170 protein-coding genes, 1 tRNA gene, 2 rRNA genes and 1 pseudogene (2 of these 174 only partly in view) are annotated in these 194,656 nt (G+C 71.3%); 95 read left to right on the top strand and 79 right to left on the bottom strand.

The annotated features are described in order from the left end of the window. The 10 genes from OCT49_RS14335 to OCT49_RS14290 form a co-directional block, all read left to right on the top strand. Positions 1-1,959 (top strand): 23S ribosomal RNA (locus tag OCT49_RS14335) (it extends 1,164 nt beyond the left edge of the window). A 78-nt stretch (positions 1,960-2,037) separates the two neighbouring features. Next, positions 2,038-2,154, top strand: a 5S ribosomal RNA gene (gene rrf, locus OCT49_RS14330). Positions 2,155-2,224: 70 nt separating this feature from the next. After that, complete coding sequence (locus tag OCT49_RS14325) at positions 2,225-2,869, top strand: HAD family hydrolase (protein WP_283852263.1); 645 nt, start codon at positions 2,225-2,227, stop codon at positions 2,867-2,869. Between the two features lie 42 nt (positions 2,870-2,911). After that, on the top strand, positions 2,912-4,126 hold the full coding sequence (locus OCT49_RS14320; protein ID WP_283852262.1) for an MFS transporter: 1,215 nt from the start codon (positions 2,912-2,914) through the stop codon (positions 4,124-4,126). Beyond that, complete coding sequence (locus OCT49_RS14315) at positions 4,095-5,267, top strand: acetoin utilization protein AcuC (protein WP_283852261.1); 1,173 nt, start codon at positions 4,095-4,097, stop codon at positions 5,265-5,267. The genes OCT49_RS14320 and OCT49_RS14315 overlap by 32 nt, the downstream gene beginning before the upstream one ends. A gap of 152 nt (positions 5,268-5,419) precedes the next feature. Next, on the top strand, positions 5,420-6,235 hold the full coding sequence (locus OCT49_RS14310; protein WP_283852260.1) for a phosphatase: 816 nt from the start codon (positions 5,420-5,422) through the stop codon (positions 6,233-6,235). 128 nt (positions 6,236-6,363) lie between these two features. After that, positions 6,364-6,576, top strand: a complete 213-nt coding sequence (locus tag OCT49_RS14305; RefSeq protein ID WP_014046653.1) for a helix-turn-helix domain-containing protein — start codon at positions 6,364-6,366, stop codon at positions 6,574-6,576. Positions 6,577-6,686: 110 nt separating this feature from the next. Then, on the top strand, positions 6,687-6,785 hold the full coding sequence (locus OCT49_RS14300) for a 30S ribosomal protein bS22 (RefSeq protein WP_003948845.1): 99 nt from the start codon (positions 6,687-6,689) through the stop codon (positions 6,783-6,785). 189 nt (positions 6,786-6,974) lie between these two features. Beyond that, the gene (locus tag OCT49_RS14295) at positions 6,975-8,069 is read left to right on the top strand and encodes an NAD-dependent epimerase/dehydratase family protein (protein WP_283852259.1); all 1,095 of its coding nucleotides are present in this window, start codon (positions 6,975-6,977) and stop codon (positions 8,067-8,069) included. A 15-nt stretch (positions 8,070-8,084) separates the two neighbouring features. Continuing rightward, positions 8,085-9,188 carry a lysophospholipid acyltransferase family protein gene (locus tag OCT49_RS14290; RefSeq protein ID WP_283852258.1) on the top strand — a complete coding sequence of 368 codons (1,104 nt, stop codon included), beginning with the start codon at positions 8,085-8,087 and terminating at the stop codon, positions 9,186-9,188. 129 nt (positions 9,189-9,317) lie between these two features. On the opposite strand, the gene OCT49_RS14285 is transcribed toward OCT49_RS14290, so the two are convergent. The 3 genes from OCT49_RS14285 to OCT49_RS14275 all read right to left on the bottom strand — a co-directional run bounded on the left by OCT49_RS14285 (position 9,318) and on the right by OCT49_RS14275 (position 12,988). After that, positions 9,318-10,511, bottom strand: a complete 1,194-nt coding sequence (locus OCT49_RS14285) for a DUF5667 domain-containing protein (RefSeq protein WP_283852257.1) — start codon at positions 10,509-10,511, stop codon at positions 9,318-9,320. Positions 10,512-10,835: 324 nt separating this feature from the next. Beyond that, complete coding sequence (locus OCT49_RS14280) at positions 10,836-11,615, bottom strand: ECF subfamily RNA polymerase sigma factor, BldN family (protein WP_283852256.1); 780 nt, start codon at positions 11,613-11,615, stop codon at positions 10,836-10,838. A 401-nt stretch (positions 11,616-12,016) separates the two neighbouring features. Next, positions 12,017-12,988 carry an HAD family hydrolase gene (locus OCT49_RS14275; protein ID WP_283852255.1) on the bottom strand — a complete coding sequence of 324 codons (972 nt, stop codon included), beginning with the start codon at positions 12,986-12,988 and terminating at the stop codon, positions 12,017-12,019. Between the two features lie 135 nt (positions 12,989-13,123). On the opposite strand from OCT49_RS14275, the gene OCT49_RS14270 reads away from it, so the two are divergent. From OCT49_RS14270 to OCT49_RS14215, 12 genes are all read left to right on the top strand, one after another. After that, positions 13,124-13,399, top strand: a complete 276-nt coding sequence (locus OCT49_RS14270) for a glutaredoxin family protein (protein ID WP_283852254.1) — start codon at positions 13,124-13,126, stop codon at positions 13,397-13,399. A gap of 271 nt (positions 13,400-13,670) precedes the next feature. Further along, positions 13,671-14,438 carry a redox-sensing transcriptional repressor Rex gene (locus OCT49_RS14265; protein WP_283852253.1) on the top strand — a complete coding sequence of 256 codons (768 nt, stop codon included), beginning with the start codon at positions 13,671-13,673 and terminating at the stop codon, positions 14,436-14,438. Continuing rightward, positions 14,435-15,949, top strand: coding sequence for a glutamyl-tRNA reductase (locus tag OCT49_RS14260; RefSeq protein ID WP_283852252.1), 1,515 nt, complete (start codon positions 14,435-14,437; stop codon positions 15,947-15,949). The genes OCT49_RS14265 and OCT49_RS14260 overlap by 4 nt, the downstream gene beginning before the upstream one ends. Further along, positions 15,946-16,932: a hydroxymethylbilane synthase gene (gene hemC, locus OCT49_RS14255; RefSeq protein WP_283852251.1), complete on the top strand. Its 987-nt coding sequence runs from the start codon at positions 15,946-15,948 to the stop codon at positions 16,930-16,932. The genes OCT49_RS14260 and hemC overlap by 4 nt, the downstream gene beginning before the upstream one ends. Continuing rightward, on the top strand, positions 16,929-18,599 hold the full coding sequence (locus OCT49_RS14250) for a bifunctional uroporphyrinogen-III C-methyltransferase/uroporphyrinogen-III synthase (RefSeq protein WP_283852250.1): 1,671 nt from the start codon (positions 16,929-16,931) through the stop codon (positions 18,597-18,599). The genes hemC and OCT49_RS14250 overlap by 4 nt, the downstream gene beginning before the upstream one ends. A 203-nt stretch (positions 18,600-18,802) precedes the next feature. Continuing rightward, positions 18,803-19,801: a porphobilinogen synthase gene (hemB, locus tag OCT49_RS14245; RefSeq protein WP_283852249.1), complete on the top strand. Its 999-nt coding sequence runs from the start codon at positions 18,803-18,805 to the stop codon at positions 19,799-19,801. A gap of 369 nt (positions 19,802-20,170) precedes the next feature. Beyond that, positions 20,171-21,364: an aminotransferase class V-fold PLP-dependent enzyme gene (locus OCT49_RS14240; RefSeq protein WP_283852248.1), complete on the top strand. Its 1,194-nt coding sequence runs from the start codon at positions 20,171-20,173 to the stop codon at positions 21,362-21,364. Further along, positions 21,349-22,680 (top strand): extracellular solute-binding protein, encoded by a 1,332-nt coding sequence (locus OCT49_RS14235; RefSeq protein ID WP_283852247.1) that lies wholly within the window; start codon positions 21,349-21,351, stop codon positions 22,678-22,680. The genes OCT49_RS14240 and OCT49_RS14235 overlap by 16 nt, the downstream gene beginning before the upstream one ends. A gap of 5 nt (positions 22,681-22,685) precedes the next feature. Continuing rightward, entirely contained in the window at positions 22,686-23,642 is a 957-nt protein-coding gene (locus OCT49_RS14230; protein ID WP_283852246.1) for a carbohydrate ABC transporter permease, read from the top strand. Next, entirely contained in the window at positions 23,639-24,457 is an 819-nt protein-coding gene (locus OCT49_RS14225) for a carbohydrate ABC transporter permease (RefSeq protein ID WP_283852245.1), read from the top strand. Before OCT49_RS14230 ends, OCT49_RS14225 begins: the two co-directional genes overlap by 4 nt. 7 nt (positions 24,458-24,464) lie before the next feature. Next, a complete protein-coding gene (locus OCT49_RS14220) occupies positions 24,465-26,363 on the top strand; it encodes a glycoside hydrolase family 36 protein (RefSeq protein ID WP_283852244.1) in 1,899 nt (632 codons plus the stop codon). 62 nt (positions 26,364-26,425) lie between these two features. Beyond that, a complete protein-coding gene (locus OCT49_RS14215; RefSeq protein WP_283852243.1) occupies positions 26,426-27,454 on the top strand; it encodes a LacI family DNA-binding transcriptional regulator in 1,029 nt (342 codons plus the stop codon). Positions 27,455-27,513: 59 nt separating this feature from the next. Here OCT49_RS14215 and OCT49_RS14210 read toward each other — a convergent pair whose 3' ends face one another. The 15 genes from OCT49_RS14210 to OCT49_RS14140 form a co-directional block, all read right to left on the bottom strand. Next, positions 27,514-27,963, bottom strand: a complete 450-nt coding sequence (locus tag OCT49_RS14210) for a hypothetical protein (protein ID WP_283852242.1) — start codon at positions 27,961-27,963, stop codon at positions 27,514-27,516. A gap of 77 nt (positions 27,964-28,040) precedes the next feature. Beyond that, on the bottom strand, positions 28,041-28,385 hold the full coding sequence (locus OCT49_RS14205; protein ID WP_283852241.1) for a DUF983 domain-containing protein: 345 nt from the start codon (positions 28,383-28,385) through the stop codon (positions 28,041-28,043). 48 nt (positions 28,386-28,433) lie between these two features. Continuing rightward, complete coding sequence (locus OCT49_RS14200) at positions 28,434-29,225, bottom strand: DUF4253 domain-containing protein (RefSeq protein ID WP_283852240.1); 792 nt, start codon at positions 29,223-29,225, stop codon at positions 28,434-28,436. Positions 29,226-29,420: 195 nt separating this feature from the next. Continuing rightward, the gene (locus tag OCT49_RS14195) at positions 29,421-31,388 is read right to left on the bottom strand and encodes a transglycosylase domain-containing protein (protein WP_283852239.1); all 1,968 of its coding nucleotides are present in this window, start codon (positions 31,386-31,388) and stop codon (positions 29,421-29,423) included. A gap of 182 nt (positions 31,389-31,570) precedes the next feature. After that, positions 31,571-32,848: a choice-of-anchor A family protein gene (locus OCT49_RS14190; protein WP_283852238.1), complete on the bottom strand. Its 1,278-nt coding sequence runs from the start codon at positions 32,846-32,848 to the stop codon at positions 31,571-31,573. A gap of 330 nt (positions 32,849-33,178) precedes the next feature. Next, on the bottom strand, positions 33,179-33,844 hold the full coding sequence (locus OCT49_RS14185; protein ID WP_283852237.1) for a maltokinase N-terminal cap-like domain-containing protein: 666 nt from the start codon (positions 33,842-33,844) through the stop codon (positions 33,179-33,181). Between the two features lie 25 nt (positions 33,845-33,869). Further along, positions 33,870-34,181, bottom strand: coding sequence for a DUF397 domain-containing protein (locus OCT49_RS14180; RefSeq protein WP_283852236.1), 312 nt, complete (start codon positions 34,179-34,181; stop codon positions 33,870-33,872). After that, positions 34,178-34,963, bottom strand: a complete 786-nt coding sequence (locus OCT49_RS14175) for a helix-turn-helix domain-containing protein (protein ID WP_283852235.1) — start codon at positions 34,961-34,963, stop codon at positions 34,178-34,180. The genes OCT49_RS14180 and OCT49_RS14175 overlap by 4 nt, the downstream gene beginning before the upstream one ends. A 150-nt stretch (positions 34,964-35,113) precedes the next feature. Continuing rightward, the gene (locus tag OCT49_RS14170) at positions 35,114-35,917 is read right to left on the bottom strand and encodes a HEAT repeat domain-containing protein (protein ID WP_283852234.1); all 804 of its coding nucleotides are present in this window, start codon (positions 35,915-35,917) and stop codon (positions 35,114-35,116) included. A 132-nt stretch (positions 35,918-36,049) separates the two neighbouring features. Then, positions 36,050-36,259, bottom strand: a complete 210-nt coding sequence (locus OCT49_RS14165; protein ID WP_502963375.1) for a hypothetical protein — start codon at positions 36,257-36,259, stop codon at positions 36,050-36,052. 73 nt (positions 36,260-36,332) lie between these two features. Next, entirely contained in the window at positions 36,333-36,959 is a 627-nt protein-coding gene (locus tag OCT49_RS14160; protein ID WP_283852233.1) for a VOC family protein, read from the bottom strand. Positions 36,960-36,961: 2 nt separating this feature from the next. Further along, on the bottom strand, positions 36,962-37,429 hold the full coding sequence (locus OCT49_RS14155) for a helix-turn-helix transcriptional regulator (protein ID WP_283852232.1): 468 nt from the start codon (positions 37,427-37,429) through the stop codon (positions 36,962-36,964). 38 nt (positions 37,430-37,467) lie between these two features. Next, on the bottom strand, positions 37,468-37,878 hold the full coding sequence (locus OCT49_RS14150; protein ID WP_283852231.1) for a VOC family protein: 411 nt from the start codon (positions 37,876-37,878) through the stop codon (positions 37,468-37,470). A gap of 152 nt (positions 37,879-38,030) precedes the next feature. Then, complete coding sequence (locus OCT49_RS14145; RefSeq protein ID WP_283852230.1) at positions 38,031-38,765, bottom strand: hypothetical protein; 735 nt, start codon at positions 38,763-38,765, stop codon at positions 38,031-38,033. Positions 38,766-38,907: 142 nt separating this feature from the next. Then, positions 38,908-39,642: a DUF4232 domain-containing protein gene (locus tag OCT49_RS14140; protein WP_283852229.1), complete on the bottom strand. Its 735-nt coding sequence runs from the start codon at positions 39,640-39,642 to the stop codon at positions 38,908-38,910. A gap of 354 nt (positions 39,643-39,996) precedes the next feature. Here OCT49_RS14140 and OCT49_RS14135 point away from each other — a divergent pair, with 354 nt between their 5' ends. Next, the gene (locus OCT49_RS14135) at positions 39,997-41,457 is read left to right on the top strand and encodes a helix-turn-helix domain-containing protein (RefSeq protein ID WP_283852228.1); all 1,461 of its coding nucleotides are present in this window, start codon (positions 39,997-39,999) and stop codon (positions 41,455-41,457) included. 103 nt (positions 41,458-41,560) lie between these two features. Here OCT49_RS14135 and argS read toward each other — a convergent pair whose 3' ends face one another. After that, a complete protein-coding gene (gene argS, locus OCT49_RS14130) occupies positions 41,561-43,324 on the bottom strand; it encodes an arginine--tRNA ligase (RefSeq protein ID WP_283855800.1) in 1,764 nt (587 codons plus the stop codon). A gap of 136 nt (positions 43,325-43,460) precedes the next feature. On the opposite strand from argS, the gene lysS reads away from it, so the two are divergent. Then, positions 43,461-45,245: a lysine--tRNA ligase gene (gene lysS, locus OCT49_RS14125; protein ID WP_283852227.1), complete on the top strand. Its 1,785-nt coding sequence runs from the start codon at positions 43,461-43,463 to the stop codon at positions 45,243-45,245. Positions 45,246-45,399: 154 nt separating this feature from the next. Here the strand turns inward: lysS and OCT49_RS14120 are convergent, their stop codons facing one another. The 3 genes from OCT49_RS14120 to OCT49_RS14110 all read right to left on the bottom strand — a co-directional run bounded on the left by OCT49_RS14120 (position 45,400) and on the right by OCT49_RS14110 (position 49,209). Further along, positions 45,400-46,926 (bottom strand): DUF2637 domain-containing protein, encoded by a 1,527-nt coding sequence (locus OCT49_RS14120; protein WP_283855799.1) that lies wholly within the window; start codon positions 46,924-46,926, stop codon positions 45,400-45,402. A 287-nt stretch (positions 46,927-47,213) separates the two neighbouring features. Next, positions 47,214-48,065, bottom strand: coding sequence for a DUF3558 family protein (locus tag OCT49_RS14115; protein ID WP_283852226.1), 852 nt, complete (start codon positions 48,063-48,065; stop codon positions 47,214-47,216). 178 nt (positions 48,066-48,243) lie between these two features. Next, positions 48,244-49,209, bottom strand: a complete 966-nt coding sequence (locus OCT49_RS14110) for a DUF3558 domain-containing protein (RefSeq protein WP_283855798.1) — start codon at positions 49,207-49,209, stop codon at positions 48,244-48,246. Positions 49,210-49,379: 170 nt separating this feature from the next. Here OCT49_RS14110 and OCT49_RS14105 point away from each other — a divergent pair, with 170 nt between their 5' ends. Next, a complete protein-coding gene (locus OCT49_RS14105) occupies positions 49,380-50,573 on the top strand; it encodes an RtcB family protein (RefSeq protein WP_283852225.1) in 1,194 nt (397 codons plus the stop codon). Between the two features lie 143 nt (positions 50,574-50,716). Here OCT49_RS14105 and OCT49_RS14100 read toward each other — a convergent pair whose 3' ends face one another. After that, positions 50,717-51,475, bottom strand: coding sequence for an SDR family NAD(P)-dependent oxidoreductase (locus OCT49_RS14100; protein ID WP_283852224.1), 759 nt, complete (start codon positions 51,473-51,475; stop codon positions 50,717-50,719). Positions 51,476-51,718: 243 nt separating this feature from the next. Here OCT49_RS14100 and OCT49_RS14095 point away from each other — a divergent pair, with 243 nt between their 5' ends. Continuing rightward, positions 51,719-52,324, top strand: a complete 606-nt coding sequence (locus OCT49_RS14095) for a hypothetical protein (RefSeq protein WP_283852223.1) — start codon at positions 51,719-51,721, stop codon at positions 52,322-52,324. Positions 52,325-52,493: 169 nt separating this feature from the next. Here the strand turns inward: OCT49_RS14095 and OCT49_RS14090 are convergent, their stop codons facing one another. After that, on the bottom strand, positions 52,494-53,981 hold the full coding sequence (locus OCT49_RS14090; RefSeq protein ID WP_283852222.1) for an FAD-dependent monooxygenase: 1,488 nt from the start codon (positions 53,979-53,981) through the stop codon (positions 52,494-52,496). 145 nt (positions 53,982-54,126) lie between these two features. Here OCT49_RS14090 and OCT49_RS14085 point away from each other — a divergent pair, with 145 nt between their 5' ends. Both OCT49_RS14085 and OCT49_RS14080 read left to right on the top strand, forming a co-directional pair. After that, positions 54,127-54,699: a TetR/AcrR family transcriptional regulator gene (locus tag OCT49_RS14085; protein WP_283852221.1), complete on the top strand. Its 573-nt coding sequence runs from the start codon at positions 54,127-54,129 to the stop codon at positions 54,697-54,699. A 47-nt stretch (positions 54,700-54,746) separates the two neighbouring features. Next, positions 54,747-55,262 carry a MarR family winged helix-turn-helix transcriptional regulator gene (locus OCT49_RS14080; protein ID WP_283852220.1) on the top strand — a complete coding sequence of 172 codons (516 nt, stop codon included), beginning with the start codon at positions 54,747-54,749 and terminating at the stop codon, positions 55,260-55,262. A gap of 145 nt (positions 55,263-55,407) precedes the next feature. Here OCT49_RS14080 and OCT49_RS14075 read toward each other — a convergent pair whose 3' ends face one another. Beyond that, complete coding sequence (locus tag OCT49_RS14075) at positions 55,408-56,160, bottom strand: Mut7-C RNAse domain-containing protein (protein WP_283852219.1); 753 nt, start codon at positions 56,158-56,160, stop codon at positions 55,408-55,410. Between the two features lie 87 nt (positions 56,161-56,247). After that, positions 56,248-57,102 carry an NAD(P)H-binding protein gene (locus OCT49_RS14070; RefSeq protein ID WP_283852218.1) on the bottom strand — a complete coding sequence of 285 codons (855 nt, stop codon included), beginning with the start codon at positions 57,100-57,102 and terminating at the stop codon, positions 56,248-56,250. A gap of 189 nt (positions 57,103-57,291) precedes the next feature. On the opposite strand from OCT49_RS14070, the gene OCT49_RS14065 reads away from it, so the two are divergent. After that, positions 57,292-57,729 carry a GNAT family N-acetyltransferase gene (locus OCT49_RS14065; protein ID WP_349632826.1) on the top strand — a complete coding sequence of 146 codons (438 nt, stop codon included), beginning with the start codon at positions 57,292-57,294 and terminating at the stop codon, positions 57,727-57,729. A gap of 55 nt (positions 57,730-57,784) precedes the next feature. Here OCT49_RS14065 and OCT49_RS14060 read toward each other — a convergent pair whose 3' ends face one another. After that, positions 57,785-58,585: a helix-turn-helix domain-containing protein gene (locus OCT49_RS14060; RefSeq protein ID WP_283852216.1), complete on the bottom strand. Its 801-nt coding sequence runs from the start codon at positions 58,583-58,585 to the stop codon at positions 57,785-57,787. 100 nt (positions 58,586-58,685) lie between these two features. On the opposite strand from OCT49_RS14060, the gene OCT49_RS14055 reads away from it, so the two are divergent. Further along, a complete protein-coding gene (locus OCT49_RS14055; RefSeq protein ID WP_283852215.1) occupies positions 58,686-59,258 on the top strand; it encodes a TIGR03086 family metal-binding protein in 573 nt (190 codons plus the stop codon). A 147-nt stretch (positions 59,259-59,405) separates the two neighbouring features. Here the strand turns inward: OCT49_RS14055 and OCT49_RS14050 are convergent, their stop codons facing one another. The 4 genes from OCT49_RS14050 to OCT49_RS14035 form a co-directional block, all read right to left on the bottom strand. Next, positions 59,406-60,518, bottom strand: a complete 1,113-nt coding sequence (locus tag OCT49_RS14050; RefSeq protein ID WP_283852214.1) for a hypothetical protein — start codon at positions 60,516-60,518, stop codon at positions 59,406-59,408. Between the two features lie 260 nt (positions 60,519-60,778). Next, positions 60,779-61,663, bottom strand: a complete 885-nt coding sequence (locus OCT49_RS14045; protein WP_283852213.1) for a universal stress protein — start codon at positions 61,661-61,663, stop codon at positions 60,779-60,781. A gap of 80 nt (positions 61,664-61,743) precedes the next feature. Next, positions 61,744-62,796, bottom strand: coding sequence for an Acg family FMN-binding oxidoreductase (locus tag OCT49_RS14040; protein WP_283852212.1), 1,053 nt, complete (start codon positions 62,794-62,796; stop codon positions 61,744-61,746). Positions 62,797-62,931: 135 nt separating this feature from the next. Next, positions 62,932-63,534 (bottom strand): hypothetical protein, encoded by a 603-nt coding sequence (locus OCT49_RS14035; protein ID WP_283852211.1) that lies wholly within the window; start codon positions 63,532-63,534, stop codon positions 62,932-62,934. 148 nt (positions 63,535-63,682) lie between these two features. Between OCT49_RS14035 and hemL the strand changes: the two genes are divergently transcribed. The 8 genes from hemL to OCT49_RS13995 all read left to right on the top strand — a co-directional run bounded on the left by hemL (position 63,683) and on the right by OCT49_RS13995 (position 72,412). Beyond that, positions 63,683-64,999 (top strand): glutamate-1-semialdehyde 2,1-aminomutase, encoded by a 1,317-nt coding sequence (hemL, locus tag OCT49_RS14030; RefSeq protein ID WP_502963374.1) that lies wholly within the window; start codon positions 63,683-63,685, stop codon positions 64,997-64,999. Beyond that, a complete protein-coding gene (locus tag OCT49_RS14025) occupies positions 64,996-65,706 on the top strand; it encodes a histidine phosphatase family protein (RefSeq protein ID WP_283852209.1) in 711 nt (236 codons plus the stop codon). Before hemL ends, OCT49_RS14025 begins: the two co-directional genes overlap by 4 nt. A 413-nt stretch (positions 65,707-66,119) precedes the next feature. Next, positions 66,120-67,370, top strand: coding sequence for a polysaccharide deacetylase family protein (locus OCT49_RS14020; RefSeq protein ID WP_283852208.1), 1,251 nt, complete (start codon positions 66,120-66,122; stop codon positions 67,368-67,370). 67 nt (positions 67,371-67,437) lie between these two features. Next, positions 67,438-68,049 (top strand): TlpA family protein disulfide reductase, encoded by a 612-nt coding sequence (locus OCT49_RS14015; protein ID WP_283852207.1) that lies wholly within the window; start codon positions 67,438-67,440, stop codon positions 68,047-68,049. 46 nt (positions 68,050-68,095) lie between these two features. Continuing rightward, positions 68,096-68,818, top strand: a complete 723-nt coding sequence (locus tag OCT49_RS14010; RefSeq protein WP_283855797.1) for a cytochrome c biogenesis CcdA family protein — start codon at positions 68,096-68,098, stop codon at positions 68,816-68,818. 5 nt (positions 68,819-68,823) lie between these two features. Beyond that, positions 68,824-70,698: a cytochrome c biogenesis protein ResB gene (resB, locus tag OCT49_RS14005; RefSeq protein WP_283852206.1), complete on the top strand. Its 1,875-nt coding sequence runs from the start codon at positions 68,824-68,826 to the stop codon at positions 70,696-70,698. Next, on the top strand, positions 70,695-71,780 hold the full coding sequence (gene ccsB, locus OCT49_RS14000) for a c-type cytochrome biogenesis protein CcsB (RefSeq protein WP_283852205.1): 1,086 nt from the start codon (positions 70,695-70,697) through the stop codon (positions 71,778-71,780). The genes resB and ccsB overlap by 4 nt, the downstream gene beginning before the upstream one ends. Before the next feature lie 104 nt (positions 71,781-71,884). After that, complete coding sequence (locus OCT49_RS13995; protein ID WP_283852204.1) at positions 71,885-72,412, top strand: SRPBCC domain-containing protein; 528 nt, start codon at positions 71,885-71,887, stop codon at positions 72,410-72,412. Between the two features lie 10 nt (positions 72,413-72,422). On the opposite strand, the gene OCT49_RS13990 is transcribed toward OCT49_RS13995, so the two are convergent. The 3 genes from OCT49_RS13990 to OCT49_RS13980 form a co-directional block, all read right to left on the bottom strand. Further along, positions 72,423-73,991 (bottom strand): type 1 periplasmic-binding domain-containing protein, encoded by a 1,569-nt coding sequence (locus tag OCT49_RS13990; protein ID WP_283852203.1) that lies wholly within the window; start codon positions 73,989-73,991, stop codon positions 72,423-72,425. Beyond that, positions 73,984-76,050, bottom strand: coding sequence for a hypothetical protein (locus OCT49_RS13985; RefSeq protein ID WP_283852202.1), 2,067 nt, complete (start codon positions 76,048-76,050; stop codon positions 73,984-73,986). Before OCT49_RS13985 ends, OCT49_RS13990 begins: the two co-directional genes overlap by 8 nt. A 277-nt stretch (positions 76,051-76,327) precedes the next feature. Continuing rightward, a complete protein-coding gene (locus tag OCT49_RS13980) occupies positions 76,328-76,732 on the bottom strand; it encodes a PLD nuclease N-terminal domain-containing protein (protein WP_283852201.1) in 405 nt (134 codons plus the stop codon). A 394-nt stretch (positions 76,733-77,126) separates the two neighbouring features. On the opposite strand from OCT49_RS13980, the gene OCT49_RS13975 reads away from it, so the two are divergent. From OCT49_RS13975 to OCT49_RS13965, 3 genes are all read left to right on the top strand, one after another. After that, positions 77,127-78,584 (top strand): menaquinone biosynthesis decarboxylase, encoded by a 1,458-nt coding sequence (locus OCT49_RS13975; protein ID WP_283852200.1) that lies wholly within the window; start codon positions 77,127-77,129, stop codon positions 78,582-78,584. Further along, positions 78,581-79,498 carry a menaquinone biosynthesis prenyltransferase MqnP gene (gene mqnP / locus OCT49_RS13970; protein ID WP_283852199.1) on the top strand — a complete coding sequence of 306 codons (918 nt, stop codon included), beginning with the start codon at positions 78,581-78,583 and terminating at the stop codon, positions 79,496-79,498. The genes OCT49_RS13975 and mqnP overlap by 4 nt, the downstream gene beginning before the upstream one ends. A 193-nt stretch (positions 79,499-79,691) precedes the next feature. Next, positions 79,692-80,354: a DUF4232 domain-containing protein gene (locus OCT49_RS13965; protein ID WP_283852198.1), complete on the top strand. Its 663-nt coding sequence runs from the start codon at positions 79,692-79,694 to the stop codon at positions 80,352-80,354. Between the two features lie 42 nt (positions 80,355-80,396). Here the strand turns inward: OCT49_RS13965 and OCT49_RS13960 are convergent, their stop codons facing one another. Beyond that, positions 80,397-81,032: a rhomboid family intramembrane serine protease gene (locus tag OCT49_RS13960; protein WP_283852197.1), complete on the bottom strand. Its 636-nt coding sequence runs from the start codon at positions 81,030-81,032 to the stop codon at positions 80,397-80,399. A 178-nt stretch (positions 81,033-81,210) separates the two neighbouring features. Here OCT49_RS13960 and OCT49_RS13955 point away from each other — a divergent pair, with 178 nt between their 5' ends. After that, entirely contained in the window at positions 81,211-81,885 is a 675-nt protein-coding gene (locus tag OCT49_RS13955; protein ID WP_283852196.1) for a UbiX family flavin prenyltransferase, read from the top strand. A gap of 8 nt (positions 81,886-81,893) precedes the next feature. Here the strand turns inward: OCT49_RS13955 and OCT49_RS13950 are convergent, their stop codons facing one another. Continuing rightward, positions 81,894-82,028: a hypothetical protein gene (locus tag OCT49_RS13950; RefSeq protein ID WP_256088659.1), complete on the bottom strand. Its 135-nt coding sequence runs from the start codon at positions 82,026-82,028 to the stop codon at positions 81,894-81,896. Positions 82,029-82,160: 132 nt separating this feature from the next. On the opposite strand from OCT49_RS13950, the gene OCT49_RS13945 reads away from it, so the two are divergent. The 10 genes from OCT49_RS13945 to OCT49_RS13900 all read left to right on the top strand — a co-directional run bounded on the left by OCT49_RS13945 (position 82,161) and on the right by OCT49_RS13900 (position 92,141). Continuing rightward, on the top strand, positions 82,161-82,616 hold the full coding sequence (locus tag OCT49_RS13945) for an Lrp/AsnC family transcriptional regulator (RefSeq protein ID WP_148840816.1): 456 nt from the start codon (positions 82,161-82,163) through the stop codon (positions 82,614-82,616). 105 nt (positions 82,617-82,721) lie between these two features. Next, complete coding sequence (gene mqnE / locus OCT49_RS13940; protein ID WP_283852195.1) at positions 82,722-83,885, top strand: aminofutalosine synthase MqnE; 1,164 nt, start codon at positions 82,722-82,724, stop codon at positions 83,883-83,885. A gap of 149 nt (positions 83,886-84,034) precedes the next feature. Continuing rightward, the gene (locus tag OCT49_RS13935) at positions 84,035-84,562 is read left to right on the top strand and encodes a GNAT family N-acetyltransferase (RefSeq protein WP_283852194.1); all 528 of its coding nucleotides are present in this window, start codon (positions 84,035-84,037) and stop codon (positions 84,560-84,562) included. Between the two features lie 217 nt (positions 84,563-84,779). After that, positions 84,780-85,034: a DUF4229 domain-containing protein gene (locus OCT49_RS13930; RefSeq protein WP_283855796.1), complete on the top strand. Its 255-nt coding sequence runs from the start codon at positions 84,780-84,782 to the stop codon at positions 85,032-85,034. Positions 85,035-85,488: 454 nt separating this feature from the next. Next, entirely contained in the window at positions 85,489-86,832 is a 1,344-nt protein-coding gene (locus OCT49_RS13925) for a dicarboxylate/amino acid:cation symporter (protein WP_283852193.1), read from the top strand. A 188-nt stretch (positions 86,833-87,020) separates the two neighbouring features. Beyond that, the gene (locus OCT49_RS13920; protein WP_283855795.1) at positions 87,021-87,644 is read left to right on the top strand and encodes a TetR/AcrR family transcriptional regulator; all 624 of its coding nucleotides are present in this window, start codon (positions 87,021-87,023) and stop codon (positions 87,642-87,644) included. Positions 87,645-87,951: 307 nt separating this feature from the next. Further along, positions 87,952-88,773 carry a M23 family metallopeptidase gene (locus tag OCT49_RS13915; RefSeq protein ID WP_283852192.1) on the top strand — a complete coding sequence of 274 codons (822 nt, stop codon included), beginning with the start codon at positions 87,952-87,954 and terminating at the stop codon, positions 88,771-88,773. 86 nt (positions 88,774-88,859) lie between these two features. Then, the gene (locus OCT49_RS13910; protein ID WP_283852191.1) at positions 88,860-89,870 is read left to right on the top strand and encodes a phosphotransferase family protein; all 1,011 of its coding nucleotides are present in this window, start codon (positions 88,860-88,862) and stop codon (positions 89,868-89,870) included. 575 nt (positions 89,871-90,445) lie between these two features. Next, complete coding sequence (locus OCT49_RS13905; protein ID WP_283852190.1) at positions 90,446-91,309, top strand: isocitrate lyase/PEP mutase family protein; 864 nt, start codon at positions 90,446-90,448, stop codon at positions 91,307-91,309. 328 nt (positions 91,310-91,637) lie between these two features. After that, a complete protein-coding gene (locus OCT49_RS13900; RefSeq protein ID WP_283852189.1) occupies positions 91,638-92,141 on the top strand; it encodes a hypothetical protein in 504 nt (167 codons plus the stop codon). A 91-nt stretch (positions 92,142-92,232) separates the two neighbouring features. Here the strand turns inward: OCT49_RS13900 and OCT49_RS13895 are convergent, their stop codons facing one another. Beyond that, positions 92,233-92,937: a hypothetical protein gene (locus OCT49_RS13895; RefSeq protein WP_283852188.1), complete on the bottom strand. Its 705-nt coding sequence runs from the start codon at positions 92,935-92,937 to the stop codon at positions 92,233-92,235. Positions 92,938-93,358: 421 nt separating this feature from the next. Here OCT49_RS13895 and OCT49_RS13890 point away from each other — a divergent pair, with 421 nt between their 5' ends. The 6 genes from OCT49_RS13890 (at position 93,359) to OCT49_RS13865 (ending at position 101,837) form a co-directional block, all read left to right on the top strand. Continuing rightward, the gene (locus tag OCT49_RS13890; RefSeq protein WP_502963466.1) at positions 93,359-94,267 is read left to right on the top strand and encodes an LLM class F420-dependent oxidoreductase; all 909 of its coding nucleotides are present in this window, start codon (positions 93,359-93,361) and stop codon (positions 94,265-94,267) included. A gap of 10 nt (positions 94,268-94,277) precedes the next feature. Further along, complete coding sequence (locus OCT49_RS13885) at positions 94,278-95,075, top strand: SDR family NAD(P)-dependent oxidoreductase (protein WP_283852186.1); 798 nt, start codon at positions 94,278-94,280, stop codon at positions 95,073-95,075. A gap of 220 nt (positions 95,076-95,295) precedes the next feature. Further along, positions 95,296-96,417 (top strand): LLM class flavin-dependent oxidoreductase, encoded by a 1,122-nt coding sequence (locus tag OCT49_RS13880; protein WP_283852185.1) that lies wholly within the window; start codon positions 95,296-95,298, stop codon positions 96,415-96,417. Between the two features lie 282 nt (positions 96,418-96,699). Beyond that, positions 96,700-98,439 carry an N-acyl-D-amino-acid deacylase family protein gene (locus OCT49_RS13875; RefSeq protein WP_283852184.1) on the top strand — a complete coding sequence of 580 codons (1,740 nt, stop codon included), beginning with the start codon at positions 96,700-96,702 and terminating at the stop codon, positions 98,437-98,439. Next, positions 98,436-99,929, top strand: a complete 1,494-nt coding sequence (locus OCT49_RS13870) for an aldehyde dehydrogenase family protein (protein ID WP_283852183.1) — start codon at positions 98,436-98,438, stop codon at positions 99,927-99,929. Before OCT49_RS13875 ends, OCT49_RS13870 begins: the two co-directional genes overlap by 4 nt. A gap of 342 nt (positions 99,930-100,271) precedes the next feature. Next, positions 100,272-101,837, top strand: a complete 1,566-nt coding sequence (locus OCT49_RS13865) for an APC family permease (RefSeq protein WP_283852182.1) — start codon at positions 100,272-100,274, stop codon at positions 101,835-101,837. A gap of 32 nt (positions 101,838-101,869) precedes the next feature. Here OCT49_RS13865 and OCT49_RS13860 read toward each other — a convergent pair whose 3' ends face one another. Together OCT49_RS13860 and OCT49_RS13855 are read right to left on the bottom strand one after the other, a co-directional pair. Further along, entirely contained in the window at positions 101,870-102,604 is a 735-nt protein-coding gene (locus tag OCT49_RS13860; RefSeq protein ID WP_283852181.1) for a siderophore-interacting protein, read from the bottom strand. Positions 102,605-102,760: 156 nt separating this feature from the next. Further along, on the bottom strand, positions 102,761-103,258 hold the full coding sequence (locus tag OCT49_RS13855) for a DNA polymerase ligase N-terminal domain-containing protein (protein ID WP_502963465.1): 498 nt from the start codon (positions 103,256-103,258) through the stop codon (positions 102,761-102,763). Between the two features lie 390 nt (positions 103,259-103,648). Between OCT49_RS13855 and OCT49_RS13850 the strand changes: the two genes are divergently transcribed. Continuing rightward, a complete protein-coding gene (locus tag OCT49_RS13850) occupies positions 103,649-105,004 on the top strand; it encodes an MFS transporter (RefSeq protein ID WP_283852179.1) in 1,356 nt (451 codons plus the stop codon). A gap of 311 nt (positions 105,005-105,315) precedes the next feature. Here OCT49_RS13850 and OCT49_RS13845 read toward each other — a convergent pair whose 3' ends face one another. After that, positions 105,316-106,866 carry a CehA/McbA family metallohydrolase gene (locus tag OCT49_RS13845; RefSeq protein WP_283852178.1) on the bottom strand — a complete coding sequence of 517 codons (1,551 nt, stop codon included), beginning with the start codon at positions 106,864-106,866 and terminating at the stop codon, positions 105,316-105,318. Between the two features lie 208 nt (positions 106,867-107,074). Between OCT49_RS13845 and OCT49_RS13840 the strand changes: the two genes are divergently transcribed. Continuing rightward, positions 107,075-107,920, top strand: a complete 846-nt coding sequence (locus tag OCT49_RS13840) for an LLM class F420-dependent oxidoreductase (protein ID WP_283852177.1) — start codon at positions 107,075-107,077, stop codon at positions 107,918-107,920. Between the two features lie 127 nt (positions 107,921-108,047). Here OCT49_RS13840 and OCT49_RS13835 read toward each other — a convergent pair whose 3' ends face one another. Further along, on the bottom strand, positions 108,048-108,410 hold the full coding sequence (locus tag OCT49_RS13835) for a winged helix-turn-helix transcriptional regulator (RefSeq protein ID WP_283852176.1): 363 nt from the start codon (positions 108,408-108,410) through the stop codon (positions 108,048-108,050). Between the two features lie 100 nt (positions 108,411-108,510). On the opposite strand from OCT49_RS13835, the gene OCT49_RS13830 reads away from it, so the two are divergent. Continuing rightward, positions 108,511-109,428, top strand: a complete 918-nt coding sequence (locus OCT49_RS13830; protein WP_283855794.1) for an NAD(P)-dependent oxidoreductase — start codon at positions 108,511-108,513, stop codon at positions 109,426-109,428. Positions 109,429-109,487: 59 nt separating this feature from the next. Here OCT49_RS13830 and OCT49_RS13825 read toward each other — a convergent pair whose 3' ends face one another. Both OCT49_RS13825 and OCT49_RS13820 read right to left on the bottom strand, forming a co-directional pair. Next, positions 109,488-110,378, bottom strand: coding sequence for a GNAT family N-acetyltransferase (locus tag OCT49_RS13825; protein ID WP_283852175.1), 891 nt, complete (start codon positions 110,376-110,378; stop codon positions 109,488-109,490). Between the two features lie 228 nt (positions 110,379-110,606). Continuing rightward, positions 110,607-111,254, bottom strand: a complete 648-nt coding sequence (locus OCT49_RS13820) for an HAD family hydrolase (RefSeq protein WP_283852174.1) — start codon at positions 111,252-111,254, stop codon at positions 110,607-110,609. Positions 111,255-111,516: 262 nt separating this feature from the next. Between OCT49_RS13820 and OCT49_RS13815 the strand changes: the two genes are divergently transcribed. Then, positions 111,517-112,185 carry a hypothetical protein gene (locus OCT49_RS13815; RefSeq protein ID WP_283852173.1) on the top strand — a complete coding sequence of 223 codons (669 nt, stop codon included), beginning with the start codon at positions 111,517-111,519 and terminating at the stop codon, positions 112,183-112,185. A gap of 234 nt (positions 112,186-112,419) precedes the next feature. Here the strand turns inward: OCT49_RS13815 and OCT49_RS13810 are convergent, their stop codons facing one another. Further along, positions 112,420-112,854: a DUF6892 domain-containing protein gene (locus tag OCT49_RS13810; protein WP_283852172.1), complete on the bottom strand. Its 435-nt coding sequence runs from the start codon at positions 112,852-112,854 to the stop codon at positions 112,420-112,422. A gap of 213 nt (positions 112,855-113,067) precedes the next feature. On the opposite strand from OCT49_RS13810, the gene aac(3) reads away from it, so the two are divergent. After that, the gene (gene aac(3), locus OCT49_RS13805) at positions 113,068-113,916 is read left to right on the top strand and encodes an aminoglycoside 3-N-acetyltransferase (protein WP_283852171.1); all 849 of its coding nucleotides are present in this window, start codon (positions 113,068-113,070) and stop codon (positions 113,914-113,916) included. Positions 113,917-114,032: 116 nt separating this feature from the next. Here the strand turns inward: aac(3) and OCT49_RS13800 are convergent, their stop codons facing one another. Both OCT49_RS13800 and OCT49_RS13795 read right to left on the bottom strand, forming a co-directional pair. Next, positions 114,033-114,518, bottom strand: coding sequence for a DUF1877 family protein (locus tag OCT49_RS13800; RefSeq protein WP_283852170.1), 486 nt, complete (start codon positions 114,516-114,518; stop codon positions 114,033-114,035). Between the two features lie 127 nt (positions 114,519-114,645). Continuing rightward, complete coding sequence (locus tag OCT49_RS13795) at positions 114,646-115,167, bottom strand: GNAT family N-acetyltransferase (protein WP_283852169.1); 522 nt, start codon at positions 115,165-115,167, stop codon at positions 114,646-114,648. A 238-nt stretch (positions 115,168-115,405) separates the two neighbouring features. On the opposite strand from OCT49_RS13795, the gene OCT49_RS13790 reads away from it, so the two are divergent. Continuing rightward, positions 115,406-115,783 carry an ASCH domain-containing protein gene (locus OCT49_RS13790; protein ID WP_283852168.1) on the top strand — a complete coding sequence of 126 codons (378 nt, stop codon included), beginning with the start codon at positions 115,406-115,408 and terminating at the stop codon, positions 115,781-115,783. A gap of 57 nt (positions 115,784-115,840) precedes the next feature. On the opposite strand, the gene OCT49_RS13785 is transcribed toward OCT49_RS13790, so the two are convergent. The 3 genes from OCT49_RS13785 to OCT49_RS13775 all read right to left on the bottom strand — a co-directional run bounded on the left by OCT49_RS13785 (position 115,841) and on the right by OCT49_RS13775 (position 118,468). Then, entirely contained in the window at positions 115,841-116,914 is a 1,074-nt protein-coding gene (locus OCT49_RS13785; protein WP_283852167.1) for a hypothetical protein, read from the bottom strand. Between the two features lie 385 nt (positions 116,915-117,299). Then, positions 117,300-117,605 (bottom strand): DUF397 domain-containing protein, encoded by a 306-nt coding sequence (locus tag OCT49_RS13780; RefSeq protein WP_283852166.1) that lies wholly within the window; start codon positions 117,603-117,605, stop codon positions 117,300-117,302. Then, positions 117,602-118,468, bottom strand: a complete 867-nt coding sequence (locus tag OCT49_RS13775; RefSeq protein WP_283852165.1) for a helix-turn-helix domain-containing protein — start codon at positions 118,466-118,468, stop codon at positions 117,602-117,604. Before OCT49_RS13775 ends, OCT49_RS13780 begins: the two co-directional genes overlap by 4 nt. 134 nt (positions 118,469-118,602) lie before the next feature. On the opposite strand from OCT49_RS13775, the gene OCT49_RS13770 reads away from it, so the two are divergent. Together OCT49_RS13770 and OCT49_RS13765 are read left to right on the top strand one after the other, a co-directional pair. Further along, a complete protein-coding gene (locus OCT49_RS13770) occupies positions 118,603-119,031 on the top strand; it encodes an ATP-binding protein (protein ID WP_283852164.1) in 429 nt (142 codons plus the stop codon). A 78-nt stretch (positions 119,032-119,109) separates the two neighbouring features. Then, positions 119,110-119,643, top strand: a complete 534-nt coding sequence (locus tag OCT49_RS13765; protein WP_283852163.1) for a GNAT family N-acetyltransferase — start codon at positions 119,110-119,112, stop codon at positions 119,641-119,643. On the opposite strand, the gene OCT49_RS13760 is transcribed toward OCT49_RS13765, so the two are convergent. Further along, a complete protein-coding gene (locus tag OCT49_RS13760; protein WP_283852162.1) occupies positions 119,644-121,017 on the bottom strand; it encodes a Fic family protein in 1,374 nt (457 codons plus the stop codon). Positions 121,018-121,300: 283 nt separating this feature from the next. On the opposite strand from OCT49_RS13760, the gene OCT49_RS13755 reads away from it, so the two are divergent. Together OCT49_RS13755 and OCT49_RS13750 are read left to right on the top strand one after the other, a co-directional pair. After that, positions 121,301-121,741, top strand: a complete 441-nt coding sequence (locus OCT49_RS13755) for a hypothetical protein (protein WP_283852161.1) — start codon at positions 121,301-121,303, stop codon at positions 121,739-121,741. A gap of 8 nt (positions 121,742-121,749) precedes the next feature. Beyond that, positions 121,750-124,212: a tetratricopeptide repeat protein gene (locus OCT49_RS13750; RefSeq protein ID WP_283852160.1), complete on the top strand. Its 2,463-nt coding sequence runs from the start codon at positions 121,750-121,752 to the stop codon at positions 124,210-124,212. Between the two features lie 151 nt (positions 124,213-124,363). On the opposite strand, the gene OCT49_RS13745 is transcribed toward OCT49_RS13750, so the two are convergent. Continuing rightward, the gene (locus OCT49_RS13745; protein ID WP_283852159.1) at positions 124,364-124,927 is read right to left on the bottom strand and encodes a DUF1062 domain-containing protein; all 564 of its coding nucleotides are present in this window, start codon (positions 124,925-124,927) and stop codon (positions 124,364-124,366) included. A gap of 288 nt (positions 124,928-125,215) precedes the next feature. On the opposite strand from OCT49_RS13745, the gene OCT49_RS13740 reads away from it, so the two are divergent. After that, positions 125,216-126,334, top strand: coding sequence for an ABC transporter substrate-binding protein (locus OCT49_RS13740; RefSeq protein WP_283855793.1), 1,119 nt, complete (start codon positions 125,216-125,218; stop codon positions 126,332-126,334). Between the two features lie 44 nt (positions 126,335-126,378). On the opposite strand, the gene OCT49_RS13735 is transcribed toward OCT49_RS13740, so the two are convergent. Beyond that, the gene (locus OCT49_RS13735; RefSeq protein WP_283852158.1) at positions 126,379-127,545 is read right to left on the bottom strand and encodes an endonuclease/exonuclease/phosphatase family protein; all 1,167 of its coding nucleotides are present in this window, start codon (positions 127,543-127,545) and stop codon (positions 126,379-126,381) included. A gap of 114 nt (positions 127,546-127,659) precedes the next feature. Then, positions 127,660-128,355, bottom strand: coding sequence for a M15 family metallopeptidase (locus OCT49_RS13730; protein WP_283852157.1), 696 nt, complete (start codon positions 128,353-128,355; stop codon positions 127,660-127,662). A gap of 205 nt (positions 128,356-128,560) precedes the next feature. Between OCT49_RS13730 and OCT49_RS13725 the strand changes: the two genes are divergently transcribed. From OCT49_RS13725 to OCT49_RS13705, 5 genes are all read left to right on the top strand, one after another. Beyond that, a complete protein-coding gene (locus OCT49_RS13725; RefSeq protein WP_283852156.1) occupies positions 128,561-129,295 on the top strand; it encodes a response regulator transcription factor in 735 nt (244 codons plus the stop codon). 11 nt (positions 129,296-129,306) lie between these two features. Continuing rightward, entirely contained in the window at positions 129,307-130,527 is a 1,221-nt protein-coding gene (locus OCT49_RS13720; RefSeq protein ID WP_283852155.1) for a sensor histidine kinase, read from the top strand. 53 nt (positions 130,528-130,580) lie between these two features. Next, positions 130,581-131,072, top strand: coding sequence for a nuclear transport factor 2 family protein (locus OCT49_RS13715; RefSeq protein WP_283852154.1), 492 nt, complete (start codon positions 130,581-130,583; stop codon positions 131,070-131,072). 142 nt (positions 131,073-131,214) lie between these two features. Next, positions 131,215-133,797, top strand: a complete 2,583-nt coding sequence (locus OCT49_RS13710) for a bifunctional FO biosynthesis protein CofGH (protein ID WP_283852153.1) — start codon at positions 131,215-131,217, stop codon at positions 133,795-133,797. Positions 133,798-134,329: 532 nt separating this feature from the next. Continuing rightward, the gene (locus tag OCT49_RS13705) at positions 134,330-135,061 is read left to right on the top strand and encodes an MgtC/SapB family protein (RefSeq protein ID WP_283852152.1); all 732 of its coding nucleotides are present in this window, start codon (positions 134,330-134,332) and stop codon (positions 135,059-135,061) included. A 195-nt stretch (positions 135,062-135,256) separates the two neighbouring features. Here the strand turns inward: OCT49_RS13705 and OCT49_RS13700 are convergent, their stop codons facing one another. Then, on the bottom strand, positions 135,257-135,712 hold the full coding sequence (locus OCT49_RS13700; RefSeq protein WP_283852151.1) for a helix-turn-helix domain-containing protein: 456 nt from the start codon (positions 135,710-135,712) through the stop codon (positions 135,257-135,259). Between the two features lie 48 nt (positions 135,713-135,760). Between OCT49_RS13700 and OCT49_RS13695 the strand changes: the two genes are divergently transcribed. The 3 genes from OCT49_RS13695 to OCT49_RS13685 all read left to right on the top strand — a co-directional run bounded on the left by OCT49_RS13695 (position 135,761) and on the right by OCT49_RS13685 (position 140,898). Further along, positions 135,761-137,080 (top strand): MFS transporter, encoded by a 1,320-nt coding sequence (locus OCT49_RS13695; protein WP_283852150.1) that lies wholly within the window; start codon positions 135,761-135,763, stop codon positions 137,078-137,080. 76 nt (positions 137,081-137,156) lie between these two features. Next, positions 137,157-139,517: a tetratricopeptide repeat protein gene (locus OCT49_RS13690; protein ID WP_283852149.1), complete on the top strand. Its 2,361-nt coding sequence runs from the start codon at positions 137,157-137,159 to the stop codon at positions 139,515-139,517. A gap of 265 nt (positions 139,518-139,782) precedes the next feature. Next, complete coding sequence (locus OCT49_RS13685) at positions 139,783-140,898, top strand: ADP-ribosylglycohydrolase family protein (RefSeq protein ID WP_283852148.1); 1,116 nt, start codon at positions 139,783-139,785, stop codon at positions 140,896-140,898. Positions 140,899-140,963: 65 nt separating this feature from the next. Here OCT49_RS13685 and OCT49_RS13680 read toward each other — a convergent pair whose 3' ends face one another. Then, positions 140,964-141,746 carry an SDR family oxidoreductase gene (locus OCT49_RS13680; protein WP_283852147.1) on the bottom strand — a complete coding sequence of 261 codons (783 nt, stop codon included), beginning with the start codon at positions 141,744-141,746 and terminating at the stop codon, positions 140,964-140,966. A gap of 122 nt (positions 141,747-141,868) precedes the next feature. Between OCT49_RS13680 and OCT49_RS13675 the strand changes: the two genes are divergently transcribed. Further along, complete coding sequence (locus tag OCT49_RS13675; RefSeq protein ID WP_283852146.1) at positions 141,869-142,708, top strand: hypothetical protein; 840 nt, start codon at positions 141,869-141,871, stop codon at positions 142,706-142,708. A gap of 184 nt (positions 142,709-142,892) precedes the next feature. Here the strand turns inward: OCT49_RS13675 and OCT49_RS13670 are convergent, their stop codons facing one another. From OCT49_RS13670 to OCT49_RS13660, 3 genes and pseudogenes are all read right to left on the bottom strand, one after another. Beyond that, positions 142,893-143,099 carry a DUF397 domain-containing protein gene (locus tag OCT49_RS13670; protein ID WP_283852145.1) on the bottom strand — a complete coding sequence of 69 codons (207 nt, stop codon included), beginning with the start codon at positions 143,097-143,099 and terminating at the stop codon, positions 142,893-142,895. 381 nt (positions 143,100-143,480) lie between these two features. After that, positions 143,481-144,350, bottom strand: a pseudogene (locus OCT49_RS13665) (helix-turn-helix domain-containing protein). 290 nt (positions 144,351-144,640) lie between these two features. After that, positions 144,641-145,363, bottom strand: coding sequence for a GOLPH3/VPS74 family protein (locus OCT49_RS13660; protein ID WP_283852144.1), 723 nt, complete (start codon positions 145,361-145,363; stop codon positions 144,641-144,643). 182 nt (positions 145,364-145,545) lie between these two features. Here OCT49_RS13660 and OCT49_RS13655 point away from each other — a divergent pair, with 182 nt between their 5' ends. Continuing rightward, the gene (locus OCT49_RS13655) at positions 145,546-148,080 is read left to right on the top strand and encodes a D-alanyl-D-alanine carboxypeptidase family protein (protein ID WP_502963373.1); all 2,535 of its coding nucleotides are present in this window, start codon (positions 145,546-145,548) and stop codon (positions 148,078-148,080) included. A gap of 72 nt (positions 148,081-148,152) precedes the next feature. Here the strand turns inward: OCT49_RS13655 and OCT49_RS13650 are convergent, their stop codons facing one another. Further along, positions 148,153-148,551 (bottom strand): acetyltransferase, encoded by a 399-nt coding sequence (locus tag OCT49_RS13650; RefSeq protein ID WP_283852143.1) that lies wholly within the window; start codon positions 148,549-148,551, stop codon positions 148,153-148,155. Between the two features lie 360 nt (positions 148,552-148,911). Next, complete coding sequence (locus tag OCT49_RS13645; RefSeq protein ID WP_283852142.1) at positions 148,912-150,528, bottom strand: DUF8823 domain-containing protein; 1,617 nt, start codon at positions 150,526-150,528, stop codon at positions 148,912-148,914. Between the two features lie 458 nt (positions 150,529-150,986). Here OCT49_RS13645 and OCT49_RS13640 point away from each other — a divergent pair, with 458 nt between their 5' ends. Next, complete coding sequence (locus OCT49_RS13640) at positions 150,987-151,454, top strand: hypothetical protein (protein WP_283855791.1); 468 nt, start codon at positions 150,987-150,989, stop codon at positions 151,452-151,454. Between the two features lie 88 nt (positions 151,455-151,542). On the opposite strand, the gene OCT49_RS13635 is transcribed toward OCT49_RS13640, so the two are convergent. The 6 genes from OCT49_RS13635 to OCT49_RS13610 all read right to left on the bottom strand — a co-directional run bounded on the left by OCT49_RS13635 (position 151,543) and on the right by OCT49_RS13610 (position 159,890). Continuing rightward, positions 151,543-153,054, bottom strand: coding sequence for an immunity 49 family protein (locus tag OCT49_RS13635; RefSeq protein WP_283852141.1), 1,512 nt, complete (start codon positions 153,052-153,054; stop codon positions 151,543-151,545). Between the two features lie 67 nt (positions 153,055-153,121). Beyond that, a complete protein-coding gene (locus tag OCT49_RS13630) occupies positions 153,122-154,378 on the bottom strand; it encodes a lanthionine synthetase C family protein (RefSeq protein ID WP_283852140.1) in 1,257 nt (418 codons plus the stop codon). A gap of 76 nt (positions 154,379-154,454) precedes the next feature. Continuing rightward, the gene (locus OCT49_RS13625; RefSeq protein WP_283852139.1) at positions 154,455-155,795 is read right to left on the bottom strand and encodes a JmjC domain-containing protein; all 1,341 of its coding nucleotides are present in this window, start codon (positions 155,793-155,795) and stop codon (positions 154,455-154,457) included. Further along, positions 155,792-157,084, bottom strand: coding sequence for a hypothetical protein (locus tag OCT49_RS13620; RefSeq protein ID WP_283852138.1), 1,293 nt, complete (start codon positions 157,082-157,084; stop codon positions 155,792-155,794). Before OCT49_RS13620 ends, OCT49_RS13625 begins: the two co-directional genes overlap by 4 nt. Then, positions 157,081-159,603: a DUF6624 domain-containing protein gene (locus tag OCT49_RS13615; RefSeq protein WP_502963464.1), complete on the bottom strand. Its 2,523-nt coding sequence runs from the start codon at positions 159,601-159,603 to the stop codon at positions 157,081-157,083. Before OCT49_RS13615 ends, OCT49_RS13620 begins: the two co-directional genes overlap by 4 nt. 119 nt (positions 159,604-159,722) lie before the next feature. Continuing rightward, positions 159,723-159,890, bottom strand: a complete 168-nt coding sequence (locus OCT49_RS13610) for a hypothetical protein (protein ID WP_283852136.1) — start codon at positions 159,888-159,890, stop codon at positions 159,723-159,725. Positions 159,891-160,299: 409 nt separating this feature from the next. On the opposite strand from OCT49_RS13610, the gene OCT49_RS13605 reads away from it, so the two are divergent. Beyond that, complete coding sequence (locus OCT49_RS13605) at positions 160,300-161,847, top strand: cytochrome P450 (RefSeq protein ID WP_283852135.1); 1,548 nt, start codon at positions 160,300-160,302, stop codon at positions 161,845-161,847. Between the two features lie 141 nt (positions 161,848-161,988). Here OCT49_RS13605 and OCT49_RS13600 read toward each other — a convergent pair whose 3' ends face one another. The 3 genes from OCT49_RS13600 to OCT49_RS13590 all read right to left on the bottom strand — a co-directional run bounded on the left by OCT49_RS13600 (position 161,989) and on the right by OCT49_RS13590 (position 167,460). Then, positions 161,989-164,067, bottom strand: coding sequence for a restriction endonuclease (locus tag OCT49_RS13600; RefSeq protein ID WP_283852134.1), 2,079 nt, complete (start codon positions 164,065-164,067; stop codon positions 161,989-161,991). Between the two features lie 688 nt (positions 164,068-164,755). Continuing rightward, positions 164,756-165,016, bottom strand: coding sequence for a hypothetical protein (locus OCT49_RS13595; RefSeq protein WP_283852133.1), 261 nt, complete (start codon positions 165,014-165,016; stop codon positions 164,756-164,758). Further along, positions 165,013-167,460 carry an N-6 DNA methylase gene (locus OCT49_RS13590; protein ID WP_283852132.1) on the bottom strand — a complete coding sequence of 816 codons (2,448 nt, stop codon included), beginning with the start codon at positions 167,458-167,460 and terminating at the stop codon, positions 165,013-165,015. Before OCT49_RS13590 ends, OCT49_RS13595 begins: the two co-directional genes overlap by 4 nt. A gap of 369 nt (positions 167,461-167,829) precedes the next feature. Between OCT49_RS13590 and OCT49_RS13585 the strand changes: the two genes are divergently transcribed. From OCT49_RS13585 to OCT49_RS13575, 3 genes are read left to right on the top strand one after another with little or no spacing between them, the layout of a single operon-like run. Beyond that, the gene (locus OCT49_RS13585; protein WP_283852131.1) at positions 167,830-169,230 is read left to right on the top strand and encodes a UvrD-helicase domain-containing protein; all 1,401 of its coding nucleotides are present in this window, start codon (positions 167,830-167,832) and stop codon (positions 169,228-169,230) included. Beyond that, positions 169,227-169,925, top strand: a complete 699-nt coding sequence (locus OCT49_RS13580; protein WP_283852130.1) for a DarT ssDNA thymidine ADP-ribosyltransferase family protein — start codon at positions 169,227-169,229, stop codon at positions 169,923-169,925. Before OCT49_RS13585 ends, OCT49_RS13580 begins: the two co-directional genes overlap by 4 nt. Positions 169,926-169,929: 4 nt before the next feature. Continuing rightward, positions 169,930-171,672, top strand: coding sequence for an ADP-ribosylglycohydrolase family protein (locus tag OCT49_RS13575; RefSeq protein ID WP_502963372.1), 1,743 nt, complete (start codon positions 169,930-169,932; stop codon positions 171,670-171,672). Positions 171,673-171,885: 213 nt separating this feature from the next. On the opposite strand, the gene OCT49_RS13570 is transcribed toward OCT49_RS13575, so the two are convergent. The 3 genes from OCT49_RS13570 to OCT49_RS13560 all read right to left on the bottom strand — a co-directional run bounded on the left by OCT49_RS13570 (position 171,886) and on the right by OCT49_RS13560 (position 172,847). After that, positions 171,886-172,332 carry a hypothetical protein gene (locus OCT49_RS13570; RefSeq protein ID WP_283852129.1) on the bottom strand — a complete coding sequence of 149 codons (447 nt, stop codon included), beginning with the start codon at positions 172,330-172,332 and terminating at the stop codon, positions 171,886-171,888. Beyond that, positions 172,329-172,595 (bottom strand): hypothetical protein, encoded by a 267-nt coding sequence (locus OCT49_RS13565; RefSeq protein ID WP_283852128.1) that lies wholly within the window; start codon positions 172,593-172,595, stop codon positions 172,329-172,331. Before OCT49_RS13565 ends, OCT49_RS13570 begins: the two co-directional genes overlap by 4 nt. 179 nt (positions 172,596-172,774) lie before the next feature. Beyond that, positions 172,775-172,847 (bottom strand) — tRNA-Arg (locus OCT49_RS13560). A gap of 578 nt (positions 172,848-173,425) precedes the next feature. On the opposite strand from OCT49_RS13560, the gene OCT49_RS13555 reads away from it, so the two are divergent. Then, complete coding sequence (locus tag OCT49_RS13555; RefSeq protein ID WP_283852127.1) at positions 173,426-174,040, top strand: TlpA family protein disulfide reductase; 615 nt, start codon at positions 173,426-173,428, stop codon at positions 174,038-174,040. Positions 174,041-174,071: 31 nt separating this feature from the next. Here the strand turns inward: OCT49_RS13555 and OCT49_RS13550 are convergent, their stop codons facing one another. Next, on the bottom strand, positions 174,072-175,349 hold the full coding sequence (locus OCT49_RS13550; RefSeq protein ID WP_283852126.1) for a M6 family metalloprotease domain-containing protein: 1,278 nt from the start codon (positions 175,347-175,349) through the stop codon (positions 174,072-174,074). Between the two features lie 286 nt (positions 175,350-175,635). Here OCT49_RS13550 and OCT49_RS13545 point away from each other — a divergent pair, with 286 nt between their 5' ends. Then, positions 175,636-176,298, top strand: a complete 663-nt coding sequence (locus tag OCT49_RS13545) for a TetR/AcrR family transcriptional regulator (RefSeq protein ID WP_502963371.1) — start codon at positions 175,636-175,638, stop codon at positions 176,296-176,298. Positions 176,299-176,542: 244 nt separating this feature from the next. Next, positions 176,543-178,075, top strand: a complete 1,533-nt coding sequence (locus OCT49_RS13540; protein ID WP_283852124.1) for an MFS transporter — start codon at positions 176,543-176,545, stop codon at positions 178,073-178,075. Between the two features lie 224 nt (positions 178,076-178,299). On the opposite strand, the gene OCT49_RS13535 is transcribed toward OCT49_RS13540, so the two are convergent. Further along, a complete protein-coding gene (locus OCT49_RS13535) occupies positions 178,300-178,812 on the bottom strand; it encodes a MarR family winged helix-turn-helix transcriptional regulator (RefSeq protein ID WP_283852123.1) in 513 nt (170 codons plus the stop codon). Positions 178,813-178,947: 135 nt separating this feature from the next. Here OCT49_RS13535 and OCT49_RS13530 point away from each other — a divergent pair, with 135 nt between their 5' ends. Next, entirely contained in the window at positions 178,948-179,727 is a 780-nt protein-coding gene (locus tag OCT49_RS13530) for a dioxygenase family protein (protein WP_283852122.1), read from the top strand. A 114-nt stretch (positions 179,728-179,841) separates the two neighbouring features. On the opposite strand, the gene OCT49_RS13525 is transcribed toward OCT49_RS13530, so the two are convergent. After that, positions 179,842-180,924, bottom strand: coding sequence for a questin oxidase family protein (locus tag OCT49_RS13525; protein WP_283855789.1), 1,083 nt, complete (start codon positions 180,922-180,924; stop codon positions 179,842-179,844). 583 nt (positions 180,925-181,507) lie between these two features. Here OCT49_RS13525 and OCT49_RS13520 point away from each other — a divergent pair. Next, positions 181,508-182,506, top strand: coding sequence for a sigma-70 family RNA polymerase sigma factor (locus tag OCT49_RS13520; RefSeq protein WP_283852121.1), 999 nt, complete (start codon positions 181,508-181,510; stop codon positions 182,504-182,506). A gap of 241 nt (positions 182,507-182,747) precedes the next feature. Here the strand turns inward: OCT49_RS13520 and OCT49_RS13515 are convergent, their stop codons facing one another. Further along, entirely contained in the window at positions 182,748-183,710 is a 963-nt protein-coding gene (locus tag OCT49_RS13515) for a helix-turn-helix transcriptional regulator (RefSeq protein WP_283852120.1), read from the bottom strand. 186 nt (positions 183,711-183,896) lie between these two features. Between OCT49_RS13515 and OCT49_RS13510 the strand changes: the two genes are divergently transcribed. Further along, positions 183,897-185,495, top strand: a complete 1,599-nt coding sequence (locus OCT49_RS13510) for an MFS transporter (RefSeq protein ID WP_283852119.1) — start codon at positions 183,897-183,899, stop codon at positions 185,493-185,495. 279 nt (positions 185,496-185,774) lie between these two features. Here the strand turns inward: OCT49_RS13510 and OCT49_RS13505 are convergent, their stop codons facing one another. From OCT49_RS13505 to OCT49_RS13495, 3 genes are all read right to left on the bottom strand, one after another. Continuing rightward, entirely contained in the window at positions 185,775-186,548 is a 774-nt protein-coding gene (locus OCT49_RS13505; protein ID WP_283852118.1) for a DUF6227 family protein, read from the bottom strand. 133 nt (positions 186,549-186,681) lie between these two features. Then, positions 186,682-187,890, bottom strand: coding sequence for a P1 family peptidase (locus tag OCT49_RS13500; RefSeq protein ID WP_283855788.1), 1,209 nt, complete (start codon positions 187,888-187,890; stop codon positions 186,682-186,684). A 241-nt stretch (positions 187,891-188,131) separates the two neighbouring features. Next, positions 188,132-189,283, bottom strand: coding sequence for a low temperature requirement protein A (locus OCT49_RS13495; protein ID WP_502963370.1), 1,152 nt, complete (start codon positions 189,281-189,283; stop codon positions 188,132-188,134). Between the two features lie 134 nt (positions 189,284-189,417). Between OCT49_RS13495 and OCT49_RS13490 the strand changes: the two genes are divergently transcribed. The 5 genes in view from OCT49_RS13490 to OCT49_RS13470 are tightly spaced (at most 7 nt apart) and all read left to right on the top strand, a layout consistent with a single transcriptional unit that may run on beyond the window. Beyond that, positions 189,418-190,545 (top strand): MFS transporter, encoded by a 1,128-nt coding sequence (locus OCT49_RS13490; RefSeq protein ID WP_283852116.1) that lies wholly within the window; start codon positions 189,418-189,420, stop codon positions 190,543-190,545. Beyond that, positions 190,542-192,932, top strand: a complete 2,391-nt coding sequence (locus tag OCT49_RS13485) for a molybdopterin oxidoreductase family protein (protein ID WP_502963369.1) — start codon at positions 190,542-190,544, stop codon at positions 192,930-192,932. Before OCT49_RS13490 ends, OCT49_RS13485 begins: the two co-directional genes overlap by 4 nt. Positions 192,933-192,939: 7 nt before the next feature. After that, positions 192,940-193,542 carry a 4Fe-4S dicluster domain-containing protein gene (locus OCT49_RS13480; RefSeq protein ID WP_148836600.1) on the top strand — a complete coding sequence of 201 codons (603 nt, stop codon included), beginning with the start codon at positions 192,940-192,942 and terminating at the stop codon, positions 193,540-193,542. Next, the gene (locus OCT49_RS13475; protein WP_283852115.1) at positions 193,539-194,366 is read left to right on the top strand and encodes a QcrA and Rieske domain-containing protein; all 828 of its coding nucleotides are present in this window, start codon (positions 193,539-193,541) and stop codon (positions 194,364-194,366) included. Before OCT49_RS13480 ends, OCT49_RS13475 begins: the two co-directional genes overlap by 4 nt. After that, positions 194,363-194,656, top strand: the 5' portion of a protein-coding gene (locus OCT49_RS13470; protein ID WP_283852114.1) for a hypothetical protein. It continues 207 nt past the right edge of the window; 294 of the gene's 501 nt are visible here — the first part of the coding sequence; its start codon is at positions 194,363-194,365; its stop codon lies off the right edge, out of view. Before OCT49_RS13475 ends, OCT49_RS13470 begins: the two co-directional genes overlap by 4 nt.

Genomic DNA, 194,656 nt, shown 5'->3' with positions numbered 1-194,656 from the left:
GGCTTAGAAGCAGCCATCCTTGAAAGAGTGCGTAATAGCTCACTGGTCAAGTGATTCCGCGCCGACAATGTAGCGGGGCTCAAGCGTACCGCCGAAGTCGTGTCATTCCGGCATGAAGCCCCAACGGGCGCCGGGATGGGTAGGGGAGCGTCGTGTGCCGGGTGAAGCAGCACCGGAAGGTAGTTGTGGACGGTTCACGAGTGAGAATGCAGGCATGAGTAGCGATACACACGTGAGAAACGTGTGCGCCGATTGACTAAGGGTTCCTGGGTCAAGCTGATCTGCCCAGGGTAAGTCGGGACCTAAGGCGAGGCCGACAGGCGTAGTCGATGGACAACCGGTTGATATTCCGGTACCCGCTTTGAAACGCCCAGTACTGAATCAGGCGATGCTAAGTCCGTGAAGCCGGCCCGATCTCTTCGGAGTTGAGGGTAGTGGTGGAGCCGACGAACCAGACTTGTAGTAGGTAAGCGATGGGGTGACGCAGGAAGGTAGTCCAGCCCGGGCGGTGGTTGTCCCGGGGTAAGGGTGTAGGACGCACGGTAGGCAAATCCGTCGTGCACACAGTCTGAGACCTGATGCCGAGCCGATTGTGGTGAAGTGGATGATCCTATGCTGTCGAGAAAAGCCTCTAGCGAGTTTCATGGCGGCCCGTACCCTAAACCGACTCAGGTGGTCAGGTAGAGAATACCGAGGCGTTCGGGTGAACTATGGTTAAGGAACTCGGCAAAATGCCCCCGTAACTTCGGGAGAAGGGGGGCCACGCCCGGTGACCGGACTTGCTCCGTGAGCTGGGGGTGGCCGCAGAGACCAGCGAGAAGCGACTGTTTACTAAAAACACAGGTCCGTGCGAAGCCGTAAGGCGATGTATACGGACTGACGCCTGCCCGGTGCTGGAACGTTAAGGGGACCGGTTAGCCGACTTTCGGGTCGGCGAAGCTGAGAACTAAGCGCCAGTAAACGGCGGTGGTAACTATAACCATCCTAAGGTAGCGAAATTCCTTGTCGGGTAAGTTCCGACCTGCACGAATGGCGTAACGACTTCTCGACTGTCTCAACCATAGGCCCGGTGAAATTGCACTACGAGTAAAGATGCTCGTTTCGCGCAGCAGGACGGAAAGACCCCGGGACCTTTACTACAGTTTGATATTGGTGTTCGGTTCGGCTTGTGTAGGATAGGTGGGAGACTGTGAAGCGGCCACGCCAGTGGTTGTGGAGTCGTCGTTGAAATACCACTCTGGTCGTGCTGGATGTCTAACCTGGGTCCGTGATCCGGATCAGGGACAGTGTCTGATGGGTAGTTTAACTGGGGCGGTTGCCTCCTAAAGGGTAACGGAGGCGCCCAAAGGTTCCCTCAGCCTGGTTGGCAATCAGGTGTTGAGTGTAAGTGCACAAGGGAGCTTGACTGTGAGACCGACGGGTCGAGCAGGGACGAAAGTCGGGACTAGTGATCCGGCAGTGGCTTGTGGAAGCGCTGTCGCTCAACGGATAAAAGGTACCCCGGGGATAACAGGCTGATCTTCCCCAAGAGTCCATATCGACGGGATGGTTTGGCACCTCGATGTCGGCTCGTCGCATCCTGGGGCTGGAGTCGGTCCCAAGGGTTGGGCTGTTCGCCCATTAAAGCGGTACGCGAGCTGGGTTTAGAACGTCGTGAGACAGTTCGGTCCCTATCCGCTGTGCGCGTAGGAATATTGAGAAGGGCTGTCCCTAGTACGAGAGGACCGGGACGGACGAACCTCTGGTGTGCCAGTTGTCCTGCCAAGGGCATGGCTGGTTGGCTACGTTCGGGAGGGATAACCGCTGAAAGCATCTAAGCGGGAAGCCTGCTTCGAGATGAGTATTCCCACCAACTTGATTGGTTAAGGCTCCCAGCAGACGACTGGGTTGATAGGCCAGATGTGGAAGCCCGGTGACGGGTGGAGCTGACTGGTACTAATAGGCCGAGGGCTTGTCCTCAGTTGCTCGCGTCCACTGTGTTGTTCTGGAATAACGAACGGCTGTGTTGTTGCCGGTGGTTCAGTAATTCCATAGTGTTTCGGTGGTCATTGCGTTAGGGAAACGCCCGGTTACATTCCGAACCCGGAAGCTAAGCCTTTCAGCGCCGATGGTACTGCAGGGGGGACCCTGTGGGAGAGTAGGACGCCGCCGAACAGTTTTTCCGGGAAAGCCCCGTGCCGCCAGGCACGGGGCTTTTCTGCGTTTCGGCGTCTAGTCTCGGACCATGCGCTACGAACTGGTCATCTTCGACAACGACGGTGTGCTCGTGGACAGCGAGCCGATCTCCAACACCATCCTGGCCGAGTACCTCACGGAACTCGGCCACTCCACTTCGTACCAGGAGAGCCTTCGCGACTACATGGGGGCGGCCGTGCGCCGGGTGCACGACCTCGTCGAGGAACGGACCGGGGAGAAACTGCCCGCGGACTTCGACACGACGCTCCACTCGCGGCTCTTCGCCGCGTTCCAGGAGGAGTTGGAACCGGTGCCGGGCGTCGAGGACGTGCTGGCAAAGTTCGTCGCCGACGGGATCTCGTACTGTGTCGCATCCTCCAGCAGCCACGAGCGGATCAGGGTCGGACACCGGAAGACCGGGCTCGACCAGTGGTTCGAGGAGGAGTGGATCTTCAGCGCGGAGGACGTACGGCAGGGCAAGCCGGCCCCCGACCTGTTCCTGTACGCCGCCGAGCGGATGGGGGTCCGCCCCGACCGGTGCGTCGTCATCGAGGACAGCCCGCTCGGAGTGGAGGCCGCCAGGGCCGCGGGCATGGACGTGTACGGGTTCACGTCGATGATGCCGGCGGACCGGCTCACCGGGGTAACCGGCCACTTCTCCGACATGGGCCAACTCCGGGAATTGCTCGCCTGATTCGTCTACCCACGGGTAAAGACTGGCCTTACGCTCGCGGCCATGACAGATGCTCGCTTGCGGCGCGGCCGGGCTTCCCTCACGTTGAGCTTCTTCGTGCAAGGGGTCGCCTTCGCCCTGCTGGTGACGCGGATTCCCGCCATCCAGGACCGGTACGGGATATCCGACGGGCTGCTGCCCGTGTTCCTCGCCGCGGTACCCATCCTGGCCGGGGTGGGCAGTGTGGTCACCGAGAAGCTGGTCGTGCGGGTACGGCCCGGGGTCGTGCTGAGGTGGGCGCAGCCCGTCGTGATGCTCGCGCTCCTCGGCACCGGTGCCGGTGACGCGCTGTGGCAAGTCGCCCTGGCACTGGGGGTGTTCGGGATCGCCGTCGGGGCGCTGGACGCCTCGATGAACATGATGGGGGTCGGTCTTCAGCGGGCGTACGGGCGCTCGATCATGCTGGGGTTCCACGCCGCGTACAGCCTCGGCGGGATCGCCGGGGCGTCCATGGCGTGGGCGGGGGCGCACTGGGACCTGTCGCTGCTGGTCTCGTACCTGCCGGCGGTGGTCGTGCTGTTGCCCGCCGCGCTCGTCGGGAGCCGGTGGTACACCGAGGGCGGGTCGGAGCAGGGCAAGGAGCCGGGCGCGGAACAGGAGCAGGGCAAGGGGGCGGGTGCGGTCTCCTTCAAGCTGCTGCTGCCGCTCTGCCTGGTGATGAGCTTCGCGTACATCGGGGACTCGACGGTCTCCAACTGGAGCGCCAAGTACCTGCAGGACGTGCTGGGCAGCTCGGAGCAGATGTCGACCGTTCCGTACAACGTCTACATGGTGACGACGCTGCTGGGGCGGTCCGTCGGGGACCTCGGGGTGCGGCGGTTCGGGGCGGTGGCCGTGGTGCGGGGCGGGAGCGTGCTGGCCGCGGCGGGCTTCGGCGTGGTGGCCGCGGCCGGCGGGACGTGGACCGGGATGCTCGGCTTCACCCTGCTGGGGCTCGGGCTGTGCGTGATCGTGCCGCAGACGTTCGCCGCCGCCGGGCGGCTGTTCCCCGGGGCGAGCGACACGGCGATCGCGCGGCTGAACGTCTTCAACTACGTGGGGTTCCTGGTGGGGTCGCCCCTGGTGGGGGCGCTCGGGGACGCGTGGAGCTACCGGGGCGCCATGCTCGTACCGATGGTGCTGGTGCTCGCGATGCTCGTGCACGCCAAGTCGTTCGGGGCGGAACCCGCCCGATACGGTGGCGGGCATGAGCGGCCGCGCACAGCTGATGTGGGATGACGCAGTAACGGGATACGACTTCGGGGAGAGCCACCCGATGGACCCCGTCAGGCTCGCCCTGACCATGGGGCTGGTCCGGGCCCTCGGGCTCGACGGCGCGGTGGACGTGGTGGCGGCCAAGGCCGCCGGGGACTCCACGCTGCGGCTGGTGCACCGCGAGGACTACGTGGCCGCGGTGCGGGCCGCGTCCGCGGACCCGGAGCGGGCCGACCAGCGCTACGGGCTGGGCACGGTGGACGATCCGGCGTTCGCCGGGATGCACGAGGTGTCGGCGCTGATCGCCGGGCAGTCGGTGGCGGCGGCCGAGGCGGTGTGGCGCGGGGAGACCGCGCACGCGGTGAACTTCACGGGCGGGCTGCACCACGCCATGCCGGGCGGTGCGGCAGGGTTCTGCATCTACAACGACGCGGCGCTCGCCATCGCGCGGATGCTGGAACTGGGCGCCGAGCGGATCGCGTACGTCGATGTGGACGTGCACCACGGCGACGGGGTGCAGGCGGCCTTCTGGGAGGACCCGCGGGTCCTGACCGTTTCGCTGCACGAACACCCGCGGACGCTGTTCCCGCAGACCGGCTGGCCGGAGGAGACCGGCTCCGGGGCGGGCGAGGGCAGTGCGGTCAACGTGGCGCTGCCGGCCGGTACCGGGGACGCGGGGTGGCTGCGGGCGTTCCACGCGGTGGTGCCGGAACTGCTGGCGGATTTCCGGCCGCAGGTGGTGGTGAGTCAGCACGGGGCCGATACGCACTTCGAGGACCCGCTCGCCCACCTCGCGGTGTCGCTGGACGCGCAGCGGGCGGTGATGGCGGCCTGTCACGACCTGGCCCACGAGTACGCGCAGGACGGGCGCTGGCTGGCGCTCGGCGGGGGCGGTTACGCGGTGGTCGACGTGGTGCCGCGGTCCTGGACGCATCTGGTGGGTATCGCCGCGCACACGCCGGTGGACCCGGAGACGGTGATCCCGTCGTCGTGGCGGGACGAGGTCTACGCCCGGACCCGGCAGTTGGGGCCGGGCCGGATGACGGACGGGCTCGTCCCCTCCTGGAAGTCGTGGGAGGAGGGGTACGACCCCGCGGACCGGCTGGACCAGGCGGTGCTGGCGACGCGGCGGGCGGCGTTCCCGTTGCGGGGGCTGCTGACCTGAGAAGGGGCGGGACCGCTTGGGGCGGGCCGGTCGTGGCGGGACCGGCCGTGGCGGGGCCGGTTCTGTCGCGTGGCGAGGAATGGTTACGCCAACTGTGGGGCGTGAGCGGACTTCCGGCCCTCCGTCCGGGTGATTGGGGGAGCATCGGTGGAGTGTTGAGCACCGGAGCGCTGCGTGCGCATCTGCTGGCGGCCCGGCTGGCCGGGCCCGTGGCCACCTCGCGGGAGAAGAGCCTGCGGAGCTATCGGCTCTTCGCGGCCCGGGATCCGCGGGTGACGCTCGGTCTCCATCCCCGTCGGGGATGGGAGGAGCACGAACTTCTTCGTCTGATGGCCGACAGGTGCGGGGTTTCGTCCGATCCCGGGCATGTGTCGGGTCCTGATGTGATCGATCCGGAGCGGACCCTGGCAGGTCTGGACGCCTTCGCGGAGCGGCTCGCGCATGCGGCGGTCCGGCGGGCGCCGGTGCTGTTCGGGACCGGTCATCCGCACCGGCTGCTCGGTTTCTACGCAGCGCTGGCAGACGCCATGTCGGCGGCCGGATGTCCCGTACTCACTCCCGCGCAGGGGCGATGTATCGACATAACGACCCGGTTCGGCGTACGCACGTTCCGCCTCGACTACGTACGGGGAGTCGCGATGGTGCGTGAACCCGGCGCGCGGCTCCCCGGTGGTGACACCGGCGCACACACGCATTCGCCGCTGCCGGTCAGGGTGGTCCTGGACGTGGCGGCGGAGGGGCGCGGGCCGTTGCCGGAGCTGGTGGTCGGGGACCACGGCTGGGTCTGCGGGGCAGGTCAGCTGGGCATCGAGGCGATCGGGCTGGCGGACACGGACGATCCCGCGCTGTTCGTCGGGGAGGCCGAGGGGCGGGTCGCGGTGGCGGTGCCGGTCGACGACGCCGTCCGCTCGGCCTACTACCGGCCGCTCACGCGCTATGTACTCAATCGGGCGTGTCTGTCACAGTAGGCGGCCGATCGGCTCTCCTCTTCCCCACTCGCATCACCCGCCCCTAATCTGGGGAGTGAGCGCACAACGACGAAGAGTCACCGGAGGGGAAGCCGGTGCGCGTCTCGTGCGGAAGGTACAGGTGGGTCATGGCTGCTGGCAGCGAGAGGCCTCTCAACGAGGTCAAGTTTCTGACCGTGGCGGAAGTCGCCTCGGTCATGAGAGTGTCGAAGATGACCGTGTACCGCTTGGTGCACAGCGGTCATCTGCCGGCAATTCGGGTGGGCAGGTCCTTCCGGGTGCCGGAGCAAGCGGTTCACGAGTATCTCCGCGAGTCCTTCGTGGGGGTGGAGTCCGCCTGAGGTTCACCTCGGATTACGCCCCTCACGCGCTGGCGGGTAGGCTAGGCCGACGTAGGTCGTGTGGGCCCAGACGCCCCGCACCAGTGAAGAAGAAGTGAGCGAGGGTAGTCGTGGGCTCTGTTATCAAGAAGCGGCGCAAGCGGATGGCCAAGAAGAAGCACCGCAAGCTGCTCAAGCGCACGCGCGTTCAGCGTCGCAACAAGAAGTAAGCGAACGCGGTTCGTGATTCCGCAGCCCTCCCGCCAACCCGGCGGGAGGGCTGCGGTGCGTCGTGGACGGCTGCATTCGGACCAAGAAGCGGGGCAGGAGCCGAAGAAGGCAGCCGTGCGGTCATCATGGGGCGACCACCACCCGCTACGGTGACGGCCAGGGAAACCTTCGGACGGAAGGCGCTGATCTTGGGGAAGGTCGTGCTGGTCACAGGAGCCGCCCGGCAGCTGGGGGGCCGCTTCGTGCGGCGCATCCAGCGTGATCCGGAAGTGGACCGGGTGATCGCCGTCGACGCGGTCGAGCCGGGACATCCGCTGGGCGACGCCGTTTTCGTGCCGGCGGACATCCGCCAGCCCGCGATCGCCAGGGTCCTCGCCGAGCACGCCGTCGACACGGTGGTGCATCTGGACGTCTCGGCGAAGGCGGTCGGCACGGGCGGCCGGACGGCGGTCAAGGAGACCAACGTCATCGGCACCATGCAGCTGCTCGGGGCCTGCCAGAAGTCGCCGAGCGTGCGGCGGCTGGTGGTCAAGTCGAGTACGAACGTGTACGGCTCGGCGCCCCGCGACCCGGCGGTCTTCACCGAGACGACCCCGCCCAAGTCCCTGCCCAGCGGGGGCTTCGCCAAGGACGTGGTGGAGGTCGAGGGGTACGTGCGCGGGTTCGCGCGCCGCCGGCCGGACGTCGCCGTGTGCGTGCTCAGGTTCGCGAACATCCTGGGGCCGCAGGCGGACTCGCCGCTCGCGGACTACCTCGCGCTGCCCGTGCTGCCGACGGTGTTCGGGTACGACCCGAGGCTCCAGTTCGTGCACGAGGACGACGTCGTGGACGTCCTGGGCACCGCCTCGCGCGAGCCGGGGCGCGGGACGCTGAACAGCGGCACGTTCAACATCGCCGGGGACGGGGTGCTGTTGCTCTCGCAGTGTTCGCGGCGGCTGGGGCGGCCGACGATGCCGTTGCTGCTGCCCGCGGTCACCTGGGTGGGCCAGGCGCTGCGCAGGGTCGGCATGACGGACTTCTCGCCGGAGCAGATCCGGCTGCTCACCCACGGCCGGGTGGTCTCCACCGTCCAGATGCGCGAGACCCTCGGTTTCCATCCCCGCTTCAGCACCGCGGAGACGTTCGCGGAGTTCGCGCGCAGCCAGGGTCCGGGCCTGCTGCCGCCGGGGACGGTGGGCAGGGCGGTCGACGCGCTGGCCGCCGTGCCGTTCGCCGGGACGAACGGCGATGTCCCGGGGACCACCGGGGCCGGCGACACCGTGCCGGCCCCCAGCGCCAGGTAGAGGAGCGCACCGACGATGGCGGATGCCAAGGTCATTCCGTTCGACGACGACCGTTCGCGGGTGGGTGGTTCGTCGCGCGCCGCGCGGCGCCGGTCCTCGGCGGGCGTCGGCCGGGCCCAGGGGCCCGTGACGGCCCCCGCGGTGGGGACTGCGGCTGTGAGCGCCCTGCCGGGCCGGCAGGACGTCCCGCGGCCGCAGGAGGGGCCCGGGGCCGAGGGGTCCGGGGCCGAGGAGCCCGGGGCCGAGAGGCCCGGGCGGCCCGCGCCGGACGACGGGCGCGCCGGCTGGGAGCGGCGGCTCGCCGGCGGGCTCGCGTTCCTGCGGCGCCGGGTCACCGGCGAGTACGACGTCGACGAGTTCGGGTACGACGAGGAGCTGACCGACCAGGTCCTGATGTCGCTGCTGCGGCCGGTGTACGAGAAGTACTTCCGGGTCGAGGTGAAGGGCATCGAGAACATCCCGTCCGAGGGCGGGGCGCTCATCGTGTCCAACCACTCGGGGACGTTGCCGCTCGACGGGCTGATGCTCCAGGTCGCGGTGCACGACAACCATCCGGCGGACCGGCACCTGCGGCTGCTCGCCGCCGATCTCGTCTTCATGCTGCCGGTGGTGAACGAGCTGGCCCGCAAGGCCGGCCACACGCTGGCCTGTTCGGAGGACGCGGAGCGGCTGCTGCGGCGGGGCGAGGTCGTCGGGGTGATGCCGGAGGGGTTCAAGGGCATCGGGAAGCCCTTTGGGGAGCGGTACAAGCTCCAGCGGTTCGGGCGGGGCGGGTTCGTCTCGACGGCGCTGCGGGCGGGGGTGCCGATCGTGCCGTGCTCGATCGTGGGGGCGGAGGAGATCTACCCGATGATCGGCAACTCGAAGACGCTGGCGCGGCTGCTGGGCTTCCCGTACTTCCCGATCACGCCGACGTTCCCCTGGCTCGGGCCGCTCGGGGCGGTGCCGCTGCCGACGAAGTGGACGATCCAGTTCGGGGAGCCGATCTCCACGAGCGGGTATCCGCTGGAGGCGGCGGAGGACCCGATGCTGATGTTCAACCTGACGGACCAGGTGCGGGAGCAGATCCAGCACACGCTGTACAAGCTGCTGGTGCAGCGGCGCTCGGTGTTCTTCTGAGGGGAGCTTCCCCGGGTACGCGGGGTGCTTCCGCAGGAACCCGGGGGTGCTTCCCCAGGTACGCGGACGGCGTCGGCCGCCGGGCGGGTTCGGGCCGTCCGGCGGCCGACGGCACTTCTGGAACGGGACCTAGTCGTTCGCGTCCTCGCCGTTGATCCCCAGGCCGGGGAGCAGGCCGGGGAGGAGCGGGGGCAGGGTCACGTCCGAGGCGGGCGGGACGTCGGTCCGGCCGTCGGAGGACGGGTCGGCGCCCGGGGGCGGGGTGCCGAAGAGGCCGTCCGTGCCGCCGGAGATCAGGCCGTCGGAGGAGGCGCTGCCCGATCCGGACGGGTGGGGCGCGGTGCTGTCGTCCGTACGCTCCCGGGAGGCTTCCGGTGAGGAGGGGGCGGTGGAGGCGGCCGTGCGCGAGGGGCGCGTGCCGCGTTCGGTGGTGTCCGACCGCCGGGTGTCCTCGTCGCTGCCCGGGGTGCGGGGCAGCAGCGACTGCAGCGGTTCGATCTCTTCGTCCATGGCGTCGAAGACCGAGTTGACCTGGTCGCCGATGTCCGTGAGCTGTACGGGCAGCCGGTCGCGCAGGCTGCTCCAGCTCTCGCGGTGCGAGCGGGAGAAGGAGTCGAGGGCCTGGATCGGGCCGATGGCGCCGTCGCGCCGGTAGACCGAGCTGAGCAGGCGGTGGCCCTCGGTGGCGTCGTGCGTCATGCCGTTGAGCGTGCGCCTGATCTCGCCGAGCTGTTCGTGGTCCAGGTCGCCGGAGCGGGCGCGCTCCATCAGCCGGCGGGCCTCGTTGAGCCGGGTCGACGCCTGGTCGAGGTAGACCTTGCCGCGGTCGGTGTCGCCGCTGGTCATGCCGAGGTGGAGGTCTTCCATGCCGCGCTTGAGCCCGTACAGCGAGTCACCCGGGAGGGCGTCGGAACTGGCAGCGGCCACTCCGCCGAAGGCTCCCGCCGCCACACCGACGGTGAGTCCGCCTGCCGCGAGACCCTTCGTCCAGCGGGAACGGGGACGCAATTTCCGGAGCGGGGAGGCCCGGTGGGACCCCTTCGTGCGCTGTTCGGGCACCGTAGGGCCCGCGGACGCGCCGCCCTCGGTGAGCATGGCTTCCATGGCGGCGACGAGCTGGGCTCGCTGCACCACTTTGACCTCGGGGTCCAACTCCGGCCGCGGTAGCTCACCGAGGCCGTTCGCCAGGGCCAACAGCGGTCCGTGGTCGGCCTGTTCGGCCGGTTCATCGGGCTGTTCGGCCGTTGCCCCGGGGACCGACTGCTCCTCCAGGGCCTGGGCGAAGGCGTTCGCCCGCCGGTGTGCCGAAACGTTTGCGATCACTGGCGGCACCTCCTCTCGTCATGACGGTCGACTCCCCTGGGGATCCGGAAGGTTGCACACCTTGAGCGCTTCCACATGAATGAGTGAGTGTCGGCGGACAGGGGGTGACGACAGGGGGCCTGCAACAGGCACAACGAGGGGCGCGGCACTTGGGTTACGCACGAAGGATGATCGGACCAGTGCGTGACGGAGGGGTCGCCGAGCGTGTCCGTGGAGGGGGGGTGACGGGCGTGTTCGAGGGGTGGATCGTGGGTGTGTCGGGGCGGGACGGCGGGGGCCGGGGTGCGGGACGGGGGTGTTGGGGCGGGGGTCGGAGGGGCGGGGTCAGCGGGCGTCGTCCGGGAGGAGCCGGGCCAGGGTGCGGACGGCGCGGTACTGCAGGGTCTTGATCGCCCCCTCGTTCTTGCCCATGACCCGTGCGGTCTCGGCGACCGAGAGGCCCTGCAGGAAGCGCAGGGTCACGCACTCCTGCTGCTGGGGGTTGAGCCGCCGCACGGCCTGCAGCAGTGCGGCGTTGGAGAGGGACTCCAGGACGGAGTCCTCGGGGCTGCGCTCGACCTCGTTGGCGTCGAGCATCTCGCCGGTGGTCACCTCCAGCCGGAAGCGGCTGGACTTGAAGTGGTCGGCGACCAGGTTGCGGGCGATGGTGACGAGCCAGGCGCCGAAGTCGCGGCCCTGCCAGGTGAACGTGGAGATGCGGCGCAGGGCGCGCAGAAAGGTCTCGCTGGTGAGGTCCTCGGCCGTCGCCCTGCCCCCCACGCGGTAGTAGATGTAGCGGTAGACGGTGTCGCTGTACTGGTCGTAGAGGCGGCCGAAGGCCTCGGCCTCGCCGGCCTGCGCGCGTTCGACGAGGTCCATCATGCGCGCGCTGTCGCTGTCGGCGGTCGGTCGGCGGACGGTGGTGGACGCGGTCGTCGCGCCGCGGTTGCCGCGTCTTCCGACCGCCGCACCGCGTTCGGCCAGGGCGTAGCAGGGGCCGACAGGTGCAGGGGTGGCGAATGCGGGGACGGCGTACGCGGTGGGGACGAAGCCGCGCAGGCGGTTGGCGACCGTTGCGCGCAGCGTAGCCAGGCCCGAGGCGTCAACCCCGACGTGTGGGTACACGGGACTCCCAGAGGCAGAGCTTCCATCACGTGCAGTGCGAAACCCTCACTCGTCGTAGTGAGTGGGGGGTCCGGAATGCGTCTGAGGAGAATAACGCTTCGTACAGGCAGTGCTACACCCAGTTGCTCAAATCATCGATTACGTCGCTTCCGTAGCAACTAAACGACGCATTAAGTAGCACATCGTGACCGGTTATTGATCGGATTACTTCGGTATCTGCTTACGGGCGCGACTGGTTGTGGCCGTGTGCGAGCAATCCGACTGGCGGGGGCGGTCGGTGGGTAAGAGGTTCCGATCGGCCGCGGGGGCCGGGCGTGGCCCGGCGCCGGGCCACGGTGCGGCGTCGGGGAGTGGTCCGGGGCCGGGGAGCGGTGCGGCGTCGGGGAGCGGCGCCGGGTGGGTCAGCGGCGGCGGCGGTGCAGGGCGACCGCGGCGGCGGTGCCGCCCGCGAGGGCGCCGACGCCGGCCGCGGCGGGGATGCCGACCTTGACCGCCTTGCGGCCCGTCCGGTAGTCCCGCAGGCGCCAGTCGAGGGCGCGGGCGTGCTTGCGGAGCTTGGCGTCGGGGTTGATCGCGTACGGGTGTCCGACCAGGGACAGCATCGGGATGTCGTTGTGCGAGTCGCTGTACGCCGCGCACCGCCCCAGGTCCAGGTCCTCGGCGGCGGCCAGGGCGCGTACGGCCTCGGCCTTCGCGGGGCCGTGCAGCGGTTCGCCGACCAGGCGGCCGGTGTAGACGCCGTCGACGGATTCGGCGACCGTGCCGAGCGCGCCGGTCAGGCCGAGCCGGCGGGCGATGATCGTGGCGGTCTCCACCGGGGCGGCGGTGACCAGCCAGACCCGCTGGCCGGCGTCGAGGTGGGCCTGGGCGAGGGCCCGGGTGCCGGGCCAGATGCGGTCGGCCATGTACTCGTCGTAGATCTCCTCGCCGATGGACATCAGCTCGGAGACGCGGTGGCCCTTGACGATGGACAGGGCGCTGTCGCGGGCGTCCTGCATGTGGTCCGGGTCCTCGACGCCGGCCAGCCGGAACCATGCCTGCTGCCAGGCGAACCGGGTCAGCTCGCGGCGCTGGAAGAACTTCCGCTTGTACAGGCCGCGGCCGAAGTGGAAGAGCGCCGCGCCCTGCATCACCGTGTTGTCCAGGTCGAAGAAGGCGGCGGCCCGGTCGTCGCCGGCCACGGGGAAGGGCTCCTCCGCGGGCTTCGCCTTCCCGGCGGTGTCCTGCGCGGCGGCGTCCTGCTCGGTGGTGGGGGACCGGTCGTCGTCGGAGAGGGTGGTTTTCCGTGCTGCCTCGGCTGCCGCCTCGCCGGCCAGCACGCTCCGTGCTGTCGCGGGGCGCCTACGGGGGGTGAGCCATCCAAGAGCGGCCATGCGGTGAGCATAACCAGTTGGTTCGGCCCTTCCCGACCTGCCGGGATGCCGCGGCGGGAACTCTTGGCCGCGAGTCCGGCGACCGGGTGACACCGGGGGCGCCGGGGCGGGTCCGGGGCGGCGCAGAATGAAGGCATGAGTCCCTTGTTGCGACGTACGAAGAAGAAGCCCGGGCAGCGGACGGTGACCCTGGTGGGGAAGCCCGGATGCCATCTCTGCGACGACGCGAGGCGGGTGGTGCGCGAGGTGTGCGAGGAGACGGGCGCGTCCTGGGAGGAGAAGGACATCACCCAGGACGAGGAACTGCACCGGGCGTACTGGGAGCAGATCCCGGTGGTCCTGGTCGACGGCGAGCAGCACACGTTCTGGCGGGTGGACCCCGCGAGGCTGCGCGGGGCCCTGCTTTCCTGAGCGGAGCCGGTTACCATCGTGGGCGTTTTGAGTGCTCTCGGGGGAGTGGTTGTGAGGAGTGTGTGCCGCTTTGCCCCCTTCGGGCCTGCAACGGGCTGATGCGATCGTTGGTTCCGGGATCACGCGACGGATGCGCGTGACCCCGGTCACTTTGACCGGACAAAACGGACACTATCTTTGTGCACGTGTTCACAAAGACATAGCCTGCATTCGACGGGGCGGTCTGGGGAACTACGGCCGCCTGCAGCCCCGCTCATCCCGCAGGAGCACCGTGGCAACTGGCCGAACACACCGACCGGCGACCCGTAGCCGAGGAATTCCCGAGGCCACCGTCGCCCGGCTTCCGCTGTATCTGCGCGCGTTGACCGCGCTCTCCGAGCGCTCGGTCCCCACGGTCTCGTCCGAGGAGCTCGCCGCCGCGGCGGGGGTCAACTCCGCCAAGCTGCGCAAGGACTTCAGCTACCTCGGTTCGTACGGGACGCGCGGTGTCGGCTACGACGTCGAGTATCTCGTGTACCAGATCTCCCGCGAACTCGGGCTCACCCAGGACTGGCCGGTCGTCATCGTCGGCATCGGGAACCTCGGGGCCGCGCTCGCCAACTACGGCGGTTTCGCCTCCCGCGGTTTCCGGGTCGCCGCGCTGATCGACGCCGACCCCGCGATGGCCGGGACGCCGGTCGCCGGCATCCCCGTCCAGCACGCCGACGAGCTGGAGCAGATCGTCCGCGACAACGGCGTCTCGATCGGTGTCATCTCGACCCCGGCCGGTGCCGCGCAGCAGGTCTGCGACCGGCTCGTCGCCGCGGGCGTCACCTCCATCCTCAACTTCGCGCCGACGGTGCTCTCCGTGCCCGACGGCGTCGACGTGCGCAAGGTCGACCTGTCGATCGAACTCCAGATCCTCGCCTTCCACGAGCAGCGCAAGGCCGGCGAGGAGATCGAGGGCGGTGTCCAGGACCCGGTCGAGCCGTCGGCGCGTCCGGTCGCCGGAAGCCGCAAGGGACCTGACGGGGACATGCCCGCCGTGATGCCGGCATGAGCCTTCTCGTCGTGGGACTGAGCCACCGCAGCGCCCCGGTGTCCGTGCTGGAGCGGGCCTCGCTGGCCGCCGACACCCGGGCCAAGCTGCTCCAGGACACCCTCGCCGCGGAGCCCGCGGTCGAGGCCACCGTCCTGGCCACCTGCAACCGCATCGAGCTGTACGCCGACGTGGACAAGTTCCACGCGGGCGTCGCCGAGCTGTCCACGCTGCTCGCCCAGCACAGCGGGGTCGGCCTGGACGAGCTCACTCCCTATCTCTATGTGCACTACGAGGACCGGGCCGTCCACCACCTCTTCTCGGTGGCGTGCGGGCTGGACTCGATGGTCGTCGGCGAGGGCCAGATCCTCGGCCAGATCAAGGACGCGCTGGCGCTGGGGCAGGAGCTGCACACCGCGGGCCGGCTGCTGAACGACCTGTTCCAGCAGGCCCTGCGGGTCGGCAAGCGCGCCCACAGCGAGACCGGGATCGACCGGGCCGGGCAGTCGCTGGTCACCTTCGGCCTCGAACAGCTCGCGGCCGGTGCGGACGTCACCGACTGGGCCCGGGGCAAGCGCGCCCTGGTGATCGGCGCGGGCTCGATGTCCTCGCTCGCCGCCGCCACCCTGGCCCGTACCGGCGTCGCCGAGATCGCCGTCGCCAACCGCACCCGGGCCCGCGCCGACCGGCTCGTCGAGATCCTGGGCCAGCCCGGTGGCACGGGCGTGACCGCCCGCGCCGTGGAGATGGCCGAGATCTCCGGGGAACTGACACGTGCCGACATCGTCGTCTCGTGCACCGGCGCGACCGGGCTCGTGCTGACCGCCGAGGCCGTCGCCGGGGCGCTCGGCCTGGCCGTCGAGGACGCCGACGAGAAGCCCGCCGTCGTACCGGCACCGGCCGCGGCGCCCGAGCCCGCCCCCGACGACGACGTCGACCGGCACGCCGCCTGGGTGGAGAACGGCAGCTCCGGCTCGGTGCGCCGGGCGGTCCGCCGGGCCACCGTGCCAGCCCAGGGCACCGGCCCCACGCGCCTGGCGCTGCTCGACCTCGCCATGCCGCGGGACATCGACGGCGCGGCCGGCCGGCTCGACGGGGTGCGCCTCGTCGACATCGAATCGCTCGCGGAGGCCTCGGCGGACGCCCCGATGGCCGCCGACGTGGACCAGGTGCGCACCATCGTCTCCGACGAGGTCGCCGCCTTCGGCGCCGCCCAGCGCGCCGCCCGCATCACCCCGACCGTCGTGGCGCTGCGCACGATGGCCGCCGGCGTGGTCGCGGGCGAGATCGCGCGGCTCGACGGACGCCTCCCCGATCTCGACGAGAAGCAACGCGCGGAGATCACGCAGACCGTGCGCCGCGTCGTCGACAAGCTCCTGCACGCGCCCACCGTGCGCGTCAAGCAGCTCGCCAGCGAGCCCGGCGGCGCCGGGTACGCCGACGCGCTGCGGGAACTCTTCGACCTCGACCCGCAGACGGTCGCAGCCGTCTCCCGGGCAGACCTGAACGACCCGAATCGAGGGCGGTCATGACCGACAACTCATCCCCGGTCACGGGGGCCGACAAGCCGCTGCGCCTGGGCACCCGGCGCAGCAAGCTCGCCATGGCGCAGTCCGGCATGGTCGCCGAGGCGGTCAGCGAGGTGACCGGGCGCGCCGTCGAGCTCGTCGAGGTCACCACGTACGGCGACATCTCCCGGGAGCACCTCGCGCAGATCGGCGGCACCGGTGTGTTCGTCGCGGCGCTGCGCGACGCGCTGCTGCGCGGCGAGGTGGACTTCGCCGTCCACTCGCTCAAGGACCTGCCGACCACCCAGCCCGAGGGCCTCGTGCTGGCCGCGGTGCCGGTGCGCGAGGACCCGCGCGACGTGCTGGTGGCGCGGGACGGGCTGACCTTCGAGCAGCTGCCGGCCGGGGCCCGCATCGGCACCGGCTCGCCGCGCCGCATGGCGCAGCTGAACGCGTACGCGCGCAGCCACGGCCTCGAGATCGAGACCGTGCCGATCCGGGGGAACGTGGACACGCGCATCGGATTCGTCCGGAGCGGTGAGCTGGACGCGGTGGTACTCGCCGCGGCCGGGCTCAGCCGCCTCGGCCGGAGCGGTGAGGCGACCGACTTCCTGTCGGTCGACACCGTCCTGCCCGCTCCCGGCCAGGGAGCACTGGCGATCGAGTGCGCTGCGAGCAGCGCCGACCTCGCCGCAGCGCTCGCCGAGCTCGACGACCCGTACACCCGGGCCGCCGTGACCGCCGAGCGTGCCCTGCTCGCCGCCCTGGAGGCCGGTTGTTCCGCACCCGTGGGTGCGCTGGCCGACCTCCTGGTCGACGGACAGGCTGTCAACGAACTGCGCCTGCGCGGTGTCGTCGGGACTCCCGACGGTTCCTCGCTGGTGCAGCTGTCCACCACCGGTCCCGTTCCCACGTCGCAGGACGACGCGGCGGCCCTCGGTCGCGAGCTCGCGACCGAGATGCTCGCCAAGGGGGCGGCCGGTCTTATGGGGGAGCGAGCACTTTGAGCCCCACCGGCCCCGCCGCAACCGACTTTCCGGCCCTGTCCGCCCAAGGGCACGTCACCTTCCTCGGTGCCGGTCCCGGCGACCCGGGACTGCTGACCCTGCGCGCCGTCGAGGCGCTTGCGAGCGCGGACGTCCTTGTCGCCGAGCCGGACGTTCTCGGCGTTGTTCGCTGCCATGCGCGGGCAGGCGTGAGCACCCCTGAGCTGACGGTTGTTGACGCGCAGTCAGCAGCCGCCGGAGTTCCCGTTCTCAGGGATGCGGCCAATCTTGTCATGGAGGCAGCGAAGGGCGGCAGGCGGGTGGTCCGTGCGGTCCTGGGCGACCCCGGGCTGGACGGGAACGCCGGTGCCGAGATGCTCGCCTGCGCCGCGGCCGGGATCCCCTTCGAGGTGGTGCCGGGGGTCGCGAGCGCCGTCGGCGTGCCCGCGTACGCCGGTGTGCCGCTGCGGGACGAGCAGGGTACGGACGTCCGGTTCGTGGACGCCCGTACCGCCTCCGACCGCTGCTGGAGCGAGGTCGGCGCGAGCGACGCGACGGCCGTGGTCTCGACGACGCTCGACTCGGTGGCCGCGGCCGCCGGGGAGCTGGTCGCGGCGGGCCGCAAGCCCGACACCTCGCTGACGGTGACGGTGGCCGGCACGACGACCCGGCAGCGCACCTGGACGGCGACCCTCGGGACGATCGCCCAGGTCCTGAAGCAGGCGAAGGTCCTCCCGTCGCCGGAGGGGCACCAGCCCGTCATAGCCGTGGTCGGTGAGCGCAGCTCCGCCGCCCAGCGCGACCAGCTCGCGTGGTTCGAGTCCAAGCCGCTGTTCGGCTGGAAGGTGCTCGTCCCGCGCACGAAGGAGCAGGCGGCGTCCCTCTCCGACCAGCTCCGTTCCTACGGCGCCGTGCCGCACGAGGTCCCGACGATCGCAGTCGAGCCGCCCCGTACGCCCCAGCAGATGGAGCGCGCCGTCAAGGGCCTGGTCACGGGGCGCTACGAGTGGATCGCCTTCACCAGCGTCAATGCCGTGAAGGCGGTCCGGGAGAAGTTCGAGGAGTACGGGCTCGACGCCCGTGCCTTCGCCGGGATCAAGGTCGCGGCGGTGGGCGAGCAGACCGCGGCCGCGCTGGTCGACTTCGGTGTGAAGCCGGACCTGGTGCCCTCCGGGGAGCAGTCGGCCGCCGGTCTGCTGGAGGACTGGCCGCCGTACGACCCGGTCTTCGACCCGATCGACCGGGTGTTCCTGCCGCGGGCCGACATCGCCACCGAGACGCTGGTGGCGGGGCTGATCGAGCTGGGCTGGGAGGTCGACGACGTCACCGCGTACCGCACGGTCCGCGCCTCGCCGCCGCCGGCCGAGACGCGCGAGGCGATCAAGGGCGGCGGTTTCGACGCGGTGCTGTTCACCTCGTCGTCCACCGTGCGGAACCTGGTCGGCATCGCGGGCAAGCCGCACAACGTGACGGTCATCGCGTGCATCGGCCCGGCGACGGCGAAGACCGCCGAGGAGCACGGGCTGCGCGTGGACGTGCTGTCGCCGGAGCCGTCGGTGCACAAGCTGGCCGAGGCGCTGGCCGAGTTCGGCGCGCGGCGCCGGGACGCGGCGAGGGAGGCCGGTGACCCGGTGACCCGGCCGAGCGAGCGGCGGCCGGGGGCGCGGCGTCGTCGTACGACGACCTGATCCGCCCGGTCGAGGTGTGTGAGGGGCCCGGTCGCTTCGGCGGCCGGGCCCCTCGGCCGTGTCTGGTGGGTTCCGGACGGTGGTCGGCGCGGGGGCGTGGCGTGGGCGGTTCCGGGTGCCGGCCGGGCCCCTGCCCGTTCTGCGGGGTTTTTCCGGCACCTGTGTCGGCAAGACGGTGATGTGTACGGGTCTAGTCTCGAAGCATGACTGTGTACGGAAACTTCCCCGGCTCCCGCCCCCGGCGGCTGCGGACGACCCCGACGATGCGTCGGATGGTCGCCGAGACACGGCTCGACGCGGCGAACCTGATCCTGCCCGCGTTCGTGCGCGAGGGCGTCGACGCCCCGGTCGCGATCTCGGCCATGCCCGGCGTGCAGCAGCACACCCTGGACACCCTGCGGAAGGCCGCGGTGGACGCGGTGTCGGCGGGGGTTTCCGGGATCATGCTGTTCGGTGTTCCGGAGGACGAGAAGAAGGACGGCCGGGGCACGGCGGGCACGGACCCGGACGGCATCCTCCAGGTGGCGCTGCGGGCGGTGCGCGAGGAGGTCGGCGACGACCTCGTCATCATGTCGGACCTGTGCCTGGACGAGTACACCGACCACGGCCACTGCGGCGTGCTGACCGAGGACGGCCGGGTCGACAACGACGCGACGCTGGAGCGGTACGCCGAGATGGCCCAGGTCCAGGCCGACGCGGGCGCCCACGTGGTGGGCCCGAGCGGGATGATGGACGGTCAGGTCGGGGTCATCCGGGACGCGCTGGACCAGACGGGCCACGAGGACGTGTCGATCCTCGCGTACACCGTGAAGTACTCCTCGGCGTTCTACGGGCCGTTCCGCGAGGCCGTGGGCTCCTCGCTCCGGGGCGACCGCAAGACGTACCAGCAGGACCCGGCGAACGCCCGTGAATCGATGCGGGAGCTGGCGCTCGACCTGGCGGAGGGCGCCGACATGGTCATGGTCAAGCCGGCCGGTCCGTACCTCGACGTCCTGGCGAAGGTCGCCGAGTCGGTGGACGTGCCGGTCGCGGCGTACCAGATCAGTGGTGAGTACGCGATGATCGAGGCCGCAGCCGAGAAGGGCTGGATCGACCGGGACGCGGCGATCATGGAGAGCCTGACGGGCATCCGGCGCGCGGGTGCGCAGATGATCCTGACGTACTGGGCGACGGAGGTCGCGCAGCGGCTGACGCGGCGCTGAGCCGGGCCGGGGCGGACTCGGCCTGGCGCGGGCCGGGTCGGGCCGAAGCGGCAGGGGAACGGATCCTCCGGGGGCCGTCGTGGCACAAAAGTGCCATGGCGGCCCCCGGCCGCGTTCGTGGTGGTTTCCGTGGTGAGCTCTGGGGTGATTCCGGGGTGCGGGTGCGGGTGCGGGTGTGCTGTGGGGTCGGTGAGGCCAGTGGGTCGGTGAGCGGCGGGGCTGCGGGCTGACGGGCCGGGGCCTGCGGGCTGCTGGCCGGCGGGCCGGAAAACAGTTGGGGCGAACCTCTTGTCGAGGTGATCCGGTCTCCCTAATGTGAACCTTCAAATCCACCGAACGTCATGAAACAAGGGCCGTGAGGGCATAGTTTTGAACGATCAAATTGGCCGCGCATCCGATCCCGGCGCCCCGGACCGGGGCTCCTTCCACGGCCCGGCGGTGGGTTATCTCGACTACGCGAGGGTCGGCCCGGTCTCCCGTCCGGCCACCGCGGCGCTGGCCGCGACGGCCGAGCTCGCCGCCCGTGTGGACCCCGCCGACCTCGACCGGTTGTTCGCCCTCGGCGACGCCGCCCGGACCTCGGCGGCCCGGCTGCTCCGCGCCCGGCGGCACGAGATCGCCCTCGCCCCGTCCACCAGCAACGGCCTGTTCACCGTGGCCGCCGCGCTGCACGGCCCCGGCACGATCCTGGTGCCCCGCGACGAGTTCCCCGCCAACCTCTATCCCTGGCTGCGCTTCGCCACCCGCGGCGGTCCCGCGGTCCGCCTCGTCGAACCGGACGGGCAGCGGCACATCACTCCCGACCTGCTGCGCCGCCACCTCACCCCCGACGTCACCGCCCTCGCCGTCAGCGCCGTGGACTCGCTCACCGGCCATCTGGCACCGCTCGCCGCGCTCAAGGAGGTCCTCGGGCCCGACCGGCTGCTGATCGTCGACGCCATCCAGGGCCTGGGTGCCGTCCCGCTCGAGGCGGACGCCGCCGACGTCCTCGTCAGCGGCGGGCAGAAGTGGCTGCGGGCCGGCTGGGGAGCCGCGCTGCTGCTGATCCGCGACCGGTGCGCCGAGCGGCTGGTACCCGGGCTCGGCGGCTGGGCCGGCGTCGCGGACCCCTTCGCGCCCCGGCACCCGGCGGAGCCGCTGCCCGGGGCCGCCGCCCACCTCGCCACCAACCCGGACTTCCCGGCCGCCGCCGCCCTCGGCGCGGCCATCGACGCCCTGCTCGACCGGGGCGGCCCGGTCGTCGGCGGGGCCCGTATCCGCGCCACCCTCGCCCACCTGCTCGACCGGGCACGACAGGCCGGGGCCGAGGTCCTGCTGGACGGGCTCGCCCCCCACGAACGCGCTGGCATCGGCACCTTCCGCCTGCCCGGCCACGACCCCGTCACCGTCCACCGGACCCTCGAAGCGGCCGGCCTGATCACCACCCGGCGCGACGAGTGGATACGGCTGTCCCCCCACACCTCCACCCCGGACGCCGCGGCCGACCTGCTCGCCGAGGCGTTGCGCACCCTCACCCACCCCACCACCCACTACGCCCAGGAGCCGACATGTCCCACCGACTGAGCCGCCGCAGACTGCTCCAGCTCGCCACCGCCTCCGCCGCCGGACTCGGCCTGACCGCCTGCGGCACCGACGGATCTGGCGGCGGCAGCGGCGCCGACGGCGACAAGGGCCGGATCACCGTCTGGAGCTGGACCACCGCGGCCGAGGCCCTGCGCGGTGTCGTGCCCTCCTTCGAGCGGGACAACCCCGGCATCACGGTGGACGTCCAGGACGTCGGCAACCCGGCCATCTGGGACAAGATCACGGTCGGCCTCGCGTCGGACGGCAAGGGGCTCGCCGACGTCCTGCACATCGGCGTCGACTACCTGCCCGGCTACCTGGAGAAGTTCCCCGACGGGCTCACCAACCTGTCCCGGTTCGGGGCCGACCGGTACCGGAGCGAGTTCGCCCAGGGGCTGTGGCCGACCGTCATAGGCAAGGACAAGGCCGCCCACGCCCTCCCGTGGGAGGTCAACCCGCTCGGCCTGTTCTACCGGAAGGACTACTTCGAGAAGGCCGGCGTCGACCCCGCGGACATCAGTAGCTGGGACGACCTGATCGCCGCCGGACCGAAGATCCGCGCCGCCACCGGCGCCCAGCTGCTCGGGCTCGACAAGCCCGGCACCACGCCGGACATGGACTTCTTCCAGAACCTGATGCAGCTCCAGGACGCCTTCTACTTCGACCAGAAGGGCAGGATCACGCTCGGTTCCAAGGAGGCCGTCCAGGCCCTCACCATCATCAAGCGGCTCAACGACGACGGCCTGCTCGCCGACACCGCGGGCCAGGGCACCCGGAAACGCCTGATGAGCCAGGGCAAGCTGGCCACCTCCCCCGACCCCGCCTGGGCCGTCGAGTACCTGGCCACCAAGTTCCCCGACCAGAAGGGGAAGTGGCGCGTCATGCAGCCGCCCGCCGCCGTTCCCGGGGGAGGGCGCAGCGTCATCGTCAACTCCACCTACCTGGCCGTCTCCGAGTCGAGCAAGCGCCGCAAGGCCGCCTGGCGGTTCATCGAGCACGCGCTCACCAAGCCCGCCGAGATCAACCGGATGTTCAAGTCCGGCGGTGTCTTTCCCGCCCTCGGCTCGGCGTACGACGACCCGATGTTCAGCGCGCCCCACCCCTACTACGGCGGCCAGAAGGTGCTGAAGCCCTTCGTCGACACGCTCTCCTCCGGCTCCGGGACCACCAACTTCACCGGCGACTACACCCGCGCCCTCAAGCTCGCCAGTGACGCCCAGAGCCAGGTGCTGGTCAAGGGCGCCGACCCGGCCGGTGCCCTCAGGGACGCCGCCGAACGGCTCGCCCAGCAGACCGGTCGGCAGCTGGCGGCCTGACCACCATGTCCTCCGTCCTGCCCGAACGGGCTTCCGTCACCGAGAAGTCGGCCGGACGCGGCGCCTCCGCGCACGCCGGCCGCGCCCGCCCGCGCCGACGCGCGCTGCTGACCCGCGGCTCCGTTCCGTACCTGCTGATCATGCCCGCCGTCCTGGGCTTCGCGATCTTCAAGGCGTATCCCATCGTCTCCTCGCTGTGGATCAGCCTCACCACCGGCAGCGGCACCGACCGGAGCTTCGCCGGACTCGCCAACTACCGGCGCCTGCTGAACGATCCGCTGTTCTGGACCGCGCTGAAGAACACCGCACTGATCCTGGTCGTCCAGGTGCCGCTGATGCTGTGCCTGGCCCTGCTCGTCGCCCTCGCGCTCAACTCCGCCAAGGTATGGCTGCGCCCGCTGTGGCGGCTGGGTGTCTTCGTCCCCTCGCTGACCGGCCTGGTCGCCGCGGGCGTGATGTTCTCCGTGATCCTCAACCGTGACGCCGGGCTGCTGAACTGGGTCCTCTCCCTGTTCGGCGTCGACCGGGTGAACTGGCTCGGCAGCCCCGGCTGGGCCCGCGTGGGCGTCGTCCTCGTCATCACCTGGCACTACACCGGCTACAACGCGGTGATGTACCTCGCAGGCCTGCAGGGCATCCCCAAGGAGCTGTACGAGGCCGCGATGGTCGACGGGGCGGGGCCGATCCGCCGCTTCTTCTCCATCACCCTGCCCCAGCTGCGGCCGATCCTGCTGCTCACCGTGGTGCTCTCCACCATCGGCACCCTGCAGCTCTTCGACGAGCCGTACGTCCTCACCGGCGGCGGCCCCGACAACGCCACCCTGACGGTCACCATGTACCTGTACAACAACGGCTTCAAGTACTTCGACTTCGGCTACGCGTCGGCCATCGCCTACGCCCTCGCGCTGATCGTGTCCGTGCTCGGCATCCTGCAGGTCCGCCTGATGGGAGAGCGCCGATGAAGTCCCGTCGAGGTCCCCTGCTCACCCTGCTGCTCGCGGGCGCCTTCGCGCTCTGCGTCGGCCCGTTCTACTGGCTCGCCATCGCCGCGACCCAGGAGGACAAGGACGTGTTCTCCTGGCCGCCGAAACTGCTGCCCGGCGGCCACTTCCTGGAGAACCTCCGCGGACTGGAGGAGTCCATCGGGCTCACCCGGGTCCTGCTCAACACCCTGGTGGTGTCGGGCGTCCAGACGCTCGGTGCCGTCGTCGTCTCGGTACTGGCCGGATACGCCTTCGCCAAGTTCGAGTTCCGCGGGCGCAACCTGTTCTTCGTCCTGCTGCTCAGCACCCTGGTCATCCCCGACACGGTGATGCTGATCCCGGTCTTCCAGATGATGATGGACCTGGGCCTGATCGACTCCTACCAGTCCATCATCCTGCCCGGCCTGGTCACCCCGTTCGGCATCTTCCTGATGCGGCAGGCGCTGCGCTCCATGCCCGATGAACTCCTCGACGCGGCGCGCGTCGACGGCGCCGGCGAACTGCGGGTGCTGTGGCGGATCGTCATCCCGGTCAACCGGCCGATCATCGCGGCCCTCGCGCTGTTCGTCTTCCTCGGCAGCTGGAACCAGTTCGTCTGGCCACTGATCGCGCTGCGCAGTCCCGAGATGTACACGCTGCCCGTGGCCACTGCCACCCTCCAGGGGCTGTCGACCACCAACTACGCGCAGGTCCTGCTCGCCGCCGGCATCGCCGCCGTCCCCGTGATGGCCCTCTTCCTCGTCCTGCAACGCCAGTTCATCTCCGGTCTGCTGGCCGGGGCCACCAAGGAGTGACCACAACATGACCACCGAGAACGCGTCCGCGCCCGCGTCGGCTCCCGCGACCGTGCCCGCCGAGCCGGACGTCGGCCCGCAGCAGTTCGTCCCGGTGTGGCGCCCGAACACACCGGTCCGGGAAACCTTCGGCACCGTCGTCCACCGGCAGCTCGTCACCGGCCTGTCCCTCTCCACCGGCGTCCCGCTCGACGTCCACCTCACCGGGTTCGGCTGCGACCGGCTGGACATCGTCGTCACCCCGGGCGGCGACGGTGCGGCCCTGATCGAGGTCCGGGCGGCGGCCGCGGCCACCGTCCGCGCCGAATGGCGGGTCCCCTGCCTCGGGGCCACCGCCTACTGGACCCCGGACACCAGCGCCTCCCGCTGGCTGCCGCCGTCCTGGATCGCCCCCCGTACCGTCTCGCTCGCCAAGGGCGCTCCCGTCGTCAGCCTGGTCGGCAACGACGACCGCGCCCTGTGCACCGCCGCCGCGGCCGAGGTCTTCGCCCCCCTGCGCATCGACGGCGGGGTGGTGGAGGAGACCAACGAGTTCGCCTTCACCGTCGAGCAGGCCCTCACCCCGGACGGTCCGCCGCTGCGGCTGCGGATCGACATCGGCGGCCGGCACTTCGCCGCCACCCTGCGGGAGGTCACCGACTGGTGGGCCGAGGGCCTGGACCACCCCGGCGTCGCCCCCGCCGCCCGGATGCCCGCCTACTCCACCTGGTACAGCCTCCACCAGAACGTCGACACCGCCGTCGTCGAACGCCAGGCCGCCCTCGCCGCGGGCATCGGCTGCGACAGCATCATCGTCGACGACGGCTGGCAGACCGCCGACCGCACCCGCGGCTACGGCCACTGCGGCGACTGGGAACCCAACCCGGTGGCCTTCCCCGACTTCGCGGGCCACGTCGCCGAGGTCCACCGCACCGGCCTCGCCTACCTCCTGTGGTACGCGCTGCCGTTCATCGGCCGGCACAACGACGCCTGGGACCGCTTCAAGGGCATGATCCTGCGCGAGGAACCCAGCATGGACGCGGCCGTGCTCGACCCCCGCCATCCCGAGGTCCGCGCCCACCTGATCGAGAAGATCTCCCGCGCCGTCGAGCAGTGGGACATGGACGGCCTGAAGCTCGACTTCATCGACCGTTTCGCCGTCGCCGACCCGCCGCCCGCCCCGGACGGCGCCGACCACGCCACCGTCCACGAGGGCCTGCGCCGGCTGCTCGCCGACCTCGACGCCCGGCTGCGCCGCACCCGGCCCGACGTGATCGTCGAGCACCGCCAGCCGTACGTCGGCCCCGGGCTGTGGCCGTACGCCACCATGGTCCGCGCCACCGACTGCCCGCTCAGCCCCGCCGAGAACCGGCAGCGCACCGTCGACTGCCGCCTCACCGCGGGCCCGCTCGCCGTGCACGCCGACATGATCACGTGGAACGCCGACGAGCGGCCCGAGGACGTCGCCGTCCACCTCGTCAACGCCCTGTTCGCGGTGCCACAGGTCTCCGTCGACCTCGACACCCAGACCCCCGACCAGCTCGCCACCCTGCGCTTCTGGCTCGGCGTCTCCCGCCGGTACGTCGACGTCCTCCAGCTCGGCACCCTGGAACCCGCGCGTCCGGACCTGGGCTACCCCCAGGTCCGCGCCCACGACCGCACCACCACCGTGGTCGCCCGCTACGCGCCGCTGCCCGTCGCCCTTCCGGACCGGAACGCCGCGGACGGCCCGCAGACCCTGCTCGTCGCCAACGCGGACGGCGACCCCACGGTGATCCTGTCCGCCCCCCGGCCGGAAAAAGTGCTCGTCCGCATTCAGGACTGCCGGGGTGAGATCCTGTCCGATACCGTGCTCGACCTCGTCGCCGGGGTGAACCCGGTGACCGTACCGACAGGTGGCCTGCTCACCCTGACCCGCGAGCACTGAGGACCCGGGGTCGGGGGCGGGTGCCCGCCCCCGACCCGCCGCCGACCGCCCGCAGAGGAACGATGACCGCTCGACAGGTGACCATCGAGGAGGTCGCGCGTGCGGCCGGAGTGTCCCGACAAACCGTCTCGAACGCCCTCAACGCCCCCCACCGGCTGCGCGAGGCGACCCTCGCCCGGGTCACCGCCGCCATCGACGAACTCGGCTACCGGCCCGACCAGTCCGCCCGCAGCCTGCGCACCGGCACCCGCAAGGTCATCGGCTACCCCGCCCCCGCCGACAACCCCGCCGACCCCAACCCCCTGATGGGCGGCTTCCTGCAGGCGCTGGTGACCGCCGCCGACGAGGTCGGACACCGCATCCTGCTGTTCCGTTCCGACCCCCAGCAGGGCGTCGGAGCGGTCGCCAGGTCCTTCAACGACTTGATCGCGGCCCGTCAGGTCGACGGGTTCATCCTCTCCGACGTCATACACGACGACCCCCGCGTGGACGTGCTCGCCGAGGCCGGTTTCCCGTTCGCGGCCTTCGGCCGGACCGCCCCCGGCCGCCCGCAGAACTGGGTGGACATCGACTCCGCCGCCGCCACCGCCGCCCTGGTGGAGCTGCTGCTCGACCAGGGCCACCGGCGGATCTGCTACCTCAACTCCGCCGCGTCCCTGCCCTGGCTCGCCGACCGCCGGGCCGGCTTCCTGCGGGCCGCGGCCGCCGCCCCGGACGGGGCCTTCGAGGTCGGCGTCCCCGAGGACGACCCGGCCGCGCTCTCCCACGCGGTGCAGCGCCTGCTCAGCGGTTCCGACCGGCCCACCGCCCTGGTCTGCGCGAGCGACTGGCTCGCCCTGACCGCCTACCAGGCCGTCCGTGCCGCAAACCTCGCCGTCGGCGCGGACATCGCCGTCACCGGCTTCAACGACATTCCGCTGTGCACGATGCTCCAGCCCGCCCTCACCAGCGCGCGGCTGCCCCTGGCCGTCATCGCCCGGGCCCTCGTCGACCGGCTGGTCACCGCCGTCGAGGACCCCACCGCCGCTCCGTCGAGCGGGCTGCTGCTGCCGGCGGAGCCGGTCGTGCGCGACAGTACGCCGGGCCGGTAGCGGAGCCGTACGAGTTCTCCGTGCGGGCTTTCCGTGCGGGCCCTCTCGCGTACGGTCCTTCAGGTCCTCCGGTCCCGTTCCGCGAGGGCGGCGCGGGCGGCGGCGCCCATGAGGGGGTCGTCGTCGGTGTCCGCGACGGTGGTCAGGGCCTCGTGGACCGCCGGGTCGTCGGCGTAGGGGCCGAGGGCCATGGCGGCGTACTGGCGGACGAGGTCCTCCTCCGGGTCGTGCAGTGCGGTCAGCAGGGCCCGGCCGGCCGTGCGGCGGGTGGCCGGGTCGGGCGGGGGCCACAGGCGCAGGAGCGTGGTGGCCTCGATGCGGGCGAGGTCGTACTCGCCGGGGTCGGCGACGACGGTGGTGAGGAAGGCCGTCACCTCGGGGTTGCCGCAGTCGTCGTCCAGCTCCGCGACGATCTCGCGCCTGCGGTCGCTGGTGGCGGGGAGAGCGCGGAACTCCTCGATGAGGAGGGTGGCGCGGGTGGTCCCGTCCGGGGGTGGCTCCAAGGGCATGGGCGGTGTTCCTTCGCTGTTCCTTCGCTCGAAGGCTCGGGGTCGGTTGATCGGGCCGGTCGATCGGGGTCGGTTGATCAGGGCCAGTTGATCAGGGTCATGAAGGCGACCCAGGTGAAGAACACGGTGGCGGGTGCGGCCACGGCGAGGGCGATCGCGGTCGGCGGCCTGCGCCTGGTGAACGCCCAGCTCGCCACCAGGATGACCAGGGACAGCAGCAGGCCGCAGCAGGAGACCGTCCAGGCCGGGCCGAAGGAGGCGTCGAAGCGGTCGGCATCCGCCTCCGAGCAGGAGTCGCAGGCCATCGGCGAAAACATGCTGTACACCAGGGCGAGGAACGCGAGGGGGAGCGTGACGACCGTGGAGATCAGCGAGGCGATCCAGGTGTGGCGGGGGCCGCTGTCCGTGATGTTGTCGGGCATGTGTACGAGTCAATTCGGTGACGGGGGAAGGCGCATGAGTCGTCGTACTCAGTCCCACCAGAACGACCAGATCTCCTGGCCGAGGACCTGCTTCTCCGCGTAGACGTCCAGGTCGTGCGGCGGGCTCTGGTCGATGTTGTCCGGGCAGAACGCGTAGTGCTCGGCGGCGACTGCGCGGGCCTCCGCGAGGGTGGTGGGCGGGCGGGAGACCGAGAGGGTCAGGGTGTCGAAGCCCAGCATCACGACCCGGATGCCGAAGCGGTCCTCCCAGGAGCGGAGCACGGCGCAGAGCCTGGCGGTGTCCTCCTCGAAGTTGAGCGGGCCCGACCAGCCGATGGCCGCCGGTATGTCCGCGCTGCGCCGGGCCGGGACGAGCGCCATCCGTGAGCCGGGGAACCAGCCCTGCGGGCCGACGCACTCCTCGGCGATCGCGGCCGCCAGGTCGTCGGGGGCGTCCTGCCCCTCGGCGGCCGGGACGGGGGCCAGGCCGGGCCAGTCTCTCCCGGCGGGGTCGATCTCCTCGGGCGCGTTGCCGTTCCAGTACCCGGCAAGCACCTCCTCGGCGTCGTGGTCGCCGGGGTACGACGTGCTGTCCGGGGTCAGGTCCCACTCGGCGGGCCACTGGTCGCGTCTGCCGCCGTCGATCAGTACGGGAAGCAGCCCGACCGTCCGTCCGGCGGTGCGCAGCGCGCGCCACGCCCCGTGGGTCGCGGGCTCGTCGGCGCACCAGAGCAGCGGTTCGTGCCAGGTGCCGTCGAGCGTGGTGTCCACCAGTGAGCCGGGCGGGAGTTGGAGTCCCGATGCGGCCAGGGACGGGAGCGGGTTGGGAAGCGTCGCCATGCCGGTGAGCGTACGGGGGCCCACTGACAGCCGGCCGCCGGGCCGGGGGCGGTGCGGTCCGGTACGCGTCTGCGCGGCGTGGTCCGGTGGTCCGGCACGCGCCTGCGTGGTGTGGTCCGGACGGGGGAGGCGCTGACCCGTGGGTCTGTTTCCTCGGGGGCCGCCCAGCTCTCCGTGGGCCTGTTCCCCCGCGGCCTACTTTCCCGTGACGTAGGCGTTCCAGATCCGGAGCGGGAAGACATTGCCGCGCTCCGAATCGGGTCCGCCCACGCCCTGCATTCCCAGCAGTTGCGGGGTGCCCGGCTTGTTGCGGAACATCGTGACGGCGGTGGTCAGTCCTTTGTTGTGGCCGATGAACCAGGCCGACTTCATCCGGTCGTCCTTGCCGGTCCCGGCCGCCGCGAGGTCGTCGCCGAACCCGGGGTCGGCGAGCGCGGTGAGCTTTCCGTCCTTGCTCAGCCGCGTCCAGGCCATCAGCCTCATGGTGCGGTTCATGTCGTTGGCCACCGAGGCGTCCATCGCGCGCTGCGGTTCGGGCTTCCCGAAGCCCTCGACCGTCTCGCCGTCCCGGGTCATCCTGGTCACCGAGTAGGGCTCGGCCCGCATGCCGTCGTTGCTGAAAGCGGTGTACGCGTCCGCCATCCTGACCGCGCTCGGTGTGGACGTGCCGAGGGGGAAGGACTTGTCCAGGCGGGCCAGGCTCTGCTCGTGCAGTCCGGCCGACATCGCCAGTTCTTTCACCTTCTTCAGTCCGATTTCCTTGCCGAGCATCACGAAGGTCGCGTTGGCCGAGTTGATCAGCGCATCGCGCAGGGGCGTCGGCGCCGTGACCATCAGCGGGTCGGGGCCGGCACCCGGCGAGGCGGGGGACACCGCATACGGGCCGTCCTTGATCAGTCGTCCCGTGCTGTCGTAGCCGCTGTCCAGGGTGATCCCGTCGCCGTGCTGAAGGGCCGCCGCCAGGACGAAGGGCTTGAAGGCCGAGCCGACGGGGACGCCGGAGGTGTCGGCGTTGTTGGCGAAGTGGGTGACCGCGTCGGCTCCGCCGTACACCGCGACCACGGCCCCGTCGGACCGCACGGAGGCGGCGCCGACCTCGACGTACTTGTCCTCGGGGCGCTTCTCGGGGTCGAGGTCGCGCTCGCGCACGCTCCGCACGGCCCGTTCCAGCTGCTCCACCCTGGCCTTGTCGAAGGTGGTGTGCACCCGGTAGCCGCCCCGGAAGAGGTCCTTGTCGGTGAGGCCCGTGCGCTTCTTGATGTACTTGTTGGCGATGTCGACGAGATAGCCGGTCTGGCCGCCGAGGCTGGTCGACTTGGTGGCCGGCTTCGGCTCGGGGAACTTCCGGTACGTGGCCCGCTCGGCCTTCGTCATCGTGCCGGTCTCCACCTGCCGGTCGAGGATCCACGCCCAGCGGTCGACGGCGCGTTCGTGGTTGCCCCCGCTGCCTGCGGGGTCGTACTGCTCCGCCCCCTTGAGCAGGGCCGCGAGCAGTGCCGCCTGGCTGGGGTCGAGGTCCTTCGCGGGGATTCCGTAGTACGCGTGCGCCGCCGCCTGGATGCCGTAGGCGCCGCGGCCGAACCAGCTGGTGTTCAGATACCCCTGGAGGATCTCCCCCTTCTTCTTCTTGTTGTTCAGCTTCAGCGAGATGAAGAATTCCTTGAACTTCCGGGTGGCCGACTGCTCCTGGCTGAGATAGGTGTTCTTCACGTACTGCTGGGTGATGGTGGAGCCGCCCTGGGTCTCACCGCCCGAGACCATGCTCACGACCGCGCGGGCGATTCCCGTCGCCGATACCCCCGGGTCGGAGTAGAAGGTCTCGTTCTCGGCGGCGATGACCGCGTTCTCCACCGAGTCGGGTATGTCGGCGAGGGTGACGTTCTGCCGGTTGACCGAGCCCACGCTCACCAACTGGCTGCCGTCCGCCCAGTAGTAGACGGTGCCCTGTCTGCGCGCCTCGGTCTTCTCGTCGGGGATGTCGACGGACTCGTACACCGCGGCGAACAGGCCGGTCAGCGCGGCGAATCCGAGCACGACCAGGCTCAGCACCTGCCGCCACGAAGGAATCCAGCGGCGCCAGGTGCGTTTTCCCCGGCGGGGGTAGTCGATGCCGAATCCGCGACGACGGCTCGCGCGTATCGGGCGGTTGGGGCGTCGGGCCATGATCCAGCTCCTCGTTCACCTTCCCGTACCAGTGGCGCGGGCTTGTGAGAGAGGATGTTCCGGATCGCGATCAGGTTGTCTCAAAGGGCCGTCCGGCACGAGTGGTGCCACTCGTACCGGACGGCCCTTTCCGAGGGTCGGGCCCGCCTGGAGCGGCGACCCGACGGCCCTTTCCGGAGGTGTCAGGCCCGCTTGGAGCGGCGACGGGCCGCGAGGACGAGGCCGGCGCCCGCGGCGAGCACCACGACGGTGCCGATGATCAGCGGGATGGTGCCGCTGCTGCCGGTGGAGGCGAGGTCGCCGTCCTTCTTGCCGGGGGCGGCGCTGTCGGAGGGGGCCGGGGCGGTGGGCGTGGCGGACCCGGACGTGTCCGTGGACGGGGTGACGCTCGCCGACGGGGTGGCGGTGCCGGTGGGCGTGGCGGTGCCGGTGGGGGGCGTGGTCGACGGAGTGTCGGTGGGGGTGGGCGGGGTGGTGGAGGGCTTGGGTCCGCCGGTCTCGGGGAGGCAGCCGCTGAAGGGGAAGTGGTGGGTCTCGGCGCCGCCGGTGCCGTGCAGCGAGGCGACCCAGACCGAGCCGTTGACCGGTGCGCCGCTGCCGAGTTCCAGGTGGGCGTTGGGGGCCAGGATGCTGCCGGGCCAGGCGGCGGAGCTGTGCTTGGTGACGGTGCGGGCGTCGGGGAAGTTCCACAGGAGGCGGGCGCGGACCTTGCCGCCGGAGGCGCTCTGGAGCTTGTCGTCCAGTACGTAGTCCTGGCCGCCGGAGAGGAAGAAGCCGGTGGTGCCGGCTCCGGCCATGTCGTAGTCCCGGCCGCTGACGTTGACGACCGCGGTGGCGCCCGCGGGGACCTTGAGGAAGACCTCCTTGGCCTTCTCCAGCTGGTCGGTCGTCACCTTGAAGATGTTGCGGGAGGTGTTGGAGCCCTCCAGGGTGAGGCGGTTGCCGCTCGGCGTCACCCGGGTGCCGTCCGTGGCCGGTTCCTCGCCCAGGGCGGTGGAGTAGGCGCGGAGCTTGCCGAACTCGGCGTCGAAGTCGATGAGTCCGGCGTTCTTGCTGACGCTGCCCGCGTGCATTTCGAGGGCGCGGTCGCGGATCTCGCCGCCGACGACCGCGTTGCCCTTCATCACCGCGGTGACGGAGTTGTCGTTGCGGAGGTCGCCGCGGACGACGAGGGAGGCGCGGCCGGGCAGGGCGTCGACCTCCGCGGCGGAGAGCTCGTTGGCGACGCTGAAGCCGCCGCGGAAGTCGGCGTTGCCGCCGACGGCCACCGCGCCCTCCGCGTCGGGGGTGTGGACGTCGTCACCGAGGACGAACTCGCCGTACTTCCCGGCGATTCCGAAGGCGTCGGTGGCACATCCGGCCGAGTCGGCCGGGGCGGCCTGCGCGGCCGGGGCGACGGTCAGACCGAGGACGAGGGCTCCACCGAGCGCGGCGGCTGCGGCGGTTGCGGTTATGCGCATGGGGCTGGTTCTCCCGCGAGGTGGTCGTAGAGCTTTCCGTGGCGGCTTGTCCATGCTTTTCACAGATTGAAATATTGGTCAAGACCAATGCCTGCGGGGTGGGTGAACTGCCGGGAGAGTGGGGATTTGTCCGGTGGTGGGGGGTGGCCGTCGGTGGTTCAGCCGTTGAGCGTGGCGCCCGTTCGCGAACGGTTGTGGACGGCCGCGAACGGGCGGTGAATCGCCGCGAGTGGGCGGTGAATGGCCGGGAACGGTTGTGCCCGGTCATGAGCGCTTGTGAACGGCATGAACGGCATGAGCGGTTGTGAACGGGCGGGCGCCGCGCTCCGGTTACGGCTGTGCGTGGACGACGACGAACGCGGTACGAGCCGGGGTGCCGTCCGGCAGCGGCGCGTCCGCGGTGACGTCGCCGAGCGCCTCCGCGTCGGCCTCCTGGCCGGGCCGGAGGACCCGGTTGACACGAAGGGTCAGCCGACGTCCGCCGGATGCCGGCGTGACCAGGATGTCGGTGCCGGTCGGGTCGTCGGTGGCGGTCGTGGACGAGAGCTCCGCCCTGACGTCCGGCTCGGCGAACCGGGCGGTGACGGAGGGGTCGGGGGTGTCGCTCGTGCTCTGCATCTGCGGCTCGGCCTCGCCGACGAGCAGCGCGAACAGCTGGGCGACGAGGACCGGGTCGCGCGTTCCGTCGTACACCCACCGGTGGCCCAGCACCCCGTGCTCGGACGTGCCGATGAGCGCCTCGTCGGCGCCCGCGAGCGGGGCGCCCCGGTAGGTGAACGGCACCTGGTACGTGACCGGCTCGGCCCCCGACGTGTCGGTGACCGCCATGAACTCGATCCCGACCTCGCCCTCCGGGTCGTCCAGCCGGAACCCGCCGGTCCTGGCCAGTTCGGGCCGCTGCCCCGGCGTGCCCCGGTACCAGGGCTGGGCGGGCAGCCAGGTGGCGAGGAGTTCCAGCTTGGTGGGCGTCAGGGTGGTGCGGTGGATGACAGCCATGGCCGGTGGGGTTCCTCCGGTGGATTCAGGCGGTGCGCCGGTCGGCGGCGAAACCGGCGAAGGCCGTCCAGGTGGCGGGGGCGACGGTGAGGGTGGGGCCGTCGGGGTTCTTGGAGTCACGGATGTGAACGGCGGCGGTGTGCGCGGCGACCTCGACGCAGGCGCCGCCCTCGTCGCCGCTGTGGCTCGACTTCTGCCAGTTGTAGCCGACCTCCAGGCACTGCCCGCCCTCGTCGGCGCTGTAGCTCGACTTGCGCCATTCGTAGGCGACTTCGAGGCAGGCGCCGCCTTCGCTGCCGCTGTAGCTGGACTTGAACCACTCAAGTGCGGTGCTCATTGCTCTCCCAGCAGACGGTCCAGTAGGCCCAGCGTGTCTTCGGGGGTGAGGGCCTGGGCTCGCAGCATCGCATATTTCTGGGCGAGGATGCTGATTCCGTCGGGGTCGGAGACGAGCATGCTGCCGCGTTGTGTCTCGGAATAGGCCACGCGCTGGAAGTCCGGGGTCTCCAGCAGGATGAAGGGGCCGTCCAGTCCTGCGTGGGTCCGGTGGTTGAGGGGCAGGACCTGGAGACAGACGCCGGGGAGTTCGGCGCAGGCCCGCAGGTGCCTCAGCTGCTCCACATGCCCTTCGTCGTCGGTGAGCTGGAGTTTCAGGACCGGCTCCCAGACGACGAAGCTGATGGTCGGGGGCGAGGGGCGGTGCAGGATCTCCTGGCGCTTCAGCCGGATCTTCGTCTGGAGCGCGACCTCCTCCTCGCTGAAAGCCGGGACCCGGTTGCGGAACACCGCCTGTGCGTAGCGTTCCGTCTGGAGGAGGCCCGGCATGACCTGGTTGTCGTACCAGGACAGCGCCAGCGCCTCCAACTCCAGTTCCAGGTACTCCTCCGCCCACACCGGGATCAGGTCGACCTCCGGCAGGTTGTCCACCGCCTCCGCCAACGCGCCCTTGGTGTCCAGCAGTTCGTCCAGGGTGGCGGCCAGGCCGGGCAGCAGCGCCCGTCTGCCCTGCTCGATGGAGGCGATCGTCTCCACCTGGTGTCCTGCCATGGAGGCGAGTTGAGCCTGTGTCAGACCGGCCGCCCTGCGGAAGATGGCGACCAGTTTCCCCACGAGCTTCATTGCCGACGCGTTCTTGCGCTTCCGCTTTCCGGGTTGCATACCGGGCGAACTTCCACACGCGCGCCCGCGTCACGCGCATGCGACCCGTACAAAAGGTTTGTACGGGTGTTTGTGCGGGTGGGCATGGGGGCGCGGCTGTCGGGAGGGCGGTCAGGACCGGTACTCGGTCAGCACCCATTCGACGACCTCCCGGACCTCCCCGTCGGGGTCCCGGGAGAGGCGGTCGAGGAGTTCCGTGACGCCTCGGGACGGCCATTTCCCGACGGCCCATACGAGGGCCCTGCGCACCTTCGGGTCCGGATGGTCCGCGAGGTGGGCCAGCTGGTCGGCCGGTCCGCGGCGGCGCATGCCGAACCAGTGGAGGGTCTGGACGAGCTGTTCGGGGTCGCCGGGGGTGCCCGCCGCGGCGATCTGCCGGAGGAGGACCGCGCTCGCGGGGGCGGGGCCGTCGAGGGGGTGGGGCCGGCGCTGTCGCAGGCGTTGCGATCCGTACTCGCCGCGCACCCGGCAGCCGAAGCAGGTGCAGGGCGCCTTGCCGTTCGCGTCGGGGAAGTACCGCCAGCCGGTGACCTGGCTGACGGCGCGGATGCGGTGCACCTCGCGCCTGGAGACCGCGCGGGGGACGAACACCTCCCAGCCGCGGGGGTCGGGCACGGCCGCGACCCGGCGTACGGCGTCGGCGGCCGTGGTGGTCAGGGGGTCGCGGTGGTAGCGGCCCACGGTGACGGGTTCGTCGTCCGGCAGCCGGACGTGTACGGCGACGAGCCCGCGCGGGCCGCCGCGCCGGGCCAGTTCGCGCAGCCACTGGTGGGTGAGGGTGTACGAGGGGAGCACGGGGAAGCAGTAGACGCCCCGGGGCAGCGACGGCGCGCGGCCGTGACTCTCGGCCCGTATGCCGGAACGGCGGACGCGCGCCGCGTTCGCCGAGGGTGTCAGGTGCACGAACATCGCCATGAGGGCGATGCTAGAGCCCCTTCCTCCGGTCGTGCAGGCAGGTTTCTCCGGGGCGGAACCGTGCTCGGGCCCCGTGTTCGCTCGCCGTGCTCGGTTCCCGCGCGTCGTGCTCCGGCCCGGCGCCGGGCGGGGTCAGCCGAGCCAGTGGCCGTCGCGCATGAGGGTGCGTCCCCGGAGTTCGTTCGCCTCGCGCCAGGCCTGGACGCGTTGCGGCCGGATCAGGAAGTACTGGTAGGGCTCGTCGATCCCGCGCGGGTCGAAACCGGTTTTGGCCTCGAACGCGTCGCCCGTGCCCGGGGCGAGGTCGGCGAGGTCCACCGGCTCGGCGGTGCCGTCGACCATGACGACGTCGCGGGTCGGGTGGGATCGTGTCGTGCCGTGCGTGGGGCGGTGGTGGCTGGTGCCGGGGATGCGGTCACGCCGTGGGGGCCGGTACCGCGGCCTCCCAGGCGAACCCGTCGGGATCGGTGAAGGACTCGGTGCCGCCGACGAGCGCGACGCGGTGCGAGCCGGTGCCCTCGGGGGAGACGCCGACGTCCTTGGCGAGGGCGCGGCGCCGGTACAGCGCCAGCTTGACCGGGCTCTCCCCGGAGGCGAACTCCGCGTACACGCGGCCGAAGCTCTTCGCCACGGCGAGGCCCCGCCCCACGTAGAACCGCTTGCTCGCGGCCACGTCCGCCACCCCCAGCAGGAGCACGATCTCGTTGATCTCGCGGGTGGTGGGGCCGGGGTCCTTCTTCGCGGAGGTCGCGACCTTCCAGATCGTCCCGTCCGGGGCTCGCACGACACCGCCGTGGCCCCAGAACGACTTCGTGACGGGCTTCAGTTGCGTGGCGCCGGCTTCGAGGGCGGTGGCGACGAGGCTCTCGACGGCGGACGGCCCGGAGACCGTGAGCGCCATCGTGAAACCGCGGAAGCCGGTACTGGGCTCCTGCGAGGCCCGCAGACGTATCTGCGTGTCCAGACCGAAGGCGGTGGAGCAGAAGCGGGCGGCGGCCTCGGGGTCGGCCACGTCGAGGGTCACGGATTCGATGAAGTTCATGTTCATGACGTTATGTGCCCCTCCACGACCGGTGCTTCTTGATTCCTGACCGGTCTCGTCACCTGTTTGGACACGCACGGCGGCATCCCCGCCGCACCGTCCAGCGCACGGCGCCGGTAGGTGCTGGGGGACATGCCGACGAGCTCGGTGAAGCGGGTGCTGAAGGTGCCCAGCGACGAGCAGCCGACCTCGAAGCAGACCTCGGTGACGCTGAGGTCGCCGCGCCGCAGCAGCGCCGCCGCGCGCTCGATGCGCCGCGTCATCAGGTACGAGTACGGCGACTCGCCGTAGGCGAGCCGGAATTGGCGGCTGAGGTGCCCGGCGGACATGTTCGCGCCGCGGGCGAGCGCCTCGACGTTCAGCGGTTGCGCGTACTCCCGGTCGATCCGGTCGCGGACCCGGCGCAGCAGCACGAGGTCGTTCAGGCGCTGCGCCTCGGCACGGGCGTTTCCCCACGCGGGCCGGCACATGGCGGAACTCCTCTCGTCGTATCCGTCCGCCGGGCGGGTCAGCGGACTTCCTGGATGCGGACCAGGTTGCCCGCCGGGTCGCGGAAGGCGCAGTCGCGGATGCCGTACGGCTGCTCGGTCGGTTCCTGGACGACCTCGGTGTCACCGGCCTGCACCTTTTCGAAGGTGCCGTCGAGGTCCCGGGTGGCGAGCAGGATCCAGCCATAGGTGCCCTTGGCCATCATCTCGGCGATGGTGCGGCGCTCGTCCTCGGTGATCCCCGGGTCGGCGGCCGGCGGGGCCAGGAGGATGGACGTGCTGGGCTGGTCGACGGGGCCGACCGTGATCCAGCGCATCTTGCCCTGGCCGACGTCGTTGCGGACCTCGAAGCCGAGGACGTCGCGGTAGAAGGCCAGGGAGGCGTCCGGGTCGAGGTGCGGGAGGAAGCTGGTGTGAATGGTGATGTCCATGGCGATGATGCTGGCACGGCCCCGCGGCCCGTGCTTCTCGAATCCTGATCGATCGGAGCGCCTGTTTCGTCCCCGCCCTGCTCCTGCCGTGTTTCCGTTCCGTCCCCCTGTCGTGTCTCCCGCTGCGGGCGAGCACCCCGTCGAGATTCCGGCTAGAGCTTGTCGGCGCAGAGGACGCGGTCGTTTCTCACCGGGTCGGAGTCGAACAGCGGGTTCTCGGTGAAGGCGGCGTCGGCCACGCCGTCGCACGGGCTGCTGAAGCCGCCTGTGAGACCGTCTTCGATGACCTTCGTGATCTTGTGGGTCGCGCCGTTCTTTTCGCCCTTGGTCCGGCACGCCACTTCTGCGGTGAAGTCCCCGGACCTGGACGTGCTGTGCACGCAGTCGCCGACCTCGATCTTCGGGCCGCCGCCCCCGCCCGTGTCGCCGGGGTGCGGGGGCTTCAGGTTTCGCATGCAGGCGTAGCCCTCGCCCGTCGGCGGCAGGTTCTCCAGGATCGCGAGACTGAGCGGCGCGTCGATCACGAAGTCGGAGTTGTCCGGGCACGAGGTGGCCGAGAAAGGCGTGGCGTTGCCGATGAGGGCCCGGACGCCGACCTTCGCAACGGCCTCGGGGTCCTTGCAGGGGACCTCGCGGTAGATGTCCTTCTTGTTCGGCTCGGGGGCCGCGCACTCGCCCTCGGCGAGGAACTGCTCGCCGTACGACGGGTTCACGCTCGGGGTGGGCGGGGCGGTGGGGCTCGCCGACGCCCCGTCCGCGTCCGACGTTCGGTACCCCGTCGCCTTTCCGCAGCCGGTGATCAGGACCAGTGCCGCGGTCGCGGCGACAGCGACCGCCACCGTGCGTATGCGTGAGGCCGCCACCCTGTCACCGGTTCTCGTGTGCATGCCGTGCCCTCCTTCAGGTTTCGGTTTCCGGATCCTACGGTTCGGTGGTCCCGGAAGAAGGCGGGATGGTGGAACGCCCCGGACGCGGAGCGGTCGGGGGACCGCCCCGCGTCCGGGACGAGGGTCGATTTCGGTCAGCGCATCAGTAGGTGAGGGCGTCGGCCATGTCGCTCTGCCAGTAGGTGACGAAACCGTTGTTGCCCCAGTGGGTGCCGGCGGGGAGCTTCAGCTCGGTGGGGGAGCCCGTGGAGCCCGAGTTGTTCCGGGGGGTGAAGTACACCGTGAGGTCCGTGCCCTCGTACAGGTCCTTCCCGTCGGACTCGCCGAACAGGCCGATGCCGGCGTAGGCGGACTGGCCCGGTTCCAGGGTGACCACGGACTGCGGGACGCTGCTCCGGAGGACCGGGAAGACGGACTGGGCGTCGTCGAAGCGGAGCGCCGGGGCGTTGTACGCGTAGCAGGGGCGGGAGCCCGTGTTGGTCGCGGTGAGCAGCAGGTGGTTGATGGGGCGGCTCACCTTGCTGACGGTGACCTTGGTGTTGTCACCGGTGCAGGTGACGGGGGAGTTGGTGTTCCCCGTGCTGCCGGTGTTGCTGGTGTTGCTCTTCCGGCCGGCTTCGGAGCCGGTGGAGTTCTTGGCGCCGGCGGTGTCCTCGCCCTTGCCCCCGGAGGTGGAGGACGCGTTCCGGGCCTGGTCCTCGGTGCCGGTCCCTTCGGTGTCCTTGCCGGCCTCGGGGGAGGCGGTGTTGCCCGCCGGGGCCGCCGCGCCCGGCTTGTCGGCGTTCCCGTCGGTGTCACCGCAGGCGGTGAGCGAGAGGGCGGCCAGGAGGGCGGTGGCGGCGAGGGCGGCGGTGCGGAAGCGGCTGTTGCTGCGCATGGTGGTGGTACTCCCCGTGGTGTCTGTGGTGCGGATGTCTGCGATGCGGATGTGTGGATGTGCGTGGTGCGGAGCTGCGTGGTCAGCGGTGGATCAGAGCCAGGACGATCGCGGTGGAAACGATCACCACGCCGATGGCCACGACATCGATCGGTTCGATGCGGAACTGGGTTTTCACTGCGCCGTCCCGGTGTGGTCGCTGCGGTGTGGTCACAGGTTGCGGGGCGGCGGATTCCGGCCGCAACGCCGAACGACCCATTGGGGATGCTGGAATGCCTGCGCGTACTGTGACCTGGGCAGATTCCACGTCCCTGGAACGGTGTTCTGGGACGGACCAGAGGGGGGAACGCCGCAGTGGCGACGCCGGAGGCCAGGGAGTTCGCAGCTCTGTTGAAGGAGCTGAAGGACCGTTCGGGGCGCAGCTATGGGGTCCTGGCAGGCAGACTCCACGTCAGCACGTCCACGTTGCACCGCTACTGCAACGGCGATGCCGTGCCCAACGAGTACGCCCCGGTGGAACGGCTGGCGCGGCTGTGCGGGGCGGGGCCGGACGAGCTGGTGGAGCTGCACCGGCGGTGGATCCTGGCGGACGCGGCCCGCAGACGTCCCGCGGTCAGTCCGGAGGCCGTTCCTCCGCCCGCGGCCGTCTCCGTTCCCGAGCCGGTTCCTGTTGTTCCTGTTGCCGAGTCCGCTGCTGCGCCTGCGCCTGCGCCTGCGCCTGCTCCGGAACCCGGCCCGGAAACCGAACCGGTCACGACCCCCGCCCCCGAATCCGGATCCGAATCCAACGCCGATGCCAGCTCCGGTTCCGACGCCGTGACCGGCGGGGCGGGCCGGCCCCGGCCCCGGAGGTTCTGGTCCTCGCCCCGGACGCGCGTCCTGCTCGCGACCGCGGCCGTCGTCGCGCTCACCGTGCCCACCACGGTCCTCGTCAACAAGTTCTCCGGTTCGGACCCCGGTGACAAGGGCGCCGGGGTGGAGACGACCGACGTGTACGAGGGCGCGTCCGCGCTCTCGGACGAGAAGCCCGGCGCCTCACGGACGCCGGGCGCGACCAAGTCCTCGGGCAGCCCTTCCGCGTCCGGCAGCCCCACGGCGTCCGCGTCGTCCGGGAAGGGCCGCGCCGAGTCCGCCGAGGCCGGGGGCGCGGGCATGGGCGGGGGCGGGGGCGGGAAGGCCGACGGCGGCGTGCCGCTGACCGCCACCATCAGCTCGTACAACTGGGACGACCCCTGCGACCAGTTCTACGTGCTGGACCAGGAACCCGACGACGTTCCCCCGCCGCCCCCGTCACAGGAACGCCGCAGCTGGGCGCGGGCGCTGGGCGGGGTGGACGGCGGGCGCATGAAGCTGGAGATCACCGTGCAGGGGAAGTCCGGCCAGGCCGTCGTGCTGAACGGCATGCATGTGCGGACGCTGTCCCGGAAGGCGCCGCTGCCGTGGTCGGCGTACTCGATGGGGGAGGGCTGCGGGAGCGGGGTCACGCCGCAGACCTTCGACATCGACCTCGACGACAACCGGCCGACGCTCACCCCGGTGGCGGGACACCGGGGGGACGAGCAGGTGCCGCCGAAGGACTTCCCGTTCCGGGTGTCCTCCTCCGACGTGGAGGTGTTCGACCTGGACGCGCACGTCGAGGGGCACGACGTCAGCTGGTACCTGGAGCTGGAGTGGAGCAGCGGGGGCCGCCAGGGGACGCTGCGCATCGACGACCACGGGAAGCCGTTCCGCACCAGCAGCATCAAGACCCGGCCGATGTACATCTACTGGCACGACACGGCCCAGTGGAAGCCCCCCGAGATCCCCATCGAGTAGGGACGGGAAGCCGGGCCGTACCGGAAACGGAACGGACCGGGGCGGCGACCGCAGTCACGCGGTCGCCGCACCGGTCCGTTCGCGTACGGGCGGCGGGTGGGGGTCAGAGGCGCTCGGGGGTCCGGATGCCGAGCAGCGCCATGCCCCGGCTCAGGGTGCGGGCGGTGAGGTCCGAGAGGAAGAGGCGGTTCTCGGCCACATCGCCGGGGACCTCGGCCTTCAGCACCGGGCACTGGTCGTAGAAGGTCGTGAACAGCGACGACAGCTGGTAGAGGTACGCGGCCAGCTTGTGCGGCTCGTACGCGGTGGCCACCTCGGACACGACCTCGCCGAACTCGTCCAGGTGCAGGCCCAGCGCGCGCTCGGCCGGGGCCAGCTCCAGCTCCGGGTGGGGCCGGGGGCTCAGCTCGCCCGCCTTGCGCTTGATCGAGCGGGACCGGGCGTGCGCGTACTGGATGTACACGCTGGTGTCGCCGGTCAGCGAGACCATCTGGTCCAGGTCGAACTTGTAGTCGCGGGCGGCCGACGTGGACAGGTCCGCGTACTTCACCGCGCCGATGCCGACCTGCGCGGCGCGCTCGGCGATCTCGTCCTCGGTGAGGTCCTTGGCCTTCTCGCGCACGACGGCGGACGCCCGGTCGATCGCCTCGTCGAGCAGGTCCTGGAGCCGGACGGTCTCGCCCTCACGGGTCTTGAACGGCTTGCCGTCCTTGCCGAGCACGGTGCCGAAGGCGAGCTGCACGGCCTTGACGTCCTCGTTCAGCCAGCCGGCCCGGCGGGCGGTCTCGAAGACCATCTTGAAGTGCAGGGCCTGCCGGGCGTCGACCACGTACAGCAGGGTGCTCGCCTTGAGGTTCTGCACCCGGTCGCGGATCGCGGAGAGGTCCGTGGCCGCGTAGCCGTATCCGCCGTTCGACTTCTTGACGATCAGCGGCACCGGGTTGCCGTCCGGGCCCTTCACGTCGTCGAAGAAGACGCAGAGCGCCCCCTCGGAGCGGACGGCGACGCCCGACTCCTCCAGGATGCGGCAGGTCTCCTCCAGCATGTCGTTGTACCCGGACTCGCCGACGATGTCGGCGTCGCGGATGTTCATGTCGAGCTTGTCGAAGACCGAGTAGAAGTAGATCTTCGATTCGTCGACGAACCGCTGCCACAGGGCGAGGGTCTCCTCGTCCCCGGCCTGGAGCGCGACGACGCGGTCCCGGGAGCGGGCCTTGAACTCCTCGTCGGAGTCGAAGAGCGCCCGGGCGGCCTTGTAGAGCCGGTTCAGCGAGGACATGGCGGCCTCGCCGTCCTCCGCACCGCCCTCGTGGGACAGCTCGCCCGGGTGCTCGATCAGGTACTGGATGAGCATGCCGAACTGGGTGCCCCAGTCGCCGATGTGGTGCCGCCGGACCACGGTCTCGCCCGTGAACTCCAGGATCTGCACCATCGCGTCACCGATCACGGCGGAGCGGAGGTGGCCGACGTGCATCTCCTTGGCCACGTTGGGCTGCGCATAGTCGATGACCGTCGTGCCGGCGGCGGTGTCGTACGGCACGCCGAGCCGGTCCTCGTCGGCGGCGCGCGCGGCGAGGGTCTCGACGATCGCCCGGTCGCTGAGCGTGATGTTCAGGAAGCCGGGGCCGGAGACCTCGATCTCCTTGATCGGCCCGCCCTCGGGGATCGCGGCCGTGACCTGCGACGCCAGCTCGCGGGGGTTGCCCTTGAGCTTCTTGGCGAGGGCCAGGATGCCGTTGGCCTGGAAGTCGGCCCGGTCGCTTCGTCGCAGCAGCGGGTCCGCGGTGCCGGCGTCCGGCAGGGCTGCCGTCAGGGCGTCCGCGAGCTGCTGCTGGAGCGTGGAAGCGAGGGAATTGACCGAGGCCATGAGCTGGCTGCCGTTTCCGTAGGAGTACAAGGGATCACAACCAGTATTCCATGGGCGGTAAAGCCATTTTCGCGCTCCGGGCGGTACCTGGGAGAATGGGCGGAGCCCCTACCAGGTCCCCACCAGAGAGAAGGACGTGCAGACCGTGGCTCAGAGTCAGAGCAGCACCGAGGCCGACTGGGTCTCCCGCTTCGCGGACGAGGTCATCGCCGAATCGGAGCGTCGTGCGCCTGGCAAACCGGTCGTCGTCGCGTCCGGCCTCTCCCCGTCGGGCCCGATCCACCTGGGCAACCTCCGCGAGGTCATGACCCCGCACCTGGTTGCCGACGAGATCCGCCGCCGGGGGTACACCGTGCGGCACCTGATCTCCTGGGACGACTACGACCGCTACCGCAAGGTGCCGAACGGCGTCCCCGGGGTCGACGAGTCCTGGGCCGAGCACATCGGCAAGCCGCTGACCTCGGTGCCCGCCCCCGCCGGCTCCTCGTACCCGAACTGGGCCGAGCACTTCAAGGCCGCCATGACGGCCTCGCTGGCCGAGCTGGGCGTCGAGTACGACGGCATCAGCCAGACCGAGCAGTACACGGCCGGCGCCTACCGCGAGCAGATCCTGCACGCGATGAAGCACCGCGCCGACATCGACGCCGTCCTCGACCGGTACCGCACGAAGAAGGACCCGGCCGAGGCCGGTGCCAAGGGTGCTGCCGGTGCCAAGGGCGGCAAGAAGCCGCAGCAGCAGAAGAAGGTCGACGAGGCCGAGCTGGAGGCCGAGGCGGGCTCCGGCGCGGCGAGCGAGGACGACGGCAGCGGCGGCTCGGCCGGCTACTTCCCGTACAAGCCCTACTGCGGCAACTGCGAGAAGGACCTCACGACCGTCACGTCGTACGACGACGACAGCACCGAGCTGAACTACACCTGCACCGCCTGCGGCTTCGCCGAGACCGTCCGGCTGAGCGAGTTCAACCGCGGCAAGCTGGTCTGGAAGGTCGACTGGCCGATGCGCTGGGCCTACGAGGGCGTGGTCTTCGAGCCGAGCGGGGTGGACCACTCCTCGCCGGGCTCCTCCTTCGTGGTCGGCGGCCAGATCGTCCGCGAGGTCTTCGGCGGCGTGCAGCCGATCGGCCCGATGTATGCCTTCGTCGGCATCTCCGGCATGGCGAAGATGTCCTCCAGCAAGGGCGGCGTGCCGACCCCGGCCGACGCGCTGAAGATCATGGAGGCGCCGCTGCTGCGCTGGCTGTACGCCCGCCGCAAGCCCAACCAGTCCTTCAAGATCGCCTTCGACCAGGAGATCCAGCGGCTCTACGACGAGTGGGACTCGCTGGGGCGCAAGGTCGCCGACGGTTCGGTGCTGCCGGCCGACGCCGCCGCGTACGCGCGCGCCATCGGCACGGCGGCCGGTGAGCTGCCGCGCACGCCGCGCCCGCTGCCGTACCGGACGCTCGCGTCGGTCGTGGACATCACGGGCGGGCACGACCAGCAGACGCTGCGCATCCTGAGCGAGCTGGACCCGGAGAACCCGCTGACCTCGCTGGACGAGGTCCGGCCGCGCCTGGACCGCGCGGAGAACTGGATCACCAGCCAGGTCCCGGCCGAGGCCCGCACGATCGTGCGCGACGAGCCGGACAAGGAACTGCTCGGCTCGCTGGACGAGCAGGGGCGCCGGTCGCTGCAGCTGCTCCTGGACGGGCTGGACTCGCACTGGTCGCTGGACGGGCTCACCACGCTCGTCTACGGCGTGCCGAAGGTGCTGGAGGGCCTGGAGCCGGACGCCAGGCCGACGCCCGAGCTGAAGGTCGCGCAGCGGTCGTTCTTCGCGCTGCTGTACCGGCTGCTGGTCGGCCGGGACACGGGGCCGCGGCTGCCCACGCTGCTGCTGGCCGTCGGCGCGGACCGGGTGCGGAGGCTGCTGGGCGCGTGACGCCCGCGCCGGTCCCGCCGTGCGCGGGGCCGGGGCCGTACGGACGACGTACGGACGCCGTACGTACGAGGGGCCGCCATCCGGATCGTCCGGGTGGCGGCCCCTCGCCGTGCCGGTGCGGTGCCTGGGTTTCCAGGCGATGTGGTCGGCGTTCTCAGGCGATGTGGTCGGCTTCGAGCTCGGCGTGGTAGCGGTTCTTGAACTCCGGCATCATGCGGCGGAGCAGCGCCGCACTGCGCGGGTGGCGGAGGTTGTGGACGTCCGAGACGTGTATGTCCAGGGCGTCGACGCTCGGGAAGTCGTTGTTCTGGTTCACGAACGCGGCGAACTCCTTGTACGCGATCTCGGCGAACTCGGCGTCCTCCTGGGCCCACTCGGCCGCGTCCGTCCCGGCCTCCCGCAGCTGCTCGGCGGGCCGCTCGGTGGACCGCTCCGTGGGTTCCTCCTCGAACTGGCCCTCGAAGTGCTCCTCGAAGTGTTCTTCGAGCTGTTCCTGGACCGGCTCCTGGGCCGGGTGGTCCTGTGCCGACCGGTCCTGCATCGGCCCGTCCTGCTCGTCGGGCCGGTGCTCCGCGGTGCGGGGGCCGGGGACGGCGCCGATGGTGCCCACGTTGCCCAGGGGGCGGGTGCGGCCGCCGGGGCCGGACGGGACCATGACCGGGCCGGGCTCCGGGCCCTCGACGTACTCGGGGTCGTACGCGCCCTCGTACGCCTCGTTCGGCCCACGGGACGCCGTGAACCAGGGGTTCCCCTGCGGGGCGGGGTCCTCCTGCTGGTGCTGCGGGTGCTGCTGCTGTTGCTGGTACTGCTCGTGTTGCTCGTGCTGCGGGTCGTACTGCTGCTGCTCGTGCTGTTGTTGCGCGTACTGCTGGGGTTGCTGTTGCAGTTCGTGCTGCCGGTCGGGGGCGGAGGGAAGCTCGGGCTGGGGCTCGCCCGACGTGACCTGGGCCGGGGCGGGTTCGGGGGCCGGAGCCGGGGTCGGGGCCGGGGGCAGCAGGGCCGGTTCGATGCCCGCGGCGGCGAGGCCGGCCGGGGCGGTCTCGGCCAGCGGAACCCCGTACTTCGCCAGGCGCAGCGGCATCAGGGCCTCGACGGGCGACTTGCGGCGCCAGTTGCGGCCGAAGCGGGCCTGGAGGCGGGCCTGGTAGATCAGCCGGTCCTGTTCGAGCTTGATGACCTGGTCGTACGAGCGGAGTTCCCACAGTTTCATCCGGCGCCACAGCCGGAACGTGGGGACGGGGGAGAGCAGCCAGCGGGTGAGGCGCACGCCCTCCATGTGCTTGTCGGCCGTGATGTCGGCGATCCGGCCCACGGCGTGCCGGGCGGCCTCGACGGCGACCACGAACAGGACCGGGATGACCGCGTGCATGCCGACGCCGAGCGGGTCGGGCCAGGCCGCGGCGCCGTTGAAGGCGATCGTCGCGGCGGTCAGCAGCCAGGCGGTCTGGCGCAGCAGCGGGAACGGGATGCGCAGCCAGGTCAGCAGCAGGTCCAGGGCGAGCAGGACGCAGATGCCCGCGTCGATGCCGATCGGGAAGACCAGCGAGAACTCCCCGAAGCCCTTCTTCTCGGCGAGTTCGCGCACCGCGGCGTACGAACCCGCGAATCCGATCCCGGCGATGAGCACCGCACCGGCGACCACGAGACCGATGAGTATCCGGTGGGTGCGTGTCAGCTGCATCGCGGCCACCCGCGTTCCCTCCTCGTTCCCCGTATTCGATGTGTCCGACGTGCCGGACGCATCCGGTGTACCGGACGTATCCGGTGTGCCGGGCGTGTCCGACGTTCTGTGCGGACGTCCTGTTCATCGGTGCCCGCGGTGCCCTCCGGCGGGCACAGCCTGGCACATCGGGGTGCGGCGTGTTGCGCGGGGAGGGGCGGGAGCCCGGCCCCCGGGGAAGGGCCGGGCTCGGTGGAACCGCTCGTGGCCGGGGGATTCGGGTGCCCGGCCGGCCCGTCGGGGGCAGCTCAGGCGGTCTTCTTGGCGGACGTCTTGTGGGCCGAGGTCTTCCGGCTCTTCTGCTTGCCGTCCGAGTCGTCGTCCTTGTCCGAGGAGCCGCCGGAGGTCGTGGAGCCGTTCGGGTCGGCCGACTTGGACGGTTCGGTGTCGGTGGCGGAGACCGCGGCCACCGCTTCCTTGGCGGCCTTCTCGGCGCCCTTCACGATGTCCTCGGAGGACGGGGTCTTCGCGCCCGCGTAACCGGCACCGTTGTAGGTGAGGGTGACGACGACGTTCCCCGTACGGGCCACGATCGTCGCGTACTTGAAGTCCTCGCCCGTCTTGGTGAGGTCGTAGGTGATCCTGGTGGCCTGCTCGCCGATGCCGTCGGCGGGCGCCTCGGCGACCTTCTTGGCGTCCGCGGTGCCCTTGGCCTTCGCCACCTGCTTCGTGAAGTCCTGCTGGGCGCGCTCGGCGCCGCTGCCCAGGGTCTGGTCGGAGTCGAAGCGGGTGAAGCCGACGTCGAGCCAGCGGTACTGGGAGCCCTTCACGCCCTTGTCGTCCAGGCCGTTCCACGAGCAGCCCGTGCGGTACGAGATGTCGCTGGACGTGGCGGCCGTGCCGTTCTTGGACTTCGCGTCGGGCACCAGGGAGGTGATCGTCTTCTTGGTGATCGACTTGCACGGCTCGGGCAGCGAGGCGAACTTCGCGGGCTCGACGGTCGGTTCCTTCTTCTCCGGGGCCGTCGAAGCGGATGCCGAGGAGCCCGACTCCTTCTTGTCCTTGTCGTCAGAGTCCGACGAGCAGCCGGCGACGACGAGCATCACCGGGACGGCGGCGCAGGCGAGTATGCGGGTGAGTCGCGGGGCTGAACGGTGCATGGTTCCTTCACTCGGGTGGCGCGGCGGGTGGCTGCCGGGCGATCGGGCTGGCGGACGGTCGGGCGGCCGGACCGGAGGTTCCGGAGGGCCACGGTACGACGGACCGGGGCCGGACGCCGCCTCGGCCGGGGGCGCGGAGGGCGTGGGCGGGACCGGTCGGCGGGCTCCCGGGACGGGGCTACTCGTCGAACTCCTCGACCAGGTTCCGGGCCAGTGCCTGCGCCTTCTCCTGCAGTTCCTTGCTGTCGGGGACCACGGTGGAGACGGTCGGCTGATCGGTGTACTCGACGGTCACGATGACGTTCGATGTGCGAAATACCACGCTGACCGTGCGGTGCCGCGCGGCGGAACCCGCCCGGGTGAGCAGATCGTTCAGGAACGCGCTGTCCCCGAGGTCGTCGAGCATGCGCGGCCGGAGGTCCTCCCCGTCCTCGCCGTCCTCCCCGCCGTCGTCCTCGGCTCCCGCGCCGCCGTCGTCGGTCTTCGGGTCGTCGGTCTTCGTGTCGGGGCCGTGGGCGTCGCCCTTCCCGGAGGGGGACTCGTCCCCGGAGGGCGGGCCGGACAGGGAGTGCGAGGCCGCGCCGGAATCCGAACCGGAGTCGTCGGGTCCGGCGGCGTCGTCATCGGCGCCGGAGGAGTCCGGGTGGTCGGAGGCGTTCGAGGGCGTCTGCTTCTTCGCGCCGTCGGGGTCGTCGGGGCTCGCGGAGGCGGAGGGCGAGGAGAGACCGGCGGCGGTCACCTTCTTCGTGTACACCTCGTTCGCGCGGTCGTCGTCGCTCACCGAGGGGTCGTAGGACACGACGCGCTCGAAGTCGATGAACAGGGTGCGCGAGGAGGAGTGGTCCTCCGACTTCCAGCGGCAGCCGACCCGGCGGTCGGTGTCGTAGGTGACGGTGGCGGTGCCCTCGTACACCTTCTTCTGCTGCTCCTCGGAGAGTTCGGCGGAGCCCGGGAGCAGGTCCCTGAGCGTGGACGACGCGACCGCGCGGCACGGCTCGGGGAGGGTGCGGTACTTGCCGGGGGCCGCCACGGCCTCGGTCGCCTCGCCCGGCTTGCTGTCAGCTGCGGAACCACCAGTTCCGGTGTCGGCGCTGCAACCGACGACGAGCGCTGCCAGCAGCGCGGCGCCGGGTACGTAGGCCATTCGTCGCACGGCCCTGGGCTCCCTTCGTGCGAAAAACGGTTGCCGCTCGATGGCGACCGGTGGACACAATGTGTATCGCACGCGCCGCTGTGAATGCCGGTCGACCGACTCGTTTGCCGACCTTGGCACCGGTTTTGCGCTTTCAGAATTTTCGGGGGAATCGAGGGGCTATGTCGTATGTAGAAGTACCGGGTGCGAAGGTCCCGATCCGCATGTGGGCCGATCCGGCCTCGGTCGAGGACGCGGCCATGCAGCAGCTGCGCAACGTGGCCACCCTGCCCTGGATCAAGGGGCTGGCGGTCATGCCGGACGTCCACTTCGGCAAGGGTGCGACGGTCGGCTCGGTGATCGCGATGCACGGTGCGGTCTGTCCGGCGGCGGTGGGCGTGGACATCGGCTGCGGGATGTCCGCGGTGAAGACCTCGCTGACGGCCAACGACCTGCCGGGCGACCTGTCCCGGCTCCGGTCGCAGATCGAGCAGGCCATTCCAGTGGGTCGCGGGATGCACGACGAGGCCGTGGACCCCGACCGGCTGTACGGCTTCCGCGCACCGGGCTGGGACGACTTCTGGACGCGGTTCGGCGGGGTGGCCGAGGCGGTCCGGTTCCGTCAGGAACGGGCCACGAAGCAGATGGGGACGCTCGGCTCGGGCAACCACTTCATCGAGTTCTGCCTCGACGAGTCGGGTTCGGTCTGGCTGATGCTGCACTCCGGATCGCGGAACATCGGCAAGGAACTGGCCGACTTCCACATCGGCCAGGCGCAGAAGCTGCCGCACAACCAGGACCTGATCGACCGCGACCTGGCGGTGTTCATCGCCGACACCCCGCAGATGGCGGCCTACCGCAACGACCTGTTCTGGGCGCAGGAGTACGCGAAGCACAACCGGGCCATCATGATGGCCCTCTTCCAGAACGTGGTCCGCAAGGAGTTCAAGAAGGCCAAGGTCACCTTCGAACCGGTCATCTCCTGTCACCACAACTACGTGGCGGAGGAGCGGTACGAGGGCATGGACCTGCTGGTCACGCGGAAGGGAGCGATCCGTGCGGGCTCCGGGGACTTCGGGATCATCCCGGGGTCGATGGGCACCGGTTCGTACATCGTGAAGGGCCTCGGCAACGAGAAGTCCTTCAACTCGGCCTCGCACGGCGCGGGCCGGAGGATGAGCCGGAACGCCGCGAAGCGGCGCTTCTCGACGCGTGACCTGGAGGACCAGACGCGGGGCGTGGAGTGCCGCAAGGACTCCGGCGTCGTGGACGAGATCCCGGCCGCGTACAAGCCGATCGAGCAGGTCATCGAGCAGCAGCGGGACCTGGTGGAGGTCGTCGCCAAGCTCAAGCAGGTGGTGTGCGTGAAGGGCTGAGCACCGGTACGGGCGCCGCGCCGGGTTCTTCTTCCGAACCCCGGCTCGCGGGCCCTGTCCCGGGCTCATGGTGGGCCCTGTCGCGCATGTCGGCCCCGGACGCGGGTGGTGTGTCCGGGGCCTTCCCGCGTTTTTGGCCGGGATCAGGCGGTGCGGTGGACCTTGGAGTTGGACGCCTGGGCGCGGGGGCGGACGACCAGGAGGTCGATGTTGACGTGGCTGGGCCGGGTGACGGCCCAGGTGATGGTGTCGGCCACGTCGTCGGCGGTGAGGGGCTCGTCGACGCCCGCGTACACCTTGGCGGCCTTCTCGGTGTCGCCGCGGAAGCGGGTGGTGGCGAACTCCTCCGTCCTGACCATGCCGGGGGCGACCTCGATGACGCGGACCGGGGTGCCGACGATCTCCAGGCGGAGCGTCTCGGCCAGTACGTGCTCGCCGTGCTTGGCGGCCACGTAACCGCCGCCGCCCTCGTACGTGCCGAGGCCCGCGGTGGAGGAGAGGACCACGATCGTGCCGTCGCCGCTCGCGGTGAGGGCGGGGAGCAGGGCCTGGGTGACGTTGAGCGTGCCGATGACGTTCGTCTCGTACATCTGGCGCCAGTCGGCGGGGTCACCGGTGGCGACGGGGTCGGCGCCGAGCGCTCCGCCCGCGTTGTTGACGAGGACGGCGAGGGTGCGGAACGCCGTGGCGAACTCGTCCACCGCGGCGCGGTCGGTGACGTCCAAGGCATAGGCCGTGGCCTGGTGGCCCGCCCCGTTGATCTCCTCGGCGAGCGCCTCGATGCGGTCCTTGCGGCGGGCGGTCAGCACGACGCGGTAGCCGGCGGCGGCCAGGTGGCGGGCGGTCGCGGCGCCGATGCCGCTGCTCGCTCCGGTGATGACGGCGATCGGGGTGGCGGCCATGGCGGACTCCTCGGGCGGACGATCTCTGACGCGGCCAGGATAGGCAGGCGCGGACCGGTGGTCCGAAACGTGTCAGTGGGCGGACGCGGATCCGGGGCAGGCGTGGATCCGGGGCGGATGGTGGTCCGGGGTGGACGACGGTGGGCGGTGGGCAGTGGGCGGGGATGGGCCGGACGAGGGGAAGGCGCGTGCCGAACCGATCGGTAAATAAGAACAATTCGGGTCTATCTGTATCTTCGGGGCATGGTAGTGACCCGTAGAAAAGCCGCGGCGCTGGTACTGGTCGCGATGGCGACGCTGGGCGCGGGTGCCGCCCCGGCCGCCGTGGGTGCCTCGGGCGTCCCGGACGCGACGGCCGCCCCGGATGCGACGGCCGCCGCCCCCGGAGCCATGCCCGGAGTCGTGCTCGGAGTCGGCACCGGTGCCGACTCCGAGCACGGGGCCGCTGTCGCTCCGGAGGCCGATGTGTCGCACCACGGGCATGTCCTGCTGTGGGGCTCGGCGCTCGGCGTCTGGGTGCGGTCCGAGAACCGCGGCCCGTCGAACCTGGCGGACGTGACCGTGCGCGTGCGGACCTCGGTGCCGCTCGTCGGCCGGCAGGAGATTCCGGAGAACTGCATGCAGACCGGCCGGCAGACCGTGCTGTGCCGCACGGGCGAGCTGCGCGCCGACGGGACGGAGGAGGCGGAGGGGCGGCAATTCGCGTGCGAACTGCAACTCGCGGGGAAGCCGGACGAGGTCGTCGTACGGGTCGACACGCTGTGGAACGGCGGGGCGACCGACCGGAACCCCCGTAACAACGACCACGAGGTGCTGGCTCCGGCCACCGGCGACGAGTACGTCTTCTGAGCCATCGGGCACTGCCCCGCCCCGCCCCGGGCCGGCCGTCCACCGGACACCCGCCAGCCTCGGGCACCCGCCAGCCTCGGGCACTCGTCGCCCTCGGCCACTCACCGACTTCGGGCGCCCACCGACTTCGGCCACCTCACCGGCCCCGGGCGCCCACCGCCCCCGGTGCTCACCGGGCCGGGGTGTTCGCGGTGGCCGGCGGAGCTGACCGGGTGAGCGCGGACCGCAGGGCCTCGGGGTCGGCGTGGTCGCTCGCCCAGGCGATGTAGCCGTCGGGGCGGACGAGCAGGGCGGTGTCGCGCTCGCCCTGCCAGTGGGCGTGCACCAACGGCGCCGGGGAAACCGGGGCGGTGGCACCGGCCGGGGTGACGAGGACGAACGCGCCGTCGCGCAGCAGCTGGTGCAGACGGCCCTCCCGCAGGCTCAGGTCGGGGGCGCGCTTCGAGGTGAGGGGGTGCGCGCCGCGTGGGGCCGGGTAGGCGATGGAGATGCCGGAGACCATGCCGATGAGCTTGTCGGAGGCGGGCCGGAGGCCGGCCAGCATCTTGGAGGCGGCGGTTCTGACCGCCCGCTGGAGCGGGGTGTGGGCCATGGCGAGGCGGACGATCGCACCGCTGGAGCGGAGCACTCTCGTGCCGACCGGGTGCCGCTCGGCGTGGTAGCTGTCGAGGAGCGCCTCCGGGGCGGCCGTGTGCCCCCGCAGTACGGCGGCGAGCTTCCAGGAGAGGTTGGCGGCGTCCTGGAGGCCGGTGTTCATGCCCTGGCCGCCCGCCGGTGAGTGGACGTGGGCGGCGTCGCCCGCGAGGAAGACCCGGCCGGTGCGGTAGGCGGGCACCTGGCGTTCGTCGCTGTGGAAGCGGGAGATCCAGCGGGCGTCGTGCATGCCGTAGTCGGTGCCGAGGGAGCGGCGGGCGATGTCGCGTATCTCGTCGAGCTCGACGGGGTCGCTGTCGGCGGGCTGGTGCGTGCGGTCCCACCCCATCACGCGGTACCAGCCGTCCCCGAACGGGACGATGAAGGCGAAGGTGTCTCCCCCGCCGCTGACCGTCAGGACGGAGGTGGGCTCCTCGGCGAACCGGACGTCGGCGAGGACGATCGACCGGATCACGGACTTGCCGGGGAAGGGGAGTCCGAGCGCGTGGCGCACGGGGCTGCGCATTCCGTCGGTGCCGACGAGGTAGCGGGCGGTGAGGGTGGACCGGCCGCCGTCCGGTTCGCGCAGTTCGGCGGTGACGGCCTCGGCGTCCTGGTGGAGTCCGGTCAGCTCCGTCTCGTACCGGAAGCGGACGCCGGCGGCGCGGGCCCGGCGCTCCAGCAGGTGCTCCACCTCGTACTGCGGGGTGATCAGCACGAAGGGGAAGCGGGTGCGCAGCCGGGAGAGGTCGATCGAGAGCGCGCCGAAGAAGCGCAGGGAGGTGATGGGGGTGCCCGTCTTGATCAGCTCGTCGGCCAGGCCGCGGTTGTCGAGCAGTTCGAGCGTGCGGGCGTGCACGGCGAAGGCGCGCGTCATGTTGTTCGTCCGCTGCGGGCGGCGCTCCACGAGCGTGACGGAGACGCCCTGGGCGGCGAGATCCCCCGCGAGCAGCAGGCCGGTGGGGCCGGCGCCCACGACGAGTACGTCGACGGTCTCGGGTGTGGTGCTCGGGTTGGTGGTCATGTCTGCCTCCTGGGCCCGTTCATCAGCGGTAGCCGGCTGTCACCGGCCGTCACCTTCGTGCCAACGACCGTTGGTCAACGCTTGTTGGCAACGGTAACTCCGGCGGGATTGGCGTGTCAACGCTTGTTGGCCTACATTTGTTGGCATGACGAAGCCCGCCGCCGCTCCCCGCCGTTCGGACGCCACCAAGGCCGCGATCCTCGCCGCCGCTCGCGAGCGGTTCGCCGCGGACGGGTACGAGCGCGCCACCATCCGGGCCATCGCCCGGGACGCGAGCATCGACCCGTCGATGGTCATGCGCTACTACGGCAACAAGGAGGGGCTGTTCGTCGCCGCCTCCTCGATAGATCTGCGGCTGCCCGAGTTGGGGGCGCTGCCGGCCAAGCACGTCGGTGCGGCCCTCGTGGCGCATTTCCTGGACCGCTGGGAGGGCGACGACGTGCTCACGGCGATGCTGAGGGTCGGCGTCACCAACGAGGCCGGCGCGGAGCGGATGAGAGAGGTCTTCGCCCAGCAGATAGGGCCGGTCACGCTCGGCGTCTGCCCCGATCCGGCCGAGGCCTCCCACCGGGCGGCGCTCGTCGCCTCGCAGATACTGGGAATGGCGCTCACGCGCTACGTGCTGCGGTTCGCGCCCGCCGCGGAGATGTCGCGCGAGGAAGTGATCGCCTGGCTCGCGCCCACCGTCCAGCGCTACCTGACCGCCGAGAAGCCGTAGGGCCCGGGCGGCGGGGAAGCGGAGTGCCCGATTCGTACACTCCTTGCATGTCGCAGAAGTCCCAGCCCCGCCGTCGTGCGCTGATGGCCGAGCTGACCGTCGAGTCGCGGCGGCACATGGCCGCGTACGCGCTCTTCAACCAGGCCGTCGCGGACCATTTGCGGCTCCACCCGACCGATCTGCAGTGCATCAACCTGCTCGGACTGGAGGCGGCCCCGGTCACCACGGGCCGCATCGCGGAGCTGACCGGGCTCACCACGGGGTCGGCGACCCGGCTGGTGGACCGGCTGGAACGGGGCGGCTACGTGACGCGCGAACGCGACACGGTCGACCGGCGACGCGTGCTCGTCGCGCCCGTGCCGGAGCGGATGGCGGAGATCGACGCCGTGTGGAAGCGGCTGAGCGGCGCCTGGACGGAGATGTTCGAGGCGTACGACGACGACGAAGTGGCCCTGCTCGTCGCCCACATGCGACGGACGGTCGAGCTGAGCGCGCGCCAGGTCGAGGTGCTGCGGCGGAGCACCGCCGCACCGGACCCCGGGAACGGCACGGCGGACCCGTGAGGCACAGCGGACCCGGGCGGCAGTGCGGACCCGAACGGTGGCGCGGACCCGCGAGGCACAGCGGACCTGGGCACCGGCGCGGACCCGAGAAGCGCAGTGGACCCGGGCGGCAGTGCGGACCCGGACAGCGGTGCGGACCCGGGCGTCAGGAGTTGTCCGCAGGAGTGACGGAGGCCGGGGCGAACTCCTGGAGCGCCTTCGTGACGATCGCCTCCAGCCGGGTGTGGTGGGCGCCCCGCCAGTAGACGCGGTCGCACTCCGTGCACTGCGCGAAGACGTCGTAGGACCGCCGGGTGCCGTGCTCCAGCCGGCCGCTGACGGTGTCCTTGTCGGCGTTCCTCAGCGGGCCGTTGCAGGCGGTGCACCGGGTCCACGGGGCCAGGCGCGGGGCGAACCGTTCCAGCACGTCGCGGAGTTGCTCCTCCGGATGGTTGCTGTAGACGTACGCCCCGGCCCAGAGCTCCCGCCGGTGCAGCAGTCCGCGGTCCCGGGAGAGCAGCACGCGGCGCTCCCGCGCCGAGCGGGTGGCCAGCGCGGGGTCGCCGATGTCCTCGCTCTCGTACGCCGCGTCCACGCCGAGCAGCCGCAGCCGCCGGGCGAGCGTGCCGAGGTGGACGTCGAGCAGGAACCGCAGCGGCGCGCCCGGGACGTGCTGGGGGCGCTCCACGGCGCGTACCTCGACCAGCTCGCCCGCCCGCGGGATGTGCGAGACCGGGACGGGGCGGCCGTCCACCAGGATCTGCCCGGCCTCGGTGAGCGGGATGCCGAGCGACTCCACCACGTGGCCGAGGGTGGAGGAGCCGTCGGTGATCACGGCCGTGCGTCCCCGGCGGCGTTCATGAGCGACGAAAAGGCGCAGTTCGGGGGCGACTTCGAGGTGGATCTCCGGTCCGTTCACCTCGTCAGCATGTCATCGGTCCGGGTGGGTCGGCCAGGGGGTTTCGGGCTGCCCGGGGTGCGCTGGGAGCCCCGGCGTGCCAGGCGCTCAGGGGCGGAAGGCGTCGGCGTGTTCCTCGGCCCAGGCGGCGAAGGTGCGGGCCGGGTGGCCGGTCAGCTTCTCGACCTCGTCGGTCACCTCGGCCGGTGCGCCCTCCGACGCCGCCATGTACGCGAGCAGCGCGTCGGCGATCGGCTCGGGCACGAACGCGGCCACGGACTCCTTCCAGGCCTCCCCGGACACGGCGTTGACCGTGATGGGGCGTCCGGTCGCCGCCGCCAGGAGGCCGACCTGCTCGGCGGCGGTGAGCGATTCGGGGCCGGTCAGGTGGTATGCCCCGCCCCGCAGGCGGGGTTCGGTGAGAACGGCGAGGGCGGCCTCGGCGAGGTCCGTCTCGTCGATGGGGCTGCTGTGGCTGTGGGGGTGGGGGAGGTCGACGGAACCGCGCTCCCGTACCGAGTGCGACCACTGGTGGGCGTTGGTCGCGAAGGCGCCGGGGCGGAGCAGCGTCGTGGTGAGGGGCGAGGCGGTCAGGGCCTGTTCCACCGCGTGGTGGGAGGCGGCGATCGGGTTGTCCGGGGCGTCGGGGGCGAGGACCGAGCTGGAGGAGAGCAGCACGATGTGCTCGACCCCGGCGGCCTCGGCCGCGGCGAGGAAGGCGTCGATGCCGGAGGGTTCGGCGTAGAGGAAGACGGAGTCGACCCCGGCGAGGGCGGCCGCGAAGGTGGCCGGGTCGCCGAGGTCGCAGGCCACGACCGGCACGCCGACGGGCAGCGCGGCGGCCGGACCGGAGAGCCGTTCGGGGGCGCGCGAGGCGGCGCGGACGGAGTGTCCGGCGCGGAGCAGCAGCGGGACGAGCGCGGAGCCGACCCGGCCGCGGCAGCCGGTGACGAGAGTGGGCATGGCGTAGGAACCTCTCCTCTGAGAATATGACTGCGATGCGCATAAGTTGCGCGACGCAGATAAATGTCCTGGGGGAGCCCCCGGCCGTCAAACGTTTTCGGGGCGCGGCGGCCCCATGGGACAGGAGCAAGGGGCAGGGACGGAAGTCGGGCCGGAGGCGGGCGCGCCTACAGTTCCCCCATGTCCCTCATGAAGATCATCGATCTCGAACCCGGCGACGCCAGACTGGCCGACGACCTGCTCCCCGTCCTGCGCGAACTCCGTCCCCACCTCACCGAGGACCTCTTCCGGGAGGTGTACGAGCGGGGGTACGGGCAGGGCCTGCGGTTCAGCGCCGCCTACGACGACCGGGGCGTCTGCGTGGGCGCGGCCGGGTGGCGCGTCGTCGACAACACCAGCCAGATCCGGATGCTGTACGTCGACGACCTGGTCACCGCCGAGGCCGCTCGGTCCACCGGGGTCGGCCGGAAGCTCCTCGGGTACCTGGAGGAGCGGGCCAAGGAGGCCGGTTGCCGGCACCTCAACCTGGACTCGGGCACGCACCGCACCGACGCCCACCGCTTCTATCTGCGGGAGCGGCTGGACATCGTCGCGTTCAACTTCGACAAGACCCTCGACTCGGACTGAGCACGGGACGGAAGGGCCGGACGGGGGCGGACGGGCCGGGCTCGGCCGAGGGGGTTCAGCGCGGTGCGAACGCCGTCGGGGACACCCCGACCGTGGCCGTGAAGTCCCTGATCAGATGGGCCTGGTCGCTGTAGCCGAGTTCGGCGGCGAGCGCCGCCCAGTCCACCCCGGGGTCCGACTCGGCCCGTTCCAGCGCCTCGTGGATCCGGTAGCGGAGGATGACCCACTTGGGTCCGACGCCGACGTACGCCGAGAAGAGCCGCTGGAGGGAGCGGGGGGACAGCCCCCCGGCGCGGGCGAGTTCGTCGACGCGGCGCACCGTGCGGTCCGTGCGCACCAGCTCGACCAGGGCCATCGCGCGTTCGGCCTGTGGGTCCGGCCGGGGCGCGAGCGCCAGCAGATACGCGTCGAGCGCCGCCACCCGCTCGTCCTCGTCCGCCGGGTCGAGCACGGCCGACGGCGGGGCGGGCGGGGCGAACACCTCGGCCGCGGGCAGCCGTCGGCCCGTCCACTGCGCGACCGGCCGGTCCGGTGCGAACGGCCGGAACCCGCCGGGCCGGAACTGCACGCCGCAGACCCGGCCCCGGCCCTCCAGCTTCTGCGTGAAGAGCTTCAGCCCGATGCCCGAGACCTCCACGAAGTCGGCCTCGTGCTCGTACCGCTGGAAGACCAGGTTCACGGACGGGTGCGGCACCAGGTGGGAGGCGTACGGCTGGGACAGGTCCCAGTCGATGAGCCAGTAGTGCTCCAGGTACGGCCGGAGTCCGGCGGCGGGTTCACGGCGGCGGAAACGTACCTGTGCGAAGAGTTCGGGGGCGTGGACGATGCCCCGGGTGTCGCGTCGAGGACCGGCCATGGCGGCGATTTTATGGCGTGCTTCGCGGGGCGCGGATTTTTCGTGGGGCGATGACGCGTTTCTTCAAGCGCCTGGCCGTCGCGGCGTGCAGGGTCGGCGGATGAAGAAAATGAGCGAACTGCTGGAGACGGCCGCCGCCCGGGCCGTGCCGGTGCTGAACGGGATCGACGACAGCAGCCTCGAAGCCCCCACGCCCTGCGCGGAGTACGACGTGCGGGCGTTGATCAACCACCTCTTCCAAGTGGTCGTCAACTTCCAGGCGCTGGCGGCCCGGGAGCCGGTCGAGTTCGGCGAGGCCCCGGACGTCGTCACGGGGAACTGGCGGGCCCGCTTCGGCGAGGAGACCGGCAAACTGGTGGCGGCCTGGGCGGTGCCCGGCGCGGAGGAGGGCACCGCGGGGGCCATGCAGCTGCCGGCCAGGACCGTCGGGCACATGGTGCTGGGCGATCTGACCGTCCACGCCTGGGACCTCGCGCGGGCCACCGGCCAGGACTTCGCGCCGGACGCCTCCGTGCTGGACGAGATCGGCCCCGCGCTGGCCGCGATGGCGCCGATGGCCAGGGAGTCGAAGGTGTTCGGCGAGCCGCACCCCGTGCCGGAGGGGGCCGGTCCCTTCGAGCGGGTGCTGGCGCTGACCGGCCGCGATCCGCACTGGCGGGCGCCCGGCGCGTGACCCGGTGACGCGGTCCCGGTGGATGTGTCCCGGTGACGTGTCCCGGGCGTACGGGCGGCCCCGTACGCCCGGGAACGGGCCGGGGGGCCGCTCGCGCCCGTACGCCGGAGAGAACGGGGCGTGGCGTGGTGTGGCGTGTCCGGCCGGTCAGCGGCTCCACACGTGCAGTGCGTCGCCCGACTCCGACACCGTGTACCAGGTGCCGTCGCCCAGGGCGGTGGGTGCGCCGGAGACCGGGAAGGGGTACGCGAGTTGCGCGGTCACCCGCATCTCCTCCCCGGCCGTGCTCACCAGCCAGTGGCGCGCCTCGCCGTACTCCTCGTCCCGTGCCGACGTACCGGCGACGACGGTCTCCTCGTCGAGGAAGCCGCACTTGTAGTCCCAGAGCGTCTCGTCGGCGTCCTGGTCGTCGGGGTCGGCCCCGGGGTGGCGGGGGACGGCGTGCTCGGTGTCGAGTTCGGCCAGGACGGAGCCGTCGTCGACACGGTGCACGCCGAGCGTCTCCTCGTAGTGCGTCACCGTCAGGAAGCGGTCGCCCGAGGGGCTCACCGCCGTCAGGATGCGCTCGTCGTTGCAGAACCGCTCGACGGAGAGCTCCTCGCCGTCCCACCTGCCCCACAGCAGCGGCACCCCGTCCTGCCCCTCGCCGACGCCCAGGCCCATTCGGGCGGGGTCGGGGTGCGGGACGTGGTCCGAGCCGGCCGCCGCCGTCTCCGCGTCCGCCCGGCCGAGGACCCGGCCGTCGGCGGCGTCGATGACCAGCCATTCGTCCAGCGCCTCCGGATCGGGCCCCGAGGCGGCGACGGGACCGCGGATGTGGGCCCACACGAGCGTGCCGTCCGCCGAGAACACGGCCGAGCCGCTGTCCGGGTACCGGTGCCGGACATCGGTCGCGTACTCCTCGAACCCGGCGTGGAGCGTGCGGCAACTGCCCTCCCAGCAACCGTGCGCGACCTCCCAGCGCACCGCGCCCGTCGGGTCCACCGCGCGCACCGCGTGCACTCCGGCGAAGACCGCGAGACCGGCGTCCGGCGCCACCGCGAAGGTGCCGAAGTGGCGGGGCCAGGGCGCGGGGAAGCGGACCGTCGGAGCGTTCGCCGTGCCTGCCGTGCCTGGTGTGTCTGATGCGCCCGCCGTGCCTGCCGAGTCCGCCGTGTCCGGGGCGTTCGCCGCGTCCGGGGCGAGCACGACCAGTTCGGTGTCGCCGCGCTGGACGAGCAGTCGCCGGCCGGGCCCCCGTCGGGGTGCGGTGCGGGCCACCGGACCAGGGACGGGACGTCCGCCGCGGCCCGCTCCCGGTCCAGCGGTGCGGCGAACGTGGTGACAAGGCGTGCGGTGACGGCGTCGACCATGGGCCGGGCCTCCCTCTCGTGCTCCGGTGCCGCGCCGGTACGGGGAAGGGCGTGCGGCCGTGCCGCGACCGGGTCGCACCCGAACGCCCCGCCACCGTTCACCGTTCACCGTTCCTCGGACAGCCGAGTGGTCAAGTGTTCGACGTAGTATCCCCGCCGGTGTCCGGGTCAGCCGGGGCGGGCGTCGGGGACGACGGCGACCGGGACGGGCGCGTAGTGCAGCATCGCGTGGCCCACCGGCCCGAGGCGGAAGCCGTGCCACCCGGTGTTCCGGCGGGCCCCGACGACCAGGAGTTCCGCGCCCTCGGCGGCCTCGATGAGGCTCTGGTGCGTCGGCCCCCGCACCACCGACCGGTGGATGACGACGCCGGAGGTACCGGCCGGATCCAGCCGTTCCAGCACCTCCTCCAGATGCTCTTCGGCCTCCCGGTGGTAGGAGACGGCAGGGGAGCCCGCGATGAGCGGATGGCCCATGGGCCCGTGGGCGGGGCCGCGCCAGACGCGTACGGCGACCAGTTCGCCCCGGCGGGCCGCCGCCCGTTCCAGCGCGAAGAACGCGGCCGGTGCGGGCGTGGCGGAGTCGCTGATCCCGACGACGATGCGGCCGGGGTGCGCCGGGGGCCCGGACGGGTGCGCCGGGACGACCACCACCGGGCAGTGGGACCGGCCGGCGAGCGACAGGCTGACGGAACCCAGCAGCATTCCGGCCACCCGGCCCCGGCCGCGCGAACCGAGAACGAGCAGGGAGGCCTCCCGGCTCTCCTCGACGAGCGCCGTCACGGTGTCCTCGGCCCGCACGACGGCCTCCGCGGCGACCCCGGGGCCGAGCCGCCGGGCCCGGTCGGTGGCTTCCGCGACGAGGCGCCCGGCGATGACCTCCTCCGTGGGGCGTTCGGTGTCGAAGACGTCGTGCACGCCCTCGTAGCGTTCCCACAGGGACGCGTGGACGACCCGCAGGGGCAGTCGGGAGCGCGCCGCCTCCGCCACCGCCCAGTCCAGGGCGCGCAGACTCCCCTCCGACCCGTCCACCCCGACGACCACGGGGAGCGACATCGCTCCCACCGCCTTTCGTGCCTCGGTGCTTCCGTGCTCCGGTGCTTCGGCGCTCTCGCGTCCGGCTCCCCGGTCTCCCGTTACGGCTCGATCGTCAGCACCTGATCCATGGGCCGGCGCGGGGTGCGCGGCCCCGTGGGCCCGTATCCCAGCCGGACGATCATCTGGGCGTGGCCCGAGCCGTGCACCGGGTCGCGCAGCAGCCAGCGCAGGTCCGGCCATTCGAGGGGCTGGGTCGCGAACGCCGTGGACACGCCGTGCAGCGTGGCCGTGAGCAGCATCCGTTCCAGGGCCTGACCGGCGCGGAGCCAGTCGACGGCGTGGTCGCCCGCGGTGGACAGCAGGGCCAGCTGCGGCCGCTTCTCGAACGGCACGCGGGGCCGGCCGGGCTGCGGAGCCGTCCCCAGGAAGTCGCGGGCGGTCGCCCGTGCCGAGGCGTCGCGGGGGCCCATGGCGTAGTCCGTGATGCCGTCGACGGGGGCCTCGGTCCTCGTGTCCCGGGTCCAGCTCCGCTGCTCCGCCTCCCGCGCCGGGTCCTCGCGGGCGTAGCCCTCGGCGTCCCGGATCAGGTCCAGCACCGCCTCCAGGTGCGGGGAGGCCAGGAACGCGAACTCCGCGCCCTCCGCCCGGGCCGCCCCGACGAGCAGCTCCCGGATCTCCGGCGGGATCCGCTGCTCGTCGAACGGGTAGCGGCTCGTGTGCCGCTCCCGGATCGCGGGGTACAGCGCGGCGAGCGCCGCATCCCCGCCACCGTCCGCGTCCCCGCCTCCGCCACCGTCCGCGTCCCCGTGCCCGGTTTCGCCGGTGTTCCCGTCGGTGCGGTGGTCGAGCCGTACGGTGGCCAGCATCGCGGGGGCCGACGGGTCGGGCAGCAGCGTCGTGACGGCGTGCAGCCCGCGGTGCGCGGCGGACACCCGCAGGTTCAGCAGCGCCGCGCCGCAGCCCACGTGCAGCGCCCGGGTGGCCGGGTCCTCCTCGGGCAGCGCGCGGTCGAGGTCGGCGAGGAGCGTGACGGTCCGGCCCGCCCGGGTGGCGCGGAACCGCCAGGGCTGGGCGTTGTGCATGGACGGGGCGGCAGCGGCGTCGGCGACGAGTTCGGTCAGCGTCGCGTCGTCGAGTGACTGGCTGGACATCAAGGACTCCCCGGATCGGGAACGGTCGATGCCCCTCCAGCATGGAACAGATGGGGGACCGACGCGGTCCGAGAACACCGCGAAGGGCGGGGACCGGGCCCCGCCCTCATCCGTTGTGCGCCGTGAACTCCCAGGTCAGGGCCATACCAGGCAGTACGCCTGGTGTCCGGCGTCGTGCAGCCGGTGGGAGAAGTCCTGCCATTCGTGGAGCAGCCGGTAGACGTTGAACGCGTCCTGCGGGCCGCCGCGGTCGGGGACCGTGGACCAGATGAACGCCGCGGCGCCCACCGACTCCTCGCCGACGCCGCGCAGCGGGTCGACGACCGTCATCGGGAGCTTGACCACCGCGTAGTCGGGGTGGAGCACCACCAACTCCAGCGGGGGAACCCGGTGCAGGGGTATGCCCTGTATCCCGGTGAGGACCATCGCCGCCACCGTCTCCGGCTTGATCTTGGTGAACATGCCGCCCATGCCCAGTTCGTCGCCGCCGAGCTCCTCGGGGCGCATCGAAATGGGCACGCGTGCCGCGGTGGCCCCGTCGGGGGCACCGAAGTACTTGTAGGTCACCCCCACCCGGCCACCACTCCTGCTTCCGACCTCGCCGTCCTGCGCACCACCGGACCGTATGGCCTGTTCGCGCCTTGCCTCGCGCCTCGCCTCACGCCGGTGCCGACCCCGCCGGGCAGGCTCGGGCCCCGGGCCGCCGGTCCCTTCGCCCACTCCGCCACCGCGATGCATATCTCATCCACCCGACTGCTACTCAGGAGACACAGCCCCTACCCAGGAGACACAGCTCTGCCGCGCAACCCGATCATCGTGTCAGTGACCTCCCCCGAGGACGTGCGGTGAAACACCTGTCCGCAAGTCCGTCCCAGGCTCTGACACCATGGCGTATGTGAGCTTTCCCTATGACGCCCCAGTTTCGCAGACGCTTTTCGACCGCGCGTCCCTCGTGACGCCCGGCGGCGTGAACTCTCCCGTCCGTGCTTTCCGGGCCGTGGGCGGTACGCCCCGGTTCATGGTGTCCGGCACCGGTCCGTACCTCACGGACGCCGACGGCCGGGAGTACGTCGACCTCGTGTGTTCGTGGGGGCCGATGATCCTCGGCCACTCCCACCCGGAGGTCATCGCCGCAGTCCAGGAGGCCGTCGCCCGCGGCACCTCGTTCGGCACGCCGGGCGAGGGCGAGGTCGCGCTCGCCGAGGAGATCGTGGCCCGGGTCGAGCCCGTGGAGCAGGTGCGGCTGGTGTCGTCCGGCACCGAGGCGACCATGTCCGCGATCCGGCTGGCCCGCGGCTTCACCGGCCGGGCCAAGGTGGTGAAGTTCGCCGGCTGCTACCACGGCCACGTGGACGCGCTGCTGGCCGCCGCCGGGTCCGGGGTCGCGACCTTCGGCCTCCCGGACACCCCGGGGGTCACCGGTGCGCAGGCCGGCGACACGATCGTGCTGCCGTACAACGACCTGGACGCCGTCCGGGAGGCGTTCGCCGCGCACCCCGGCGAGATCGCCTGCGTGATCACCGAGGCGTCGCCGGGCAACATGGGCGTCGTGCCGCCGCTGGACGGTTTCAACGCCGGGCTCAAGGAGCTCTGCGCCGCGAACGGGGCGCTCTACATCTCCGACGAGGTCATGACCGGTTTCCGTACCTCGAAGGCCGGCTGGTTCGGCGTCGACGGGGTGCGGCCCGACCTGATGACCTTCGGCAAGGTCATGGGCGGCGGCTTCCCGGCCGCGGCCTTCGGCGGGCGCGCGGACGTGATGGCGCACCTCGCCCCGGCCGGTCCCGTCTACCAGGCGGGCACCCTCTCCGGGAACCCGGTCGCCACCGCCGCCGGCCTCGCCCAGCTGCGACTGCTCGACGACGCGGCGTACGCCGCGGTGGACGCGGTCTCCGCGGAGATCCGCGGGCTGGTCGGCGAGGCGCTCGCCAAGGAGGGCGTGGCGCACACGGTGCAGGCGGCGAGCAACATGTTCTCCGTCTTCTTCACCGACCGGCCGGTGCGGAACTACGAGGACGCGAAGCAGCAGGAGGCCTTCCGCTTCACCGCGTTCTTCCACTCGATGCTGTCGCAGGGCGTCTACCTGCCGCCGTCGGCCTTCGAGTCCTGGTTCGTCTCCACCGCCCACGACGCGCGGGCCGTCGAGCGCGTCGCCGCCGCCCTGCCCGCCGCCGCCCGCGCCGCCGCGGAGGCCACGGCATGAGCGGGAACACGGGCTCCGGCGGTGCCCGCAAGGACAAGGACATCACCGTCGTCCACCTGATGCGGCACGGCGAGGTGCACAACCCGGAGGGCGTGTTGTACGGGCGCCGCCCCGGCTACCACCTCTCCGAGCTGGGCCGGCGGATGGCCGACCGGGTGGCCGAGCACCTGGCGGGCCGCGACATCACGTACGTCGTCGCCTCCCCCCTGGAGCGGGCCCAGGAGACGGCCACGCCGATCGCCCGGGCGCACGAGCTGGACCTGGCCACCGACGAACGGCTCATCGAGGCCGCCAACGTCTTCGAGGGCAAGACGTTCGGCGTCGGGGACGGCGCGCTGCGCAAGCCGGACAACTGGAAGCACCTCACGAACCCGTTCCGGCCGTCGTGGGGCGAGCCGTACATCGAGCAGGTCGTGCGGATGATGGGCGCGCTGGACGCGGCGCGCGACGCGGCGCGCGGTCACGAGGCGGTGTGCGTCAGCCACCAGCTGCCGATCTGGATCGTGCGCAGCTTCGTCGAGCGGCGGCGGCTGTGGCACGACCCGCGCAAGCGGCAGTGCACCCTCGCCTCGCTGACCAGCTTCACGTACCAGGGCGACAAGATCGTGTCCGTCGGGTACACGGAACCGGCGCGGGACCTGGTGCCGACGCATCTGCTGGCGGGGGCGAAGCCGGTGAAGGGCAAGTCGAAGGCGTTCGGCGCGTAGCCGGCCGGTGCGTAGTCGGCCCACCGGTCCGCCGGTCCACCGGTCGTGGGGCCGGGCGGGGCCGGGCAGGTCCGGACGGGGCGGGGCGGGGTGGCGGAGGACCCCGCCCCGCCCCGTTCTGCTGTTCCCGTCCCGTCCCGTCCCGTCCCGCCCCGGCCCGTCAGTCGTTCCGCCGCCCCGGCCCGTCTGTCCGCCCGTGCTGCTGCCGTTGCCCCGGCCTGTCCGTCCGCCCGCGCTGTTGCCCCGGTGCGGCCCACCCCCGACACTCTGTTAGGTCATGCGTTTGAGCGCGGTCCGGGTCTGGTCACATAAAGAATCATGTGCTAATTCACGGAACCCCCGTGTTGTTTCCGCCATCTAAGCCTTCGCCAGTTTGTATGGACTTGAGGCAAACGACCGCAGATGGGGTAATCATGCGCGACATCAGCCGAAGGGGTCTGCTCGGGGCCGGTCTCGGGGCCGCCGCCGCTGTCGGGGTGGCGGGCTGTGGCACCTTCGGCTCCTCCAGTGGGAGCGAGTCGGGAACCACGGGGGAGAAGGGGAGCGACGGGAGCACCCGGGGGACCGGGCCCGCGGAGAAGGACGTCCGGAAGATCGGGGACGGTTCCACCGCGGACACCGGGAAGCAGCCGCACCAGCCCGCCAAGCCGGTCCCGCTCGAACCCGGTCAGACGCCGCCGCAGTTCGTGATCTTTTCCTGGGACGGTGCGGGCGAGGTCGGCAACGGACTCTTCCCGCGCTTTCTGGAACTCGCCAAGGAGCACGACGCGGCGATGACCTTCTTCCTGTCCGGGATCTATCTGCTGCCCGAGTCCAAGAAGACCATGTACCGGCCGCCCAACAATCCGATCGGCGCCTCCGACATCGGTTATCTCACCGACGGCCACATCAAGGACACGCTGAAGAACGTCCGTCAGGCATGGCTCGACGGGCACGAGATCGGCACCCATTTCAACGGGCATTTCTGCGCGGGCTCCGGATCGGTCGCGAACTGGTCGCCCCAGCAGTGGCGGAACGAAATCGACCAGGCGATCTCCTTCGTCACCGAATGGCGCACCAACACCGGCTGGACCGACCTCGACCCGCTGCCTTTCGACTACCGCAAGGAACTGATCGGCGGACGCGCCCCCTGCCTGCTCGGCCAGGACAACCTGCTGCCCACCGCGAGCAGGCTCGGCTGGCGCTACGACGCCAGCTCGCCCGGCGGAACCCAGGTCTGGCCCAAGAAGCGCCAGGGCGTCTGGGACCTGCCGCTCCAGGCCATGCCCTTCCCCGGCCACACCTTCGAAGTCCTCTCGATGGACTACAACATCCTGGCCAACCAGTCGCTCAATTCGACCAAGGGCATGCCCTCGCGCTATCCCGGATGGCGCGAACAGGCCACCCAGTCGTATCTCGCCGGATTCAACCGCGCCTACACGACGAATCGCGCGCCCTTCTACATCGGAAACCACTTCGAGGAGTGGAACGGCGGCATCTACATGGACGCGGTCGAAGCGGTGATCAAGAAAATCGCCGGTAAGCCGGACGTTCGCCTGGTCTCCTTCCGGCAGTTCGTCGACTGGCTCGACGTACAGACCCCGGACGTCCTCGACAAGCTCCGTTCACTGGGAGTCGGTCAGGCACCCGCGGGAGGCTGGAACGCCTTCTTTAAAAAAGCCTGACAACGGGCTTTACGGGCACCGAGGGGGGTGCCCGAGATCGCCTGAACCGCCATGCGAAACTTTTCACATGAGCCATGGCCGCGCACCCCGACGCCGCTTCACCCTGCTCGCCGCCCCCGCAGCAGCCGTCGCGCTCGCCCTCACGCTGACCGCGTGCGGCGGGAACGACAACAAGACCGGCGGCGGTGGCAACACGAACTTCGTCACGGGCAGTGGCGGAATCTCCACCGTGGCCAAGGGCGACCGCGTCGCCGCCCCGAAGCTCGACGGGGAGACCCTCGACGGCAAGCAGCTCGACGTCGCCGACTACAAGGGCAAGGTCGTCGTGCTGAACATGTGGGGTTCCTGGTGCGGGCCCTGCCGCCTGGAGGCCCAGTACTTCTCGCGGGTGGCGAAGGAGACGAAGGACAAGGGCGTCCAGTTCGTCGGGATCAACACGCGGGACGCCCAAAAGGGCCCCGCGATCAGCTTCGAGGAGAACTACGGGGTCCCCTACCCCAGCCTCTTCGACCCGGCCGGCAAGCTCATGCTCCGCTTCCCCAAGGGCACGCTCCGGCCGCAGGCCATTCCGTCGACCGTCGTCCTGGACCGGGAGGGGAAGATCGCCGCCCGCTCCCTGACCGCCATCGACGCCGACAAACTGCACGAGATGATCGACCCGCTGATCGCGGAGAAGTGATCCCGTGCACACCCTTGCCGCGCTCACGGGCGAGAACGAGACCGTGATGAACGGGGCGCTGCTCGTCGCCCTGCCCATCTCCGTGCTCGCCGGGCTCGTCTCCTTCTTCTCGCCGTGCGTCCTGCCGCTGGTGCCCGGCTACCTCAGTTACGTCACGGGTGTGAGCGGCACCGACCTGGCGCAGGCCCGGCGGGGCCGGATGATCGCGGGCGCCTCGCTCTTCGTGCTCGGCTTCACCGCCGTGTTCGTCTCCGGCGGCGCGCTCTTCGGTTTCTTCGGCCAGACCCTCCTGGAGAACAGCGGGATCCTCACCAAGATCCTCGGCGTGCTGATGATCCTGATGGGCGCCTTCTTCATGGGCCTGATGCCCTGGATGACGCAGCGCGAGTTCCGCATCCACAAGCGGCCGGTGACCGGACTGGCGGGCGCCCCGCTGCTGGGCGCCCTCTTCGGGATCGGCTGGACCCCGTGCCTGGGCCCGACGCTCAGCTCGGTGAGCATCCTCGCGATGGACCAGGGCACCGCCGGGCGCGGGGCGATACTGACCGTCGCGTACTGCCTCGGCCTCGGTATCCCCTTCGTCCTCACCGCCGTCGCCTTCCGCAAGGCGCTCGGCGCGTTCGGCTGGGTCAAGAAGCACTACGCCTGGGTGATGCGGATCGGCGGCGGAATGATGATCGTGACCGGTCTGCTCCTGCTCACAGGTGTGTGGGACACGATGATGCAGCAGGTACAGGGCTGGTCCAACGGCTTCACGGTGGGGATCTGAGTTCCATGAGCAACACCAAGTCCAACCCCGCCCCGGAGCAGCAGCGCCGGGACGAGGAGAGTTCCTCCGGACCGGGCGCCGACGGCACCCGGCTCTCCACCGCGCCGCGCGAGGAGAACGAGACCGGCCTGCCCGCCATGGGCTTCGTCGGCTGGGCCCGCTGGTTCTGGCGGCAGCTCACCTCGATGCGGGTCGCGCTGATCCTGCTCTTCCTGCTGTCGCTCGGCGCCATCCCCGGCTCGCTGATCCCGCAGAACAGCGTGGACGAGCTGAAGGTGGAGGCGTTCAAGAAGGCGCACACCACCCTCACGCCGGTCTACGAGAAGCTCCAGTTCTTCGACGTCTACAGCTCGGTGTGGTTCTCCGCGATCTACATCCTGCTGTTCGTCTCGCTCATCGGCTGCATCGTGCCGCGCACCGGCCAGTTCGTGGGCCAGCTGCGCAGCCGCCCGCCCGGCGCCCCCAAGCGCCTGACCAGGCTGCCCGCGTACACCACCTGGCGCACCGAGGCCGATCCCGAGCAGGTCCACGAGGCCGCGCTCGCGATCATCCGGAAGCGCCGCTACCGGGTGCACGCGGTGAACGGCTCGGTGGCGGCCGAGAAGGGCTATCTGCGCGAGGCCGGGAACCTGATCTTCCACGTCTCCCTGATCGTGATGCTGGTCGCGTTCGCCTGCGGGCAGCTCTTCAAGTCCGAGGGCGGCAAGCTGATCGTCGAGGGCGACGGCTTCGCCAACACGCTCACGCAGTACGACGACTTCAAGTCCGGCTCGCTGTTCGACCACGACTCGCTCACCCCGTTCAGCTTCACGCTCGACGAGTTCACCGGCACGTACGAGCGCAGCGGCCCCCAGCGGGGCACGGCCCGGACCTACGAGGCGCACGTGACGTACGCGGAGGGCGCGTACGGCAAGCCGAAGAAGACCGTCATCAGGGTCAACGAACCCCTCGTCGTCGGCAGCACCAAGGTCTACCTCAACGCCCACGGCTACGCGCCGGTCGTCTCCGTCAAGGACGGCAAGGGCAAGGAGGTCTACCGGAACGCGGTGCCGCTGCTGCCGATCGACAACAACGTCACGTCGAGCGGGGCGATCAAGGTCCTGGACGGCTACCGCGACAAGAACGGCAAGAAGACCCAGCTCGGCTTCCAGGCGTTCTTCGTGCCGACCTTCGCGGGCAGCGGCAAGGGCACGATGTTCTCGCAGTTCCCGGCCGCCGACTTCCCCGTGCTGGCCCTCAACGGCTACCACGGCTCCCTCGGCGTGGACTCCGGGCTGGCGCAGAACGTCTACCAGCTGGACAAGTCCAAGATGACGGAGTTCAAGGACGCCGACGGCAATCAGCTCAAGCAGCGGCTGCTGGTCGGCGAGACCATGAAGCTGCCCGACGGCGCCGGCTCCATCACGTTCGAGGGCCTCCAGGAGTGGGCCAGCTTCCAGATCACCGAGCAGCCGGCCAGCGGCTGGGCGCTCGGCGGTGCGGTCGCCGCGATCGCCGGACTCGCGGGCTCGCTGTTCATCCAGCGGCGCCGGGTCTGGGTGCGGGCGGTGCGCGGCGCGGACGGCGTCACCGTCGTCGAGATGGCGGGCCTGGGCCGCAGCGAGTCCGCGAAGCTGCCCGAGGAACTGGCCGACCTCGCGGTCGAACTCGTCGCCTCGGCGCCCCCGGTACCCGACCCCGATCCCGAGTCCGATTCCGGGTCCGAGCCCGGCTCGGAGTCCGGTTCCGGCTCCACGTCCGAGCCCGCATCCGGGTCCGGCGCCGCATCCGAGTCCGAGCCCGGTTCCGGGTCCGGGACCGACCCCGACGCCGGACCCGAATCGGATTCCGACGCCGTCGAAGAATCCTCCGAAGATCCTGCCGAAGGGGCTGAGAAGTGAATCTCGCCGCCGCTACCAACGAGAACCTGGCGCACACCAGCAATGTGCTGATCTATTCGGCGATGGCCGTCTACACCCTGGCCTTCCTCGCGCACATCGCGGAATGGGTGTTCGGCAGCCGCAGCAAGGTCGGCCGCACCGCCGCCGCCCTGACCGGGGCCGGGACCGGGGCCGCCGCCCAGGTGAAGGTGCAGGTCGCGCAGAAGGGCGGCGGGACCGCCGTCCTGGACCGCCCGAAGATCGTCACGCGCGCCGCAGCCGGTTCCCGCGACGTCCCGGACGGGCCCGGCGCGGCCGGCGGCACGCTCAAGGGCGACCTGTACGGGCGGGTCGCGGTCTCCATGACCGTGCTCGCCTTCCTCGTGCAGGCCGCCGGCGTCATCGCCCGCGCGATGTCCGTGCAGCGCGCCCCCTGGGGCAACATGTACGAGTTCTCCATCACCTTCTCCACGGTGGCGGTCGGCTCGTACCTGGTCCTCCTGGCGCTGGGCAAGAACGTCCGCTGGATGGGGCTGCTCCTGGTCACCACCGTCCTGCTGGACCTCGGCATCGCGACCACGTGGCTCTACACCGACAGCGACCAGCTGGTGCCCGCGCTGCACTCGTACTGGCTGTGGATCCACGTCTCCACCGCCATCTTCTGCGGCGCCGTCTTCTACCTCGGCGCGGTCGGCACCCTGCTCTACCTCTTCCGCGACAGCTACGAGAGCAAGCTCGCCAGTGGTGGTCAGCCCGGCGCGTTCGCCCGCTCCGTGCTCTCCCGGCTGCCCGCCGCCGCCTCGCTCGACAAGTTCTCGTACCGCATCAACGCCGCGGTCTTCCCGCTGTGGACGTTCACGATCATCGCGGGCGCCATCTGGGCGGGCGACGCGTGGGGCCGCTACTGGGGCTGGGACCCCAAGGAGGTCTGGTCCTTCATCACCTGGGTCGCGTACGCCGCCTACCTGCACGCCCGCGCCACCGCGGGCTGGAAGGGCCGCAAGGCCGCCTACCTGGCGCTGCTCGCCTTCGGCTGCTGGCTCTTCAACTACTACGGCGTGAACATCTTCGTCACCGGCAAGCACTCCTACGCGGGCGTCTGACCGGCCCGGACCCGCAAGGCCCCGTACCGGCAAGCTCTCCGGACGCGCAAGGGCTCCGCACCCGTACGGGTGCGGGGCGCCCGGCACGGGGCCACGCTGGAACCATGACCGATGCGAGCCCCGTCATCGAGTACGGCACCAGCGAGACCCGCGGTGACCTGCACGTCCTGCGGTTCACCGTACGGCTGCCCCACCCCGTTCCACGGGTGTGGGCAGCCGTTGCCGATTCCGGGGGACTGAGCGGCTGGCTCGCCGGGGCCGACCCGTTCCAGCGGCGCATGGGCGGCGCGATCACGCTCCGCCCGCTGACCACCGAACGGGACGGGGACGCCGCCCCCGTCCCGGGCACCGTCACCGCCTGGGACGTCGAGCGGGTCGCCGAGTACACCTTCGAGGAGCCCTGCGGCCGGGTCCGCTTCCACCTGGAGCCACCGCGCGGCGACCATGTGCTGCTGCGCTTCACCAACGAGTTCCGGGGCGACGACGCCCTGCGCCTGGACCGCCTCGCGAGCTGGCACGACCACTTCCTGTACCTCGTGGACGCCCTCGACGGCTACCCGGCCGACTGGTCGAGGTGGACCCCGGTGCGCTGGGCCGAACTGCGCGAACAGTACGCCGCGGCCGAACGGTGAACCCCGGGTACTACGGAGTCGTGGCCGGGGGCAGGCACTTGGCGTCCGGCGCTTCCCTCTCCGGCCAGGCGAGCGTCACGAACCGCTGGAGGGCGTCGTCGGCCGACAGTTCCACCACCGGGACCGCCTTGTTGTGCGGGTTGCCGTGGTTGTCCAGGCAGATCCAGCCGCTGGCGCCCGACACCTTCAGCGATCCGTTCACCCGGGACCACTGCTCGCCCACGTCCGCGAGCTCCGGCAGCCGCCCGCCCGGGCTCGCCCGCCGGATGGCCTGCACGGCCAGCGTCATCGCGTCGTGGGCGATGATGAGCTGGCCGTCGGTGAGGTCCTCGTGCCGCGTCGGCCCGATCGGCCCGGCCGGTGCCTCCGACAGCGTGGCCAGCAGGTCCAGGAAGTCCTGGTAGTCCTTCGGGGAGCCGCCCGTCGTCGCCTTCCCCTTCGCGGGCGTCGCCGCCCAGGCGTCGGGGTGGGCCAGCGAGGCGTAGCGGACGGTGACCTTCCGGCGCAGCGCGGTCCGGTCGAGCTTCTTGTCGCTGCCCAGGTAGGAGCCCTCGTCGCCGGTCAGGACCGTGAAGGGGCGGTCCTGGCAGCCGCGCCCGCCGAGCGCGTTGATGAACTGCCGCAGCTGGACGTGGCGTCCGGCGAAGAACACCGTGTCCGCGTCCTCGGTGTCGCAGATCAGATGGGTGATGTCGCGGAAGGTGTTGGCCGTGTTGCCCTCGTCGTTGGGGTCGCTGCGCGAGGTGAACAGCTGCGGCTGGTAGCGGGTGCCCCGGACCAGCCGGGTGAAGGCGGTGCGCAGGGTGTCGGTGTAGTGGTCGCCGGTCCGGGTGTCCTGGACCAGCAGCGCCCTCTCCGCCTTGACCTGCCCGTAGTGGGCCAGGGCCGCGGCCTCGTCCCGGTTGGTGGGGGAGACCCGGGCCAGCCCGGGGAACGGGTCGGTCCGCGGGCCGTTGGCGATGTCGTCGGCGGTGATGGTGGTGCCGACGACCGCGATGTGCGCGGCGGTCAGCTCCCGTACCGCCGACTTGATCTCGGTACTGCTGGTGGCGACGCCCGACACGGCCCGCAGGTGGTCCGGGGCGCCGGTCATCCTCTTCAGCCGCTCCACGGCCGGGCGCCACAGCAGGTTGTTCTTCCCGCTGTTGGCGAGCACCAGCCGGATCTTCGGCACCTGGCCGTTGGAGAGCCGGTTGGCCCGGTACTGCGCGGCGAACGCGCCCTGCAGCTCGTGCTGCACCTTCGTCCGCATCGCCCGGTCCGTCGAGGTCAGCGGCAACAGCAGCGCGACCGTGGCGTACCGGCCGGGCTTCAGGGTGGCGTTCTCCCGGGCGATGGCCGCCACGACCTCGGTCAGCTGGGGCCGGCCGAAGTCGTAGGTGCCGCCGTCGGCGACGCCGACGCACTCCTCGCTGCCGACGGGCCGCTCGACGCCCTTCGCGCAGGAGCGGTCCTCGGGGGCGGTGATCCGGCCGAACGCGTACCAGCCGCCGGTGACGGCCAGGGCGCCGGCGACCACCGAGGAGACGACCTTCTGCCGGGTGGTGTACCAGAGCCGGTAGCGCAGCGGGTTACGCATCGTCGCCTCCGGGCGGCATGGACAGCGGGCGCCAGGCCCGGATGTCGCGCGGCCAGTACTTCGCCGCGTCCCACAGATCGCTGTTGCCGGTCGGATGGCGGCCGGAGAGCTGCCGCAGTTCGTGTGCCATCTTGTCGATCACCTCTTCGTCCGGCAGGGCCAGCGGATCGGACAGCAGCCAGAGGCCGTGCAGCAGCCGGCGCAGCCGCGTGTGCAGCTCCGCGGCCGGTGGCTCCAGCCCCTGGGGCGGTGCGTGGTCGGCCCGGCCGAGCGCGACGGCGCGCCGGGGGTCGGGGCCGGTGGCCCCCGGGGCGCGGGGGTACGGCGCCGAGGCGATGAAGCGCAGCGAGCCCAGCCACCCCAGGACGTCCGGCTCGTCGAACCGCAGCCGCAGATGGGCCACGCACGCCTCCGCGTCGCCCAGCACCAGCTTTTGGTGCAGCAGGTACGGGATGCCCGGGAGGCGCCCGCCGGGGGCGTACGCCCCGCGCAGCGTGACGTGCACCGCCTGCCACACCCCGTGCGAGGGGTGGTCGTCGTCCTGGAAGCGCAGCCGGTGCAGGAGCAGGGTGCGCAGCAGCGGGTCGGCGACGAAGTGACCGGGCCCGGCCGGCCAGCCGTCGGCCCGCAGCGCGTCGCGCATCCGCAGCGCCACGTCGCCGTCCGGCGCGCCCCGGCCCAGCCGGTTCTCCGCGAGCAGCCGGGCGGAGTCCTCGCCGTGCGCGGCGGCCAGTACGCCGAGGTGGTCGAGGCGTTGCGCGGGCCCCGGCAGCAGCCGGGCCAGCAGTTCGTCGGCGACCCGGGCGGGCGCCCGGTCCTCGCGCACCTCCACCACGGCGTCCAGCAGCGACCCCGGCACCAGCGCGGCGGGATCGGGCGACTGGCCCGCCGCCAGCGCCAGCAGCTCCACGGCCAGCGGGCGCCCGCCGGTCAGCCGGTGCACCCCGCGGGCCAGCCCGGCCCGGGTACGGCCCCGGGGGTCGTGCCGGTCGAAGGCGGAACGCACCTGCTCCGGGTCGAGCGGGGTCAGCTCGACGGCCAGGATGCCGGACGTCACGCCGGTGCCCCGGGACCAGTGCGAGACGTGTGCCACCTCCGGCAGCCGCCGCCGCACGGCGTGGGCCAGCCCCTCGTGATCCCGCACCCGCGAGGTGGCGAACACCGCGATTCGGTCGTGCGTCCCGGCGGCCCGCTGCCGCAGCAGCGGCCCCACCAGCTGCCGGCCCAGCGGTACGTGCGCGTTGTCGACGAGCAGCACCGGGCGGCCCCGGCGGGCACCCCGCGCCAGCCCCCCGTACGCCCGGACCAGGTCCTCCGCCATCGCGAGCACCAGATGGTCCTCGGCCCGGCGGCGCAGGTCGCCGCCGCGCTCGAAGTCGACCGCCAGCTGACGCAGCCCGACCCGGCCGTTGCCGCCCGCGTGCGGATAACGCCCGTACCAGTCCGCCGAGCGCCGCTGGAACCGGCTGAACGATTCCTCCATGACCGTCTCGACCGTGGCCTCGGCGACCATCCCGGCCATCGGGGCCACCGAGTCGAAGGCGTTGGCGGCCAGCTTCGTCAGCACCTTGGCGACCCAGCCGGCCGCCGCGTCGGCGCGGCCGTCCACGGTCGCCAGCAGCGGGCCGAGCGACTGGAGGTCCCGCTGCGCCCGGGTCTCGTCCTCCCGGGTCCAGGAGATGGAGGCGACGGCCACCAGCCCGAGGCTCAGCCGGGGGAACTGCACCGGACGCGCGGCCCGTACCCGCGCCGTCAGCTGGGCGGCCAGCTGCGGCAGCGCCCCGGTCACCGGGGTCCAGCCGGGGCCCGGGTCCTCGGGCGGCAGGACGGCCTCGCAGTCGATCAGGGCGACCGGGGTGATCTCCCGGTACAGGTGGCGCAGTTGTTTGAGCACGGCCGTCTTGCCCATGCCGCGCCCGCCGGTCAGCACGACGACCGGCGGATCGGCGGGGTGCTCGTAGGCGACCCGGGCGGAGCCGTACGGGGTGAGACCGGTCAGTCGCGCCGCGAGTCCGTCGTTGCCGAAGATCGCCTCGCGCCCGTACAGATCCCTCTCCACAGCACCCCCAGCGCCGACGCTCCATCCGATCTGTCACACCGTCAACACAAGGGTATCGGGAGGGTGTTGGGGAAAGGAGAGGATTTTCGAACGATCAGGGACGGGCCGTGCGGCCACCCGGCCCCGGCATTGCGCACAGGGAGGCGTGCGGGGCGCACGGGAACGCCGGGGCCGGTGCTTCGCACGCAGGTGGTCCGGGGACACATGACGACGCCGCCCCCGCCCGGACGAGGGGCGGGGGCGGCGGCAAGCGACGGCGTGTGTGGGGGGCGGGGACTCACGAGGCGGGCGGGTTCGGCTCCTCCGGTCCCGTTCCGCTCTCGCGACGCTTCAGCTCCTCCTCGCGGCGGCGCAGGTCCGCCTCCCAGTCCTTGAGGAGCGACTCGTCCTTCTTGTTCTCGTCCTTCAGCGCCTTCAGGAACTCCGGATTGTCGTCCGGCGCCACCCACTGCGTGCGGTGGTTGCGGTGCCACTCGGACGGGGTGCGGCCCCCGGCGGGCGCGTGGCGCGTCCTGCCCGCGGCCAGCCAGACGATCGGGCCCACGATCCAGAAGAGCAGGATGATGAAGACCCAGGCGATCTTCGGCAGGTGCTTCGCCTCGTCCTCGGGGGTGTTCAGGCAGTCGATGAACGCGTAGATCGTCAGCGCCAGCGGCAGAAGATAGATCAGAGCCCGAAGCATGATGGAGAGGTCCCCCCGCGGAGAGATGGCGGGGCTTTGTCCTGCCCCGGTGTGGGGCCAGGGTAACCGGTACGCATGACATCCCACGGCAGTCGGTTCCCGTAGCGGCGGAAGCCTTCCGGCGCGGCCCCGTCGCGGGGCCGCGCACGCCCCGGAGCCGACCGCACGACCGACCCGCGACCGGCCCCGGAGCCGACCCTTCCGACCGGCCCGGGACCGGCCCCGGAGTCGACCCTTCCGACCGGCCCGGGACCGGCCCTCGGAGCCGACCCTCCCGACCGACCTGCGCGCGCGGCCCGGGACCGGCCCGGGAAGGCGCGCGGCCCCGGCCCGGTGGGGTGTCGGGGGTGGGGCAGTCCGGGTGATCCACGGGCGTGGTGACAAACTGGACGGCATGGCTTACGACGATCTTCGTTCCCTTCTCCGGGCCCTGGAGCGCGAGGGCGAGCTCAAGCGCATCAAGGCCGAGGTCGATCCTCATCTGGAGGTCGGCGAGATCGTCGACCGGGTGAACAAGGCGGGCGGGCCCGCGCTGCTCTTCGAGAACGTCAAGGGCTCCTCGATGCCCCTGGCCATGAACGTCTTCGGGACCGACCGGCGGCTGCTCAAGGCGCTCGGGCTCAAGTCGTACTCCGACATCTCCGACAAGATCGGCGGGCTCCTCAGGCCGGAGCTGCCGCACGGCTTCGTCGGGGTGCGGGAGGCGTTCGGCAAGCTCGGCTCGATGGTGCACGTGCCGCCGAAGAAGGTGAAGGCGGACAGCGCCCCGGTCCAGGAGGTCGTGCTCACCGGCGACGACGTGGACCTCGACCGGCTGCCCGCGCTCTTCACCTGGCCCGGCGACGGCGGCTCCTTCTTCAACCTGGGCCTCACCCACACCAAGGACCCCGAGACCGGCATCCGGAACCTGGGGCTCTACCGCCTCCAGCGCCACGACCGCCGCACCATCGGCATGCACTGGCAGATCCACAAGGACAGCCGCAACCACTACCAGGTCGCCGCCCGGCGCGGGGAGCGGCTGCCGGTCGCCATCGCCTTCGGGGCGCCGCCCGCCGTCACGTACGCCTCCACCGCGCCGCTGCCCGGGGACATCGACGAGTACCTCTTCGCCGGCTTCCTCCAGGGCAAGCGGATCGAGATGGTCGACTGCAGGACCGTGCCGCTCCAGGTCCCGGCGCACGCCGAGGTCGTCCTGGAGGGGTGGCTGGAGCCCGGGGAGATGCTGCCCGAGGGGCCGTTCGGCGACCACACCGGCTTCTACACGCCGCAGGAACCGTTCCCCGCACTGACCATCGACTGCGTGACCATGCGCAGGCGCCCGCTGCTCCAGTCGATCGTGGTGGGCCGGCCGCCGACCGAGGACGGGCCGCTGGGGCGGGCCACCGAGCGGTTCTTCCTGCCGCTCCTCAAGATCATCGTGCCGGACATCGTGGACTACCACCTGCCGGAGGCGGGCGGCTTCCACAACTGCGCGATCGTCTCGATCGACAAGAAGTACCCGAAGCACGCCCAGAAGGTGATGAGCGCCATCTGGGGCGCGCACATGATGTCGCTGACCAAGCTGATCGTGGTGGTGGACTCCGACTGCGACGTCCACGACCTGCACGAGGTGGCCTGGCGGGCGCTCGGCAACACGGACTACGCCCGCGACCTGACCGTCACCGAGGGCCCCGTCGACCACCTCGACCACGCCTCCTACCAGCAGTTCTGGGGCGGCAAGGCGGGCATCGACGCGACCCGGAAGTGGCCCGAGGAGGGGTACACCCGGGACGGCGGCTGGCCGGAGATGGTCGAGTCCGACCCGGACACGGCGGCGCTGGTCGACCGCCGGTGGAAGGAATACGGACTGTGAGCGCGGCCGAAGCCGCGGTGGGTCCCGGCCCCGCGCGGCCGAACAGCAGGGTCAAGGCGTTCCTGCGGCTGGTGATGATCGAGCACTCGGTCTTCGCGCTGCCCTTCGCGTACATCGCCGCCCTGACCGCGATGTTCCTGGACGACGGGTCGGTCCACTGGCTCACGCTGCTGCTGGTGACCGTCGCCATGGTGGGGCTGCGGACCTTCGCGATGGCCTGCAACCGGATCATCGACCGGGAGATCGACGCCCGCAACCCGCGCACCGCGAACCGGGAGCTGGTCACCGGGGCGGTCTCGGTGAGGTCGGCGTGGACCGGGGCGCTCGTCGCCGTCGTCCTCTTCCTGGGCGCGGCGGCGCTGCTGAACCCGCTCTGCCTGGCGCTCGCCCCGGTCGCCGTCGTGCCGATGGTGGTCTATCCGTACGGGAAGCGGTTCACCCACTACCCGCACGCCATCCTCGGGATCGCGCAGGCCATGGGGCCGGTCGGGGCCTGGCTGGCGGTGACCGGCAGCTGGTCGTGGGACGCGGTGATCCTCGGGCTCGCGGTCGGGATCTGGATCGGCGGCTTCGACCTGATCTTCGCCTGCCAGGACGTCCAGGCGGACCGGGCGCACGGGGTGCTGTCGGTGCCGGCCCGGTTCGGGGTCCCGGCCGCGCTGTGGGGCGCGCGGGTCTGCCACGTGATCACGACCGGGCTGCTGGTCTGGTTCGGGCTGGCCACGGAGGCCGGGCTGTTCTACTGGGCCGGCATGGTGATCGTCGCCGTCGCCTTCGTGTACGAGCACCGGGTGGTGCGCCCGCACGACCTGTCCCGGCTGAACCGGGCGTTCTTCTCGGTCAACGGATTCATCGGCATCGCCCTGTTCGCGTGCGCGCTGCTGGACCTGCTGGTGCGGGGCCTGACGGTCTGAGCAGGCCGTTTCGGGCCGTGCCCGGCGGGGCGGCAGGTCGGTGCCCGGCGGTGTGTAACAGGGGTGTATTAGCGGGAGGCCGGGCGGAACGTGCCGCTCGGCCTCCCGCTCTTGGTGGTCAGGAACGCCCGCCGGTACGGCGACCCGTACCGAGCGGCCGGCACTCCCCACCACCGACACCGAGGAAGCAATGATGCGTTTACGCAGGATCACCTTCGCCGCCCTGGCCCTCGCCGCGGGCCTCTCGCTCACGGCCTGTCAGAACGGCGAGGACGACCAGGGACGGAACGCCCCGCCGTCCGCGTCCGGCGGGTCCTCCGCGTCCGGCGGCTCGGGCTCGGGCGGTTCGGACGAGAGCGGCAAGGACTCCGCCGGGAAGGGCTCCGGCGGGCAGGGCAGGGCCGCCGGCACCGGTTCGGGCGGGAGCGGCGGGGCCGGCAAGTGCCGTACCGACGAGCTGGAGATCACGGCGACGGACAGCACCGTCGGCGGCGACACCGAGGGGACCGTCGCGGTGGAGCTGAAGAACGGCGGCGGCCGGGACTGCACGCTCTCCGGGTACGCGGGCGTGGACCTGAAGACCGCCGCGGGGACGGTGTCCGCGGAACGCACCGGCGAGAAGGCCGACCCGATGGTCCTCAAGGACGGGAAGTCGGTGTTCTTCGGCATCACCTACCCGGTCAACGACTCGGGCGGCTCCGGCGTCCGCGTCACGGGGCTGGTGGTGACCCCGCCGAACGAGACGAAGTCGGTCACCCTCGACTGGCCGGGCGGCGCCACGCTGCCCGTCACGGACGGCTCCGGCTCCCGGGTGAAGGTCGGCCCGATGGGGAGCGCGGGCCAGGGCGAGGCCTGAGAACCGCAGGAGCGTCCCGGCCTCCGGGCCCCGTCCCGGGGCCTACGGTATGAGCGGGCGGGCGGGTGGCACGGCGCTCCGGCCGGGCGCGCGGCGGCGCAGGACGAACGCCGCCGCGACGCCCGCCGCCAGTCCGAACAGATGGCCCTGCCAGCTGACCGAGGTGTTGGCCGGGGAGATCCCCAGCAGGATCGACGAGCCCCAGGTCGCGCCGACGACCAGGCCGACGGCCATGTCGAGGAACCGGCGGTCCACGAAACCGCGCACGAGCAGATAGCCGAAGAGGCCGAAGACCAGCCCGGACGCGCCCGCCGTGTTGGAGTGCTCCGGCGAGACCAGCCAGACGCCGAGCCCGTCGATCACGATGATCAGCGCGGCCACGGCAGCGAACCGGCGGAGGTCGCCGAGCGCGGCGAGGAAGCCGAGGACCAGCAGCGGCACGCTGTTGGACGCGACGTGGTCGAAGCCGAAGTGGACGAAGGACGCGGGCACGACGTCCAGCAGCTCGGCGGCCCGGCGCGGCTCGATCCCGAAGCCGTCCAGCGCGTGACCGGTCGCCGCGTCGACGACCTCCAGCAGCCAGAGGAACGCCACCCAGCCCAGCATCAGCTTCGCCGCGGCCCGCGCCCGGTCGCCGACGCCCCGCACCGGTGCCGCGTGTTCCGAGGATGCGGTCATGGTGGCCCCCTGCCGTCCGGTATCGCTCCGTTGCCGTCCTGGTACCCGGGCTGGAAAGCACCCGGGCCGGAAAGTACGTGGGCTGGAAAGTACCCGAGCTGGAAACGCCTGGAGCACCTTCCCCGGTTCCGGTTCGGGCCAGGCGGATAGGCTCAGGAGTGTGGATTCCGGGACATCAGTGAGCCAACACCAGCGACAGCCTTGGATTGTCGGGGTTTCCGGAGCTTCGGGCACCCCTTTCGCCGCCGCCGTGCTGCGCGGGCTGCTGGCGGCGGGGGAAAGCGTCGACCTGGTGGTGAGCCGGGCCTCGCGGCTGACCCTGCTGGACGAGACCGGGATCGCGTTCCGCGACGCGCACTGGCGGGAGGACCTGCGCGCGTGGCTGGCGCGCGGTGCGGACGGGAAGCCGCACACCTTCGACACCGACATCGAGGGCGTACGGCACTGGGCGGCCGGCGACCTCGCGGCCGGGCCGTCCTCGGGGTCGTACCCGGCGAAGGGGATGCTGATCGTCCCGGCCTCGACGGCGTGCGTGGCCGGGGTGGCGCTCGGGCTCTCGAAGGACCTGCTCCAGCGGGCGGCGAGCGTGACGCTGAAGGAGCGGCGGAAGCTGGTCGTCGCCGTGCGGGAGACGCCGCTGAACGGGCAGACGCTGAAGCATCTGGTGAGCCTGGACGAGGCGGGCGCCGTGGTGCTGCCCGCCTCACCGGCGTTCTACGCGGGGGCGACGCACATCCAGGACCTGGTGGACTTCGTCGCCGGGCGGGTGCTGGACGCGGCCGGGGTGCCGCACGACCTGTACCGCCGGTGGGAGGGGGAGCTCGGCGGGGGATTCCGTGGCTCCGGGGACTGACCTCGTGGTCAGCGCTTCTTCATCGTGCGCGGCTTGCGGGTCCGGTCGACCCGGTGGGCGGCGGCGGGCTGGTGGGCACGCGAGCGGTTGGCCAGGTCCTGCAGCTCGCGCATACGGGCGTAGGCCATCTCGATCGAGTACACGGTGTTCTCACTCCTGAAGATTCGAAAGCATATTTTGGATGTTCGAGAAGATTTACAGGCGATGAAGCCTGCGTGCCTTAGATTCTACACATAGACTCGCGATACTGCTGAACAATGAAAGGTTTCAGTCACATGGACGCGGTGGACAGGCAGCTCATCCAGGCACTCAGGGAGAACGGCAGGGCCTCGTACGCCGAGCTGGGACGGCTCGTCGGACTCTCCGGGCCCAGCGTCACCGACCGCATCAACCGGCTGGAATCCGCCGGGGTCATCACCGGCTACCGCGCCACCGTCGACGCCGCGTCCCTGGGGCTCGGGGTCACGGCGCTGATCGGCATCTCGCTCTCCGACGCGGCCGACCACGAGGACGTGGCGCGCCGGCTGAAGGACCTCGCGGAGATCGAGGACGCCTGGTTCATCGCGGGCGACGACTCGTACATGCTCAAGGTGCGCGTCGGCGACGTGGACGGTCTGGAGAAGACCATCCGCCGGCTCAGCGGCACGAAGGGCGTCTCGCGCACCCGTACCACGATCGTGCTCTCCACGAAGTGGGAGAACCGGGTCGGGGAACTCCCCGAGGAGGTGTAGGCGTACCGTGGTGGAGCCCCTGGTGATACCGGGGGTTTCTCCCGGTATCACCGGCACCGGTCGCCGGGAGGGCACACAGCACGTCGACACACTGGAGGCAGCCGCATGGACGTCGGGCTCAAGCGCGAACTGGAGGAGAAGGTCCGCGCGGGAGAGCGGCTGACCCGGGAGGACGGCATCGCCCTCTACGAGTCGGACGACCTGGCCTGGCTCGGCGGTCTGGCGCACGAGGTGCGGAGGCGCAAGAACGGCGACGTCGTGCACTTCAACGTCAACCGGCACCTCAACATGACCAACGTGTGCACCGCGTCGTGCGCGTACTGCTCGTTCCAGCGCAAGCCGGGCGAGAAGGACGCGTACACCATGCGCATCGAGGAGGCCGTCCGCCTCGCGAAGGCGATGGAGGGCGAGAACCTCACCGAGCTGCACATCGTCAACGGGCTGCACCCCACCCTGCCGTGGCGCTACTACCCGCGCTCGCTCGGCGCGCTGAAGGAGGCCCTGCCGCAGGTCTCCCTCAAGGCCTTCACCGCCACCGAGATCCACCACTTCGAGACCATCTCCGGCCTGTCCGCCTCCGAGATCCTCGACGAGCTGATCGAGGCCGGTCTGGAGTCGCTGACCGGCGGCGGCGCGGAGATCTTCGACTGGGAGGTCCGGCAGCACATCGTGGACCACGACACCCACTGGGAGGACTGGTCGCGCATCCACCGCCTGGCGCACGAGAAGGGGCTCAAGACCCCGGCGACTATGCTGTACGGGCACATCGAGGAGCCCCGGCACCGGGTCGACCACGTGCTGCGGCTGCGCGAGCTCCAGGACGAGACCGGCGGCTTCCAGGTCTTCATCCCGCTGCGCTACCAGCACGACTTCGTGGACATGAAGGACGGCAAGGTCCGCAACCGGCTCCAGGCGCGGACGACGATGGCCACCGGCGCCGAGGCGCTGAAGACCTTCGCGGTCTCCCGGCTGCTGTTCGACAACGTCCCGCACGTCAAGGTCTTCTGGGTGATGCACGGGGTGCAGACCGCCCAGCTCGCGCTCCAGCACGGCGCGGACGACATGGACGGCTCGGTCGTCGAGTACAAGATCACGCACGACGCGGACAACTACGGCACGCCGAACAAGCTCGGCCGCGAGGACCTGCTGGAGCTGATCCGCGACGCGGGCTTCCGGCCCGTCGAGCGCAACACCCGGTACGAGATCATCCGCGAGTACCCGGGCCCGGACGCCGAGCGGCGCGAGTCGCCGCAGCCGATGCGCGTCTGACGCCGCCGCGCGCGACGGGATGTCCCGTGCGCGACGTGCGCGACGTGAGAACCCATGAGGAGAGAGCCCCGGCCGCCCTTCCGGCCGGGGCTCTCTCACGTTCCGGACACCGTTTTGAGGCGCTGGCAGGTAATAGTTAATCTGCATCTATGGCACTTACATTCGAGCTGGACCCCAAGTTCGACCGCACCCTGCGGGACGGCATCACCGAGCTGTGGACCGATGTCTCCAACGCGGGCGGTGCGGTCGGCTTCGTACCACCCGTCACGCCCGACGACATCCGGCCCGAACTGGTCAAGCACCTGGTCTCCATGGCCGAGGGCCGCACCCGGCTGCTGGTCGGCCTCGACGAGGAGGGCGCCGTGGCCGCCACCGCCTTCCTCGCCCTGAACACGCACCGGCTGATGGCCCACTGGCTCTGGCTCTACACGGTGATGGTCCACCCCCGGCACCAGGGCAAGGGCTACGGGCGCGACCTGATGGACGCCGTGGCCGGGGCCGCCCGCGGGATCGACGGGATCGAGGCCGTCCGGCTCACCTGCCGCGGCGGCACCGGCGTCGACCGGTTCTACGCCTCGTGCGGATACAAGGAGGTCGGCCGGGTGCCCGACGCGATCCGGGTCGCCGAGGGGGACGACCGCGACGACATCATCATGCTGCTGCCGCTCGGGCGGTGACGGGGAGGGCCCCGGGGTCGCCCGGCCCCGGTCCGGCCGGTTACGGGCGGTGGTGCGGTGGCGTGGCGGTGCGGCGGCACCTTTGGCGGAGCCCTCCGAAGTGATCGATTCCGGGTCATGCTTCACTGGTCGGGCAGGATCGAAGGACTGTCACACGTCGAGAGAGGGGCCACCTGTGTCCGCTGCCAAGCCGAGCGCGACGATCCGGTACACCGTGATGCGGCTCGGCATCTTCGTCGGATGCTTCGCCATCGCGGCCGTGGCCGTCCACTTCGGCCTGCTGCCCTCCGGGACGAACGGCTCCAATCTCGTCTGGGTGATTCTGCTCGCCCTGGTCCTCTCCGCGCCGCTCAGCTACGTACTGCTGCGCAGGCAGCGCGACGAGATGTCCGCGCAGATCGTGTCCACGGTCGACCGCGCCAAGGGGCGCCTGGAGGCGAACCGGACCCGCGAGGACCACGTCACCTCGTGACCGCCGCCCGGTGAGCGCCGTTCCGTGACCCCCGGCCGGCCCAGGGGCCTGTAAGAGCTCTGTAAGCTTCCTCACAGCCGCACACTTTTCACCCGAAACCCCAGCGCCGGAGCGCCCGCTCCTGTACTGGGGTTTTGTCGTGCCCGCAGGGTTCCGGGCGGTCGGTGCCGGGGGTGGTGACGGGCTGATGTCAAAGAATTACTTTGAGAACCTCAAAGTTCAAGTGTTAACGTACTTGCCATGAAGACCGCAGTGCGCCATCGATCCGCCGCGAGCGTCCCGCTCGTGGTGCGCCTGCACGTCGATCTCTGCCGCTGTATGTCCGCGGTCTGTTGCCGCAACGTCTGAACCGGCACCATGCAGCGGCGCCGCCCCCGACGCGGGCGCCGCATCCCGTCCCCCTCCCGCACCATCGTCCCCGTGCGCCCCGATGCGTCACATCTGGAGTGTGTCCGTGTCCGCGAATCCCGCGTCCACCGCAGCCGGCAGCAAGCCCGGCTCCGGCTTCCGCCTGCCCAAGGTCCCGTTCTGGGCCCAGATCGTCGCCGGTCTCGTGCTCGGCGTCGTACTCGGCTGGCTCACCCGCACGTACGACATCGGCTGGCTCCACACCACGCTCGACAAGGTCGGCCACATCTTCGTCCAGCTGCTGAAGCTGGCCGTCGCGCCCCTCGTCTTCTTCGCGATCCTGGTGTCGATCACCAACCTGCGCAAGGTCAACAACGCCGCCCGGCTGGCCACCCGCACCCTGCTCTGGTTCATGATCACCTCGCTGATCGCGGTCGCCATCGGCCTCACGATCGGCCTGCTCACCAACCCGGGCTCCGGAACCGGCCTCACGCCGAAGGACGGCAAGCTGCCGGAGCACGCGGGCTCCTGGCTCGACTTCCTCACCGGCATCATCCCGGACAACGTGATCACGCCGTTCGCCGAGCTGAACGTGCTCCAGATCGTCTTCATGGCCGCCGTCGCCGGCATCGCCGCGCTCCAGCTCGGCGAGAAGGCGCAGCCCATCCTCAGCCTCAGCGAGTCCGTCCTGGAGCTCCTCCAGAAGGCCCTGTGGTGGGTCATCCGGCTCGCCCCCATCGGCACCGTCGGCCTCATCGGCTACGCGATCGCCGACTACGGCTGGGACCTGATCGGCAAGTACGCCACGTTCACCGCCGACGTCTACATCGGCTGCGCCCTGGTGCTGTTCGGCGTGTACCCGCTGCTGCTCGCCACCGTCGCCAAGCTCAGCCCGCTGCAGTTCTTCAAGGGCGCCTGGCCGGCGATCCAGCTGGCCTTCGTCTCCCGCTCCTCGGTCGGCACCATGCCGGTCACCCAGAAGGTCACCGAGCGCCTCGGCGTCCCGAAGGAGTACGCCTCCTTCTCCGTCCCGTTCGGCGCCACCACCAAGATGGACGGCTGCGCCGCGATCTACCCGGCGCTGGCGGCGATCTTCATCGCGCAGATCTTCGACGTGCAGCTGGGCGTCGGCGACTACCTCCTGATCGCGTTCGTCTCGGTCATCGGCTCGGCGGCCACCGCCGGTCTCACCGGCGCGACGGTCATGCTGACCCTCACCCTCTCGACGCTGGGCCTCCCGCTGGAGGGCGTCGGCCTGCTCATGGCCATCGACCCGATCCTGGACATGATGAGGACGGCGACGAACGTCGCGGGCCAGGCGCTGGTCCCGGTGATCGTCTCGGCCCGCGAGAACATCCTCGACCGCGCGGCGTACGACTCGGCCTCGTCCTCCCCGGTCGACGAGGAGGCGCTCGACGCCGAGCCGCAGCGGGTGCCGGTCGCGGCGTAGCACCCGCACTGACCGCAGTCCTTTCGTGGGCTCCTTCCCCGGACCGGGGGAGGAGCCCACGACGCGTTGTGGGGGAGTGCGGCTGGTCGGTCGCCGGGCGGTGGGAGGGAGGGCGCGCCGTACTCTTGGGCGGGAGTGGTACGCGGGGGTGGGAGGAAGTCGACGTGGGTGCCGTGAAGAGCAGGCGGATGCCTCGGGCCGTGCGCGAGCAGCAGATGATGGACGCCGCGGTGCGGACCTTCGGGCAGCGCGGGTACCGGGCGGCGTCGATGGACGAGATCGCCGAGCTGGCCGGGGTGTCCAAGCCGCTCGTCTACCTGTACCTCAACTCCAAGGAAGAACTCTTCACGGCCTGCATCAGGCGTGAGGCGAAAGCGCTGACCGAAGCGGTGCGGGCCGGGGTGGAGCCGGGTCTTCCGGCCGATCGGCAGCTGTGGTCCGGGCTGCGGGCGTTCTTCACGCACACGGCGGAGCACCCGGACGGCTGGGCGGTGCTGCACCGGCAGGCGCGCACGCACGGGGAGCCCTTCGCCAACGAGGTGACGGTGATGCGGGACGAGATCGTCGCCTTCGTGACGGAGCTGATCGGGGCCGCGGCCCGCGAGGCGCACCACGATCCGGCGCTTCCCGGCCGGGACGTCTCGGGGCTCGCGCAGGCGCTCGTGGGGGCCGCGGAGTCGCTCGCCGACTGGGCGAACGAGACCCCGGGCGTCTCGGCGAAGGAGGCCGCGGCCACCCTGATGAACTTCTCCTGGGCGGGGCTGGAGAACCTGATGAACGGCCGCCCCTGGCAGCCCCCGGCTTCTTCCTAGCCTTCCCGGCCTTCCTGGCCGGGCTTCGGTCCCGGCGGGGGTTCCGGCGTGGGGTTCCGGCGTGGGGTTCCGGCGTGGGGTTCCGGGGCGGGGGCGGGGCGCGCAGGATCCGGCCGCCACCGGTGGGCCCGGCAGAGGCCGTTGAACAGGCGAATCCCGTGCTGCGGGCCCGCTTTTGGGCCCACCGATTGGGCCCGTTGGGTCTACTGCCGGGGCGGTGGGTCCGGCACGCTTGCGTCCGTTCGACCTGCAGTGCTGCCCACCCCCCACGACCCGACCCCGACTCGGAGGATGACCGCGCATGCGCATGCGCTCGATACGTATCGCCCTGCTGGGCCTGGTGGCCCTGGTGGCGGGCCTGCTGACCGCGACTCCCGCGGCCGCGGCCCCCAACTTCAAGGCACCGTTCCCCTGCGGCCAGACCTGGACCTACGGCCACCACTCGGCGGAGGTCCGGTCGGCCCTGGACTTCATCCGCACCGACGGCGGCTCCACCGCCGGATCCCCCGTCCTCGCCTCGTCCGGCGGGACCGCGCACCGCTACTCCCAGCCCAGCGGCGCGGGCAACTACATCGTCATCGACCACGGCGGCGGCTGGCAGACCTACTACTTCCACCTCTCCTCGTACTCGGTCGGCGACGGCGCCTCCGTGGCGCAGGGGCAGCAGATCGGCGTCACCGGCTCCACCGGCAACAGCAGCGGCGCCCACATCCACTACGAGCAGCTGTACAACGGCGTGGGCCAGCCCATCGCGATCAACGGCAAGTCGCTCGCCCCGTACCCCGGCTCGTACTACAGCAAGTACCTGACCAGCGACAACGGCTGCGGAGGCGGTGGCACCGGCAAGTACTGGGTCGACACCTTCGCCAACGCCACCGGCTACGCGGGACCGAACACGGGCGACGCGCAGGGCGTGCTGAACGCCGGTACGAACTACGTCTACTGCAAGGTGTGGGGCGCCCAGGTCGGCTCCGGCTCCAGCTACAACCACTGGTGGCTGAAGACCGACCTGGACGTCGTGTACGCGGGCAAGAACGGGCGCGGCGCGTACGTATCGGCGTACTACCTGTCCCGCTGGGGCAACGACGAGGCCCGTGACAACAACGGGGCGGTCATTCCCAACTGCTGATGTCCCGAAGACCCGAGGGGCGGTGGGCGCTTTCCGGGGAACGGGCGTACGCCCCGCCCCGCACCGCCCCTCGGTACGCTCCCCGTATGGGTGAAACGGCGGACGACTGGCCCGACCGGGCGACATGCGCGTGGGTCGGGAAGCAGCTCGCGCCCGGGGAGCGGATCGAGAGCGTGCGGCGGCTGCGCGGCGGCTGGACCTCCTGGATGCGCCGGCTGGACATCTCCGGCCCGGGGGGCGGGCGTTCGCTGGTGCTGCGCTCCTTCGTCAAGCCCTTCTACGTGCGCCACGCGCCGGGGCTGCTCACCCGGGAGGCGGACGTCCTGCGGCTGCTGGCGGGCACCGGCGTACCGGCGGCACGGCCGGTGGCCGTCGACGCGGTGGGCGAACACTGCGACCACCCCTCGCTGTTGATGACCCTGCTGCCCGGCGAGGTGCGGGTCGACGACGCCGGGGCGGCGGAGCGCGCCGGACTGCTGGCGGGACAACTGGCCGCCGTGCACCGGGTCGAGGTCACGGACCGGACCCGTCCGCGCGACTACGAGGCGTGGACCGCGCCGGACCGGGTGCGGGTCCCCGAGGACACCGGCCGGCCGCTGCTGTGGCGGCGTGCGATCGAGGTGATCCGGCGCGAACCTCCCGCGTACGAACCGTGTTTCCTGCACCGGGACTTCCACCCGGGCAACGTGCTCTTCACCGGGCGGGGAGAGGGACTCGCCGGGCGAGAAGAAGGACTTGCCGGGCGGGGAGAGGAACCGGGGGCCGGGACGCGGATCGGCGGGGTGGTCGACTGGGTCGAGACCTCCTGGGGTCCGGCAGATCTGGACGTTGCCCACTGTTCGACCGCGCTGGCGCTGCTGCACGGCGTCCCGGCCGGGATGGACTTCGCCGAACGGTACGCCGGAGCGGGCGGCCGGCCGGTCGCGAGCGGCGCGGACCACCTGTACTGGCGGCTGCTGGACGCGCTCTCCCATGCGCCCGACGCAGAGAAGGTGGCGACCCCGTGGCGGGAGCTGGGACGGGCCGATCTGACGCCCGGACTGCTCACGGAACGCCTGGAGAACTATGTGGAGTGCCTTCTCGACCGGTTGGGATGATCCACGACCGAACCGGACCGGATGATGTCCAACTCCGGTACTGCGTAAGGGATTGATCGAATTCGGTGCGGGGGATTCCCCGGTGCTGCGGAAGCGAAACGTTCCCGCTTCCGTGCTGCCGTCAACCCCGTTCCGACCGGGCCCCGCGATGTGTCGTACACAAGGTCAGGCGCGGCGTGTCCCGGAGTAAAGAGACGGTCATGTCTGTATAGGTATACGCGTCTTCGTAAAGAGGGCAGACCTTTTGCGTCCCGTGCGGGGCGGGCACTGCCCGCCCCTCCGCTTGGAAGGGGCGGGCACGGTGCTCCCGTGCCCGCCGCATCAGTCCATTGCTGAACCGCCGACCCGCCAACCCGCCGGCACCCGTGGGCCTCCGACGCACTCTCCCGTGTTCCGGTGGCTCCATGACCCGATGGGCCGTCGGGGTCCGCATCGCGCGGGACGCAGTCGCGCAACACCCGTTCCACCCAACGAAATCACCGGAGATCCGAGCCGCCGACCCGGCACGGCACCGATGCGCCGGTGCCGGTGCCGGTTCGCGAATCGACGATCCGACCCGATGAACAGGAGACGCTGTGCGTTATGGAAGTGTGCTGAGGGAAGAAATCCGCTCGCCGGGAACGACCCCCCTCATCGGTATCTACGACATGTACTCGGCCTCCGTCGTGGCCCGGCACTACGACGGATTCTTCGTGTCCGGCTTCGGCTTCGCCGCCTCCCACTACGGGCTCCCCGACATCGGCTTCATCGCCTGGCCGGACATGGTGGCCTTCGTGGAGCGGCTGCGGCTGGCCTTCCCCTCCCACCACCTGCTGGTGGACATCGACGACGGTTACGTCGACCCCGAGGTTGCCTGCCACGTGGTGCAGCGGCTGGAGCGGATCGGGGCCTCCGGCGTCATCCTGGAGGACCAGAAGCGCCCCCGCCGGTGCGGACACGCGGACGGCAAGCAGGTGCTCCCCCTGGAGGAGTACCTGGAGAAGCTCAACCTCGTCCTGGAGAGCAGGCGCGACCTGGTGGTCGTCGCCCGCACGGACGCCACGGAGGAGGACGAGATCCTGCGCCGGGCCGAGGCGCTGGCCGGGACGGACGCCGACGTCGTCCTGGTCGACGGGGTGCGCAGCGTCGAGTGGATCAAGCGCATCCGGAAGGTGGTCGGCGACAAGCCGCTGCTCTTCAACCAGATCGCGGGCGGCAAGTCCCCCCGGCTCTCGCTCTCCGAGCTGACGGACCTGGAGTGCCAGGTGGCCATCTACAGCACCCCGTGCCTCTTCGCCGCGCACGCCGCGATCGACTCCGCGCTGACGGACCTCAAGAAGGCCGACGGACGGCTTCCCGAGTTCGTGTCCTCCGAGGGGATCGGGGTGCAGCGTTCGACGGAGCTGCTGGAGAAGAACATCAGCAGGCACCACCCGGTCCGCGAGTCCGTGTCCGTATGACGCGGATGATCCGGATGATGCAGGCGACGGGCCGGGAGCGGTCGGCCGCGCGCCCTCGAGGCGTTTCGGCTGTGGCCTCCTGAGCGCCTGAGCTCCCGAGCTCCTGACCGTTCCGCCCGCACATCGGGGCCTCGGTGGTGGACCCCCACGCTCCACCGCGATCCCGGCCCGCGCGGCCCGTGCACCCCGCACGGGCCGCGCGGGCTGTGCGGGGTGCACGGCCGGTGCGGGACCGCCCGAACCATCACGACCGTACGAATCACGCGAAGCGGGCCGCACCCGGGCCGGGACCGGCCCGGGACCGCGCGGCCGGGAAGAGGAACACCACATGGGATTCACCTCGTCCGGGGCGCGTGCCGCCCTGGTGATCGCGCTCGGAGCGCTCTGCCAGGGCCAGTTGGCCGCGGGCGCCGCCTGGGCCGACGCCCCCGACGGCGGCATGGAGACGCATCACGGACCGTCGCTGATCACCATCGACAACTCCAACGCCGACTCCTGGCTGGAGGTGGACCGGACGCTGAACGTGCTGGGCCCCCTCAGCAAGGGGACGGCGGGCAGCGACCACGACGGCGGCGGGGGCGCGATCGACCAGAACGTGTCGTCCTCGCAGGGCGTGGGCGTCCAGGCCGCCCCCGACGAACAGTCCGACGAGGACGAGGAGGAGGACGAGGAGCCCTGGGGCGGCGACGGGGCCGGGGCCGGCAGCGGAGCCGCCCCGGCCCCGGCCCCCGCACCGGCTCCCAGGAGCACCGCCCCCGAGAGCGCGGCGACCGGCGGGGACGACGACGAGGGCGACGCCGACCACGACGCCGGCCGGAGCGACGCCGGGTGAGACGGCCCCGCCGGGCCCCCGCCCGGCGCCGGGGCGTCAGGAGCGGGAGGGGTGGGCGGGGCGGTCAGGGAGGATCAGGGCGTCAGGGTGGTCAGGGCAGGAGGTAGCCGAGCGTGCCGCCGTGGATCTGGCCCTCGCAGTCGGGCTGGTGGGACTCGAAGATCTGCCGGTTCTCCTTGCGCAGGCAGCGCAGCAGCGGCAGGCTCGACACCCCGGCGGGCGGTGCGCCGTACAGCCAGCCGAGCCGGGTCACGTACGTCTGGCCCTCGCAGCCGACGTCGGTGGTGGCGAAGTGGTCGCCGCGCACCTGGCAGAGGTAGAGGGGGTGGGTGCCCGGGTTCGGTGCGGTGTACAGGGTGCCCAGGGGGCCCTGCAGGTCGTAGCCGACGGGGGCGTCCCACGGGGTGCTCAGGGTGTCGGAGCTCTTGTGGTAGCGCTTGAGCACGAAGGTCGGGGAGCCCACGACCGGCTCGCCGGTGCACAGGTACTCGATGTGGACCTGCACCCAGCCGTTCGGGAGGGAGTTGACGACGGTGGGACCGGCGCTCACCCGGCAGTCGGAGCGGGCGAAGCCCCGGGCGACCGCGGCGTCGAGGCCGGTCTGCCGGGCGGACTGCTCGGCGACGTTCAGCGGACCGCTGCCGAACCCCTTGACGTAGAGCTTGACGGGGCCGACGGACGCCGCGGCGGAGGTCTCCGCGGGGGCCGCTGCGGCCGTGCCGCCGAGCGAGGTGAGGGCGAGCACGGTGGCCAGGGCGGTGGCGGACCAACCGATGGCGCGGCGGAGCGATCTCACGGGCATACCTCGTTCCGGTGGGCCGGTGCGTGCGCTCCCGAGGGGCCGCGCGCACCGGCGGGATCAGTACGGCTGGGCATATGCCTATCAGTCGGTATCGAGCGCGTTGGCATGCATCATGCGGTATGTCCTGTTCCGCGAGGGTGGATGGCCAAAGGGGCGCCCTTGACCGTGCGGGCCCGGGGCCGGGTGGGGGTGGTGCCTCGGCCCAGGGGTTCGCCCCGCTCTGGTCCGGGGCCGGCCCGGGGGTCCGCCCCGCCCTGGTCCGGGATTCGGCCGGGCCCGGGCGGCCCCCGCCCCTTGTTTGATGCAGCGTCAGGCACGACGATGGCCCCGCGCCTTTAAGTGACGATGCGTCAGATTCGATCGGGGAGGAGGCCGTCCGGTGCCGATACCGCTCACCGGGCCGCTGTCGTACGGGATGCAGCTGCCGGTCCAGTCGCAGAGCACCATCTACGCCGAGGGGTGGGAGGCCGGGGCCGGGCCCGAGGACCTCGCCGCCGTCGCCCGCACCGCCGACCGCACCGGCTTCGCCTATCTGGCGAGCTGCGACCACGTCGCGATCCCGCGGCGGCTCGCCGGGGTCATGGGCACCGTCTGGTACGACCCGGTCGCCACGCTCGCCTTTCTCGCCGGGATCACGGAGCGGGTCCTGCTGATGAGCCATGTCGCGGTCGTCGGGCTGCGGCACCCGCTGGCCACCGCGAAGCAGTACGCCACCCTCGACCACCTCAGCGGCGGCCGGCTGATCCTCGGGGTCGGGGCCGGGCACGTACCGGAGGAGTTCGAGGCGCTCGGGGCCGACTTCGAGGGGCGCGGCGGGGTGCTCGACGAGACCATCGACGCGCTGCGGGCGGCGCTCGGCCCCGAGGAGTACCCGGAGTTCGCGGGGGAGCGGTTCGCCTTCTCCGGGCTCGGGCAGCTGCCGCGGCCGGCCCGGGGGCGGGTGCCGGTCTGGGTGGGCGGTTCCTCGCCCGCCGCGGTGCGCCGGGCGGCGGTGCGGGGGGACGGCTGGCTGCCCCAGGGCGACCCGCGGGAGAAGCTGCCCGCGCAGATCGCCCGGCTGCGGCGGCTGCGCGAGGCGGCCGGGATCGAGGAGCCGATCGTCGTCGGCGCGATCACCGAGCCGCTGTACATCGGCGAGCCGGACTGGCCCGTCGGGCGGCGCACCCTCACCGGGAAGCCGGAGGCCGTCGCCGAGTCGCTGCGCGCGTACGCGGACATGGGCGTCCACCAGATCCAGGTGCGGTTCCGCAGCCGGAGCCGCACCGAACTGACCGACCAGATGGCGGCGTTCGCCGCCGGGGTCGCCCCCCATCTCGACAGGTAGGAGTCAGGCCATGGGCAAGCTGGACGGGCGGGTCGTACTGATCAGCGGCGCGGCGCGCGGGCAGGGCGAGCAGGAGGCGCGGCTGTTCGCCGCGGAGGGCGCGCGGGTGGTGGTCGCCGACGTGCTCGACGAGCAGGGCGAGGCGCTGGCCGAGGAGCTGCGGGGCGACCTGGGGAAGGACGCCGCCCGGTTCGTCCACCTGGACGTGGGCCGGGAGGAGGACTGGCGGGCCGCGGTGGCCGCAGCGAAGGGCGCGTACGGGAGGATCGACGGGCTGGTCAACAACGCGGGCATCCTCCGGTTCAACGAGCTGGTGTCCACACCGTTGGAGGAGTTCCAGCAGGTGGTGCGGGTCAACCAGGTGGGGGCGTTCCTCGGGATCAGGAACGTGGCGCCGGAGATCGAGGCCGCGGGGGGCGGGACGATCGTGAACACCGCCTCGTACACGGGGCTCACGGGCATGGCGTACGTGGGCGCGTACGCCGCCACCAAGCACGCGGTGATCGGGCTGACCCGGGTGGCGGCGGTGGAGCTGGCCGCGAAGGGCATACGGGTCAACGCGCTCTGCCCCGGGGCGGTGGACACCGCGATGACCAACCCGGCGGCGCTGGACCCGGACGCGGACCCGGAGGAGTCCCGGGAGGCGGTGGCGGAGCTGTACCGCAAGCTCGTGCCGCTGGGGCGGATCGGGCGGCCCCAGGAGGTGGCGGCGCTGGCGCTGTTCCTGACCTCGGAGGACTCCTCGTACATCACCGGGCAGCCGTTCGTCATCGACGGCGGCTGGCTGGCGGGCGTCAGCCTGTTCTGAGGCGGCGGCCCGTTCCGGGGCGGTGGCCTGTCCTGGGACGGCGGCCTGCTTCGGGGCGGTGGCCTGTTCCGGGGCGGCGGCCTGCTTCGGGCGGGTCGCGCCGGACCCTCCAATTCTTCTGACGATGTGTCAGCTATTGACGGGTCCGGGTGCCGGTGGAACAGTCGGACGCATCACGATCTGACGGAGCGTCAGAAACGATTGAGGACGGTGAACTCCCTTGGAATTCGGACTCTTTGTACAGGGGTACGTGCCTGCCGCACGGGCCAGGGTCGACCCGGAGGCGGAGCACAGGGCGCTGATCGAGGAGACCGAGTACGTCATCCAGGCGGACAAGTCCGGCTTCAAGTACGCCTGGGCCTCCGAGCACCACTTCCTGGAGGAGTACTCGCACCTCTCGGCCAACGACGTGTACCTGGGCTACCTCGCCCACGCCACCGAACGCATCCACCTCGGCTCCGGCATCTTCAATCCGCTGGCCCCCGTCAACCACCCGGTGAAGGTGGCCGAGAAGGTCGCCATGCTCGACCACCTCTCCGAGGGACGCTTCGAGTTCGGCTCCGGGCGCGGGGCCGGCAGCCACGAGATCCTGGGCTTCATGCCGGGCATCACCGACATGAACCACACCAAGGAGCTCTGGGAGGAGACCATCGCGGAGTTCCCCAAGATGTGGCTCCAGGACGAGTACGTCGGCTTCCAGGGCAAGCACTGGTCGCTGCCGCCGCGCAAGGTCCTGCCCAAGCCGTACGGGAAGTCGCACCCGGCGATGTGGTACGCCGCCGGGTCCCCGTCCTCGTACGCCATGGCGGGGAAGAAGGGGCTCGGCGTGCTGGGCTTCAGCGTGCAGAAGGTCTCCGACATGGAGTGGGTCGTCGACTCGTACAAGACGGCGGTCAAGGAGGCCGAGCCCGTCGGCGACTTCGTCAACGACAACGTCATGGTCACCTCCACGGCCATCTGCGCCGAGACCCACGCCAAGGCCGTCGAGATCGCGGTGGGCGGCGGGCTGAACTACCTCCAGTCGCTGCTGTTCCGCTACCACGACACGTTCCCCCGGCCCGAGGGCATCCCGGAGTGGCCCGAGCTGCTGCCGGAGTACACCGAGGAGATCATCGAGCTGCTGATCGCGGAGGAGCTGATGATCTGCGGGGACCCGGACGAGGTCCTGCGGCAGTGCAGGCGGTGGGAGCAGGCGGGGGCGGACCAGCTGAGCTTCGGGCTGCCGATCGGGATCGGCCGCGAGGACACGCTGAACTCGATCCGGCTGATCGGCGAGCACGTGATTCCGGCGATCGACACGGACCCGGTGCACCGGACCTCGCGGTTCCGGAACGCGGCGTAGGAGGAGCGGGGCGCAACGCGGCGCAGGAGAGCGGGGCGCAACGCGGCGCAGGGAAGGACCGGGCCCCTCCGGTGACCGAGGGGGCAGGGGCACGGGGGCGGAGCCCCCGTCGAGAACCGCGGCGTCTTCCCGGGCCGCCGCTCCGTGCGGGCGGGGGCGCGCACCGCGGCCGTGCGCGCCCCCGGCCGCACACCCCACACCCCGGCTCACACCCCAGACCCCGGCCGCACACCCCACGGACCCCGGCCGCGCACCCACCCCAGAACAGAAGGGAATCCCGTCATGCTCGACCACCTCATCCGCGGAGCCACCGTCGTGGACGGCACCGGCGGACCCTCGTACACCGCCGACGTCGGCATCCGCGACGGCCGCATCGCCGTCGTCGCCGAACCGGGCACGCTCACCGAGCCGGCCGTCACCACCGAGGACGCCACCGGGCTCGTCCTCGCGCCCGGCTTCGTCGACCCGCACACCCACTACGACGCCCAGCTCTTCTGGGACCCGTACGCCACGCCCTCCATGAACCACGGCGTCACCACCGTCGCCGGGGGGAACTGCGGATTCACCCTCGCCCCGCTCCACCCGGACCGCCCCGAGGACGCCGACTACACCCGCCGCATGATGGCGCGGGTGGAGGGGATGGCGCTCAGGGCCCTGGAGGAAGGGGTGGACTGGACCTGGTCGGGCTTCCGCGAGTACCTGGACGCCCTCGAAGGGCGCATCGCCGTCAACGCCGGGTTCATGGTCGGGCACTGCGCCCTGCGTCGGTACGTCATGGGCGCCGACGCGACCGAGGGCCGGCCCACCCCGGCGCAGCTCGACGCGATGCTCGGGCTGCTGCACGACGCGATGGACGCCGGGGCGTGGGGGCTGTCCACCACCCAGTCCGCCACCCACTCCGACGGGGACGGCCGGCCCGTCGCCTCCCGGGCCGCGCAGCCCGAGGAACTCCTCGCCCTCTCCCGGGCCGTCGGCGAACACGAGGGCACCCAGCTCGAAGCGATCGTCGCCGGCTGCCTGGACCAGTTCTCCGACGAGGAGATCGACCTCCTCGTCGACATGACCGCCACCGCCGGGCGCCCGCTGAACTGGAACGTCCTCACCATCGACGCCGCCGTCCCCGAACGCGTACCGCGCCAGCTGGTCCCCAGCGAACGGGCCCGCCGCGCCGGGGGCCGGATCGTCGCGCTGACCATGCCGATCCTCACCCCCATGAACATGTCGCTCGGCACCTTCTGCGCCCTCAACCTCATCCCCGGCTGGGGCGACATCCTCGCGCTGCCCGTCCTCGAGCGCATCGAACGGCTCCGCGACGCCGGCACCCGCGCCGAGATGCTCCGCCGCGCCGACAGCAAGGAGGCCGGGGTCTTCCGCCGCCTCGCCGACTTCGCACGCTACGTCATCGGCGACACCTACAGCGCGGCCAACGAGGGGCTGACCGGCCGGGTGGTGCGCGACATCGCCGCCGAACGCGGCCAGGACCCCTTCCACTGCCTCGTCGAGATCTGCGCCGCCGACGAACTGCGCACGGTGCTGTGGCCGATGCCCACCGACAACGACCCCGCCTCCTGGGCGCTGCGCCGCGAGACCTGGGAGCACGAGGACGTCATGCTCGGCGGCTCCGACGCGGGCGCGCACCTGGACCGGATGTGCGGCGCCCCGTACACCACCCGGTTCCTGGGCGACTGCCTGCGCGGGCGCAGGCTCGTCCCCCTGGAGCAGGCGGTGAAGATGCTCACCGACGACCCCGCCCGGCTCTTCGGGCTCCGCGAACGGGGCCGGATCGAGGAGGGCTTCCACGCCGACCTCGTCCTCTTCGACCCCGAGCGGGTGGACGCCGGGCCCGCCACCCTGGTGCACGACCTGCCCGGCGACAGCCCGCGCCTGGACTCCCGGGCCATCGGCATCGTCTCGGTCCGGGTCAACGGGGTGGAGACCCTGCGCGACGACAAGGTGACCGGGGCGGTCCCCGGCACGGTGCTCCGCTCCGGCCGCGACACCCGGACGGTGAGCACCGTATGAACGGGCACCGCATGAACGGGGAGAAGCGGAACGGGGAGAAGCGCCGCCTGTTCATCGGCGGCCGGTGGACCGAGCCCGACCACGGCCACTACGAGGTGATCGACCCCGCGACCGAGGAGGTCGTCGGCCTCGCCCCGGAGGCGAGCCGGGAGCAGGTGCACGCGGCGGCGGCCGCCGCCCGCGAGGCGTTCACCACCTGGTCCCGCACCCGCCCCGAGGAGCGGGCCGCGATCCTCGACCGGGCCGCCGACCTGATACGGCGCGACCTCGTCGCCTGCGCCGACCTCGCCCGCGCGGAGAGCGGCGCCACCACGGCGACGGCCAGGGGCATGCAGGTGGCCGTGGGCGCCGCCCGCTTCCGCCGGTACGCCAGGGGCGCCCTGGAACCCGTCGAGGAACCGATCGCGCCGCAGATCAACGAGGCCGGGCCGATGGGCCGGGCGGGCGTCTTCGGGGCCCTCGCGGTGCGCCGCCCGGTCGGCGTCGTCACCTGCATCACCTCGTACAACAACCCGTGGGCCAACCCGGCGGGCAAGATCGCGCCCGCGCTCGCCATGGGCAACACCGTCGTCGTGAAGCCCGCGCCGCAGGACCCGCTCTCCGTCCACCGGATGGCCGAGGCGCTCCAGGAGGCGGGCGTCCCGGCCGGGGTCGTCAACGTCGTCACCGGCTCGGGCCCCGAGGTGGGGGAGGCGGCCGTCGACTGCGAGGACGTCGACATGGTCAGCTTCACCGGGTCCACCGCCGTCGGGCAGCGCATCGGCGAGGTGTGCGGGCGCGGGATGAAACGGCAGCTGATGGAGCTGGGCGGCAAGGGCGCCGCGATCGTCCTCGACGACGCCGACCTCGACTCGGCGGTGGCGGGCATCGGCACCACGTTCTCCTTCTACAGCGGCCAGATCTGCACCGCCCCGACCCGGGTCCTCGTCCAGCGCGGCGTCCACGACGCGCTGGTCGGGAAGCTCGCCGGGTACGCGAACCACCTGAAGGTGGGCGACCCCGCGGCCCGGGGCACGGTCGTCGGGCCGGTCATCTCCGCCGCCCACCGCGACCGCGTCGAGGCGTACGTGGAACTCGGCCGGAAGGAGGGCGCGCGGGTCGTCACGGGCGGCGCCCGCCCGGCCGGGCTCGACCGGGGTTTCTACGTCGCCCCCACCCTCCTCGCCGACTGCACCAACGACATGCGCGTCGCCCGCGAGGAGATCTTCGGCCCGGTCGTCGTGGTCGTCCCCTTCGACGACGAGGAGGAGGGCATCGCGCTCGCCAACGACAGCGACTACGGACTGATCGACTACGTCTGGTCCGGGGACGTGGCGCGCGCCTTCCGGATCGCCCGGCGGCTGTGCGCCGGCGGGGTCGGGGTGAACACCGTCGGCCGGAACATGGAGGCGCCGTTCGGCGGGTTCAAGAAGAGCGGAGTGGGCCGCGACGTCGGCTCGTACGCCCTGCACGCGTACGGCGAACTCCAGTCGATCGTCTGGCCCGGCTGAGCCGGAACGGCCGTGGGCGTCCAGCGTCCGCCGAGCCGAACGGTCCGTGAGTGTCCAGCGCTTGCTGAGCCGGAACGGTCGGTGGGTGTCCGCCGAGCCGGAACGGTTGGTGGGTGTCCGCTGAGCGGACACCCGCGGGAAATTTTGAAACCGAACAAAACGGGCACCGCTGCGATTCCCGTACGGTGCTGCGAACGAGCCCCGGCCTCGCATCGAAAGGCAGCCTTCGCGAACGACCTTCAATTAACCAAGGTTCTTCCGTATTGTTGCCTGGAATTCAAGGATGAGACGGCGGAGTCTCACCCTCCGAATATGGAAATCGCAGCGTTTATCGTCCTCTTCATGACTCAGCTGGACGTGCGGCCGCGGGCCGGAGGCACAGCACCGGGCGCCGTTCCGGCCGACGGCGGCGTGCGCGGCAAGGGACTCGGCGGGAACTCCGTCGGCCTGATGGGCAGCGCCGTCATCGGCGTCTCCACCGTCGCCCCCGTCTACTGCCTCACCTCCACTCTCGGCTCCACGGCGGGGGAGGTCGGCGTGCAGATGCCCGCCGTCTTCCTGGCCGGATTCCTGCCGATGCTGCTCGTCGCCTTCGCGTACCGCGAGCTGAACAAGGCCGTGCCGGACTGCGGCACCTCCTTCACCTGGACGGTGAAGGCGTTCGGCCCGCGCGTCGGCTGGATGTGCGGCTGGGGCCTGGTCATCGCGACGATCATCGTCCTGTCGAACCTGGCGGGCGTGGCCACCTCGTACTTCTGGCTCCTGGCGGGCGAGATCACCGGCAGCGAGTCGATCGCCGCCCTGGACGACAGCAAACCCGTCCACATCCTGACCTGTCTGGCCCTGATCGCGATCGCCACGGCGATCAGCTACCGGGGGATGACGGCCACCAAGGGCGTCCAGTACGCCCTGGTCGGCCTCCAGCTCGTGGTCCTCGCGGTCTTCGTGGCGATGGCCGTGCAGAAGGCGGGCAGCGGGGAGTTCGCCTCGTCCCTGGACTTCTCCTGGTCCTGGCTGAACCCGTTCGCGGTGCAGTCGTTCGCGGCGTTCACCGCCGGTCTGTCGCTGTCGATCTTCATGTTCTGGGGCTGGGACGCCTGCCTGACCGCCAACGAGGAGACCGTCGGCAGCGAGAAGACCCCCGGCCGGGCCGCCCTCATCGCGATGGTCGTGCTCGTCGGCTCCTACCTGGCGACCGGGGTGGCCGCCCAGATGGCCGTCGGCTCCGGCGACTCGGGGCTCGGCCTGGCCAACCCCGAGACCTCCGACAACGTCTTCGCCGCGCTCGCCGGCCCGGTCATGGGCCCCGGCCTCGGCATCCTGCTCTTCGTCGCGGTGCTCGCCTCGGCCGCCGCCAGCCTCCAGACCACCTTCATCCCGGTGGCCCGCACGGTGCTCGCGATGTCCTCGTACGAGGCCCTGCCCGCCTCGTACGCCCGCGTCCACCCGCGTTTCAGGACCCCGGGCCGGGCCACCGTCATGGCGGGCGTCGCGACCGGCGTCTTCTACACGGTGATGACCCTGGTCAGCGAGCACGTCCTGGTCGACACAATCTACGCGCTCGGCCTCATGATCTGCTTCTACTACGCGCTGACGGCCTTCGCCTGCGCCTGGTACTTCCGCGCCGACCTGACCCGCTCCTTCCGCGACCTGGCCTTCAAGGGACTCTTCCCGGTCGTCGGCGGCCTCCTGCTCACCGCGGTCTTCGGCAAGACCCTCCACGACATGTGGGACCCGGCCTACGGCTCCGGCTCGGAGGTCCTCGGGGTCGGCTCGGTGTTCGTGATCGGCGTCGGGCTGCTGCTGCTCGGCGTGGTGCTGATGCTGGTGATGCAGCGCCGCAGCCCGGCGTTCTTCCGCGGCGAGATCCTGACCAGGGAGACCCCGGCGCTGGTCGTCGAGGACTGAGGGCGGCCCGGGGGACGGGGCGGACCGGGCGGTCAGCCGGTGGCGCGCCAGTAGCCCAGGGCGTTCACCCGCTCCTTGGGCACGGACAGCTCCTTGCGCGCGTACGAGGACAGGGCCCGGGTGGTCGCCGTGTCGCAGGCGATCCAGACGTACGCGTCGGAGGCGTCGGACCCCAGCAGCCGCGGCAGGGCCGACTTCACCTCGGCTACCAGCCCGGCGCCCCGGTCGCGGCGCGGTACCCGGTGCAGGATGTGGTGGTCCGGGTCCAGCCGGAGCGGCAGCCGCTCGTCCGAGGGGTGCGAGGTCTCGAACCACAGGGTGGCCGGGGTTCCCGGGAACGCGTCCAGCAGGGAGTTGATCGCGGGCAGCGAGGCCGGGTCGCCGACCACGAAGAGCCGGGCCGGCCGGGGCTCGGGCGGCGCGAAGCCGGTGCCCTGGAGCGTGGCGTCGATCGTGTCGCCCGGCTTCGCCGCACGGGCCCAGTCGCTCGCGGCCCCCTCGTGCAGGGCGAACTCCAGGCTGAACGTACCGGCGGCCGGGTCCGGGTCGACCAGGGTGTAGGCGCGCTGGTGCGGCTTGCCGCCCCGCTCGAACCAGATCCTGACCCACATCGTCGGATGGGCGCCCCCGGTCGCGGCGAGCAGCCCGCCGTCGGTGAGGTGGATCCGGCGGAAGTCCTCGGTGACCTGTTCCGCACCGGTCACGGTGAACGTGAAGTCCCGTCCCCGCATGAGCTTGAGGACGACGCCCTCCCAGCCGTGACCCACCGCTGTCCCTCCCCGCACCGAGAATAAATTCAGGTTAGGCTAACCTAAATTCTCGGGATCGGGGAGTCCTGGTCGGCCTTCGGGGTCCTGGCCGGTCCACGGGGTGCGGGGCGGCGCGGGGGTGCAGGGTCGCGCCGGGGTCCGTCCGGCCGGGGTTCAGCCTCCGGGGCCCTCCTCGGCCGCGACCTGCGCCAGCGTGCGTCCGGTGCGGGCCGAGCGCGCCCGGTACGGGTCCGGCGTCTCCGGCCCGTCGTGGGTGGCCCGGTTGTCCCTGGCCTTGATCAGCAGCCACACCTCCCCGCCGGGGACGTTCTCCGCAGCGCCCCCCTTGAAGCGGGTGAGGGCGAACTCGCCCTGCAGCCTGGTCCCGTCGAGCCAGAACGTCGCGTGCCCCTCCTCCAGGGACTGCGCGAACGGCACCGGCGTGCCCCGGCGGTCGTGGCTGAGCGGCCGGTAGGTGCCCTGGTCCCAGACGATCACCGTGCCGCCGCCGCGCTCGCCCTTCGCGATGACGCCCTCGAATGTGCGGTACTCCAGCGGGTGGTCCTCCGTCGGGACGGCCAGTCGCCGCTCGCGCGGATTCTCCGAGGGGCCGCGCGGCACCGCCCACGACTTCAGCACGCCGTCGACCTCCAGCCGGAAGTCGAAGTGCATGCGCCGGGCCTGATGGATCTGCACGACGAAGCAGGGCGCCGGGGCCGCCCGCCCCGCCCCGCCGGACCACTCGCCGGGCCGGTCCCGGAGGCCGCCGTCGTTGTCACGGGTCATGTTCATCCGGACACCTCCTCGTCGGCGATCCCGCCCGAGGTCTTCTTCCACTGTGCCGCCGCCGGTCGCGAAGCGCACAGGGAGGGGGCGGATCGGAGCGGGGCGAGGCGCGGCGGATCGGGACGGATCGGGACGGGTGGCGGGGGCAGTATCTCGTCATCAAGTATCTTGACATCGAGACTGTTTGGCGGGCAGGCTTCCTCCGTGTTCCCCGGTGTCCGAGGTTTCCGGCACCGGGCGTGTCGAGCAGGTCGAGCAGGTCGAGGGGGGCGCGCGATGCGGCGCGGTGGGGACGGCGGCGAGGGGCAGGGGCTGCTGGCCCAGTTGCGCAATCCGCCGGGCGGTCGCAACGCACGGATCATGCTGCTCGCCCTGGCCGTGGACCGCACCGGCTCGGGGCTGTGGGCCGCTTCCTCGGTCCTCTACCTCACCTTCGTGACCCAGTTGAGCGCCCAGCAGATCGGCGTGCTGCTGGGCACGGCCGGGGTGGCGGGCATTGCGGGCTCGCCCCTGGCCGGGCGCCTGGCCGGGCGGTTCCCGGTGCGCCCGCTGCTGATCGGCTGCCACCTGCTCAGGCTGGTGACCCTCGCCCTGGTGCTGGTGTGCTCGGACTTCGGCGCGCTGCTCCCCGTCATCGCCGTGACCTACGTGGGCGACCGGGCCGCGAAGACCCTGGAGATGCTGTTCGCGACCCGGACCGCGGGCGAGCGGCGCGCGGCCTACCAGGCGCTGTCGCGCAGCGCGGCCAACGCGGGCTACGGCGTCGGCGCCGGGATCGCGGCGATCGGCCTGGCGGTGGGCACCACGGGCGCCTACCGGGCCCTGATCCTGGGCAACGCGCTGTCGTTCGTCGTGGCCGCGGTGCTGGTGTGGCGCACGGACGAGGCGCGGGAGCGGACCCTCGAGGTGGCACGGTCCGGCGCCCCGGCGGGCGACGGGCGTGAAGCCCCCGTCGGTGACGGCCGCGAAGTCCTGGCAGGTGACGGCCGTGAAGCCCCCGTCCGCAGGACCGGCCCGTGGCGGGACCGCGGCTACCTCCGGTTCGCCCTCCTGGACATCCCGATGAACCTCGACGACTCGATCCTCGCCGTCGGCCTGCCGCTGTGGCTGGTGGAGCGCACCTCCGCGCCGCACGCCCTCGTCCCGGCCTTCCTCGTCATCAACACCGTGCTGGTCGTGGTGCTCCAGCTGAGCGTGTCGAAGCGCGCCGAGGGTCCGCGCCGGGCGACGCGGGCGGTGCTGCTGTACGGGGTCCTGACGTTCGTGTGCTGCGGCTGCCTGGCCGCGGCGGCCCTGGTCGGCACCTGGGCGGCCGCGGCCCTGCTGCTCGCCGCGGCCCTGCTGGTCACCCTGGCGGAGCTGATGCGGTCGGTGAGTTCGTGGGAGCTGGCGGTCCTGCTCGCGCCCGAGGACTCCCGCGCCGCGTACCTGGGGGTGGCCGGGATGTCGCAGTCCATCCAGAAGTCGGCGGGCCCGCCGCTGCTGACCGGCGCGGTGATGGCCGCCGGGCCGGTGGGATGGCTGGTGCTGGGGACGGCGGTCGCGGGCCTGTCGGCCGTACAACAGCGCTCCTGCGCCCGCCGGTTGGGCATCGACGAGCCCCGTACCGAACCGGCTCTCCAGGCCGGCTGACGACGGCCCGTACGGTGGCGACGGCCTGTACGGCGGGAGCGGCCCGTACGGCGGCGAGGGCTTTCATGGCGAGGTGCGGCTCCAGGTGCCTTCCGTCAACTCCCTCCCGTACCAAGGGACTTCATGGCAAAATGTTCGTCCTTGCCGGTGCCGGGCTCCCTCCGGTGCGGGGCACGGGGGAGAGGGTCCCCGCAGGCCGGAGGGGACGGCTGCGGGCCCGCCACGGCATACGCCTGCACACCCTGCCGCCCGGCCCCTGAAACCCGGTCCCGTACGAGACCCGCCCCCCGGGGCCCACCGGGCGGCACCGCCTACCCCTCCAGGAACACCGGATTGGTGAGTGCCGCCATTGCCCCGGGCAGCCCCGGCACCGTCGCCGGGTGCCGGACCTCGGCCCGTACGTAGGCGGCGTGGGACGGGGTCGTGCGCCACTCCACCGCCCCGGCGCCCGACTCCGGCAGCCCGGTGGTGAACAGGGTGCCCTGGTCGGTGACGAAGTGCACGGTGCAGCCGGGCGCCCCGGCCACCTCCAGGCGCACGGTGACCGGGGTGTCGTCCCCGTCCACCCGCAGCCGCTCGCCGATCCCGGCATGCCGGCCGCGCCCGCCCGAGGCGCCGAAGGAGAGCGAGAGGGCGGACGACTCGGCGATGTACGAGTGCCCGGCCCTGATTCCGGCCACGATCGCCTCGCGCGACAGTTCGTCGGCGAGCACGACGGTCTGCGGCAGCCCCACCAGGTCCGGCTCCCGGTGCGCGTCGCTGTTGCCCATCGCCGGGATCCACGGCTTCGACCAACGGGCGGCGGCGACCAGGGAGTTGTCCCACTCGGCGAGCGCCACCTCGTCCTCGGGGCTGTACGCGCCGTTCCACACCTCCACCGCGCCCGCGTCGCCGAAGCCGAACTTCCAGTGGCAGCCGACGCAGGTGGCGTGCGGATGGGCGGGCACCACCAGGCCGCCGGCGCGGCGCACGGCCTTCGCGTAGTGCCCGAACCGGTTGTCGCGGGCCCGGTAGCGCCAGTCGACGAACGTCCCCGGGTCGACGGCCAGCGCGAGCAGGTGCCCGTTGCGGGTGGTGACCTCCTCGCCGGTCAGCACGAGGAGGTCGTCGCCCCACAGTCCGGCCCATGCCCCGTGCGCGGAGTGCGTGTTGTGTTCGCTGCTGTTGATGAAGTCGAGCCCGGCCGCGCGTGCGGCGGCGGCGATCTCGGCGGGGGTGCGCCTGCCGTCCGAGTGCACGGAGTGCAGGTGGCAGTCCCCCCGGTACCAGGCCCGACCGCGCCCCTTCGCGCGCTCCGGCGGGTACACGGGCTCCGGCGTGCTCCCGGCGGGCCCGAAGCGCAGGGTGATCGTCACCTCGTACGGCAGCCCCTCGGGGGCGACGGTGTACGGGCCGAGCGCGATGTGCCAGGTACCCTCCCGCACCGGGCCCGCGATGTAGCCGGGGGTCGCCGCGTCCGCCCGGATGAAGAAGCTGCTGCGCGCCCCGCCGGACCACCCCCGGAAGCCGCGCCCGCCCGGTTCGGTGCCGCGCTCGTCGAAGATGCCGATGTCGAGGGCGTTGCCCTGGGTCCCGGCCGGTACGGGCGTCTTCTCGTACGTGTACGAGACAGCCATCTCCCGTACCCCGTGCGGTACTTCGACGGGAAGATAAACGAAGTCGGGCGCCCCGGTGGGCAGGGTGCCGCGCACGGTCCTGGTCCGGTCGGGCCCGTGGCCCCTGCCCCCGGGGGGTGCGGCGTCGGCGAAGCTCACGGTGCCCAGGGTAAGAGCGGTGGCGGCGGTCGTGACGAGAAGACCGCGTCTGCCCATCGGGTGACCGTGGAGCGGACGACCGTGGGCGGAGTGCGATGCGGTGGACATGCGATGGGCTCCTCGGGTGTCGTGACGAACGGCAGGACAAGGACGCGCACCCGAAACCCTGATGGTTGACGATGAACTCCGGAAGAACGCCGCCCCACCTGGACGGGCCGAGCCCTCCGCCCCGGTTCCCGGCGGGGCCCGCGTACTCGGATTTCCGCACCGCACGGCATACGTTGGGGCCACCGGATCACGACGGAGGTGCCCTCACATGCGGATCGCCACGACGATCTTCCTCACCGACCAGACGATCACGCCGCTGCGGCTCGCCCGCGAGCTCGAACAGCGCGGTTTCGGCGGCCTCTACCTGCCCGAACACACCCACATCCCGGTGAGCCGGGACACCCCCTACCCGGCCGGCGGCGACCTCCCGCCGGAGTACGGCCGCACCCTCGACCCCTTCGTGGCCCTCGCCCAGGCCGCCGCCGTCACCGAACGCCTCGCGCTGGGCACCGGCATCACGCTCGTCGCCCAGCACGACCCGATCGACCTGGCCAAGCAGGTCGCCACCCTCGACCACCTCTCCGGCGGCCGGTTCACCCTGGGCGTCGGCTACGGCTGGAACGTCGAGGAGGCCGCCGACCACGGGGTGGACTGGTCGACCCGCCGCGACCTGGTCCGCGACCGGCTCGCCCTGATGCGGGCCCTGTGGGCGGACGAACCCACGGCGTACGAGGGCGAGTTCGGCTCGGTCCGGGCCAGCCACGCGTACCCGAAGCCGGTCCAGGAGCCGCGCGGCCCGGTGAACGGCCCCCGTACCCTGCTGGGCGGCGCGGCCGGGCCGAAGCTGTTCACCGACATCGCCCGGTACACCGACGGCTGGCTGCCCATCGGCGGCCGGGGCCTGACCGAGTCCGTCCCCCGCCTCCGCGAGGTCTGGGAGGCCGAGGGCCGCGACCCGAAGGACCTCCGGATCGTCCCGTACGCGGTGCTGCCGAGTGCGGGCAAGCTGGCGCACTACGCGGACCTGGGCATCGAGGAGGTCGTCCTGCAGCTTCCCCCGGCGGGGGAGCGGGAGGTGCTGCGCGCACTGGACGCGTACGCGGAGTTCCTCTGACGGACGCAGGGGCGAACGGGCGAACGGGCCAAGGGGCGGACAGGCGAAGGGACGAACGGGCGACGGTACGGCCTCGGCAACAGCGCCCCGCGCGACGCGGCCCCGTCCGGGGCCGCGGACAACGTTCTCACGCAGCGTCCGCGGGGACCTTCTCCGCGCCGATTCGCCGGATCCGTTCCTGTCCCCACTCGGCCAGGGACTCCAGGGCGGTGTTGAGGGTGACGCCGTGCTCCGTGAGGGAGTACTCGACCCTCGGCGGCACCACGGCGTACACCTCCCGGTGCACGAGGCCGTCCTCCTCCATCTCCCGGAGGTGCTGGACGAGCATCTTCTCGCTGACGCCCGGCAGCCCGCGCCGCAGTTCCGCGAAACGGCGCGTGCCGTGCTCGTGCAGCTCCCAGAGAATCAGGGACTTCCACTTCCCGGTGACGACGTCCATGGCCGCGTCGATTCCGCAGAAGTAGGGGCCCCGCCGTGCTGCTGTCGCCATGAGTGCCTCCATGCCACCCGGAGGGCACTTACCTTCCGGTGAGTACTGCACTAATTAGTCCGTACTGTTCAACTCTACTGGCCCTGGCGAGGATTGAGGCATCGACGGAACCTTCCGCACGACATGGGAGAGCAGCGACATGCACGAGATCCACGAAACCGACGTGAGCATCCTCGGACTCGGCGCGATGGGCAGCGCGCTTGCCGAGGTTCTGGTGAAGGCCGGGGTGCGGACCACGGTCTGGAACCGCTCGACGGGCAGGGCGGAGGCGCTCGTCGCACAGGGAACGACCGAGGCCGCCTCTGCCGCCGCGGCGGTCCGGGCGAGTCCGCTGGTGGTCGTCTGCCTCTTCGACCACGACTCGGTGCACGAGGTGCTCGACCCGCTCGTGGGCGACCTGGCGGGACGGAAGCTGGTCAACCTGACCACGACCAAGCCCGAGCAGGCGAGGCGGTCGGCCCTCTGGGCGGCCCGGGCGCGGATCGCCTATCTGGACGGCGGCATCATGGCGGTGCCTTCCATGATCGGGCAGCCGGGGGCCTCCATCCTGTACAGCGGTTCGCAGGAGGTGTTCCGTGAGCACACGGAACTGTTCGACCGGTGGGCGGCCGGCACCTACTACGGCGAGGACGCGGGGCTGGCCTCGCTCTACGACTTCGCGTTGCTCTCGGCGATGTACGTGATGTTCGCAGGGTTCATGCAGGGTGCGGCCATGCTGGCACCGGCAGGCGTGCCGGCGAGCCGGTTCGCGGCGATGGCCGCCCCGTGGCTGACCGCGATGACCGGCGAACTCGCCGGGTACGCCGAGGTCATCGACGGCGGTGACTACACGGTCCCGGGGCAGCAGAGCCTGACGTTCTCCAACCTCGGCCTGTTCATCGAGGCGATCACCGACGAGGGGGTGAGCGCCGAACCGATCGCCATGGTCCAGCGCCTCATACAGCAGCAGGTGGACGCCGGCCACGGGACAGAGGGATTCGCCCGCATCATCGAGAGCCTCAAGCCCTCCGGCGCATGAGTGGCGAGGGGCCGTCGCCGAGCGTTTCCGCCCCTCTCCGCCGGAGGGCCGGGCGGCGGTCAGTCCACCGGGTGGAAGTTGACGCGTTCCCGTACGACGGGGAAGCCGGCCTTGGCGAAGTTCGCGGCCATGGGGAAGTTGCCCCGGTCGGTCGCCCCGCTGATGAACTCCGCGCCCTTCTCGACGAGGAAGTGGGTGCACTCGGCGAGGAGGTCGTGGGCGTAGCCGCGACCGCGGTGTTCCGGTACGACCCCGATGAAGCCGATGGTCGGGCCGGAGGGGTTGTGGGCCGGGATGTGGAGGCCGGCCAGGTCGCCCTCCGGGGTGTGCGCGAGCTGCCACCACTCCCGCGGGGAGGGGCACCAGTGGAAGAAGTCGATCTCTTCCCGGGCGGCCTGGTCGAGTCCGCCCTCCTCGATGGCCTTGAGCGCGTGGGCGTCCAGGGTGGCGGAGTGGATGCGGCGCAGCGCGTCGAAGAACACCGCGTCGTCGGGTTCGGCGCCGAAGCGCAGGCGTCCGGGCCGCTCGGGCAGGCCCCGGTCCGGGGTCCAGCGGTACAGGAAGCGTTCCACCAGGAGTTCGTACCCGGCGGCCCGGGCGGCGGCGAAGCGCGCGTCGGCGGCGGCGCGCAGGCCGGGCTCGTCCCGCCAGCCGCCGGGCAGGTTGATCTCGAGGCCGACCCGCCAGGGAGCGGAGCGCAGGAGTTCGGCCCCCGCCTCCTCCTCGCCCTCGGCCACGTCGAACCAGTTGATGTTGACGGGCTCAGGGTCGTCGGGGCCGCCCCACCACGCCCCGCGTGCGACGACCTCGCCGTCGCGCAGGGCGACGCGCATCCAGTCGGTGCGGAACCGGGTGAGCCGGTGGGCCTCACGGGCGCCCAGCGGGTCGGGCAGTGCGTCAAAAAGGTGGGCGTCGCTCGCGGAGAGCGCGCGGATGACCAGCTCGGTCATGGGGTGTTCCTCCGGGATGAGGGCTGCTCGGAGCGCTCCCGGTCAGAACTGACGAACCACGCCGGGACAGTGGAAGGGGGAGCGCTGGAAAGGTGTGAACCGCACGGCACTCGCCTCCTTCCGTCCGTCTCAGGGCGTGGAGCCACACAGTAGGTGACCTTCCGCAGGGCTGTCCATGGACTTCCGCGCCCCCCGGAGGGGAGGTCGTTGTCGTTCGTCGCGCTCGGTTCAGAGTTCGGACAGCAGTGTCGGCAGCTTGCGCATGTCGTCGAAGACGACGGTGTCCGGGCCTTCCAGCCAGTGCGCCGGGGTCAGCCCGCCCGCGTAGCCGAGTGCCCGCATCCCGGCCGAACGGGCCGCCTGCACCCCGTACTTGCTGTCCTCGACGACGACGCACGCGGCGGGGGAGACGCCCATCCGCCGGGCCGCGTGGAGGAAGAGGTCGGGGGCCGGTTTGCCGTGGGTGACCTCGGTCGCGCTGAAGATGCGGCCCTCGAAGTGTGCGTGGAGCCCGGTGTGGCCGAGGGTGTGGCGCATCTTCTCGTGGCTGCCGCTCGACGCCACGCAGGTGGGCAGCGTGATGGCGGCCAGCGCCTCGTGAATGCCGTCGACCGCGACGAGTTCGGCGTCGACGGCGGCCCGGTGGAGTTCCTCGTAGCGCTGCTGCCAGGCGGCGGACCGGCCGGGCAGCCGGGCCTCGATCAGCTCGCCGATGGACTTTTCCGACCGGCCCACGAACTTCTCGACGACCTCGTCCACCGTCAGCGGCCAGCCCAGCTCGGCGCCCACCGCCACCTCGATGTGGACGGCGAGCCGTTCGCTGTCGACGAGCACGCCGTCGCAGTCGAAGATGACGAGTTCAGGAGGAGTGGCCATGGGGTCAGGATAGGACCGGCCCTTCCTCTTCGCGGCGTGGCCGGGCAGACCGGCCGGGTGCGGGCCGGGCGGTCACGTACGGGCGGGCGGTCACGTACGGGCGGGCGTGCGGCTCTCTCTGCCGAACGGCATAGGGGGGCCGGTCCGGTGTGGTGATTCTTATGCCGATCGGCGGATGGGATCACCGGGAGTCCGGGGACGAGGCTTGAGCCGTTCAAGCGAACACGGCAACACAAGCCCCTACAGAACACGGGAGTTCATCATGCGCACCACCGCAATCGGTGTCACGGCGGTCATCGCGGTCCTCGCCGGTCCGGGCGCCGCCGGACCCGCTCCCGAGGCCCCGGCCGCATCCCCCGCGAAGGCGGAGGCCGTGATGGAGCACGGCAAGCCCGCGAAGGCCGCGAGCGTCCACGGGAAGGGGCGGATCGCCTACATCGAGTCGCTCGACCACGACATCCGCTTCAGCGTCGATGCCGAACAGAAGCCGTTCACCCGGCCGTTGCCCGGTGCGGCCCCCGACGGCCTGGCCACGGACGCCGAAGGCGTCCTGAAGTTCAGCCACACCACCCCGGACGGATTCCGGGGCTGGGCGGAGGCGAAGGTGGACTGCCTGGTCACCAGCGGGCGGACGGCGACCCTGACCGCGGTCGTGAACAAGTCGAACGTCGAGGACCCCGGTACCCGGCTGGGCATCAGCGTCCAGCAGGGCACCGACGGTGAACCGGACCGGCTCGGGTTCTCCTGGGGCGTGGTGAACATCGACCCCGCGAACCTCGACGAGGAAGGCCGGCCCAACCGGCTGCAGGCCGGTTCGTGCATGGCCCCCGCCCCGTTCACGACCGTGACCAGGGGCGGCTTCGAGGTGGTCCACGCCGAGATCCGGAAGACCCCCGAACCCACCCCGGGTGAGGTGAACCGCCGTGACTGACGCACTGACCGCCGGGGGCGCCGTACCGGCCACCGCAGCGCCCCGGGTCTCTCCCCCGATCCGCCCGATCGCGCGCGTTGCCGCGCTGCCCCGGAATGCCCGGCCTGCGTGTCAGGCGAAGGAGAAGCGGGCGGCGGCTTCGGCGGGCGTGGCGGTTCAGCCGTCGGCGCAGGTGGTGTCGCACGGATTCCGGGGGGTTCTTCGACACGGGTCCCTCCTGCCGGGTGCGGGGGCTCAGTCGGTTTCGATGCCGCGTGCGGCGAAGACCTCCGCCGCGTCCGGCACCGCCAGGACGCCGTCCTCCACGAAGGTGACCTCCCGCAGGTTGGGCAGCAGGGCGAGGTCGTCGAGCGAGCGGACGTCGAACAGGTCGTCCTCGCCGTCCCAGGCGGGGGCGCAGTGCCGGAAGACCTCCGCCCCGGCGTCGAAGCACAGCTCCTCGACGCGGGCGAGCAGCTCGGCCGGTATCTCCAGGGACTCGAAATGGGCCCGGGACTCCGGCAGCACCTCCGCGTGGAGGCCGTTCTCCAGGACGTAGGACGCGGGGTCACCGATCCCCCGCCCGGCCAGCCGCTCGGACAGGTCATAGACCGGGAGGAGCGGTTCGGGGCCGTACATGAGCTCCTCGATGACGAGCAGCTTGAGGTTGAAGTCGCGGAACTGGCTCATGAATCATGAGTACCACGGGGGTACGACACGGCCCCTCCGCCCGTCCCTGCCCCCCGGCCTCGGTCCCGGCCCCTCCTGGCCCCGGCCCCGCCCGACCCCGGGACCGCACACCCCGGACTCCGAGACCGCACGCCCGTCTCGGGCAGCACCGCCGCACAGAGGGCGTCAAAGCAGTTGCCCGGGGTCCGTGGCTCGGGGATAGGTTTCGTGACCATGGACGAAATGGACTTGCTCAAGCGTTCCAGTGGTCCCGTGACCCGGAACCGGATCAGCCGTGACCTGGCCGCGCTCGGGCTCGGAGACGGCGATGTCGTCATGTTCCACACCCGCATGTCCGCCATCGGCTACGTGGCCGGCGGACCGCAGACCGTCATCGGCGCCCTCCAGGACGTCGTCGGAACGCAGGGAACCCTCATGGTGACCTGCGGCTGGAACGACGCACCCCCTTATGACTTCGTCACCTGGCCGCAGGACTGGCAGGACGTCCTGCGCGCGGAGCACCCCGCTTACGATCCGGCCCTCAGCGAGGCCGACCACAACAACGGCCGTCTCCCGGAAGCACTGCGCCGCCGGCCCGGAGCTGTTCGCAGCCGCCATCCCGATGCCAGTTTCGCGGCCTTGGGAGCGGCGGCAACCGAGCTGATGGCCGACCACCCCTGGGACGATCCCCACGGCCCCGACAGCCCGCTTGCACGGTTGGCCGCCCACGGCGGCCGGGTCCTGCTGCTCGGCGCCCCCTTGGACACCATGACCCTGTTGCACCACGCCGAGGCGCTCGCCGAGGCCCCCGGCAAACGGTTCGTGGACTACGAACAGCCCATCCTCGTGCAGGGCCAACGGGTCTGGCGCCGCTTCCACGACATCGACTCGGAGGACGGGGCCTTCGACTACTCGGCCGTGGTCCCCGAAGGGAAAGAGCCGTTCGGGGTCATCGTCCAGGACATGCTCGCGGCGGGAATCGGCCGGCAGGGCAGCGTCGGCGCTGCCGAGAGCCATCTGTTCGAGGCCGCGGAAGTCATCGACTTCGGCATCACCTGGATGGAAAACAAACTGGGCGGGTAGGCGCCCGGCGCAGTTCGAACCGGTCCTGCGGAAGGCCCGCGTGCCCCGCAGGGGGCCGGGCCGGTGGGCTGGTCGAAGCCATCAACGAATGGCTGTGATCAGCACGGGGCCACGACTCATGCCCACACCGCTTTGACCACCGCGTGGCCTGCCGAAGCCGCCTGCCCGTAGAACTTTTGAAGCTCCCTGTGGTGGTCGAGGAACTCCTCCCTGGTCCCGCCGACGGCACTGAGCCTGGCACCGGCGACGTTCCACAGCGCGTCGAAAGAGACAGCCGCAAGAAAACGCGCGGCCTGTGACACCCCCGGCACCTCCAGAAGCATCAGCGGTGGATCGGAGGGGTCGACGCCGGCGCTGTGGGGCACGGGGCGGCCGCCGTAGATCGGCAGGTTCCAGGGCTCGTCGGCGTCCGTACAGAGCGCATCGGCCGCGGCATGGAGATCGTTGACAGCGTGCCAGCCCTTGTTGATCGAGTACGAGATGCCCGCTTCGTACTCGGCGACGTCGTTGTCCCAAGCCTCGGACATGAACGCAGCCAGCCAGGTGTGGTCGTCCCGGATCCCGGACTCGGCCACGGCACGAAAGTGCAGGTGGATGCTCACTGCGACGAATCCCTCAGCTCGACGACCCCTCTGTCGGGACGAACGGGCAGACCCTGTTCGAGGGCACCGACAGTTACCTGCTGCCGATGTCGGCTCGCGCCATCCGGCAGGTCTTTCGATGCACCGCTCAGGGGCGCGGGCCGGTGTCCGCCGTCGTGCCGGTCCAGGTGATCTCGAAGTACCTGACGCGTTCGTCCTCCCCGGCCGGGCGCATACCGGCTGCCGTCATGACGTGCTGGGAAGCGGTGTTGTCGTGGTCGGCGTCGCCCTTCACGCAGGTGACGCCGTGCGCCCGCGCGAACAGCAGCAGCTCGCGGAGGGCCTCGGAGGCGTATCCCCTGCCCCGTGCCGACGGGACGAGGCCGTAGCCGATCGTGACGCTGCCGTTCTCGTCCATGGGCCCGTGGAAGCCCACGCCGCCGACTGCCCGGTCGTCCTCGCGGCGACGGATCTCGTAGTTGCCGAACGGCCGGGGATCGCCGGTGTTCGCGCAGGTGTCCAGAAAGCGCCGGGCGGCGAACACGTCCCCGTCGGTGGGGTATCCGGGCGCCCATCGGGCCCCGTCGTCCGACTCGCCCGCCACCACTCGCTCGGCCTCGTCGACGGTCATCGGATGAAGCACGAGCCGCGCTGTCACAAGATCGCTCATGGCCGGGAGAAGTATCACGCGAGGCGACCGGACCGCACTCGGATTGTCCGACGGGGCTGTTCGAGCACTACCGGCACGGCAGAAGCCACGTCGTCCTGCCCGTTCTGTCGAGTGTTCAAGGTCAAGAGGCAAGCCTCACGGTGTCGGTGGGCTGTGCCTATGATCACGCTTGTACCACCTGGAGGCCGAAGGGCCGCGCAGAGGAGACGACGGGACGATGTGGCCGCGAGTCAACGGTATGCGTGCGCTGGAACTGGGCTTCCCCGGTGACATGCGGGACATGCTCAATTCCCTGGTGCTGACAGGGGCCAAGACCGCCACGACCTGTCTGCTCGACGAGTACGCCGAAGAGGCCGAGGGCCTGGAGTACGTCGGTGAGCGGCAGGCCCTCCTGGACAACGAGGGCCGGTGCGTGGCCACCCTGGAGTTCGTCGGCGTGGAGGTGAAGCCGTTCGGCGAGGTCACCTGGGAACACGCCAGGGCCGAGGGGGAGGGGGACGCGTCTCTTGAGGCGTGGTGCGATGTGCACCGGCGCTTCTGGGAACGTGCGGGCACCCCGGTCGATGATCACACCCTCGTTGTCTGTCTGGCTTTCCGGGTGGCGCAGGACAGCTGATTGTCCAGTTCCTCGGTGACCTGGGGCCTGGCCTTCGGCCGCGTTCTTCGCCTCTGCTCACTCCGGAAGGAGAGGCGATTCGGCGGTCGTGCAGTCGCGGCAGTTGCCCGGGGTGGGGGAGCGGAAGGCGCGGTCGCACCCGTCGCAGTTCTGGAGCGGCACGACGCGGGGACCGGGGGCGGGCGGCAGGGGCGGCAGGAGCGCCGTGAGGCGGTACCGGAGGAGCTTGGCCGGGTGCCGCAGGGGGTCGGGGAGGTCGTCGGTGAGGGCGCGGCGGAGATCCGCCGGGGTGGCGCCGCGTTCGAACCAGGCGGCCACGGCGGGGGCGAGCCGGTCGACGTCCTGCGCGGTGAGGGTGATGCGGGCCGTGTGGTGGTGCAGACCGGCCAGCAGCTCCGTCGCCGCGTGGAGCAGCGGGGGCAGTGAGGGCAGCGGGGTACGGGGCTGAGGCAGCGGTGGGGGCGGGGGCAGCGGGGCCGTCGGGGCGGGGAGGGACGACCGGGAGAGCTGGGGCGGCCGGGACGGCGAAGGCTGCGGGGACGGCGAAGCCGACGGGGACGGTTGTGGTGCCGCCGGGGCCTTCGTCACGGGCGGTGCGGGTGGTACGGCCGGTGCGGGCTGCACGGTGGGTGCTACCGGCGGTGCAGGCGGTGCAGGTGATACCGGCGGTGCAGGCGGTACGGGGGTGAGCGCCGGAGTTCGTACGGGGGCCGGGGGCGCGACCGGGCGCGGACGCGGGCGTGGGGCCGGGCGCGGAGGGGCGTCGATGTGGGTGCTGGTGCCGGTGCCGGCGTACGGCTCGTTGTACGAGTAGGTGCGGGTGACGACCCGGCCGTCGGTGAGGCGCTCGCGGACGCGGCGCAGAAAGCCGTGGACCTCCAACTCGCGCAGTGCGGCGGCGATACGGGCCTCGCTGTCGGGGAAGCGCTGGGCGAGGAACTTGATGCCGATCCGCGCGCCCGGGGGAAGCGACTGGATGTGGGCCGAGAGCCCGATGGCGAGCAGGGAGAGCTCGCGGTGCTGGGTGAGCTGGTTGCCCAGCACGGTGAAGTGGCTTGTGAGCCTGGCCTTGACGTGCATGACGCCGAACTTCGGCGAGGCGTCCGCGAGAACGGGACGCGGAGCGCGCATAGGCGCGCTAACCTGCTGTGTATCCATCGGGAAGCCCTTTACTTCCTCGGTGGTCAGGCCCTCGGCAATGGGATTCGTGGTCCCGGCCGGGGGCCGACGCATGTCTGGGGTTGTCGCGGCGAGCATATGCCTGCGAACCACCATGAAATCCAGCTCAGTTGGCAAACCTCACCCGCGCGAGTGACGGGCTCCTACGGGTTGCCGCGGGCTCCTGTGGGTGACCGGCGAGAGAGGGTTGGGTTGGGGGAATTTCTTTCTTCCCGAAGTTCTTAAAGCTTTCTGTGTCCGGGCTCCCCGCGTCCCGCTCGGCCGGAACGCGGTGCACCGGGTCGCGGCTGTCGCGACCCGGTGCGTGACCAGGCGTGTCGGGCGGAACGGGGCGTGCTCAGCCCTGCTGCGCGTACGCGATGAAGGCCGACCACGCGGCGGGGGCGACGTCGAGGTGGGGCCCCTGGACGTTCTTGGAGTCGCGGACGTGGACGGTGGCGGGGCAGGTCGCGACCTCGACGCACTCACCGCCCCCGCCGCTGCTGTGGCTCGACTTGCGCCAGTCGGCGGCCACCTCGATGCACTCGCCGCCCTCGCCACTGCTGTAACTGCTCTTGCGCCAGTTGTAGGCGACCTCGATGCAGTTGCTGCCGCCGCCGCCGCTGTAGCTGCTCTTGAACCAGTTCAGTTGCTCGGTGCTCATCGCTCTCCCAGCATCTTCTCGATCACGGCCAAGGACTCCCCCGGAGTGAGAGCCACCGACTGCATAATTCCATAGCGGACCGCCAGCGCTCGGACTTCTTCCGGCTCGGTGATCAGCTTCGGATACGTATGAATCTCCAGGTACGCGAGCTGCTGCTTCCCCTTGGGGGTGATCAGGGTGAACGGGCCGTCGATGCTGGGCTGTTCGGTGCGGTCGAGCGGCATCAGCTGGAGCTGCACCGTCCTGAGACGGCCGATGCGCAGGAGCGCCTGCAACTGCTCCCGATGCACGTCCCGGCCCCCGATGGGACGCATCAGCACGCTCTCGTCGAGGATGTAGTGGAATGTGGGTGAGGGCCACGGCTCGAAGATCTTCTGCCGGTCGAGCCGGTCGGCGATCCGCTTCTCAATGGTTGCTTCGCTGAGCAGCGGCCGCCATTGCGTGAAGAGTGCTCGGGCGTACGCCTCGGTCTGGAGCAGCCCGGGCACGGACTGGTTGCTGTAGTCGTAGATCTGCGACGCGGCGGCCTCCAGGTTCGCGTAACCGCGATACCACTCCGGATGCCGGGTCCGCGCCTTCGCCAGCGCCTCCCGTGTCTCGCCGGTTGCCGCCCGGAGCACCCCGCCCGCTTCGAGTACGTCGTCCGCCCGTTCGAGGAAGTCCGGTTGAGGCGTCCGTACGGCCCGTTCCATCGCCGAGATCAGGTCCTCCCCGCAGTGCGTCGCGAGACCCAGCTCTCTCTGGCTCATGCCCGCACGTTCGCGCAGGACCTTGATCTGTTTGCCCAGCGCCCTGAAGAGGTGCGCAGTTCCGTCCGATTCGGCCGGTCGCTCCGGCCTTTCTTCGCGTTCCGCGTTCGCCATGTGCCCCGCACCGTTCTCCGGTCACCCGGTCACAGCCGACGTTCCGTACGTACGACGGATCGTGCCCGTACGACTACTCGGCGTCGTGATGTCAGTCCTGGTCAGCGTACGAGAGACCGGACACGCTGAGTCACATGAACGCCGAAATCACCCTTGCGGGCACCGAGTTCGTCCAACGCTTCAGCGCCACCCGTCGCGGCGCGCGGCTCGCCCGCCGACTTGCCGTGCACCAGCTCGACGCGTGGGGGGTGCCGTACGGGAGCGGGCTCTCCGACGCCCTTGCGGTGGTCGTGTCGGAACTGGCGGCCAACGCGGTGGTCCACGGGCTCGTGCCGGGGCGGGACTTCGAACTGCGGCTCGTCGTGCTGGCGGGCACGCTCCGTGTCGAGGTGTCGGACGCGCGGGGTGAACGGGAGCCCGAGCCACGGCCCTTCCGGCCCGGTGCGGAATCGGGGTTCGGCCTGCACCTGGTCGGGGCGCTGGCGACGTCGTGGGGCGTGAAGGACCGGGTGGTCGGCAAGACGGTGTGGGCGGAGCTGGCCATGAAATCCGAAACCCCGTGACTCCGGGACCCCGTGAACGCGTACGTACGCGCGAATATGCGCTTGAGGGACGGAGGTTGTGAGGCCGATGGTGGCCGCATGCATGACGTGCACGAGGTGAACCTCTCGGACGGGGTCGTGACCCTGTCCCCTCCGCGCCCGGACGACGTCGACGCGCACCTGGCGGGCGAGGACGAACTCCAGATCCGCTGGCTCAGCGAGAAACCGGCGACCCGGGACGGCATCGAGGCGTACTTCCGCCACTGCGCCGAACAGTGGTCCACGCGCGGGCCGTTGCGCGCGTTCGGGATCCGGTCGGCGGACCGGTCGACCCTGATGGGCTACATCGACCTGCGGTTCGACGTGGCGGGCCTGGCACCGGGCCAGGCCAACATCTCCTACACGCTCTACCCGGACTGGCGGGGCCAGGGCCTGGCGACCCGCGCCGTCCGCCTGATCTGCCGGTACGCCGCGTCCGAGGGAGTGGCCCAGGCGGTGATCCGGGTGGACCCGGAGAACCCCGCCTCGGCGGCGGTCGCGCGGCGCTCGGGCTTCGTCCACGACAAGCGGATCGTGGAGGAGGACGGCCACCTGACCGACTGGTACCTCCTCGACCTGCCGGACGTTCGCTGATCAGGAGTCGGGAGTCGCCGCCCTGCGTCGGGTCTCCGCGAGATGGCTGTCGATGTACCGGGCGAGGATCAGTGCGTCCGCAGGCTCGTCGGCCTGGAACCTGATACGGCGCAGCAGGCTGACTTCATCGAGGGTGATGCCTTCGCGGGCGAGGACGAAGACGAGGGCGAGGAAGGCGGACCTGGCGTTGCCGTCGTCGAAGGGGTGGAAGAAACAGACGTCGAGGTAGGCGCGGGCGGCGCGGGCCGTGAGGGGAACGGGCCCCTGCGCGGCGTCCTTCGCGCTCTCGGCCAGGCAGGCATCGAGGCGGGCCCGGGTGTCCGGGCCGATGCCGTAGCGTTCCCGGCCCGCCTTGGCGAAGGCGGGCAGATCGCGGAACGGGGGCAGTTGCGGTGTGCCCAGGACGTGTTGCTGCCAGCGCTGGAGCAGTTCGAAGTCGAGGGAGGCTCCACGTGCCGCTTCGGCCCGCAGCAGTTCCAGGGCAGTGAGCAGGCCCTCGGCCCGGTCGGGGGAGAGGGCGCCGTCGAAGGCGCGGATGTCCTCCGCGGCGCCGTCGCGCGCCGGGACCACCGGTCCTTCCTCGCTGGAGTCCGGCGCCTCCTGCCACGGCACGGTGCCGCGCACCGCGAGCCAGCGTTCGAGGTGGTCCGGCGGGGGCCCGGCGGGCCGTACGCCGTCGGCGGGCCGGAGCGACAGCGCGAGCCGTTCCGCGACATCGTCGACCAGCACCGTGTCGGGGCCGGTCCAGCTCTCGAACCGCCCGCCGATCGCCTGGCCGACCAGCTCTTCCGCGAGGTCGGGCGCGACGTCCCAGCAGCTGAGGAACCAGGTGAGCACCTGTTGGCAGTGGCCGTACCAGCCGCTGCCGCAACCCGTGCGGTCGGTCACCTGGAGGATCAGGTTCCGGGCTGCGCGTTCCCACAGGATCCGCTGGTCGTCCACGTCGGCAAGGGCCAGCGGGTACGCCTCGAACCAGCCGGCGAGGCTCTCCAGCCAGGCGCGCCACTCGCACAGGGCCGCCGTGACACGGGTGAGCGTTTCCTCCGGGGTGGTGATCGAGTGGTTCGGGCAGCACCAGCTTCCGACGGGGCCACCGTCGAAGTCGCCTTCGTCGTGCGCCCAGCGCCAGCCCGCGATCCAGCTGCCGTAGTGCTCGACGAGGGCATGCGTCATGGCATCCGCCCAGGACTTGCCCTTGTTCCAGCCCCAGTCGCGCATCGCCGGAGTTCCGGCGGGAACGTCCGGGCGCTCGGGCGTCCGGCGGGCGGGCCCGAGGGACCGCACCACCTGTGGCGCTGCCGCACTGTCGAAGGGATGGCGGGCGGGGTCCACCTCGTCCCAGGTCAGGGAGAAGGGAGCCAGATCGACAATCACCGTGCGAGCCTGCGCTCCGCCCGGCCACGGCGCAAACGGATTATTGGGGCGGCGGAGGGATGGGGGGCGTGGAGGGGCACTTCCCGGGGCGAGCGGCTCGAAGGGTTCTGGATCACACCGGGTCTTCTGGCGCTGATCGAGACACAACGAGTGGGTCGGACGCCCCCGGACACTGACCCAATTGCCGACCTGCCCGGCACGGGTGAAGACGCATCAGCCCCTCCTCACGAGACGGTGAACGGTTCTAGGCTGATGGCTCTGTCGAGTGATGTGGGGGAACGCCATGCTGCTTGAGGGATTCATCGCTGCGGCTGCCGCAGGTGCCGGCGCCATCATCCAGGCTGCGGGAACGGACGCGTGGAACGGGATCCGCGGCACGGTGGCCCGGCTGATCGGCCGGGGGGAGACGGGGCGCGAGCAGGCGGAGCTGGAACGTCTGGACCGGACTCGGGCCGTCCTGGAGGCCGCGCAGGACGGGGAGGAGGGCGAGCGGGTACGGATCGCGCAGGTCGCGGCCTGGCAGACCCGTCTCGAAACCCTTCTGGAAGGACTGCCCGAGGTCGAGCAGGCGCAGGTCGTCGCCGAGCTGGAAGCGCTGGTCGCGCAGGCCGCTGCCGCTCGGACAACCGACACGGTGCACAACGACTTCCGGGGTGCGACCTTCACCCACAGTCAGGTGCAGGGCAGCGGGACCATGACGGTGACGAACAACTTCGACAAGTAGGACAGCGCGTGGGGGCCAAGAACAACGCGAAAGGCAAGGGCAAGAAGGGCGGAAAGGGAGGCGGTAAGGCCCGGGCCGGCAAGGGCCGGGTCGGGGGCGGGGTCGGCAACGACTACCGGGGCGCCGACTTCCAGCACAGTCAGGTCCAAGGCAGCGGCACCATGCAGATGTTCGTGCAGCAGTACGCACCGGTGCCGACCGCCACGGACTCGCTGCCTCGGCTCCGGGCGGATTTCACCGGCCGCGATGACGACGTCGATTTCCTGCTCGGCGTGCTCGATCCCGGGCGCACGGACGGCCTGCCGGCCCACGCGGTGCTGTCCGGATGGGGCGGGGTGGGCAAGACCACCCTCGTTCACGCCGCCGGGCATGCCGCGTTCGAGCGGGGGTGGTTCACGGGGGTGCTGATGGTCAACCTCCGTGGCTACGACCCCCACCCCTCCCAGGCCGAGGACGCGCTCGAAGCACTGCTGCGCTCGCTCGGAGTACGGCCCGAGCACGTTCCGCCCCCCGGCGCGGAACGCGAAGCCCTGTACCGTTCGCAGCTCGCAGCGCGCGAGCGGGCCGGGGAGCGGCTGCTCGTGATCGCCGACAACGCCTCCAGGGCCGATCAGGTCCGCCCTCTCCTGCCCCCGGGGCACCACGGGCTGCTGACCACCTCCCGCCGGTCGCTCCCGGGCCTCGGCCGTATGCGTACCGTCCATCTGCTGCAGCCCGAGGACGCCGTCGCTCTGCTGCGGGCGGCGCTCCGGCACCACAACCCCGACGATCGCCGGGTCGACGAGGAGCCGGAGGCGGCGCAGCAGGTGGCGGTGGCCTGCGGGTGTTTGCCGTTGGCGCTGCAGATCACTGCCGGGCTGCTCGCCGGTGACCCGGACCAGCCACTGGTCGAGCGCGCTGAACGGCTCACGCGCGCCGGGCGGCTGGAGGGGATCGACGACGGGGAACAGAGCCTGCGCGCCACCTTCGACCAGTCCTTCGAGAGCCTGCCCCTCCAACAGGCCGAACTGTTCCGGCTCCTGTCCCTCAACCCGGGCCCCGACATCTCCACCGCTGCGGTCGCTCTCCTGGCCGAACAGCCCGAAGCGGCTGTTGAGAAGCTGTTGGGGCACCTGGCAGCCGCCCACCTGATCGACCGTGGCCCCGTCCGGGGCCGGTGGCAGATGCACGACCTGCTCCGTGAGTACGCCCATGGAAAGGCCACTGCTCAATGCGAACGCTCGCGTCCTTCCCGGCGCCGCTACGACCAGGCCCGCACCCGTCTCACCAGCTATTACGCGCGTACCGCTGAAGCTGCCGACACACACCTCGAGGCCGGTCGCGCAGCCGTTGCCCCGCTGTTCCCGGGCCGGGAGCAGGCACTGGCATGGCTGGATGCCGAGCGGGAGAATCTGATTGCCACCGTCCACTCCGAAGGCACCACGCAGACTGCCATCAAGCTTGGTTTCAGCCTCGGCCGGTACCTGGAGAGCCGTCGCCGCCTGCAGGACCTGGTCACGATCTACTCCCTCGTACTGGATGTCTGCAGGGCGCGGGGCGACACCCTCAACGAAGCCGCTGCCTGGCGCAACCTCGGCTTCGCCCTGTACGAAGTGCGGCGTTTCGACGAGGCCATCGACGCCCACCGAAAAGCCCTTGCCCTGTTTCAGCAGCATGCCGACACCCACCACGAGGCCAGTGCCTGGGACACCCTCGGAGCCGCCCTGTACGAAGTGCGGCGTTTCGACGAGGCCATCGAGGCCCACCGAAGAGCTCTTGCCCTGTACCGGAAACACGCCGACACCCTCAACGAGGCCGGTGCCTGGAGCAACCTCGGAAATTCCCTGCGCGAAGTGCGGCGTTTCGATGAGGCCATTGACGCCCACCAAAAAGCTCTCGTTCTGTTTCAGCAGCATGCCGATACCCACCACGAGGCCAGTGCCTGGAGCAACCTCGGAGCCGTCCTGTATGAAGTGCGGCGTTTTGACGAGGCCATCGAGGCTCACCGAAAAGCTCTCGTTCTGTTTCAGCAGCATGCCGATACCCACCACGAGGCCAGCGCCTGGAGCAACCTCGGACTTGCCCTGTGCGGAGTGCGGCGTTTCGATGAGGCCATTGACGCTCACCGAAAAGCTCTCGTTCTGTTTCAGCAGCATGCCGATACCCACCGCGAAGCCAGGGCCTGGAACAACCTCGGAACCGCCCTGCGTGAAGTGCGGCGTTTCGACGAGGCCATCGACGCCGGGGAGCGGGCTGCGGCGATGCTGGCCGAGGAGGACGACTGGTTCCGTACGGGCGAAGCGTGGGGAGAGCTGGCCACCACGCTGGAAGCCGCAGGTGCGGACCCCGTGCGCGTCGAGGAGGCGTGGGAACGTTCTGTCGCCGCCTACACCCGGGCCGGTGCCACTGAAGAAGCGGAATCCTCGCGCGGCCACGTGAACGGCCCGCCGCCGCAGCAGTCCGCCGGGGAGGGCCCGGCCGAGAGCACCTGACGAAGCAAGGGACCGACGGCCCGCCCTGCCGGTGGATCTCGGCGGACGGGCCTCGGGCTCCGGCTCCTGATGGTCCGGGGCCCGAGGCCCGTCCGGCAGGTATCAGCACTCAGCGCTCAGCGCTCAGCGCTCAGCGCTCAGTGCTCAGTGCTCAGCGCTTGAGCGTGAAGGCGAAGTCCCCGGAGAGTTTGCCGCTCAGCCGGGCCGCCGAGACGAGCTTCCCCTCCGCGATCAGCCTCTCGACCTCGGCCCGGGGGAGGCCGCACCCCTCGGCGATCAGCCGTACCGGCCGGACGGGAATCCGCGCCGCGAAGCGCACCGAGACGTCGGTCGCCCCATCGTCGGTCGCTCCGTCGTCCGGGCGAACCGGTCCGTCGGTCTCCAGGCGCCAGGCTCCCGCCCAGTCGAGCGCGATGCGATTGCGGCGCAGAACGGCCGGGTCCTGGAGCAACTCCGCTGTCAGGCCGAGGTCGTTGGCGTGCAGCCGGTCCAGCAGGTCGGGTCGTACGGAGCGGACGTTGACCCGTTCCCGGACCGTGAGCTTCGCGGTCTCCCCGCAGGAGGTGCAGAGCACGAGGAGCCAGACGTCGATGAGCTTGTGGTTGGCGTTGACGCGGAACTTGCCGCTCGCCCGGAAGAGTTCGGCCGCGCAGGTGTGGCAACGGCGGAGGACGAGGGGCAGGCGTGTGGGTATGACAACCCAGTTGTTGAGCACAGAAATACACCGGTTCCAGTGAGAAATCCGCAGCAAGAAGCAGCGCGACACAGGGACATGCACCTGCATGCGTGACGCGCGACCCATCAGCACTCGGGAGGTCTCACAGGGTGTACAACGGTGTGCCCTTCGACGGACGACTCGGACCGGCAGCACGGTAACGGTCCCCAACGACGTTGCTCCACAGCTTTTTTGAGGTGCGGGCGGGCGGGAGGCATCGGCGGGAAGAGTCGGCAAGTAGCCTGGCCGTCTTCGGAGCGGTGAGGGGGCAGCGTGAACCATCAACGGATGTGGGACGAGCCGACGGGCCGCCGGGCGGGGGTTCCGTCCCCGGCCGGGGCACCTGTTCGGCTGGGCGTTCTCGCCCCCTTGTCCCGGCCCGGCTGGGTCGAGGCGGGCCGGCAGCTGCTCGCGGGGATCGAGCTGGCCGTCCGCGAGGTCAACGACGCGGGCGGGATCGGCGGCCGGCCGCTGGAGCCGGTGGTCCGGGACACCGCGGCCGACCCCGGGCGGGCCGCGGCGGCCGTGGACGAACTGGCCGCGCTGGGCGTGGTCGCCGTGGCGGGCGAGTACCACAGCGTCGTCGCCCGCGCCGCCGCCGCACGGGCCGACGCCCTCGGCGTACCGTTCCTCTGCTCGTCCGCGGTGCTCGACGCGCTCACCGAGGGGCCGACGGACCGGGTCGCGCGCCTGGCCCCGGCCCAGTCCCACGGCTGGCGGATCTACGGGGACTTCCTCCTCGGCGCGGGCCGGAGCCGGATCGCCGTGGCGGCCCAGCCGAGCGTCTACTGGGCGTCCGGGGCCCGCATCCTGCGGGACCACCTCGCCCCGCACGGCGGAAGTGTCGTCGAGCTCGACGCCGATGCGCTCACCCCGGGGGCCCTGTGCGAGGCGCTCGTCGACTCCGGTGCGACGGCGCTCCTCCTGCTGGTCGGCCATCCGGAACCGGCGGCGCCGATCGTCCGGGCCGTCCGGGCCGACCGGCGGCTCGCGGAGATCCTGATCGGCGCCCCGGCCGGGCAGCCGGAGTTCGCCGGATGGGTCGCGGAACTGGGCGGGGACGGTGCGGGGGTGCCGTTCTTGCGCTACCTGCCCGAGCGGCTCGGGCCGCTCGGCGAACGCGTCGGGAAGGAGCTGCGCGAGCGGCTGGGTGCCCCGCCCTCCTTCGTCGCCTTCGAGGGCTGGGACACGGTCGCCGTCCTCGCCGAGGTGCTGCGCTCGCACGGTACGGACCGGGCGGCCGTCGCCGGGGCGTGGCCGCGCGTGGTGGTCGAGGGCACCCGCGGGCCGATCCGGTTCTCCCGCACGCCGGGCATCGGCGTTCTGCAGTGGGCCTGGGCACCGGTCCAGGTCGTCGACCGGGACCCGGCGGACCCCGACCGCTTCCGGGTCCTCCACACCGGCTGAGACCGGGTTCCCGCGTCGGCCGGGTCGTCGGTCAGGCCCTGACCTCAGGCCCTGATCCCGGCGGCGACCGGGCGGTGGTCGCTGCCGGTGGAGGGGAGGGTCCAGGCGTCGGTGGGGGTGACGCCCCGGGTGAGGATGTGGTCGATGCGGGTGAGGGGGAAGACCGCGGGCCAGCTGAACCCGAAGCCGCTGCCGCCGCTGCCCTCGACCGACGCCAGCCGGGAGGTCAGCGGTTCGAGCCTGCGGTCGGTGGTGGCGCCGTTGAGGTCGCCCAGCAGCAGCACCTTCTTCTGCCGCTCGTCGTCGATGGCCCGGACGAGGGCGCCGAGGGTCTCGTCGCGCCGGCCGGTGGCGAAGCCGGACGTGCCGACGCGGACCGAGGGCAGGTGGACCACGTAGACGGCGAGGGGGCCCTTCGGCCCCTGGACCAGGGCGCGCAGGGAGCGGCTCCAGCCGGGATCGATGGTGATGCGCCGGGACTCGGTGATGGGGTAGCGGCTCCACAGGGCGACGGTGCCGATGTGCACGGAGTGGGGGAGCCGTCGGTCCAGCGACTTGCGGTAGGCGGGCAGGGCCTGGTCGGTGATCTCCTCCAGGGCCACCAGGTCGGGGTCGGCGGCCAGCAGCGTACGGACGGTCGCGGCGGGGTCGGGGTTGTCGGCTTTGACGTTGTGGGTGATCACGGTCAGGTTCGGCCCGCCCGTACCGTTCCCGCCGCTTCCACCGAGGAACAGGGGCGCGAACAGGGCGACCCACACGGCGCCGAGCACGAGCGCGGCGATGACGGCCGGGACGGACCTGCGGATCAGGGCGGCCAGGAGCAGCGCCGGTACGGTCAGGCCGATCCAGGGCAGCACGGTTTCGAGCAGGCTGCCCAGGTTGCCCGGCTCGTTGGGCACCAGCGAGTGGCCGACCAGCATGAGACCCGTGACCACCGCGACGACGCCCAGGATGTGGTCCCCGAGCCGTTTCGGGAGGTACCGGGCGGGACCGGCGGGCGAGGACATGGCGGTACCCGGTCCGGGGAGTTCCGGCGGCGTTCCGGGGAGTTCCGGCAGCGGTCCGGTGGGGCTCGACGGCTCGGTGGGGCCGGGGGTGCTGGGGGTGACGGGCTCGGGGGCGATGAGCTCGGAGATGACGGGCTCGGAGGGGTCGGAGAAACCGCCTCCGATGTACACGTCCGGGTAGGGGTCCTCGCGCAGATCGGCCATGGCATGTCCTTCGGAAGGGAGCGGCACCGGCTCGTGGACCGGCTCACGGGGTGGCTCGCACGCCGACTCGCACGCCGGCTCACACGTCGACTCACGGGCTGAACGCATCGCCGGTCAGCCGGCCGCGTCGGTCAGGGGCTGGGGGCAGGTGCCGCCCGGGGTGGTGAGCAGCTCGAAGTGCCACATCTCGTTGCTGTAGACCTGGCACAGGCCGTAGTCGGAGCCGTTGCGGATGAGCCAGTCGTCGGCGTCGGTGGGGCCGATGTCGACCGCCTTCCCGGACACGTGGGTCGACTTCTCCGGGGGCTTCACGAACTGCCTCGCCTTTTCGACGCTCCCGTACTTCTCGATGCCCTCGTCCAGCAGACGCTGCTGGTGCTCCATGGAACGCCAGCCGGAGGTGACCTGGAATTCGATGTTGTCGTCGCGTGCGTCCCGGGCCGCTTCCTGCACGGCCTTCAGCAGGCGCTTGTCCAGGCGGCTGATGGCCGGGTGGTGGGTGTCGAAGGGGGTGAGCGCGCGGCCGTCCGAACGGCCGCTGCTGCTGTCGGTGCCGGTGCCGGTGCCATCGGTGCTCTCCGGGGCGGTGTCCGAGGACGCTCCGCCGTCGTCCGGCCCGTGGTCCGCCGTCGTGGCCGCCCGCGCGGCCGGTTCGCTCCGGGTGGGCGTGCCCCAGATCGCCGTCAGCACCAGCACCAGCACGGCGGCCGCGCCGGCCCCGGCCGCGGTCCGGCCGGGGGAGCGGCGCGCGGCAGTGGTGAAGCGGTTCGCGGCCGGGGCGCGGCGGTTCGCGGCGGGGTCGTCGTGCATGGTCTCCTCCGGACATCTGGGCGGGGCGGCGGGTGCCGCCGACCGATGCCCCGAGTGAACGCCGGGCCGTGTTGTCGGGCCGTTTCGATTTCCCGATACGTTTTCGATAACCCCGTACCGCTTGGATGTCCCCGTACCGTTTCCGCAAGGAACGTACGAACGGTCCGGTGACCTGCCGGGCGAGGCACGGAGCAGGAGAGACCGGATGCGGGTGCTGATTGTCGAGGACGAGCTGTACCTCGCCGAGGCGGTGCAGGCGGGGCTGCGGCTCGAAGCCATCGCCTCCGACATCGCCGGGGACGGGGACACCGCCCTGGAACGCCTCGACGTGAACGAGTACGACGTCGTCGTGCTCGACCGCGACATCCCCGGCACGCACGGCGACGACGTGTGCCGGATCATCGTGGAGCGGCGCCTCGGCTGCCGGGTGCTCATGCTGACCGCGGCGGGGATGCTCAACGAGAAGGTCGCCGGGTTCGAGCTGGGCGCCGACGACTACCTGACGAAGCCCTTCGACCTGAAGGAACTCGTCGTACGGCTCCGCTCGCTGGCCCGTCGGCCCAAGGACAGCACGCCTCCCGTCCTCGAGTACGCCGGAATCCGGCTGGACCCGTTCCGGCGCGAGGTCTTCCGCGACGGGAAGTACGTGGCGCTCACCAGGAAGCAGTTCGCCGTCCTGGAGGTCCTCATGACCGCGCGGGGCGGGGTCGTCAGCGCGGAGACGCTGCTGGAGCGGGCCTGGGACGAGAACGCCGACCCGTTCACCAACGCGGTCCGCATCACCATGTCCACGCTCCGCAAACGGCTCGGCGAACCGTCGCCCATCCACACCGTGCCCGGCGTCGGATACCGCCTCGGCGAGCAGGCCGGACAGCAGGGGACCGTTGGGCAGCGCGGGACGGCAGCCGGGCAGCACGGGACGACGGGACGCGAGCGATGAGGAGCGGGACCGTGGCCCACCAGGACAGCGGCACAGGTACGGCCGGCGGCGGCACCGGGACAGGTGGCGGCGCCGGAGCGGCCGCCGGGGGCCCGGCGCCGTCCAAGCGGCCACGGCGGCTGACCGCCCGGATGAAGCTCACCCTCACCTACGCCCTGTTCGTCTTCGTCGCCGGGGCGTTCAGCCTGGTCGTGGTCTACCTGGCGTTGCGCTTCGTGCCCAACTACCCGCTGGGCGACGTGAATCCGCAGGCCGCCGCCGTCGCCACCCGCCCGGACATCCTCCAGGCCCTGGTCAAGGCGTCCGGTGTTGTTCTGCTGTTCCTCGCGCTGCTCGGGCTCGGCGCGGGCTGGCTCATCGCGGGCCGCGTCCTGCGCCCGCTCCAGGACATCACCCGGGCGGCCCGCCGGGCCGCCGACGGCTCCCTGGACCACCGCATCGGACTCACCGGCCCGCGCGACGAGTTCACCGAACTCTCCGACACCTTCGACGACATGCTCGCCCGCCTCCAGCGGTCCTTCGAGGCCCAGCAGCGGTTCGCCGCCAACGCCTCGCACGAACTGCGCACGCCCCTCGCCGTCAGCCGCACCATGCTCGACGTGGCCGTCGCCGACCCCGACGGCCAGGACTACCGGCGCCTCGTCTCCCGGCTCCGCGAGACCAACCAGCGCGGCATCGACATCACCGACGCCCTGCTCCAGCTCTCCGCCCTCGACCACACCCCGCCCGCCACGGAGGAAGGGCTCGACCTCGCCGACACCGCACGGGGCGCCGTCGAGACCGTCCGCGAGGAGGCCGAAACGCGGGGCGTCACCCTCTCCGCCGGCATCCACCCGGCCCCGGTCACCGGCAACGGCGTACTGCTGCGCCAGCTCGTCCTGAACCTGCTCCACAACGCCGTACGGCACAACCTGCCCACGGGCGGATCGCTCGCCCTGACCGTCGGCCCCGACCCGGTGCGCCCCGGCCGCGCCCTCCTGACCGTCACCAACACCGGACCGCTGCTGCCCGACACCGTCGACCACCTCACCGAGCCGTTCCTGCGCGGCGGCGGGCGCCTGGCCGAGAAGGACCCCACCCGCCGCGGCCACGGCCTCGGCCTGACGATCGTCTCCAGCATCGTCCGCGCGCACCACGGGGAACTGACCCTGACCCCCAATTCCGGCGGAGGGCTCACCGTCCGGGTGTCGCTGCCCGGCCCCGGACAGGACGGCGCACGCCCGTCGCGATGAACGCGGGACGGACGACTTGACCTCAAGCGCGCTTGGGGAAGGAGCCTTCCGTCATGGACATCGAAGAGATGCGGCGACAGCTGCGAGCCCTGACCGACCGTGCCGAGATCACCGACCTGCTGGACCGTTACCTGCGTTCCCTGGACGCGGGGGTCTTCGACGAGGAGTGGGCGCGTGCGTTCCACACCGAGTACGTCACCGCGGAGATGCCCCTCGGCACCGTGCACGGCCGCGACGCCCTGCTGTCCCGCGTCCGGCGGGGAATGGCGCTGTTCGACCGGACCGTGCACCTGGGCACCAACGCCGTCATCGAGATCGACGGCGACCGGGCCACCGCCCGCGGCGCCCAGCTGAGCACCCACGTCCTGGCGGACGGCCCGGGCGAACTCTTCGTCTCCGCCGGCCACACCGACAACGAACTGGTCCGCACGGCCGACGGCTGGCGGATCTCCGCCTCGGCCCTGCGGGTGGTGTGGACCCGCGGCACCCCTCCCCGCCTGCCGGAAGATTTCGCCCTCGCCGCCCCGGCGGCTCCCGCGGCCTGACCGGGGCGGTGACGTCCGCTCCCGGGCGGACGCCGGGGCCGGTCCGGGAAGCGGGCCGGAGCCGTCCCCGAGCCGTCCCCGAGCGGGGCGGGAGGCAGCTGCCCTGGTCCGGGGCGTGGGGGGCGCTCGTATGCTCGAGCCCATGAAGGATCCTCAGCACGGACGTCCGACCACCAATGCCATGCGGCGTGCCCTCAAGCGGGCCCGCGACGGTGTTGCCCTCGATGTGACCGAGGCCGCCGTCCTGCTCCAGGCGCGGGGCGACGACCTGACGGACCTCGCGGCCTCGGCCGCCCGGGTGCGCGACGCCGGGCTGGAGGCCGCGGGGCGGCCGGGGGTGATCACGTACTCCCGCAAGGTCTTCATCCCGCTGACCCGGCTCTGCCGTGACAAGTGTCACTACTGCACCTTCGTCACCGTCCCCGGCAAGCTCCGGCGCGCGGGCCACGGGATGTTCCTGTCGCCCGACGAGGTGCTGGCCATCGCCCGCGAGGGCGCGGCCATGGGATGCAAGGAAGCCCTGTTCACGCTCGGCGACCGGCCGGAGGACCGCTGGCCCGAGGCGCGGGAGTGGCTGGAGGCCGAGGGGTACGACGACACCCTGGCGTACGTGCGCGCCATGGCGATCCGGGTCCTGGAGGAGACCGGGCTGCTGCCGCACCTGAACCCCGGGGTGATGGGCTGGACCGACCTCCAGCGCCTCAAGCCCGTCGCCCCGTCCATGGGCATGATGCTGGAGACGACCGCGACCCGGCTGTGGTCCGAGCCCGGCGGCCCGCACCACGGCTCCCCCGACAAGGAACCGGCCGTACGCCTGCGGGTCCTGGAGGACGCCGGACGTTCCAACGTGCCGTTCACCACCGGCATCCTGATCGGCATCGGCGAGTCGTACGAGGAGCGCGCCGACTCCCTCTTCGAGCTGCGCCGGACCGCCCGCGCCTACCACGGCATCCAGGAAGTCATCGTCCAGAACTTCCGGGCCAAGCCCGACACCGCGATGCGCGGCATGCCGGACGCCGAGCTGGAGGAGCTGGCCGCCGCCATCGCCGTCGCCCGGCACGTGCTCGGCCCGTCCGCCCGCATCCAGGCCCCGCCGAACCTCGTCGACGCCGAGTACGCGCTGATCGTCGGCGCGGGCATCGACGACTGGGGCGGGGTGTCACCGCTCACCCCGGACCACGTCAACCCCGAGCGCCCCTGGCCGCACATCGACGAACTCGCCGCGCGGACCGCCGAGGCGGGCTTCACGCTCCGCGAACGGCTCACCATCTACCCGGAGTTCATCAAGCGCGGCGAGCCCTGGCTCGACCCCCGGCTGCTGCCGCACGTGCGGGCGCTCGCCGACCCGGGGACCGGGCTCGCCCGCGAGGGCGCGATCCCCACCGGGCTGCCCTGGCAGGAGCCCGACGAGGAGTTCGGCGCCACCGGCCGCACCGACCTGCACCGCACCATCGACACCGAGGGCCGCACCGGCGACCGCCGCGAGGACTTCGACGAGGTGTACGGGGACTGGGACGCGCTGCGCGAGTCCGCCGCCCCCGGCATGGTCCCGTCCAGGATCGACGCGGACGTGAGGGCCGCGCTCGGGCAGGCCGCCGACGACCCGACGAAGCTCACCGACGAGCAGGCGCTCGTCCTGTTCCACGCGGAGGGCGAGGCGCTCGACGAGCTGTGCCGGATCGCGGACACCCTGCGCCGCGACGTGGTCGGCGACGACGTCACGTACATCGTCACCAGGAACATCAACTTCACCAACGTCTGCTACACCGGCTGCCGCTTCTGCGCCTTCGCCCAGCGGCGCACCGACGCCGACGCGTACAGCCTCTCCCTGGACCAGGTCGCCGACCGGGCCGCGCAGGCGTGGGACGTCGGCGCGGTCGAGGTGTGCATGCAGGGCGGCATCCACCCGGACCTGCCCGGCACCGCGTACTTCGACATCGCGCGGGCGGTGAAGGAACGCGTGCCCGGCATGCACGTGCACGCCTTCTCGCCCATGGAGGTCGTCAACGGCGCCACCCGCACCGGGCTGTCCATCCGCGACTGGCTGACCGCGGCGAAGGAGGCCGGGCTCGACTCGATCCCCGGCACGGCGGCCGAGATCCTGGACGACGAGGTCCGCTGGGTCCTCACCAAGGGCAAGCTGCCGACGGCGACCTGGCTGGAGGTCATCAGGACCGCCCACGAGGTGGGCCTGCGCTCCTCGTCCACGATGATGTACGGGCACGTCGACCAGCCCCGGCACTGGCTCGGCCACCTGCGGACCCTGGCCCGGCTCCAGCAGGAGACCGGCGGCTTCACGGAGTTCGTCACGCTCCCGTTCATCCACACCAACGCCCCGATCTACCTGGCGGGCATCGCCCGCCCCGGCCCGACCGACCGGGACAACCGGGCCGTCACCGCCATGGCCCGGCTGCTGCTCCACCCGCACATCACCAACATCCAGACCAGCTGGGTCAAGCTCGGTACGCAGGGCGCGGCCGAGATGCTGCGCTCGGGCGCCAACGACCTGGGCGGCACGCTGATGGAGGAGACCATCTCCCGCATGGCCGGGTCGAGTTACGGCTCGTACCGGTCGGTCCGGGACCTCGTCGCCATCGCCGACCTGGCCGGCCGCCCGGCGAAGCCGCGCACGACGCTGTACGGGGAGGTCCCGCAGGAACGGCAGCGGGCGGCGGAGGCGTCCGACGGGCACCTCCCGGAGCTGCTGCCGCTGCTGCCGGACTGAGCCGCGCCCCGGGGTCCGGCCCGAGAGCCCGGGGTCCGGGCGGAACCGCCGTGGGCCGGGCGGGGTCTTTTTGATTCGGGTCAACTCGGGTCGACTCAAGTTGACTTGAGTCGACCCGAGTTGACCCGAGTTGATTCAAGTCGACCCGAGTTGACCCGAGTGGACTGCTGTGCACGCCTCGCGAGTACCTCGTGAAGAACCTGTCGGCAAATACCCGAAATGGTGATTGCGCCGTCCTTCTTTCTGAAATTAACGTAGTCATCACTCTGTTTCCCCCAGTCATCCGGAAATGATCGGGTGATGCCCGTCGCCGCGCCACGGTGCATGGCGTCGGGAAAGATTTCCGTGACCGGTGTCGACGCCCTCGCGGTCCGGCTCGAACAGCACGGTGTACCCGCTGTCCGGGGCGTCAGCCGGCCCGGGGCGGACCCGGCCGCTTCTCCGGCCGGGATCCGGGCGGCAACCACCTGGAATTCCTCCTCCTCCAGCCCACGACCTGGTCCGAGACCCCGGACCGCCAGGAGGCGCCGTCATGCAGAGCCTGACCACGTTCAACTTCATTCTTCGGCTCGCCACCGGAGTCGGCTGCGGCGCCCTGATCGGCATGGAGCGTCAGTGGCGCTACCGCATCGCCGGACTGCGCACCAATGCCCTCGTCGCCGCCGGGGCGGCCCTCTTCGTCCTCTACAGCGAGGCCATCGACGACCCGAACAGCCCCACCAGGGTCGCCTCCTACGTGGTGTCCGGCATCGGCTTCATCGGCGGCGGCGTCATCCTCCGCGAAGGCGGAGACGTCCGTGGCCTCAACACCGCCGCCACCCTGTGGTGCTCGGCCGCAGCCGGTGTGCTCGCCGCTTCCGGGCGGCTCACCCTCGCCCTGCTCGGCGCGGGCGCGGTCGTCACCATCCACCTGATCCTGCGCCCCGCCAGTCGGCTCATCGACCGGACCCCGCAGAGCAACGCCGACACCGCCACGCGCGCCACCTTCCACGTCATCTGCGACCGCCGTGACGAGCCCCATGTCCGCGTCCTGCTCATCCAGTTGCTCAGCAGTACCACCCCCCGGCTGACCGGTCTGCACATCCGCCACGACAGGGAGGACATCACCGCCATGGAAGCCACGGTCTCCATCGACGGCGCCCCCGGCGAACCCATGGAACAGCTCGTCACCCGCCTGTCCCTGGAGCCGGGCGTCCGTGATCTGCACTGGCACCTCACCGACCACGACGACCAGGCCCGGGCCGACTGCGAGATCCTGGCCTGACACCGGCATTCCGCGGAGGAGCGGCGGGCGGGGCAATGTCCTCCTCCGGATCCCCGATCCGTCCGGGCGAGGAGAAGCCGCCCGGCGGCTGCATCCGGGGCCGGTTCGGTCCAGGTCGGGTCGGCCGGAGTCGGGCCGGCCGGGATCGGGGCAGCCGGGGCCGATTCGGTCAGGTCCGGGTCGGCCGGGGCCGGTTCACTCCGGTCCGGGGCCGTTCGCGGGCAGGAAGTCGCCCTCGTACGGGACTCCGGCGAGCGCGGCGTCGACCCGGTCCCGGATGTAGCCGCCGGTCATCGGGCAGTCGAGGGCCCGGTCGGTGCGGCAGCCGAGCATGTGGTCGAGGACCGCCACCGCGCGGTTCAGCTTCTCGATCCGCCGGAGCATCGCGTCCCGCTGCCCGGCGACGAGCGCGAGGCGGTCCGCGGCCTTCTCGCTGCCGACGACGGCCCCCGTCTCGGCGAGGGTCAGCATCCCGTCGTCGTGCCAGAGCTGGACGTAGGCGAGCCGGGCGAGGTCCTCGCGGCTGTAGTACCGGACGCGGCCCCGGCGCTCGCTGTGCCGGACGAGCCCGCGCTCCTCGTAGAACCGCAGGGTCGGGACGGTGAGCCCGAACGCGTCGGCGACCTCGCTGATCGAGTACAAGTCCTCCATCGGACACCTCCACCGCCCGGCCGCACTTGCGCTCAAGCTTACTTGAGCATGAACGCTGAAGGGGTCGTCCCTCCCTGGAAGGTCCCCGTGCCCGTGCCCGTTTCCCCGTCCGCCGTCCGGACCCCCGGTGCGCCCGGTCCGGCCCCGCGGCGCCTCTTCCGCGAACCGTCCGCCACCGCCTCGGCCGTGCTCCTCGTGACCGGCTTCGTCCTGCTGAGCCTGAACACCCGGGTGGCGTTCGGGCAGCTCGGCCCGCTCGCGCCCGTGGCCGGTTTCGGGACCGGGGCCGTCACCCTGCTCGGCCTGCTGCCGCCGCTCTGCATGGGGGCCTTCGCCCCGGTCGTCCCGCTGGTGCGGCGGCGGCTCGGCGAGGAGCGCGGCCTGTTCGCGGCGAGCGTCCTGCTGCTCGCCGGGGCGGTCGTGCGCATGCTGGGAATGCCCGGCCTCCTCGTCGGCACCGCCCTGGTCGGCGTGGCCACGGCCGTGGTGAACGTGCTGATACCCGTGTTCGTGCGCAGCCGGTTCGCCCCGCGCAGGGCCGGCGTCATGATGGGTGTCTACGCCCTGTCGATGGGGGCGGGTTCGGCGATCGTCGCGGCGCTGATGGTGCCGGTGTGGCGGGCCGCCGGGCACGCGTGGGAGCCCGCCATCGGCGTCGCCGTGATCCCCGCCGCCCTCGCGGCCCTCGGCATCGCCCCTCAACTGCGCTACGGGAAAAGGGATGTGAAGCCGGAACGGGTTCGGGTCCGGGTGCGCCTCCTCGGCGGCGACAAGGGCCTCGGCGGTGGCCGGGGGCTCGGCGGCGACAGGGGACTCGCGTGGAGCCTGATCGTCTTCTTCGGCCTGCAGACCCTGCTCTTCTACACCACCCTCGCCTGGCTGCCCGCGATCCTCGTGGCCTCCGGGGTCGCCGAGGGGACGGCCGGGACGATGCAGTCGCTGTTCATCGTCGGCGTCGCGGTCGGCGGCTTCCTCACCCCGGTGCTGGCCGCGGCCCGCACCGACCAGCGCCCCCACCTCCTCGTGGTGCTCCTGGTCTGCGCGTCCGGGTACGCGGGCCTGCTCGCCGCCCCCGCGGCCGCCCCCGCGCTCTGGTCGTTCGTGCTCGGCGCGGGCCTCGGCGGCGGCCAGGCGGTGTCCGGGGTCCTGTACGTGAAACGGGGCCGGGACCACGATCACGTCGCCGCGCTGTCCACGGCGGCGCAGACGGGCGGCTACCTGCTCGCCGCCGCCGGACCGGTCGCCGCGGCCGCGCTGCACACCGCCACGGGAGGCTGGACCGTACCCCTGCTCGTCCTCACGGGCGTGCTGCTGCCGAGCGCCGCGGCGAGCATGCGCGCGGGCCACGACCGGCCGGCACGGGACTGACCCGGCCCGCACGCCCCGGCCCGCCGTGCACCCGGTCCGCGACTGGGGCGGAAGCGGGCGCTGGCAGACTGGGGGCATGCCTCCGACCGGTCCGCGCCGCCTGTCCCTCCAGGAGATCGTCGACGGGCACCGACGTGCCGCCTTCGTCGGCCGGGAGGACGAACTCGCCCTGTTCCGCGCCAACTTCGAGGTGCCCCCGGAGGACCCGCGGCACCGCTTCGTGTTCCACGTCAGGGGGAACGCGGGGGTCGGCAAGACGTCCCTCGTACGCGAATGGGAGCGGGCCGCCAGGGAGTCGGGCGCGCTGACCGCGTGGGTCGACGACGCGGCCGAGTCGATACCCGAGGTACTGGCCGCGGTGGCCGCGCAGTTCGCCGGGCAGGGGCACCCGCTCAAGGCGCTGGACCGGCTGCTCACCACGTACCGGCGGCAGCTCCACGAGGCCGCCGCCGCCCCCGCCGACGGAGAACCCTCCCCGGGCGCCCTGGCCGCGTCGCAGGCCGGGCTGATGGTGGCCGGGACGATCCCCGTACTGGGGGCGCTGGCCGGGGGCCTCGACCCGGCGACGGTGGCGCGGGGCGCGGGCGGACTGCGCGCGGTGTTCGGCGGGCGGGCCCGGCAGGAGGAGGCGGGGCTCCTGGCGGAACCGGTACGGGTCCTCACGCCCGTGTTCGTCGCCGAGCTGGAGCGGGTCGCGGACACCGTCCCCTGGGTGACGCTGTTCCTGGACACCTACGAGCGCACCGCCCCGGTGCTCGACGGCTGGCTGACCGACCTGCTCACCCCGCACCGCTACGGGAACCTCCCCGCGAACCTCGTCCTCACCCTCGCCGGGCAGCGCCGCCTCGACCCCGTGCGCTGGTCCGGGCACGGCCGGCTGGCGGCGGACGTACCGCTGGCCCCGTTCACCGAACGGGAGTCGCGCCGACTCCTCACCGACAGAGGGGTCCTGGACGAGACCGTCGTACGGGAGGTGCTGCGGCTCTCCGGCGGGCTGCCGGTCCTGGTGTCCACGCTCGCCACGAACCCGGGCGCGTTCGAGGACGCGAACGCGACGGCCGTCGAGCGGTTCCTCGCGGCGGAGAGCGACCCCGGGCGGCGCGCGGCGGCCCTGGCCTGCGCCCTGCCCCGGCGGCTGGACGAGGACCTGGTCGCCGTGGCGGCGCCGGACGCCGGACCCGGACTCCACGACTGGCTGAACGAACTGCCGTTCGTGGCCGGGCGGTACACCGGCCGGGCCAGGTACCACGACGTGGTCCGCGCCCCGATGCTCCGGCTGGAGCGCACCGCCTCGCCCCGCCGCTGGGCCGAGGCGCACGAGCGCCTGGCCGGGGCCTTCGCCGCCCGCCGGGACCGGGCGGCCGAGGGCGTGGCCCCGGACCGGCTCTGGACCGAGGAGCCCTGGCGCGAGGCGGCCCTCGACGCGCTGTACCACCGGCTCTGCGCCCACCCGCGCTCCGCGCTCCCCGACGCGCTGCGCGCCGGGATCGACGCCTGCGGGCAGGACCCGGTGGCCGCCCGGCACTGGGCGCGCACCCTCGCGGAGGCGGGCGAGGACGCCGACAGCGCCGTACTGCGCGACTGGGGGCGGGACCTGCTGACCGCGCTGACCGACCACGGGCCGCGCGTCGCCGCCGCCCTCGGGCTGCTGCTGACCCGCGCCGAACTGACCGACACCGACCGGGCGACCGCCCTCGTGACGCGGGCCTGGGACCACTTCCGGGCCGGTGCGGCCGAAGCCGCGCTGTCCGACCACGGGCGGGCCGTTGCGGTGGACCCGCGCAACGCCCGGGCGTTCCAGGGGCGGGCCGTCGTGCTGCGGGCGCTCGGCCGGTACGAGGAGGCCCTGGCCGACCTGGACCGGGCCGAGGAGATCGCGCCCGACTGGGCCTGGGCGGTGCGGGAGCGGGGCGAGACCTACCGGCGGATGGGGCGGCTGGAGGAGGCCCTGGCCGTGCTGGACCGGGCGCACGCCATGGACCCGGCCGACGCCGTGCCGCTCGGCAGCCGGGGCCTGGTGCGGCACCGGCTCGGCCGGCACGAGGAGGCGCTCGACGACTTCGACCGGGCGATCGCCCTGCGGCCGGAGTACCACTGGGCGCTCGTCCGCCGCGCCCAGGTCCGCTCCGCCCTGGGCGACCCGGTGGGCGCCCTGGCCGACCTGGACCGGGCCGAGGAACTGGCCCCGGGGCGGGCCGGGACGGCGGGGGAGCGGGGCGAGGTGTACCGGGCGGCGGGGCGCCACGAGGAGGCCGTCGCCGAGTACGGCCGGGCGCTCGCCCTGGACCCGGCCTACGCCTGGGCCCTGGGCAGCCGGGCGCTGGCGTACGAACAACTGGGCCGCACCGCCGACGCCCTGGCCGACCTGGACCGGGCGCTGGAGATCGACCCGCAGTACGCGTGGGCGCGGGAGCAGCGGGACCGGCTGACCGGTTGACCCACTGGCCGGCTGGCCGACTCGTCGAACGGTCGAACGCACGGTCCGTACGCCCTGGTCCGTACGCCCGGTCCGCGAGGCCCGACCCGTACGTCCCGGCGCCCCGGTCCGTACGCCCCCCCGCCCGCGTCCACCGGTCAAAAACGACCTGCGGGACGTCCGTCCACATACCCACGCGTACCCGTTTCCGGGCCCCCGACCCACCGTTCCCGTTCGATTACAGTGCTGCGAAGTCGCGGTCGGGCCGACGGGGAAGAGGGGCGCGGTGACCACAGGAACCACGGCTGTCTGGGGCCGTGCCGAGCAGCAGGACTTCCGCAGCCGGGTGCGCGGCGCGCTGCTGTGCGGGGCCGTCGGCGACGCGCTCGGGGCCGGGGTCCACGACCTCGCGCTGGAGGAGATCCGGGAGACCCACGGCGCCGAGGCCGTCACCGATCTCGTGCCCGTGCACGGCGCGCGGGGCACCGTCACCGCCATCACCCAGCTCACCCTGTTCACCGTCGACGGCCTCATCCGGGCCCAGGTCCGCCGCGACATCGGGGCCTGGCACCCGCCCACCGATGTCCACCGCGCCCATCTGCGCTGGGCGGCCACGCAGCACGACTGGGGGCCCGACGAGCGCCGCACGGAGGACGGCTGGCTCGCCCGGCAGGAGTGGCTGTACGCCCGCCGGAGCCCCACCCGGGAATGCCTCACCGGCTTCGGCGACCCCACCATGGGCACGCTCGACCAGCCCAAGAACCCCACCGCCCGGGGCTCGGCGGCCCTCACCCGGTCCGCGCCGTTCGGGCTGCTCGTCGGCTGGGAGCCCGAACTCGTCCTCCAGCTCGCCGTCGAGTGCGCCGCCCAGACCCACGGCCACCCCGTCGCCCTGCTCTCCGCGGGGGCCTTCGCCGTCATGGTGCACGCGCTGACCCGGGGCGAGACCCTGGACGGCGCCGTCCAGCACGTGCTGGCCCTGCTCGCCGGGAAACCCGGCCACGAACCGGTCTCCGAGGCGCTGAAGCAGGCCCTCGGCACCGTGCGCCAGGGCATTCCGGGCCCGGCCCTGATCGAGTCGCTGGGCGACACGGACTCGGCCGAGGAGGTGCTCGCCGTCGCCGTGTACTGCGCGCTGGTCAGCGAGGACGTACGGCACGGGCTGCGGCTGGCGGTCAACCACGGCGGGCCGTCCGCCGCCACCGGGGCCCTGTGCGGGGCGCTCCTCGGCGCGCTGCACGGCGAGACCGCGCTGCCGCCCGCCTGGCTCGTCGAACTGGAGGGACGGGCCACCCTGCTGGAGCTCGCCGACGACTTCGCCATGGAGATGACCCAGGGCCCGGCCCTGCACGGCCCCTCCGCCGCCGCCCCCGGCTGGCTGGCCCGCTACCCGCGTGGCTGAAGCCCGTAGCCCGTAGCCTGTAGCCCGTACGGGAGACGGGGGCGGGGCGAGGACCCCGGCCGGGGCTATCGCATCACTTCACCGGCGTTGACCAGCAGGGACTGCCCGGTGATCGCCCGCGCCCGGTCCGATGCCAGGAACACGGCGGCCTCCGCCACATCGCCGTCCGTGGCCGGTTCGGGCAGTGCCATGCGCTCGGTGAGCCCGCTCAGCACCTCGGCCTCGCTCACTCCCTCGGCCCGCGCCGTGGACCGTACGTACGCCTGCACCGGCGGGCCCCACATCCATCCCGGCAGCACCGTGTTGACCCGGATGCGGTGCGGGCCGAACTCCCGCGCCATGGAGTACATCGCCGAGGTGAGCGCCCCCTTCGACGCCGCGTACGCCGCCTGCCGCACCCGGGACGGCGCGGCCACCGAGGACTGCGTACCGATGATCACCACCGAGCCGCCCCGCTCCTTGAGACCGGGCAGACAGGCGCGGGTCATCCGCAGCGTGCCGAGCAGGTTGACGTCGAGCACCGGCCGCCAGGTGTCGAGGTCGGCGTCCTCGACCCCGCCGAAATGGCTGTCCAGGGCGGCGACGTGGACCACCGCGTCGAGCCGCCCGAACCGTTCCAGCGCCAGCGCGGCGAGCGCCCCGCACTGCGCCTCGTCCGTGATGTCGGTGGCCAGATGGGCGGTGTGCCGGCCCCCGGGGTCGATCCGCGCCGCCGAGCCGGCGAGATGCGCGGCGGTACGCGCCCCGAGCACCGCGTCCCCGCCCTCCCGCACGACCGCCGCAGCGACCCGGTGCCCGAGCCCGGGCCCCACCCCGGACACGACGACGGTCTTCCCCGCGAGCGACATCGGCGGCCTCCGGACGGCGTCGGTCCTGCACCCTGGCAGTACGGCGTGGTTCTGCACCCTGGCAGTTTTTCTGACGGTGCGTCAGAGTAGGGCGTCGCCGCCGAGTACGGAAGGGGAACGGCATGAGCGACGAGACGCGGAGCGCCACCTACGGCGAACTGGCCGCGCTGGGGCCGTACGGGGTCCGTCCCGGCCACGCGCTGATCACCCTGGTCGAACCGCACCCGGGCCACGAGCGCGCGTACAACCGCTGGTACGAGGACGACCACTACTACGCGGGCGCGATGGCGATGCCCTGGATGTTCGCCGGGCGCCGCTGGGTGGCCACCCGTGAGCTGCGGGAGCTGCGCTATCCGGAGCGTTCCGCGGTCGCGGAGCCGGTCGGGGCCGGCTGCTACCTGTCCGTGTACTGGGTGACGGAGGGGCGCTACGACGACCACATGAGGTGGACCGTCGGCATCAACAAACGGCTCGACCGGGACGGTCGCGTCCACCGGGACCGCACCCATGTGTTCACCTCGTTCCAGCACCACGAGGCGACGGTCTACCGGGACGGTGCCGAGGGGCCCCGGGACTTCCACGCCCTGGACCACCCCTACCGCGGGCTGGTCCTCGAAGTGATCGACGCCGAAGGCCCGGAGCAGCGGGCCGAGTTGCTCGAATGGCTGTGCTCGCGACACCTGCCGGAGCGGCTGGCGGGGTCCCCGGCGGCGATGGTGACCGTCTTCCGTCCCACGCCCCTGCCCGGAGACCGGATGGCCTATGTGAAGCAGGTGGAGGGCGTCGACACCCGGCTGACCCTGCTGTGGTTCCTCCAGGAGGAGCCGGGGGAGTGCCGGGCCGGGTACTTCGCCGGACTCGACGCGGCGGTCGCGGAATCCGGCCTGGGGCGGGTGGAGCTGGTGGCACCGTTCATACCGACGGTGCCGGGAACCGATCTGTACGTCGACCGGCTGCGCTGAGCGCTTCCTGCGGGGCCTCCCGCGGGACTTCCTGAGGGAGGCCCCGTGGGTTTTCCTGCGGTACTTCCGGCATGACTTCCTGCGGGGCGGGCGCCGAGCCCCCTCGGCCAGGACGGCGGACCAGTCGAGAGGGCTGACAACAACACCGGAAAGGCGCTGTGATGCGAGCGCGCGAATTCATCGGTCAGGCGTCGAAGGAACCCTTGCCGACGTCACGCACGAATGCGTTCCACGCGGCGGGGACGAACGTGATCGAGGGGCCTTCGGGGGCCTTCGAGTCGCGTACGTCAATTGCCTGCACGAGAGGGGACTTGACTTCGACGCAGGCGCCGTTGCCCCCGGAATACGAGGACTTCGTCCACTTGTCCGTAGCACCCTGACGAATGGCCATTTTCACTCCGGTTCAAAGAGTCGCGTGAATGACACCAACGGCGTTCCGCCGGTGTTCCGTTTGGCGTGATCGACGCTACTCGTCCCACCACTTGGGCGAAGGGGGTGTTCACTCGACCGGGTGGTATGTGTTCTGCACATCTTCCGCTACGGGTGAGCGGCAGTGTATTCTCCCGCCGCCCCTCCCGTAACATCACTTCATTTTCCACATTACGGACTTCGCGGGGCATTCGGGCTGTCCGGAATTCATGGCCGGAAGGCCCGAGGTGTTTCTCGTCCGCACGGCTTGTTCGCGCTGTTCGGCCGTACGGATCGGATGTATGCCGTCGCGGGTGCGTGTCATCGCGTGCATCTCATGGGGCACATGGGGCGCATGGTCCGGTCACACGCCGGGGAGTTCGGTGTACTGCTTCGCGATTTCGGCGATGAAGTGCCGGGTCTGTTCCACATTCAGCGCCTGTGCGCGCAGGTGCTCGTACATGACGCTGTACCGCTGGACGTCGTTCGCCTTCTCCAGATAGAGGTCGCTGGTGACGCCCTCGATGTAGACGACGCTGGAGTCCGCCGCGTCCGGGAATTCCAGAATGGCGTACTACCCGTTGATGCCGGGGTGCGCGCCCATCTCGAACGGCAGCACCTGCACGGTCACGTGCGGCAGCCGGGACAGTTCGATCAGTTGCTCCAGCTGCTCGATCATCACCTGCTTGCTGCCGACCAGCCGGCGCAGCGCGGATTCGTCGATCACCGCCCACAGCCGCAGCGGGTGTTCCGGGTCGGTGATCCGGTCCTGGCGGCGGGCCCGGACGCTGACGCGCTTGTCGATCTCGCTCGGCGGGGCCTCCGGCAACGCGCCGTTGATCAGCGCCTCGGCGTAGCCCCGGGTCTGCAACAGGCCCGGGACCACCTGGGGTTCGTACACCCGCAGCGACTCCGCGTCGGTCTCCAGACCGATGTAGACGCTGTACGGGATGTCGCCGAAGGCGTGCCACCAGCCCTGCTGGCGGGAGTCCTTGGCCATCTGCATGAGCGAGTCGACGATACGGTGGTCCACGACCTCGTACACCCCGCAGAGGTCGCGGACGTCGCGCTGGCTGATGGAACGGCGGCCGTTCTCCAGGCGGCTGATCTTCGACTGCGACACCAGCAGCCGCTCCGCCACCTCCTCGGCGGTCATGCCCTTGAGCTCGCGCAGTCGGCGCAGTTCCTGGCCCAATCGGCGTCGCCTGACGGTGGGATTGACGTTGGACGGCACGGAAACGGCACCTCCGGCTATGTAGCTGTGCGTATCTACTGCTGAGCAGATTGCCACCAATCCCCCCGGTCGCGCTGGAAAATGGACACACGCATGCGCGCGGGGCAGCCGATGTCTCGGCTGCCCCGCGCTTGGTGCGGCTCCCGAACCGGGTCTTGGGGACGACGGTGCGGCGGTATTCGATTGGTGCCGTGGTGTCGTGGTGCAGCGACGCCGTGGTGCGGGTGGTGCGGTGGCGTCATGTGCTGCGGTGGTGCGGTGTGCTGCGGTGCGGGCGCGTCGGCGCGGTCCTAGTGGGCCGCGATGCGCGCCATGCCGCCGCGGCGGGACTGCGACTGCACTTGCGGTTGCAACGGGACTCCGGCCGCCTGGCTGCGGCGCGGCTGTGCGACCGCCCCGTTCTGGACGTCCATCACGGCGTGCGCCACGAGACCGCCCATCGGGTCGTGCCTGATCAGGTCCCGGAGCCGGGAGCGCGATGAACGCCCCTCGTTCCCGGGGTACAGGTGCTTGCCGAGTCCGACCGCGTGGGCCAGCGCGGCGAGCGCCGCGGTCCGCGGGTCCGGCGGTACGCCGGTGCGGATCGCACTGTCCAGCCTGGCTCTGATGTCCCGGCTGATTGCCGTGTCCGTCGCCTGGTAGCGAGTCGTCGGCAGCACTCCGCACATCTGGCCCGCCACGGCATGCACCATGCCGCACCGCTCCAGATGAGCGAGGTAGATCTGACGCAGCCCCAGCCGGGGCCCGCCGATCCAGTGGACCGCCCGGACCGGGCTGCCGCGTCGGCGCAGCAGTTCCAGTGCGGAGTCCAGAGTCGGATCTCCTGTCGGCCGTGGCATCACCACGGCGATACGATCCCCGTCAGGGGCTATCCGTCCTGCCAGAGCCAGCTCCACTAGCTGAGCCCCGGCGAGGCCGAGGTCGAGCGACTGCGGCTGCGCTGTGGTACCCGTGGTCGGGTCCAGAGCGAGCAGCAGAAGCTCCTCCGGAATTGTTCTGCGGCTCCTGCCCATCCATGCCTCCCCGCGTGGATGAATGACAGGGTGACCCCTCTCACATTGGTCTGTCGAGAGTGCCTGGGTGCTTTGTACGGGAACCAGTAGGTATGTCGTTCTCGTCTTGCAGTCGGGCCGGTGGTTCACACAGGACACTGGTAGATGGTTTCGGACAGCGCGGGGGGCGTCCCCCGTGCCGCATGGAGGAGGCATCGGTGGCGGGCGAGTCCCCCGACAAGTCGGAGCAGCAGAAGTCGTCGGGAACGGCTCGGAGTGAAAGCGATCCGCGGCTTGCCGTCTTCCGTGAACCGTCCGCGAAGGACGAGACCGCGGGAGGAACGGACACGGCGACGGCCGTGTTCCGCGCGGGAGCGCTCGCCGGGGCCGACGGCGACGACGAGGGTGAGGGCGCCGGGGGCGCTGGCGGGACCAATGGTGTCGGGACGGACAAGGCCACGGCCGTCTTCCGCGCGCCGTCGGCCGAGGACGTCGTCGAGGGTGTCGAGGGTGTCGAGGACGTCGAGGACGTCGTCAAGGACCACGAGGACTCGGAGGAGCCCGGTGCGACCGGCGCCGGGGCCGACGCCGAGGAGCCCGAGGGCTCTGAGGGCCCTGAGGGCGCCGCGGACGCCGATGGGGCGAAGGATGCCGGAAAGGGTGCCGGAGGCCGGGAGGGGGCCTCTGGGGCTCCTGGAGGCGCGGATGCGGACGTGTCCGAGGTCACGGATGAAGGCGGAGACGCCGACGCGGCCGGTTCCGACGCCGATGAGCCCGGTTCCGGCGCCGCCGCGGTGAACGAGCCCGCGGAGGGCGATGCCCCGGAGCCTGCCGGGTCCAGGGCCGAGCCCAAGCCCGAGTCCGATTCTGAAACCGAGGTCAGGGCCGAGGCCGGTTCGGAGGTGCCGGACGCGGATACGGACGCGGCGAAGGCCGACACGTCCGAGTCCCGCGCCGCCGAGGCCGACGCCGCCGACGCGAAGGCTGCGAAGGACGAGAAGGCCGCAGTTGCTGCCGAGTCCAAGTCCGAGGCCGAGTCCGACGCCGGGTCGGACAAGGACGTCAAGGCTGACAAGGACGCCAAGAAGGCTGACAAGGACGCCGGTGATGACACCGACGGCGACGACACCGGCGGCGACGACAAGAACGAGAACGAGGTCGACCAGCCGACGGCCATCTTCAGGGCGCCCACCGCGGCCCGGGTCGACCAGCCGACGACCGCGCTGAAGGTCATTTCGCCCGACTCGAAGCAGGCGTCGGAGTCCGCCTCGAAGCCCGAGTCCTCCGCCGAGCGGACCAGCAAGTTCGTACCCCTGCGCGGGGACGACGTACGACCCGCGCCGGCGGCGCCGCGCCGGTCCGAGGCGCCCGCCCCCGCCGCGACGCCCGGCACACCGCCCCCCGCATCGCTGGGCGTTGCCGAGCGGACCACGCAGCAGCCGATGCCGCCGAAGCCGCCGCTCGACCTGCTGGCCGAGCTGACGAACACGCCCCCGCCGCCGGAGACCCCGGTCCGCACCGCCGTCCGCAGGGTCAAGATCTGGACCCCGCTGGTGCTGCTCCTGCTGATCGTCTTTGCGATCGTGCAGATGATGCGCCCGCTCCCGGACCCCGTGCTGAGCCTGTCGGTGAAGTCCACCTACACCTTCGAGGGGCAGCGCCTGGAACTCGACTGGCCGTCGCAGGGACAGTCCGCGGTGAGCGTGGACGGCGTCGGCTCGATGGGCAGTTCGGGGGCGCAGAAGCCCGCACCCATCGCCAGCGTCGCCAAGGTCATGACGGCGTACGTCGTCCTCAAGAACCACCCCCTGACCGGCAAGGAAGAGGGTGAGAAGATCACCGTCGACCAGCAGGCGGAGGACGAGTCCAAGCGCGACGACGAGTCGACGGCGCCGATCAAGAAGGGCCAGCAGTTCACGCAGAAGCAGCTGCTCCAGCTGCTGATGATTCCCTCGGGCAACAACGCGGCGCGCCTGCTGGCACGCTGGGACTCCCCGTCCGAGAAGGAGTTCGTGGCGAAGATGAACGCCGCGGCCAAGGAACTCGGCATGACGAACACCACCTACACCGACCCCAGCGGCCTGGACAAGGCCACCGTCTCCACCGCCGAGGACCAGATCAAGCTGGCCCGGGCGGTCATGCAGAACGATGTGTTCCGGAAGATCGTCGACACCCCGCAGATCGAGATCCCGGGCATCGACCAGGTGATCTACAACAACAACACCCTCCTGCTGGAGCCGGGCGTGAGCGGCATCAAGACCGGCTCGTCCACCCCGGCCGGCGGCAACCTGCTCTGGTCCGCGAACACCGTCGTCGACGGCAAGACGCTCTGGATCTACGGTGCCGTCATGGGGCAGCAGGCGGGCACCGGCCAGCCGTACGACAGCCTCGCCATGTCGCTGCAGAACAGCCTCAAGGTGATCAAGGGCGCGCAGAAGGCGGTCACATCGGCCCAGGTGGTGAAGAAGGGGGACGTCGTCGGATACGTGGACGACGGCCTCGGCGGCCGTGCCGCGGTGGTCGCGACCCGCAACCTGAAGGCGAAGGGCTGGCCGGGCCTCAAGGTCGAGCTCTCCCTCTCGGACAACGGCAAGAAGATCCCGCACAGCGCGTCGGCGGGCACCGAGGTGGGCGTGGTGACCGTGGGCACCGGGCCGGGCAAGGTCAGTGCGCCGGTGGCCCTCCAGGAGGAACTGAAGGCCCCGGGATTCGGCCAGAAGCTGACCCGGCTCGGCTGACCCGCTGCATCAACAATGAACGGACGGTGGTTCCCGGGGCTCGGCCCCGGGAACCACCGTCCGTTCATGGGATCAGCCGCAGTGTTCCCAGCCGCTGGTGTACGAGGCTTCGTTGATGCCACCGCCCCACATCACGCACTTGCCGCCTCCGGCGACCCGGACGGGGCCGGCGTACGAGGTGTAGTCGCCCTCGTCCACCTTCCAGCTGCCGCCCTCCACCTTGACCTTTGCGTGCATCAGGGTGGAGCCGCCTGCGGTTCCTCGTATGGTGACGACGCAGTTTGTGCTGCCGTTCCACAGGAGGTACGTCGTTGCTGCGGGGCTTGAGGACAGCGCATGTGAATCGATGACGCTGTAGCCGGAACCGCAGAGGGACGCGGGGCTGGGCGCCGCGTAGGCCGGAGCCGCCGTACCGGCGATGATCAGCGTGCCGGTCGCGGCGGCAAGTGTGAACACGCGGGCTTTACGCATGTGGAAGAACTCCTCGCTTTTGGGAAGTTGATCTTCACGAAGCTTACGTGTTGTGTTTGATCGATAACAGGATGCGTTTCGGCCACTTGTTCCCGGGCTGTGCGTAAGGGTGCTGAGCCCGTTCGGGCTCAGCACCCTGCAGAGTGTGCGAACTCGGCCGGGGGCTGCGCGGGCCGTCCCGGGAGCAACGGAATCGCCGTCCGGTCCTGCCGACGGCCTCGCGGCGCAGGGTGCTCGGGCCGAGTTCGGCGGCCGGTATCCCGCTACGGAGGCATGCACCCCGTACCGTGCGGCTCTGCCCCGGGCGCCACGCCCTCGCGTTCACGGCCCCCCGGGCTCATGCCCCCCGACGGGCACCGATCACGGGCACTCGGGGGTCACGCCGTTCGACGGGCCGCCGTACGCGGAGCCGAGCCGGACCTCGCCCGGCTTCTTCACGGTCAGCCGGGTGAACTCGCCGTCCGCGGCCAGGCAGCCGTTGTCCGCCCACAGCCACGGGGAGTACGCCACCCGCACGGTCACCGAGCCGGGCTTCGGCATGTCGACCACGAGGCTGGCCCCGTCGGAGTTCACCACCGAGGCGGGCCGGCTCACCAGCGGGGTCGCGTCCTTCACCCGGTAGATCTTCCAGTTGTCGTCCTCCCACACCCGCTCCAGGTAGTCGGGCTCGCTCGACACCAGGTCGTGCTCCAGCTCCGCGGGGCCGTCCGGCCGGCCGTTGGCGAGCACGACGAAGCCCACGGCCCACTGGGAGAGCCAGGCGCGGTAGGAGGCGGCGGAGAAGGTGCCCGGGGGCACGCTGGTCCCGCCGTGTCCCTCGTAGAACAGCCGCCCGCGCTCGACGTCGGCCTGCCGGTTCCAGCCGCGGGCCATGTTCACGTGGGGGGCGAGGACGGCCGCCTCCCGGTGGTCGCGGGCCGGGACGACCTCGACCCGGGTGCGTTCGCTGCCCAGCTTGCGGAGTTCGGCGACCACGCCCTCGGTCTTGACGGCGTAGTCGGGCACTTTCGTGTTGGTGACGATGTCGGCGATCGTCTTGCCGGACAGCCAGAGCAGGGAGAGGACCAGGGCGACGGAGCAGCCCACCCGTTGGCGCCGGGGCGTGAACCAGGTGAACGACAGCCGCTCCGGGGGCGCGTCCGCCTCGCCCCGTTCGCGGCCGTTGACCAGGATGGCGAGCAGCGTCACGGGGGCCGCCAGCTCGGTGAGCCGCTCGACGTTCGTCCCGATCGGCGAGGCGATCAGGTAGCAGAGCACCACGCCGAGCGCGTACACCGCCGCCCCGAACCGCACCACCCGCCAGTCGCGCGGCGCCGTCAGCACGATCACCGCGCACAGGATCACCGGCGGCCAGATCCGGTTGAACGCCATGGGCTGCTCGCCCTCGAACGGGAACAGCAGGGTGGTCAGCGCGACGACGACGACCGGCGGCACGACGAGCGCGGCGGCCCTCCCCCACTCGCGGCACAGCAGATGGGCCGCGCCGACCACGAGGAGGAACAGCCCGGAGACGGGGCTGCCCATGGTGGAGAGCGCCGCGCAGACGACCGCGACCACGAGGCGCCGCCCGCTGACGATCGCCAGCACGGCACCCAGCGCGAAGGCCGTGCCCAGCATGAACGTCGACCGCCCCGACACCACCTGGCACCACAGCGAGAAGGCCACCACGAGCGAGGGCCACAGGGGCCTGCGCAGCCCGCTGCGCTCGACGAGTGCGGCGGCCAGCCAGGACGACGAGAGCCCGGACAGCAGGGTCACGGGCACCACACCGAGGACCGCCATCACATAGGGCGAGATCACGCTGTAGTTCACGGTGTGCAGTCCGCCGTACCAGAAGAGGTTGTAGGCGGAACCGGGGTACATCTTCGCGAACTCGGCCCAGGCCTCCTGGGCCGCGAGGTCGCCGCCGCCGGTCGCGAGGGCCGCCCACCAGACGCCGTAGAGCGGCAGGAAGCAGAGGGTGACCAGGAGCGGCATGGGAAGCCGCCCGAGCCGCCCCCAGCGCGCTTTCGCGGGGTCGTGTGCGCGTCGCGGGAAGGGGCGACGTGGGGACAGCTCGGCAGAGGTCACTGCGGCGTTCCGTTCCGGTCGGGTGGACGAGTTCTGTGGGGTAGACGCTAACGGCTGGGTTCCGGTGGCCGGCAGGGACTGTGAAGTCCGCGACGGCCCCCCGCCCGCCGCTGCCCCGTCGTGGCCTTTGCTGTGGCCCCCGCCGTGGTTCCTGCTGCGGCTCCTTCGGGAGCCGTCCCGCGCCCGGCCACCATGGTTCGGCGGAGGCCGAAACGTCCCGGCCCTAGCGTCGGACCATGACCGGAACGAAGCACGGACCCGATGTGTCCGACGTACCCGATGCCCTCGACGTACCCGATGTGCCCGACGCCCCCGACGAGGTGCCGGCGACGGACGACCGCGACCCCGCGCAGGTAGTGACGGACATGGTCGACCACGTCCTGGCCCTCGCCGGGACCTGGACCGCGTGGGACGGCCGCCCCGTCCCCGCCGGTGACAGGCTCTACACCCCGCACAAGGCGATCCGCCGCGTCGCCGACCACATGGTCGACCACCTCGCGGAGCTGGAGGCCCGGCTCGTCGGCGAGGAGACGCGCCCCGACCACTGGCACGCCTCGACGATCACCACCGCGGCCGACCTCGCGCCGTTCACCGGGGCCGACCTCGACGAGGCGCGCAGCAGACTCACCCGGCTGGCCAGGATCTGGGCGAACCGCCTGGGCGCGCTGACGCCCGACCAGCTCGACCGGTCGCCCGGAAAGGGCTGGACCTTCCGCCAACTCGCCTTCCACACTGCGGAGTCGGCCTACTACGCGGACTGCGTGGGCGCGCTGCCGGCGGGCGGCACGCCCGGTTCCGCGTCCGACCGGACGACGAAGCGCCACCACCCGTAACGTCCGCGACGACGGTGCGGAGACGGCGTCCTGCCCCCTGTCCCCTGGCGCCTTGGACCGGTGAACCGGTGAGCTGGTCGATTCCCGGTCAGGGGCTGGGGATCGTCTCGATCCGTTCGCGGTTGAGCAGGTACAGGGGAAGGTGCGGCAGGTCCGGCGGGATGGGGAAGCCGTGGTCGAAGGCGAGGCTCGCGATCGCCAGCGGTCCCAGCGCCACCCGGGCGCGCGGCGCGGTCGAGTCGCCCCAGTGGGCGCCGTGTTCCGCGAGCGCCTCGGCGAGTGTCTTGGCGAAGACTTCGGGGTCCCGTGCGACGAGGCGGTGGAAGAGCGCGATCGGCTGGTAGTCGATCCCGTTCACGAACTCCGTCGGCGCATGGGTCACCTCCTCGGGCCCGGACGCCTTCATGGTGGCGACCAGCTTCTCCACGACCTCGTCCATGGAGCCGTGTTCGGAGAAGTAGGTCTGCAAGGTGTCGATCCAGTGCAGCACGTACCCGTCGACGGAGTCGTCCTGCCGCAACGTCTCCAGCGGCACCCGGCACAGCCGGCGGATCCGTTCCCCCTCCCGGCACACGATCGCCAGATAGAGGGCGTCGAGCCAGGCACGGGCGTCCGCGGGCGGTGCGGCGGGCATGTCCGGCAACCGCCGTACGAGATCCTCACCCAGCCGGCACTCCTGCGACCGCGCACCCGTGAACAGCGCGGCGCCGAGCTGTACGGCGGTGGACCAGGCGTCCCACGTGTCGACGTCGGCCGCCCTGGGATCGGTGGCGCAGCACGCGTGGGCGTGGGCCACGGCGGAGGCGAAGGCGCCGCCCAGGTCGGCGCCCGGGACGGGAGTGGGGCCCTGGGGGAGGCCCGCTATCAATTCGGCCGTGGTGCGGGTGAGTTGGGCGATATCGGGGGCGGGCGCTCCGGCGGTGGCACGGGTGGCGAGCCGCCCGGCACGGTCGAGGCGGGCCAAGCCCTTCATCAGGCCGAGCAGCTGGGGCGGCGGCTGGATGGAGAAGGACCGGGTGGCCTCGTCGATGACGGTGAGCGACGTCAGCCCGCCGCGATGCCACCAGTGGACCCGCGGGGACAGGGCGCCCGCCCCGTCCTCGAAGGCGCCCAGTGCGTAGGCGGCGAGACGGTTGACGGCATCGACCACGGTGCCGTCGGTGATCGGGTGGTACACCAGGTTGTGCCGGCTCGGCATGACGACAAGGGCACCGGCCTGCGGAAGCGACGCACCGGTGACCCGCTGGACCGCGGCGGCCAGGTACAGGGCCTGACTGCCGACGAAGTGCGAGTCGCCGTAGAGGGAGTGCAGGACCGTTCCCTCGACGGGGATCTCCTCATGCGTGACGGGCACGCGCATCAGGTTCTCGTACGCGGCCCGCCCCAGCTCCTCCGCATCGACGCGCTGCACGTCCTGATCCGTGAGGAGCCGTACGTCGGTGGGCCGGTCGAGGGCATAGGCGAAGACGAGCCCGTCGGCCACGAGACGCGCGTAACGCAGGGAGCCGGCGATCTCAGGGGTGATCGAGTCGAGGGGGAGCAACCGGGGGTGCACACCGCGCAGCAACTCGCCGGTGTCGGGGGCGTGATCAGGATTCATTTCCCCGACTCTACGGAGGTGGCGCACGGGCGGACGACGCGCCCCGCCTCTCCCCGACCGGGTCCCGTCAGCTCACCAGCAGGGCGTTGTCCCACGACGTCGCCGGTGCGTCCCCCGTGGCGTAGGCGTGGAGGGCGAGGGCGATGCCCGCGGCTCCTTCCAGGAAGCCGGGGCGGTCGAGGGCGCGTGGCGCGAGGGCGTGGCGGTAGCGGAAACCGAACGGGGCCTCCGGGTCGTACCCGTCCATCACCCGCGCCGCCAGCCCGTCGGCGAGGGTGCGGTAGTCCGGGTCGCCGCTGTCGTGCGCCATGCGCAGCACGATCTGCAGCAGGCCCGCCCAGCCGTGGCACAGCGCGGAGTCGAGGATCAGCTCGTGGCTCGCCGAGGCCAGCGCGCCGCGCAGGGCGGCGTGCGCGTCGGCGCGCCAGTCCGCACGGTCGAGGGCGACGCCGGCCAGGTACACGGCACGTGCCGCGCCGACGGCGCCGTAGCACCACGAGTCCCGCCCGCGTTCCGGCGGTTCCCCGCTCCCGACGTGCTCCGCCGTGACCAGGTGCGGCCAGCGAGGGCCGGCCCCGTCGGCCGTGCGCCAGCGGGACAGCAACGCCATGATCCGCTCGACGGCCTCGTCCTGGCGGTCCACCCGGAACCCCGCCCGCCGGGCGACGGAGAGGAGCGCGAGCGGTCCGCAGACACCGTGCGCGAGACCGAAGTTGGCGTGTTCGGGGAGCCCGTGCTCCGGGCTGTCGGCGATCCACCACGCGGGCAGCCGGAGGCCGTCGCGCACGATGTCGTCCGCGGTCGCCACGGCCACCAGCGATTCCAGTACGTCGGTCAGCGCGAGCCCGGCGGCGTGCCGTGCTTCCGGTTCGGCCGCCGACTCGTACCGGGCCAGCAGGTAGCGGCCGATGCCGGTGGTGCCGCCGAGGACGTCGTAGCGGTCCCACGCGCCGATCGGCTCCCCGGCGCGCACCCGCTCCCGGTCGGCCCGCGCGCGCCCGCGGACCTGGTCGACGATGTGCCGGTCCAGGCCGGCCAGCATCGTGGCGTAGCCGCCGAACCCGGTGGCCCCGGTGTGCCCGGCGAACGCGAGCGCCACCATGCCGCCGAACAGCGACTGCGGCAGCAGCCGTATCCCGCTGCCCAGCGCCGCGGACAGGTGCGCGTGCGCCCGGCCGCGCAGCTCCGGCGCCCCCGCGGCCAGTTCGGCGAACAGCAGCCCGACCCCGGGGTGGCCGTCGGAGAGCAGCAGCGGGTCCCACACCGGTTGCGGGTTGCCCGGATAACGCATCAGGTTGTCCGGCACGCCCGCGATCCCGGCCACCCGGCCGGGCTCCGCCAGCCGGTCGGCGATCTCGGCGACGATCCCGGCGGCCGCCTTCCTGAGGGCGGGCGCCCGGTCAGCCGGCGTCGGTGGCGATGTCGGTGTCGGTGTCGGTGTCGGTGTTGGTGTCGGCGTTGGTGTCGGTGTCGACGTTGGTCTCGGCGTTGGCGTCGGCGTTGGTGTCGGTGTCGATGCGGGTGAGGGCACGGAAACTCTCCAACTCCTGCAACAGGACGCGGACTTCCGCGCGCCGGGACACGGGCAGGTCGCCCACGCGCACCACTTCGCCGGCGCCGAGCCGGTCGAGGACCGCGAGGGCCGCGGCACCGGCCGTACCGGACGAGACGTTGCCGTTCGCGGCGACCCTGCGGGCACCGGGGCCGGGCGCGGCCAGCAGGGGGGCGCACGCGCGTACGGGGGTGTCGTCGTCGAGCGGGAGGAGCCCGGCGGGCGGCCGGGTCGGCCAGAACCCGCCCGCCGTCCTGACCCGCAGGGCCAGGGCGGTGGCCCGGTCGGCGAACCGGTCCTCGGCCAGCAGCTCCGCGAACGCGTCCACCGCGTCGGAGAGCGCGGTGGGCAACTCGTCGGCCAGCCGTCCGTCCGGGCCGGCATCGGGGGTGAACAACGGGGCCGACGCCACCGGTTCGGTGCCCCGGAACAGGTCCTTGATCTCGTAGTACGGCCGGTGCTCGCGGCGCGGAATGCCCACGTTGACGCTGGTCGCCGGTGCGCCGCCGGTGCTCTCCCCGACGTGGTAGTACCGCGCCGGCCAGTAGAGCAGGTCCCCCGGCCCGACCTCGGCGACGAACGAGGACGCCAGGTACGGCTGGTAGTCCAGGACCGTGTGCACCGGGTCCGACCACGGGCGCTCGGCCCAGAACCGCATCCGCTTGGTGCCCCGCACGCAGAACATGAAGGTGGCGAAGCGGTCCTGGTGCACGCCGACCGGGCTGTGCTCGTAGGAGCCGTGGAACAGCGTGGAGCCCGCGGTGTGCGTGGGCTGGCCGACCCGCTCCCACAGACCGGCGTAGAACCGCTGCGCGCGCGTCCACAGGGGGTGGGAGAACGAGTGGAAGCGGTGCACCACGAGGGCGTAGCGCTGCCGGTCCAACCGGTCGGCCATGCGCCGCTCGTAGCCGTCGAGCGAACCGTCCGACAGTTCCGGCAGGAGGTCGTACGGCTGCGTCTGCTGCCGCCGCTCCACGAGGAACTGCACGTTCCCCGGCACGGCGAGCGGATGCGGCGGCCGGCTGCCGAGCACGGCGGCCCCGAACACCTCCGCCTCGGCGAACGGCGCGTCGCCGACGCCCCTGTACAGCACGGGTTCCCGGTCCCAGAACCGGTCGACGAAGACGTCCCGGTCGAAGGACGTCTCGACGGTCACCGCCGACACGGCCGGATCGGTTGTCCCCGTCATCGTGAAGCCGCCTCGACCACCTCGACCACCTCCACAGCCTCGACCACGTCGATGCCGCGCAGCCGGTACAGCTTGTCCAGCAGCGCGAGCACACTCCTGTCGTTCGTGTCGCCGTTGCCGAGGGCCCGGCACACGTCGGCGACGCCGGTCTCCCCGCCGTCGCGCAGGGCGGCGAACACGCGGTCGCCCGCGGCCGCCGGCAGGGTGAAGACGTTCCCGTTGACCGCCCACACCTCGCGCCCCGGCCCGTCGGGCATCCGGACGATCTCGCCCGACCGGCGGATCCGGGTCGGCGGGGTCATCGGGACGCCCTCGCGCGGTACCGGGATCGGTTCGAGACCGGCCGCGGAACGCAGCGCCGCCCAGCGGACCCGCAGCATCCTGCGCAACCGTTCGCCGTCCACGGTCGTGCGCAACTCGTCGCCCAGCGCGTTCAGACGGGGCAGCACCCCGTCCCGGTCGTCGATCCGGGAGCCGGGGCCGAACGGGAAGTACGGCACGGTCCCGTCGTTGCCCTGCCGGCCGTGCACCAGCTCGGCGAGCAGGTCCCGCAGGGCGGTGAACGGCAGCCGCCGGTCGACCGGGACCCGCAGGCGCAGCGCCACGCACCCCTCGCGGTAGGTGTCGACGTGCCGCCGGTCACCCGGCCAGTACAGCAGCTCCCCGGCACCGGCGCTCAGGGTGTGCACGCCGTCCGGCTCCCGGTCCGGGTCGGCGATTGCGGCCGGCGGGGGACCGCCGCGCTCGTCCCACAGCCGTACGTCCATCCGCCCGCCCAGCACCCAGGTCAGTGCCGCGTGCGTCGGCGCCCCGGTCGCGCCGGCGTGCTGGGTGAGCCGGTCGCCGATCAGGATCTCGGTCTCCACCGGGAGGTTCGGCCAGCCGACCACCCGCCACAGCCCGCGGATCGTGTCGCGCACCGCGGACCACGGAGCGAAGTCCAGGAGCAGTGGTTGATGCACCGTCAACAGGTATCCCTGTCCAGACACTTCGGCGTCCAGCCGGTGGAGGTAGTCGTCCAGGGTCCGGTCGGTGGTGTCCGGCAGCAGCGGGCCGGGCGCGCGCAACCGGCCGTCGCCCACCAGCAGCCGGACGTCGGGCATCACCCAGAACCGGGTACCGGCGCGGAACGGGGCGCACGCCTGGACGGTGAGCGCGTGGACCGGGTCGGGGCCCACCGGTGGCCGGGCACGCAGCAGGGCGGGTTCCCGGTCCCAGTACCGTTTTCCGAACAGCGCCCAGTCGACGTCGTCGGGCGCCTGCCGGAGCTCGTGGGCGGGTGTGGTCATGATGCCTCCCTCCCCGTCAGGGGGAACCGCTGCCGGATCCGTTCCGTGTACTGGGCCAGGGGCTCCATGCCCATCGAGGTGCGCCGGCGGTCCACGTGGTCCGGGTCCCCGATCCGGTACGGCACCAACTCCCCGTCCACCCGCTCGAACTTCGTGCCGTACACCTGGGGGAGCCCGTCGGCGATGCACAACTCGTCGGTCAGGGAGGCGACCTCGCGCCACGGGAGGTCACCGCCCGCCGCCGCCCGGCGCATCAGCTCCAGGCAGTGCCGCCGGAAGTCCAGGTGATCCCGCGCGTGCTGCACGAGGCGACTCGCGGCCCCGGCCGCCGCGGCCCCGACCATCGTGCGCCCCGGCCACCCGTGGTCGGCCACGACCCCGGCCAGCCAGTCGATGCCGGCGTCGGTCAGCGTCCGCAGGCGGCGCTCGGCCTCGTCGTCGACCATGCCGCCCTCCGCCCACGGCATCCGGAGGGCGCCGTCGAGCCGGTCGAGGCGCAGCAGCCGGCGCCGGATCTCCCCGGCGGGCGACGGCTCGGCCGGAACCTCCGGCGCGTCCACCGCGTCGATGCGCAGCCGCACCTTCTCCCGGTCCCAGATGTAGGTGACCCGCCTGCCCACCTCCGGCCAGTCGAAGCCGACCTGGCCCTCGGTGGGGCTCTGCAGGTGCAGCCGGACGCCCAGCACCCCGTCCGTGACGACGTGCTCGGGCACGTCGTCGAACACGTTCTCCGCCGCGTCCCGAAGTGCCACCCCGAGACCGGCGAGTTCGAGGTTGGCGCCCTCCAGCAGCGACGGCAGCGGGGGCCAGCCGCCCTCGGGCTCCGGCCGGGCCGCGACCCGTGCCGTTTCGAACGACAGCGACAGCGACAGCGACAGTGACGGTGGCTCGGCCCGGTCCGTTTCGAACGGTGACGGCTTGCCCCGGTCCGTTCCGAACGGTGACGGCAGCGGCGGGGGCTCGACCCGCAGCACCGGACCGCCCTCCAGCGAGCGGATGAAGTAGGGCACGTCCATGCGCCGGAGCTGGTCGGTCTCCGCCCGGTCGAAGCGGACGTCCGGCTCGGCGGGGACGGGTGCGGCACCGCCGCCGGACAGCCAGCGCGGCACCAGCGCGTCGAAGTACCGGAACGTGGGCCGGCGCAGCACCCGGACGTGGTGGCCGACGGTGGCGGTCGACAGGAACCGCCGGATCTCCGGCCGCTGTCGGCACATCAGGGTCCAGGCGTCGAACATGCCGCGCAGCATCGCCGGCAGGTAGGGGCCGTACCCGGCCCGCCCGTCGGTGTCCGCGACGACGTTCCTCGTCTCGTCCCGGGCGAAGGGCCGGCGACGGCGGTACAGCCGCAGCGCCCCCGTCGGCTCCGCGTGCCAGCACACCGGCGGGCCCTCGGCGGAGCACCACCGCGGAGTGTTCTCCAGGCCGACGTGGTGCTGGTCGACCTCGGCGGTCGGGTCGTACAGCAGGCCCGTGTCGTAGAGCCGGGGGATCCGGCAGAAGTAGATCTCCAGATCGATCGGGTACAGCAGCGGTTCGCGCTCGCCGGGCCTGCTCCCGGTCACGACGTTGCCGCCGATCATGTCGGTGATCCCGAAGGCGAACGCCGCGGCGGTCAGCGAGCCGGTCCGGTGCCAGAAGCGCGCCGCCTCCGACCGGGTCAGCCGGGTACCGGTCAGCGACCACGGCCCGGAGGCGCGGATCGGTCCCCACTGCGCGGGCGGTTCGATCCACTCCTGCCACAGGTACCCCGGTTCGGCGCCGGGCCAGCAGGAGAGCACCGGCAGCCGCACCTCACCGGACGCCGCGGGCGCGTCGTTGAGCAGTTCGAACAGGGACGCGGGCGGGCCGGCCGTGCCGCACGCGGTGAACCGCAGCTCGCCGGAGGCGGTGAACAGCAGCTCGCCGGAGGCGGGGCGCGGCTTGTACGCGATCCGGCCGCCGCCGGCACAGTCGAGACGCAGTACCCGCTGGCGGCCGTTGTGGGTCTCCTCGCCGTGGGCCCACAGTCCGACGACCGGCCCGCGAAAGGCCGGATTCTCGGGCCAGCAGGTATTCATGTCCCGCAGCAACCGGTCGAGAAAAAGTGTCAGGAATGCTTCGCAGCGTGCCGCCCATTCCGCCACCCGGTCGCGGGCATAATGCGCCCGTCCGGCCGCGCACGCCACGAATGCCTCGGAAACGACCGGCCCGAAGATTTCGGCGTTGGTAATATCGAGGATTCCGGTGGCGACGATCTTCGAATAGCGCTGCGCGGCGGAGGCGCACCATTCGTCCAACCGGTCCAACAGTGCGAGCAGCGGCGCGAACCGCCGGTCCTGGAGGGCGTGCGCGAGTATCCGCGCGTCCGCCGCGCCGCCGAGCAGCCGGTCGACCGTGACCGTGCCCTCCGGTCCGGCCGTGACGACCGGCGGGAAGAGCCCGCCTGCGGTGCCCTTGCGGACGGCGGTGATCAACCGCTGTGCCGCCGGCGGGAGTTCGGTGGGATCGTCCTGGCCGGCGTTGCCGTCCGGGGCGGGCATCTCCCAGAGCGGATCGATGTCCGCTGGTGCATCCGACAAGGTCGCCCTCTCGACTCGTTGCCGCGGACCGCGAGGCCGGTGGGGGTGGCGCCGCCGTCGGCGGCCCCACCCGGCGGGCATCAACAGCAGTAGACGCCCGCGCACGAACCACAGGCGGTACCGCTGCCCGAATTCGTCGGCGACGCAAGGGGCGGAATTTCCTGCTCCAGATCACCGATCACCAGGTCGAACACCTCGTCGGCGCTCTGGTCCGCCTCGACCCTGCCCTTTTCTGCGACAGCCTGCATGAACACACTCCTCCCGCGCTGAGTTATGAATTCGCGGCCAGCATGGTGGAGATAGAATGTCCATGTCAAGAGTGCGCTGTTTGCCATGCCTGCGTAGGATCCGGCCGAATTCCGGTGATCTTCGGCCCGTGCCATTCGGCTCGCCCCATACTGGCCCTGTCGGCACATACGAGATGCACGAGGCACACGAGACACACGAGATCTCCGGGAGGCAGTCATGGCTCGCATCACGTCGTACGTACGCCACCGCCTGGGCAGGATGCGCGGCACGTACCTCTACCCGTACCCGATCTGAGCACGCTCCGGTCGCGCACTGCGGCCGTGCACGGATGAAGGAACTCCGGGGCCGCGCGAGCGTGACCCCGGAGCACCGGCCGGAAGAACTCCTGGGACAGAGCGAAGGGGCGCGATGACGGCCGTCGAGTCGACTGACGAGCGACCGGACCGACCGGACCGACCGGACCGACCGGACCGACCGGACCGACCGGACCAGCCGGACCGACCGGACCAGCCGGGCCGACCACACCAGCCGGACCAGCCGGACCGCCCCATACCGTGGGCCACCGCCACGTCCGGCGCGACATGGCGGTCATCGGACGCCTACGCGTACGAGCGGGACCCCGTCGGGTTCCTGTCGGCGGCGGTCGACCGGTGCGGCGACACGTTCCGGTTCGGACGGAACGCGGTCTTCGTCGCCGACCCGGACGAGGTGCACACGGTTCTCACCGAAACGGGGCGCGCGTTCCGCACCGGGCGCGACTTCCTCGACGGTTTCCGCAGCACCCCCGACGAGGTCACCGCGCTGTGGCTGCGGGGCCGGCGGGCCGGCCGGGCCGGGCTCGCGGCACGCGCTGCCTCGGCCGGGGCGCGCCGCATGCGCGAGCGGATCCGCACCGACCTGGCCGCCCTCGCCGGACGGCCGGTGGACGTGGCCGACCACGCCCCCGGACTGTGCTCGCGCGCGGCGCTCGCCCACTGCCTCGCCACCGTCCCCGACGCCCTGCCCGCCCGCCTCGCGACAGCCGCCGAACGACTCACCGGCGTCCTGGACGCGACGCTGCCGTTCCCCGCCTGGGTACCCGGCTCGGCCGCCCACCGCGCCCGTACGTCCGTACGCGCCCTGGCGAACGTACTGACCGAGGTCGTCGAATCCCGCGAACGGAGAAGCGGACCCGCCGGCACGACACCCGGACCCGCCGGCACGACACCCGGACCTGCCGGCACGACACCCGGACCTGCCGGCACAGCCCCCGGACCTGCCGGCACGGCGTCCGGACCCGACCCCACGACACCCGAACCCGACGACGAGGCCGGGCCCGACGACCCCGACCTGCTGGACGCACTCCTGACGGACGCCGACGCCTCCGCCCAGGAAGCGCGGGCCGTCCTGCAGATGATCCTCACCGGCACCCACGTGGTCCCCGGCGCCGCGCTCACCTGGCTGGTGGCCGAACTCGCCACCCGTAAAGGGCTGTCGGAGGCCATCCGCGCCGAGGCCACCGCGTACGGGACCACCGGCGACCTGCCGTACACCACCGCAGTGGTCAAGGAATCCCTCCGGCTGCACCCACCGGTCTGGCTGATGACCCGGGACGTCGCCCTCCCCGCCAAGATCGCCGGACACGCCATCGGCCCCGGCGACCAGCTGGTGTTCAGCCCGTACCTCCTCCAACGCGACCCCCGCTGGTGGGACGCCCCCGACCACTTCCGCCCCGAACGCTGGCTGAGCGAGCCACACCCCCGCCGCACCCGCCACGCCTACATCCCGTTCAGCGGCGGCACCCGGATCTGCGCCGGCTACCGCCTGGGCCTCCTCCAGCTCACCCTCACCGCCGCACTGCTGGCCACCGAGTACACCGTCGAGCCCATGGGCGCCCCCGACCTGACCCCCACCTACAAGAGCGTGCTCACCCCGACGGACCTACGAGTGCGCTGGGACCCAGCACCGGCCCGATGACCGGCCGGTCGAGCCGGCCGGGCCGGGCGGTCCAGCCGGTAACCGGACCGAGGCCTTTGGCATGCAGCGACTGCGGCGCGCCACCGCTCGCCCGGCAGGCGGCCGGCAGCCCCCTGCGCGAGACCTCATGCCGACAGCGTCCTAGACCACATCGATGCCGTACTCCTGGACCAGTTCCTCCAAGCCGCCTCGATACCCCTTGCCCCCGCCGACGAAATCCCAGTCGCCGTTCGCACGGCGACGGAAGGACCCCAGTACGAGGGCGGTTTCGCCGACGCGGCCGTCGGAGACCTCCAACCGGTCGAGCGGGGCTCTCTCGGCGTCCAGCAGCCGGATACCGGCGTTGGTGAAGCCGGACAGGTCGGCCGCAGGATTGGTGACAGGATCGATTGCGGCGATGATGACGAGACGGTCGGCGCGCGTCGGCAACGCATCGAAGGAGACCTGGACGGCGGCTCTGTCCGGCGCGACGGGGATGAGCGTGCGGACCGTGCCGTCAGGTGTCCGGGGGTTGTTGAAGAAGACGAAGTGTTCGTCGTCCAGAACGCGGTTGCCGTGGCAGACGAGCGCGCACACGTCCAAGGCGACGTTGCCCGACCAGTACATGCCCAACACATTGTGGTCGTCCGTACCGGTCTCGCTGTCCGGTGTCGTCCGCTGGGCGGGGACCGGACGTTCGCCGCTGCCCAGTCGCCCGCGCAGCCCGTGGCGGTGCAGCAGGTCGACCAACTCGGGACCTGTCACCAGTTCCAAGGGCTTGCCGTTGGCGAAGGTGTGCGAGCCGGGGCCGAATCCGGACGTGGTGACCAGGACCCCCTTGTTGGCGCCGGCATGCTGGACGGTGCCGTACAGGTCGCGGACGGCTGTCGGGGGCACGGTGCTGCGGTAGCGCTTGACCTGTACGACGATCTTGCCGCCGCGAATCGGGGTCGGGTCCAGCGCATCGACGTCCACGCCACCGTCGCCCGAGCGCTGTGTGGTCACGGCCTGCATGCCCATGGCCCGGAACAGATCGGCGACCAGTGCTTCGAAGGCGATGGGATTCATCTCGTACAGATCCGGCTCTTCGTCGCCTCCGTGGGTGACGACACTGTTGCCGACATCTTCGGGAACCCGGTCGGGCCGCACGGGCACGTACTGATCGGGGCGCGATGACAGCTGCCCCCTGAGTCCGTCCACCAGGCAGGTGACGGCGTTCACCTGTTCCAGATGCAGCTCGGCGAAAGTCGAACGCGAAGCCATGACAGTGCCGAGGAACATGGGCGCCCGCCTGCCGGTCGTCGGGTCGTGATCGTCCACGAACCCGTTCAGCGCGACCGATTCCAACGCACCGAACTCATCGGCTGCGAAAAGGTCGCGCAGGACCAGCAGGAGACACTGTGCGAGTACGTCCCGGTACAGGGCACGCCGCTGCGTGACCGGCCGGGGCGTCTCCTTCTCCTGATCAGCGTTGATCATGTAACGCACCGACTTCGCCTCCGGGACGACGTCGTACTTGGGCAGCTCCCAGTTCAGTACCAACTGACGCGCGCCGGAGTCGTACGCTGCGGACACCTGACGGGGTAGCTCATCAGGCCACCCGACCGAGGAGTAGAGGGCGGCGGAGAAATACTCCACCACGGTCTCGGGATCACCGTTGCGAAGCCTTGTCGTCATCTCCGCGATGCCGGCGTTGTGCCGACGGATCTCACTCAGTTGGGCCTCGGCCCACTGTTGGTACTGCAGCTGGTAGGCGGCCAACTGGTGCTGCCGCTGAGCTTCCGCCGCCTGTGCAGCCTGCCAGTCGCGCTCGAACCTGGACCGGGCCTCCGCCTGGGCCTGGGCTCGCCGCGCTGCGGTCCAACCACCTTGCGGCTGGTACTGGTTCGGGGCCGGCATGCGGATGGGGTGCGCGAGCTGCCCCGGGGAGAACGCCTCGACCTGCTCTGCCCGCGTCAGTGCGTCGACCCTGAAGGCCGGAGCCCGGCATCCTGCCGCCAGCAGGCCCTGTAAGGACTCGACCCGTGCGTCGAGCTCCTCCGTACGCCGCCGGGCCTCCGCCTCGCGCTGCTCCCGGTACGCCGCTCTCTGCTCGCGTTGGCTGCGCGCGAGCTCTCGCTGGTAAGCACGCTGCTGCCTTTCTTGATCCCGCTGGCACCTGGCTTGCGCCTCACGTTGACGTTGCTGTTGGCGCTGCGCTTCGGCCCAGACACCGACCAACCCATTGGAGCGACGGCTCATGCTCTACAGGCCCTCCCCACCAGCGACATGGCGGGTGTGCGCCAAGCCCCGGTCCCATGACCAACTGTGATGGGACGACTCTAGTCGGCAACCATTCGCGCGCACATGCCCTTGTCATGGTTGGCCGCCGCTCCATCGCTCCACCCTGACCTGCGCATACCGAGGCGAAGCGATGCCTGCCGCCAGGACGTTCGTCGCCCGACCCGGGCAGAAAGGCAAACCGTCGGATTCTCCAAGGGAGAGCCGAAGGGCGTCCCGGCAACGCTGCGGGCTCTCGCCGATTGGCTTTCATGAGGCATGGACAACGGGCCCCGGCCGGAGCCGCGTCGTGAAGGCTTCGGTCCGGCTCCCCGTCCGAGTTTCGGCCCCCTGCGTGATCCAAAACCGGAGACCCTGCCGCCCTCGAGGGGGACAGGGTCTCCGGCCTGCTCTTTTGCTGTGTCCCCGGCAGGATTCGAACCTGCGACACCCGCTTTAGGAGTGGGATCGAATCCTTGCCGGGTGGTGCCGGAGGCTGCCGCGTGGAGCTGTTCCACCTGGTCAGCGCCCCGCGGCTTCGCGCCCAATCCTGCTCGTAACACCTCCTGCCAGACTGTCCGCTCACGCACCGCTCACGCGCCCGGGGCTTTCGCCTAGGGTGGAGCGGGCACTGGCGCACGCGAGCCAAGCAAGATCTATGTGGAGCTGGTCAGCTGCGCTGACGCAGCTGTTGGACTACCGGCACCACGGCCAAACAGAGCAGGGCGGTTCCTCCGAAGGCTGCACCTGCCGAGAGCAGGGCCCCGGAAGCCGGGGTGCCGTCGAGGACCTTGAGGAATCCGACGCATACCGCGACGAGGGCGGAGCACAGCACCATGACCAGCAGCCAGGGAATCCAAGAACTGTTCGCGGGCTCCGAGGCCGATGTGGGAGGGGCTGTCTGAGCGGACGATCGGTGCTGGGTGTTCACAGCGATGCTTCCTTCTCGAGTCGGCGGCGAGGGATGACGTCGGGGGCGGGTTCGGTAGACGGGCCCAGTAGTGCGCCGGCCAGGGCGATGCGGGTGCGTCGTACGGAGGCAGCGACGGCCAGATGCGCGCGGTCCAGCTCGTCAAGACCGTTCAGCGCGGCCACGATCTCCTGCTGCTCGGCCAGGTCCGGCAGTGGAATTCGCAGCGATCCGAGGGATTCTGACCGGAGTGACGGGGCAGCGGTGGCGGCGGCCCGGTCCCGCATCCAGGCGACGGACCCGTCCAGGCACAGGTAGTGGAGGAGGTACTCCGGCAGCACCCGGCCCTCCTGCGCCTCGGGTACACGGAGCCGGATGACGTTGGGGCTCATGAGCCAGCCGATTTGATGCTGTTGCACCAGTGCTGGCGGAACGATCGACCCGGAGCGGACACACACGATGTCCTTGTGCCACAGCTCGAAGTTCCTCAGCCGACGGGCCGTCTCCTCCGTCACCCGCTCGTCCGCCTCGTCACTGATGCGCCGATCCTTCAGATGCCGTGGGAACACCACGGGAACCGGGCCGTGGGCGCTGCGCTGCTTCTTGCCGAGCTTGGAATAGGACGGTCCGGCCTGGATCTCGCACAGCGAGTCCAGGCTGGCCAGGGAGACTGGCTGGTTCCTCCGGCGCAGCGGTCCATGGTCCCCGACGAACGGCAGCCGAGTGGTGGCGTCCTGTGTGTCTCGTAGGTGTTCTTCGGCATCGCTCAGCAGCTCCCAAGCGGACAAGAGCTCGTGCTCGAAGCCCTCTCCGCCGTCGCTCCGGCGCTCGACATGATCAAGGGGATTGAGCGAGTAGTTGCTGCGACGCAGTTCTTCCCGGGATACACGGGCCGCAGGCACGTGTGGCTCCGCGGTCGTCGTCCCCGGGGAAGGCGTGGTCCCTCCCGCGTTCTTATGAGCCCGGTAGGCGTCGATGAGGGATTCGGCGTCCAGGGCGCTGAGGACCCGACGCGAGCCGTTCTTCACCCCCATGTGCCGTGCGTCGAGGAACAGTGTGCTGTCGCACGGGTTGTCAGGGTGGCGCAGCATCCACACGGAGACTGGTACGGCGGTGCCGGTGAACAACTGGGCCGGCAGCGCGATGACACAGTCGACGACTCCGCTCTCCACCAGATTTCGCCGGATGGTCTGCTCGGCCTTGTGACCGGAGTTGCCTGCCTTGTTGGGCATGATGATCCCGGCTCGGCCCCGCTCGCGCAGCTTCGCCAGGCAATGCTGGACCCAGGCAAGGTTGTCGTTGTCGAGCGGCGGAGCCCCGTACGCCCACTGCCCCTCGCGGCGCTCTCCGCGGCCGGGGTCGCTCATGTTGAACGGCGGGTTGGTGAGCACGATGTCGAACGACTCCAGCGGAGCCCGCCCCGGACCGTCGTGCCAGGGGACTGTGCGCTTGAGATCGAGAGCAGGGGAGACACCATGGAGAAGGAGATTCATGGTCGCCAGTCGCCATGTGTCGGCGCGCCGGGTCTCGCCGTACGTCCGCAGCCTTTCCTTGCGAGGCAGACCGTCCTCGTCCAAGGCACAGGCGGCCGTGGCCTCGATGAGGAATCCTCCGTCGCGGGCGTATGGGTCGTAAACGGACTCCGGTTCACCTGGACCGAACTCTGAGCAGGTCAGCCGTGTCATCAGCCGGACCACAGCGCGAGGAGTGAAGAACTCGCCGCTGCCCAGCGCAGCTCGTTGCTCGTACTGGTCGAGGATGAGCCCGAACACGTCCTCGGTGAGGCGGCTCATCGCGTCCACGACGTTGCGAAGGTCACGAGCAGTCCGTGGCTCCAGTCGCCCCAACGCCTCCTGCATGCTCGAATGGACGCCGAGGCCACGCATGTCCTCGTCGGCCGAGCGGCCGATGTCCCGGAGCAACTGGGCTGCCTCGTCGAGGCTGTTGAGGCTGCGGGCGCGGGCGGCCAATGCGTCGAAGCGGTCCGCGGCGGCGCCGCGGAGATAGTGGAGGCAGAGCAGCAGGTTCAGATAGTCGAGCACGCTGGCCGCCCCTCGTACCCGGTCGATGAGGCTGCCCATCAGATTGGTTACGATCCGCCGATTCTCGGGCTGGGGTTCATCGACAGTGCTGGTCGGCATGCGGTACGACGACCCGGCGCCGAGACGGCGCTTCGCCGCCTCGACTGGAGGCTTACCGGCTTCTTCCTCCTTCCGGGCACGGTGCCCGTAGGTGGTGCCGACGGGCTCTCCTGCGACGAGCCGCCCGGACGGCACCGGCCTTCGATCCAGCCACTCCATGATTTCCGACCGTCGAAAGTAGTCCTGTCCGTTGGAGCGTCGCGGCGAGGGGAAGTCGGTCTCCTGGCGTTCCCAGGCCGTTACGGTCGGTCGGCTTACGCCTGCGAGCGTGGCGATCTGTGTTCGTCCGAGCAGCGGATCGTCACCGGTCGGCGGATACGACATGAGCGCGGGCCCCCTTCAACTGCGCCATGAAAAATGGTTGATGGAGAGTGAGTCTAGAAGCGCACGACTCCACTGAGCAGGTGCGCACCTGGAGTGCGCAGTTCCCCTGAAGTCTTTAGGGCAAGGGGTGTTCATGGGTCGACAGGCCCCTGTGACAAGGGTCTAGTAGTTCTCTCGGGAGACTTGATCGCTGCGCATCCATTGAAGAGGGTATTGGGATCAGCCAGTTCGCTCGCGCGCATGCATGGTGCTTGCCAGGGCTTTGCCGCTGGATGAACTGCCTCCCGGCGGGAGCGGCGTGTACCAGCTTGCCGGGCATGGCGCTGCCTCGCCCATGTCGGATGACCATGGACGCGTCATAATGGCGCGATGGAGCTCTCGTTACCTGAACCGAAGGGTCACCAGAAGGACGTCGTCTTCCTGAACGAACGCGGTCACTGCGTCGTTCTCGGTACGGCGGGCAGCGGCAAGACGACGATGGCGGTCCACCGGGCTCACTATCTGGCCACGGCCCCGGGCATCGGAGGCCGCACTCTGCTGGTCACCTTCAACAAGGCGCTCGTTACTTACCTCAAGGGCATGGGAACGGCGCCGCCGAACCTGCAGATCGAGACATACCACACCTTTGCACGCGGCTACCTCGCGCACCGCACCAGGGCATCGGTGCGCATATACAAGCTCAAAAAGAAGCTGGTCGAGCGGGCGCTGGAGGAAGCCCGTGAGAGGCTTCCCGGCCGGGCGTTGGTGAAGCGCCCGCTCGAGTTCTTCCTGGACGAGCTGCACTGGGTGGTCGGGCACGGCGTCGATCGGCAGACGTATGTGGAAGGTCGCACTCGAAGAGTTGGCCGGGGCAAGCCGCTCCAGCAGTCCGACCGCGAAGTCGTCTTCGCGATCTATCAGCGCTACGAGCAGCTGCGTGCCGAGGCCGGGTACGAGTACGACTTCGACAACATGGCGTCGTCCGCCCTGGCGCTCCTCAGGGACGACCCGACCGAGCGGCACTACCGGCATGTGATCGTCGACGAGGGCCAGGACTTCACACCTGAGATGATCCGGAGCCTCGCGGCAGCCATCCCCGGGGACGGTTCACTGACGTTCTTCGGGGACTACGCGCAGCAGATCTACGGAAGCCGGATGTCCTGGCGCTCCCTGGGTCTTCATGTGCCCAGAGGCAAAGTGGAGTTCGCCCACAACTACCGCAACAGCCGCCAGATCGCCCAACTCGCCCAGGTCATGTCGGAGATGCCGTACTTCAAGGATGAGGTCGACCTCGTCCAGCCGACCCGGCCGGCGGCCGACGGCCCGAAGCCCACCATTCTGGAGAGCCCGAGCACGGAGCGGCAACTTGTCGAAGCCGCGCGTACGGCCCTGGCCCTGGGTGCCGATCGTCAGGTCGCCATCTTGATGCGTACACGGGAGCACGAAGCCGAGCTCAAACCCCTACTCGCCGGCAGCCGCGTCCCCGTCGAACGGTTGCACCGTGATCTCTCACGCTGGACGGACCAGCCTGGCGTGTTCTACGGAACGTACTCCGCGGCGAAGGGCTTTGAGTTCGACTCGGTGATCCTCCCCTTCTGCGATACCGACGAGCTGCCGAAACCGAGCGAGGTGGAGGCCCACGGCCCCGAAGAGGCGAGGGCGCGCGAAGGGCGGCAGCTGTACGTGGCGGTCACACGGGCCCGTACGGAACTGGTCATTCTGCACTCCGGCAAGCTCACTGATCTGCTGCCGAACGAAATGTCGGACCTGTACGTCCGGGTGGGATCGTGAGCGACATCATCGCCCGCGCCAGGGCCCGTGGTGTCACGCGACTGTGCCACTGCACCAAGTCGGCCAATCTGCCGCACATCCTCGGCAGCCGTGAGATACGCCCGGTGGCCACCCTGCGGGAGGCAGCGGACGCCTATCGGCCCGCCGATACACAGCGCCTGGACGGGGCACCGGACCGCACCTTTCTGAGCGTCGAGTATCCAAACGCCTGGTACCAGTCCCAGGCTGCGGGCCGGGACCCGCACTTCCGGGACTGGGTGGTGTTCACGCTGGACGTCGAACTGCTCGCCACGCCGGGCACGCGGTTCTGCCCATACAACTCGGCACGGGACGAGAGCGCCGGCGCACTGCCCGGCACCGATGCCTTCGACGCCCTGTTCGCGCCGACCGTGACCGGCAATGCGACACGGAAGCGGGAACGTGCGCATCCGACGTGGTGGCCCACGGACGACCAGGCCGAGATACAGATTCCTGGCACCATTCCGCTTTCCGCCGTACGCTCGGTCATTGTCCCGGACGACCAGCAGGCGGCCCTGGAGTGCTTCAGGCTCACGCGGTTCGATATGGCGGCCCTGCTGCCGCCTCTGGTCATCGCGCCCGTGCTTTTCGACAAGTACGCCCTGAGCGCCTCCGTGCGCTCCGGCATACGGCCACCGGAGACCCCGTACATCCCACGAGCGACTCTGGCAGAGTGAACACGTGAACGCTGAGCTTCACCCATGGACCGACAGGGCCTGCGGCATGCTCGTGGGCGCAGCTGTAGGGGACGCCATGGGCTGGCCTTACGAGCGGCGGGACCGGACACGCTCCTTGCCGTCCTCGAGTCAGGTCTCTGGACGGTTCTTCGCCTGGCGGCGTATGGCCGGCAGCCGCTTCCGCCCGATCGTCGAGGACATCGGGCCCGGCGAGTACAGCGACGACACCCAAATGCTGATTGCCGTGGCCCGTGCTCGTCTCACTGCCGGAGACCAGTGGCTTCCTTGGCTGCAACGAGTGGAGTGGCCCTTCCTTCTCGACTACGAACGCGGCGCCGGCGCCGGTGTCAAGCGCGCCTGCCGAGCTTGGGAGAAGCAGGGAGCGGCCTGGGGCAATCGGGCCGACGATCAGGACAAATACTTCGCCGCCGGAGCCAATGGTGCGGCCATGCGCATCGCGCCGCATGTCATCGCCCACCACGAGGGCACCTTCGGTGACCTGGCCCATGACGTGGTCCTCGACGCGGCGACGACGCACGGACATCCCCGCGCTCTCCTGGGCGCGCTGGTGCACGCCTACGCGCTGTGGGTCAGCCTGCGTCAGCCCTCTCCTCTCGCCTACGGCTGGCTCGTCGAAGCGGTGCTGGACGGGCTGAAGGACTGGCGGGAATCGGTGTGGCAGGGCTTGGACCGGCGCTGGCTGGACGCCGCGTCCCAGGCATTCCCGGATGGCTACGAACGCGCCTGGGAGGAGACCGTGCAAGAGGTGGAGGAACTCCTCAGCAGCGCACGAGCCTCGCTGGAGAGCGGCGCGCTCAGCGCTCCCTCCGCCTTTCTGGAGACACATGGCCTGACGCGGACGAAGACTCGCGGCTCAGGGACCCTGTGCGCGGTGGCCGCCATGTACCTTGCCGCGCGGTCCGCTTCCAGCCCAGAGCGCGGCGTCGGCGTTCCGGCACGTCAAGAGGGCGCGGACACAGACACGTTGGCATCCATGACCGCCGGTCTGCTCGGCGCAGGTCTGGGGCAGGAATGGCTCGGTTCGTACGGCCGGTCCGTTCAGGACGCGCCTCTGCTGAACGCGCTGGCTGAGAAACTGCTCCGGCCGGCCCCCGAGTCACTGACTCCGCCCTCCTCGGACGAAGCCGGTCAGGCACGGTCGCGGTTTCTTGATGAACTCGACGCCGCTGACATCGGAACCAGCCTTCTGCTTCCGGACCGCCGCGAGGCACGCGTCGTGAGTCGATGCACGCTGATGGCCGATAACTGGTCTGCATATCGCACTCGTCTGACCACTGTGGACGGTCAGAACCTCTTCCTCATCCGTGGGGTGCGGCGCGTGGAAACGGGAGACGATGTCCACGATGTGCCTCGCGCGGAGGCGCCGACGGACATCGAGAACCGATCACCTGTACAACCCCGACTGCAGGGCGCGTACTTGCCCGTCACCGACATCGGCCGCGTGAACGAAGCCCTCACAGCTCTGGGGGTGACCACGTCCCGCCGCGGCAAGGACTGGGTCTCCTACGAGAACCTGGTCATCAGGCAGTGGTACCGCAAGGAGCGGGCCACGGATGTTCCAGGAGCCCAACTCCGCGTCGCGGTCACCGACGTCCTCGCGGCATGGAAGCGGCTGCGCGGTATGGGATTCGACGGAGCGGTCCAACGGGACGGCGATGCCTTCTGGTTGCAGATCGACCCGTATCTGATCGTCTCCGTCAATAATGCCGAGCCGCCTGCGGGGTGACGGCGCGATCGACCGTCCACGACCATCGGCGAGGTCGGTGACGATTGGTTCTGGGCCGACGCCCTCGTACCTCCGCAACTTGCAGAGCGCGCTCGGGCTTTTCCGCCCCGGCGGTCGGCTTGACACCCGTAACGGAGGATGCCTGTCGGTGTACAGCCAGTGGGCAGTTGGGGAGCCGACGAGTCGGCGGAGTGAAGTGTGGGCGGCGTCTCGTCAAACCTTCTCGACTCGCACGGAGTGTCCGGCGAGGAGCTGATTCATGTCGTCGGTGTCGGAGGTGAAGACGGTTGCCTCAGCCCCCTGCGCGGCTTCCTGCCCGGCCACAGCCGCCAGAATCGCGTCGATGGCGTACTTGTGCCCATGCAGGCCGGCTGTCTTCAGCATGTCGCGCGCCATGGCGATCACTTGGTCGTCCGTGTGCACGACGCGGATCCGGGACAGCGTCCAGTTCCACAGTGCCTGCCTCGACGCTTCGCGAGGGTCCCATGCCTCCAAGGTCGTGAGCGCCGAGGTGACGATCGGGATGTCGAGCCGTGGAGCCGTCTTGATCAGCGCTGCCATCTCCCGATCGCCCTGAACCGCCTTGGAGAGAGCCTCGGAGTCGAACACGAAGACGCGCTGTCGCGGCCGATGCAGCCTCGCCCGGGTGGTGCGGCTCACGCGGCCTCGTCCGAATGTGATCGCTGCTCGTCATGCCAGCCGTCAATGGCGGCGATGCGGTCCAGCGCTGCCTGCTGCTCGTCGTCCGTCACGGCGCCGTGCTCTTCCTCGAGGCGCCCGGCCAGCTCTCGCAGTCGGTCCATGGCGTCCTGATGAGCGGCGGCGGCCGCGATGTAGCCGGACACTCCGCGTGAGTCGACGCGCTCCTTGATCGATTCCACCAGCTCTTCCGGCATGGTGATGGTGATCTTCCGGGTTGCCATACTTCAAGTATGCCATGTTCGCCCGGCTCGGAGGCCGTGCCGGATGATGCAGATCCTTTGGGGGATGTTCGGGAGATCAACTCTCCGTCCGCTCACGCAAGCGGCCCCGGACGAGAAGTCCGAGGCCGAGTAGGACCCTTCCGGGGAGAGAAACCCCAGGTCAGGGTGGCGACGCGTTGTGCCCCCGGCAGGATTCGAACCTGCGACACCCGCTTTAGGAGAGCGGTGCTCTATCCCCTGAGCTACGAAGGCGGGGCTGTCGGGCGAGGTGCGGTGCCTTCTGCGGTGGTGCTCGTGCAGGTGGCGGGACGTACCGATGACCGACCAGGGACAGCGTAGCGGATCCGTGCCGGGGAGGGGCTTCCATATCGGGGTGGGCGGGCGAGGGGCGGGGTGGGCGTCTCCGGGGCGGGGGTGTCGGGCGAGTGGGGATGGTGGGGAGGGGTGGTTCGGGTGGGGATGTTTCGGGCGGTGGGGCAACCCGGGGGCGGTGGGGTGCATGTTTACAAGGGAGGGGTTCGCGAAGGCAGTTGGGGGTGGGCGTACCGTTCTGAATGATCAGCAAACGCCGTTGTTCAGGGTAAACGGGGTGAATCCGGCATGCCTTGCCGCGCAGGAGTTTCCGGGGAGTTGTCGGTGTGGGCGTCGGTCCGTGGGTGACCGTGACCGTCGGCGAGCGGCTGTGTACGTCCGTGGCCCCGGTCGTGGTGCGTCGGTGGGAGACGGGCGGTGCCCTCGGGGTGGCCGTTCGATGTCCCCGGTCGCTGAACCGGTTGTTCCGCTGGCTCGAAGGATCCCTCAAGGAACCCCAGGACCCCCAAGGACCCCCCATGAAACACCCCTTCGTTCCCCTGCTGGCCGCCGTCGTCTGTGCCGTGGCCGTCATAGGCATGATCGTGACCGGAGGTGACCCGGGAACGCCCCGCGGCTTCCACCGTCACAAGGACGGGACCCTCACGATCGATCCTCGGCACCGTCCGGACGCGCCGTCCTTCATGGGGACCGGGGTGGACGGCAGGCCGATGAGCCTCTCCGACCACGCCGGGAAGACGGTGGTGATCAACGCGTGGGCCTCCGGGTGCGGGCCCTGCCGCAAGCAGGTCTCGATGCTGGAGCGGTACCGGAAGAAGGCGGAGGGGCAGGACGTCGTCGTCCTGGGGCTGAACCGGGACAGCTCCCCCAGCGTGGCCCGCGCCTTCGTCGAGGAGCACGACATGTCGTACCCCAGCCTCCTCGACCCCGCCGGGAAGCACCTCCTCACGCTGCCCAAGGGGCTGCTGACCACGCAGGGGGTTCCCGTCACCCTCGTCATCGATCCGCGTGGCCGGATCGCCTCGACGGCGTCCGAGGCCATCGGTGAGGAGCGTCTGGTGGGTCTCGTCGCCGCTGCGGGGCGGATGTCGTCCCCGTCCCCGTCCGCGTCTCCGTCCTCGTCCGCCGGTTGAATCCGCTGGTCGAATCCGTCGGGCGAAGTGGTCAGGAGCGGGTGATACGGACCCGGTAGTTGCCGTCGCTGTCCTTGTCGATCACGGATATGCGTATCTTGTGGGCCCGGTCGGTGAAGGTCTCGCCGGGCCGGAAGGGGGCGTCGGACAGTTCGGTGTGCACATTGGGCAGACGGGTGCAGCCGGCGCTGTCCTCGGTGCTGTCCGCGACGGACACCGGGCCCTGCCCGGTGTCCACGTCCGAACTCACCTTGTAGATCAGTACGCCCGGGCGGCAGATCGCGTGGTCGTTGCCCGCCCGGGTCCGTACCTCCACCGCGTACCCGGACTCGTCGCTCAGCGGTACGAACGCCAGCTTCGTGCCGCCCCGGGTGGCCAGCGGCCGGAGCACGTGTTCGCTGGTGCCGGATCTCGCGGCGCAGTCGATCTGCGCGTTGTCCAGCCAGCCGAGCTTCCACTTGTGCCAGCCCAGCAGGTCGTTGTCGGCCCCCCAGTCCTCGGACATGATGTCCCAGTGCCCGACCGCGCCGCCGCCCTCCATCGTGTACAGGTCGGGAAGGCCGAAGACGTGGCCGTTCTCGTGCGGCAGGACGCGGTATCCGGTCTTCGCGAACGATCCCGAGCCGTCGTCCTGGCGGCTGTAGATGAAGGACGTGTTGGCGAGCGGGACCCCGTCCGCGCGCGGGGCGTCGTCGTTGCCGGAGAAGGTCACGGACAGGACGGTGTCCAGGGCGGAGGGGCCGGCGTTCGGGGTGACCAGGATGTTGACCAGGTCGTACTTGGCGAAGTCCACCTTCGGATCGGCGGCGGCGACGATGTCCTGGACGAGGTGGCGGTAACCCGGTTCGTACAGTGAGCCGCGCTCGACCCCGTACTCCGAGAACGGCAGTGGCATCCGCAGCCAGGACTTCACGGGGGTTTCGGGGGCGTATATGAGCCGTCCGTACGAGCTGGTCCGGAACCATTGGGTGGTCTGCGGGAAGAATTCGGCGTACCGGTCCATCGCCGGTCCGGCGCCCGGTGCGTCCGGGAAGTCGATCATCAGGTTGAGGGCGCGGACCTTGCCGGTGGAACGGGCGTAGCCCTTCGGCGTCGGTATGCCCTCCGACATCTGCACGCCCCTCGTCGCGGATATCCGGCACGGGGCTATGCCTGCCGAACGGGCGTTGGACACCGGGCCCGCGGAGGCCCGGCCGGTTATCGGGAGGGTGTTGCTGGCCGTGGCCATTGCCGCTATGACCAGGGCCGTTGCCGAGCCGAGCGCGAGTGGGCGGCGATGCCCGCGTATCCGGTGGCGTGGTTTTTGCATAGAGGCGCCTCGGGGTCCGCGGCAGTCGGCCGGCCCTGACTGCGCTCTGCGCATCAGCCTGTGTCGGGTGGTGCGGGGCCGCTCGTTGGGTGCGCCGTTCGGCTGGTTTCCCGATTCCCCGGAGTGACTCACATCACCTTCGGGTGTGGAAATAACCGGGGAGTCCTTCCCCGTTTGCATCGGTGTCCCCGCGAAACGGGGAGACGGTCCCCGGTTACGGCCGAGGGTCGTCGAGGGGGACACAATGAGAACGAGAACGAGGATCGGAAGAGCGAGGACAGCCGTCGTGGACACCGTCGCCCGTACCGCCGCCGGAACGGCGCAGCCCCGGACCCCCCGTCCGCGGGCCGACGCGTTGCGCAACCGGGAGCGGATCGTGACGGCCGCGCGCGAGATGTTCGTCGAGTTCGGGCCGGACGTGCCGCTCGACGAGATCGCCCGGCGCGCCGGCGTCGGCAACGCCACGCTCTACCGGAACTTCCCCGACCGGGCCGCGCTGACGCACGAGGTCGTGCTCGCCGTCACCTCCCGGAGCACCGACCGTGCGGAGGAGGCGGCGGCCGAGGAGGCCGACCCCTTCGCCGCGCTCAGCCGTTTCGTGCACGCCGCGGCCGACGAACGGATCGGGGCGCTGTGCCCGATGCTGTCCGGCGGCTTCGACAAGGACCACCCCGAACTGCTCGCCGAGCGCCGGCGCCTCGAAGAGGCCGTCGAGGGGCTCGTGGCGCGCGCCATGTCCGCGGGGCGCCTGCGCACCGACATCGCCGTCGGTGACGTCATGGTCGCCCTCTCCCAGCTCACCCGGCCGCTGCCCGGCACCGGCTGTCTGAACATCGACCGGTTCACCCACCGCCATCTACAGCTGTTCCTGGACGGACTGGAGGCTCCGGCCCGGTCCGAACTGCCGGGAACGGCAGCGACCTTGGAGGATCTGCGGCATCGGGCGTGACGTTCCCGCCGGGCCCTGCCGGGAGCCCGGCGGAGCGTCCGCCACGCCATACCGACCATCCCTCTCCCGCCCCGCCTCCTTCCTCCTTCCTCCTTTTCTCGTCATCCGTCCTGCAGTGAGCGGTAGTTGATCGCTCGGCCGGGACGGGGCGGTCGGTTCGCCCGACCCGTTCGACGACCTCTTGTCCACGACTCGCCGCTTCACGACTTCTCGCGCCCTCGGGCGCCCTTAGGTGGATACACCCATGCCCAAAACAGCCGATCTCCGACTTCCCGACCCCAGCCGTTGGAAAGCGCTGGCGTTCATAGCACTCGCGCAGCTGATGGTCGTGCTCGACGCCACGATCGTGAACATCGCGCTCCCGCACGCCCAGACGGACCTCGACATCTCCGACGCCAACAAGCAGTGGGTCATCACGGCCTACGCCCTCGCCTTCGGCGGGCTGCTGCTGTTCGGCGGGCGGATCGCCGACCTCTGGGGCCGCAAGCGGACCTTCGTCGTCGGGCTGATCGGCTTCGCGCTGGCCTCCGCGCTCGGTGGCGCGGCGCAGAACCAGGCCATGCTCTTCGGCTCCCGCGCACTCCAGGGCGTCTTCGGCGCGCTGCTCGCCCCGGCGGCGCTGTCGTTGCTCGCCGTGATGTTCACCGATGCCAAGGAGCGCGCCAAGGCGTTCGGCATCTACGGTGCGATCGCGGGTGGCGGTGGCGCCGTCGGTCTGATCCTCGGCGGTTTCCTGACCCAGGTGCTGGACTGGCGCTGGACGTTCTTCGTCAACATCCCGTTCGCGGCCGTCGCGGCCGTCGGCGCGTACTTCGTGATCCGGGAGCCGTCCGGCAGCCGCAACCGTTCGTCGCTCGACGTGCCGGGCGTCGTCCTGTCCGCGCTGGGTCTGGTCTCGCTGGTGTACGGGTTCACCCGCGCCGAGACCGCCGGCTGGTCGGACGGGCTGACCATCGGCACGTTCGTCGCGTCCGGCGTGCTGCTGCTGGCGTTCGTCGTGACCGAGGCCCGGGTCGAGTCGCCGCTGCTGCCGCTGCGCGTCGTGCTCGACCGCAACCGCGGTGGCGTCTACCTCTCGCTGGGCCTCGCCATCATCGCGATGTTCGGGCTGTTCCTCTTCCTGACGTACTACCTCCAGGTCGTGAAGGGCTACTCGCCGATCAGGACGGGCTTCGCCTTCCTCCCGATGATCGCGGGCATGATCACGGGGTCCACGCAGATCGGTGCCCGGCTGATGACCCGGGTCCCGGCGCGCAAGCTCATGGGCCCCGGCTTCCTCGCCGCCGCCGTCGGCATGCTGCTGCTGACGCAGCTGGAGATCGACTCGTCCTACGTCGGCCTCATCCTGCCCGCGCAGCTCCTGCTGGGGCTGGGCATGGGCACGGCCTTCATGCCGGCCATGTCGCTCGCCACGCACGGCGTCGAGCCGCGCGACTCGGGCGTGGCCTCCGCGATGGTCAACACCTCGCAGCAGGTGGGCGGTGCGATCGGTACGGCGCTGCTGAACACCATCGCCGCGTCGGCCGCGACGGCGTACGCCACCTCCCACGCCGGGCTCGGTGCCACCGACCCGGAGCTGCTGAAGCTCCAGTCCATGGTGCACGGCTTCACCGGCGCCATCTGGTGGGCCGTCGGCATCCTGCTGGTGGCCGCCGCGATCGCGGTGACCTTCATCAACGCCGGCCGCCCCACCGCGGCCCCGGTGTCCGGCGGTGCCGGGTCGGGTGACGCCGACGGCGTCGAGGACGAGTTCAGGGTGCCGGTCGTCGCCCACTGACCGAGGGCGCCCACCGCCCGGGGGGAGCGGTGGTGCGCATGCGGTCGCGCCCCGGCTTCCTGCCCGGTTCCGATCCCCGATCGGGCCGGACAGGAAGCCGGGGCGCGACTGTTTTGTTCTTTGTTCCGGCGTTCCGTTTTTCGTTTCGGCGTTTCGGTCCGGCGTTTCGGTCCGGTGCTTCGTTCCGGTGTTTCGTTCCGGTGTTTCGTTCCGTGAGCAGGGGCTCAGCGCAGCCACGGCAGGTCTGCGTCCGTGTCCTCCGGCTGGAGCCCGGAGGCGACGACCTGCATGATCTCGCCCAACGAACGCACCTGCTCGGGCGTGAGCCGGTCGAACATCGCCTGGCGCACGGCACTGACGTGGCCCGGGGCGGACCGGCGCAGCATCTCGTGGCCCTCCTCCGTGAGGACCGCGTTCTGGCCGCGCTTGTCCGACGGGCAGTCCTCGCGGCGCACCCATCCGCTCTTCTCCAGCCGGGCGACGGCGTGCGAGAGCCGGGAGCGGGTGATCTTGGCGTTCCGGGCCAGCTCGGTCATCCGCATGCGGCGACGGGGGGCCTGGGAGAGCTGGACGAGCAGCCCGTAGTAGATGTGCGGCATGCCGGCGTCGCGCTGCAACTGGCGGTCGAGGTGATCCTCCATGAGCGTGGTGGCGTGGAGGTACGCACGCCAGACGCGCTGCTCTTCGTCGGAGAGCCAGCGGGGCTCGCCGGGGGATGCCGTGGTCATGTACTCCACTGTACGACCTTTTCTTGAAAGTTGAACTAGATAGAGCTAAGGTCTCGGGAGCGGGAAGCTTGAACTTTAAAGAATGCTTCCTCTCGAATGGACCACTAGAAGACTTACCTTGATCAGCAGCGGATGGGGAGTGCCATGACTGTCACCGCGGAGCGCATGCCCGCCCTCTACCTCTCCCACGGGGCCCCGCCGCTGGCCGACGACCCGGTCTGGCCCGGTGAGCTGGCCGCATGGTCCGCCGGGCTGCCCCGCCCCAGGGCGATCCTGATGGTCTCCGCCCACTGGGAGGAGGCCCCGCTCGCCCTCGGCGCGACGGAGACCGTCCCGCTCGTCCGCGACTTCTGGGGCTTCCCCGAGCACTACTACCGGGTCCAGTACGCCGCCCCCGGCGCCCCGGAACTCGCGGAGAACGTGCGCAAACTGCTGCGCGGCGCCGGTACGCCGGTCCAGGACATCCCGGACCGGGGGCTCGACCACGGGGCGTACGTCCCGCTGGTGGAGATGTTCCCGGACGCCGACATCCCGGTGCTCCAGATCTCCATGCCGACGCTGGATCCGCAGAAGCTGATGGACATCGGGCGCAGGCTCGCGCCGCTGCGCGACGAGGGCGTCCTGATCGTGGGCAGCGGCTTCTTCACCCACAACCTGGCCGCCCTGCGGCACGCGGGCGGCGTCCCCGGCTGGTCGGTGGAGTTCGACGACTGGGGGGACCGGGCGCTCCGGGCGCAGGACATCGACGCCCTGCTGGACTTCGAGCACAAGTCCCCGGCGGGCCGACTGGCCCACCCGCGCACCGAGCACTTCGCGCCGCTCTTCGTGACGCTCGGCGCCTCGGAGGGCGAGCTGGACCGGGGCCGCAGCGTCATCGACGGGTTCTGGATGGGGCTCGCGAAGCGGTCGGTGCAGTTCGGCTGAGCGCCGGTCGTACGGGTACGGGGAGGGGCGGGGAGAGGCGGAGAGGGACGAGGACGGCCGGTCGGGTCCGGGCGGGGCCGGCCGGTGGATTTCCGGGCCGGTGGCCGCGGGCGGTCACAGCGCCGGCGGGTTGAGTTCGATCGAGCGGAGTGCGGCGGCGAGGGCCGTCGCGTCCCCGACGTCCAGCGCGGTGTCGGTGAACTTGATGGTGTGGTCGTCGCCGTGCGCCGCCGCCCGTGCGAACAGCTCGTCGGCGGAGGCGTCCGCCGGTTCGTACGGGGCGGCCTCGGCCGGGCCGTACGCGGCGGTGACCGCGGCGCTCGCCGCCCATGCGGCCTCCAGGCTCGGCGCCCACAGCGCGCGGGGGAGTGCGGGCAGGGTGCGCAGGACGGCATTGGGCGCGGTCGCGGCGTGCACCAGCATGATCGGTTCGCCGTGTCCGTGCGTGGCGAAGCGGTGGGTCGCGGCCCGCACCAGCTCCTCCAGCCGGGTCCGGGCCTCGTCCGGGTCGTCGGGGGACCGTCGCGGCCACACCGGGAACGCGGTGAGCTGCGCCAGCCGGTCCCGGATGCCGCCGCTCTGCTCGGGCACCGGAGGGACGGCCTCCAGCGCGGCGGCGGCGTCCGGCGCGGGTGCCAGCGGCGTCAGGGCGGGCAACGGCTGATGACGGGCGGCCCAGTAACCGAGGCCGTGGGCGAGTTCGGCGACACGGGGCGCGGTCGCCTCGCCGACGAGCAGGGTGCGTACGGAGTGACCGACCCGGATCACGGGGTGCGTGGCGCCCGCCGCGATGCCGGGGAGCAGCCGGGGCCACCACTCGGCGAGGACGTCCCGCCAGGGGCGCTCGGCGGTCTCGCGCCCGAAGTACTCCGTCCAGTCCGCGATCCGGCGCGGGTCGCCCAGGGCCTCGCGCCAGTTCGCCGCGGTCACCCGGGAGGAGGGGTCCGGCATGTCCTCCAGCTTCTGGCCGTAATGGTCGAGCCAGCGGTGGACGGTCGGTGCCTGCCCGTGCCGGACCAGCGCCTCGACGGCCATGGGGGCGTGGTTGCTCAGCCAGCCGTTCCGCTCGGGGCCCGAGGCGTGAAGGCGCTCCAGTGCCTCGTCGAGCGTGCCGGTGGTGTCGTCGGTCGGGGCGGTCGTGCCGGTCGGGGCGGTCGTGCCGGTCGGGGCGCTCGTACCGGCCGGCGCCGGGGCCATGCTGGTGCTCGCGCTCGTCGTGTCGTCCATACGGGGGACGCTATGTACGGGGATCACCCGGCGTAACGGACCGCGGACCCATCGGGGCCGGTCAATGGGTCCTAGGTCCGAGGCCCGAGGTCCGAGCCGCGGCCCGAAGCAGGGAGGCGGGGAGCGGGCCGAGGTGCAGGTCGAGATGCAGGCCGGGGCGTGGAGCGGAGCGGAGCGGAGCGGGTACGGGTCGGGGTCGACAAGCCGGACATCCCGAGCAACCCGAACGAGGCGCCGGTCGTCTTCGGGGTGGGAACGCAATCGCGGCCGCCGCCGTTCGGGTGGAGGAGGGGGCAATGGATGTGAGTGCGGTCTCACGCACGTAATGGCCGTGGATGTCCATGAGCGTCACCGAATCGCCCCTGATGCCCGGCCTGACCTGCGCTTCTGCCCGGCGTCTCGACCCTAGCGCGCCCTTGCGGCGGCACAGGGTACTGCATGATCACGAAAATGAGTGCCGCGCGTGGGAATTCTGTCCGGATTCCAGTCGTTGTTTCCATCGGATGCAGGGCACCCGGAAGGGTGTCGCGACCTACTCAGCAAGGGAGCACGCATGGCAACCCGTGCCGTCGCCCGTCGTTCGTCCGGCACCGGTGGGACCAACCGGGCGAGCAGTGTTCGCGCCGCGGGCGGAGAGATCGCCGATCGCGACCTGGTCGGCATGTACCTGGACGAGATCGCGCGTACGCCGCTGCTCGACGCCGCGAAGGAGGTCGAGCTGTCGCAGGCCGTCGAGGCGGGCGTCTACGCCCGGCAGATCCTCGACGGCGAGGTGGACAGCGAAGCCGGTGGAGCCACGCGCGAGGAGCTGGAGGCGCTGGTCGCCGAGGGCGAGCGCGCCAAGGACATATTCATCCGATCCAACCTCAGGCTCGTCGTTGCCGTCGCCCGCCGCTACCCGCGGGCCGGGCTCCCCCTGCTCGACCTGATCCAGGAGGGCAACGCCGGCCTGGTGCGCGCGGTCGAGAAGTTCGACTACGCCAAGGGCTTCAAGTTCTCCACGTACGCGACGTGGTGGATCCGTCAGGCCATCACCCGTTCCATAGCCGACCAGTCCCGCACGATCCGGCTCCCCGTCCACCTGGTGGAGGAGCTCGGCCGGATACGCCGGGTGCAGCGCGAGTTCAACCGTGAGCACGGACGCGAGCCGGAGCACACGGAGATAGCCGCTGAGCTGGACTCCACGCCGGAGCGCGTGAGCGACGTCCTGGACTGGGCCCGCGACCCGGTCAGCCTCAACATGTCCGTGGACGACGAGGGCGAGACGCAGTTCGGTGACCTGCTGGAGGACACCTCCGCGGTGTCGCCCGAGCAGTCGGTGCTGACGCTGCTGCGCAGCGAGGAGCTGGAGGACCTGATCGGCAAGCTCGACAACCGCACCGCGTCGATCATCCGCATGCGGTACGGCATCGAGGACGGCCGCGAGCGGACCCTCACCGAGGTGGGCAAGCAGCACGGGCTGACCCGGGAGCGGATCCGCCAGATCGAGAAGCACGCGCTGCTCGAATTGAAGCGAATGGCTCACGACACGGGTTTTGACGCTGCGGCGTGAGCCTTGGTCCAGTAACCTCCGAAATGGGTCACTTCGCGTGACCCCCTGAAGCTGAGTCCCGGCGCCCACCCCCCCTGGCGCCGGGGCTCATTTCTTTGCGCTGGTGTTTTTCGCGCCCGTGTTTCTTCGTGGCTCATGGCTTACGTCTGTCTCTTCGCGTCCGTGCCTGCGTCTGCGTCTGCGTCCGTGCCTGAGCCGTGCCTGCACTTGCGTCCGTGCCCGTGTCCGTGCCCCGGAGGCGTCATCGGGCTGCCGCGCGGCTCAGGCGGGCGCCCAGCTCGTCCAGGTAGTCCACCAGTTGCGGCGGCTCGTGCACGGTGAACTCGCAGTCCACCAGCGCCAGTCGGAGCGCCAGCCACTCCATCGAGTCCGCCAGCGTGGCCCGCAGTCGGCAGCTGTTCCCGTCGGTCGGCTCCAGCGGGCCGATCGCGGCCGGCAGCCGCGCGGACACGAATTCCGCCGGTGCCGCGAAGCTCACGTCGACCTCCAGTTCCGGTCGGCCCCGGGCGATGGAATCGGCGAGGAACTCCGCCGCGTCCCCCGTGGGCAGCTCGCGCGGCGCGAACCGGGCCCCGGTCGCGAACGGTTCGCTCACCCGGTCGACCCGGAACGTGCGCCAGTCCGAACGCCCCAGGTCGTACGCGACGAGGTACCAGCGCCATCCCGTGCTCACCAGCCGGTACGGCTCGACCTCCCGCTTCGTTTCGGTGCCGTCGCCCGCCCGGTACGCGAACCGCAGCCGCTCCCGGCCGGTGACCGCCGACGCCATCACGGTCAGCGTCCGGGGGTCGATGGTCGAACCGTCGCCGCGGGTCAGCGGCATCGTCGCGTTCTGCAGGGTGGAGACCCGGTGCCGCAGCCGGGACGGCAGCACCTGCTCCAGCTTGGCCAGGGCCCGTACGGACGCCTCGTCCACCCCCTCGATGGCATGCCCGGCGCCCGCCCGCAGCCCCACTGCGATGGCCACCGCCTCCTCGTCGTCGAGGAGCAGCGGCGGCATGGCGGTGCCCGCGACCAGCCGGTAGCCGCCGACCGATCCGCGCGTGGCCTCGACCGGGTACCCGAGGTCCCGGAGCCGGTCGATGTCGCGGCGGATGGTGCGCGGGCTGACTTCGAGCCGTTCGGCGAGTTCGCTGCCCGGCCACTCGCGGGGCGTCTGGAGAAGCGACAACAGGTTCAGCAGTCGTGCCGGGGTGTCGGTCATGGGCTCAGCCTTCTGCCGGTCTCGGGGATCTTGGGGTTTCGGCGGTCTTGGGGGTCTTGGGGTTTCGGGGGGACGTCGGCGGTCCTGTGGTGGTGGCGGTGCTGTGGTGGTGGCGGTGCTGTGGTCCTGTCAGGATGCTCGTCCATTGGGTCGCAAACTGTCCTAATGGACCTCTAGTTTCTTCCCATGACTTCCTCCACATCTCTGCCGTCCGCGGCATCCGGGCCCGTGGGGCCCTCGGCACCGTCGGACCGGCGACGCTGGTTCGCGCTCGCCATCGTGATGACCGCGGCCTTCATGGACCTGGTCGACGTCACGATCGTCAACATCGCCATCCCGAGCATCCGGGAGGACACCGGCGCCTCGTTCAGCTCGATCCAGTGGATCACCGCCGGGTACGCCCTGGCCTTCGCGGCCGGGCTGATCACCGGCGGCCGGCTGGGCGACATATACGGCCGCAAGAAGGTCTTCCTCATCGGGATCGGCGGCTTCACCGTGGCCTCCGCCCTCTGCGGCTTCGCGGCGAGCCCGGAAATGCTGGTCGCCTCCCGCCTCCTTCAGGGCGGCACCGCCGCACTGATGGTCCCGCAGGTGCTGTCGATCGTGCACGCCACGTTCCCGGCGCACGAGCGGGGCAAGGTCTTCGGGCTCTTCGGCGCGATCGTCGGGCTCGGCGCCGTCTCGGGACCGCTGCTGGGGGCGCTGCTCACCGAGTGGAACATCGCCGGCCTCGAATGGCGGCCGATCTTCCTGATCAACCTGCCGGTCGGCATCGCGGGCCTGATCCTGGGCCGGAAGTTCATCACGGAGTCCAAGGCCCCGAAGGCGCTCCGGCTCGACCTGATCGGCGTCGCCCTGGTGACCCTGGGCATGCTGATGCTGATCTACCCGCTGACCCGTGGACGCGAGCTGGGCTGGCCGCTGTGGGGGTACGCGTCGATGGCCGGCAGCCTGCTGGTGTTCCTGGCGCTCGTGGTGTTCGAGCGGGCGAAGGCGCGGAAGGACGGTTCGCCGCTGGTCGAGCTGTCGCTGTTCCAGGTCAAGAGCTTCGCCGCGGGCATCGCCGTGCAGCTGACCTTCGGCATCGGGCTCGGCATCTTCTTCCTGGTCTGGACGCTCTACATGCAGATGGGGCTCGGCTGGAGCGAGCTGCGGGCCGGTGTGACCGGTGTGCCGTTCTCGGTCGCCGTGTCGTTCGCCGCCGGGATCTCCGTACAGAAGCTGGTGCCCCGCTTCGGCCGGAAGGTGCTCCAGACGGGCGCGCTGCTGATGATCGCCGGGCTGCTGATCTACATCTGGGAGTCCGACCGGTACGGCATGGACATCACGTCCTGGCAGATGGTGCTGCCGCTGGTCGTCATGGGGGGCGGCATGGGGCTGATCGTGGCGCCGCTGACGGACGCGGTGCTGTCCGAGGTGCCGAAGGAGCACTCCGGTTCGGCGTCCGGGCTGATCAACACCGTGCAGCAGATGGGCAACGCGCTCGGACTCGGGCTGGTCTCGGTCGTCTTCTTCGGCGCGATCGGGGACGGGTTGAAGCCGCAGCAGGTGGGACCGGCGTTCGGGGAGGCGTTCCGGGACTCGCTGTGGTGGGTGGCCGGGGTGCTCGCGGTGATCTTCCTCGTGATGTTCGCGCTGCCCGCACGGCCGCGACAGCACATGGAGGGCGGCGACGGCGCGGACGCCGCGACGGACACGGCGGACGTGACGGAGGCGGCGGGGGCCGCGGCGGACACGGCGGCGGATGGTCCGGGGCTCTCCAAGGAGCCCGCGCTGACGCCCTGAGCCGTACGAGTCCCTAGCTGTATGAATCCCTAGCCGTGTACGAGTCCCAGCCGTATGGACTCCTAGCCGTACGAACTCCTTAGCCGTATGGACTCCTAGCCGTACGAACTCCTTAGCCGTACGAACTCCTTAGCCGTACGAACTCCTTAGCCGTACGAGCCCCGGGCCTCGCCGGGAAAGCGCGCAGGTGCCCGCACCGTCCTCCAGGTGCGGGCACCTGCGCGTTCGCGCGGGAGTGGCCGAGGGCGGTGACCAGGGGCGCGTGAGCCGGGCTCCGGGTCAGCCGATGCGCGTACGGTTCTCCATCGCCCCGCGCGCGGCGGCCTCGTCGCCGTACACCTCGCACATGTGGCGGCCGTCGGGCGTGGCCGTGTGCTCGACCTCCCACAGGCTCGTCTCGCTGCCGTCGAGCAGCAGGAAGGCGTGTTCGTACAGGGTGAAGCCGGCGTTTCGCCCGTCGACCCGGTACTGCCGTCCGAAGACCTGGGTGATGTGGTGGGCGAAGGCGGCGCGCAGCAGCCTGGCGGTCTCCTCGCCCGGCATGTCGCTGTTCTCCGCGCGGCGCAGGACACGGCGGGCGTGGTCGGCGGAGTTGTCCGGGGCGTATGTGCGGGGCAACGGGGCCGGGGGAGCCGTCATCAGGAACGTGAGCACCTCCAAGTCGGTCGGTGAGCCCTCGTCCCCGAACATCGGGGCCTCGCCGAAGCTGCCGGACAGCCGGGCGGCGGCGAGTCGGACGTCGGCCTCGTCGTCGTACAGCTCGTGGTGGCCCAGCTCGTACGGCGCGGGCCCGGGGTGGAGGCCCGCCGCGCCCCGCGGACCGCTGTGCATCAGCTCCCACAGAGTGAGGGCGGTGCCGTCGGACAGCAGATACGCATGCCGGTGAATCTCACGGTGCAGGACGGAACTGTGGTGCGAGGAGTGCAGGGAACTGCTGTGGGCGAGCGCGGTACCGAGTCTCTCGACCGTGCTGTCGGGCAGGTCGAAAGAGTTGAGTGCCCGTCGCATGAGTCGGTCGAGATGCTGCTCGGTTGTCTCGTACGGATCGCTCAAGGTGCTGTCTCCAGGCCGTTGCCGCGTGTTACTTGCTGCGTGCTTAACGTAGTCCCTGACGCCGACATTGTGACCGGGTTCATGAAAACGTATGGCGCACGCGGATGGTTCCTGCCGCTTCGTCCGAACTTCCCTACCCCGTGGGCGAGTCGGGAATCGGATGATCATGTTCCGGCCGCTCCGGCGGATTCTGTGATTCCGGCGAGTTCCGTGGTTCCGGTGGGGCCTGGGGGTCTTGCGAGCCCTGTGGTTCTGTTGGTTCCGAGGGGCGTACGTGTGCGCGGTAGAGGTCGCTGTACGAGAGGTGACTTCCCCCGCCGGGGCCGCCGTTGACGGTCCGGGCCGCGCGGACGGCCTTCACGATGGCGCGGGTGAGCGCGTCCGCGCCTGCCACCAGCAGTTCGTTGAGCGCGATCGGGTTCTGCGGGTCCAGCCGCCGGGCGCCGGTGGCCAGGGCGAAGACCGTGTCCCCGTCGGTGAGCAGGTGCACGGGACGGACGGCGCGCGCCAGCCCGTCGTGCGCCGTGCCCGCGAGCTTCTGGGCCTGGGCCCGGGTGAGGTCGGCGTCCGTGGCGACCACGGCGAGCGTGGTGTTGAGCGGAGGCCCCGCTTCCGGGTCCTGGGTGCCGGTGAGGCGCCGTTGCGCCGCGCGGTGGACCTCGGGTGCCGGGTACGCCGGTGGTTCGGCCGCGCCGTACTCCCCGTACAGCACCCCGGTACGCGGATCGAGCACCGAACCCGCCGCGTTCACCACGGCCAGGACGCCCACCGTGATGCCGGACGGCAGCCGCACGCTCGCCGTGCCCACGCCCCCCTTGAGCCGCCCGGCGAGCGCGCCCGTCCCCGCGCCGACGTTCCCCTGGGCGACCGGCGCCCCCGGCTCCGTGCCCGCCGCGTCCTCCACCGCCGCGCGGCCCGTCGAGGCGTCCGGGCGGGCCCGCCAGTCGCCGCCCCGCCCCAGGTCGAAGACGCAGGCGGCCGGGACCACCGGCACCACCTGCGACGGGTCGGGGCCGACCCGCACCCCGCGCCCCCGCTCCTCCAGCCAGGCCATCACGCCGGACGCCGCGTCCAGGCCGTACGCGCTGCCGCCCGTCAGGACGACGGCATCGACGCGCTGCACCAGGTTGCGCGGATCGAGCGCGTCCGTCTCCCGGGTGCCGGGGCCGCCGCCGCGTACGTCCACGGCCGCGACCGCGCCGCCCTCGGGGGCGAGGACGACCGTGGTGCCGCTCAGCGCCCCCTCGCCCGCCACCTGCGCGTGGCCGACGCGCAGCCCCGCGACATCGGTCAGGGCGTCGAGGGGACCGATGGCGTCGGCCGGCGCCCCGGGGGACCTCATCAGCCCCGGTCCGGGGGACGGCTCCGGGGCCGGGGGCGAGGTCGGGTCCGACTTCAGGTACGACTTCAGGGACGGCTCCGGGTTCGGGGCCGGACTCGGCGGTTCTTCCGTCATGGCGTGCTCCTCACGCTCCCCACGCTTGTCGTGTGCACTATGCCTCGTGCCTCGTGCCTCGTGCCTTGTGCCTCGTGTTCCGTGGCCCGTGCTTCCCGCGCGCCCCGCCTCTTCCCCCTCCCCGGGTTCACCCGGCCACTTCGGGCCGCCGTGAGAGCAGCACGCTCGCGGCCACGGTCGCCGCCGCCACCAGGCCGGCCACGAAGACCGCCCAGGATCCGACGAACGTACAGGCCAGGATGGCCAGCGCGGCCACGGGAAGGGGCAGTTGCTCCGCGAGGTCGCGCTTGAAATGGCGCGCGTGCAGTGCCCACACCGTCAGCATGAAGAGTGCGGAGGGCACGGTCACCGCGGCGGCGGCCACCTCGGTCGGGACATGGGCCTTGCCCACGGCCTCCTCCACCGTGACCTCGATGCCCGCACCGATGGCGGCCGCGGAACCGAAGATCAGGTAGTGCCCGTATCCCCAGACGAACGCTTCCCTGCTGCCGCGCAGATAGGCATGGATCGGCACGGCGAAGTAGATCCACCAGGCGGAGAAGACGATCAGCAGCCCGCCCGCGGCGATCGGCAGCAGCTCGCCGAGCGCGTCGTGCTCGTCCAGGGCCTCCTGGACCGCGACCGTGGCCGCCGCGATCGTCTCGCCCAGCACGATGATCGTGAACAGGCCGTACCGCTCACCGATGTGGTGGGGGTGCCAGCTCGTCGAACGGTCGCGCTCGGCGATCAGCGGAACGGCCGTCTCCGCGAGCACCAGTACGACGAAGACACCGACACGGACCCCGAGCGAGGCGTCGTCGGGCAGCGCCAGCATGGCGATCCAGCCCACCTGCACCACCATGATCCCGACGGCGTACCGCAGCGCCACGCGTCGCTCCGAGTCCCGGGTGCAGTACGCGGCGCGCAGCCACTGGCTGGTCAGCGCGAGCCGCATCACCACGTAGCCGATGACGACGACCGTCCAGTCGTTCGCGTCGAAGGCGCGCGGCACCCCGGCGGCGAGGACGAGCACACCGGTGATCTGGACGAGCGTGACGACCCGGTACAGCGGGTCGTCGGTGTCGTAGGCCGAGGCGAACCAGCTGAAGTTGACCCAGGCCCACCAGATGGCGAAGAAAACAGCCGCGTAGCCGCCGATCCCGGTGAGGGCGTGGCCCTCGGCGACGGCGTGGACCAGGCGCCCGCCCGCCTGGGCCACGGCGACGACGAAGCACAGGTCGAAGAAGAGTTCCAGCGGGGTCGACGCGCGGTGCTTCTCGGTGCGGCTGCGAGCCGTCATTACAGGCATGGAAGGCAGCACATCAGACGGGGCCCGACCGTGCCGAACGGGACGCACCCCGGATGGGCGAGCGGCGTCACCCCACCGATTCGCAAAACAGGACTGATCGTCACATACGACTCTACGGTGACGGGGTGACCGAGCCACCAGAAGCCTCCGCCGCAGCCGAACGGCCCGCCCCCGGCGCACCCACCGGCCCCGCCGGAGCCCTCGGTGCACGCACCGACCCTGCCGGGGCCCGCTCCGTCACTGCGCGCGCGACCGCGGCCGGTGTCGCCGTCTCCGTCCTGCTGATCCTCGCGATCGTGTTCGGGAGCCGGCTGCTGGAGAACTTCGACTCCGCGCTCCTCCCGTATGCCGTCGCCACCGTCTTCCTCGCCTTCGGCGTCGCCCACCGCTACACGGTCTGGGTCTCCGCGCCCGGTGCCCGGCGCCTGTTCAAGCAGGGGTGGCGGAGCTTCTTCTCCGTGGCCAACTTCCGCAAGGCGCCCACCGCCCTGCCCCGGATGATCGCCACCTACCTGGGCTTCCAGAAGTTCCTCGGGGCCCGCTCCCACGCCCGCTGGGCCGCCCATCAGCTGATCTTCTGGGGCTGCGTCCTCGCGGCGCTGATCACCTTCCCGCTGACCTGGGGCTGGTTCACCTTCACCTCCGGCACCGGTTCGGGCCCCGGCTACGAGATGCGTGTCTGGGGCTTCAAGATCATCGGATTCGACTCCCTGAACATCCTGGGCTGGCTGATGTTCCACGGCCTGGACATCGCCGCCGTGCTCGTCATCCCCGGCGCCTCGTACTTCCTGTGGCGGCGCATGAAGGACCGCGGCGCCATCACCGGCCAGCGCTTCGCCTACGACCTGGTCCCGCTGATCGCCCTCATCGTCATCTCCGTGACCGGTCTGCTGCTCACCTTCTCGTCGATCTTCCTGCACGGCGGCGGATACGAGTTCCTGGCGATCCTCCACATGGTGTCGGTGGTCTTCACCCTCATCTACATCCCGTTCGGGAAGTTCTTCCACATCGTCCAGCGCCCGGCCGCGGTCGGCATGCAGCTGTTCAAGTACACCGCCCGGCAGGACCAGGAGGTCTTCGGCTGCCGCCGGTGCGAGGAGCCCATCGACACCGGCCCGTACGTCGAGAACCTCCGCGGCACCATGCGCGACCTCGGCCTCGGCTTCGACGAGTGGGCCGAATACTGCCCGCGCTGCAAGCGGGTGCTGCGCGGCAGCGCCTATCTGACCCAGGTGAAGAAGGGCTACCAGTGACCGAGGACCCGCGAGAGGCCGGCCCCCGTGCGACGACCGGCCCCCGTGCGCCGGCCGACTCCCGTACGGCCGACCCCAGTAGGACCGAGTCCCGTACGGCCGTCCCTCTCGACCCCTCCCTCGCCCCGCCCGGCACCCGGGCCTTCCGGGACGCGGGAGGCATCCCGGCCGACCGGTGGCGCGCCGACCAGGACGGCGAGACGCTCGTCCCCACCCACTGCTGCTTCTGCGGGGTCCAGTGCGGGATGTATCTGCGCGTCGACCGCGGCGGCAAGGTCTTCGGGGTCGAACCCCGCAACCACGACATCAACCGGATGCGGCTGTGCCCCAAGGGCATCAATGCCTATCAGCAGGTCAACCACCCCGACCGGCTCACCGCCCCACTGATGCGCCGCTCCCGCGACGAGGACTTCCGCGAGGTCTCCTGGGACGAGGCGCTCGACTTCACGGTCTCCGAGATCAGGCGCATCCAGCAGAGCCACGGCAACGACGCCTTCGGGCTCCTGGGCGGCGCCAGCCTCTTCTCCGAGAAGACCTATCTGGTCGGCAAGTTCGCCCGGGTCGCCCTCAAGTCCCGGCACGTCGACTACAACGGCCGGCTCTGCATGGTCAGCGCGGCGGGCGCCAACAAGCTCGCCTTCGGCATCGACCGGGCCGGCAACCCCTTCTCCGACATCCTGCTCACCGACTGCCTGCTGATCGCGGGCTCCAACGTCGGCGAGTGCTTCCCCGTGATGACCCAGTACGTGTGGGGGGCCCGGGACCGCGGCGCGATCCTGATCGTCGTCGACCCGAGGGAGACCGCGATCGCCCGCACGGCCGACATCCACGTCGCCCTCAGGCCCGGCACCGACTCGGCCTTCTTCAACTCCGTGCTCCACGTGGTCGTCGAGGAGGGGCTGACCGACGAGGCGTATCTCGCCGCCCACGCCACCGGCTGGGAGGAGGTGAAGGCCAAGGCCGCCGAGTACCCGCCCGCCAGGGCCGCCGAGATCTGCGGTGTGCCCGCCGAGCAGATCGTCCAGGTCGCCCGCGCCTTCGCACGTGCCCCGAAGGCCATGGCCTGGCACGCCCGGGGCATCGAGCACCACTCGCAGGGCGTCGAGAACTGCCTCAGCGTGATCAACCTCTGCACCGCCACCGGCCACCTCGGCAGGCCCGGCGCCGGCTACGGCACCCTCACGGGCCAGGGCAACGGGCAGGGCGGCCGCGAACACGGCCAGAAGGCCGACCTCCTCCCCGGCGGCCGTTCGATCATGAACGAGGAACACCGCAGACAGATCTGCGGGATCTGGGGCATCGAGGAGTCCGAACTCCCGCCCGCCGGCACCTCGATGATGGAAATGGTCTGGCAGATGCAGCGCCGCGAGATCCGCGGCCTGATCGGCATCTGCAACAACCCCTTCGTCTCGCTCCCCAACTACGCGGTGGTCAAGGAGGGGTACGACGCCACGGAGTTCCACGCCCAACTCGACTTCTTCCTCTCCGAGACCGCCGCCAACGCGCATGTCGTCCTCCCCGTCACCACCTGGGCCGAGGACGAAGGGGTGATGGCCAACGCCGAGGCCCGGGTGGTCAAGCACAACAAGGCCCAGGACCCGCCCCCCGGCGTGCGGACCGACACCTGGGTGATGTGCGAACTCGCCAGACGTCTCGGCGCGGGCGACAAGTTCGCCTTCCCCGACTCCCGCGCGGTCTTCGACGAACTGCGGATCGCCTCCGCCGGCACCGTCAACGACTACTACGGCATCACCTACGAACGGCTGGAGGAGACCGGCGGGATCGTCTGGCCCTGCCCCTCCACCGACCACCCCGGAACACCCCGGCTCTTCGAGGACGGCCGGACCTACCACCCCGACGGCAAGATCCATCTGCAGGTCGTCGAGTGGCACTCGCCGATGGACCCGTACGACGACGAGCACCCCATGTCGCTCACCACCGGGCGGACCGTCGCCCACTTCCTCTCCGGCAACCAGACCCGCCGTCTGGGCGCCCTCGTCGAACAGACCCCGCGTCCCTGGGCGGAGATCCACCCCTCCCACGGCTTCCGCAACGGCGAACCGGTCCGCGTCGTCACCCGGCGCGGCAGCGAGGTCTTCCCCGCCCTGGTCACCGAGGCGATCCGCCCCGACACCGTCTTCGTCCCGTACCACTGGCCCGTCCCCACCGCGGCCAACGCCCTCACCATCGACGCCCTCGACCCCCGCTCCAAGATTCCCGAGTACAAGGTGTGCGCCTGCCGCATCGAGCACGCCGAGAAGATCGACGAGGTCCCCGCGCCCCCTGTCGCGCCCGGCCACGTCGCCTACCCGGAGACCCAGGTCTCCCGCACCGACCCGCTGCCGCCCACCTCCCCCCAGGGCCGCGGCACCTCGGAGAGGGGCTGATCGCCGCATGATGGGCAGAACGATCTTCATCGATCCCGGGCGCTGCATCGGCTGCCAGGCCTGCGTCTCCGCCTGCCGGGAGTGCGACTCGCACCGCGGCAAGTCGATGATCCACCTCGACTACACCGACGAGGGTCATTCCGTGGCCTCCCTTCCCACCGTCTGCATGCACTGCGAGGACCCGGTCGCGCCGTGCGCCGAGGTCTGTCCCGCCGACGCGATCCTGGTGACCGCGGACGGGGTGGTCCAGCAGGCCGACACCACCCGCTGCATCGGCTGCGCCAACTGCGTCAACGCCTGTCCCTTCGGCGTCCCGAAGATCGACCTGGGGGCGAAGCTGCAGATGAAGTGCAACCTCTGCTACGACCGCACCGCCTACGGCCTCGCCCCCATGTGCGCCACCGTCTGCCCGACCGGGGCGCTGTTCTACGGAACGGTCGAGGAGCTCCAGGCCGAACGCCCCGGGGTCCAGGTTGCCGACACCTTCACCTTCGGCCGGAGCGAGGTCCGCACCGGCGTGGCCATGGTCGTTCCCGCCGACCGGGTCCGGTGGCCGGTGCCCGGCGGCCTTCCGGTGGTCGAGATCAATGGGAAGGACGTCCGCCGATGAGCGCCCCCGACCAGCCGCCCGCCGACCGCCCGCCTCCCGCCTCACCGCCTCCCGCCTCACCGCCTCCCGGGCAATCGCCCCCCGACCGGTCGGCATCCGGCAGATCGCTCGTCGACCAGTCGGTTCCCGGGCGGCCCGCCGCCGACCGCCCGACCGGTGGGGACCCGAGGGAAGCCCTGCACGACCGGATCGCCGCCGACTCCCTCACCACCCGGCGCGACTACCTCCGGATCGTGGCGACCGTCTCCGGCGGCCTCGCGGTCGGCGGGCTCGGCGTGGCCAGTGGAATCCTGCCGCGTCACGGCGACCCGGACGACGCCAAGGCGCCCGCGCCGAAGCGGATCGTCGGCCGGCTCCTGCCCGGCGAATCCGTCTCCTTCCACTACCCGGACGAGGAGGACCGGGCGGTGGCGGTACGGCTCGACGACGGCACCCTCGTCGGCTACTCCGCGATTTGCACCCATCTCGCCTGCGCGGTGCTCTGGCGCAAGGACCGGGGCCCCGAGGGCGAGCTGTACTGCCCCTGCCACGAAGGCGTCTTCGACGCCCGTACCGGCGAGGTCACCGCCGGGCCGCCGCCCCGCGGGCTGCCCAAGGTGGTGCTCGTCGAGCAGACCGACGGCAGTATCTGGGCGATCGGTACGACGCATTCGGGCGAGAGCGTCGAGCACGGCCTGTGCCGCCGGCTCGGCGAGGACCGCCCGGACCTCGCGTCCCGCATCGGCTGCCCCTCCGTCAGGGGCGAAGGGCCGGAGGCCCCGGAGGCCGGGGCCCCGCCCGCACGGGCCGCCGAGGCCGTTCGGACCCCCGGCAGGCGGACATGAGCGGCACCTGGCGCCCCTGGAGCCGGCAGCCCCGGAGCGAGGGGGCCCAGGGCCGGACAGCAGACGGCCAGGAGTCCCCGGGCCGGGAGCCTTCGACGGAGCAGGGGCCCTCGGGGATCCCGGAGTCCTCGGAGCGCCGGGAGTCCCGGGACTATCCCGCGTACCACCCGGGCAGCGCCCGTCCCGAACTCAACCGCCCCCTGCACGAGCGCTATCCGCAGATCCGCCCCACCAGCGGCTACGGGGACCCGAGGGTCCGGCACACCGGTCCCGGCCCGGGGGCGGGCACC

The organism is Streptomyces sp. ML-6 (assembly GCF_030116705.1).
GTDB lineage: Bacteria > Actinomycetota > Actinomycetes > Streptomycetales > Streptomycetaceae > Streptomyces.
The sequence above is the reverse complement of the archived record's forward strand: the minus strand, read 5'-3'. Positions and strand labels throughout refer to the sequence as shown.

Excerpts from the sequence above, each read along its gene's own strand:
- OCT49_RS14325 (WP_283852263.1), top strand. The coding sequence starts at position 2,225 with ATGCGCTACGAACTGGTCATCTTCGACAACGACGGTGTGCTCGTGGAC.
- OCT49_RS14320 (WP_283852262.1), top strand. The coding sequence starts at position 2,912 with ATGACAGATGCTCGCTTGCGGCGCGGCCGGGCTTCCCTCACGTTGAGC.
- OCT49_RS14315 (WP_283852261.1), top strand. The coding sequence starts at position 4,095 with ATGAGCGGCCGCGCACAGCTGATGTGGGATGACGCAGTAACGGGATAC.
- OCT49_RS14305 (WP_014046653.1), top strand. The coding sequence starts at position 6,364 with ATGGCTGCTGGCAGCGAGAGGCCTCTCAACGAGGTCAAGTTTCTGACC.
- OCT49_RS14290 (WP_283852258.1), top strand. The coding sequence starts at position 8,085 with ATGGCGGATGCCAAGGTCATTCCGTTCGACGACGACCGTTCGCGGGTG.
- OCT49_RS14275 (WP_283852255.1), bottom strand. The coding sequence starts at position 12,988 with ATGGCCGCTCTTGGATGGCTCACCCCCCGTAGGCGCCCCGCGACAGCA.
- OCT49_RS14270 (WP_283852254.1), top strand. The coding sequence starts at position 13,124 with ATGAGTCCCTTGTTGCGACGTACGAAGAAGAAGCCCGGGCAGCGGACG.
- OCT49_RS14260 (WP_283852252.1), top strand. The coding sequence starts at position 14,435 with ATGAGCCTTCTCGTCGTGGGACTGAGCCACCGCAGCGCCCCGGTGTCC.
- hemC (WP_283852251.1), top strand. The coding sequence starts at position 15,946 with ATGACCGACAACTCATCCCCGGTCACGGGGGCCGACAAGCCGCTGCGC.
- hemB (WP_283852249.1), top strand. The coding sequence starts at position 18,803 with ATGACTGTGTACGGAAACTTCCCCGGCTCCCGCCCCCGGCGGCTGCGG.
- OCT49_RS14235 (WP_283852247.1), top strand. The coding sequence starts at position 21,349 with ATGTCCCACCGACTGAGCCGCCGCAGACTGCTCCAGCTCGCCACCGCC.
- OCT49_RS14230 (WP_283852246.1), top strand. The coding sequence starts at position 22,686 with ATGTCCTCCGTCCTGCCCGAACGGGCTTCCGTCACCGAGAAGTCGGCC.
- OCT49_RS14225 (WP_283852245.1), top strand. The coding sequence starts at position 23,639 with ATGAAGTCCCGTCGAGGTCCCCTGCTCACCCTGCTGCTCGCGGGCGCC.
- OCT49_RS14220 (WP_283852244.1), top strand. The coding sequence starts at position 24,465 with ATGACCACCGAGAACGCGTCCGCGCCCGCGTCGGCTCCCGCGACCGTG.
- OCT49_RS14215 (WP_283852243.1), top strand. The coding sequence starts at position 26,426 with ATGACCGCTCGACAGGTGACCATCGAGGAGGTCGCGCGTGCGGCCGGA.
- OCT49_RS14210 (WP_283852242.1), bottom strand. The coding sequence starts at position 27,963 with ATGCCCTTGGAGCCACCCCCGGACGGGACCACCCGCGCCACCCTCCTC.
- OCT49_RS14205 (WP_283852241.1), bottom strand. The coding sequence starts at position 28,385 with ATGCCCGACAACATCACGGACAGCGGCCCCCGCCACACCTGGATCGCC.
- OCT49_RS14200 (WP_283852240.1), bottom strand. The coding sequence starts at position 29,225 with ATGGCGACGCTTCCCAACCCGCTCCCGTCCCTGGCCGCATCGGGACTC.
- OCT49_RS14195 (WP_283852239.1), bottom strand. The coding sequence starts at position 31,388 with ATGGCCCGACGCCCCAACCGCCCGATACGCGCGAGCCGTCGTCGCGGA.
- OCT49_RS14190 (WP_283852238.1), bottom strand. The coding sequence starts at position 32,848 with ATGCGCATAACCGCAACCGCCGCAGCCGCCGCGCTCGGTGGAGCCCTC.
- OCT49_RS14185 (WP_283852237.1), bottom strand. The coding sequence starts at position 33,844 with ATGGCTGTCATCCACCGCACCACCCTGACGCCCACCAAGCTGGAACTC.
- OCT49_RS14180 (WP_283852236.1), bottom strand. The coding sequence starts at position 34,181 with ATGAGCACCGCACTTGAGTGGTTCAAGTCCAGCTACAGCGGCAGCGAA.
- OCT49_RS14175 (WP_283852235.1), bottom strand. The coding sequence starts at position 34,963 with ATGAAGCTCGTGGGGAAACTGGTCGCCATCTTCCGCAGGGCGGCCGGT.
- OCT49_RS14170 (WP_283852234.1), bottom strand. The coding sequence starts at position 35,917 with ATGGCGATGTTCGTGCACCTGACACCCTCGGCGAACGCGGCGCGCGTC.
- OCT49_RS14165 (WP_502963375.1), bottom strand. The coding sequence starts at position 36,259 with ATGGTCGACGGCACCGCCGAGCCGGTGGACCTCGCCGACCTCGCCCCG.
- OCT49_RS14160 (WP_283852233.1), bottom strand. The coding sequence starts at position 36,959 with ATGAACTTCATCGAATCCGTGACCCTCGACGTGGCCGACCCCGAGGCC.
- OCT49_RS14155 (WP_283852232.1), bottom strand. The coding sequence starts at position 37,429 with ATGTGCCGGCCCGCGTGGGGAAACGCCCGTGCCGAGGCGCAGCGCCTG.
- OCT49_RS14150 (WP_283852231.1), bottom strand. The coding sequence starts at position 37,878 with ATGGACATCACCATTCACACCAGCTTCCTCCCGCACCTCGACCCGGAC.
- OCT49_RS14145 (WP_283852230.1), bottom strand. The coding sequence starts at position 38,765 with ATGCACACGAGAACCGGTGACAGGGTGGCGGCCTCACGCATACGCACG.
- OCT49_RS14140 (WP_283852229.1), bottom strand. The coding sequence starts at position 39,642 with ATGCGCAGCAACAGCCGCTTCCGCACCGCCGCCCTCGCCGCCACCGCC.
- argS (WP_283855800.1), bottom strand. The coding sequence starts at position 43,324 with ATGGCCTCGGTCAATTCCCTCGCTTCCACGCTCCAGCAGCAGCTCGCG.
- OCT49_RS14120 (WP_283855799.1), bottom strand. The coding sequence starts at position 46,926 with ATGCAGCTGACACGCACCCACCGGATACTCATCGGTCTCGTGGTCGCC.
- OCT49_RS14115 (WP_283852226.1), bottom strand. The coding sequence starts at position 48,065 with ATGCACCGTTCAGCCCCGCGACTCACCCGCATACTCGCCTGCGCCGCC.
- OCT49_RS14110 (WP_283855798.1), bottom strand. The coding sequence starts at position 49,209 with ATGGCCTACGTACCCGGCGCCGCGCTGCTGGCAGCGCTCGTCGTCGGT.
- OCT49_RS14105 (WP_283852225.1), top strand. The coding sequence starts at position 49,380 with ATGTCGTATGTAGAAGTACCGGGTGCGAAGGTCCCGATCCGCATGTGG.
- OCT49_RS14100 (WP_283852224.1), bottom strand. The coding sequence starts at position 51,475 with ATGGCCGCCACCCCGATCGCCGTCATCACCGGAGCGAGCAGCGGCATC.
- OCT49_RS14095 (WP_283852223.1), top strand. The coding sequence starts at position 51,719 with ATGGTAGTGACCCGTAGAAAAGCCGCGGCGCTGGTACTGGTCGCGATG.
- OCT49_RS14090 (WP_283852222.1), bottom strand. The coding sequence starts at position 53,981 with ATGACCACCAACCCGAGCACCACACCCGAGACCGTCGACGTACTCGTC.
- OCT49_RS14085 (WP_283852221.1), top strand. The coding sequence starts at position 54,127 with ATGACGAAGCCCGCCGCCGCTCCCCGCCGTTCGGACGCCACCAAGGCC.
- OCT49_RS14080 (WP_283852220.1), top strand. The coding sequence starts at position 54,747 with ATGTCGCAGAAGTCCCAGCCCCGCCGTCGTGCGCTGATGGCCGAGCTG.
- OCT49_RS14070 (WP_283852218.1), bottom strand. The coding sequence starts at position 57,102 with ATGCCCACTCTCGTCACCGGCTGCCGCGGCCGGGTCGGCTCCGCGCTC.
- OCT49_RS14065 (WP_349632826.1), top strand. The coding sequence starts at position 57,292 with ATGAAGATCATCGATCTCGAACCCGGCGACGCCAGACTGGCCGACGAC.
- OCT49_RS14060 (WP_283852216.1), bottom strand. The coding sequence starts at position 58,585 with ATGGCCGGTCCTCGACGCGACACCCGGGGCATCGTCCACGCCCCCGAA.
- OCT49_RS14055 (WP_283852215.1), top strand. The coding sequence starts at position 58,686 with ATGAAGAAAATGAGCGAACTGCTGGAGACGGCCGCCGCCCGGGCCGTG.
- OCT49_RS14045 (WP_283852213.1), bottom strand. The coding sequence starts at position 61,663 with ATGTCGCTCCCCGTGGTCGTCGGGGTGGACGGGTCGGAGGGGAGTCTG.
- OCT49_RS14040 (WP_283852212.1), bottom strand. The coding sequence starts at position 62,796 with ATGTCCAGCCAGTCACTCGACGACGCGACGCTGACCGAACTCGTCGCC.
- OCT49_RS14035 (WP_283852211.1), bottom strand. The coding sequence starts at position 63,534 with ATGCATCGCGGTGGCGGAGTGGGCGAAGGGACCGGCGGCCCGGGGCCC.
- hemL (WP_502963374.1), top strand. The coding sequence starts at position 63,683 with ATGGCGTATGTGAGCTTTCCCTATGACGCCCCAGTTTCGCAGACGCTT.
- OCT49_RS14025 (WP_283852209.1), top strand. The coding sequence starts at position 64,996 with ATGAGCGGGAACACGGGCTCCGGCGGTGCCCGCAAGGACAAGGACATC.
- OCT49_RS14020 (WP_283852208.1), top strand. The coding sequence starts at position 66,120 with ATGCGCGACATCAGCCGAAGGGGTCTGCTCGGGGCCGGTCTCGGGGCC.
- OCT49_RS14015 (WP_283852207.1), top strand. The coding sequence starts at position 67,438 with ATGAGCCATGGCCGCGCACCCCGACGCCGCTTCACCCTGCTCGCCGCC.
- OCT49_RS14010 (WP_283855797.1), top strand. The coding sequence starts at position 68,096 with ATGAACGGGGCGCTGCTCGTCGCCCTGCCCATCTCCGTGCTCGCCGGG.
- resB (WP_283852206.1), top strand. The coding sequence starts at position 68,824 with ATGAGCAACACCAAGTCCAACCCCGCCCCGGAGCAGCAGCGCCGGGAC.
- OCT49_RS13995 (WP_283852204.1), top strand. The coding sequence starts at position 71,885 with ATGACCGATGCGAGCCCCGTCATCGAGTACGGCACCAGCGAGACCCGC.
- OCT49_RS13990 (WP_283852203.1), bottom strand. The coding sequence starts at position 73,991 with ATGCGTAACCCGCTGCGCTACCGGCTCTGGTACACCACCCGGCAGAAG.
- OCT49_RS13980 (WP_283852201.1), bottom strand. The coding sequence starts at position 76,732 with ATGCTTCGGGCTCTGATCTATCTTCTGCCGCTGGCGCTGACGATCTAC.
- OCT49_RS13975 (WP_283852200.1), top strand. The coding sequence starts at position 77,127 with ATGGCTTACGACGATCTTCGTTCCCTTCTCCGGGCCCTGGAGCGCGAG.
- OCT49_RS13965 (WP_283852198.1), top strand. The coding sequence starts at position 79,692 with ATGCGTTTACGCAGGATCACCTTCGCCGCCCTGGCCCTCGCCGCGGGC.
- OCT49_RS13960 (WP_283852197.1), bottom strand. The coding sequence starts at position 81,032 with ATGACCGCATCCTCGGAACACGCGGCACCGGTGCGGGGCGTCGGCGAC.
- OCT49_RS13945 (WP_148840816.1), top strand. The coding sequence starts at position 82,161 with ATGGACGCGGTGGACAGGCAGCTCATCCAGGCACTCAGGGAGAACGGC.
- mqnE (WP_283852195.1), top strand. The coding sequence starts at position 82,722 with ATGGACGTCGGGCTCAAGCGCGAACTGGAGGAGAAGGTCCGCGCGGGA.
- OCT49_RS13935 (WP_283852194.1), top strand. The coding sequence starts at position 84,035 with ATGGCACTTACATTCGAGCTGGACCCCAAGTTCGACCGCACCCTGCGG.
- OCT49_RS13930 (WP_283855796.1), top strand. The coding sequence starts at position 84,780 with ATGCGGCTCGGCATCTTCGTCGGATGCTTCGCCATCGCGGCCGTGGCC.
- OCT49_RS13920 (WP_283855795.1), top strand. The coding sequence starts at position 87,021 with ATGCCTCGGGCCGTGCGCGAGCAGCAGATGATGGACGCCGCGGTGCGG.
- OCT49_RS13915 (WP_283852192.1), top strand. The coding sequence starts at position 87,952 with ATGCGCTCGATACGTATCGCCCTGCTGGGCCTGGTGGCCCTGGTGGCG.
- OCT49_RS13910 (WP_283852191.1), top strand. The coding sequence starts at position 88,860 with ATGGGTGAAACGGCGGACGACTGGCCCGACCGGGCGACATGCGCGTGG.
- OCT49_RS13900 (WP_283852189.1), top strand. The coding sequence starts at position 91,638 with ATGGGATTCACCTCGTCCGGGGCGCGTGCCGCCCTGGTGATCGCGCTC.
- OCT49_RS13890 (WP_502963466.1), top strand. The coding sequence starts at position 93,359 with ATGCAGCTGCCGGTCCAGTCGCAGAGCACCATCTACGCCGAGGGGTGG.
- OCT49_RS13885 (WP_283852186.1), top strand. The coding sequence starts at position 94,278 with ATGGGCAAGCTGGACGGGCGGGTCGTACTGATCAGCGGCGCGGCGCGC.
- OCT49_RS13875 (WP_283852184.1), top strand. The coding sequence starts at position 96,700 with ATGCTCGACCACCTCATCCGCGGAGCCACCGTCGTGGACGGCACCGGC.
- OCT49_RS13870 (WP_283852183.1), top strand. The coding sequence starts at position 98,436 with ATGAACGGGCACCGCATGAACGGGGAGAAGCGGAACGGGGAGAAGCGC.
- OCT49_RS13865 (WP_283852182.1), top strand. The coding sequence starts at position 100,272 with ATGACTCAGCTGGACGTGCGGCCGCGGGCCGGAGGCACAGCACCGGGC.
- OCT49_RS13855 (WP_502963465.1), bottom strand. The coding sequence starts at position 103,258 with ATGCACTTCGACTTCCGGCTGGAGGTCGACGGCGTGCTGAAGTCGTGG.
- OCT49_RS13850 (WP_283852179.1), top strand. The coding sequence starts at position 103,649 with ATGCGGCGCGGTGGGGACGGCGGCGAGGGGCAGGGGCTGCTGGCCCAG.
- OCT49_RS13845 (WP_283852178.1), bottom strand. The coding sequence starts at position 106,866 with ATGTCCACCGCATCGCACTCCGCCCACGGTCGTCCGCTCCACGGTCAC.
- OCT49_RS13840 (WP_283852177.1), top strand. The coding sequence starts at position 107,075 with ATGCGGATCGCCACGACGATCTTCCTCACCGACCAGACGATCACGCCG.
- OCT49_RS13835 (WP_283852176.1), bottom strand. The coding sequence starts at position 108,410 with ATGGCGACAGCAGCACGGCGGGGCCCCTACTTCTGCGGAATCGACGCG.
- OCT49_RS13825 (WP_283852175.1), bottom strand. The coding sequence starts at position 110,378 with ATGACCGAGCTGGTCATCCGCGCGCTCTCCGCGAGCGACGCCCACCTT.
- OCT49_RS13820 (WP_283852174.1), bottom strand. The coding sequence starts at position 111,254 with ATGGCCACTCCTCCTGAACTCGTCATCTTCGACTGCGACGGCGTGCTC.
- OCT49_RS13815 (WP_283852173.1), top strand. The coding sequence starts at position 111,517 with ATGCGCACCACCGCAATCGGTGTCACGGCGGTCATCGCGGTCCTCGCC.
- OCT49_RS13810 (WP_283852172.1), bottom strand. The coding sequence starts at position 112,854 with ATGAGCCAGTTCCGCGACTTCAACCTCAAGCTGCTCGTCATCGAGGAG.
- OCT49_RS13795 (WP_283852169.1), bottom strand. The coding sequence starts at position 115,167 with ATGAGCGATCTTGTGACAGCGCGGCTCGTGCTTCATCCGATGACCGTC.
- OCT49_RS13790 (WP_283852168.1), top strand. The coding sequence starts at position 115,406 with ATGCGTGCGCTGGAACTGGGCTTCCCCGGTGACATGCGGGACATGCTC.
- OCT49_RS13785 (WP_283852167.1), bottom strand. The coding sequence starts at position 116,914 with ATGCGCGCTCCGCGTCCCGTTCTCGCGGACGCCTCGCCGAAGTTCGGC.
- OCT49_RS13780 (WP_283852166.1), bottom strand. The coding sequence starts at position 117,605 with ATGAGCACCGAGCAACTGAACTGGTTCAAGAGCAGCTACAGCGGCGGC.
- OCT49_RS13775 (WP_283852165.1), bottom strand. The coding sequence starts at position 118,468 with ATGGCGAACGCGGAACGCGAAGAAAGGCCGGAGCGACCGGCCGAATCG.
- OCT49_RS13770 (WP_283852164.1), top strand. The coding sequence starts at position 118,603 with ATGAACGCCGAAATCACCCTTGCGGGCACCGAGTTCGTCCAACGCTTC.
- OCT49_RS13765 (WP_283852163.1), top strand. The coding sequence starts at position 119,110 with ATGCATGACGTGCACGAGGTGAACCTCTCGGACGGGGTCGTGACCCTG.
- OCT49_RS13755 (WP_283852161.1), top strand. The coding sequence starts at position 121,301 with ATGCTGCTTGAGGGATTCATCGCTGCGGCTGCCGCAGGTGCCGGCGCC.
- OCT49_RS13740 (WP_283855793.1), top strand. The coding sequence starts at position 125,216 with ATGTGGGACGAGCCGACGGGCCGCCGGGCGGGGGTTCCGTCCCCGGCC.
- OCT49_RS13735 (WP_283852158.1), bottom strand. The coding sequence starts at position 127,545 with ATGGCCGATCTGCGCGAGGACCCCTACCCGGACGTGTACATCGGAGGC.
- OCT49_RS13730 (WP_283852157.1), bottom strand. The coding sequence starts at position 128,355 with ATGCACGACGACCCCGCCGCGAACCGCCGCGCCCCGGCCGCGAACCGC.
- OCT49_RS13725 (WP_283852156.1), top strand. The coding sequence starts at position 128,561 with ATGCGGGTGCTGATTGTCGAGGACGAGCTGTACCTCGCCGAGGCGGTG.
- OCT49_RS13715 (WP_283852154.1), top strand. The coding sequence starts at position 130,581 with ATGGACATCGAAGAGATGCGGCGACAGCTGCGAGCCCTGACCGACCGT.
- OCT49_RS13710 (WP_283852153.1), top strand. The coding sequence starts at position 131,215 with ATGAAGGATCCTCAGCACGGACGTCCGACCACCAATGCCATGCGGCGT.
- OCT49_RS13705 (WP_283852152.1), top strand. The coding sequence starts at position 134,330 with ATGCAGAGCCTGACCACGTTCAACTTCATTCTTCGGCTCGCCACCGGA.
- OCT49_RS13700 (WP_283852151.1), bottom strand. The coding sequence starts at position 135,712 with ATGGAGGACTTGTACTCGATCAGCGAGGTCGCCGACGCGTTCGGGCTC.
- OCT49_RS13695 (WP_283852150.1), top strand. The coding sequence starts at position 135,761 with ATGAACGCTGAAGGGGTCGTCCCTCCCTGGAAGGTCCCCGTGCCCGTG.
- OCT49_RS13690 (WP_283852149.1), top strand. The coding sequence starts at position 137,157 with ATGCCTCCGACCGGTCCGCGCCGCCTGTCCCTCCAGGAGATCGTCGAC.
- OCT49_RS13680 (WP_283852147.1), bottom strand. The coding sequence starts at position 141,746 with ATGTCGCTCGCGGGGAAGACCGTCGTCGTGTCCGGGGTGGGGCCCGGG.
- OCT49_RS13675 (WP_283852146.1), top strand. The coding sequence starts at position 141,869 with ATGAGCGACGAGACGCGGAGCGCCACCTACGGCGAACTGGCCGCGCTG.
- OCT49_RS13670 (WP_283852145.1), bottom strand. The coding sequence starts at position 143,099 with ATGGCCATTCGTCAGGGTGCTACGGACAAGTGGACGAAGTCCTCGTAT.
- OCT49_RS13660 (WP_283852144.1), bottom strand. The coding sequence starts at position 145,363 with ATGGGCAGGAGCCGCAGAACAATTCCGGAGGAGCTTCTGCTGCTCGCT.
- OCT49_RS13655 (WP_502963373.1), top strand. The coding sequence starts at position 145,546 with ATGGAGGAGGCATCGGTGGCGGGCGAGTCCCCCGACAAGTCGGAGCAG.
- OCT49_RS13650 (WP_283852143.1), bottom strand. The coding sequence starts at position 148,551 with ATGCGTAAAGCCCGCGTGTTCACACTTGCCGCCGCGACCGGCACGCTG.
- OCT49_RS13645 (WP_283852142.1), bottom strand. The coding sequence starts at position 150,528 with ATGCCGCTCCTGGTCACCCTCTGCTTCCTGCCGCTCTACGGCGTCTGG.
- OCT49_RS13640 (WP_283855791.1), top strand. The coding sequence starts at position 150,987 with ATGGTCGACCACGTCCTGGCCCTCGCCGGGACCTGGACCGCGTGGGAC.
- OCT49_RS13635 (WP_283852141.1), bottom strand. The coding sequence starts at position 153,054 with ATGAATCCTGATCACGCCCCCGACACCGGCGAGTTGCTGCGCGGTGTG.
- OCT49_RS13625 (WP_283852139.1), bottom strand. The coding sequence starts at position 155,795 with ATGACGGGGACAACCGATCCGGCCGTGTCGGCGGTGACCGTCGAGACG.
- OCT49_RS13620 (WP_283852138.1), bottom strand. The coding sequence starts at position 157,084 with ATGACCACACCCGCCCACGAGCTCCGGCAGGCGCCCGACGACGTCGAC.
- OCT49_RS13615 (WP_502963464.1), bottom strand. The coding sequence starts at position 159,603 with ATGCCCGCCCCGGACGGCAACGCCGGCCAGGACGATCCCACCGAACTC.
- OCT49_RS13610 (WP_283852136.1), bottom strand. The coding sequence starts at position 159,890 with ATGCAGGCTGTCGCAGAAAAGGGCAGGGTCGAGGCGGACCAGAGCGCC.
- OCT49_RS13605 (WP_283852135.1), top strand. The coding sequence starts at position 160,300 with ATGACGGCCGTCGAGTCGACTGACGAGCGACCGGACCGACCGGACCGA.
- OCT49_RS13600 (WP_283852134.1), bottom strand. The coding sequence starts at position 164,067 with ATGAGCCGTCGCTCCAATGGGTTGGTCGGTGTCTGGGCCGAAGCGCAG.
- OCT49_RS13590 (WP_283852132.1), bottom strand. The coding sequence starts at position 167,460 with ATGTCGTATCCGCCGACCGGTGACGATCCGCTGCTCGGACGAACACAG.
- OCT49_RS13585 (WP_283852131.1), top strand. The coding sequence starts at position 167,830 with ATGGAGCTCTCGTTACCTGAACCGAAGGGTCACCAGAAGGACGTCGTC.
- OCT49_RS13565 (WP_283852128.1), bottom strand. The coding sequence starts at position 172,595 with ATGGCAACCCGGAAGATCACCATCACCATGCCGGAAGAGCTGGTGGAA.
- OCT49_RS13555 (WP_283852127.1), top strand. The coding sequence starts at position 173,426 with ATGAAACACCCCTTCGTTCCCCTGCTGGCCGCCGTCGTCTGTGCCGTG.
- OCT49_RS13550 (WP_283852126.1), bottom strand. The coding sequence starts at position 175,349 with ATGCAAAAACCACGCCACCGGATACGCGGGCATCGCCGCCCACTCGCG.
- OCT49_RS13540 (WP_283852124.1), top strand. The coding sequence starts at position 176,543 with ATGCCCAAAACAGCCGATCTCCGACTTCCCGACCCCAGCCGTTGGAAA.
- OCT49_RS13530 (WP_283852122.1), top strand. The coding sequence starts at position 178,948 with ATGACTGTCACCGCGGAGCGCATGCCCGCCCTCTACCTCTCCCACGGG.
- OCT49_RS13525 (WP_283855789.1), bottom strand. The coding sequence starts at position 180,924 with ATGGCCCCGGCGCCGGCCGGTACGAGCGCCCCGACCGGCACGACCGCC.
- OCT49_RS13520 (WP_283852121.1), top strand. The coding sequence starts at position 181,508 with ATGGCAACCCGTGCCGTCGCCCGTCGTTCGTCCGGCACCGGTGGGACC.
- OCT49_RS13515 (WP_283852120.1), bottom strand. The coding sequence starts at position 183,710 with ATGACCGACACCCCGGCACGACTGCTGAACCTGTTGTCGCTTCTCCAG.
- OCT49_RS13510 (WP_283852119.1), top strand. The coding sequence starts at position 183,897 with ATGACTTCCTCCACATCTCTGCCGTCCGCGGCATCCGGGCCCGTGGGG.
- OCT49_RS13500 (WP_283855788.1), bottom strand. The coding sequence starts at position 187,890 with ATGAGGTCCCCCGGGGCGCCGGCCGACGCCATCGGTCCCCTCGACGCC.
- OCT49_RS13495 (WP_502963370.1), bottom strand. The coding sequence starts at position 189,283 with ATGACGGCTCGCAGCCGCACCGAGAAGCACCGCGCGTCGACCCCGCTG.
- OCT49_RS13480 (WP_148836600.1), top strand. The coding sequence starts at position 192,940 with ATGATGGGCAGAACGATCTTCATCGATCCCGGGCGCTGCATCGGCTGC.
- OCT49_RS13475 (WP_283852115.1), top strand. The coding sequence starts at position 193,539 with ATGAGCGCCCCCGACCAGCCGCCCGCCGACCGCCCGCCTCCCGCCTCA.